The following is a 230,686-nucleotide window of genomic DNA, read 5'->3' as shown; positions in this document are numbered from 1 at the left end:
ATTCCGTAAATATAATTGAATAGTCGGCTAATATGCTCGGATGTTAATAAGTTATAATGCTAAAATATTTAGCTAAGTTAAATGTTTTTTGGCTAATGTCAATAGTAAAGTAAAAATAATTTTTTACAGTGCAGTTATCGGTTTAGGGTTGCCTGTTATGCGCTTATAGATCAATACGCGAAATATTTAATTTTTCAGCTTTCAGTTTTTTCAGGTTGTTTTTTTCAAAATACCTACACATATAGGTAATTTCGCAAATATCGCATTTGGGGCTTCGGGCCACGCAAACATAGCGGCCATGCAAGATTAACCAATGGTGGGCAATGTGTATATCTTGTTCAGGAAGGTTTTTAACCAGGTCTTTTTCAACCGCCAAAGGAGTTTTCCCATTGGTTAACCCTAAACGATTGGCAACCCTGAAAACATGTGTATCAACAGCCATCGCAGGCGCATTGTAAATTACCGATGCAATAACATTTGCTGTTTTACGGCCAACACCAGGCATTTTCTGTAAGTCGTCAATCCCCGATGGCACAACATCGTTAAATTCATGGAGTAAAATATTAGCCATACCAACCAAATGTTTGGCTTTATTGTTTGGATAGCTTATGCTTCTTATGTAATCGAAAACAATATCAGGTGTTGCTTCAGCCAAAGCTTTTGCATTTGGAAAACGCTGAAAAAGGGCAGGTGTAACCATATTTACTCTTTTGTCGGTACATTGTGCCGAAAGGATTACTGATACCAAAAGCTGGTAAGGATTATTATAGTGTAACTCGGTTTCAGCATCGGGTTGCTTGGCCGAAAAATGTTCTACAAAAAGTTTATAGCGTTCTTTTTTAAGCATGGGCAAATATAAGTAGTTAGATTAAAACATGGTTTCTACTTTGAAATTACTTTAGAACTTGTGAAACTAAATCTGAAAACTATTTAACATGGAATGCATATAGCATGTTCAGTCATGTTATACTTATCCTCTGTCGCATCCGTAGCCAATGTAAAACTGGAGATACTTAAAGATAAGTCCGTATTTTATGGGTAAAACATGGACTTACTATGGACTTGATATGGATTTGCACTAAGGATATTATAGAGAAAGACTTTCTTACAATAAGCTTAGATTAGACGAAAGCTACTAGGAAGAACTCCAATTATTAATGAAAAGATGTTACGGGAATTTTCTCGCCAACTTCGACGGTTTGATTGCTTTTGATTAACCAAAATGCAAAGAAAGCCCCGATCAATGCCATAGCAGCACCAACATAGGCTGGTGAAGTATAATCAAAACCATAAACCAATGGCAGGCCGCCAAAAAATGCGCCCAAGGCATTGCCGATATTAAAACTCGCCTGACTTGCGGATGCGGCTAACATTTCTGATCCTTTGGCTGATTGAATCATTAACATTTGAATTGGTGCGGCCAGAGAGAATGAAACTGCGCCAGTAACAAAAGTCATTATTAAGGCTAAAATCTGGTTATCGGATACGAAGTGTACGATAATTAAGGTAATTACCATGGTCACCAGCAGCGTAGCCGAAGCTTTAGCTGGCGAATATTTGTCTGCCAGGATTCCGCCGAGGTAATTTCCAGCCATCATACCTAAACCCGCGAGCATTAATATGTAAGTTACTGCATTCGGTGAAAAGCCAGCAACTTCTGTCATTAGCGGAGCAATGTAACTGTACCAGGTAAATAAGCCGCCTGTACCAATCGATATCATGAAGATAATAATCCAGGCTTCGCGCTTCTTAAAAAAACTTAATTCGCTTTTCAAATCGCGATTTTTTGCAGCCTGTAAAGCTGGCAGCCATAATTTTAAACTTAATAATGTGATTAAACCAACAGCAACTACAACGGCAAACGAAATTCGCCAAGAGAAGTTATGGCCAATAAATGTACCTAAAGGAACGCCTACGATATTAGCAATGGTTAAACCCATAAACATTAACGAAACCGCCTGAGCAGCTTTTCCTTTTGCTGCAATGCGACTGGCAACTACCGAACCAACGCCAAAAAAGGCACCGTGGGGTAAGCCAGAAAGTAATCTTGCAATAAATAAGGTATCGAAGGTTGGCGCAAATGCAGAAAAGGCATTAAAAACGGTAAACATTACCATTAAGGCTATTAATATTTTCTTAGGTGGGTATTTTCCAGCTATCATAATTAATAACGGTGCGCCAATTACAACGCCTAAGGCGTAAGCAGAAATTAAATGACCTGCTTTTGGGATGCTTATATGTAAATCTTTGGCAATATCTGGAAGTAAGCCCATCATAACAAATTCTGTTATGCCAATGCCCAAACCGCCCAAGGTTAATGGAATTAAATTCTTATTCATGGAGATGCTTAGTGTTTAATTTACACTAAGCAAAGGTATGGCTTTTCGCAGTATAAAATGTAAAATAAAAGCAATTAAAAGAACGATGATTTGGGGAAGCATGGATTTGGGTATGGCCAAGAATCAGGGGTTTCAAACTAGATTCCTCAAGAATAATAAAGCCGCCCTTTTGCTGATTGAATTAATCTAATCAGCAAAAGGGCGGCTAAGTGTTTTTGTACAATTAAGATTTGTAGTGGTCTGCTACCTAGGCTTCGATCGTGAACGAGCTTAAATTTACAAACTCCTGAATTCTTGAGGCAACTTCTTGTTCTGTTAAGTTTAATAACTTTTCAGTTCCGAATTTTTCTACGCAGAACGAAGCTAAAGCCGAACCGTAAATAATTGCATTTTTCATATTGCTAAAGTTGATGGTTCCCACTTTAGCCAAATAACCGATAAAGCCACCTGCAAAAGTATCACCAGCACCTGTTGGATCGAAAACTTCGGCCAATGGTAAAGCAGGAGCAGAGAAAATCTTGTCTTCGTGGAATAACAAAGCGCCATGCTCACCTTTTTTAATGATTAAGTATTTCGGGCCCATTGCCAGGATTTTCTTAGCTGCTTTAACTAAAGAATACTCTCCAGATAATTGACGGGCTTCAGCATCATTGATGGTTAAAACATCAACCATTTTAATAGTTTCTAATAAATCGTCCATCATAATATCCATCCAAAAGTTCATAGTGTCCATAACTATTAATTTTGGGCGGTTTTTAAGGCGTTTAATAACCGTTTGCTGTACTTGTGGAGTAAGATTGCCTAACATTAGGTATTCACAATCCTGGTAGCTTTCTGGAATAATCGGATCGAAGTTTTCCAATACATTTAATTCGGTAATTAAAGTATCACGGCTATTCATGTCGTTGTGGTATTTTCCCGACCAGAAAAATGATTTTTCGCCTGCTTTGATTTGTAATCCTTCGGTGTCAATTCCGTGTTCAGTAAAAGTATCGATATCCGATTTATGGAAATCATCGCCAACAACTGCGACAATTTTTGCTTTGTTGTAGAAGTAAGAAGCTGCTAAACTTGCGTAAGTTGCTGCTCCACCTACAATTTTATCTGTTTTTCCGAAGGGAGTTTCAATAGCATCAAAAGCTACAGTACCTATGATTATCAGGCTCATATATTTTATTTTGAATTTTTTTAAAATTTTTTCACTGCAAATATTGCATAAATAATTTAAAAGCCCTAATATTGCATTCCCAAAACGAACAAGGGTATATGTACTGCAAAGCACAAAAGACCTCGTTTTAGGAAACAACCAGCACTCCTTCTTAGCTCAGCTGGTTAGAGCATCTGACTGTTAATCAGAGGGTCGCTGGTTCGAGCCCAGCAGAGGGAGCAAAAATCCTCACAGCAATGTGGGGATTTTTTATGATAAAATTGCCAAATGATTTTGGTAAAAAATGATTACAACCAGGATAAAAATTCCTTCTTAGCTCAGCTGGTTAGAGCATCTGACTGTTAATCAGAGGGTCGCTGGTTCGAGCCCAGCAGAGGGAGCAAAAAGCCGCAACGAAAGTTGTGGCTTTTTTATTTACAACTGGGCGAGAAGTTTATCCAGAGCATAGCGAAGGGAGCCCAGAGCCAATGCTAGTCAGGATATCGTAAAAGGCATTTCTTTTTTTGCTGATTTTCAAATCGTTGAATAGGCAAGTAGAGGCTGATTTTTGGTTCGACCTCAATTCCCTATCAATACTGTGCAAGGCGCTAAAAATCTCAAACTTGGTTTAGTAAGATATTCTTAAAGAATAAGTTAAAATTTATATGCGCTGCTTTTTTGTTTCGATGCCGTTAGATTTGATGGAATTGTAGGTCCTGCTCAATTTTACCGAATATGTGCCTTAATTTACTTTTATGAATGAATAGTCGAGGCGCTCCAACAATTATTGGCATGATTAAATAAATGACAGTCTACCCATACAGCTGCCAAAATAGTATTTCAAACAGTTTGCCTATATTCGGATAATGGAAAAAGAACAGCTAATTGATTTTATCAAGCAAAACATCCCAAATATTAGTGTTACAAAAATGGGGCTAGAAACAATTGCAGCACACTTTGAAGAAATTGAATTTTCAAAAAATGAATACCTTTTGAAACAAGGTAAGGTTAGTGGCTATTATTACTTGGCGGAAGGATTTGTAAGAGCTTTTACACACGATATAGATGGAAATGAAATCACGACTTTTTTTTATCCCAGAGGCAGGGTCGCATTTGAAGCCTCTTCTTTCTTTCTCCATCAACCTTCCACGGAATACCTGCAGGCAATTACCGACTGCAAAGTGTATGCCACCAACTTTGAAAAGCTAAATATGCTTTTTCATTCAGTACCAGAGTTTAGGGAGTTTGCTAGAGCAATGCTAGTAAAAGAATTTGTAGCCTATAAACAACGTACGCTTGCTATGATTAACAAAAGTGCAGAAGAAAGATATGCCAGCCTTGTAGCGGAAAACAATGAAATTTTTTTGTACGCACAGCTCAAACAAATTGCTTCCTATCTTGGCATTACAGATACATCCCTTAGCCGGATAAGAAAAGAATTTGTTAAAAAATAATAGTACTAATTTCTTGCCATTTGACAAGTCGTTTATTGTCATTTGAACAGTAGAGTGGACAAGACCGTTGCTTTCTTTGTGTTGTATTAAAACATAACAATCATGCAACACTTACCAATCTTTATTTATATCACCTTCGGTGCAACAGTGTTGCTATCCCTTGGAATATTTTACAGAGCCACCAATTATTCGAGGCCATTTTTAATCGGTTTGCTTTTTTGGATTGTCATCCAATCCTCCCTTGGCATTTTGGGTTTTTACAGCGACCCAGCCACAAGCACAGAACGCTTTCCGCTGTTGGTAATTCCACCGCTAATTTTTCTATTATCAAGGTTTCTAACTACAAAAGGTAAAGCTTTTTTAGATGGATTGGATCAGCCAACGCTTATCATCTTTCATATCATTAGAATACCAGTTGAGTTCGTCCTGTTTTGGCTCTTTGTGCACCATGCCGTCCCCGAAGCAATGACATTCCATGGCCGAAATTTCGATATACTTTCTGGCATCTCTGCACCTTTCATTTATTACTTTGGCTTCGTAAATAAGAAAATAGGTAAAATCGTAATCCTTGCATGGAATATTATTTGTCTTCTACTATTGTTAAGTGTAGTATCCAGTGCCGTCCTTTCTTTGCCTGCAAGGCATTTGCAATTTGGATTTGAACAAGCCAATATAGCGCTAGGCTATTTCCCTTTTGTATTACTTCCATCTCTTTTAGTACCGTTAGTGATGCTCTCAACATTTGCGGCAATCAGACAGCTTTTAAAAGGAAATAATTAGTCATTCACTTAAAATATAAAAAATGTATTTATAAACTACTTGCTTTTTGGAGTACGGGGGTTCGTTGATTGACTTGAATATTTAAGAAAAGCGAAGTGTTTTGTTTAGCCTTTGATAGAAGCACATCAAAGAAAATTTCATTAATTTCTTTAGCCGTGCCAACAAAAATTGCAACTGGAAGTTTATGGTCAACTTTTAATTCATCATTAAAAACAGTAACAATCATCCGGCTTTCGTCAGTAAATGCAATGTCTATTTTCCACGAATCTGCTTCTGGCAGGTTATTAATGGATTGAAAAAAATCTGTTCTCATATTTTTAGACTTAAAACTTGTGTGTAGCAAAAGAATAGTTTTCAGATAAACTTTAATAAATAATCAATACGTACATCTACACGGAATATTTAAATTATTGATAATCAATATTGAAAAATGTTTGCGATGGGCGATCAAATTGAATGTTTGTAAATTTTATCACTTGGAAGTGGTAAATGTTATGCTTATTTTAATACAGTAAATCATTGTTAGTATTCTCACATTTTAGTCGCTATTGAGCGTTAATAGCTGTTCGTGTAGATGTGAGTAGAAGTTATTTCTTTGATTATTGTCAATTTAGCACAATTAATCCATGAAATAGTTCTGCGATAGCGACAGATTATTTACCCTATTATATCCCATTGATGAAGCTAACTTATACCCGAGCACTGGCAAAAAAAATACTTCTGGTGTTTTTAGTGTTTGTTATTATTGCAGCTGGAGCAGCGCTAATTGTTTTAAATACAATTAATGTAAAACTGAGAAGCATTTCCAATCTGGCCACTAATATAGAACATGTAAAAACTGAACCAGAACAAATTCTATTGCTTATACACCAGGCAGAAGGTGATTTTCAAGAATCGTTGATCAATGCTGGCAGTAAAAAATATGTAGACTACAACAAAAAAATTTCCAGGGTTTTTAATATGATTGACACGCTTCTTACTGAAAGAACGGATACTTCGCATTTAACTGAATTGCAGATTAATAAAGTGAAATTCTGGTATCAAAAGAAATCAAATTTATCAGATCGGCTGTTTGTATTGAAACATAGTTTTGATTCTCTCTTAACGATTTACGCTAACTTTAATAAAGAGGCAGAACAAAATCTTAATAATTTAAATCGTAATGTTCCTAAACAGGAAAATAAAGTTAAAAATGTAGCCGATACCATTGTAAAGGTTATAAAGCCTGAAAAGAAGAGTTTTTATAAGCGATTAAAGGATGCCATTTCGAATAAGGAAAAAAACCAAACAATTGAAATAATCAATCACAAAAATACCCAGCAGATTGATTCTTACAGTACTAAAATTGCTGGCAACGATCGAAGAGCATATCTTAACAAATTACAGCAGCTACAACGTGAAAATAAAAAATTACTAGCTATGCAGGGCGAACTTATTGTTTTAAATAGCCACATCACAAATGAGCTGCAAATTATAATAAGTAACGTAAAAGACATCAATTATAAAATGATTGATGAGTTTAAAGTTCTGGCACTTAAAAATTATAAAGAAACTACAGCCTTGCTAAATAAATTTTATCTGGCTTCCTTATTTCTGGTCGTGGTATTTGCAATCTTACTAATCATATTTATAGTTAGGCTAAACGATGCGGAGATTCTATTGCGTACTGAAAGTGCAATGTCAATTGAGAAAGCCCACCAAAAAATAGATGAACTGGTAAAAAAGGCTGAGTTTAACAGTCGTGTACAATCTCCCGCTAAAACGGAAGAACTAAAAGAGATTGTTCAGCTTGCTGTAGAGAATAATCCAGCATTTTTTGTAAAATTTAATGAGTTTGATACGGAGTTTAGTAAAAAGCTTTTAAGTATTGCACCCAATTTGGTTGCATCAGAAATTGAATTTTGTGCATTACTCAGGCTAAATTTCGAAACCAAAGAAATTGCCCGTTATACAAAGAGTTCGGTTCGGGCTGTTGAAGGTAAGAAATACAGAATAAGAAAGAAAATTGAGATCCCACACGGCATAGATATTAACATCTGGATGGCTCAGATCTAATTTTTATTAAAGTAGTTTTTAAAAGGGTAATTTAAATTTGAAGCTATTTATGGTTGTAAATTCTTATTAATCATTTAATCTATCAGATAAATATTTTAATTATCTGAATGTACAGCGGTGAATTTTGAAACGCCAACCGTTAAATAACTTAGATATTCTAAAGAAAGTACTAATGCCCCAGAAAGATAAGGCTCGTAACCTCTAGGCTTTATAATGTGCAGAATATTTCTTTTATTGAAGTAATGATCGTCGCAAAAAAGGTTAAATAAATCAAATCTGCTTTCTAAATTATTCATTGCCAAAATAAATGCTGCCGTTTCACCTGTAGGAATAAATCCATCGTATTTGGCATCTTTTATACCACCAAATTCGGTAAAGTATTTGTCGAGGGTTTTATTTTTTATAAGAAAAACATCAAGCATTTCTGGTTTAACGTGTGGTGCAATGGAAAGTAATAAAACAATCCTTTCAGGTATAGTGATTTGATCGCGTTTAATTACTTCAGCGTAAAAAGACTCATCATGAGTAATATCTGGTGGTTGAACATCATAAATACTTTCGAATTCAGTTTTCTCGCCGAAAAATAACTTAATACTGGTATCGATAACTTTTGACAGCCAATTTAACTCCTGCGTTAATGTCGTGGCGTTTTTTTTAATAATGCCTTTCATGACAGTTTGTTTATTTATTACAAGTTAAGTTAAGTATTTTTTATGACTAAATTGAATTATTTATTTTGTATTGTGTTGATTTTATGGATGTTGTGTATTTGAATAGGTTTGTGTAATAATTTTAATTCAAATATGAAGATCGATTTCATATCTTTTTTTAATTGTTAAACCTTTTTTTAATCCAATTTTAAGCCTCAATAAAATAGTTTCAAAGATAAACCGTAAGATTAAATTGATAGTTTTAGCTGTTAAAATTCCAACTCAAGCCGATTATTCTCTGTTTTATCGAGCCTGATTTCGTCATAAAATCTCGATAAAGTAATTCCAAGTAATCTAACCTTTGTTAAGCCAATATTAGCTTCGTTAAGTAATTTAATGGCTTCGCTGTAAATGGTTTCTGCGTTGTTAAGCGGTGTTGCAAAAGATCTGCTTCTGGTAATTTGTTTAAAATCCTCAAATTTTATTTTTAAGGTCACCGTTTTTCCTTTAAGCTGATATTTTTCCAAACGTTTTGCTACAGTGATACTAATTTGCTGCAGTAAGCTATGCATAACAGAATCATCATTTGTATCTTCGGCAAGTGTATCTTCTGCACCAACTGATTTAGTTTCGCGGTTGGCTTGAACAGGTCTATCATCTATTCCGCGAACCACCTTATAATAAAATTTACCTGCTTTACCGAATTGAGCGATCAACTGTTGTTCAGTTAGTTTTTTTAAATCTGCACCAGTATTAATTTGCATCGCTTTCATTCTGGCTGCGGTTACCTTACCCACACCAAAGAATTTTTCTACAGGAAGTTTTTCCATAAACCCTTTAATTTTCGATGGGCCGATAAAGGTTAATCCGTCTGGTTTATTTATATCTGATGCAATTTTTGCTACAAACTTATTAATTGATACTCCAGCTGATGCAGTTAAATTCAGCTCATTCTTTATGGCATCTTTTATAGATTGGGCAATATCAATGGCTGACCCAATGCCTAATTTATCTTCAGTAACATCGAGATAGGCTTCATCTAAAGAAAGTGGCTCTATTATATCCGTGTAACGGCCAAAAATTTCACGAATACTTCGCGAAACCGACATGTAAGCATCGAAACGAGGATAAACAAATATGGCAGATGGACAAAGTTGATAAGCTTTACTACATGACATAGCCGAACGGATACCGAAAACTCTGGCTTCGTAGCTCGCCGTTGAAACCACGCCTCTGCTATCGGGTTTGCCTCCAACAACCAAAGGTTTACCTTGGTATTCGGGAAAATCACGTTGCTCAACCGACGCATAGAATGCATCCATATCAATATGAATAATTTTTCTTATTACAGTTGGTTTTTCTTCAGCCATCTAATCATCTAAAATTCGGGATTTTTATCTTGAATATTCAATTAGATTTTTTTTCTTTACAAAATATGGAAAGATTAATCAGATTTTATAAAAATGCGAAAGGGGAATGGTATGCCGATATTCCTGAATGGGATGGGAATGAATCTGATTTACAAATGGTTGAAGGTGCCGACGAGTTATTAGAATGGGTTTCCGTATCAACCAACGAATGTAGCTTGCTTATGGCGGATCTGCACATGCCCAATGCAGAAATTTTAAAATTGATTTTTACCCGCGAAGAGAATTTAGGTGGTGGTGGAGATTATCTTTTAGAAAGTTTTAGAGGTAACTATATTAATCATAAACTATGGTTATGTGGCGTTACCGAATTTGTTTTTAAAGAATTGCCTGAGAAAATATACTTTAAGGAACAATTAGTTCAATAAATGTGTAACCTTATTCAATAAAGAATCCATTTCAAAAGGCTTTTCCATAAAATCGTTGGCACCAGCATCAAGGGCCGATTGTTTAATATCTCTACTTGCAGAAATCATTAAAATAGGGATTTCTTTAAAATCAGGATCGCTTTTAAGTTGTTTGCAAATGTCTCTACCATCGTGACCACTCATCCAGATATCTAGTAAAATAAGATCTGGTTTATTTTTAACGGCATCCAATACCGCACCGCCATCATATGTAAAGTCGACTTCATAGCCCATTACTTGCAATATCATGGTTACGGCATCAACTATTCCTTCATCATCATCAGCAATTAGTATTCTTTTATTTTCCATTTCTTACTCCTAATACCAAGTATTGCTTATTGTGTATTTGCCTTTGAAACTTTAGGCATACTATTAATATACTTAGCTAACATTTTGTTTTGATAAATATAGATTATTTTTTTACGTTAAATTACAATATAGTATAAATATGGGTTTTATACTGCCTTTAGATGCTCTGTAGGTGATTAAATGTAGATTTACAAATATCAATACAAGTAATGTATTAATCTAGTTATATTTACCACGTTATTTATAATGATCAGGCTTTTAACCAAAAATGGATAGTATTAACATAAAAAAATTAGCTGAAGCCTTAAATTTATCTACATCTACAATCTCAAGAGCTTTTAGAGATAACAGTGATATTAACGCTTCAACTAAAACGCTTATTTTAGAAAAAGCCAAAGAATTAAACTATCAGCCTAATCATTACGCAAGTAATTTAAGAGAACAAAAGAGTAAAACCATTGCAGTTATTGTTCCCGAACTTGCAAATAATTACTTCTCCCAAGCCATTCACGGTATAGAACGCGTTGCTCGAGAAAACGGATACCATATTTTAATTTATGTAACCGATGATGACTATTCTAAAGAAGTAAATTTTATTCGACACTTACATAATGGCAGGGCCGATGGTATAATTATGTCGGTATCTGGAGAAGCTAATGATCATAACTACCTGAATAAATTTGGAGGGAAGCGATTACCTTTAGTTTTTTTCGATAGAATTTATGAAGATATTGAAACGCCAAGAGTTGTTACAAACGATTATAATAGCAGTTTTCTGGCTACTGAACATTTAATAGAGCAAGGTTGTACTCGAATTGCCTACCTGGTAGTAAATAAAAGTTTATCGATTGGTAAAACGCGTATGCAAGGTTACATAGATGCACTGGAAAAGCACAATTTACCTTTTGAAGAAAACCTGATTGTCGATTGCAGTAACAGTTATGATGAAAACAGCATAATTATCAAAGCTGCATTAACAGATCTAAAACCTGATGGAATTTTTACATCGGTAGAACGTTTGGCTTTTGCTACTTATTACGCTTGTTACGATTTGAATATTTCGATTCCTCAGGATGTAAAAATAATTAGTTTTTCGAGCTTGGAAATTGCACCATTACTTAATCCATCTTTAACCACAATAACACAACCCGCTACCGAAATTGGTACAGAAGCAGCCAGAATGTTGTTCGATATTTTGTTATCAAAAGGGGATAAAAAAATACCTTCAGAACTGATTCTGCAATCGAAAATTATCAAGCGAAATTCGACCTCAAATTCGCCCCAAAAACCCTAAAAACAGCAGTCTTTTTCCGAAGGATTTTGATCAAAAAAAATCAACACTTAGTGTGTTTTACGCAGAATTCATCCGATTTTTCGGGAACGTTCCCGAAAAACATTCTTAAATTCTCTTAAAATCATCGGGAACGTTCCCGAAATTCACAAGGAAAATAGCTTAGTGTAAAAAATACACATAAAATAGTTTTAAATTATTTGTAATTATTTGATTGTAAATTACTTAAAAACGTATATCTGCTTGAATAAAGCTTTTTTAAATTCTAAAAATCGGTCTTTTTCTATTAAAATTCAGGTTCGGTATCGAGCTGAAAATATATTTTTTAAATAAATTTTGAATTATGATTTCCTGCTGTAAATTAGGCATGTGTGTAAATCACAATAATATTTAACCAAATTTTTATACTTAAAAGAGCTTCGAATATGAAAGTATTTTACCTGCTAAAACAGGGGCTTTTAGTGCTGTTAGTTTTTTCAGCATTAATCGTAAAAGCACAAACTGGATCTGTATCTGGAACAGTGCTTGATGAAACTGGCCAACCGTTGCCTGGTGCTTCCATTTTAATAAAAGGAACAACCAGATCAACATCGACAGATGTCAACGGAAAATTTAAACTGGCTGGGTTATCGAATGGTACCTTAACGTTATCAGCAAGTTTTATCGGTTACCAAACTTTAGATAAAGCTGTAGATGTTACCGCAAATGCAACCGCCGATTTTAAATTGGTTCCAGATGCACAAAAATTAAATGAAGTTGTTGTAATCGGTTACGGTACAGCAGAAAAGAAAAACTTAACAGGTTCGATTACGACCGTTAATTCAAAAGATTTTCAAAAAGGTACGATTACTACACCTGATCAATTAATTCAAGGTAAGGTTGCTGGTGTTAACATCATCAACGGTAGTGGTGCTCCAGGCGGTGGAAGTCAGATTCGTATTCGTGGTGGCGCTTCATTAAATGCAAGTAATGATCCGTTAATCGTAGTTGATGGGGTTCCTTTTAGTGGTAACAGCATTGGTAACGCACCAAGTCCGCTTTCTTTAATTAACCCAAATGATATTGAAACCTTCACGGTTTTAAAAGATGCGAATGCAACGGCCATTTATGGTTCAAGAGCATCAAACGGCGTAATTTTAATTACAACTAAAAAGGGTGGTTCTGGAGCTCCTGTAATCAATTTCAGTACAAACAATTCAATAGGTACAGTAGCTAAAAAAGTAGATGTACTTTCTGCTGATCAGGTTCGTGCTTATGTTAACGCAAATGGTAGTACTGCTCAAAAAGCATTATTAGGTACAGCAAGTACCGATTGGCAGGATGAGATTTATCAAACAGCTTTTACTACTGACAATAACTTAAGTATAGCAGGTTCATTTAAGGGTGTTCCTTACCGTGTTTCTGGTGGTTATTTAGATCAGGATGGTGTTGTAATTTCTGGTAAACTAAAAAGAGCCACGGGTGGCTTCACTTTATCTCCTCGTTTATTTGGCGATCATTTAAAAATCGATTTAAACCTAAAGGGATCATTAACACAGTCTCAGTACCCAAATGACGCAGCGATACAAAATGCTATTCAGTTTGATCCTACTAAAACGGTTGAAGGCCCAGCAACATACGGTGGTTATTTTGAATGGGTTAACGGCGCTGTGCCAAATCCAAACGCACCACGTAATCCCGTTGGCTTAATTAGATTACAGGATAACCATGGTAATGCTGCAAGAAGTTTTGGTAATGCAAGGTTTGATTACTCTTTCCATTTTTTACCAGAGTTACATGCTAACTTAAACGTAGGCTATGATGTTTCTAAAGGTTATGGTTCTACTTCAGTTCCAACTTTCGCAGCTCAAAGTGCATCTACTCAGGGTTCTTATTCAAGCAGAAAAAACATCGAACACGATAAGTTTTCGGAATTTTACTTAAACTATGCTAAAAATGTAGAAAGCATTAAAAGTAGATTCGATGTAACTGCTGGTTATGGATATTATGATATCGCACAGACGAATTTTAATTTTAATACTTACAAAGGTACGGGCGAATTATTGACAACACCAGTATTTCCATTCGCTGTAGAGCAAAATAAATTGCTTTCTTACTATGGTCGATTTACTTACACATTTAATGATAAATATATCTTAAATGGTACTATGCGTGCAGATGCTTCATCAAAATTTTCTGAAAACAATCGTTGGGGTTATTTCCCATCAGTTGGCTTTACCTGGAGAATTATTGGTGAAAATTTCCTTAAGGATAGCAAAGTTGTATCTGATATGAAATTGCGATTAAGTTATGGTGTAACTGGTAACAAAGATGGTATCGGAAACTATGACTATATAGCAAGATATTATGCAAACAGCAATAATGGTCAGTATCAATTAGGAAATACTTTTTACAATTATTATAGTGCAGCTGGTTACGATCCAGATTTGAAATGGGAGTCTACAACTACTTACAATGCTGGTTTAGATTATGGCTTCTTAAACGGAAGATTGTATGGTAGCTTGGATGTTTATTACAAAAAGACGAAAGACTTGTTAAGTATCGTGAACATCCCAGTAGGAACAAACTTTACAAATTTATTAACTACAAACGTAGGTAATATGGATGTAAGAGGTGCTGAGGCAAGTTTAAACTTTGTTGCTATACAAAACGACAAGGTAACCTGGGACTTTGGTTTCAATGCGGCTTACAACAAAAGAAAAATTACCAATCTAACTTTAAATCCTGATCCAGGATCGAAAGTTAGTGCAGGCGATATTACTGGTGGAAGTGGTGTAACGCTTAAATATCATGCAGTAAATCAAGTGCCAGGTGCATTCTTTGTATACAAACAAGTTTATAATGCTGCTGGTACACCAATTGAAGGGGTATACGCAGATTTAAATGGCGATGGAGTAATCAATACAAGTGATCAGTATTTCTTCAAATCTCCAGATCCGAACTTCACATTTGGTTTTAATACTTCGTTCACTTACAAAAAATGGACAGCCAGTACTGTATTAAGAGCAAACATTGGTAACTACATTTACGATAACGTTTCTTCTAACTTAGGAATTAAGAACAATGTATTAAGCACACAAGGTATTCTGAATAATTCTGGTATCGATCTTTATAATACAGGTTTCCAAACTTCTCAGTATTTGAGTGATTATTATATCAAAAATGCTTCTTTCTTGAAAATGGATAACGTTGGTTTATCATATAACGTAGGTAAGCTTTCTCCAACAGGCAATACCACAATGCGAATTTCGGCAAACTGCCAAAATGTATTTGTGGTATCCAAATACAAAGGGATTGATCCAGAGTCGATATCAGGTATAGATTATAATTTATACCCTAGACCAAGAACATTCACTTTAGGTTTAAATGTTGGTTTTTAAATAAAAAATTAAGATGAAAAATTCATTTAAAATAATATTAGCATCAGGTATTTTACTGTTGTCTTTAAATTCATGCAAAAAGGATGCTTTAAATTTAAAACCAACTAACGATGCGACTGCAGAAACGGTGTATGCTACACCTGCAGGATACAAAAATAGTTTAGCTAAGTTATATGCTGCATATGCTTTAACCAGTCCAGGCGGTTCTGATGTGAGTGATATTGGTGGTTTAAACTCAGGTTTTGCCGATTTTTTAAGATTATTCTGGACTTCACAAGAGTTAACCACTGATGAAGCAATTTGTGCCTGGGGTGATACAGGTATTCCAGAATTAGATTACTCTATTCCAAGTGTTGACAATCAATTCTTAAGAGGTCTATATTCAAGAAGTATTCTTCAAATTACATTTGTTAATGAATTCTTACGTGAAAGTACACCAGAAAAATTAGCTAGCCGCAATATTACTGGTGCAGATGCAACTGCTGTTACCAGATATCGTGCTGAAGCTCGTTTCTTACGTGCTTATCAATATTGGGTATTGATGGATGCATTTGGTAATCCACCATTCGTAACCGAAAATGATGCGATTGGTAAAGTTGCACCCCAACAAATTTCAAGAGCTGCTTTATTTACGTATGTAGAGTCTGAATTAAAAGCCATCGAAACCGATTTAGCAGAGCCTCGTACAAACGAGTATGGTCGTGCAGATAAAGGTGCTGACTGGGCTTTATTGGCAAGAATTTATTTAAATGCACAGATATACACAGGTACAGCAAAATATACTGAAGCAATAACTTACTCTAGTAAAGTAATCAATGCAAACTATGCTTTAAAAACAAATTACATGGATTTGTTTAAAGCTGATAACAATGTAAATAATGCGGAAATAATTCTAAGCATTAATTACGATGGTATAAATGGAACGAATTACGGAGGTACAACTTTCTTGATTAATGCAGGTATAAACGGTGATATGAATCCGACCTCGTATGGTGTGCCGAATGGTGGTTGGGGCGGTAATAGAACCCGTGCTAATTTACCAGCCTTGTTTCCAGATGCTAATGGTACTTTAGATAAACGTGGTGTTTTCTTTGGAACAAAAACAGGTATAGACGATATTGGTGTATTTACTGATGGTTTACGTGCAACTAAATTTAAAAATGTTACCTCAACAGGTGCTATGGGTGCATCATTAAACGGAACATTCAGTTCTGTAGACTTTCCAATCTTCCGTCTGGCCGAGCAATATTTAATTTATGGAGAAGCTGTAATGCGTGGCGGAACTGGTGGTACCACGGCTTTAGCTTTAACCTATGTAAATGCTTTACGTGCCCGTGCTTATGGAAATGCTTCAGGTAATGTATCAACCATTAATATAGATTTCTTTTTAGATGAGCGTGGTCGCGAGTTGTATTGGGAAGGTCACCGTCGTACTGATTTAGTGCGTTACGGAAAATATACAGATGGTGGTTATCTATGGCAATTTAAGGGTGGTGTAAAAGCTGGTACTGCATTACCTGCATACCGTAACTTATACCCAATTCCAACAGCAGATTTAATTGCAAATCCAAATCTGAAACAAAATACTGGTTATTAATCTCAATCATTCATAAGATATGAAATCAATTTTATTTAAATCCATGGCATTAAGCTTAATTGCTTTGTCGCTATGGTCATGTAAAAAAGATGAAACTAAAGCCATCGCTACATCTGGCACGGGAGGCGCTTTACAAACATCAGCTACAAGCGTTGTTTTAGATAAATCTAAACTAACCACAAATGTTGTAACTTTTAGTTTAACTGATGCAAATTTTGGTTATCAGGCTGCAGTTTCAAATACATTACAGTTAGCTGTTAAGGGAACAAACTTTGCGGCACCAAAAGAGGCAATTCTAGACGCTAAAGCAACAACAAAAGCTTACAATGGCCTCGACTTTAATAATCTATTATTGTCGTTAGGAATTTCTACATCTGCAAATACTGATGTAGAGATTAGAATTAAGTCTTCAATTTCTACATCTACAGCACCAGTTTATAGTAATGTGGTTACCATCAGCGCAAGACCATTCCCTTTAACAGCATGGATTTACGTACCTGGTAATTATCAGGGCTGGAATCCTGCAACTGCAGATAGTTTAATCTCGCCTACGGGAAATGGTGTGTATACTGGAATTATTGCTTTTGACGGTGATAAATTTAAAATTACGCCTGCTAAGAAATGGGATATTGCTTACGGCGATGCTGGCGGTGGTAAAATCAGCACTTCGGGAGCAGATATCAATTCTGTTTCTAAAGGAGCAAAACAATTGGTGGTTGATTTAAATGCAAATACTTTTACGTTAACACCTTTAGTATGGTCAATTATAGGTAATGCTGTACCAGGCAGTGACTGGTCTGTTGATACAGATATGAAATTTATAAACGATGGGAAAAATAGCTGGACGATTACCATACCTTTAACTGCTGGAGAATTAAAATTTAGGTTAAACCACGATTGGGGAACTAGCATTGGTGATGGTTCGGGCAATGTTGTTATTGCTTCTGCTGGAACTTATAAAATAACATTAACACTTAATGCCGATGGTAAAACGGGAAGCTTTACCTCGGTAAAACAATAATATTTTTTCGATGCCCTGAAGGATGCGAGTTCTTCAGGGCTTTTTTATACATAGAGTTTAGCATGATCAAATTACATCCTACTTCCGTTCGTTCTCTTTCTAATAATGCTCAAACTAAATTCTTGCATTTAGCAGGAATTAAACTTATAATATTTGCTTTTCTTGTATTTTCTACAAGCATTAATCTTTTCGCTCAAAAATTAGAGCGTATCGAACCGATGTTCTGGTTTACAGGGATGCACAATCCCAAATTACAATTGCTTGTTCATGGCGATAATATTGCTGCAAGTACAATTTCTCTAACTTATCCAGGTGTAAAACTGGTTAAAGTTAATAAAGTCGAAAATCCTAATTATCTGTTTGTTGATTTAGAGTTAACTCCATCAGCTAAAGCAGGTAAATTTCCTATAAACTTTTCTGCCAACGGCAAAAAACTATTTTCTTATATCTACGAATTAAAAAATCGCGACAAAAGCCCTGGTAGAATTCAAGGTGTAACACAAAAAGATTTTATTTATTTATTAATGCCTGATCGTTTTTCAAACGGCGATAAAAGCAATGATGTGGTTCAGGGTTTAACTGAAACTGCACTAAATCGTGATAGTATGTATTACCGCCATGGTGGTGATATTCAAGGCGTAATTAATCACCTGGATTACCTTAAAGATTTAGGTGTAACTACTGTTTGGATGACTCCAGAAGTAGAAAACGACATGCCACAAGCTTCTTATCACGGTTATGCAGTAACTGATCATTATAAAATAGACCCACGTTACGGTACAAACGAACTTTATAAAAAATATGTGGAAACTGCTCATGCTAAAGGCATGAAAGTGATTAAAGATATCGTTCACAACCATATCGGCACGCATCATTGGTTTTATAAAGATTTGCCAATGAAAAGTTGGTTAAATCAATGGCCAAAATATACACAAACAAGCTATCGCGATCAAACCGTAATGGATATTCATGCATCAGCTGCCGATCGTAAGCAAATGCTCGATGGTTGGTTTGTGCCTTCAATGCCCGATTTAAATCAAACCAATCCTTATGTTCAAAATTATTTAACCCAAAACCACATCTGGTGGATTGAATATGCTGGCATTGATGGTTTGCGATTAGATACTTACGGATATAACGATCCCGTTTACATGGCCGACTGGGCTTTAAAATTACAGGCCGAATTTCCACACCTTTCCGTTTTCGGAGAAACATTAGTTACCGCGGTAGCTAATCAAGCATTTTTTACTGGCGGTAATACGGTTAACCGTGGTTTTGATACCCATTTACAAGGTATAACGGATGCAACATTAAAAGATGCCATTTATGAAGGTATTAATGGGAAAAACGGCTGGGTAGATGGAATTAATCGCCTGTATGCAACGTTAGCACATGATTTCCTTTACAAAAACGCGAATACAAATTGCATATTTTTAGATAATCATGATATGAGCCGCTTCTATTCGATGGTTGGTGAAGATTTCGAAAAATATAAAATGGGCATGTCTATTCTGCTAACCATGAGAGGCATTCCGCAAATGTACTATGGCACAGAAATCTTGATGAAAAACTTTTCTAATCCCGATGGTTTAATCCGCTCTGATTTTCCTGGTGGATGGAATGGAGATAAGAAAGATAAGTTCATTGCCGATGACAGGACAAATAAAGAAAACGAAGCATTCAATTTCGTGAAAACTTTAGCTAACTTCCGTAAAAATAGCGATGCCTTGCAAAACGGTAAGTTAATGCAGTTTGTACCTCAAGATGATATTTATGTTTACTTCCGCTATAATGGAAGTGCGAAAGGCACAGTAATGGTTGTTGTAAATAACACCGAAAAAGATAAAACTCTAAGTACTGATAGATTTGCTGAACGTACAGCAGGAATCACAACTGCAAAAAATGTAATCTCAGGAGAAAATATACAAATCAAAGAGATTAAAGTACCAGCAAAAACAACTTTAGTGTTAGAACTAAATTAAAGTGTAAAAGCAAAAAGACTAAAGCAGAAAGCGAGTTCATTTATCTATTCTAATACTTGATACTCGCTACTAAAATATTATAAAACAATGCAAGAAAATAAACATCCGGAACTTTCAACTTTCAACCTTCAACCCTCAACCTCAATTAAAGCTTGTCTTTTTGATTTGGATGGTGTACTGGTTGATACAGCAGTTTACCATTATCAAGCCTGGAAACGTTTAGCCAATACTATGGGCTTCGATTTTACTGAAGAACAGAATGAACAATTGAAAGGTGTGAGTCGCGTAGAAAGCTTAAATAAAATTCTGGCTTGGGGCAATGTAGAAAAAACTGATGCTGAAAAGGAAGAGTTAGCGACTTTAAAAAACAGTTGGTATGTGGATATGATTACTAAAATGACACCTGCTGAAGTTTTACCTGGAACGGTAGATTTTTTACAAGCGATTCATAAAGCAGGCTATAAACTGGCCTTAGGTTCTGCAAGCAAAAATTCAGGAATCATTTTGGAACGTACTAATCTGGCTCATTTCTTTGATGAAATTGTAGATGGGAATATGGTTACTAAATCAAAGCCAGATCCAGAAGTTTTCTTAAAAGGAGCCGAACTTTTAGGCTTCAAGCCTGATGAATGCGTTGTTTTTGAAGATGCTGTTGCAGGCGTTGAAGCAGCCAAACGCGGTGGTATGAAAGCCATTGGTATTGGCGAAAAAAGTGTACTAACCGAAGCCGATGTAGTGGTAAGTGGTTTAGATAAATTAACAGTTAAGGATTTAGAGGCATTATAATATTTGTCATCCTGAGGAACGAAGGATCTGCAAGCGATGAAACAGATGCTTCATTCTTCAGCATGACAACAGCTTAAATTATGAAGAATTACATTAAAGCAGATGAGTGGAACATTATCGAAGAAGGCTTTGATCCACATTTAAATAAAATTTCAGAAAGTATTTTCAGTTTGGGTAATGGCCGCATGGGTCAGCGAGCCAATTTTGAAGAAACTTACACTGGCGAAACCCTTTTGGGTAATTATGTTGCGGGTGTTTATTATCCAGATAAAACCCGTGTGGGCTGGTGGAAAAACGGCTACCCAGAATATTTTGCCAAAGTTTTGAATGCCGCAAACTGGGTGGGTATCGAAGTAAAACTGGAGGATGAAATCTTAGATTTAGCAACCGCTGAAGTGAGCGAGTTCAAACGTGTTTTGAATATGCATGCTGGTATTTTAGAGCGTACTTTCACTGCAAAACTGAAAAGTGGTAAAACTGTAAAAGTAAAAGCTACTCGTTTTTGCAGTATCGCTGATGATGAAGTAGGTGCAATCCGTTATAGCATTACGCCTGTAAACTTTGATGGCAAAATCACATTGATGCCTTTCATCGATGGCGATATCAAAAATCAGGATAGCAACTACGATGAAAAATTCTGGACAATGGTTTCTGATGAAATCAAAGAGGCAGAAGCTTACATCAAATTAAGAACAAAGAAAACGGAGTTCGAGGTTTGTACAGGAAGTCACATCGAATTATATAAAAATTCAGAGAAAGTTGCTATCAATCCAGAGGCTGTTCGTAAAGAAAAATTCGTTGGACAAACCTTTTCTGTTGATGTAAAAGCTAACGAGGAAATCACTTTGATTAAAATCGCAGCCAATTTATCTTCAGAAAATTATCCAAAAGAATCACTTTTAAAAGAAGCTAAATCGGTTATCACAAAAGCTATGGTTAAAGGTTTCGATACTTTATTGAAAGAACAAACTGAAGCTTGGGCAACCAAATGGGAAGAAAGCGACATCATCATTGAGGGCGATGTTTCGGCTCAGCAAGCGATTCGTTTCAATATTTTTCAACTGTTCCAAACTTACACAGGTAAAGATGATCGGTTAAATATCGGTCCGAAAGGTTTTACTGGCGAGAAATACGGCGGTTCTACTTATTGGGATACCGAAGCTTATTGTGTGCCTTTTTACTTAGCAACTGCTCCGCAGGAAGTGAGCAAAAACTTACTGGTTTATCGTCACAAGCAATTGGGTAAAGCGATAGAAAATGCGGCGAAATTAGGTTTTAAAGATGGCGCTGCATTGTATCCGATGGTGACGATGAATGGCGAAGAATGCCACAATGAGTGGGAAATTACTTTCGAGGAAATCCACCGTAATGGCGCTATTGCTTTCGCGATTTACAATTATATCCGCTATACTGCCGATGAAAGTTATTTGTCGGATTTCGGTTTAGAAGTTTTAATCGGCATTGCCCGTTTCTGGAAACAACGTGTAAACTGGAGTGGCGAAAAACAGCAATATGTAATGCTTGGTGTTACTGGTCCGAACGAGTATGAGAACAACGTAAACAACAACTGGTACACCAATTTATTGGCAACCTGGTGCATGAAATATGCAACAGAAGCTGCGGGAATTGTAAAAAATCAGCAGCCCGGAAAATATAACAGCTTATTAAAAAGCTTAAATTTCGATGTTGAGGAATTTGCCGATTGGGCAGATATCATCGAGAAAATGTATTATCCAGAGGATAAAAATCTGGGAATTTTCTTACAGCAAGATGGTTATTTAGATAAAGAGCAAACTTTAGTTAAAGATTTGCCAGCAAGCGAAAGACCAATTAACCAGAAGTGGAGTTGGGATAGAATTTTGCGTTCGCCATTTATTAAACAAGCCGATGTTTTACAGGGATTGTATTTCTTCGAAGAGGATTACGATTTGGAAACCATCAGAAGAAACTTCGATTTTTATGAGCCACGTACGGTTCATGAAAGTTCTTTATCGCCTTGCGTACACAGTATTTTAGCTGCTAAATTAAATGATGAGGCCCGTGCCTACGAATTTTATTTACGCACTGCCCGTTTAGATTTAGACGATTACAATAATGATACAGAAGATGGTTTGCACATCACATCGATGGCTGGAACCTGGATGAGCGTGGTAGAGGGTTTCGCTGGTATGCGTGTCCGCGACGGTAAATTGCACTTCAATCCTTTCTTGCCAACACAGTGGAAATCGTTCTCGTTTACCATTGGTTTTAGAGGTGCAACTTTGAAGATAAACATCACAGAAAACGGCATCACTATTAAAAATAACAATGATGTTGATTTAGAAATCGGAATCAGAAACCAGGTTTATAAACTGGCTGGAAACGGAGAAATCGAAGTTAATAACGCGGAGTTGGTATGATTGTAGATGTAAAATGTAAAATGGAAAATGCATTGAAATTGGCTTCGACTCCTCGTCATTGCGAGGAACGAAGCAATCTTAATGCGATAGCTTGTTTAATTGCGGTTTCCCTTTTACTAATTTCTCAAACATCCTTTGCACAAAAAAAGAGTAAAAATATGAACGATAAGCAAATCGTTATATATCAGTTATTGCCCCGTTTATTCGGAAATAAAAACACGACAAATATTCCTTATGGCACCATCGAACAAAATGGTTCAGGGAAGTTTAATGACATTACAGATAAGGCTTTAGATGGCATTAAGGAACTTCATGTAAACTACATTTGGTACACAGGTGCTATCGCTCACGCCAGTTTAACCGACTATTCTGCTTACGGAATTAAGGTTGATGATGCAGATGTTGTAAAAGGGAGAGCTGGTTCGCCTTACGCCATTCGTGATTATTACGATGTCAATCCAGATTTAGCCGTTGATGTAAAGAACCGAATGAAAGAGTTCGAATCTCTGGTCAAAAGAACACACGCTAAAAATCTGAAAGTAATTATTGATTTTGTACCAAATCATGTAGCCAGAAGTTATCATTCTTACGCTAAGCCAAAAAACGTAATCGATTTTGGCGCTAAGGATGATGTAACAAAGGCTTTCAGTACGCAGAACGATTTTTATTATGTCCCAGGTCAGCCGTTTGTAGTGCCAACCAACGGACAAAAAACGCCGTTATCTGGTTTACAGGATGGAAAATTTGATGAAAATCCTGCAAAAGCAACAGGTAATGATGCTTTTACTGCATCGCCGAAATATGATGATTGGTACGAAACCATTAAGTTAAATTACGGTGTTGATTATCAAAACGGCAGACAAAATCATTTCGAACCCATTCCGCCTGTTTGGACTAAAATGCGTGACATTTTAATCTATTGGACTAAAAAAGGTGTAGATGGTTTCCGTTGCGATATGGCCGAAATGGTACCTATTGCTTTTTGGAATTGGGTTATCCCACAAGTTAAAAAAGTCAATCCCGATTTAATTTTCCTTGGCGAAGCTTATAATCCGCAAGTGTATAAACAATATTTAGAAGAGGGAAAATTCGATTATTTATATGATAAAGTCGGATTGTATGACGGACTGAAAAGATTAATTAGAAACGAACCTCATGCAGATGTAGCCGCTATTCGTTACGTGTGGCAGAAAGAAAGCGCTGGTTTTGGCAAAAATATGTTGCGCTTTTTAGAAAACCACGATGAGGAGCGGATTGCATCAGCTGGATTTGCAGGAAAAGCTGAACTGGCTTTGCCTGCAATGGTGGTTTCGGCTACGCTTGGCTCTGGTCCGGTAATGTTGTATTTCGGTCAGGAAGTTGGCGAACCTGGAAAAGGTGCTGAGGGTTTCGGTGGCGATGATAACCGCACCACAATCTTTGATTATTGGGGCGTTCCTAATCATCAAAAATGGATGAATGGCGGTTTATTCGATGGACATAAATTAAGTGCGGCAGAGCACAATTTAAGAGCTTATTATAAGCAGCTTTTAAAAGTAACTTCAACAAGTGATGCGGTTGTGAACGGTGAGATTTACGATGTTCCGCAAGCGGGAAATATGAATAACCGCATGTATGCATTTATTCGTTATTCTGGCAAACAGCGTTTATTGGTTGTGGCTAACTTCGATAGAAATCAAACTTTAGAGGCCAATATCGAAATCCCCGACCATATTTTAAAAGTGAAAAAATCTTCTCCAGTAACAGATTTACTTACTGACAGAAAATTGAATATACCAGCAGGAACGAGTATTCCTGTAAAACTTGGGCCAGTTTCGGCACAAGTAATAGAATTTTAAACCTTTATAATTAACCGCAAAGAACACAAAGATTTTCGCAAAGAATAGAAGACCTGGCTTTGCGGCCTTAGCGCTTTTTCACTCTGTGACCTTTGCGGTTAAAAAAACCAATAATAATGAGCTTGAAAACAATTTTTGAGAACCCGAAACTAACACTTGCACAAATTATCAATATGAGTGTAGGTTTCTTCGGAATCCAATTTGGTTGGGATTTACAACGTGCCAACATGGGGCGTATATACGAAAACCTGGGTGCAAACCCCGACCAGGTTCCATTATTGTTTTTAGCGGCTCCATTAACTGGTCTTTTGGTTCAGCCGATTATAGGCTATTTAAGTGATCGAACCTGGCACCCGAAATGGGGCAGAAGGAGACCTTATTTCATGATTGGTGCAATTGTAAGTAGTATTGCTTTAATTTTTATGCCACATAGCAGCGTTTTATGGATGGCGGCAGGTCTGCTTTGGATCTTAGATGTTTTCGGTAATATCGCGATGGAACCTTTCCGTGCTTTTGTTACCGATAAATTGCCTGATAGTCAGGTTAACCGTGGTTTTATTATGCAAAGCATGATGATTGGTTTGGGAGGAAGTATTGCTTCGGCCTTACCTTGGTTGATGAATAATGTTTTTCATCTACAGAATACTGCAACGCAAGGAAACATTCCTGAAAACGTAAAATTCTCTTTTTATATCGGCGCATTCTTCTTTTTCGCTGCTGTATTGTGGACGGTTTTTACCACCAAAGAATACCCACCTCGAGAAGAAGAGCTTAAAGAACAAAGCGATAAAGGTTTCAGTAATGGATTAAAAGAAATTTTCAGTGCTTTAAGAAACATGCCAAAACGCATGCAAATCGTTTCTTTGGTTCAGTTTTTTACCTGGCCAGGATTATTTTTAATGTGGTTTTATTACACAACGGCCGTTGCAGTAAATGTTTTTGGCGGTAAAGACGCTGCTGATCCAGTTTACGCTCACGGTGCCGATTTTGGAAGTTTAACTTTAGCTTATTATAGTGTGATCACTTTTCTTTTTGCATTGGTTCTGCCAAAAATTGCTGATGCTTTGGGCCGAAAAACCACTCATGCTTTATGTTTGCTTTGCGGTGCAATTGGCTTAATCAGCGTGGCCTGGGTTCACGATAAAAACATGTTGTACTTATGTATGACAGGTGTTGGTATTGCCTGGGCAAGTATTCTTTCTATGCCTTATGCCATGTTGAGCGGTTCACTACCAAAAGATAAAATCGGTATTTATATGGGGATTTTTAATTTCTTCATTGTATTGCCAGAGATTATCGCCTCACTAGGTTTTGGCTGGTTAATGCGCAATGTTTTAAATAACGACAGACTTTTAGCCGTTCAGTTGGGCGGTGGCTTGATGATTTTAGCCGCTGTGATTTGTTACCTGTTCATCAGAGAACCAAAGAAAACGGATGAAACATTAGCTTCAGAACTGGCTATTGAAGAAAATAGATCAGTTTAATTAATTGTCGTTGCGAGGTACGAAGCAATCTTACTACCATAGCTTTAAGATTGCTTCGTGCCTCGCAATGACGAAAATCCTCTATAAATCCCTAACCAAATGAGAAAAATCATTTACCTATTGCTGTTCGTAGCCGCATTCAATACCTCCTGCAAAAAAACCTCAACGGATGGCGGAACAGAAATTCCCACTCTACCGTCTGTAGATTTACCTGCTGGTGCAAAAGATGGAGTTGCCTTCATTAACAACGGAACATCAGCCATTGTTACCCTTTATGCACCTGGAAAAAACTCCGTTTCTTTAATCGGAGAGTTTAATGACTGGTCTACAACAGCTTCCGTAATGAAGAAAACTAGCGACGGAAATACCTGGTGGATTCAAATCGATAACTTAAATCCGAGCACTGAATATACTTATCAATTTTATGTTGATGGAAAGTTAAAGGTTGCCGATCCATATTGTGAGAAAGTGCTTGACCCAGATAATGACAAATATATCACTTCAAGTATTTATCCAAATTTAAAAGCCTATCCAACAGGGAAAACAACGGGTATTGTAAGTGTGATGCAAGCAAATCAACCAACTTACAACTGGAAAAATAATGGCTTCGTTCGTCCTGAAAAAAATAATCTGGTCATTTATGAATTGCTAATCCGCGATTTTACGACTGAGCATACTTATGCATCAACGTTAGCGAAATTGGATTATTTGATTGGTTTGGGGATAAACGCAATCGAGTTAATGCCTGTTAACGAATTCGAGGGGAATTTAAGTTGGGGTTATAATCCATCCTTTTATTTCGCTGCTGATAAATATTACGGAACTAAAACAGCTTTACAAAACTTTATAGATGAATGCCACGGTAAAGGAATTGCTGTAATTTTGGATATGGTTTTAAACCATTCTTTTGGACAATCGCCCATGGTTCAGTTATATTTCGATGGATCGAAACCAGCAGCGAATAGCCCTTGGTTTAATGTTGATGCAAAACACCCGTTTAATGTTGGCTACGATTTTAACCATGAAAGTGCGGCTACTAAAAAGTTCTCGAAAGATGTGATGAAATTCTGGATGCAGCAATATAAAATTGATGGTTTCCGTTTTGATTTATCAAAGGGATTTACACAAACTCAATCTGCTGATGATGCCGTTTTTAGAAAATACGATGCAGGCAGAGTAGCTATTTGGAAAGATTACAACAGCTATATCAAAACGATCGACCCAAATAATTTCTATGTTATTTTAGAGCATTTCGCCGAAGAATCAGAAGAAAAGGTTTTGGCAGATGATGGTATGATGCTTTGGAATAATCTAAATTATAATATGAATGAGGCAACGATGGGTTGGTTAACAAACTCTAATTTTCAATGGGGTTTTTACGTAAATCATGGTTTTTCGAAATCAGAAAATTTGGTGGCTTATGGCGAAAGTCATGATGAAGAGCGATTGAATTATAAAAATATATCTTTCGGGAATATGTCTGGAAGTTATTTGATAAAAGGCAATTTGGCTACTTCCTTAAAACGAGAAGAAATGGCTGCAGCATTTTTATTCGCTATCCCAGGGCCGAAAATGGTTTGGCAATTTGGAGAATTAGGTTACGATGTTAATATCGATTTCAATGGAAGAACAGGCGAGAAACCGATAAGATGGGAATATTACAGTGATCCAAATCGTAAAGCTTTGTACGATGCTTATTCCAAATTCATCCGTTTAAAAAAGAATAACTCAATTTTTAATTCAACCAGTTCGACTTATAATTTAGCCGGAGGAATTAAATATATTAAATTGGTTGAAGGCGCTAATACCGTTGTTGTGGTTGGGAATTTTGATGTGGTAAATCAAACTGCAGATATCGATTTTGGTTCGTCAGGAACCTGGATTGATGCAGTTGGAAGCACACTAAATTTATCATCAAACACCTATTTAGCAACACTTGCTCCAGGCGAATATCATATATTTAGCAAACAAGCATTAAAATAATAATTGATTTATCTTGCCTTCACCTCCGATAATCAGATTTTATAAAAGAAATCTGATTATCGGAGGTTTTTTTGTGTTATTATTGTCTATTTTAGCTGTCATTACCGCCTTACAACTAACTAAAATATGGAGAACAAATTAACGCATCACTTGCTATGGGAACGGTTACGTACTGGAGATAAGGATGCTTTTTTTGATCTTTATAAAGCGCTTTATTATCCCCTGGTAAATTTTGGAGTTCGTGTTTGTGCTGATGCCGATTTATCAAGCGAGGCTACTGATCTGGTTTTTACAACCATTTGGGAGAAGCACGAAACCTTAAATCGGGTAGATAATGTTGAGGCATATTTGCGGACTTTTCTTAAAAGGAAATTACTCCGAATCCTCGAGCGTAAGAAAAAGTTAAGCATTGCATTAAATAATGCTGGTGCAGATGGCGAGTGGATGGAAATGAGTTACGAAGAGTTTATCGTTAAGGTCCAAAGTGATGAGCTGGTTAAGCATCAACTTAAAAATGCATTGGAAAAATTAACTTTCAGGCAAAAGCAACTTATACACCTTAAATTTTTTGATGGATTAACTTACGAGCAAATTGCAGAACAAACCAGTCAAACCATAAAAACGGCTTACAATACCATTTACGATGCATTAAAAGTATTACGCAAAGAACTTAAAAACTGATTTAGAATATTGGGAATAGTTCCAAAACCACAACAATTGCATTATTGCTAAGCGCTTCTAATTCTATTTTTTTCGTATTCCAAAGTGCTAATCCATCTCTTGCATGCATTAGTCTTCCTTCAATTTCAAAAGCACCATCAACAATAAAAGTATAAAAGCTGTTTGCAGAACTTTTCATTTCGTAAACAGCTTCTTCTCTTCCAGCAAAAAGACCTACACTTAATTTGAAAGGTAACTTACCATCATTAATAATCTCTATAAGTTGATTTGGGTTTTTCTCAAAGTCGAAATCGAATGATGTGTTTTTGCTGAAGAAATAATCTTCATTACTAATTCCAAGCTGTAAGTAATTAATAGTATCATCTTTATAAGGATTACTGATTTCTAAAACCTCTCCTTTTTCCATATTCAAAATTTGAACTTGGCCCGTTTCAACAGCGTACTCTTTTGTTTTCGCAACAATATCGATTCCACCAGTTATTGGTATAAAAATTTGAGTAGAGTTAGCCTTGCATAAAAAGAACGTTAATTTTCCTCCTGCAATAAATTCATCATTACAAAGAAACAAGCTGCCAATAGGTTCTTTAAACTCGTTAAAATACTTTTCGAAATTAAAAGTGCTATATCTTCGTAAAATCGAAGTCTCGGTCAGCCCACGTTGGTCTGCTAAATATATTTTGCCTGGCGAATCCATATTAAATGTTTTTGATAGAATGAATGCTTAAGAAAGGTTGTAATTGAAATAAATTAGTAAAAATCTCTTCCTCAAGGTTTTCTTTAAATTGAGAAACTAAAAGGTGCTCTCCAATTGTATCGTGCCACAGCAATGGTTTGCAAAAGTAATTTATTGCAATTTTATGCTTTTCTATATTATTGATATCTGAATTGATTAACTCGAATTTGAAATTTTCAAATGTTAGGAAACGTCTCCCTAAATCATCTAAAATATCTGGAATAACACCATTAAGCTGCTGTAAATAACCCACAATTGAGCCCCCAACCAAGAAATGTAATTTATCAGCTCCAGAAACATTCAAATTCATTTCAGCAAATGTGTTGTATTGTTTTTCCTGATTATATAACTGCGATTGCATTTTAAACTCGATGAAACTATCTTCATGTACAAATTTATCCCATGGGTTGGAATTATTGATGTCAATTATTTTTCGGTAGCACAGTGTGATTATTTTTTCAGTCATAAGGAGTTAAAAAAAGGCGTTAAGAAATCAATTCCTAACGCCTCGATAAAAATAAACAAACAATTATAATTCTTATGCTTTTACATTTACTTTAAAGGTTAATTCAAAACCAGCGGTTAAAGTTCCGCTTACGGTTGCAATTTCAATACCTGTTTTATCGTCGCTAAAAACGTTATCTGCATTATTATAGGTATAACCAGTTAGGCCTTTACTATAGCCATTAACCAATGCTACAGACGAACCCGAGCCTTCGGGAAAAGCAATTTGGGTAACCATTAAAGATGTTCCTGCGCCATTATAAACATGAACGTGAATGTGTGTTGCTCTACCGCTGTACCAACCTGGAAAAATCGACGTAAAAGTTACCAGCCCGTTCGCATCGGTAGTTTGGCGGCCACGTAAAAAATGTACGGATTGGTAGTTGGTACTTTGCATACCCGAGCCTCCATATTCCGAATAATTACCTTCTGCATCGCAGTGCCAGATATCTACAATTGCACCTGCTAACGCTGCACAACTATTATTTATATTGCCAATTGTGATTTTTGCAGTCATTTTATAGCCCGTTCTTCCATCGGTAATATCGCTTCTTACATAAGATGCTGGAACTTTTGTTGGGAAAGGGCCTTCAGTTTCTGTTGGAGCCACCGTACAATTTCCGTTTGTGCTAGTCGTTGTGCCTGCGCTTCCTGAACCTGAACCCGAAGTTGTGCCATCTGTGATGCTGCTTTTTTTACAGGCTTCGATAATAACTGGAGTTGAGATTGCTCCAATCATTAAACTCCTGATGAAATTCTTTCTTTCCATGGTAATATGTTTTTATTAGTTGGTTACCTATTTTAAAGGTGCACAGAAAGAATTTGTCTGTAACAAATGTATCGATAAACAAATGTTTTGAAACGTTAAATGCTTGAATTTTAAGGAAAGAGCAGCCAAAATTATCTGTAAAAATCTCTTTATGATTATAAACTATTGATAGGATAATAGCAGAAATGCGGAGCGGTTAAAAAATGAGGAACAGTTTTTGCAATAATCTAATTTCTTTTTGTAAAAGATTAAAATTAGCTTTGCCGCTTAATAATGAAACACCTAGTTACCATATCTCTTGTATTTTTTAGCTTAACACATTTGGCAAAGGCCGAACGTGTTGAAGGGCTAAGGATATTAAACGAATATTGTAATGAGCATAAAATTAGCACTAATACGGCTGATAAAGGTTCCGTTCAACTTAATGAAGATCGCAATCCTTATCTGTTATCGTACACCAGTCTTGCTTTAATTGGAACTCAAAATCCATTAAAAGTTGAAAAATATGTGAGTGCAAATCAGGTTATTGCCGATTTAACCATCCGTAAAAAACCTAAAAATAATAGCCCTTAATCTCTTCTTACAAAAAAATCTTGCAATAAGATTTTGACCCCATTTATACCATTAACAGCCAAAATGACTTGTAATAAGGCATGGCTTGGTTGTTGTAATACACCTGTTTTTTTAAATAATAAATACGAATAAAATATAATGTTAGGATTTTTAGCGAAGGTTTTCGGAAGTAAATCAGAAAGAGATATAAAGGGCATACAGCCATTAGTTGTTAAAATAAATGAAGAATACGCTAAGTTATCTTCTATAAGCAATGATGAGTTACGTGCTAAAACGATAGAGTTTAAAGGCAGAATTTCTGCATTTTTAACCGATATCGATGGTAAAATAGCTACTTTAAAAGCAGATGCAGAGAACGGAGATTTAGATCTTCATCAAAAAACAGCTTTGTATGATCAGGTTGATGCTTTAGGTAAAGACCGTGATGCGGAGTTAGAAAAAGTACTTTTAGAAATTCTCCCAGAAGCTTTTGCTGTAGTTAAAGAAACTTCTCGTCGTTTAAGCGAAAACGATTTCTTAGAAGTTACAGCAACGCAATTTGATAGAGATTACGCAGCTCGCAAAAGCAATGTAAAAATTGTTGGCGACAAAGCACATTGGGCTAACCGTTGGGATGCTGCCGGAACTGAAGTTGTTTGGAACATGGTTCATTACGATGTACAGTTAATTGGTGGTGTTGTTTTGCACAGCGGGAAAATTGCCGAGATGGCTACAGGTGAGGGTAAAACCTTGGTAAGTACGCTTCCTGCTTATTTAAACGCATTGGCTGGCGAAGGTGTTCACATCGTTACAGTGAATGATTACCTTGCCCGTCGTGATAGTGAGTGGAATGGTCCTTTATTCGAGTTCCACGGAATTAGTGTAGATTGTATTGATAAGCACGAACCAAATTCGGAAGAAAGAAGACAAGCTTACGCTGCTGGAATTACTTACGGAACAAATAATGAGTTCGGTTTTGATTACCTGCGTGACAATATGTCGCAAACACTAGACCAATTGGTGCAACGCAAGCCTCATTTTGCAATGGTTGATGAGGTCGATTCAGTATTAATTGATGATGCCCGTACACCTTTAATTATTTCAGGTCCGATTCCTCATGGCGATCAACACGAATTTTATGAGTTGAAACCACGCATCGAACGTTTGGTTAATGCACAGAAAGCATACGTTACACAAGCTTTAAATGAAGCGAAAAAATTAATAAATGCAGGTAACTCTGGAACCGAAGAAGGCGAAGGTGGTTTAGCATTATTACGTGCTTATCGTGGTTTACCAAAAAACAAAGCTTTAATTAAATTCTTAAGTGAAAGTGGCGTTCGTGGTTTGTTGTTGAAAACAGAGAACTACTATATGGCAGATCAATCTAAGAATATGCCAAAGGTAGATTCTGAATTGTTCTTCTATATCGACGAAAAAAATAACCAGGTTGAGTTAACAGAGAAAGGTATCGAGTTAATTACGCAATCAGGTGAAGATCCTCAGTTCTTTATTTTGCCTGATGTAGGTACAGAAGTTGCTGAGTTAGAGAAATCTGATTTGCCTTTAGAGGAAAAAGTAGTAACTAAAGACGCTTTAATGCGTGATTATTCTGTAAAAGCAGAACGTATTCACTCGGTTAACCAGTTATTAAAAGCATATACTTTATTCGAAATTGATGTGGAATACATCATCGATGAAGGAAAAATTAAAATTGTTGATGAGCAAACGGGCCGTATTATGGATGGCCGCCGTTACTCTGATGGTTTACACCAGGCAATTGAGGCTAAAGAAAATGTAAAGGTTGAGGATGCTACTCAAACTTATGCAACAGTAACCTTGCAAAATTATTTCCGTATGTACCACAAACTTTGCGGTATGACGGGTACAGCAACTACAGAAGCAGGTGAGTTCTGGTCTATCTATAAATTAGATGTAGTTGAAATTCCAACCAATAGAAATATTTCAAGAATTGATGACCAGGATTACGTTTACCGTACCGTTCGTGAGAAATACAACGCAGTTGCTGCCGAAATACAATTCTTAGTTTTCCCTTACACACATTACGAGCCAGAGTACGAGCTTGATAAAGAAGGTAACGTTAAACAAAAAGATGGCAAGCCAGTTGTTAAGTTCGATGCTACAGGTAGAATTGTACCTAAGTTAGATGCTAAAGGAGCTTTAATTCCTGCGGTAAATCCTCAAACTGGTCAATTAGAATTAAAAGCTGGTCGCCCGGTATTAGTAGGTACAACTTCGGTTGAAATTTCAGAGTTATTGAGTCGTATGCTTAAACTTCGCGGAATTAAACACAATGTATTAAATGCTAAAATGCACCAGAAAGAGGCCGATATCGTTGCCGAAGCTGGTCAGGCTGGTCAGGTAACTATTGCAACCAACATGGCTGGTCGTGGTACCGATATTAAGTTAGGAGCAGGTGTTAAAGAAGCGGGTGGTTTGGCTATTGTAGGTACTGAACGTCACGAGTCTCGTCGTGTCGACAGACAGTTACGTGGTCGTGCTGGTCGTCAGGGTGATCCAGGTTCATCTCAGTTCTTTGTATCGCTAGAAGATAATTTAATGCGTTTATTCGGTTCTGAAAGAATCTCAAGCATTATGGTTCGTATGGGTATTGAAGATGGAGAAGTGATTCAACACTCCATGATTACAAAATCGATCGAACGTGCGCAAAAGAAAGTAGAAGAAAACAACTTTGGAATTCGTAAACGTTTATTGGAGTACGATGATGTAATGAATTCGCAACGTACGGTAATTTATGCTAAGCGTAAAAATGCTTTATTCGGCGAACGTTTAGATGTTGATATGAACAACATGGTTTTTGATGTTGCAGAAGATATCGTTACCGAATACAAAACTGAAGGTAACTACGAAGGCTTTAAGCTTGAGGTAATTAAAAACTTCTCTGTTGATACCGCAATTACAGAAAAAGAATTCTCAACAAGTAATATCACGGCTTTAACCGAAAAATTATTCGATGAGGCTGAAACATTTTATGCCCGTAAATCTGAGGCAATTATTCAGCAATCGTTACCTGTTTTAACTCAGGTTTACGAAGAACGCGGTCAGCATATCGAACAAATTGTAGTTCCTTTTACGGATGGAATTCGTGGTATTCAAGTTTCCGTTGATTTGAAAAAAGCAATTGATAATAAAGGAAAAGAAGTTGTTCGTTCATTCGAAAAAACTATTGTTCTTGCTTTAATCGATGATAGCTGGAAGGAGCATTTACGTGAAATGGATGATTTAAAACAATCTGTTCAAAATGCAGTTTACGAACAAAAAGATCCATTGGTGATTTATAAAATGGAAGCCTTCAACTTATTTAAAAACATGCTTAACGCAGTTAATAAAGAAGTGGTAAGTTTCTTATATAAAGGTGGTATTCCAGTTCAGCAAGAACCAGATCAGGTTAGAGAAGCACCAGCTCCGGTAAAACAACCAAAGTTGCAAACTACTAAACAAGAGTTTGGCGCAGAGCAACCAGGTGTTGAATTTGGAGATACTCGCGAAGCACTTCCTCAACAACCAATTCGTAAAGAAGCAACGGTTGGACGTAACGAGCCTTGTCCTTGCGGTAGCGGTAAAAAATATAAAAACTGCCACGGAGCGAGCTAATAAGAATTAAATAAATTTATAAATCAAAGCCTTGACAACAGTCGGGGCTTTTTTTGTGTAAAGAAATATGGTCTGTTTGATTACCTATATTTTGCTAATAATTCAATATTTTTGATATAAGGAAACATTGCTGATTAAAATTCCAATGATAAAAGTTTAATGGTAAAGCAGTTTATTAAAGATTTTGATATTATCAAAATCAAAAAAGATGTGCTAAATCAAAATTCGAATAAATTGATACCATCGATTAAGAATAGCTAACATTTGCACAACCCATAAAGAATGCCGATTTTTGTAAAGATTTCTTCATTCTTAATTTTAGCCTAATCGAATCCAAATAGTCATGAAAATAATTTATACCATTGCCTGCTTCCTTTTTTTATTCAAAGCTTCTTTTGCTCAAAAGGGCGAGGTAACGGTGGTAAAAGATCCGATGATAGATAGTTTGATTGCTAAAAGGATTGAAGTATACCGAACAGGCGGCGATGTTTCTGCAAAACCAAATAAACCAGTCGTTTCTGATTATGGTTATCGGGTTCAGGTTTTTTATGGTTCCGATCGGCGGGAAATGTTTAATCAGCAAGCCAAATTTAAAGGCAGTTATCCCAAAATCAATACTTATATCATTTATAAGGAACCCAATTATTATTTACGTGTTGGCGATTTTAGAACAAGGCTCGAAGCCCAACGTTTGATGAGCGAACTCAGACCAACTTTCCCAACATTATTTATTTTCAGGGAAAAAATTAACGCACCAGTATTAGATAGCACAACAGATGATCAAAAATAAAATTAAAGACTTAGCCGAAAACATTTTTAACGATGTAGTAGGTTATCGTCGTCATATACATGCAAATCCCGAATTATCTTTTAAAGAATTTGAAACCTCATTATTTATTAAAGAGAAGTTAACAAAATGGGGAATTGAATTTACAAGCTGCGCCAATACTGGTGTTGTTGGTTTAATTAAAGGCAATCTTCCATCAGAGAAAGTCATTGCACTTCGTGGCGATATGGATGCGCTTCCAATTCATGAGGATAATGATAAGCCTTATCGCTCTAAAAACCATGGTGTAATGCATGCTTGCGGGCACGATGTTCATACTTCATCACTTTTAGGAACCGCCTATATCCTTAATCAGTTAAAGGATGAATTTGGAGGCACGATTAAATTAATTTTCCAGCCAGCAGAAGAGTTATTACCAGGTGGTGCCAGTATTATGATTAAGGAAGGTGTATTAGAAAATCCTAAGCCACAATACATCGTCGGTCAGCACGTTATGCCTTTAATCGAATCGGGCAAAGTTGGTTTCCGCTCGGGGATATATATGGCATCAACAGATGAATTATATGTAACCGTAACAGGGAAAGGTGGTCATGGTGCACAACCGCACCAAAACATCGACCCAGTCTTAATTGCTTCACACATCATCGTTGCACTACAACAAATTGTAAGTCGCAATGCAGATCCACGTTTACCATCTGTTTTATCGTTCGGAAAAGTTACCGCAAATGGCGCAACTAATATTATTCCAAACGAAGTTAAGATAGAAGGTACATTTAGAACCCTGGATGAAAACTGGAGAGCAGAAGCACATAAGCGAATGAAAAAAATGGCTGAAGGTATGGCCGAAAGCATGGGCGGAAGCTGTGATTTTGATATTCATAAAGGTTATCCATTTTTAATTAATGAAGAAAAATTAACCGCAAATGCCAAAGGTTTTGCAGAAGATTTTTTGGGCAAGGAAAATGTTGTTGATTTAGATATCTGGATGGCTGCCGAAGATTTTTCTTTCTACTCACAAGTAACAGACGCTTGTTTTTATCGTTTAGGAACAGGAAACAAGATTAAAGACACAGAATATTCGGTACATACACCTAAGTTTGATATTGATGAAGATGCACTTAAAATTTCAACAGGTTTAATGGCTTATATTGCACTTAAACAGCTGGGGAATTAATATAAAGAGAGAATTATGTAAAATTGGAGATGGTATAATTAGTTGAATCAATACATTACTTTTTCAACCTGCATTCTCTATCATCCGTATCCCATCATCCATTTTCAATCTCAAAAAGGGCATCATTTTTGAATACAGAGCACTACATGAAAAAATTACTGTTAATTATAGCATTATCATCATTTTTCTTTACAGGATATAGTCAGATAATCGATCGTTTTAATCCCGATACCATTAAAACCATTACCCTCGATTCGAGTGTTAATATTAAAGCAGAAAAGCTGAATATTGAAACTTTTATAAATAAGGTAATTAACGATACGTCGTTCTATCAATCTTTCAGAGACATGAAGCGTTACAGTTTTATTGCCGAAAACAGAATTTACAGCTACGATAAAAAGAACAAAGTAGATGGCCGAATTTACCGTAAAATAAGACACAATAACAATGGTCCTTATAAAATGGAATACCTTGTTAAAGAAGATGAAGGGAAAATGTATAAGAAGAATGGAAAATATCAGCTTTATACCGTTGAAATGTTCGATTATATCTTCATGAATGCTTATAATACCGATTTTGTACCAAACGCGCCAGCAGAAGATGGTAAAGGTGGAACAAACGAAGGTTATAAAGCAAAATTGAAAACCTTAATTTTTAATCCTGGCCGACCAGTTAAGGTTCCATTTATAGGCAGTAAAACTGAAATATTCACCGCGAATATGCGTCAGTATTACGATTACTCTTTTACCAGCGGAACTTATCTGGATTCTATTCCTGTATATCGTTTTAAAGTTGCAGTTAAGCCCGATTTAAGCAGCTGGACTAAAGATGGAATTATGATTAAGGAGCTGGTAACCATTTTTGATAAACGTAATTTCAATATTCTTGGTCGCTATGTAGATATGAAGTATGGCAATATGCTGTTCGATTTTAATGTGCAGATGAACATTGAAATGGGTTATTTTGGGGAGGATAAATTGCCAACCAAAATTACTTATCAGGGCAACTGGGATTATCCTTTTAGAAAGGAAGAACGGGCCAGTTTTTTAATTGTACATAAAGATTACAAGCTCGGAAAGTAGGATCGGTTATCGGATAAAAAGATTTATTATCTTTAACCTTCAAAATAATCGATAAATGCATTCATTCATTTCTTCTAAAATTAAGCTAACATTTCTATTAGCTTTTATTTCAGCAACAACCTTACAGGCACAGGTTTTAACTTCAAAACAGATTGATAGTGTTGTAGAAAAAACCTTAAGCACTTTTAATGTCCCTGGAATTGCTGTTTCTGTAATTAAAGATGGCAAAGTCGTTCATTTGAAAGGTTATGGTGTTCGCTCTATTAAAACCAACCAGAAAGTTGATGAAAATACACTTTTTGGTGTAGCATCGAATACCAAGGCATTTACAGCAGCTGCATTAGGTATGTTGGTTGATGAAAAAAAGATTACCTGGGATACAAAAGTTACCGATGTAATCCCCGAGTTTAAGATGTATGATGCATTTGTAACTTCAGAATTTACCATTCGCGACTTGCTTACACACCGTAGCGGTTTAGGCTTAGGTGCTGGCGATTTGATGATTTGGCCAGATTCGTCAACTGTTGATAAAAAACAACTTATCCATAATCTTCGATATTTAAAACCTGTTTCATCTTTCCGTACAAAATATGATTACGATAACCTATTGTACATTGTAGCAGGCGATGTAGTTGCAAGAGTTTCGGGCATCACTTACGAAGATTTTATAGAAACCAGATTTTTTAAACCACTTGGAATGAGCAAAACTGCTGCATCCTGGTATCGTTTAAAGGATAAGTCGAACGTAATCGACGGACATGCACCGTACGAAGGAAAGTTACTTCCTGTAGGTTTAAGCTTTGGTGAGGTTGCAAATGCAGCTGGCGGAATTTATTCTAACGTAACCGATATGAGTAAATGGGTTACCGCTATGATTAATGGTGGTAAATATGGTGATCAATTGGATAAATCACTTTTTAGTTCTGCAATACACAGAGAATTGTGGACACCACAAACCATTATTGCCGGAGGAAATCCATCGAGCTTTAGTAGTTATGGGTTAGGCTGGTTTCTAAGTAATGTTAACGGAAAATTTCAGGCCACACATACTGGCGGCTTATCGGGTATTGTAACACAGGTTACCATTATTCCTGAAATGAAGTTGGGCATTATAGTCTTAACCAATCAACAATCTGGAGCTGCATTTAATTCAATAACAAGTTCCATTAGAGATGGCTATTTAGGTATTAAAGGGCAAGACAGGATTAAAGCCTATAACGATAACAGACTTAAAAATGAGAAGCAGGCTAGTGAAATGGTAGCTAAAGTTTCTAGCGATATTGAATCACAACAAAAGAATAATACCATTAAGCCTGATGTAAAAAGCTATTTTGGTACCTATAATGATGCCTGGTTTGGGCAGGTTACCATTAGTGAAGTTAATGGAAAAATGCATTTTCAAGCTAAAAATGCACCAAAGCTAAAAGGAGATCTGACTTTTTATAAAGGCAATACGTTTATTGTAAAATGGTACGATAGAAGCTTAGATGCCGATGCTTTTGTGAATTTCACGCTTGATAATAACGCAAACGCAAACGGATTTAAAATAGCAGCAATTTCGCCGCTAACAGATTTTAGCTTTGATTTCCAGGATTTAGATTTTAAAAAAACCAAATAATCATACCATGAGAACCACACTAAAAATTACATTATTCTTTTCTGTATGCGTCCTATTTTTAACCTCAATGACATTTAAACCGAAACGCATTATCTTTTTTGGCGATTCAATAACACAACAAGGTGTATCTGCCAATGGTTATGTTACGTTAATTAAAAAAGCACTTGATTCTACCAAATACAATGTAATTGGTGCGGGTATTGGTGGTAATAAAGTTTATGATTTATACCTGCGTTTGGAAGATGATGTATTGAATAAAAAACCAGATTTAGTGGTAATTTATGTTGGTATTAACGATGTATGGCATAAGCAATCTTCGCATACAGGAACCGATTACGATAAATACTTAAAATTCTACCAGGCACTGATTAACAAAATTCAAGGCGTTGGAAGTAAAGTTGTATTGGTAACGCCTTCGGTTGTTGGCGAAAAAAAAGACGGTACAAATGAACTTGATGCTGACTTAAATAAATACGCAGAAGGAATCAGACAACTAGCCGCTAAAAACAATTTACCCGTATGCGATTTAAGAAAGGTATTTGCCGAGTACGAAGCCAAAAATAATCCAGAAGATAAAGAGAAGGGTATTTTAACCGTTGATCGGGTACACCTAAATGAAACTGGTAATAAGCTGGTTGCAGATCAGTTATTGCCTCTAGTAAAGTAACCTCCTAATTCCCCGAAGGGGATTAATACAACTCGGGAGGCATGTATTTCACAATTAAAAATAAACATATAAAAGAAAAGCCCTTTTAGGGATTTGATGTAAAGACAGAGCGGTGTTAAAAGCCCAGTCTTGATACTAACTACTTGATACTATTTTGATAAACCGCGAAACAATAGATAAGATAATGGATACCGCCCGTATAGAGGAGGTAGTAGGGGATTTTGTGCACTTAAAAAAACGCGGAACAAGTTTAATCGGAAACTGTCCTTTTCATGGCGAGAAAACACCGTCATTTCACGTATCGGTAACTAAGGGGATATATAAGTGTTTTGGTTGTGGTAAAGGGGGCGATTCTGTCCGTTTTATAATGGATCATGAGAAATACTCTTATCCCGAAGCACTTAAATTTTTAGCTAACAAATACAATATAGAAGTTGAAGAGGCAGAATTATCTCCTCAGGATGCTGAAGCTCAAAATGCAAAGGAAAGTTTGTACATCGTTTCTCAATTTGCAGCAGCCTTTTTTGTAAAGCAACTTTGGGAAACCGACGAAGGTAAAAGCATAGGTTTGAGCTATTTTAAAGAGCGAGGTTTTAGAGAAGATATTTTAAAGAAATTCGAAGTAGGTTATTCGCCCGATGTTTGGGATGCAATGACACAAAGTGCTATAAGAGAAGGTCATAAATTAGAATTTTTAGAACAAACAGGTTTATCCATTAAAAACGATAATGGCAAAATTTACGATCGCTTTCGCGGTCGTGTAATGTTCCCAATTCACAACTTTACGGGAAGAGTAATTGGTTTTGGAGGAAGAACGTTAAAAACAGATAAAAATGTTCCCAAATATGTAAACTCTCCTGAAAGCGAAATTTACCATAAATCGAATGTGCTTTATGGCTTGTTTCATGCTAAGAAAGCAATTCGCGATTTGGATAACTGTTATCTGGCCGAAGGTTATGCCGATGTACTTTCCGTTCATCAGGCAGGCATAGAAAACGTTGTAGCCTCATCAGGAACATCGTTAACCGTTGAGCAGATTAAATTAATTGGTCGTTTTACGCAAAACGTAACCATTCTTTTTGATGGTGATGCAGCGGGGATTAAGGCTTCACTTCGGGGTTTAGATATGATTTTGGAAGAAGGATTAAACGTAAAAATCGTTTCTTTTCCCGATGGTCACGATCCCGATTCGTATATGCATCATGTAGGCGCTGGTGCTTTTAAAACTTATATAGAAGATAATCGCAAAGATTTCATCCTTTATAAAGCCAATGTTTTGCTTAAAGAAGCTGGAAACGACCCAATAAAAAGGGCAGGCATTATTCGTGATATTGTAGAAAGTATTGCTAAAATTCCCGATCCGATAAAAGCATCGGTTTTTATAAGGGAGAGTAGCAGCTTGTTGCAAATTGAAGAAAGTATTTTGCTCTCAGAGCTCAATAAAATGCGTTCAGCTAAAAGTAAAAAGACTTTCGAAAGTAATCAAAGAGCAAATAATAATAACAGCGGTAATCCATATTCATCGGGTCCGCCAGAGCCACTTGGTCCACCAGATGATTTATGGGATGACCAGGCAGGGCCTTCTATTCCTGGTCAGGCGGTTGAAACGGACGAAAACCAGGAAAAGGAAATCATTCGCCTATTGTTAGCTTATGGCCATGAATTTGTAAATTGGGATAATATTGATGATATGGTGATCGGTTCTTTCATCATGCAAAATCTGGCTGATGTAGAATTTGAAAATCAAATTTGTAAGAAGATTATAGAGTATTACAAGTCGGAAATCGACAATGGCCGTTTGCCTACTGCAAATCACTTTGTTAAACATGAAGATCGAGATATTGCCGATTTGGCAATTACCCTCTCCACGTCAGAATATGCTTTAAGTGAGAACTGGTTAAATAAACATCAGATCTATGTTAAAGATGAATCCATGCATTTAAAAGCAACTATTTTGGGTGGTATTTTTCACTTAAAAAAACGTAAGGTCGATAAAATTTTATCAAACCTTTTAAAGGAAATTAAAGATGAAAAGGATAACGACAATCAAATGATTTTAATGCAGCGTTATGGCGTAATTAAAGGCGTTGAGCGTGAAATATCAAAGTTCCTTGGCTCTGTTATCGTTAAATAGAAATAAGGGGTTTTAGCCGTTATTTTAACCATTCAAAAATCTAAATTCACTCATTTATACACATGGCGGTTCACAACGATTTAGGACGAAAGGGCGAAGAACTGGCCAAATCATATCTGGAGAAAAATGGATATGAAATTCTTGATGAGAACTGGGTATCTGGAAAGGCCGAAGTTGACTTGATTGTTTATAAAGAAGGCATCATGGTTTTTGTTGAAGTTAAAAGTAGAAGTTCGGTTGCTTTTGGGCAACCTGAAGAATTTGTACAGAAAGCAAAGCAAAAACAAATGGAAATAGCTTCATTAGCTTATATCGAAATTATGAATCATCAAAATGAAATTCGTTTTGATATTATTGCAATAACATTTAGAAAAGATAGTACTTACATTTTAAACCATATTGAAGATGCATTTTGGCCAGAAGATTAACCAACTTAAAACCTTACTCTTTATTGCAATTGTAATTAGCCTTGCAAGTTCATGTAGCAACTCTTCTACAAAAGCTACCTACAGAAGTTTTATTTCGCCATTAGTAGGATTAAACGTAAAATCTGGAAACGATTTTGATGTTAAAATACTCTTTGGTAAAGAAAAGAAAGTAGATTCTGTAGTTTACTTAATTGATACTGTTAAAGCAATTTCGAAAACAGATACTACGGCAACTAAACTTACAACAACGGATTTGAAACTTGGCAACCATTTGTTAACGGCTAAAATTTACAATGCTGGCGAATCGGAAGATTTAACATCGAATATTAATATCCTTGCAGCTAAAGAGCCCGATTTATATACCTATAAAGTTATTTCAAAACTTCCTCACGATACTTCTGCCTACGTAGAAGGTTTAGAGTATCATAATGGATTTTTCTACGAAGGAACAGGAGAAAAGGGGAGTTCTGATTTGCGTAAGGTTAATGTACAAAATGGGAAAGTTTTACAAAGGGCAAGATTGGATACGGCTTTATTTGGTGAGGGAATAACCATAATTGGCAACAAAATCTTACAGTTAACCTGGATGGATAAAAAAGCCTTTGTTTACGACAAGGATACTTTCAAGCAATTAGCTGAACTAACCTATAGCCGAGAAGGATGGGGTTTGGCCTTTGATGGGCAGAAAATTCTTACTTCCGATGGTTCAAATACCATTTATTTCCTGGATAAAGATAACTATCAACAAATAGGTTCAATTGATGTTTATGATGATAAAGGAGAAATAAGAAGTTTAAATGAATTGGAATATATCGACGGTAAAATTTACGCAAATGTTTATCAAACCAATACAATTGTAATCATCAATCCAGAAAACGGAGCTGTTGAAGGCAAAATAGATTTAACTGGTCTGTTCCCCGTTGCAGATTATTTTAAAACAGACGATGCAAGAGGTAATAATGTATTAAACGGTATTGCTTACGATCAAGCTGGAAAGCGACTTTTTGTAGCGGGCAAGAAATGGCCTTATATTTTCCACATCCAAATCTCCAGGGTTAAATAAATCAATTTAAGGATAAATCAGTCTTAAAATCTTATTTATCCTTAAATCTTAAAATCCTGTTTATTTTTTCTTTACCTCATCCAGATAGCCATTAAAATTTATGGTTTGTTTATTATTGCTGTAAGCCATTAAGGTTGCATATCCGTTTTGAGAAATATTTAAAACCAGCTGGTAGTTCTCTATTTTTAAATCGTTAGTACGGATATTTATAGTGTACCCACCCTTTTTATTCTTGGTTTCCTTGTAGGTAAAATCTTTAGATGTAAACTTAATTCCTCCTTCGGATGGGTTATACGGCGCAGAAAATGATCTTCCATAATAAGGTAAATAAGCAATTAAACTATCTGGTTTTACAACAAGATCATATTGAGCGCCAGAAAGATTAATCGTTCCGCCACCCTGTGCACCAGGAAAACTTCTTAGCACTTGGTTTACTTCGTTATTGGCTAATGGCGTGGCAGAATTTGCTACAAAAACATAGTTTTTATTACCTACTATTTTAGCGGTAGTTTCTTTATCTGTTTGGGCAAATGCCTGAGTTATAATTACTGTGAAAAATAAACTCAAAAATAATTTAGTGTATTTCATTTTTGGTGTTTTGAATGTTTAACAATTTAAAGATGACGGAGTTTGCTTATTTCCATAAATTGACAATGTTTTGTTTCAAATACCTATATAAATATAACCAATTTTAATGCAGGACTTTCAAGTTTTGACATAAAAAAGCCGTTCTGAAAATTAATTCAGAACGGCTTTCGATATAAAAATAATTTTAGTTAAAATCTGAAGCTTGTAAAGCTGGATTAACCTTAATTTCTTTAATTACAATATTGAATTCTTGTCCGCCTTTAGCAGTTTGAATGCTTTGAACTAATGAATGAGGAAACAAAACATCGCCCACTTTTTTGTAATCAGCATACTCTGTTGATTGTGTAATTTCTGTACCCTGTTTAGTTGTTGTACTTTCTTCTTTCAATAGCAATCCCGAGTTTACATCATAGTATTCAGTTTTCTTTTTACCAGATGCCGAAGTTACCACTAACTTATAAGCATTTGCGGTGCCAACTTTTGTTGTGCCTGCAACCTCAAGTTTACTGCCGTCGGTTGTATAAAACAATTGGTTAAATAGTCCTTTATCTGCTTTCGCTTCTGCAATTTCATCAGCTTTCATTTCGGCTTTCTGACCCATCTGCATTTGATAACCTGAGGTACCATTAAAAGTTTGCTTAACCACGGTTTGCCCGCCCATCGACATTTCCATGCTAGTTAAATTTGGTGCCATTTTCTTAAAAGCAACACCTAATTTATTTCCTTGCATATCCATTTCTCCGCTTTGCTGTATTGCAGTAACTTTTTTCAAGGCAGCTTCGCCTCCAATAGCGGTAATATAACTGTTAATTATATCTTTTGCAGATTTAGCTGGAGCTGTTGCGGTAGCTGCTGTTGCCGACACTGGAGTTGCATAATTATCGTATGCATTAACCGTAAAACCAGCTTTAGTTAAACCCGCCACAAAGGCATCGGTTTTACCTACAACAACAACACGGGTGTTATCATGGTTAAAGTATTTTTTAGCCACTCTTAAAATATCATCAGTAGTTACTGCATTTAGCTTTTGCAAATAAGTACGATAGAAATCTTTTGGTAAACCATTAATTAAGATATTGCTTGCGAAGCTAGCTGTACGGGCAGGATTTTCTAAACCTAATGCAAATGAACCGTTGTAAAGATTCTTAGCATTTTGTAACTCTTCGGCAGAAACTTTTACAGTACGAATAATATTTATCTCTTTTAGAAACTCTACAACAGCACTATCCACTTTTTCATTTCTAACGGCTGCCGTAGCAGAAAACTTCGATTGGAAACGACCAGATCCTGTACTTGCATAAGCGCCGTATGTAAAACCATGTTTCTCACGAAGATTCATAAATAACCTCGACTCTGCACCACCACCTAAAATTTGATTTGCCAATAGAACAGCAAAATAATCAGGACTGGTTAATGGTAAATCTAAAAGATTAGTAACTGTAATTTCTGATTGAACTGCGTTACTTACATTAACCACATCAACTTCTGTTTTAGCTGGGTTACTAACTTTTGCCAAAACAGGTAAAGTTAAAGCTGTACCTTTCCAATCGCCGAAAGCTTTTTCTGCCAGTGCTTTAGCAGCCTCAGGCTTAATATCACCAACAAAAGTTAAATAACCTCTCGATGGTGTTATGTATTTCTTGTAGGCAGTTTTAACATCGTCTAAAGTAATTCCGTTTACCGAAGCTTCAGTAGTAAATTCTCCATTTGGATGATTTTTTCCATAAGCTAAAGCATTAACAACGCGGGTTGAAATTGCCTTTGCACTTTTCTCGCTTGATTTTAAACCCGTAATTGTTTGCGATTTAAGTTTTTCGAATGACGCAGCAGGGAACGAAGGCTGGCGAATACTTTCTGCCATTAACAAAAACGCAGGGCTGAAGTAGCGGGTTAATGCAGATACCGAACCACCGTTTGAACTGGCATTAACATCGGCACCAAGCTGATCTACAGCTTCGTCAAATTGTGCCTTTGTTTTAGTTGTGGTTCCTTCGTTTAACATACTACCCATTAAACTTATTACGCCAGCTTTTGCACCTTCTGTAATCGGACCAGCATCGATGCTAAAATTTGCAGATACTTTTGGAAGTTTATGGTTTTCGACCACCAAAACAGTTATTCCGTTAGCTAATTTATAAATAACTGGGTCGCCAATGGTAATTACTGGCGCTGGACCAGGTTTTGGTTTATGGCTACGATCTATTGTTTGAGCTGAAATACCTTGAGCTAATAAGGAAACTGCAGCTATTATGAATAATTTTTTCATGTTTTTAAATAATGTAATATGAAACTGCGGTTATTTTTTTGGTAAATAATACAAAACAATTCTTTGATTTTTGTTTAGATATTTTTTAGCAACCTCTCTGATTTCTTCGCGAGTAATGGATTTAATAACATCAAGCTCTTTGTTAATATCATTGGTATCCTTATTGTGGAAAGTATAACCATTGGCTAAATTTTCTGCAACACCTAACATTCTGCTGTTAGCACTTACATAACTGTTTTCAAATTGATTTTGTAATTTTTTATAATCGCTTTCACTAATCAAATCCGTTTGCAAGCGTAAAACTTCTTCGTCAATATCCTTTAACAAATCGTTAAGTGGCGTATTCTTGTTTGGGAGTGCTAAAGTGATGTAAGCGCCGTAATCTTCAAGCGTGTAATTAAATGCTGCAACTTGTAATGCAGTTTTCTTTTCATCAACCATTTTAGTGCTTAATCTCGAGCTACCACCACCTGATAGGATCGAGCTAATCATGCCCAAAACCTTATTCTCTCTGCTTTTCATACCAGGAACTCGGTAGGCTGCAAAAATTGCTGGTATTTGGATGTTTGCATCATAAGCCGTATCAATAATTTCTTTTTTGATTTCTGGCAATACAAACTCTTTTCTAACAATTGGCGCACCTTTTGGAACCTCACTGAAGTACTGTTTAATCAATCCTTTTGTTTTGTCGATGTCCAAATCGCCAGTAATGGTTAAAACAGCATTATTAGGAACATAATACTTTTTAAAGAATGCGATAAACTCATCAAGCTTTGCCGCATCTAAATGCTCCATAGAGCCAATGGGCTGCCATCTGTAAGGATGACCTTCAAATAAGTGCGTAAATATTTTTTCTGTAAACTTACCGTAAGGCGAATTATCTACACGTAAACGCTTTTCTTCTTTAACAACTTCATTTTGTGTTTTAACACCACCTTCATTAATAATTGGGTGCAGCATACGCTCGCTTTCTAACCACAAACCTAACTCCAATTGGTTCGATGGAAAAACTTCGTAGTAAAAAGTACGATCCTGACTCGTGTTAGCGTTGTTTTGTCCGCCATTGCTACTTACCAGTTTCATAAACTCACCTTTTTTAATGTTTTTAGAGCCTTCAAATAAAAGGTGTTCGAAGAAGTGAGCAAAACCTGTACGTGTGGTGTCTTCATCTTTCGAACCAACATGGTACATAACAGATACAGCTACAACGGGAGCAGTTTTGTCTTGATGTAAAATAACATGAAGACCGTTGTCCAAATCGTATTCGGTAAATTGCACTTTCTGGGCCGAAGCACTAAAGCACAAACCAGAAATGGCCAGAGCAAAAAGAATTCTTTTTTTCATTAGATAATTTGTTTTTAAAAACAGGCATAACATTGCCCTGAATCTAGTTTTTTAATAATAAGTTATTGTTTGTTTGAGTTGAAAACTAAACATGCAGGAGATTTTTGCTAAAGTAATAATTCTAATAAAAAAAGCGAGTGTTTAGCTCGCTTTTATTTATTAATTATCTCCAGGCTTTATATTGGTTAATTAGGCCATTGGTTGAACTGTCGTGACTAGAAACCTTTCCATCACCTTCTAGTTCAGGTAAAATTTTCTTAGCTAATTGCTTGCCTAATTCTACACCCCATTGGTCGAAACTAAAAATATTCCAAATCACCCCCTGAACAAATATTTTATGCTCGTACATGGCAACTAAACTACCTAAAGTGTAGGGTGTAACTTTTTTTAGCAAGATTGAATTGGTTGGTCTGTTTCCTTCAAAAACTTTAAATGGAGCAAGTTTTGCAATTTCTTCTTCGTTTTTGCCATCTTTCTTTAATTCTGATGAAACCTCTTCATCGGTTTTCCCGTTCATTAAGGCTTCTGTTTGAGCAAAGAAATTTGATAATAAAATTGGATGATGATCGCCAAGCGGGTTTAAACTTTGCGCAGGAGCAATAAAATCAGCAGGAATAATTCTGGTACCCTGGTGAATTAGCTGATAAAATGCATGCTGACCATTTGTACCTGGTTCACCCCAGATAATCGGGCCAGTTTCATAATCTACTTCATTACCATTTCTATCTACATGTTTACCGTTACTCTCCATATCGCCCTGTTGGAAATAGGCTGCAAAGCGATGCATATATTGATCGTAAGGTAAAATAACCTGCGTTTCTGCATTGTAAAAATTGATATACCAAACACCTAATAAACCTAAAATTACAGGTAGATTGCTCTCAAATTCTGCCGTTTTAAAATGGTTATCAGTTGCGTGTGCACCAGCAAGCAATTGTTTAAAGTTATCAAAACCAATACTCAAAGAGATAGATAGGCCAATGGCACTCCATAAAGAGTAACGACCGCCAACCCAATCCCAGAATTCGAACATATTTTCGGTATCTATACCAAATGCCGAAACATCTTTTGCATTAGTAGATAGGGCTGCGAAATGCTTTGCAATATCATTTTCTTTACCACCTTTTTCTAAAAACCATGAACGTGCAGAATGCGCATTTGTCATGGTTTCCTGTGTAGTAAAAGTTTTCGATGCAACTAAAAATAAAGTAGTTTCAGCATCTAAATCAGAAAGTGTTTCTGCAATATGGGTTCCGTCAATATTAGAAACGAAATGAATATTTAAGTGGTTTTTATAATGCTTTAAAGCTTCAGTAACCATTACTGGGCCTAAATCAGAACCGCCGATTCCAATATTTACAATATCGGTAACTGCTTTTCCAGTATAACCTTTCCATTCGCCGCTGATAATACTGTTGCTAAACTTCTCCATTTTAACAAGTACAGCATTCACATCTGGCATTACATCTTTACCATCTACTAAAATTGGCGTGTTACTTAAATTACGCAAAGCGATGTGAAGCACCGAACGATCTTCTGTTTCGTTGATTTTATCTCCATTGTACATAGATTTAATCGCTTCGTCTAATTTACACTCGCGGGCAAGTTGAATTAATAAAGCCAAAGTTTCGTCAGTAATTCTGTTTTTACTGTAATCCAATAAAATGTCTTCAAAAAAAACTGAAAATTTGTTAAAACGATCTGCATCTTCCGAGAAAAGATCTTTAATGCTTTTCTGGTTAATATCTATAAAATGATCGGCCAAATATTTATAGGCTTCGGTTTCTGTAAAATTTATTTTTGGTAACATAATCTTTTTGTTTTTGTAAAAGTAATAAAGCAAATAGTTAAAATCGTCTTTTTAATGTTCAAAAAATTCATTTCATTATTTCTTTTAAAGCAGTTAACTTGCATATAACATCCCGTTAATTTGAGCATCCTGTTTTGTAATTATTAATTAAGGAAATTATGTTAGAAAACTTAAATGAATTAGTACGTGCAAACGTACAAGAAACAGTTGTAAATAATGCTGCTGTACCAAATGAACAAAATGAAGCAGTAATTCAAGCGGCATCAGGTTCTATTTTCGACACGCTTAAAGATCAGTTATCATCGGGGAATGTTGGTGGCTTGGCAGAGATTTTTAATACAGGTAATACCGAAGGTTCGGCTGTTACGGCACAAGCTGCAGGAAATTTCACTGATAAATTGGCTGGATTAGGCATAAATGCAGAAACAGCTAAAGGTTTAGCCGCATCAATAATTCCAGTGATTTTAGGGAAACTAACGCAGAAAACGGCCGACCCAAATGATAATTCTTTTAACATTCAAGATGTTTTAGGAAAACTTGCAGGTGGTTCCGACGGTAAATTCGATGTTAGCGATGTGATCGGAATGTTTAATGGTGGCGGGCAGGCTAAAGCTGGTGAAACGGCTGAATCGGGCGGGATTATGGATAAACTAAAAGGCTTATTTAACTAAAATAATTAAAAGCTTTATGCATTGCATAAGGCTTTTTTTATAACTTAACCACTAAAGAAATTATCCAATATGAAAAAAATCTACATTCTTTATCTTCTTGTAATATCTTCAGGTGCTTTTGCACAAAAATCAGATTTAAAGCCAATCGTTTCTAAAAAAGCGGATGCAATTGAGCAAAAAGTGATTTCCTGGCGCAGAGATTTTCACGAACATCCAGAACTTGGCAATAACGAAGTTAGAACGGCTGGTATTATTGCAAAACATTTAGAAGGATTAGGTTTAAAAGTTACAACAGGTGTAGCAAAAACAGGAGTTGTTGGGATTTTAAAAGGGGGCAAACCTGGACCAGTAGTTGCTTTAAGAGCAGATATGGATGGCTTACCTGTTACTGAACGTGTTAATATTCCTTTCGCATCCAAAGTAAAAACACAATATAACGGGCAGGAAGTTGGCGTTATGCATGCTTGCGGTCATGATAGTCACGTAGCCATTTTAATGGGCGTAGCAGAAGTATTGGCCTCTATGCAGAAGGATTTAGCAGGTACTGTGAAGTTTATCTTTCAGCCAGCCGAAGAAGGTGTTTCTGCAGGCGAAGAGGGTGGAGCTGCTTTAATGATAAAAGAAGGCGTTTTAGAAAATCCTAAAGTTGATGTCATTTTCGGCCTGCATATTAATTCGCAAACAGAAGTTGGCGATGTAACCTATCGCCCTGGCGGAACAATGGCTGCGGTAAATGATATGAAAATAACGGTTACTGGTCGCCAGGCCCACGGTGCGTATCCATGGAGTAGTATCGATCCGATAGTAATTTCAGCACAAATTGTAAATAATCTTCAAACTATAGTTAGTCGAAATTTAAACGTAACAGGGAACCCTGGTGTTGTAACCATCGGTGCAATTAATGGGGGTGTTCGTTCGAACATCATACCTGAAAAGGTGGAAATGCTCGGTACCGTTAGAAACTTCAGCAAAGAAGATGAGGCGATGTTTATCGAAAGGATTAAAACCATTGTTATTAAAACTGCCGAAGCAGGTGGTGGAAAGGCGGAAGTTAAAATTCCTTACAGCAATCATTATCCCGTAACCTTTAATAATGTGGCTTTAACGGAAAAAATGTTACCAAGCATGCAAGCTACAGCAGGAAAAGATCATGTGAAACTGAAACCGCCTGTAACTGGTGCAGAAGATTTTTCTTTCTTTCAGGAAAAAATCCCTGGTTTATTTGTGTTTTTAGGGGGGATGCCTAAAGGAAAAGATCCTTTAAAAGCACCTTCGCACCATACCCCAGATTTTTACCTGGATGAAAGTGGTTTTGTTTTGGGAGTTAAGCTGTTATCAAATCTAACTTTGGATTATATGGCGATGAAAAAATAAAAAATATTAGTGTGAATAAGCTGTTTAATACAGTGTCACATTGGGTTTGTCGAACTGCCTTGTTGGTAATTTAAAAGGTCTTCGACAGGCTCAAAACGACAACTATCTAATTATAACAATAGATAAAATTTTTAATTGGTTACATTTGCCATTATGACCAAAGAACAAATACAGGATTTAAGAGACAGAATAACGTCTCTGAGGAGGCATCTTTGACGTCGAAGAGCTACTTTACGCTATTCGCGAAGAGGAAAAATTAACAATGGCGCCCAATTTCTGGGATGATCCTAAAAAGGCAGAAAAAATTCTTGCAGAAATAAGTTCAAAGAAAAAATGGACGGATGGTTTTGAAAAAACAAACAATGCGGTAGAAGATGCAGCCGTAATGTTTGATTTTTTTCAATCTGGCGATGCTTCGGAAGAAGAACTGCAAGAGCAATTTGATTTAAGCAAACAAGCTGTTGCCGATCTGGAGCTTAAAAATATGCTTCGTACAAAAGAAGATCAGCTTTCTGCGGTAATGCAAATTACGGCTGGTGCAGGTGGAACTGAAAGTTGCGATTGGGCCTATATGCTCATGCGTATGTACATGATGTGGGGCGAAAAGAATGGATACAAAATTACCGAGCAAGATAGCCAGGAAGGGGATATTGCAGGTATAAAGACCGTTACTTTACAGTTCGACGGTGAGTTTTCTTACGGCTATTTAAAGGGCGAAAACGGCGTTCACCGCTTAGTGCGTATTTCACCTTTCGATTCGAATGCCCGCAGGCACACCTCTTTTGCATCGGTATATGTTTATCCTTTGGTTGATGAAACCATAGAGATTTACATCAATCCTGCCGATGTTGAATTTGAAACATTCAGAGCTGGTGGTGCAGGTGGTCAAAATGTGAACAAGGTTGAAACAGCCGTTCGCTTATATCATAAACCATCTGGTATTATCATCAAAAATCAGGAATCGCGATCGCAATTACAGAACAAGGAAAATGCACTGCGTTTATTAAAGTCGCAGCTTTACGAAATTGAGCAAAGAAAACGTAATGAAGAAATTGCTGCAATAGAAGGTTCTAAAAAGAAAATTGAATGGGGTTCGCAAATCAGAAGTTATGTTCTGGATGATCGACGTGTAAAAGACCACCGTACAAATTATCAAACCTCTAATCCACAAGCGGTGCTTGATGGTGATATTGACGAGTTCTTAAAAGCGTATTTAATGGAGTTTTAAAAATAATATTCACGATGAAATTAATAATTATCTTAAGCTTATTTACTATGGTAACGGTTTCTTTAAAAGCTCAGGAGGTTATTCCGCTTTATGATGGTGCTATTCCTGGTGCTAAAAATTCTGCTACCTATATTGAAGAAACGGTTAAAGGTACTGATGGAATTTCGAGAGTGAGTAAGGTAGTTACGCCAACATTAACGGTGTTTTCGCCATCGGCCGACAAAGCAAATGGAACGGCAGTGATCATTTGTCCTGGTGGTGGTTATGGCATTCTTGCAATCGATCATGAAGGTTATAATGTTGCAAAACGATTCAGTGAAATTGGCGTTACCGCATTCGTTTTAAAATATCGTTTACCAAGTGATGAAATCATGGTAGATAAAACCTATGCACTTTTACAGGATGCGGAGCAAGCGATTTACCTGGTTAGAAAAAATGCGAAAAAATATCGTATAAAATCAAATAAAATTGGCATAATGGGTTTTTCGGCTGGAGGGCATTTGGCTTCTACCTTATTGGCTCATTATACCGATATTAAAATTACGGATGCGGAAAAGATTAATCTTCGACCTGATTTTGCTGCATTAATTTACCCTGTAATCAGTTTCGAACGATCGGTACATACTGGAACGATGAAAAATTTATTAGGCCCGAATCCTGGAGAGCAGTTGAAGCATTATTTTTCTGCCGATCAAAATGTAAATAAAAAAACACCACCCACTTTTTTGGTTCATGCTAAAGACGACAAATCGGTGCCAGTGGCCAACAGTATTTTATTAAATGATGCTTTGAAAAGCAACGGTGTTAAAACTGAAATCTATCTTTACGAACAAGGTGGCCATGGCTTTGGCTTAAAAAATAAAACCTCTGATGTAGATTGGTTTAATTTATTAGCTGAATGGCTGAAGAGAAATAAATTTTAAGCATGAGATTCAAAATATAAAAATGGGTCAATTTCTTTAGCAGGAATTGACCTTTTTTTCCTGTTTTTTTGATCGCAATCCGTTCATTGGCCATGCTGAAATTATTTCAGCATATTCATCAAATCAAAGCCCTGAAACAAATTCATCCATTTAATTATAAGCTAAAGAGTTATGTATTAAATAAAAGTAATACTTCTAAATTTGTTAACCCTTTGGTGCAGATTTGTTATCCCCTTGTTAACCCTTTCTGTACCCATTCTTAACCCTTTGTTAACCCCTTATTAACCCTATGCTTACCCTGAGGGTTAACAAAGGGTTAACAAATACTCATAAAACACTATAGTTTAGGTGTACTATAATTAATGATAGTTGCTTCAAGTATTAATTAGGTATAAAATAAAGGCTTTACGAATTGCCTATAGCTTAATCTAACTCACTCGACAGTTCATTGATATAGGTGCCAACAAATAAGTATGTTGTTGGACTTGAAGATATACTACTCTTTAATTGTACGATCTATAACATCTAATAAACCATTCGAGTAAGCATCATCGCTTAATTCCCAAAACATAATGCCATTAAGCTTATTTTTAATAACATATTTTGTTTTTAAATCTATCGATTTGGGGTCATCAAATGTTGCTAAATTTTTAGTAGTGGCATTATAATAATAGGGTGCTTTTGTAGTGTCATCCCAGTAATATTTAAAGCCATTTTCTACTGCAAAATTAGTGTTGAAGTTTTTATAAGAAACGCCCCTGATAAATTTAGTTGGTTGATATAAGCCCTGGTTTGCATCCGTTGTATTTTCGAATACTCTTGCGTAAAAAGCAGCACCAAGGGCAATTTTATTCGATGGTACACCGTAATTGTTCATTACTTTAATCGCGTAATCTGCCGAAAGTTCTTGTTGGGTCGAGTTGTAAAGCGGTGTATGATGCCCGCTTGTTGTAGCATATCCACTAACTAAGTCGTAACTCATTAAATTAACCCGATTTACCAAAGGCATTACCTTACTCCACTCAAAACAAGAATCCAGGCAGTTTTTTGTGCCGCCAGCTGCGAAGCTGATTTCGGATTTCTTGCCCAATTTCTTCCTCAGTTCTTTAATTAATAAAGTGAAATTTTGTTTATCCGCCTCGGTATATCGATGCCCAGGATAACCAACTACCGCAGGATATTCCCAGTCGATATCTATACCATCGGCATTAAAGTAATCGAGTAAGTCTTTAGTCGTTTTTGCGAAAGTTTTTCTACCATCGTTTCTACTAAAAACTTCAGAGCAATTTTGACAGGCACTCCAACCGCCCATAGCAATCATAACCTTTAATTCTGGATTACGTTTTTTTAAACCAACCATACGGGTAATCAAAGCAGAATCTTTAGCAGAATGGATATTTAAGCTATCGCCTTTTAAATGCCCAAAACTGTAAATCAGGTGGCTAATTTTTTCAACTGGGAAACTATCGATCACTGTTCCGCCGCCGCCTGTGTAGTAAGCAATAACATTGGGTTTAATTGTTTTCTGTGCCTTTAGATTTAAGCTAAATAGCAAGGTGCAAATTATTACTATTGGAATAAATAGGGCGTTGTTCAGTTTAATTTGCATTTCCGATGGGGTTTATTCTGGTTTGTGCTCTTCTTTTATAATCTCTTGTAGTTCATTAAGTTCTGCAACTTTTTCTGTTGCTCCAGCATTCTCATAAGCCGAAATCAAATTTCTGATTACACGTCGAATAATATCGGTATTCGTACAAGGGCGATAATACTCTGGCATTGGGTCTAAATTTAACTGGCGAAGAAATTGATCTACATCATGTTTGCCAAAAATATTGCCCTTATTAAATGCATTTATATAAAATAAAACGCCATACTCAGTGCTTTCCTGTTTACTCTCATCAATAAAACCTAATATGAAATGCTGGGGTAAATTGATGCCATAAATTGGCAAATCGAGTTTTTGAGCAATTGTAGAATAAATTATGGCAAGCGAAATTTGATTTCCTTTTTTACTTTCTAAAACCTGATTCAGGTAGGAGTTTTGAGGATCGTGATGATTTTTGGTGTTTCCGCCAAAGCCAAATTGCTGGTATAAAACATGGTTGATCAGTTTAACCTTTTCAACCGAACTCATTTCATATTGTAGGCCAAGCCAGATCTCACGCTTAATGTCTTCTAACTGAATAATGATTTTTTGTTCATCCAAATCGGGGTATTGGTAGCGATTAATAATCAATGCGCCATGCAATAAATCAAAAGCGCCACTTAAATGCCACAGATTTAAATCTTCTTTAACCGTTTTAAACTGAATTTGATGAACGATATTTTCAATACGTTCTTGCAAGAGCCCATCAAAAGATTGTTCCCAAGCATTTTCTAAGAAATTGATAACTTCTCCGCCATATTCCAGCAGTTTTTGCTCAACATGGTGGTAAACCTCTTCATCAGGATCATCAAGCAATTTAACTAAAGCGCTTATCTCTGCGTTATTTTCCATAAAATATACAACGTTTGCGGTGTTTAATTACTTTTGCAATATATATGATAATTCAATTTATTACAGACTACCTAAAACACCGTTTAACTGCTAAAACTCGGCACGGAACGCATTCACCATTCGTTTACAAGCTAGCAGACGAGGTAATTTACGATTTTACCAACAAATCTGAATATAAAAATATAGAAGCTCAGCGAAAAAAACTTTTTAATGACGATTCTACAATCACGGTTACAGACCTTGGTGCGGGCTCTCATTTAAATAAAAACCGCACAAAAAAAGTTAGTCAGATTGCTAAAAATGCACTAAAAAGCCCAAAACTAGCTCAGCTAATCTATCGATTAGCAGAACACACTAAACCAAAATCGGCTATCGAACTGGGTACTTGTCTGGGTATTACTTCTGCTTATTTATCGAAGGCTTGCCCTAATGCAGAAATTATTACAATTGAAGGTTGCCCTGAAACTGCTGGTGTTGCAAAGAAAAATTTTACAGATTTAAACTTAAATAATATAGACTTGCACGTTGGTAACTTCGATTTAATTTTGCCAGAAATTATTGCGAAGCAAGCAACTTTAGATTTTGTATACATTGATGGGAACCATCGAAAAGAAGCAACTTTGAATTATTTTAAATGGTGCTTGCCCAAAATAACTGAAGATTCATTGCTGATTTTTGATGATATTTATTGGAGCCAGGGGATGAAGGAGGCATGGGAAGAGATTAAAAATCATCCCGACGTTACCATTACCGTCGATTTATTTTGGATTGGATTGGTTTATTTCAAAAAAGGACAGGCAAAAGAACATTTTAAGCTGAAAATTTAAACATTAAGATGGAACCAAAATTAAAAGGTATTCAAAAATTATCGGCATTGCGTATTTTGCTGTTAAGCTTTTTTGTAGGGATTACTGCTTATTTTGGTTCGCTTTTTATCACTATGGGTACGCTAACCCATGTTATGTTAGCGTGGGATGTATTCTGCATCCTGTTGATTAGCCTGCATTGGTATATGTTTTTTCATACTTCGGCCGCCGAAACACATATAAAGGCAAAAATGCAGGATGAAACACGGAGTGAAATTTTTGCAATCGTGCTAATATCAACTTTTGCAGGATTACTGGCTGTAATTTTATTGCTGATTAATAAAGACATAGAACCGCTCGATCTTATTGTCGCCATATCTGGTATGTTTTTATCTTGGTTTTTGGTTCATACAACTTTTGGTATGAGATACGCTCATCTTTATTATGGCGATAGCAAAACAAACAAAGGCTCTGGTTTAGATTTTCCAGGTAACGATGAGCCTGATTTTATCGATTTTGCGTATTTCTCGTTTGTTTTGGGGATGACTTTTCAAGTTTCCGACGTGGAGATTTCTTCCAGAAAAATCCGTAGACTTTCACTTTTGCATAGTTTAATTGCTTTCATTTTTAATACTGTTATTGTTGCGTTAACTATAAACGCACTTGCTGGTTTAAGTAAGTAATTGGCTTTAACTTATCTTCTCGCTCACAGTTATAAGTCTTTTGATATATTGATTTCTTATTAAAAAGTTTAGTTCTATAGTTAGATTTTCTGCTTTTTTCGGGATGATGGCATCTTAATTTTTCGGTCGGTGAGACACCAACCGATAGATGAAAATATATTGATTCTTCTTCTTTTTTCAGGATAAGGCCTCTTAATTTTTCGGTTGTTGAGGCACCAACCAGTAGAAGAATCTTTCTCAAACCTACGGGACAGAAGCGGCAGCCCCTGGTTTTGCCAGGGCTATAGCGAATGGCAGGACTACAGCTGCCAAGAATTACATGTTCTTTCGTTCTCTAAATATTCAAATTAATTATCTAAATATCTGTTTATTACATTTATTAACTTAAAAATCAGTAATGTAACTTATTTTTAAGTTGTATAACTGAAAAATAAGTTATAAGTTTGGGTTATGGAAGAATTAACCAAAACCGAAGAACGCATTATGCAGGTTTTTTGGAAATTGCAAAAGGCATTTGTTAAAGATGTAATCGAAGAGCTCGATGAAGAGCCAAAGCCACCATACAATACCATTTCTTCGATAGTTAGGCTTTTAGAAAAAAAAGGTTATTTAAGCTATAAAGCTTACGGAAAAACTTACGAATACTTTCCTGCTATTACGAAAGATGAATATGCTAAGACAACTTTTTCTAAGATGTTTTCGAGCTATTTTGATAGTTCACCAGCTAGTTTATTATCGTTTATGGTAAAAGAAGAAAAGCTTAATGAAAAGGATATTGAAGAAATAAAGAGAATTATCGACCAAAATTCTATGTTATGATGTTAATTTATCTGTTAAAAGTTTCGGCTTGTATCGCAATATTTTTCGCAGCTTACCAATTGCTGCTGGCAAAGCTTACCTTTTTTAAGTTAAACAGAACATATTTGCTGTTTGCGCTTATGGTTAGTTTCATTATTCCAGCATTAACCATCGAGAACAAACGTGAAGTGAGTGTTGATAATAAAGCGACTGAATTAAAAGCTGCTTACGGCAACTATATTTCTTTCGAGGAAAATATTAATGATGATAATGCCAATGTCGCTCAACCTCATAACTGGAAACAGATCATTGAATATGGTTATTATGCTGTTTTAATCGCTTTTCTATTAAGGATTTTGCTCACAATGGGTTACATCAGGTATGCCATTAACAAGTTCGAAATGTCGAAATTAGGTTCAGTTGTTTTTGTTAAAAAGAATTCGAAAATAAAAAACTGCACTTTTCTAAATAAGATAATTATCGATTCTTCGCTTACTATAGAAGAACAAAAAATGGTTATCAGGCATGAATCGGTACATGTTAAGCAAGGGCACGGCTTCGATAAGTTACTGGTCAATATAGCTTGTTGTATCTTATGGTTTAATCCTATAATTTATTTATGGAGAATAGCGATAGATAATAATCATGAGTTTTTAGCTGATGAAGAGGCTTCTGAAACCATTGATAAAAATGTTTATGCTTCATTATTGCTAAATCTGGCCAGTCAAACTAATAATTCTGTTGCAAATAACTTTAGTAAACTTCCACTAAAAAATCGAATTATGATGATGTACAAAAAGCCAAACAATCCAGTTAAAAGACTTACCTATTTTGCTGTAATTCCTTTGGTGTTAGTTTGTTCTTTTGCTTTTGTTAATCGTAAAGAAGTTATAGTAGAAAAAGAACGGATGTCAAACCAACTACAAAGCACGCGAAAGGTAGATTTTTCAAAAACGAATTACTTTCTAAGTAATGGTATTGTTGAAAACAATAACTTAATGGAAGAGCAGGTACTTATTATTGATGCTGGACATGGAGGCGAGGATAATAGCTCGGTAGCATTAGATGGCCAAAAAGAAAAGGATTTGAATTTAAGGGCTGTTATGTTTTTAAAAGAAGAAGCGTTAAAAAGAGGAATAAAGGTTGTGTTAACGAGAATCGACGACAGATTTCTATCTCTGAGAGATCGTTTACCTAAGCAGCAGGGAACTGCATTTATATCCATTCACCATAATTCAAAGCCGATAACTGCAAATAAAGCTTTTGACGGTATCGAAGTTTATGTTTCAAAATTAAATAGAAATATTAAAGGTGCCGAAAGATTAGGAACTGGTATTTTGAGTAAACTTAATCGCCTTGACGGAATGGCGGTAAGAGATTCTTTAGGGAATGTTAATTTACTTTTGTTAAGAGATTCTAAAATGCCTTCTGTTTTAATCGAAATGGGCAATATTGCCGATGGAAAGAGTTTAAATTATATTAACAATGAGAAGAACATACGTCGAATTAGCAACTTAATTTTAGATGGTTTTGAATCTTTCTTTAAAGCGGGATGTTAACGGCAATGCAAACCTTGACCACGAAGTGTTAATGAAAGGATTTATACTTCTATCTTTTTTATTTCTCAATATTTTAAACGCTCAGGCGCAATTTAAAATTTCGGGTAAGGTTACAAATGCTAAAAATGATGATTTGCCATTTGTAATTGTTAAAATTTTTAATGGGGATAAGCAAATAAGCTATAGCCAAACAGATAGTTTAGGCGTTTACAATTTAAATAATCTGAAAGAAGGAGCATATTCAGTCCTCTACTCAGGTTTATTTATTACGGAAAAGAAAAGGATTATCAATTTAAAAAGCGATACGATTATCAATGTAACTGTTGATGAAATTTCGAACAACCTTAAAGATGTAAACATCAGTTTCAGGAAAAATATAATTGAAAGGAAAATAGATAGAACTGTTTTCAATGCCGAAAATAGTATTGCAGCAATTGGAACCGATGCATTAGAACTACTTGCCAAAATACCTGGGGTTAGGGTGTTAAATGATAAAGTTTCTTTAGTAGGGAAGGGCACTGTTAATGTAATGATTAACGATCGGCTCATTCAGTTAACCGCTGATGATTTATCTGATTATCTGAAATCTATTTCCTCAGATAATATTTCAAAAATAGAGATTATAACTAATCCGCCTGCCAAATATGATGCCCAGGGAAACAGTGGTTTAATTAATATCGTATTAAAAAAGGTTTCAACTGAACTTTTTAGCGGTTCCGTTAATGCGGGCTTTAACCAAGCTGCTCATCCTACTTTTTCTTCTGGAGGAAATTTAAATTTCCGAAAGAATAAAATTACCATTTTTTCGAACCTTAATTTTAGAAAGGGATCGCTTGTTCCTTTTGAACAAAGTAATGTTTTTTACCCAAACCAAACCTGGAACATTGTTAATAAGGATCGAAATTTCAGGACGGTTCCTTCTGGCCAAATAGGAATAGATTATCAACTATCTAAGAAAGCGATTTTAGGATTGTCCTATAATGGCGGGTTTACCAATTTTCATTCAGAGGAGAAAATTGTTACCAGCATTTTTAATAACGTATCAAGTTTAGATTCACTCCTTAATTCGGATGCAAATGCAAAAATTCGCTCTCATTATAATGCTGTAAATATTTATTTTAAACAAGCCTTAGATTCTGCAGGTAAACAAATTACCATAAATGGCGACTGGTTTAAGTATAAAGATGATAAAAGCAGGCATTTTGATAATACAAGTTATACTGGAAATGGATTGGTTATTCCTGGTTCATTTGCTGAATATCTATCCACAAGTAAACAAAATATAGACTTATTTACTTTAAAGATAGATGTTGATTTGCCTTACAAACCTTTTACTTTATCATTCGGTTCCAAACTCAGTTTTATTAAAAACGAAAGCGATGTTGCGTTTTATCAATCGGTAAATGATATTTATAAATTAAATCCCGGACAGAGCAACTTATTCGACTACCAGGAAAATACACAGGCGCTTTATGTTAATCTGAATAAGAGTGTAAAAAAGTGGAGTTTTCAACTTGGATTACGTGGAGAATATACGCAGATCAAAGGCGTTTCGTTAGACAACAGTAATTCTAACAATTATTTTAAATTTTTTCCAACCGCTTTCCTCAGTTATAAGTTAAATGATAAAAGTACATTTTCAGTAAATTATGGCAGAAGAATTAACCGACCAGCTTATAAAAAACTTAATCCTTTTAGGTGGTATAGTAACCAATATGCTTATGCAGAAGGTAATCCTCAATTGCAGCCATCTTACAATAATAATATAGAAATAGCGCATAATTACGCCAGTGTTTTTTCAACTACGTTTACTTATAGCCATACATCCAACGGTTATAACGATGTTAATTTTATTAATGCGAATTCAAATATTCAGGTTTTGAAGCCCGTTAACTTTATAACGGGTTACAATTATCAAATTAGTAATGCTGTTACTTTTAGCGAAATAAAATGGTTTGATAGTACAAATCAGCTTGATGTATTCTACTCTGTTTTTAAATCCAATATTCCGCAAACCTTAAATAGGGTAGAAGGTTATGGGGCTTACGTATCGACTATAAATCAATTCAGATTTAACCAATCCAAAACATTTTTGGGCGATGTAAGTTTCTGGTATCAGTTTCCAACTATAGATGGTTTGAATAAAAATAAAAGTCAGTATAATTTAGATTTAGGTTTGAAAACAATATTGATGAATAAAACGCTGCAAATTGCTTTGAATGCCACTGATGTTTTAAAAACGAATAAGTATCGTTTTAGTAGTTTGATTAATAACCTTAAACAAGAGTACAACAACTATTACGATAGCCGTCAGCTAAGATTAACCATTAGGTATAATTTTGGAAGCGATAAGCTTAAACAAAGAACTGCCAAAGCAGGTAACGAAGAGGAGCGAAGAAGAAGCCAATAATTTGATGTGAGAATCCCGCTCTTAAAATGCTTCGGCCAAACTGATGTAAAAGCCACTTTGACGTTTTTCATTTGCTAGTTTTTCACCTATTCCGTAATCAACACGTACGCTAAGTCCTTTTGCAGTGTCGAAGAAATATCTTCCGCCAAAACCATAATTAGGTTTCAAGCTTTTAAAATCAAAATTTCCATTATTGAAAACTTTACCCGCACCTGCGAAGGCTACGATTCCAAAGCGGTTCATAAAACGATAACGTAATTCTAATTGCGATGCCATTAGATTCTCATCACGGTAGCGGCCGCCATAATAACCCCGCATAATTTGGTCATTCCCTAATTGCTGAAGTAAGTAGAATGGTGTTTTAGAGCTTTGTATGGTGTAATAAATTCCTTGTACACCTAAAATAACCTTTTTACTAATCGACCAGAAACTTCTAAGGTCGACCTTAATCTGGCTTCCTGTAAAACTATCTCCACCAAAAAAATCTGGCGCATATTGATAAGTAACTCTACCGAAGAAACCTTTACTCGGGTAATTGTTCGAATTTCTCGTGTCGTAACTTTGGCTTAAGCCAAAGTAAGCAACCGAGCCACCATCTTTATCTAAAATTGCAGGGTTGTTGCTGAAAATTCCTCCAGTTACCTGATCAGTAAATTTATAAGTTTCAAAACCCAGAGATACACCAGTATAGGCGTTTTTTAAAAGATTTTTTTCTGCATCAAACAGCATTTTAAACTGGTTCATAACCAATTTATCTTCGTCCGTTTTTTGCGTTGTATTTCCTATTCCATAAAAGTTAAAAGGCATTTCTTTAAAACGAACATCGCCAATAAAATGGTATTTATTTCCAGGCGACCAAGCATCTCCTTTTAAGGCAACATTATAGGTTTTTTTTGTTGAGTAAGTGCCATTTACCGAGAAATTGGAACTTCTGGTAATTGTATCCTTTCTATCCGTATAATAAGAGTAAATAGCGCCCAGACCAAATTCAAAGCCTGTTTCTTGAGAATAACCAAAAGCAGGTATTGGTAAAAAACTGGCTTTTCGTGTTGTATCTTTCTCATTCGACAGCATTTTCTTAATCAACTTCATTTGTGCCCAACCCGAAAAAGAAAACAGACTTAAAGAAAGTAAAATAACCAGTTTTTTCATAGTGCAAAGAAAAGAAAATATTTTAGTTCGTTTGTCATCGTATGATTTCTCTGGTATTGATATTATGGAATATGTTTTTTAAGGTCAGCCCAATCAAAATCTAATTATGAGTATTGGGTGAGCTGCTTGCCAATTCTATTTGTAACAAATGGATCATTAAACCCAATAAGTGAAAGCGAATTGCAAATTGCAAACGGTTTGCCTATTTTTGCGGCAAACAATACAAAACAAAATGAGTAATACAAGAGGACCAATATCTCAGTTCATGGAGCGTAATTACCTCCATTTTAATGCTGCAGCAATGATGGATGCAGCTAAAGGTTATGAGACACACTTGGATGAGGGTGGGAAAATGATGATCACTTTAGCTGGTGCAATGAGTACAGCCGAATTGGGTATTTCACTTGCAGAAATGATTCGTCAGGATAAAGTGGCTATTATTTCTTGTACAGGTGCAAACCTGGAAGAAGATATTATGAATCTTGTTGCGCACTCACACTACAAACGTGTACCTAATTACAGAGATTTAAGTCCGCAGGATGAGTGGGATTTATTAGAAAACCATTACAACCGCGTTACCGATACTTGTATACCTGAAGAAGAGGCTTTCCGTCGTTTACAAAAGCACATTCAAAAAATATGGATGGATGCAGAAGCGGCTGGTGAGCGCTATTTTCCTCACGAATTTATGTATAAAATGCTTTTAAGCGGTGATTTGGAGCAATACTATGAAATTGATCCAAAAAATTCGTGGATGCTTGCAGCTGCTGAAAAGAATTTGCCAATCGTTGTACCTGGATGGGAAGATTCTACAATGGGTAATATTTTTGCTTCTTACGTAATGAAAAAAGAGCTAACTGCTACAACGGTTAAAGGCGGTATTGAATATATGGGTTGGTTAGCCGACTGGTATATTGCTAACAGCGGTGGAAAAGGAATCGGTTTCTTCCAAATTGGTGGCGGTATTGCTGGCGATTTCCCGATTTGCGTTGTTCCTATGCTTTATCAGGATATGGAAATGGAAAATATTCCTTTCTGGAGTTACTTCTGCCAGATCTCTGATTCGACAACTTCTTACGGTTCATATTCTGGTGCTGTACCGAACGAAAAGATCACCTGGGGTAAATTAGATATTCATACACCTAAATTCATTGTAGAAAGTGATGCTACAATCGTAGCGCCTTTAATGTTTGCCTGGATATTAAAACAATAATCAGAATTTATGTCAAAACCAAATTGGTTTTGAGTATGCCTATTGGAGATTAACTTCGAAAATAGGCATTTTTGTTTACTGATTGGCTTGAAACTGCATTTGTTTAGAATGATTATAAATTGTATTTCAAGTCAGTATTATGTCATGGGATTTATTAATAAGTTATACTTTTGTTCAAGTTTTGATGGGGATATTGCATCCCAAGCATCAATTTCACAACAAAAAGTAAATTAAATAAGTATAAAGTGTTCATTATGAGAGATATCTCGATGATTTTAAAAAACGTTTGGAAGTCGTTATTCCTGTTTTCAGCCATTTCTGTAATTGCGGTTTCTACCGTTAATGCACAAGATGCTGCAGCTGGACGAACACTTTTCAAGGCGAAGTGTACATCATGCCATGCATTAGATGCAAAAATGATTGGTCCTGCCTTAACAGGTGTGAGCGATCGTCACCCAGAAGATTTTCTTTTAAAGTGGATTCCGAACAGTGGTGCATTAATTGCTTCTGGCGATCCTGCAGCTGTTAAGCTTTTCAATGAGAATGGTAAAATAGCAATGACTGCTTTTCCAGAATTGGATGAAGCGAAGGTTAAAGACATTTTAGCTTACATTAAGGAAGGCGAGCCTAAGCCGAAAGCTGGTGCTGAAGGTGCTGCTGCTCCAAAAGATGATACCACTTCAGGTTTATCTATTGCGGGTATCGTTGCAATAGTTTTAGTTGCAATTGTGATTTTAGTAATCTTAGGTCGTGCTTCTAAATTATTAGAGCGCTTAATTCTACAAAAACAAGGTATCGAGATTGAAGAAGATGTGCCATTAAAGGTTGGTGTTCGCAAAATGTTCAAAAACAAGAAATTTGTTATGTTCTTCATTTTGTGTTTAATCATTGCTTTAGGTTCTTGGGGTTGGATGGGTATGTGGAACACTGGTGTTCATACAGGTTACCAACCAGTACAACCAATTAAATTCTCGCATGAGTTACACGCAGGTATCAATCAAATCGATTGCCAGTACTGTCACTCAGGTGCATTTAAATCTAAAAATGCTTCAATTCCATCATTAAATGTTTGTATGAACTGCCACAAAGCGGTACAAGCAAGAACAGAAGATGGTCAAGTCTCTCCTGAGATTAAGAAAATTTACAATGCTTTGGGTTACGATCCTGAAACGCAGAAATACGATAAGAGTAAAGAAAAACCAATGGAGTGGGTACGTGTACACAATCTTCCTGATTTCGCTTACTTCAATCACTCTCAACACGTAGTTGTTGCAGAAGATGCAATTCGTAAAGCAAAAGGATTACAACCAACAGAGCCTGTATGTTTCGCTTGTCATGGTCCTGTTAATACAATGGAAGAAATTTATCAATATTCTCCATTAACCATGAAATGGTGTATTAACTGCCATAAGGAAACTGATATTTCTGGTCAGAAAAATAATGCTTTCTACGCTAAGGTTATCGAAGCGCATGAGAAAATTAAAAAAGGCGAGAAAATTACACCAGCGTTATTGGGTGGTTTAGAGTGTGGTAAGTGCCACTATTAATAGTTAGAGTTTTAGTAAGAACGTTCGATAAACAGTAATATAGCTTAAATGGAAAGCAATAAAAAATACTGGAAAGGCTTAGAGGAGTATAACAATACACCCGATTTTGTTAAAAATAGCAAAAACGAATTCGCCGAGCCACTTCCAATAGAAGATGTTTTAAATGAAGCAGGGTTAAGTACCGTTACCCCACGCCGCGACTTTTTAAAGGCGTTAGGTTTTGGTTTAGGTGCAGTTACTTTGGCGGCATGTCAAACAGCCCCGATTCATAAATCTATTCCTTACCTGGTAAAACCTGAAGAGGTTACTCCAGGTATTCCTAACTATTATACTTCTAGCTTTAACGGCCAGAGTATTTTAGTTAAAACAAGAGAAGGTCGTCCGATTAAAATAGAACCAAATCCAAACGCAGGTAAATTTAACTGTGGTACGGATGCAAGAGCGCAAGCTTCGGTTTTAGATTTATACGATGTATCAAAATTAAAAGCACCAGTTCTTAAAAATGAAGAAACAACTTGGGCTAAGATCGACAGCTTTGTAAAAGGCGAGTTGGCAAAAGCACAAGCTTCAGGTAAAAAGATTCGTATTGTTGCATCAACAGTAAGCAGTCCATCAACAAATGCTGTTTTAGCACAGTTTGTTGCTAAATACCCAGCGGCTAAGTTGGTTCAGTACGATGCGGTTTCTTATACTGGTATTATTCAGGCTAATCAAAATAGTTTCGGTAAAGCAGTTTTACCTAAATACAATTTCGATAAAGCTGATTTAATCGTAAGTTTTGCAGCAGATTTCTTAGGTACATGGATTAGCGGTGAGGAATTTACTTCTCAATATACTGCCAACCGTGACTATAAATCTTTAGAAGGTAAAAAAATGAGCCGCCACATTCAATTTGAAAGTGGAATGAGCTTAACAGGTACAAATGCAGATACACGTGTACCAATTAAATTATCAGAAGAAGGCCCTGCTTTAATTGCTTTATATAACGCAATTACTGGTCAATCTTTACCAGGCGGAACTTTGGGTAACAATACTACTGCTGATAAAGTAATTAAATTAGTTGCTAAAGAACTTACACAAGCTAAAGGCAAATCGTTAGTAGTTTGTGGTTCTAACGATGTTTCAACTCAAATTTTAGTAAATGCCATTAACGCCGCTATCGGCAGTTATGGTACTACCATCGATCTAGATAACCCTTGCTATTTATACGCAGGTAACGATGCTGAATTTAATGGTTTAGTTGCTGAAATGAGCCGTGGAGAAGTTGGCGCTGTTTTATTCTTAAATAGCAACCCTGCTTACGATTTCATGAATACAAAAGCACTTACTGATGCCTTGGCTAAAGTTCCTGCAAAAATCTCTTTCGCAGATAGAGCTGATGAAACAGCTTCACTTTGTGATGCTATTGCGATTAACCATAACTATTTAGAATCGTGGGGTGATGCAAGTGCTTACGAAGGATATTATTCAATCGTTCAGCCTACAATCAACCCAGTTTTCAACAGCCGTCAGGCAGAAGAAAGTTTATTAACATGGGCTGATGCACCAGTTAAAGATTACTATCAGTTTGTACGCAGCAACTGGGAGACTAAAATGTTACCAGCACTTGGTATGTCTTGGTCTGATGTTTTAGAAAAAGGTGTTGTTACTTCTACTGCTAAACCAGCAGCTGCATATAGCTTCAGTCTTTCTTTAGCAGCAGTTGCAACTTCAATTGTAAATAGCAGTAAAGCATTAACAAAAGATATCGAATTACAGGTTTACGAAAACATCCCAATGCGTGATGGTAAAAATGCAAATAATGCATTCTTACAAGAATTACCTGATCCAGTTTCAAAAGTAACTTGGGATAATTATGTTGCTCTTGCACCTAAATTCGCAGAAAAATTAAAAATAAAAGAATTTGATGTTGTTACTGTTAAAGGAAGCAACGGATATTCAGTTGACTTACCAGTACTTATTCAACCAGGCCAGGCGCAAGGAACAGCTTCAATCGCTTTAGGTTACGGTCGTACAAAAGTTGGTAAAGCAGGTAACGATGTTGGTAAAAACGCATTCCCTTTCATTTCGTTTGTAAATGGAACAATGCAATATGCTACTAACGTAACCATTACACCAACTGGTGGATATTACGAATTAGCACAAACACAAACTCACCACTCTTTCGAAGGTCGTGCAGTAATTAAAGAAGCTACATTCGCAGCATACTTAAAAGATAGTTCTGCAGGTAATCACAAGGGCGATCATAAAAATTATGACCTTTGGGATGAATACGAGAAACCAGGTAACAGCTGGGTTATGGCTATCGATTTAAATGCTTGTACAGGTTGTGGTTCTTGTGTTGTGGCTTGTAACGTAGAAAATAATATTCCTGTTGTAGGACGTGATGAGGTTCGCCGTCGTCGTGAAATGCACTGGATTCGTATCGATCGTTATTATAGCTACGAAACACCAACTGGTGATGTTACAAAAGAAAAAGAAATTGCTAATCTAGAAGATTTAGATCACGTTTCTGTTGTTCACCAGCCAATGTTATGTCAACACTGTGATCACGCACCTTGCGAAACAGTTTGTCCTGTATTGGCAACGGTACACTCATCAGATGGTTTAAACCAAATGGCTTATAACCGTTGTGTAGGTACTCGTTACTGTGCGAATAACTGTCCATACAAAGTACGTCGTTTTAACTGGTTCAACTACTGGAACGATTCACGTTTCGATAACTATTTAAATAACGAGTTTACTCAATTGGTTTTAAATCCTGATGTAACTACACGTTCACGTGGTGTTATGGAAAAATGCTCAATGTGCGTTCAACGTATTCAGGCAGGTAAATTACAAGCTAAAATTGAGAAACGTCCATTAAAGGATGGCGATATTAAAATGGCTTGTCAAGAAGCTTGTTCAGCAAATGCAATCATTTTTGGTGATGCAAACGATCCTAATTCTGAGGTTTCAAAAGCTTTACGTTCTGAGCGTATCTACTACGTTTTAGAAGAGATAAACGTGAAACCAGGTATCGGATATATGACAAAAATTAGAAATACAGATACAACAGTACAAGCGTAAGCTTTAGTATAAAGAAAATACAAATTATGTCAGGACATAACGAATCAATACTTAGAGAACCATTAATTACCGGCGATAATATCACGTATGCAAAAATTACGGACGATATTTTAATGCCGGTAGAAAATAAGCCAAACAAAGCTTGGTGGATTGGGTTCATTTTTGCCTCACTAGGTGCTTTACTTTGGGTTGTAGCAGTAAGCTACACTTTCTGGAATGGTATCGGTGCATGGGGTTTAAATAAAACAGTGGGTTGGGCATGGGATATTACCGGCTTCGTATGGTGGGTAGGTATCGGTCACGCCGGAACACTTATTTCAGCTGTACTTTTACTCTTCCGTCAAAACTGGCGTAACTCCATTAACCGCTCGGCAGAGGCGATGACAATCTTTGCGGTAATATGTGCGGCAACTTATGTTGTATCTCACATGGGCCGTCCTTGGTTAGCTTATTGGGTTTTACCTTTACCAAATCAATTTGGATCACTTTGGGTAAACTTTAACTCGCCACTTGTATGGGATATGTTTGCAATCTCAACTTATTTCTCTGTATCCTTATTATTCTGGTATACAGGTTTATTGCCAGATATTGCAACCATTCGCGACCGTGCTACAGGCATGCGCAAAAAGGTTTATACAATTTTTTCATTCGGATGGAGTGGAAGTGTTAAAACCTGGCAACGTTTCGAAGCTGTGTCTTTAATCCTTGCAGGTATTTCTACACCACTTGTATTATCGGTGCACACTATTGTATCAATGGACTTTGCAACATCAGTAATTCCAGGATGGCACACTACAATTTTCCCTCCTTACTTCGTTGCAGGTGCAATTTTCTCAGGCTTCGCGATGGTGTTAACCTTATTATTGGTTGCACGTAAAGTATTAGGTCTTGAAAACTACATCACAATGTTCCACATTGAGTCGATGAATAAAATCATCATCTTAACAGGTTCAATTGTAGGTGTGGCTTACTTAACTGAATTCTTTATTGCATGGTATTCTGGTTCAGAATATGAGCAGTATGCATTTATCAACCGTTCTACCGGTCCTTACTGGTGGGCATATTGGATGATGATGACTTGTAATGTAATCTCTCCACAATTACTTTGGTTTAAGAAAATCCGTTTAAGTATCAGAGCAACATGGATTTTATCAATTGTAGTAAACATTGGTATGTGGTTCGAACGTTTCGTAATTATCGTTACTTCATTACACCGTGATTATATTCCTTCAAGTTGGGCAATGTTTTATCCAACATGGGTTGATGTAAGTGTGTTCGTGGGTTCAATCGGGCTATTCTTTACTTTGTTCTTATTATTCTTAAGAGTATTACCTTCAATCGCTATAGCAGAGGTTAAGTTATTATTGAAAACTGCAAGTGAGCAGGCTAAGATGAAACAGATTAAAGAAGGACATGAGAATAAAGAGTATGTAGCAGAATACATAGAGTCTTTAGAAAAATTTGATAGTGTTAAACAAGAAGATTACGCAAAAATATAACAATGAGTGATATCAAATATATTTTAGGCAGCTTTGGCGATCCTGATGAAATGATGCATGGCATCGATAAACTTCAGGAAAATAACATCAGTATTTATGATGTTTATACCCCAATGCCTATACACGGAATAGAAGCCAAATTAGGAGTTAAAAGATCGAGAATTGATATCGCTGCATTTTGCTTTGGTATTACAGGTACCTGCGCAGCTTTTGCATTAATTTATTTTTGTGCAGTAATCGATTGGAAAGTAAACATAGGTGGTAAACCATCATTTGCATTGCCGGATTTTATTCCGATAATGTTCGAACTTACAGTATTATTCTGTGCTTTCGGTATGGTATTAACTTACTATGCTTCTACACACTTATTTCCAGGTAGAGCACCAAGAGTGATGGATTTACGTGCTACTGATGACCGCTTTGTTATCGCAGTAGATGCACACGAAAATGCAGCTCACACCGTAATTGATGGTTTATTAAAAGATGCCGGTGCTTTAGAAGTAAAGTATAATGAAAGGAAGTACATTAGCTATGAATAAGAATAAATTTGTTTATGCCGCGTTTTTAGCTATCGCTTTTGCAGCTACTTTTTCGGCTTGTAAAGATAAACGCAGTACTGGTTTAGAATATGCCAGGAACATGTATGATCCGATTGCTTACAATCCAGATCAGCCAAACAAAAATTTTAAAGATGGTAAAACTGCACAATTACCACCTGCAAATACAAAACCAGTAGGTTTTGAAGAATATGATAAATATCCTAATACTTTAGAAGGTTACAATGAAGCTGGTGCAAAAATGGTAAATCCATTACCAGTAGATAGTACAAACCTTGCACAAGGTAAACACTCTTTTGTAGTTTTCTGTGCGCCATGTCATGGTGAAAAAGGAGATGGACAAGGTCATTTAGTTAAAATTGAGAAATTTAACGGTGTTCCTGCTTATCAAACTGGTGCTTCATCAAGAGGTGGAAATATGGCAGATCTTACCGCTGGTAAAATTTATCATACCATTACATATGGTGTAAATAACATGGGCTCGCATGCTTCACAAATCTCGCCAACAGATCGTTGGAAAGTGGTGATGTATGTTCAACAATTACAAAAAGGACAATAAGTAAAGCAGAATATAAATGGGAACTCACAATATTAATTTTAGTGAACAATTTGAGTTTACAGGAAAAGTTAAAACTTTAAGTATAGTTGGTATCGCTTTAGGTATCGCTGCTGTTGCTTATGGTTTCATCGCTGGTGATAAAGTTATGCACGAGCGTACTTTTGCCAACCTGTTGCTTATGGGATATTACTTTGCATGCGTTTGTATGTCTGGTATGTTTTTCCTAGCAATTCAATTTGTTGCTCAGGCAGGCTGGTCTGCTTCAATTTTACGTGTACCGCAAGCTATGGCAAAAACATTGCCTATTGCTGCTGTAATACTTGTTGTAATTATTTCTGCAGGTTTATACACACACAACTTATATCACCACTGGAATGCTGAAGGTTTAACTGACCCTAACAGTCCACACTATGACTCTATCATCGCTGGTAAATCAGTATTCTTAAACGTACCATTCTTTTTAGGGCGTCAGGTTGTGTTTTTAGGTGTTTACAGTATTTTTGCCATGCTTTTCGTTAAGCTTTCATATAATGAAGATTTAGCAGGTGGATTAAATTCGTACAGAAAGAGCTTTAAAAATGCTTGTATCTTTTTAGTGATTTACGGTTTTACAACTCCAATTTTTGCTTTCGATACCATCATGTCATTAGAGGCTCACTGGTTCTCTACCATGTTCGGCTGGTATAACTTTGCAGCAATGTGGGTAAGTAGTTTAGCAACTATTGCAATTATACTTATTCTATTAAGAAGAGCAGGTTATATGCAATGGGTTAACAATAGCCACTTACATAACTTGGGTCAATTTATTTTTGGTTTCTCTATCTTCTGGACTTATGTATGGTTCGCACAGTTCTTGTTAATTTACTATGCAAACATGCCAGAGGAAACTGTTTATTTCTACAGACGTTTTGAATATTACAAGTTTTGGTTCTTCTTAAACCTTGCAATGAATTTCTTAGCGCCAGTATTATTATTAATGGATAGAGATAATAAGAGAACAGATGTTAAGTTACTATTTGTTTCCATCATCGTATTATTAGGCCATTGGGTAGATTATTATCAAATGATTATGCCAGGTGCTGTAGAAGATGGACATAACGGTTTTGGAATTGTTGAGATTGGTACTGCTATAGGTTTTGTAGGATTGTTTACCTTTACGGTTTTAACAGCGCTTAGTAAAAAACCATTAATAGCAAAAAATCACCCTTTACTACAAGAAAGTTTGCATCATCAGCTTTAATTGATGATTTTATAAAAGCGAATATTTTAATTATTATATAGAAGTACAGCGTACTACTTTTAAGAAAATGAGTTTAAGAAAGTTAATCACGAATAAAACGACCGCAGCTCTAGCAGTATTACTTACTGTTTTTGCAAACACGAGCGTATTTGCTCAAGATGCAGCAGCAGGTGCTGCAGCGGCAACAAAAGTTGATATGGGCGAGGTTTATAAATCAGTAATATTTTATATACTGATATTCCTGGCCGTATGTTTATTCATCGCAATTATCGGTAAATCGATAAGAGTTTATGAATTAAGCCGCGAAGCACAAGGAAAGCCTGTAGGCATTAACTGGAACAGAGTACACGCAAGTTTATTTGCGTTATTCCTAGTTTTAGGTTTATATGGTGTTTATTGGGAATATACAGTTCACGGCGCAATGTTATTGCCTGATGCAGCTTCTGTACACGGAAAACGCATCGATGAGATGTTTAACTTAACATTAATTATAACAACCATTGTTTTCGTAGTTACGCACATCTTATTATTCGGTTTCTCTTATTTGTATAAATATTCTGCTAAAAGAAAAGCATACTACTATCCACACAACAATACAATTGAAAAAATCTGGACGATAGTTCCTGCTTTAGTTTTAACTGTGTTAGTGTTAATGGGCTTTTTAACATGGAGATCTATTTTCTACAAAGTAGATGATCCTAAAAATATGCCGATTCAAATTGAAGTTACCTCAGAACAGTTTAAGTGGTCTATCCGCTATCCAGGAGCTGATGGAGTTGTAGGTCATAAAAACTATAAGTTAACTACTGCTACAAATACTTTAGGTATCGATTTTAAGGATATAAAATCTCGTGATGATCAAATGGCTGATGAGATGGTTATTCCTGTAGGTAAGCCAATAAAACTTCTTTTAGCAAGTAAAGATGTTATCCACAGTTTCTATATGCCTCATTTCAGAGTGCAATTAAATACTGTACCAGGTATGCAAACTATTTTTGAGTTTACACCTACAATTACTACTGCAGAGATGCAGCAAAAAACAAACGATCCAAATTTTCACTACTTATTCTATTGTGCTAAAATTTGCGGTTCTGGTCACTATAATATGCAAAAAGTTGTACGTGTAGTTTCTGAAGAGGAATACAAAACCTGGTTAGCAGAACAGAAAACGTATTTAAACGATGATTTAAGAAAACAATTTAATTTGCCAGTTGCACCTACTGCTGTTAAAGCAGAAGCAGATTCGACAGCTACAGATTCATTAGCTGCGAATACAAACAAAATGGCCTTAAATAAATAATATACCGAAGAGCGAAAAGAATTATGTCAACAATAGCATTACACGACGAACACAATCACGATCACGCTGATCACGGGCACCATAAGGAGACGTTAATCTCGAAGTATATCTTCAGTATGGACCATAAAATGATTGCCAAGCAATATTTGATAACAGGTATTATTATGGCTGTTATTGCAATGGTATTATCAATTTTATTCCGTATTCAATTGGCTTGGCCAGATAAAAACTTTCCATTCTTAGAAACTTTTTTAGGTAAATGGGCAGAAGGTGGTCGTATCAAATCAGATTTCTATCTTGCTTTGGTTACCATTCACGGTACCATCATGGTATTCTTTGTATTAACCGCTGGCTTAAGTGGTACTTTTAGTAATTTATTAATCCCATTACAAATTGGAGCTAGAGATATGGCATCGCCGTTTCTTAATATGCTTTCATACTGGTTCTTCTTTGTTGCCTGTGTGATTATGATGGGTTCATTTTTTGTTCAAACTGGACCTGCATCGGGTGGTTGGACCGTTTATCCGCCTTTATCAGCCATTCCAACAGCAATACCAGGATCAGGTACAGGTATGACCATGTGGTTGATCAGTATGGTACTTTTCGTGGCATCATCTTTAATGGGTGGTATTAACTATGTTAGTACAATCTTAAATATGCGTACTAAAGGTATGGATTTATGGAAAATGCCTTTAACGATTTGGGCTTTCTTCTTAACTGCTATTTTAGGTATCTTGTCATTCCCAGTATTAGTTGCTGGTGTTGTATTATTAGTATTCGATAGAAGTTTTGGAACAAGTTTCTACCTATCTGATATCGTAATGGGTACGAATATTTTACCTAATGAAGGTGGTTCTCCAATCTTATGGCAACACTTATTCTGGTTCTTAGGTCACCCTGAGGTGTACATTGTAATTATGCCAGCTTTGGGTATCTCATCAGAAGTTATTTCAGTAAATTCACGCAAACCAATTTTCGGTTACCATGCAATGGTTTATTCGTTAATTGGTATTACCGTACTTTCGTTCATCGTTTGGGGTCACCATATGTTTGTAACAGGTATGAATCCATTATTGGGTGGCGTATTTATGATTACAACGCTAATTATTGCTGTACCATCGGCTGTAAAAACATTCAATTATTTAGCAACTTTATGGAGAGGTAACATCCGTTTCACTCCAGCAATGTTATTTGCAATTGGTTTAGTATCATTCTTTATTTCGGGTGGTTTAACTGGATTATTCTTAGGTAATGCATCATTAGATATTAACTTACACGATACGTATTTTGTAGTTGCCCACTTTCACTTAGTAATGGGTTCTGCTGCTATATTTGGTATGCTTGCAGGTGTTTATCACTGGTTTCCTAAAATGTTTGGAAGAATGATGAATCCTAAATTAGGTTACCTGCATTTCTGGTTAACTTTTATTGCTGCCTATCTGGTTTTCTTCCCATTACACTTCTTAGGTTTAGATGGTGTTCCACGTCGTTACTATGCATTCACAGAATTTGAATTCATGAAGAAATGGTTAACTGTTAACGTATTTGTAACTTGGGCTGCTATTTTAGCTGCTTTAGCTCAGGTAGCGTTCTTATTTAACTTCTTCTATTCAGTTTTCAAAGGAAAGGTTGCACCTCAAAATCCTTGGGAATCAAATACATTAGAATGGACTGCTCCAGTAGAACATATTCACGGAAACTGGCCAGGTGAAATTCCAACTGTTTACAGATGGCCATACGATTATAGCAAACCAGGTCATGATGAAGATTTTATTCCTCAAACGGTTCCTTTCTCTCAAACAATGAGCTCTAACTTACCTCATGACTTTGAAGGAAATACTGAAGCTGAAAAAATTCAACAAGACTGGGAAGCTGCCAATCCTGTGACACAAAATAAGGGCTAGTTAGATAGCTTTAACAAAATTTTAAAAGGGGTATCTGATTAAGTTTCTGCTTATCCGGATACCCTTTTCATCTTAATAGATATATGATCACCAGATCGGAGCAACGTTTTATTAGAATTAACCTTATAACCATTATCGTTACGCTATTGGTTATACTTGCGGGTGGTATTGTACGTAGTACTGGCTCCGGTATGGGTTGTCCTGATTGGCCGAAATGTTTCGACAGGTATATTCCACCTACTGATATTTCTCAATTGCCAGCAAACTACAAAGAAAAGTATGTAGCAGGAAGAATTAAGAAGAATGAGAAGTTTGCCAAGTATTTAGAAAGCATGGGCAAAAAGGAATTAGCAGATAGTATTAGACACGATCAAACTATTTCAGTTCCTGAAGAATTTAATCCTGCTAAAACTTGGACTGAATATTTGAATAGATTAGCTGGTGTTTTAGCTGGAATATTTTTATTTCTTACAGCTGCTTATTCGTTTATTTATAAAAAAACAGCCAAACGAATAATTGTTTTAAGTGTATTAAATGTTTTTGTAGTTGGGTATCAAGCTTGGCTAGGTTCAATAGTGGTTTCAACTAATTTAATGCAGTGGGTTGTTACTGTTCATATGCTTTTGGCTTTAGTAATTTTGGCAATCTCTATTTACACTTACAACTACGCGAAGCAGTTGCACAAAGAGCCTTCGGTTATTATGTATCGAATAGCATGGTTAAAAGGCTTTATGTTTTTTACTTTAGCCGTTAGTATTGCTCAGATTATTTTAGGCACTGAAGTTCGAGAAGCTATTGATGTTATTGCCAAGTCGCTATTATTTAATGAACGAAATACTTGGATTTCTAAAGTAGGATCAGTTTTTAATTACCATAGAGATCTAGCCATTTTGGTTGTAATATCAAACGGTATAATTTATAAAATGGTAATTGATAGATTTAGTGGGAAAGCAGCTCCCTTATTAACGGCTAGATTTATACTATTAACATTACTAATTCAGGTATTGAGCGGGTTTATATTAGCTTATATTTCTTTACCACCATTTGCACAAGCATTGCATATATTATTTTCGACAATGCTATTTAGTTTACAGTTTTATCTGTTCCTGTTGGTTTATAGAACAAGAACTTACAAACAATAATAATAAGAAAGTTGAAACAAATTTTTTCAGATTTTTCTAAGCTCATTAAATTCAGACTCTCCTTTACGGTAGTGTTCTCTGCATCTATTTCTTTTTTAATAGGTCAGAAAATGCAGGTTGGGAGAGGGCATATTCCTGCTATTGATTGGGGAAATTGGCTGATATTGATTGCTGGTGGATTTTTGGTTACTGCAGCAGCAAATTGCTTTAATGAAATTATTGAGGTTGATTTGGATAAACTGATGAGTCGCACCAAAGACAGACCCATGCCTGCTGGAAGAATGACTACAGGACAAGGTTTGATATTAGGCATTTTTATGGCCTTTTTAGGTACATGGCTTTTAGGACAACTAAATTTAGAAACTGGATTACTTTCAGTCTTTTCGATATTATTATATGCCTTTGCTTATACACCATTGAAAAGAAAGTCGCCAATTGCGGTATTTGTAGGTGCAATTCCAGGTGCATTACCTCCACTTATTGGCTATTTGGCAGCATTTGGAAGTTTAAAGGCTGAAATGTTTCACGAAATTGATTACTACATTGCTGGTATATTGTTTCTCATTCAGTTTGTTTGGCAGTTTCCACATTTTTGGTCAATTGCATGGGTATTGGATGATGATTACAAGAAAGCAGGTTTTAGATTGCTTCCTACAAAGAAAAGAGATAAAACAACCGCATTGGTTACCTTTGTAAGTACATTAATATTAATTCCTGTAAGTTTACTTCCTACCTTTTATGGTTTTGGTGGTTATTACATTGCAGCACTATCAATTTTAGCTGGAGCTATTTTTAGCTGGTTAGCTTTTAAATTGTTTTTGAGTAGAGAACTTGTTGATGCAAAGAAGCTGATGTTTTGTTCTTTTTTTTATATACCTGCGGTACAGTTGGTATTAATGTTTGATTTTATAGCAAAATAATTATTTATGGTTTTAACAATGGAAAATACAACAGATATATTCGACCCTAAGCCCAAGAAGTTTATTGTATGGCTTTTTGTCGTTTCATCTACCATTATGTTTGGCGGTTTTACCAGTTATTATTTGGTATTTGCAGCTTCGAAAGGTAAAGGACATGGATTAGTGCTTCCAGATGCTTTTATTTACAGTACGTTATTAATTATAGCAAGCAGTGTTACCTTAACATTAGCTTCGAGAGCATTAAGAAAGTTAAATTTTGGTTTACAGAGGAAAATGCTTTGGCTAACCATTATTTTAGCCTTCGGTTTTGGCTTTATGCAGTTTGCCGCATGGGGTAGCATGGTTAAAACTGGTGCAACTTTAGTTGGAAATAATGCTGCGATATCATTTATTTATGTAGTGCCTTTAATGCACTTATTTCATATTATTGCAGGTTTAGGCTTTATAACCAGTATCTTAGTAGGTAGCTACAAGAATATTTCTTTAGCTAGAAATAAGTTCCGTATGGAAATTACTTCTATTTTTTGGCATTTTGTAGATATATTATGGATATATCTGTATGTTTTTTTACTTTTGAACCGTTAAATTTGTTAACAAACTATTATACTTTTTCCCAATGAATTCAGTATCACAATTAGATCAAGTTAAAACCGGACCTTGGAGTGGCGGTCGTTCTCCGTGGTCGGTAGAATATGGTAAAATCATGATGTGGTTTTTCCTCTTATCAGATGCTTTTACATTTTCATCTTTATTGATTTACTACGGCGCTCAGCGTTTTTCTAAATTAACCTGGCCTGATCCTGATTTGGTTTTCCAATCAATTCCAGGTGTAATGGATAGTGGTGCACCGTTAGTTTTTGTAGGTATCATGACCTTTATCCTGATTTTAAGTTCTGTAACTATGGTAATGGCTGTAGAGGCTGGTCACCGTCGTGCAAAGAAAGAAGTTATTTGGTGGATGGTAGCAACTATCATTGGTGGTTTTATGTTCTTAGGCTGTCAGGCATTAGAATGGACTCACTTATTCCACGAAGGTTTTGGATGGGGAGAAATTCCTACTACGGAAAAGTTACATCATTTATTTAACGGAGATGTTTCTTTAGTAGCTGCTCAGCAGTTTTCTAACTTATTCTTCACTATTACAGGTTTTCACGGTTTCCACGTATTTAGTGGTGTAATGATTAATATCATCATTCTAGTCATGACAATTAATGGTACATTCGAAAAAAGAGGTCATTATTTGATGGTTGAAAAAGTTGGTTTATATTGGCACTTCGTAGATTTAGTATGGGTGTTTGTATTTACATTCTTCTATTTGGTTTAATTTTAATTTTTAAAAATATTTAACATGTCAGAACATCCAAATACAGCAGAAGGTCACGAGCACGATGATCATGGTGGAATGAATAAGGCTAAAATCTGGAAAGTTGCAGGTATTTTATCTTTAATCACTGGTATTGAGTTTATTATCGCACTTTGGGCAATTCCAGGTGGACATATCCCTCAACACATAGGTAACTATATTTATATCGCTTTAACGTTAGTAAAAGCATTTTATATTGTAGCTTACTTTATGCACTTAAAATTTGAAAAGCTAGGTTTGCAACTTGCATTAACGGTAACATTTATTTTTATTATTTACTTTTTAGTTTTAATGCTAATAGAAGGTGGTTTTATATTCCATCATTCTCCTAATTTTTAATGAGACCTATTTCAATAAAAAAAACTTTGATCCTGGTAAGCATATTAGCTATACCAGGATTTTTGTTTTTCTACCTATTGCCCAAATTTGCTAAAAACAGGTACAAGAGCCTTCCAATTTATGGCGAAAAGATTGTTGCCAAAACTTTTCATTCGGTAAAAGGGAAACAAATTCCTGATACCATTTACCATACAGTTCCCGATTTTAGTTTAGTTAACCAGGAAAATGAGACTATTAATTGGACGTCATTAAAAGGGAAAATTGTTATTCTAAATCTTTTTTATAGAGAGAGCTCGTTAAAAGATGTAAATACAAATGTTAAAAGCATTGCTGATGGGTACCAGAAAAATCCATTAATTAGGTTTTTAAGCCTGTCGGTAAATCCTAAAGATAACCCGTCTAACTTAAAAGATTTAGTTTCTTCTTTAGAAGCAAAGTCAGGTAAATGGGATATTTTAAGTGGAGATACTTTGCTAACCTATCCATTTATTCGCCATGGATTGCTACTAGATATGATATATCATGAAGAAGCAGGGGAGACTAAATTTATTTATGGTAATAAAATTATCCTTTTAGATAATCAGCATAGAATTAGAGGTTACTATGAGGCAACTAATCCTGATGCTTTAGCCAAACTAGACGACGAAATCAAAGTTCTTGTCGCAGAAGACCTGCGGAATTTAAAAGATGGTAGATAAAACCAAACCAACAAAATTATTAATATCAAATCCCTGAAGTTTATTAATCTGATGGAAAAAAGCTCAATAGAAAAAAAATATAATAAGTGGATCATTGTATTATCAATTGTTATACCTGTAGCAGTTGCTGCTCTCTTCGTAGTTAAACTAAAAGATTTAGGTTTTGATGTGAGTCCACTTCCATTTTTACCACCAATTTATGCAGGTATTAATGGTGTAACAGCTGTATTATTAGTGGTTGCGGTTTGGGCGATCAAAAACGGAAAGATACAGTTACATCAAAATTTAATGAAAACAGCAATAGGCTGTTCTTTACTGTTTTTAGTGATGTACATCGCCTATCATATGACAACGCCTTCAACAAAATTTGGAGGAGAGGGAGCTATAAAATATGTTTACTTTTTCATTTTATTAACACATATACTTTTATCAATTGCAATAATACCGCTGGTTTTGGTAACTTATGTAAGGGCGTTAGCAGAAAGATTTGATCGGCACAGAAAAATAGCCAGAATTACTTTTCCATTATGGCTTTATGTAGCCATAACAGGAGTTGTAGTTTATCTGATGATATCGCCGTATTATCAGTATTAATCATTATAAGACAATAATAAGTTCAACTTTATAGTTGGGCTTTTTTTATGACACAATTTTTAAGTCCATCAAAGCGTTTATCTGTATATTTGTGGTGATGAAGAAAAAAGCAATTTTTATCTTATTAGTATTCGCATTAATCTTTTCAATTTCTCCAAAAGTTAATGCACAGTGTGCTATGTGCACAATTAATGCCGAACAAGGTGTTAAAAATGGTAATACTCAAGCTGCTGGATTAAACACTGGCGTTTTGTATTTACTGGCTATTCCTTATTTGCTTGCAACTGTTGTAGGTATAATCTGGTATAAAAAATATCGTAAGAAAAATGTTCATTTGAATATGAAATCAGATTCTATTAATATGAATTAGAATTATGTCTGAAAAAACTTCCAAACTGTATGCAATAGTTCATGCAAAATGTGCGCATTGCAGAAGAGGGAATATTTTTACAGGTAGTATGTACGGTTTCAATATTCAACACACCAAAGAAATTTGTAGTCACTGTGGTCAGCGAATAGAAATAGAACCAGGCTATTTTTATGCGGCTATGTATGTAAGTTACGCAATGAACGTTATCGAAATGCTTATCGTTAGTTTCATTACTTATTTATGTGTGGGCCCATTAGAAGATAATACGTTCTGGACTTATTTAATTGCAATTTTTTCTGGCTGTTTTATTCTTTACCCATTCAATTATAGATATTCCAGAATGATTTTGCTCCATGTTTTATCGCCCAATATAAAGTATAAATCATATTACGATAATCCATAGTTTCGATTAAGCTAGAAGCTATATATTAAAAGAACACAGAATTACATGTTAAAGAAAGATACGCTCAGTTTTATTAAAGACGTTGCTGAAAATAACAATAGAGAGTGGTTTGCCGAAAACAAGCCCAGGTACGAAGAATCGAAAGCTAACGTTCTGGAGTTAGTTGCCTCAATTATTCCAGAACTTTCTAAAATAGATCCACTTATTTCTGCCGATTTAGACCCAAAGAAATGTTTATTGCGGATTTACCGCGATGTTCGTTTTAGTAAGAACAAGGATCCATACAAGAATAATTTTGGGATGTGGTTTTCATCTAAAAGTAAAGGTGGAAATGAGCCAGGTTATTATTTACACATTCAGCCAGGCTTAAGCTTTATTGCGGGAGGATGCTGGATGCCAGATGCGGCACATTTAAAACTTATCCGCCAGGAAATAGATTATAATATTGGCGATTTTAAAGACATAATTAATAACAAAGATTTTAAGACTCAGTTTAAATTCGGAGGAGGAGCAGCATTAAAAAATGCACCAAAAGGTTACGATCCAGCCGACCCGAATATTGAATATTTGAAACTGAAAAGCTTTGAGGCTTCGATGAATTTGAACGATGAAGAGTTTTTAAAACCCGATATCGTTAATAAGTTAGTAAGTTCTTTTAGTACAGTAAGCCCATTAGTTGCATTTTTACGAAATGCCATTGAGCAATAATTTTTAATTTAACTGATCAGATTTAATAAGTTAAATTTTGATATAATCTTTAAACATAAAATGAAAAATATCTTTTTAGCCTTCGCGATTTCTCTGTTTGTAACCTCATTCACTTCTTGTGTAGTTCTTTCTCCTAAAAAATATAAAGCTTTATTGGGCACTAAAGATTCTTTGTATACTGCATTTAATGAAGGCTTAATTAAAATCGAAAATCTGGAAGACGAAGTTAAAAAACTCAAAAAAGATACAACCTTAATGGGCGAGGATCTTCGAGATTTACAAAGTCGTTTTAGTGATGTAAATTCTAGTTACAATAAACTTAAAAACAATAGTTCTACTGAAATCTCTAAATTGTCTGGCGATTTAGCTGCTCGTGAAAAGCGCTTGAAGGAAGTTGAAGAAGTGCTTCGTAAGCGTGATGAAGCTACAAATCAGTTAAAAGAAAAATTACAGCAAGCCTTGTTAGGTTTTACTAAAAGTGGTTTAACGGTTGAAATCAAGAATGGTAAAGTTTATGTTTCACTTATGGATAAGCTTTTGTTTCCATCTGGCAGTATAATTATAGATGAAAATGGTAAGAAAGCATTAGCGCAATTGGCTAAGGTTTTAAAAGAGCAGCCAGAAATTAATATTGCTGTGGAAGGGCATACAGATAATCAAAAGGTTAATAATTTAGGTCAAATAAAAGATAACTGGGATTTAAGCGTTTTGCGTTCTACTTCTGTTGTACGTTATTTAACCGAAATTGAGAAAGTAGAAGGTGTTAGAATGACCGCAACAGGCAAAGGCGAGTATCAACCTTTAGGCCCAAATACTGGTGCTGATGGAAGAAGTAAAAACAGAAGAATTGAAATTGTACTTTCACCAAAATTAGATGAGTTGTATAATTTAATAAAGTAAAATATTTAAGTGATAACAAAGCCTTGCGAAGAAATTTGCAGGGCTTTATTGTTTTCTGAAAATAAAATCCTACTAAACTTTACCAGGTTAATTCTATGTATTAACTTAAATCTTTGTAATTTTCGCTTATCAATTCCTTTCATGAAAGTAAACATATATCCAGGCTTAATTTTTCGAACACCTAAGTTTTCATATCAATCTGAGCTTAAGGATTGTTGGGAAGAGCTTAAAGCAGCAATCGCTATATCATCAGATGCTTTTTATCAAACTATTAAAGATGTAAAAGCTGATGATTTGAACTTGTTGCCGCCAAAAATATTTTTTACGATATGGAAGTACTATAACAGAGCTAAGTTTCGCTCTACGCCTTACGGTACATTTGCAGGTTTTAGCATTCTGGATGATGGGCTAGGTAATTCGCAAACTGAAATTAAAGTTGCAGAGAAGCAAATTGTTCATCAATTTGTAGATTGGCCGTATAAAAATAAGCTAGAATTTTCGCTTTCAGAATTCCTTAAAAACAACTGCTTACTTTTTGCAAACAGCAGTTATTATTTCACTACAACAAGCATAAGATATATTGCTTGCACCGATGGTTTGTTCGAACTCGCAGAAATCGATCAGAATGATTTTGTTCTTCAAATTCTTAGGGGTTGCTCGGAGCCCATTACGGTTAATTCTTTACTAGAAAAACTGAATATTTCTGAGGATGGAAAAGAAGATGTTTTTTCTCTACTGGAAGATATGTTGTCTTTACAGCTTTTATTAAGCGACCACGATCCAAATATCATTGGAGAAGATTATTTTAAACGACTTAATATACAACCGTCGGCAGAAACTAATGAATATTTAATTGCTGAAAGAACTGTTATTTCTGGGGGTGTTGATGAAAAACTGCTTCAATCTGTTCCAGGTTTAATTAACTTGATGCAGCATATTTTACCTATTGATGGGCGAGATGCGTTAAAAGATTTTATAAATAAGTTTAGAAAGAAATTTGAACAAAACGAAATTCCATTATCAATGGCTTTAGATCCTGAAATGGGAATTGGTTATGATGAGCTGGAACAGGCTGGACAAGGTGATGATTTTATAGCCCAGTTTCATGGTAAGCAGAATAAAAAGGTAGAAAACGGGAATGAAAAGTTAAAAGAGAATTTTAAAAATATTGTAAACAAAGGTGCTTTCCTTTCTAAAGATGAAATTCGTTTGGATAAATTGGGTATCCAATTATCAGATCAGCCTGTAATTATACCGAATTCATTCAGTATGTTAATGTCTATTACTGATGATTTGGTATGTGTAGATCAAACAGGTGGAAGCACGGCGAATGCATTAAGCGGTCGTTTTACAATGGCAAGTAATAATGTTTACGCACATTGTAAAAGTATTTCGAAAATAGAGCAAAAAGCAAATCCCGATATTTTATTTTTTGATGTGGCCTACATGGTCGAAACCAACGTAGATAATATAAACAGGCGAAAACTAATTTATAACAATCAATTATCAATACTAAATTTCGATACTTCGGATGAGCCGCTTACATTAGATGATATTATGCTTTCTGTTCAGGGAGCTGAAGTTATACTTCGTTCAAAAAAATTAAATAAAAGAATTGTACCGAGAATGGCATCAGCTTATAATTATTCTCGTTCCGATTTATCTGTATTTAGATTGTTATGCGATTTACAACATCAAAATATTCAAACAAATCTTTCTCTTTTTATCGAAACACTATATCCTGAGTTACCATATTATCCAAGAATTCAATACCAAAATATTGTTTTATCTCAACGTAAATGGCAAATACGGAAAGAGGAAATTATTTCCTTAAGTGTTGAAGATTGTAAAGAATATCTAAAAAAACTTGGCTTGGGTAAGTATTTTAAGGCAGGTCTTTCAGATCAAACGTTATGTTTTGAAACAGATAGTAATTCAGATTTAACGGCGTTTCTGTTATATATGCAAAAACAAAGTACAGTCTATTTGGAAGAAGTTATAATTCCTGAAAAAAGTGCTGTTGTAGATGAAGAGGGAAAACCATATTTAGCTCAATTCATATTAAATTTATATCATAATGAAAAGATTTATGATGGATTTAATAAGCTAGTTAAAGATGAAACTGTAGTAAAACAAAGCTTTTTGCCTGGTAGTGAATGGCTATATTTTGAGATTTACTGCCACCAGCAGCGTTCGGATGCAATACTCGGAGGTCCAATTGCTCATTTTTTAGGTGAGCATAATAACCAAATTAAATCATGGTTCTTTATTCGGTATAACGAAAATGGTTATCATTTAAGGTTTAGAGTATTGTTAAATGATAAAAAAGACGGACAACTTCTTACCGAAGCTTTCTCTATCTATCTGGAGCAAGATATCGCAACTGGGTTAGTATCTGATTTGCAATTAAGAACTTACAAACGCGAAACTCAACGCTATGGCAATGGTTTGATCGAGGAAGTTGAAAAGCATTTTTCGAAAGATAGTGAATATGTTTTATCTCTCTTTGAAACTTATGCAGACACAAATAGTAAATATAAATTTTGTGCAGATCTGATTGAAAAAATACAAACAAGCGGATTATTCGATAATAAAATTTTTGCTGAGGTAATCAGAATGATGTCTGATTCGTTTAATATGGAACATAACCTGGAAGCAACCGATTTTAAAAAGATAAATGCACAGTATCAGCTTTATAAAAAAGCCGAATATGCAGAATTAAATGTTGAGCAAAAACATGCATTTGATTTGTTCGCTAAATCATTTATAAACATTCTGCAGGTTTGCAATCCATCAAAAAGGGTACAGCTTTTAACGGATTTGTTTCACATGCACGTTAATCGTTTGTTTAATAAAGATCAACGTACACATGAAATGGTTGTATATTATTTTCTTTTAAAGGACGTGCAACGGAGAAACGCAATGATTAAATAAAGAATGTCTGTTCAACATTCTAATTTAAACCAGCCATTGGGTTGTCTATCTCAACTTTTATTTCTGTAAAGTATCTGTTAAGCGGGTCTTTATAGAATTTAAATGAGTATTTATCTTTATAGAAGTTATTTAAGCGTTTATCAATGTTTTCGATACCAACATGATGGCTTTCTGATTCCTTCTTTTTGACCTCATTAATCATATTGATTGTGGTTATATTCAAACTACTTTTATCGTAATTAATTTGTACCACTGATGGCTGACTAGAATGTGCAATATTACCATGTTTGAACATGTTTTCTACCAATGTAAGTAATATTAATGGAGGAAAGCGGAGGCCAAACAAGTCGCCAGTTACCTCTAAATCAAAGTTAATGGTATTAGCCGTACGAAGTTTGTGTAAGTTGATCAAATGCTCTATTTGCTCTACTTCCTCGCTTAACGGAACTAATTCTGATGCTTCAGGCCGTTTCAAAGCATAACGCATCATTTCTGATAAGTTCATGATTGCATCTGCAGCTAAAGGGGCTTTCTTTCTTGCATCATTATAAATAAAATTTAAGGTATTAAACAAGAAGTGCGGGTTGATTTGGCTACGTAAAAAATTGTTCTGAGATTGAACCAAGTCGTTTTCTAAAGCCTGTTTTTCAATCGTATTTACAAGGTTTTGCTTTTCAAGCTTTTGTACTCTTTTTCTTTCCTTTAAAGAGTTTAAAAGAAATACATATCCTGTACTAAAACCAATGAAATAAAGCGACCTCCATACGGATCTCATTATATAAAGTTCATTGAAGACTAATTTTTCTTTGAATTTGGTTGCAAGAACCGTTGATGTAATGAGGTATTCACTTGGGAATGCAATGGCCATGTAAGCGATTAATTCCAATAGAACAAAAGGAATAATAAACCAGTATTTCGCTCTAAAATTACTCTGAAGAATTTTGTTTATTCCAAATGCATGGAAGTAAAACAAAGAAATATTCATAACATAATGGAGTAAGTAAAATTCTATGTATCCCCATCTTCCGCCAGATGCAATTCCAGTAATAAAAACATCGTAAAGAATAAAAAAAGCCCAGGCTTTAACATGTATATGGTTTTTATTATACCAGTCTTTTATTTTTTGAAAGTTCATTTAAATGGGTTTTATCTACTAAAATATGGAGTTTATCTCCTAAAACAGTGGGTTTGTGTAAAAATTTCGGAGTCGCTTCGATTTCGCCGCACCTTTACAACAGTTAATCAAAACAACAATAATTTAAAATAATCTATATATAATATGAAAGCGCAACACACAACAAAATTAAAAAAGAACACAGCATTTGTTTACAAAAATGTAAAAGGTCAAAACAACTTTAGTACTGATCCGACTGCAAACTCTGTTTTAATCACTCAATCTTCAATGTCAAACATCTTCAACAAATAATAACTGCTACCATGAAAACTCAAAATAACATCAAATTAAAAAAGAACACTGCATTTGTTTACAAAAATGTAAAAGGTCAAAACAACTTTAGTACTGATCCGACTGCAAATTCTGTTTTAATCACTCAATCTTCAATGTCAAACATCTTCAACAAATAATAACTGCTACCATGAAAACTCAAAATAACATCAAATTAAAAAAGAACACTGCATTTGTTTACAAAAATGTAAAAGGTCAAAACAACTTTAGTACTGATCCGACTGCAAATTCTGTTTTAATCACTCAATCTTCAATGTCAAACATCTTCAACAAATAATAACTGCTACCATGAAAACTCAAAATAACATCAAATTAAAAAAGAACACTGCATTTGTTTACAAAAATGTAAAAGGTCAAAACAACTTTAGTACTGATCCGACTGCAAATTCTGTTTTAATCACTCAATCTTCGATGTCAAACATCTTCAACAAATAATAACTGCTACCATGAAAACTCAAAATAACATCAAATTAAAAAAGAACACAGCATTTGTTTACAAAAATGTAAAAGGTCAAAACAACTTTAGTACTGATCCGACTGCAAACTCTGTTTTAATCACTCAATCTTCGATGTCAAACATCTTCAACAAATAATAACTGCTACCATGAAAACTCAAAATAACATCAAATTAAAAAAGAACACAGCATTTGTTTACAAAAATGTAAAAGGTCAAAACAACTTTAGTACTGATCCGACTGCAAACTCTGTTTTAATCACTCAATCTTCAATGTCAAACATCTTCAACAAATAATAACTGCTACCATGAAAACTCAAAATAACATCAAATTAAAAAAGAACACAGCATTTGTTTACAAAAATGTAAAAGGTCAAAACAATTTTAGTACTGATCCGACTGCAAATTCTGTTTTAATCACTCAATCTTCGATGTCAAACATCTTCAATAAATAATTATTAAAAATAATTTAGTAATTGTCGAAATTATTTGATAAATAGCAGTATGAAAACCAATAACATTAGCAAACTGAAAAAGAATATCGCATTTGTTTATAAAAATGTAAAAGCTCAAAATTCTTTCAGCACGGATCCAACTGCAAATTCTGTTTTATTGACACAATCGTCAATGTCAAACATCTTTAACAAGTAGTACTAACTTCTACCAGATTTTAACAAGCTACTTTGTATATAGGCGAAAAAAGCTTCTTTATAGCCTTCCCCAATCTGAATCATTTCGTTATTTACCAATCTAATAATATTGCCGTCAACTTTTTTAATGGCTGCTTTAGCAACGATATTTGATTTGTTAACACGAATAAATGCGTGATTCTCTAAAGCCTTTTCAATTTCCTTTAAAGTAAGATAAGTTGTGTTGGTTTCGGTTTTTGTAATTATCTGAATATAATTCTGCAAGGCCCTGATATATAAAATATCATCAATTAAAATATTCGAGAAAGCATATTTATGGTCGCCTTTGATATAAAGTGCTGCAACCTGATCCGCTTCTTTAGCCGCATTTTTGGCGTTATTAGCTTCTTTCTTCAAAATTCTATCAATGCCCAATGCAAATTTGGCGAATGAAATTGGTTTAAGCAGATATTGATCTGACTGAACATCGAAAGCCTGTAATGCGTAATCTGGATGCGCTGTAGTGAAAATAAGGTATTTAGCTTTCTCTCTAATATTTTTAGCAAGTTCTAAACCATTTATTCCGGGCATATCAATATCCATAAACAACAAATCAATCTCATCGCCTACGCTAATTTCAGTAAGTGCCTGCACCGGACTTGTGAAAGTTTTAAACACAGTTAAACCGGGCATTTCCGCTATGTGGTCAGTTAATACCTCGATAGCATGTTGTTCATCGTCAATAACAACGCATTTTAAATTCATGATGTTTACTAAGTGTGTTTGGAATGATTTGAATGCAAGTTAGCTAAAAAAAGAACTTCTTCATATACCTGTATAAAAAATCTTTTTTTGCTTTTATGGCTAAAATCTTCTGGTTTGGTGTAATATTTCAACAGGTTCGTGTAAAAAACTAACTTATATTTTAATCCTTTTTTAATCTTTATTACTGTTTGCCAAAAACGAATAATTAAAAAGAGGTTGCGATATATATATTGTATCCGATTTTTAGTTAAAAAACATCTGCCTGCCCAATGTTTGTGTAGCCTGTAAAAACAAATTTGCAGGTCATACACACATCGGGATTTTAAAAACTAGCTGATGTTTTATGTTTAAACAATAAGATTACCAAGCTACAAGCACCTAAAAAAAACATAATTAACATGGAACTTAAAGACGAAATCGGGCAATTTGCCGTTAGAATTAAGAAAATGCTTCCTCAAGTTCAATCAGAAGATTTAACTAGAAATGCATTGGTTATGCCTTTTATCCAGATATTGGGCTACGATGTTTTCAATCCATCTGAAGTACAATCAGAGGCTGTTTTAGATTTCGGTGTTAAAAAAAGTAAAAAAGTTGATTACACAATTATGAAAGATGGCGAACCAGCCATTTTGGTAGAGTGTAAGCATCACGAAGATAGCCTTGATATTCATGATTCTCGTTTATCAAAATATTTCCGTAAAACTAAAGCTAAATATGGCTTACTAACAAATGGTTTAGTTTACCGATTCTACACTGAAAAAATGGTTAGAAGTAAAAAAAATCAAGAGCCCTTATTCGAATTTAATATTAAAGATACAAAAGCGGCTACAATTGCGAAATTGTTGGAAGAGCATAAAGATTACTTTAATGTTAAGCAAAATGTAGCAAGTTAAGTTTTTTATAAAAGAGATATAAAAAAGGTTCTAATGTAAATTAGAACCTTTTTTTGCTTAACAAGCAAAAAAAGGAGAAACCTTATGAGTTTCTCCTTTTTTAATATAAAAATTGTTGTTAATTAAATTAACTCAACACTTCTACTTACAAAAGCAGTTAATTCTGCTCCAGTTAGCATGCCCTGTGCTAATAAGGCTAAATCGACAGCTTGTTTAGCTAGGTTACTTTGCTCTTCGCCTTCTGCTTTTAAAATTTTGCTTACCAACTTATGGTTACCATTAATAGCAACTTTATAACTATCTGGCATTTGGCCATAGAAGCCCATTCCACCACCCATCGCAGCCATGTCTTTCATACGACGCATAAATTCATCCATCGTAATCGTTACTGGTAGTTCATCTGGGTTTAAAGCCACAATTTCTACCTGCATACCTGGTTTAGTGATCGCCTTTTCGAAAATTGTAGTTACTTCTTTTACCTGTTCTTCGCTTAAAATGTGCTCATTAACCTCATCTTTGTCAATCAGTTTATCAGCTACACTCGAATCAACACGTTTGATTGATGTTTTTTCAAGTTTTTGCTCCAATTGCTGAATAAAATGGTTATCAATTGGCGAATCTAGAACTAAAACATCGTAATCTTTTTTATTAGCCGATTGAATAAAAGCATCTTGTTTAGAAGCATCATTAGTGTATAAATAAACTACACTTCCGTTTTTATCGGTTTGTAATGGTGCAACTTTTTCTTTGTATTCTGGCAAAGTGAAAAGCTCGTTTTTTGTGTTTCCAAGTAATGCAAAATCTTTAGCTTTATCGTAAAATTTCTCTTCGCTAATCATTCCGTATTTTACAAAAATACCAATGTCTTTCCATTTATCTTCGTAAGCTTTACGGTCTTTGGCAAATAACTCTGCTAACTTATCGGCAACCTTTTTAGTAATGTAGTTGTTGATTTTTTTAACGTTGCTATCAGCCTGTAAGAAACTACGCGATACATTTAACGGAATATCTGGCGAATCGATTACGCCATGTAACAACATTAAAAACTCTGGAACAATATCTTTAACCTCATCAGTAATAAATACCTGGCGAGAATATAATTTGATTTTGTTACGTTGCATTTCGAAGTCGTTTTTCAACTTAGGGAAATACAATACACCTGTTAAATTGAATGGATAATCAACATTTAAGTGAATCCAGAATAATGGCTCTTCGCTAAATGGATATAATTCGCGGTAAAAATTTAAATAATCTTCATCTGACAAATCAGCAGGAGCTTTCGTCCAGATTGGATTAGTTGTGTTGATAATGTTATCAACTTCTACATCATTATATTTTGCTTTACCTTCTTCATCAACACCGTCTTCAACAGATTCGGTTTTAGTGCCAAATTTAATTGGAACAGGTAAAAATTTAGCATATTTATCCAGAATCTCCTGTAATTTCGATTCTTCTAAAAATTCTTCCGAATCTTTGTTTACATGAAGAATGATATCGGTGCCACGAGTAGTTTTGGTGCCTTCAGTAATTTCGAATTCAGTACTTCCGTCGCAAACCCAACGAGCAGGTTCGGCGCCATCCTGGTAAGATAGAGTATTAATTTCAACTAAATCTGCAACCATAAAGGCCGAGTAAAAACCTAAACCAAACTTACCAATGATTTCGTTGGCATCTTTTGCATCTTTAAATTTTTCTACAAACTCACTTGCGCCAGAAAATGCAACCTGATTGATGTATTTTTTAATTTCTTCGGCAGTCATACCCAAGCCATTATCGCTAATGGTAATGGTTTTTGCTTCTTTATCAACGGCAACTTGTACCAAAGGTTGGCCCACTTCGCCATTAAACTGACCTAATGAACCTAGTCTTTTAATTTTCTGAACCGCATCTACCGCGTTAGAAACCAACTCACGAAGAAAAATCTCGTTATCAGAGTATAAAAACTTTTTAATTATCGGGAAAATATTTTCGGTATGTATCGATATATTTCCTTTTTCCTGTATGCTCATATGTAAATAAATTGTTTAATCTACATTTAGCCTAACAAGGCTTGTTCCAAAGCGATTTATTTGCCAAAATGACAGATTAACTTTCATCGTTGCAAGGCCAGCTTTCATACCTGCGGCAATCTCCTTAATCGATGTAGTTTTCTAATTTATTGTTTCTCACAAATTGATTTTGGAAAGCAAGGCCTGTATTTCTATTTATAGTCCCGCTATCATTCCAAAGCCGTTTGCATTAAAAAAATGCAATCCGTGTTTTCCATTTTATCGGGTTTATAAACTTAAGCCATCGCGTTAAATAAAGAAGCAATTTCCTTAAATAAGCATCTCAAGGAATCTGTATTGATAATGAATCGGGAAGCAACTTATATATTAACATCAATGTTTTCAATTTATTGATGTTAGTTTTAACTGATCAAAAATAAAAAAGGCACATTGCTTTAACAATCTGCCTTATTCAATTATTTTGAAATCTGTATCTGATTAATTTAAATGGAAAGAGGTATCTTCTTCTAATGAAAGAATTTTACTGATTTTCTTTAACAATACATCCATTTGGAATGGTTTAGATAAGAAATCATCCTGTCCGTAATTAAGTGTTGTAAAATCTTTAGGATCATACAAGCCCGAAATTAATAAAATTGGAATCTTAGAAGTAGCATCGATTGATTTTAACTGCTCGCACAGTACACGACCATCGATGTGACCAAGCGAAATATCAAGCAGAATTAAATCTGGTTTAAAACTTTCAATTCTATCAAAAACTTCTTCACCGTTATTAAGTGCCGAAACTTTAAAACCGCCTATTTCAAGTATTAATTGTATGGTTTCTAAAACCTCAATATCATCGTCTACGACCAGTATTCTCTTCATATTCTTGTAGCATTTAAATGCTTTTGTAATAATAACAAAATGATTGATGTTATGTTTATATTCTTTTAAGATTTTATTAATATAAAAAATAATCCACTTTAGCTTAAATAGCTTGTTTTACAACGCCTTCCTTTTGTAAAATAAAATTGAAAAGATCTTCAATTGGTTTTTGCAGAATTTTTCCAGTGGTAATTCCATTTTCTTCCAGCACGCTTTTTAATACATCCTGGTAATAGTAAGCAATTGAACCTACAAAATGGCAAGGAACGGCTTTGTGATTTGGATAGTCTTTTATATTGGTATCGACAAATTCCTGAAAGCCCTTTTTTAGAATATCATGAATGAAAGGATGTTCGTAATTATTGGCTAAAAATCTGCTAAAGCCAGCAAGGTAAATATTTGGGAATGGTTTCTGATAAACGTTTGTAATGATTTGTTCTTTTTCTGCAGGAAAGGTTTTTTTAAATTCTGATTCTAGTTCTGCTGGCATTTTTTTATACAAATAACTTAGCAAAACCTTCTTACCGAAGAACGTACCTGATCCTTCATCGCCTAAAACGTAGCCTAAGCCATGGTGGCCGTCTTGAATTTTTTTTCCATCAAAGTAGCAAATGTTAGAGCCTGTACCTAAAATGCAATTAAGTCCTTCAGAATCGCCACAGGTAGCATAAACAGAACCAAGAAGATCGTGCTCTACAGAAATAAAAGCATTTGTAAAAACAGCCGATAAACCGTTTGAAACAACTTCATGTTTATCTGGAGAAGAACAGCCCGCACCAAAAAAATAGATTTCTTTAACTTCTTTAGCAAGTGGTGCTATAACTTCATTTTTAAAAATTATTCGACTAATCTCTTGTTCATTTAAAAAGTAGGGGTTTATGCCTTGAGTGTTAAACTTAATAGTTTCACCATTAAAATAACCCATCCAATCAGTTTTAGAGGAGCCACTATCTGCTACGAGTATCATGGAATAAATATAAAAATTAATTAGATAAATTTATATTTCCGCTTATTTCTTTTAAAGTGATTTCTGCTAATTTTGCTTGAAACTGCATCTCTATAAAACGGTTTTGAGCATTAATAGAGTTTCTTTGTGCTTCTCTCAATTCAATAGGAGCGATGCTTCCCAAACGATACTTTGCCAAAGTTATATCAAGATTCTCTTTTGCAATATCAACATTTCTTTGTTCGAGTTTAACTAAATCCAAAAAGGTACTGTAATTTTGGAATGCAGTAAGTAATTGTGAGCTAACATCAAGCTTTGTTTTCTCTAAGTTTAACGAAGAATTTTCGATATCGATTTTGGCATTTCGTTCTTGTTGCCTTTGCAAAAAGCCATTAAAAATATTTAAGCTAGCTGTTAAGCCATAGGTAAAACCATTAGCTGCAAACTTTTGATTAAAACCCGTTGGGCTGGTGCTGTTCGTACGGCTATAACCTGAGTTTAAACTCACAGCAGGGTATCTTGCTCCTTTAATCGATTTTAAGTTTAAAGATGCAACTCTTTGGTTGATAAAGGCATTTTGCACATTAGGATTTTGCTTTTCAGCCAATTCTGCCAGCTGGCTATAAACTAAAGCTTGATCTATATTAATATCATTATCTACCGAAAAAGTGAGATTTACATTTCTAACCAATAATTGGTTTAAGCGAACTTTAGCTACTTGTAAATTGTTTTTTTGTTGAAGATAACTTGATGTATCCGTGTTATAATCGACTTGAGCAGTTAATACATCGAGTTTAGAACCACGGCCTAACTGCAATTTTGTTTTGGCAATTTTTTCTCTGAAAACAGAAATATCAATAGCGCTGTCGGCCGCGACAACTAATTTTTGTTGTCTAACAACATCATAATAAGCAGAAATTACATCAGCAATAGTGGTAAGTATAGCCAGGCGGGCATTTAGTTCTCCCTGTTTCTGTAATTCTTTTAAGCGATCATAATTGGCAAACATGCTAAAGCCATCAAAAACAGTCCAGTTTAAATCGGCACCTAAATCATTGTTTGTGCTTTTTGCTCCAGTTATCACCCTATCTGGTCCCGTTGCAGGTGTTTGACGGGTATTTTGAACACTTCCACCATTTGAATATGTAGCCGTTAAATTAGGTAGCATACCAGCATTCCCAATGTTAGCATTGTTTTTGGCAATTTTTACTTCGTTTTGGCTTATTTTAATATCGTAGTTATTCTGCATAGCAATAGTAATTGCATCTTGCAAAGTCAACTTTTCTTGTGCTTTTAATGCAAAAGAAAAAATACTCAATAACAATATAAACAGATTTATTTTTTTAATCATTTCAGTTTTATTGATGCTCTAGGGCTTCTTTTTCGAAGCGTTCGGCTTCTTTTAAATCTTTGTTAGGTTTATGTGGTTTTGCCCAGTAAGAGTAAATTGCAGGGATAACAAATAAGGTTAAAATTAGTGAAAACATGGTTCCGCCAACGATAACTGTTCCCATACTCATTCTACTTTTTGCTGCTGCACCTAAAGCAAGTGCAATAGGTAAAGCTCCAATTGCAATAGCCAGGCTGGTCATTAAAATTGGCCTTAAACGAGAAACCGAAGCTTCGCGAATAGCTTCAGGAATTGGCACTCCTTTTTCTTTAAGCTGATTGGCAAACTCTACTATTAAAATACCGTTTTTGGTTACCAAACCGATTAACATAATTGTACCAATCTGGCTAAAAATGTTCCAGCTTTGACCACATAGCCATAAAGATAAAAACGCACCAGCCACAGCCATTGGCACAGTTAAAATAATTATAACAGGATCTTTAAAGCTTTCGAATTGTGCCGAAAGAATTAAATAAACTAATAATAAAGCCAAGCCAAAGGCGAAGAAGGTATTAGAAGAACTTTCTTTAAAATCACGTGATTCGCCACTTAAATCTGTAGAAAAACTTTCATCTAAAACTTTCTTAGCAATAGCATCCATAGCATCGATACCTTCGCCAATGCTTTTTCCTGGAGCTAGACCAGCTGAAACCGTTGCCGAAATAAAACGATTGTTTCTATATAATTGCGGCGGGCTACTTTCTTCTTTTGCGGTAACTACATTATCTAACTGAACCAATGCTCCTTTATCATTTCTAACATAAACCGAGCTCAAATCCAATGGATCTTTTCTATTCGTTCTATCAAACTGGCCAATAACCTGATATTGTTTTCCATTCATAAAGAAATAAGAAAAACGTTGCCCGCTTAAGCCCAGGTTTAGAGTTTGTGCAATTGTAGCAATTGAAACACCAAGGTTTTTTGCCTTATCCCGATCTATTGTTAAATTAATTTCGGGTTTGTTAAATTTTAAGTTTACATCAGAAACAGTAAAAGTTGGATCTTTGGCAACTTCATCCATAAATAAAGGCACTTTTTCACGAAGTTTCTCGAAATTTTGAGCCTGTATAATATAACTGATGGGTAATCCGCCACGGCGACCAACAGAAATTGTAGGTTGCTGGTTAACGATAACTTTACCCTCACTATATTTTTTCGTAATTCGGGTAAGCATATCTGCAATTTCCTTTTGCGAACGTTCTCGATCCTCGGTATTAACCAAGCCCATTCTCACGAAACCAGAGTTTGTTGATCCAGCTCCACCAAATCCTGGAGATGTAATTGTAATATTAACATTTTTTTCAGGAACCGAATCGATAACCATTTGGTTAATCTTCATGATGAAATTATCGGTGGAAGTAAAAGATGCACCTTCTGGTAAAGTTACATTCATATTAATTGCACTTCGATCGTCGTATGGCGCTGTTTCTTTTGGTAAAACCTTCCAGAATAAGAAAATCATGCCCATGCAAACAATAATAATTGGTATCGATAACCATCTTTTATCTAAAAACTTATTAAGGTTTGCTTGGTAAGCATCATTTAATTTAACAAAATAAGGTTCAGTCCAATTGTAGAATTTTGATGGTTTATGCCCGCCTTTTTTCATTAAATAGGCATTAAGCATTGGTGTTAAAGTTAAGGATACAAATGCCGAAATTAATACTGCTGCTCCAATTACAACCCCAAATTCCCTAAATAAGCGTCCAACAAAGCCTTGTAAAAATATTACTGGTAAAAATACTGCAGCAAGGGTAATTGAAATTGAAATAACCGCAAAGAAAATTTCGTTGGAGCCTTTAATCGCAGCTTCAAAGGGCGACATGCCTTCTTCAACTTTCTTGAAAATATTTTCGGTTACCACAATACCATCATCAACTACCAAACCTGTTGCTAAAACAATTGCAAGTAAACTCAATACATTAATCGAGAAACCGAAAATGTACATCACAAAAAAGGTGAAGATTAATGAAACTGGAATATCGATTAACGGTCGGAAAGCAATTCCCCAATCTCTAAAGAAAAGATAGATAATTAAGATTACCAAAACCAGCGATAAACCAATGGTTTCTGCAACTTCGGTAACCGACCGCTTAATGAAAAGTGTATTATCCAAAGAAACATTTAACTTAATATCCTTAGGTATATCTGCTTTGAGCTTATCAAAACGCTTATAAAATTCTTTGGTAATATCCAGATAATTTGCACCTGGCTGCGGTACAATTGCCACTGCCACCATCGGTTTACCCGATTCTCTTAAAATGGTTTCTTCGTTCTCCGAGCCAAGTACAACATTGGCAACATCCTTTAGCTTAATAACCTGGTTGCTGTCGGCTTTTAAAATTAGATTATTAAACTGCTCTTCATTGGTTAGTTTTCCAAGTGTTTTAACTGTTAATTCTGTTGTTGCGCCAGTAATTTTACCCGATGGAAGTTCTACATTCTCATTATCCAGTGCGGTAACAATATCTTGTGATGTTAAACCATAAGCACTCAGCTTATTGGGGTCCATCCAAATACGCATAGAATATTTTCGCTGGCCTTGAATTTGAACACTACTTACACCAGGAATGGTTTGAATACGATCTGCAATTACATTTTCTGCAAAATCACTCAATTCAAGGGTGTTTCTTTTATCACTCTGAATGGTCATAGAAAGAATTGCATCAGAGTTTGCATCAGCCTTGCTCACTGTTGGTAAACCATCAATATCCTTTGGAAGTGTTCTTGCTGCTTGCGAAACCTTATCGCGAACATCATTTGTAGCCTCTTCAATATTCTTATCGAGGTTAAATTCTACTGTAATATTACTTGTTCCCTGATTACTTGATGATGATATATTACGAATACCATCAATTGAGTTAATAGATTTTTCTAATGGTTCGGTAATCTGCGATTCGATAATATCTGAGTTTGCACCTGGATAAGATGTTCTCACAGAAACAACAGTTGGATCAATAGATGGATACTCGCGAACCCCCAAAAAGTTATACCCGATTATCCCAAAAAGGACAATCAAGAGGTTCATAACTATGGCAAGAACAGGCCTTTTTATACTCGTGGTCGAAATGCTCATAATTATTCTTTAACCAAATGAACTTTAACAGGTGCATCTTTCTTTAACGACATAGAGCCAGTTGTTAAAACAGTATCACCAGCTTTTAAGCCTGATGTAATTACAATATTCTCATCAGTTCTGGTGCCCGCCTGAACCTGTACTTCTTGTGCTTTACCATCTTTTTGGACATAAACAATTTTACCTTTCAACACAGGGATTACTGCTTGATTGGGGATAAGAATAGCATTTTCCATTGTAGTTAATGCAAGCTTTATTTTAGCAAATGAGCCTGGAAGTAAAGCATTATCCTCGTTTTTAGCTAAAGCCCTAATTTGCAAGGTACGTGTCGCTGCATTTATACCTGGTTCTATGGCGTAAATTTTACCTGTATTTTGTTTTGCCGAACCTTCAGTTGCAAATGTGATTTCGGAACCTATTTTTATTTGTGCCGCATATTTTTCTGGTACAGAGAATGTAATCTTAACAGGATTTGTGCTTATCAGATTTGCAATTACCGTAGCTGGTGTTAAATATGTTCCTGCTGATATGCTTCGTAAACCAATACGGCCACTAAACGGCGCACGAATTGTGGTTTTTGCTAATTGTGCTCTTACTAAATTAGCCTGAGATTGGAACGACCTTAAATCTGCTAAAGAAGTATCATATTCTTCCTGACTGATAGCGCCTTTTTCTAAAAGCTGCTTAGCTCTGTTTTCGTTTGTAGCCGAAAGTTTTTGCTTCGTTAAAGCATCCTGCAATTGTGCCTGAATGTCTCTGTCGTTAACCTTTACTAAAACGCTGCCCTTAGAAACCGTTGTTCCTTCTTTAAAGTAGATTCCAGTTACTAAACCAGAAACTTCACTTTTAAGTACCACCGATTCGTTTGCTTCTACAGCTCCAGTAACTTCTAAATCTGTATCAAATTTCGATAATTTAACAATTATACCATCAACTGTGGTAGCTGGAGCAGATTTTCCGTCTTTCCCGCCTTTGTTGCCTTTTCCTTGCCCAGCTGATGCGCCAGCGCCTTTACCTTCTAATTTTTTGTTTGCATTAATTCGGTAGTAAACCAAATAGGCAAGCCCTAAAGCTAAAACAATGTAAATAATGTATCTTTTTTTCATTTGTGTTTATATTCCCCTGTTGAGCGTGTTAATAGATGAAAATTCCAAAAGGGCTTGTAAAAATATTCAAAAGTTCATGCATAAAATTGTTGTATTAAGGATGTTACTCATTCGTTTATCAGTTAATAGGTTATTGGCCATTAGTTAAGTAGTATTGTCCTATCCATTATTTATAATTTTATTTAATTGCAGCTTATAAAACAATTATTTAAGGAGGAAACAGTTACTTATAAAGTATCGACAGCAATTTGGTGCTTAAGTTTAAAACTTCACAACTATTTTACAGCACATTTTATAATTTAATTTTAATCAATGACCATAAAATATAAATTTGTGGCAAAACAAACTAAATATGTTTATTAAAAAATCGATTTTAAGTTTAGTAGTATTACTAATATCTATTATGGCAGCGAAGGCGCAAGTTAAGATAGGTTTCGAGGTTTCCTTTAAAGAACCTCAGGCACATTATGCTGATGTTCAAATGAACATTTCGGGATTGGCGAAAGATTATATTGATGTGAAAATGCCCGTATGGACGCCAGGCTCTTATTTAGTCCGCGAGTTTGAAAAAAGTGTTGAGGGCTTTACCGCTTCAGCGTCTGGGAAAGCTTTAAGAGTAGAAAAAGTTAGGAAAAACACCTGGAGAGTTTTCTCAGCAAAAGCAAATAATGTTAAGATAAATTATAGTATTTATGCTTTTGAAATTTCTGTTCGCACACCATTTATTGATGAATCCCATGCGTTTTTGTCTCCAACAGGAATTTTTATGCATCCAGACGGGATGATTAAATCACCTAGTACGGTAAAAATTATTCCCTTTAAAACATGGAGTAAGGTATCTACAGGTTTAACACCTGTTGCTGGGAAACAATTTACTTATTCAGCACCAGATTTTGATTGGTTATACGATAGTCCGATTGAAGTTGGTAATCAAGATACATTTGAGTTTATGGCATCTGGTGTTCGCCATGAGGTTGCAATGTATGGTGGTGGTAATTATGATAAAGAAAAATTGAAGGTTGATATGGCCAAAATTGTAGAGCAAGCTACCGCAGTTTATGGCGAAAACCCTAATAAATATTACTTATTCATCGTGCACAACTTTAACCGTGGTGGCGGTGGTTTAGAACATTTAAATTCAACTACGTTAGGTGCAACAAGAAATGCATATAATACAGCGGCAGGTTATAAAGGCTTTTTAAGTTTGGTAGCGCATGAGTATCATCACTTGTGGAATGTTAAACGCTTACGTCCTGTAGCTTTAGGTCCATTTGATTACGATAATGAAAACTACACTACAAATCTTTGGGTGGCAGAGGGTTTTACATCATACTTCGAAAATAAATATATTTTAAGAGCAGGTTTTGAAGATCCTAATGGATTTGTAAATGGTTTAGCTGCTGCAACTGCAACAGTATTAAATACTCCAGGTGCAAAAGTTCAGTCTGCAGCTTCATCTAGCTACGATGCATGGATTATAGGTTACCGTCCGAATGAAAACTCAAAAAACAACTCTATTTCTTACTACAGCAAAGGCGAAGTAATTGGTATTTTGATGGATTTAGAAATTATCAATGCAACAAAAGGAGCAAAAAGTTTAGATGATGTAATGAAAGCGATGTATTTGCAATGCAAAACTTTAAAACGCGGTTATACAGATGCCGAATTTAAAACAATGGTTGAAAAAATATCGGGGATTAGTTTTACCGATTTTTGGGCAAAGTATGTAAATGGCGTTGTTGATGCAGAATATGTTAAGTATTTCGGATATGCAGGTGTTAATGTTTCTACAGAAAATGCAACACCAGATAAGCCTGTTACAGGCGCAGCAGCACAATTGGTAAATGATGGTTTATCTGTTAGCTCTACCACAAGAGGCTCTGCAGCTTGGGATGCTGGACTTAATGTAAACGATGTAATTATTTCGCTTGATGATGTTTCAGTTGGAGATGCATTATCTACAATTAAATTACGCACACCAGCTGTTTCATTAGAATCTTTACCAGTTGTTTCGAAAAAGAATATTGGTGATGTTTTAAAGCTCAAGGTAAAGCGTGATGGAATTGAAAGAGAGATTACTTTAACATTGAAGGCAAATCCAAGTTTACGCTTAAAAGCTACTATTGATGAGAATGCTTCAGCAGCACAAAAGGCTGTACTTAAAAAATGGATGGGTATTTAACCAGTTCGTTAATTATATAATACAAAAAATCCCGTTAGGTTTGCTAGCGGGATTTTTTATTTTAATGTGTTGCTTTCAAAGCCTAGAAAGTATATCTGAAGCCTAAACCAAATCTGCCAGCACTAAAATCGCTTCCATTATCGCCAAGATATATACGTGGTCTCCAGTCTAATGCAATAGCTAATGGTGCGCCTTTAATTTTGTAATCAAGCCCAGCCATTGGAACTAAATAGAAGCTAGAACCTCCATCATAAAGTTGTAAAGATGGACCACCACCTGCAAAAAAGTCTAGGCCTTCTGCTCCTTTAATTGGTGTGTTGTATTGTAAAAATGCTTGTATGAAAGTTGAGTTGCCACCAAATAGAACCTCTCCTTGTACTGCTCCATGTCTGCTAAAATGATGTCTTAAAGATGGACCGACTAAAGTTGCACCGTCACCAAAATCGATACCTAAACCTACGCCTGTTTTATAGTTTTGAGCTTTAACATTTGTTGTAGTCAAAGCAAATAACGCTGCGCATCCAAAAATAGTAAAAAGTAATTTTTTCATAATCTAAAGATTTATAATGTTTTTTTAAAGTATTACAGCCTTAACAACTTTAGTGCCGTTTCTGTTTTTTAGGTAAAAATCTTATTAGATAAAAACAATGCTTGCATAGTAATTTTGTTATTGCTAAGTTTATTAAAATATTTTTTATCGAAATTGTAAAGGCTTTTTTATGCTGGATAAAAACTTTTTTTGATGAATAGGCATTAAAGATTTACATCTTTTATTGTTTGATTTTTTTAACTTAACCAAATATTACAAATCATATGGCTGCAGCAATTAAACGAGTTTTCGATCTCTTAAAATATAGCCTTGAGCAACCTCAGCAAGAATTCATAAACGGAAAAATAAACGGCAAATGGATAAATTATAGTACAGCAGAGTTTTGCGAAGTAACTGATAATTTAAGTCGTGGTTTAATAAGTCAGGGAATTGGAAAAGGAGGGCGTGTTGCAGTAATGTCTCATAACAGGCCCGAATGGAATATTGCCGATTTTGCCGCAAATCAAATTGGAGCTTATCAAATTCCACTTTATCCAACGCTGGCCGATCATGATATCCAATTTATATTAAAAGATGCAGAAATATCAATCATATTTGTTGCAGATGAAGATTTGTATAAAAAAGTTAAACCAAATGTCGAAGCGGTTAACCCGAAAATAAAGATATACACGTTCAACGAAGTTAATGAAGTTGATAACTGGGTAAAGCTTACCGAGGAAGGGAAAAGTAGTTCCGAAATTAACCTCGATGAATACCGTGATGAAATTCAGCCTGAAGATATTCTTACCTTAATTTATACTTCTGGTACAACAGGAACACCTAAAGGCGTAATGTTAACACACGATAATCTTGTCGCAAATTTTGTAAACTCTTCGGTTGTAATGCCAGAAGGGGTAAACAAGGGATTGAGCTTTCTTCCGTTGTCTCATATATTTGAACGCATGATTATCTATCTGTATCTATTTAATCGTACTTCTGTTTATTATGCAGAAAGTATGGATACAATTGTAGCCGATATTCAACATGTTAAACCTAATTCCTTCTCAACGGTTCCGCGGTTATTGGAAAAGGTTTACGATAAAATTATGGAGAAAGGCAAGGCGCTTACTGGAATTAAGAAAGGAATTTTCTTTTGGTCGGTTGCTTTGGCAGAGAAATACACAACGGATGCAAGCGCCTGGTATAATTTTAAATTGGGAATTGCCCGTAAGCTTGTATTTAAAAAATGGCAGGAAGCATTGGGCGGAGAAATCGTGGTAATTGTTTCGGGTGGTGCTGCTTTAAATCCGCGGTTGGCAAGGATTTTTTGGGCAGCAGGTATGCCTGTTTTTGAAGGATATGGTTTAACAGAAACCTCTCCTGTTATTACGGTTAATCATTTCGGAGGAACAATGTTCGGTTCGGTTGGTGAAGTAATTAAAGGGGTTGAAGTTAAAATTGCACAGGATGGAGAAGTTTTAACCCGAGGACATCAGGTAATGAAAGGTTATTACAACCGACCTGATTTAACCGCAGAAGCTATCGATAGCGACGGATGGTTCCATACTGGCGATATTGGTGAATTGGTTGATGGCCGTTTTTTGAGAATTACAGATCGCAAAAAGGAAATGTTTAAAACTGCGGGAGGTAAATATGTTGCGCCTCAAATGCTCGAAAATAAATACAAAGAGTCTATTTTTATTGAACAGATAATGGTTTTAGGCGAAAACAGAAAATTTCCATCAGCTTTAATTGTGCCTAATTTTGAAACGTTGAAAACCTGGGCTGGAAGAAAAGGAATAACCTTTACATCAAACGAAGAAATTATTAAAAACGAACAAGTTTTAGCTAAATACAAAGAGGTAATAGATGTGGCAGGAGTTGATTTTGGTAAATGGGAGCAAGTTAAACGCTTTGCGCTTTTGCCAAAAGAATGGAGTATTGATGGTGGCGAATTAACGCCAAAGTTAAGTTTAAAACGAAAAGTAATTACTGAAAAAAATAACAGTGTAATTGAAAAAATTTATAAAGATGCAGAAGATTACAAAGCGCCAAATTAGTATTTCTTTTTTAAGCTATTTTTTAGTTGTCTGTTTAATATCTGGCTGCGTTAGCGGTCAGCTAGGTAAAAATAATAGTGGCGAATACAAAAACGGCATGGTTGTTTCTGCCCATCCCAAAGCTTCAGAAGTTGGTATAGAAATTCTAAAAAAAGGTGGTAATGCCGTTGATGCTGCGGTTGCAGTTCAGTTTGCTTTGGCCGTAGTTTATCCAAATGCTGGTAATATAGGTGGTGGTGGTTTTATGGTTTACCGCTCATCAAAGGGCGAAATCAGTGCACTCGATTTTAGAGAAAAGGCTCCAGCAAATGCAAGCAGAGATATGTATCTTGATTCTGTTGGAAATCCTATAGTGCCTAAGAGTTTATATGGTCAACTTGCTTCTGGTGTTCCCGGATCAGTTGATGGAATGGTTGAAGCGCATAAAAAATATGGTAAATTAAGTTGGGCAGCAGTTATCCAACCAGCTATTGATTTAGCTCAAAACGGCTTTCCTATTACAAAACTCCAAGCTAGTGAGTTAAATAATATGCATAGAAATTTTATGAAATTTAACCCTCAGGGTACTGCGTTTGTTAATCTTGAATCAACTTGGAAGGAAAATGATTTGTTGGTTCAAAACGAGTTAGCCAATACCTTAAAATTAATTCAGGAAAAGGGGAGAGCTGGTTTTTATGAAGGCAACGTAGCCGATTCTATAGTAGTCGAAATGCAAAAAGGTAAAGGCTTAATTACAAAAGAAGATTTAAAAAATTATCACTCTGTTTGGCGTAAACCAGTTACAGGAACCTATAGAGGATATAAAATTATTACCATGCCTCCAACTTCAAGTGGGGGAATTGCATTGGTACAACTGTTGCAATCTGTCGAACCTTATCCCCTAAAAAAATGGGGTCATAACTCAGATTCCACAGTTCAGGTAATTGTAGAGGCAGAAAGACGGGTTTATGCAGACAGAGCAACGCATTTAGGAGATCCTGATTTTTATGCCGTTCCTCAAAACGAATTGCTAAGTGCAGATTACAATAAAAATAGAATGTCTACTTTCAACTGGACAACAGCAACTCCAAGTAGTTCTGTTTTAGCTGGCGTTGTTAAGGGTAAGGAACACGAAGAAACAACGCATTTCTCAATTGTAGATAAAGATGGAAATGCCGTTTCAATTACTACAACTTTAAATGGCTCTTATGGTTCTTTTGTAGCTGTTAAAGGTGCTGGTTTTCTGATGAATAACGAAATGGACGATTTTTCTGTTAAACCTGGAGCGCCAAATATGTATGGTTTAGTCGGCGGTGAGGCTAATGCTATTGCGCCAAATAAAAGGATGCTGAGTTCGATGACGCCAAGTATAGTAGAAAAAGATAATAAATTATTTATGGTGGTTGGTACGCCAGGTGGCTCGACGATAATAACTTCTGTGTTTCAAACAATTATAAATGTTATAGATTTTGAAATGCCTATGCAATCAGCTGTTGCGGCTAAAAAATTCCATCACCAATGGTTGCCAGACGAAGTGTATGCAGAAAAAGACGCTCTGGATAGTTTAACTACTGAAAAACTAAAAGCTAAAGGTTATAAAATTGTTCCCCGTGGTGCCATTGGAAGGGTAGATGCGATTTTGAAAACAAAGTGGGGGTCTTATCAGGGAGGTGCAGATCCACGAGGCGATGATAAAGCAATTGGTTACTAATTGTTGATAAGTTTAAAATTATTTTCTAATAAAAATCTTTTTGGTATGACAGTTGTTAGAGGTGTGTGACGCTTGTTAACGTTAATTAGAAAAGATATGAAATTAAATTTATTTAAATCCTTGCCGGTAGCATTAGCCGGTTTATTTGTAGGTACTGCTGCTATGGCTCAGGAACCAGCAACAACAACACCCCAGTTCAGAACTTGGTCTATTGGTGTAAACGCAGGAGCGTTAACCCCACTTTCTCCGCTAGGTGGAAGAAACGACTTCAGTAATAACAAAACTAGTTTTGGTTACGGATTGTATATCAAAAAACAAATTACAAATTATTTCTCTCTTCGTTTGGATGGAGTTGCAGGTAAATTAAAAGGTGATAATACCGAAGCTTATGATAGTGGTTTCACTAACACAAGTACTGTTTCTGCTTTCGATACTAAATTAAACTATTCAGCAAGCTTAAATGCGGTTGTTAATATGTTTAATATCGATATGTTTAAAAAGGAAAATGCAATTCAGCTTTATACATCTGTTGGTGCTGGTTTAGCAGGTTACAAACCAACTGTTACTACGGCAGGTGGAACATCTGCTTATGCTGGTGGTAAAGCAATTAGCGAATTAATTATTCCAGTTGGTTTAGGTGCTAAATTTAAAGTATCTGATGGTGTTAATATCGATTTAGGTTGGACTATCAACTTTGTTGATGGAGATAACTTAGATGGGTTATATAAAAACGGAAATAACGATAAATACAACTATGCTTATGCTGGTTTAGAGTTTGCATTAGGTAAAGGAAAACAATTAGCTTTCCATAATCCAGTTGCAGCAACTTATGATGAGGCTTTAGCTGCTAAAAATGCTGCAAACGCATTAAAAGGCGATTTAGATGCTCAAAAAGCTGAAAATGCAAAATTGCGTTCAGAAATGGCTGATTTGTTGAAAGATACAGATGGTGATGGCGTTGCTGATAAATTAGATAAATGCCCTGGAACACCTTCAGGTACTGTAGTAGATGGTTCTGGTTGTCCTTTAAAAACTCCAGAAAAAGTTGTTGAAAAAGTTGTTGTTACAGAAGAAGATCGTAAAGTTGTTAATGAAGCAATTAAAAACTTAGAATTCGATTTAAACAAAGCTACTATTCGTGCTAAATCTTTTGCATCGTTAAACAGAGTTGCAGCTTTATTAGTTCAGAAAAACTTCAGCTTGAAATTAGCAGGTCATACAGATAACACTGGTTCAAAAGAATTAAACTTACGTTTATCTAAAGCTAGAGCAGAATCTGTAAAAGCTTACTTAGTTGCTCAAGGTGCTAATGCATCTCGTATCGAAGCTACAGGTTACGGAATGGGTCAGCCAATTGCATCAAACAAAACTGCAGCTGGTCGTCAGAAAAACCGCCGTGTAGAGTTTACGCTTTACTAGTCAGTTTAAAATATATTGCAAAAGCGGTGTCGATTTAATCGACATCGCTTTTTTTATGGAATAGATTTGATAATCTTTTTGATCTCGATTAAATCGTTCATTTCAAAATTTGTAGACTGAGGGACGAATTTTTGATAAATAATTTGACTATCCTTGCTATCATAAACACTAATGATCTTATCGTTAGAGCGTTGTGTGTATATTAGGTATTTAATTGGTGTGTTTTTGTTTAAAATTAAACTATCCATTTCAGAATAAGAAGCAAATTTTAACTTGTAGGTGTATGGCTCCTGGGCAACCTCATTGTTATTATTTTTTGTCCCAGTAGAACGGGCAAGACTGAATAGCTGCCTAATATACTCGGGTACATATAAGGTTTCTTTTGAAAGTTGAGGTAACCGTGTTTTATTGTAAAATTGAAAATCTAAGTATTGACTTCTTTGCGTATTTAATCCATCATTTATCTGTTTTAAATAACCAGCTAAAAAGCCAGGCGACCAATTGTAAAACTTCGAGTTGTTGTATAATTGATTTAAAAGATCGGATTTAGGCCCTCTTCTTGCAGCCATTCTTCCACTTATTTCTTTAACAAGTAAATCTGTAAAAGCATCGGTTGATAAGTTTATTGTGGCTAATATGCTTTCTTCTTTTTGCTTAGGTTTTTCTGAAGGAGTAATGAGTTTTAGGGCATAAAAAACGTTTACGTTTGTGGAGTTATCGATAGTTTCGCTATAACCATCAAAATAAAATAACGAGTAGCTGGAAGAAGCTATATCGTATTTCGCAAGTTCATTAGGCTTAATTATTTTAAAAGGAGTAATTGTCCAAACTTTTTTAATCGCTTCATTAAATTTTTCCAATTCCGGATAATCGTTATATTGTAATGTGAAAAGTGTGGTGGTTGTTTTAAAACCATCTAGTTTTGCTTTTTGCGCTGCCTCAATTCCAAAATAAGAAACCTGGCCTTTGCAAATTACGCCGATTAGGAGAACAGGAAAAATTAATAATATTTTTTTTATAAGTAGCATAGCTAAGTGTTTTCATTTGTGCAGTTCAATTATAAGAATCTTTTGACAAAAATTCTTCATTTTGCTATTGCATTAACAAAATACATTCATTAGCTTTGTTATGCAAGCATAATAAATTTAACCAAATGAAGCAACAACAAACATTAGATTATCACGTTAAGTTTGCCTGGCAAAACATGTTTAATAAGTACAACCAAATGGCTGCAGGCTTTGGTATTACACAGGCAATTGGTTATATGCTTATTAATATTGATGATGTTGATGGCACAGCAGTTTCGAACTTAGCTGCGTTGCTTGGTGTTAAAGCAACAAGTCTTTCTCGCATGTTAAATAATATGGAAGATGCCAAGCTTATTTATCGCGAAACTTCTGCAGGAGATAAACGTTCAGTAAAAGTGTTTCTAACTGATTTTGGGAAGGAAAAGAAACAATTAGCCAAAGGCGTTGTTCGAAAGTTCAATGAATATCTTGATGAACATTTTTCTAAAAAGGAAAAAGAAACTTTCATCACATTGTTGATAAAATTAAATGATATAACTGTAGCATATACTGTTGATTAATATGAAACGAAGCATTAATAAAGTTGCCGTTTTAGGTTCAGGTATTATGGGGTCGCGTATTGCATGCCACTTCGCCAATATTGGTGTAGAGGTTTTGCTTTTAGATATTGCTCCGAAAGAACTAAGCCCAGAAGAACAGGCAAAAGGACTAGCATTAGATAATCTGGTAGTAAAAAATCGAATTGTTAATACAGCTTTGCAAACTGCTGTTAAAACAAATCCATCTCCAGTTTATTCTAAAAAAGTATTAAACAAAATTAAGACGGGGAACTTCGACGATGATATGCCGAAAATTGCCGCCTTTGATTGGGTGATTGAAGTGGTAGTCGAAAATTTAGACATTAAGAAAAAGGTTTTCGAACAGGTGGAGCAATTCCGTAAACCTGGTACATTAATTACTTCTAACACTTCGGGTATTCCAATTCATTTAATGGCCGAGGGTAGAAGTGAAGATTTTAAAGCGCATTTCTGCGGAACACACTTTTTTAATCCGCCTCGTTATTTAAAATTATTGGAGATTATTCCAACGCCACATACCAAACCTGAGATTGTTGATTTCTTGATGCATTACGGAGATAAATTTTTAGGTAAAACCACGGTTTTATGTAAAGATACGCCTGCTTTTATTGCAAACAGAGTTGGGGTTTATTCCATAATGGCACTGCTACATTTGGTTGAAAAACTAGATTTAACTGTTGAAGAAGTTGATAAATTCACTGGTCCAGCTTTGGGCAGACCGAAATCGGCAACTTTCCGTACTTCGGATGTGGTTGGTTTGGATACCATGATTAAGGTAGCTAAAGGACTATATGATAATTGTCCTGAAGATAAAGCGCATGAGCTGTTTAAACTTCCTGAGTATGTTAAAAAAATGGAGGAGAACAAATGGCTTGGTGATAAAACCAAACAGGGTTTCTATAAAAAAACTAAAACTGCTGAAGGAAAGACCGAAATCCTTGCGTTGGATTTAAAAACCTTAGAATATAAACCTCAGCAAAAGGTAAAATCGGCTACTTTAGAAATGACCAAGCCTGTTGAAAATCTTCGTGAACGCATGAAGATTTTCGCCAAAGGAAAAGATAAAGCGGGCGAATTATTCCGCCATTCTTCTTTCGGTTTATTTGAATATGTATCAGATCGGATTCCTGAGATTTCTGACGAATTGTATCGTATTGATGACGCGATGCGTGCAGGTTTTGGTTGGGAACTTGGTCCGTTTGAGCTTTGGGATGCCGTTGGTGTGAAAGAAGCGATTGAGGGAATGGAGCAGTACGGAAATAAAGCTGCGGCTTGGGTTCAGGAAATGCTTGATGCTGGAAATGATGCATTTTACAAAGTAGAAGGTGGTGTTAAGAAGTATTATGATATTCCAACAAAATCTTACAAAGCTTTACCAGGAACCGATGAGTTTATCATTCTGGATAATATCCGCGAGAATAAAACCCTTTGGAAAAACTCTGGTGTTTCGATTATTGATTTAGGCGATGGCATTCTGAATGTAGAATTCCATACCAAAATGAATACCATTGGTGGGGATGTCATCTCTGGAATTAATAAAGCTATCGATATGGCCGAGAAAGATTACCGTGGCTTAGTAATCGGTAACGACGGTGCAAATTTCTCTGCTGGTGCCAATGTGGGTATGATTTTCATGATGGCGGTTGAGCAGGAGTGGGATGAGTTGAATATGGCCATCAGAATGTTCCAAAACACTTCGATGCGCATTCGTTATTCATCAATTCCTGTTGTAGTTGCGCCACACAATTTAACTTTAGGCGGTGGCTGTGAGTTTAGCTTACATGCAGACCATGTTCAGTTATCGGCTGAAACCTATATGGGTTTGGTTGAGTTCGGTGTTGGAGTAATTCCAGGTGGAGGTGGAACCAAAGAATTCGCTTTACGTGCTTCTGATGAATACAAGGACGATCAGATTGTTCAAAATGCTTTGAAAGAGCGTTTCTTAACGATTGGTATGGCGAAAGTTTCTACTTCTGGTTATGAGGCTTACGAATTGGGTTATTTACAAAAAGATAAATTCTCTATTTCGATGAACCGCAACCGTTTATTGGCCGATGCAAAAGCAAAGGCAATTGAATTGGCTGATGCTGGTTATACAAAACCAGTTCAACGTACAGATATTAAAGTATTGGGTAAGCAAGGTTTAGGAATTGTCTACGCTGGTGCAAATAGTATGTATGCTGGGCATTTCATTTCTGAACACGATAAAAAAATCTCTGAAAAATTAGGTTATGTAATGTGTGGTGGCGATTTATCGTCTCCTACAGAAGTAAGCGAGCAATATTTATTGGACTTGGAAAGAGAAGCGTTTTTATCACTTGCGGGTGAGCGAAAATCTTTAGAACGGATTCAATCGATTATAACCAAGGGGAAACCGTTAAGGAATTAGGTAGTAGATATGAGGTTTGCTTAGCCACTTCGTCATTGCGAGGTACGAAGCAATCTTACAACTAAGGGTTTTTCTATTGCATTAAGATTGCTTCGTGCCTCGCAATGACGGCAAGAGTCAGGAAAATGCGTATAATAAAAAGATAATATTGGCTAGCGCCATAAGAAATACTAAATAAAATGGAAGCATATATTATAGCCGGATATCGTACAGCAGTGGGCAAGGCGCCCCGTGGCGTATTCCGTTTTACGAGAGCTGATGATTTAGCTGCAGAAGTGATTAGAGCTTTGGTGGCGTCGGTTCCGAATTTAGATAAGGAACAAATTGACGATGTAATTGTAGGTAATGCTACACCAGAGGCAGAACAGGGCTTAAATATTGCCCGTATGATTTCGCTGATGGGCTTGGATACGGACAAAGTTCCAGGTGTTACTGTAAACCGTTATTGCGCATCGGGTTTAGATACGATTGCGACTGCAGTTGCGAAAATTAAAGCTGGAATGGCCGATTGCATTATTGCTGGCGGTGTGGAAGTGATGAGTGGAATGCCTTTCGGTGGCTGGAAATTAGTACCGAATGCTGAGGTTGCCAAGAACAATCCAGATTGGTATTGGGGGATGGGTTTAACTGCCGAAGCCGTTGCAAAAGAATATAACGTGAGTCGCGAAGACCAGGATGCGTTTTCTTTGAAATCTCATGAAAAGGCGATTCAGGCTATTAAAAATGGTCATTTGAAAGATGGTGTTTTGCCCATTACAGTGAATGAAAATTACCTGGATGAGAACTTGAAAAAGAAAACGCGTTCTTATGTAGTGGATACAGATGAAGGTCCGCGTGCTGATACGACTTTAGAAAAACTGGCAAAATTGAAACCAGTTTTTGATGCGGTTGGAAGTGTTACAGCAGGTAATTCATCGCAAACTTCTGACGGCGCAGCATTTGTTTTGGTGGTTTCTGAAAAGAAAATGAAAGAATTAAATGCAGAGCCAATCGCGAGGTTAGTAAGTTATGGAGTGGCTGGTGTTCCGCCAAGGATTATGGGGATAGGTCCGATTGAGGCAATTCCGAAAGCATTAAAACAAGCGGGGTTAAAACAAGACGATATTGATTTAATTGAATTGAACGAGGCTTTTGCTTCACAATCTTTAGCAATTATCAGAACATTGGATTTAAATCCTGACATCATCAATGTAAATGGAGGAGCAATTGCTTTGGGTCATCCGCTTGGATGTACGGGGGCTAAACTTTCAGTACAAATGATGAACGAACTAAAAAGACAGAATAAAAAATATGGTATGGTTACCATGTGTGTAGGTACAGGGCAGGGCGCAGCAGGTATTTTTGAGCTTTTGTAGGCAATTTATTCGTTATATCGTCATTGCGAGGTACGAAGCAATCTTAATGCGTTGGTCTGGTAATAACGATAGTGTTAGGATTGCTTCGTGCCTCCCAATGACGACCGTATTAGGCAAAAGAAAAGGCCATAAAATAAAATTAAGCGATTCACTTGATACTCGCTACTAGATACTATTAAAATGGAAACAACTGAAAAAAAAACAATTAAAGGCGGCGAATTCTTAATTAAAGAAACGGTTTACCAGGATATCTTTATTCCTGAAGAATTTGATGAAGAGCAACAAATGATTGCGCAAACTTGTCGCGATTTTTTAGAAGCTGAAGTTTATCCGAATTTAGATAAAATTGATAAACAGGAAGACCCAGAGTTAATGCCAACGCTTTTAACCAAAGCTGGCGAATTGGGGATTCTTGGGGTTTCTGTTCCTGAAGAGTACGGAGGTTTTGGTAAAAACTTTAACACTTCGATGTTGGTTGCTGATGTAGTTGGTGCTGGGCACTCATTTGCAGTGGCGCTTTCGGCGCATACCGGAATTGGTACTTTGCCAATCCTTTATTACGGAAACGAAGAACAGAAAGCCAAATACATTCCAAAATTGGGTTCTGGCGAATGGAAAGCAGCTTATTGCTTAACGGAACCTAATTCAGGTTCGGATGCAAATTCTGGAAAAACCAAAGCCGTTTTAAGTGCTGACGGTAAACATTACATCATCAACGGGCAAAAAATGTGGATTACCAACGGTGGTTTCGCAGATATTTTTATCGTTTTTGCAAAAATTGATGATGATAAAAACTTAACTGCTTTTATTGTAGAGAAAGATTTTGGTGGCATTACCATGAATCCAGAAGAACATAAAATGGGAATCAAAGGTTCTTCAACGCGTCAGGTTTTCTTTAACGATTGTGAAGTTCCAGTTGAAAATATGTTGAGTGATAGGGAAAATGGTTTCAAAATCGCAGTTAACATTTTAAACATTGGTCGTATAAAATTATCAGCTGCGGCAATTGGTGCCTCAAAAGCGACATTAAGCACAGCAATTAATTATTCAAATGAGCGTAGCCAGTTTGGCCGTTCGATCTCTAAATACGGGGCTATTCGTTTCAAAATTGCCGAAATGGCTTCGAAGCTTTATGCTGTTGATGCAGCGAACTATCGTGCAGGACAAAATATTGATGACACTTATGATCAATTGGTTGCAGGTGGAATGGAATCAGGTAAAGCAAGATTAAAGTCTGTAGAGCAGTTTGCGGTTGAATGTGCCATTTTAAAAGTTTGGGGTTCTGAGGCGTTGGATTATACTGTAGATGAAGGTGTTCAAATTTATGGTGGAATGGGTTTCAGTGCTGATGCGCCAATGGACAGGGCTTATCGTGATGCTCGGATTAACAGAATTTTCGAAGGAACGAACGAAATTAATCGATTGCTAACCGTTGATATGATGTTGAAGCGAGCCATGAAAGGCGAATTGGATTTAATGGGGCCAGCCACTGCTGTTGCTGCCGAATTAATGAGCATTCCTGATTTTGGCGAAGAAGACACTACATTATTTGCTGCTGAGAAAAAAGTTTTAGCGAACCTTAAAAAAGCGACTTTGATGGTTGCTGGTGCTGCGGTTCAAAAACTAATGATGACTTTAAGTAAAGAGCAAGAGATTTTAATGAACATTGCAGACATGGCAGGCTATGTTTATGTACTGGAATCAGCTATTCTAAGAACCGAGAAATTGGTTTCGTTACGTGGCGAAGAAGCTTCAGCAGGTCAGTTAGATTTATTGAGAATTTATATGGTTGAGGCTGTTGATGGCATTGCCAAAGCGGGTAAAGAAGCACTTTGGGCATTTGCCGATGGTGATGAGCAACGCATGATGTTGGTGGGTTTACGTCGTTTTACCAAAGTAGAACCTTTTAATGTTAAAGATGCTCGTCAAAGAGTTGCTCAGCAATTAATTGAAGCAAATAAATATATTTTTTAAGGCTTTAAAAGCTGAAAAATTAAAGACCAAAGTAAAAAGACAAAACCTGAAAGAACTAATGCGGTATAAAAATCGAATTGGTATCAATGGTGGTTAATAGTCTTTCAGCTTTGGTCTTTTTACTTTGTCTATTTGTTAAATTTGGTTAAAAATTGCGGCATCCGTATTAAAAGCTTATTTTTGCGGACTATGATTAAGATTAAGCACTTTTTATTGTTGGTATGCATTGCTGGATGTTTTGCTGCCTGTAAAAAAACAGATGTAGGTGATGTTTACGATCCTGTTCCGCAATTTAAGGCTGATACTACAGCAATTAGAGCTTACGTTAAAGCAAATAATATTGCAGTCTTAAAAAATGAGCAATACGGTGTCTTCTATCAAATTATTGCTGCAGGCGCTGGAAATGTTACCTATACTTCAACTACCAGAATTAATGTAGATTATGAAGGCAGGTTGCTTAATGGGACAATTTTTGATGCTTCTAAAGGGACTTCACCAACATTTACATTTGGAGGACTTATTCCTGGATGGCAAATTGGAATTCCTTATATACAAAAAGGTGGGCAAATTAGGCTTTTCATCCCTTCATATTATGGGTATGGTAATGCCGTAAATGGATCAATCCCTGCAAATTCAATATTAGATTTTACGATCACTCTTAACGATATCCCAAACTAAATGAATAGAAATTTATTAAAATTTGCTGCTTTTAGCTTTTTGCTTATTTCAGTATTATTTACTTCCTGCAAAAAGGATGAAAACGCTGATGAACAAATTGCGGAGTTTATTCAAAACAATAATATTAGTGCAACAAAACATTCCTCTGGCTTATATTATCAAATTATTAAACCTGGTTCAGGATCATTTACCTATCCATCGAGTACTAAAATTACAATTAAGTACGAAGGCAGGTTATTAAATGGAACTGTAATTGATAATGGTAATGGTGTTGAAAATACCTTCCAGCTGGCGCAGTTAATAGAAGGCTGGAGAATAGGTATTCCACTTATTCAGAAAGGTGGTGAAATTAGATTGATTATTCCGTCTAATTTAGCTTATGGAAGCCAGGCTACGGGGCCTGTACCTGCAAATTCGGTTTTAGATTTTACGATACAATTGATAAACGTACAATAATTAATGAAGAACTTTACAAAACTTAGCCTGTTTACTTTTTTACTGGCTACTATATTATTTACATCTTGTAAAAAGGAGTATGATTCTGTTGAAACAGTAGATGATGCTGCTATAAGTGCCTATATACAAAAGAATAATTTAACAGCTTCGATGATTCAAGATCCAGATAAAACAGGATTTTATTATCAGGTTTTGACTGCCGGAACTGGCGATTTATTTAAAAATAGCGACTCTGTACTTTATAGTGTTTCAATAAAATCATTGAGTAGTGGGACTCCTTATCTTACCACATCTGTTAACGGAAATTGGGGTAATCGTGTAGGTTATACAAATGTTTTACCTGTAACCTCTCAAACAACAGCTATACCTCAAATCCCTGCCATTAGAACTGCAATTAATGCATTAAAGCCAGGCGGTTCTGCTCGAATTATTTTACCATCTTATCTCGCTTTTGGTAAGAATGGATTCACTGATGTCGGAATACCTTCAAATGATATTTTAGATATAAATGTAACGACTAAAACCTTTAAGAGCCAATATGACTTAGATGATAACCGCATAACTAGTTTCTTAGCGGCCAAAGGATTAACAGCATCTGCAGTAAAAGATCCATCAAGAATATATTACATCATTAATACCTTAGGTACTGGCGGAGCAATTGATAGTAAAGAGAGTACAATCGTAGCTAAATATACATTGAGATTGCTAGATGGAACAGTTGCAAATTCTTCAACTGATGGTACTTTTACCTACCAATTAAGTCAACTTATTAAAGGTTGGTATACGATAATTCCAAAATTCCCTGTAGGCACTAAAATGAGGATTTTTGTACCTTCCGATTTGGGGTATTCAAGTTCTGGTAGCGGAAGTGTTCCAGGTAATGCAGTCTTAGATTTTGATATCGAAGTAACCAGCGTTACGAATTAAGCGCTTCCTTAAAAACTTTAAGCACTCTTTCCCGTGCAAATGTATGCTCAACTATTGGTTGGGCATATTTTTTTGTACCATATTCTGGCACCCATTTTTTAATATATTCAAATTTCGAATCAAATTTTTTAGTTTGTAATTCGGGATTGAAAACCCTGAAATAAGGTGCTGCATCGTTCCCCGAACCTGCTGCCCATTGCCAACCACCAACATTGCTTGCCATTTCATAATCAAGCAATTTTTCGGCAAAGTAAGCCTCCCCCCAACGCCAATCTATTAACAAGTGTTTAGATAAAAAACTGGCCACAACCATACGAACGCGATTGTGCATCCAACCAGTTTCATTTAGTTGACGCATACCTGCATCTACAATCGGATAACCCGTATTACCCTTACACCAAGCCTTAAACTCTGCCTCGTTATTTCGCCATTTAATTTTATCGTATTGCTTTTTAAACGAATCGAAAGCAGCGTATGGAAAATGCCAAAGAATCATCATGTAAAATTCCCGCCAGGCTAATTCCGAAAGCCAAACATTTGATTTTTCTTTAATAGCGTCTTGCACAGCTTTTCTAATACTCAAAGTGCCAAACCTTAAGTGTAATCCAATATGAGTTGTTCCATCAATTGCAGGAAAATCTCTTTCCTGCCCATAATCTTCCAGCTTATTCTTGTAGCTAATTTTAGGGAAGTTTAGTTTACTTTCTTCAAATCCCATCTCTTTTAAAGATGGAAATGAAAGGTTTTTTGTTTTAAACAGGTTTTTGAAATACTTTTTTGTAGGATAAGATTTTGTATAAAAACCATCTAGCTTAGCCTGCCATTGTTTATAAAAAGGTGTAAAAACCGTGTAAGGTGTTTTATCTGCTTTTAAAATTTCGCCTTTTTCAAAAATAACCTGGTCTTTGTAGGTTTTAAAGGCAATTTTTTCGCTTGTTAAAAATTCAGCCATATTATCATCGCGTTCGCGAGCATAAGGCTCATAATCGTGATTGGTATAGATTTCTTTTACCTCATAATCTTTTAATATTTCTGTCCATATTTTTTCAGGGGTACCATACTTAACTAACAAGTCAGAATCTTTAGCTCGAAGTTCTTTTTTGATGTTTTCTAACGTTTGATAGATAAAGGTTACACGAGCATCATCTTTAGCACATTTGTCTAATATGTTTTTATCAAAAATAAATAACAGTAGCACTGGATAACCACTTTTTAGGGCATGGTAAAGTGCTGCATTATCTTCCAAGCGTAAATCGCGGCGGAGCCATAAAATATTAATAGGGTGCATTTTTATTTAGTAAAGCGTGTAAATTGGTCAATTGCGAAAATTATAATATTTAGTTTGTAGATAAACTTATTTGTAAATGTCTTTTAATGCATCTTCAATTCTGGTAAATTTGAATTTAAAACCAGCATCAAGAAGCTTTTGTGCAGAGCAATTATTACTCATTAAAACGGCTTCAACTCTTTCTCCCAATAATAATTCAACAACTTTTTTTGGAACTTTAATTGGCCAAAACGGGCGATGAAGTTGCTTCGCTATCGCTTTTGTTAAAGCGGAATTAGTTACAGGAAAAGGAGCACAGGCGTTATAATTACCTTCTATTTTTGGATTCTCTATAGCATCAATATACATTTCAACCATATCTTCGTGGTGCAACCAGGGCACCCATTGTTTGCCCGAACCAATTGCCGAACCTACAAATAATTTTACAGGCAAAGCCAATTGGGGTAATGCTCCACCACGTTTGCTTATTACAATTCCAGTCCTAAGTTTTACTACTCTTATGCTCAGTTTCTTGCCTTGGTCTACAGCATTTTCCCAAAGTTTGCAGCATTTAGCTAAAAAACCAAAACCATTCGGGCTTTCTTCTGTAAGAATTTCATCGCCGCAATCGCCATAATAACCAACCGCCGATGCCGAAATAAAAGACTTAATGTTATGATTTCCAGACGCTTTAATGGCTTTATAAAGTAATTCCGTAGATTTTACACGACTATCAATGATTAGTTTTTTCTGTTCTACTGTCCATTTTTTATCTGCTACAGGCTCACCAGCCAGATGTACAACAGAATCTACATCCGTTAGGCAATTGTAATCAATTTGGCCTTTAAAAATATCCCAAACATAGTTATTTGGGTCATTGGTTTTTTTTCGGGAAAGTGTGTTTACTTTATAGCCTTTGGTAATCAAATGCTTTTTAAGTTCAGTGCCCACAAGTCCGCTCGCTCCCGTAATTAGAATCTTTTTCACCATTCTTTTAAAACACTAAAGATACGAAAGGGTTTGAGCTGTGGTATTATTTTGAGTTGTAATAATTAGAGAGAAATTTGTGAAAATCAATTCTGCATTAAACAAAGTTTCCACGTAAGATAGCTATTATACTTACGTGGAAACCTGATCGCCTCGAGGATTACAGGCCTGCTAAAATTTTGCTTTTTGGTGCTTTAACTGAATAACTTAGTTTAATGGTTTTAGTTTCGTTTGGTGCTATTTTTAAATTCCACGAAAGCATTCCGGTTTCTTTATTTACTTCTGCACCACTACTTTCAAATAATTCAATTTCTACATCACTTTGTGTTGATAATGGATATTGGTCTTTAAGAGACAATTCAATAGCTTCTTTCTTTGTGTTTCTAATTTTTATCAGATAAGTAAATGCCTGTTTCTTATTACTGCCAATAAACTTTGTGCTACTATAATCTTCTTGTTTTTCTTTGGTAATGATGATTTTTTTGTCTTTACCCATGCTTAAACTCAAAGTATCCAAAATATTTGCTGGGTTGATAAAGGATTTCCCCGTATAAGTTCCTTCGAAAATAATATTTGCATTGCCCGCCTGTAAATTCAGCTTTTCCCAATCTAAAACATCTGCTAATAAATAAGCATCTAAACTTAATCTTGGAGCTGCATAATATTTATATTTTGCTGGAACTTCATATTCTTTAAAAGCAACAGTATGAGGCTTATTGTCGCTATTAATATCATACGGGATATCGATATCGAAAGTTACGCCAAGTTGACTTTCGTTAACTGATGTATAATTGTTTACCGTAGAAACGGATGCTGCGATTGCTTTTTTTTCGGCTTTTGCATATCCAACAACTACAACATCGTTTAGCATATTCGCTTCTCCAAGAGGCGATGCCATTCCTCTAATTCTTATACCCGAAGAACTTCCTGCTAGGCTTTGTTGAGCAGGCGAATAAACTGAAACAAACCAAGGATTTAAAGTAGGCGCGGTAATATTATAATTCGGGTTTCCTGTTGATAAAGAAAGCTTCACTTTTTTCCAATCTAAACCAGTATTTTGCGTAATTGCACCCTTGTAAACAATCCCCAAAGGAGTTGAAGTATTAATAGCTTTAACATCGTAGCTTGCTAACCAATTAGCGTTTGGCGTAACATAGGTAATATTATAATTTGCATTTACGTTTTCTTTTGCCAGGAGTTGTAAAACCAGCTGGCCGAGCTGCTGATTGGGATTGTTTCTCAACTCTGCCAATTGCTGTTGTAAAGCATTTAATTTTCGGATTTGTTTCTCTTCGGTTGCGCTAATTGCCAATATAGAATTACGGACTTCGGTGCTCTTTGCCCGATAATACTCTGCAAGTTTAATTAACTCAGCAACATTAGTACCTGTATTGGAACCGCCAGATTTTCTATTTTCATCTAGCAAAACCAAAGTCTGTTCTTCAATGGTTTTTGCATTTTTTGTTTTAGAAAGCTCAGTATTTACTGTTTTAATGCTGTCGTTTAAAAGTTTTATTTCGGGGTTTGCAGCATCAGTATTTAAGAAATCGCGATTAAACTGAACAGCTAAAATGGTTACACCTGCAGAAACTCCCACTTGTATAGAACTTTCGTTAACACGACCCGAAATATTATTGATTACAATTTCTGATGTTCCTGATGGGAGATTAACTTTTCCAGTATGCGTTAGTTGTGCGCCATTGTTGTAAACTGTTACGCTTTCTAAAGCGGCTTTACTTTTTATTTGCTGTTGAGCATAAACACTTAAGGGGAATAAGAATATCGTTAAAAATCGTTTCATTTTGTGTTAAGTTTAAATTTTAAAGCAATGATGCGCCCGCAAATGAGATTCCATAAGAAAATAGTATTTTGTTGAGGATTTGTAAAGAATTCGACATGTTTTTGATGCGGAGAAAAAATACAATAAATTTGTAATTACGGTCTTTAACACACTTTTCTACATAACGATGTCTAAAAAAATTCTAGTTTGGTTTAGAAACGATCTTCGCTTACACGATAATGAAATGTTGGTGGAGGCAATTGCTAAGTCAGATTCAATTTTGCCAGTTTACATTGTTGATCCACGTATTTTTGAAGAAACTAAATACGGCACATTAAAAACTGGGAGCATCAGAGCGCAATTTATACTCGAAAGTGTTGGTGCTTTAAGAAATTCATTAAAACAAATTGGAGGCAATCTTTTAATTGCTAAAGGCGAACCTGAAGAAATTATTCCAGCTTTGGCTCAGGAATATGAAATTAACGAAGTTTATCATCACCGTGAAGTTGCTGATGAAGAAACCCAGGTATCAACATTGGTAGAAGATGGACTTTGGAAGCTGCGTATTAATCTTAAACACTTTATTGGTCATACTTTATACAATAAGGAGGATTTACCTTTCCCGATTAAAGATATTCCTGATGCATTTAATCAGTTTAAAAAGAAAATTGAACGTGATGCAATTATTAAACCCTGTTTTTTAGCGCCCGATAGAATTAACGTTGCTGAAGTAATTGATTGGGGAAATATTCCAAGTTTAGCCGATTTAGGTTTAGCTATTCAAGAAAAGGATATACGATCTGATTTTGAGTTTGTTGGGGGTGAAAGTGAGGGAATAAGCACATTGCAAAAGGTTATAACAGCCATGAAACAAGCTGCTACCACAAAAAACTTAATTCTTGCCTCAAAACTATCAGCCTGGCTGGCAATGGGAACTTTATCGCCGAGAAAAGTTTATTGGGAAATCAAAAAAATGGAAAGCACACCAAGCACCAAGGCCATGTTTAACCATGTATTACTTGGTTTGCTTTGGAGAGATTATTTCCGTTTTATGTTTAAAAAATATGGTAACACTTTTTTTAAGCCGAATGGTTTTGGTAGTCAGGGCGTGGTAGATGAGGCTAATGCAGTTGAGAATTTCAATAACTGGAAAACTGGGCAAACTGGGTTCGCGGTAGTTGACGCAGTTATGAATGAATTAAATCAAACGGGTTATATATCTAATATTGCCCGACAAACTGCGGCTTTGTTCTTAATAAATAATTTAGAGGTAAGCTGGATTTTGGGTGCGGCATATTTTGAAGAAAAATTAATTGATTATAATCCAGCAAGCAATTGGGGTAATTGGGCAAACATGGCAGGTGTAGGGAACGATCAAAAAACGAAGAGTGCTTTTGATTTGGATAAAAACATCAAAAATCTTGATCCAAAAGGAAATTACGCCACAATTTGGGCTTCTTAAAAATAATCGATTGAGTGAATTTGAATAATATAATAATCTTCTTCGGGATGGTATTGTTCTTGCATTTAAAGATCAAGAATTCAATTATTATCAATAATAATTCTATAATTCAAAAAATCTCATTTTAATATAGTTTTTTACCAATTATATAAGGTAAAATTCTAATTTTGTAATGCTTATAGTAAACAGTTAATAATGGGTAGTTTATCTTATCTTAATGGCGAAAACGCCGAATATATAGATTCTTTATATCAGTCGTATCAGCAGGATCCTGAATCAGTTGAATTTGGTTGGCAAAAGTTTTTTGAAGGTTTTGATTTTGGAAGAGGATCTGAAACCACTGCAGTAACCGTAGAAACTCCAGAACAATTCTTAAAAGAGGTTAATGTTTTAAATCTGATTGATGGCTATCGTAGTCGCGGTCACTTGTTTACGCATACCAATCCGGTACGCGAAAGACGTAAACATTTACCAACATTAGATTTGGCTAATTTTGGCTTATCTGATGCAGATTTAGAAACCGTTTTCAACTCTGGTGTTGAAATTGGTATCGGTGCAGCAAAATTGAAGGATATTGTTGCTTTCCTAAAACAAACTTATGCACATTCAATTGGTGCAGAATTTAAATTTTTACGTACACCAGAAGTTTTAAACTGGATTCAGGGTAAAATGGAAAGCGCACGTAACACGCCAAACTTTTCAATCGAGGAGAAAAAACGTATCCTTAAAAAACTAAATGAAGCTGTAAGTTTCGAAAATTTTTTAGGGACGAAGTTCTTAGGACAAAAACGTTTCTCGTTAGAGGGTGCAGAAGCTTTAATCCCAGCTTTAGATTCGGTTATCGAAAAAGGTGCAGAATTGGGAATTGAAGAATTTGTAATTGGTATGGCGCACCGCGGTCGTTTAAACGTGTTAGCGAATATCATGCAAAAAACTTACAAAGATATTTTTGCTGAGTTTGAAGGTAAGAGCTATAACCCAGAAACACCTTTTGGAGGTGATGTAAAATATCATTTAGGTTATTCTACAGATGTAACTACTAATGCAGGTAAAAGCGTTCACTTAAGTCTTTGCCCAAATCCATCGCACTTAGAAACTGTTGATGGTGTGGTAGAAGGCATGAGTCGTTCGAAAATCGATTTCAAATATGGTGGCGATAACAGTCGTTTAGCTCCAATTTTGATTCATGGTGATGCCTCTGTTGCTGGTCAAGGTATTGTTTACGAAGTAATTCAAATGGCTGGTTTGGAAGGTTATAAAACTGGTGGAACCATTCACCTGGTAATTAACAACCAAATTGGTTTTACTACAAACTATAAAGATGCCCGTACAAGTACATACTGTACAGATATTGCTAAAGTAACTTTATCGCCAGTATTTCACGTAAATGGCGATGATCCTGAAGCTTTGGTTTATGCTATTAATCTGGCAATGGAATATCGTCAGAAATACAAAAATGATGTTTTCATTGATATTTTATGTTACCGTCGTTTCGGTCACAATGAGTCTGACGAACCTAAATTCACGCAGCCTTTATTGTATAAAACAATTGAAAAACACCCTAATCCAAGGGAAATATATATTGAGCAATTAACCAAAGAAGGTAAATTGGAAGCGGGATTGGCAAAAGAAATGGAAAAGGATTTCCGTGGAATTTTACAAGAACGTTTAAATGAAGCAAAAGAATTTGTTGCTGGAGACACTGAAGTTAAATTTGGCGGTGCATGGGCAGACCTGCGTATGGCAACTCCAAAAGATTTCGAAACTTCTCCTATTACAGCAGTTAAAAAATCTACTTTATTAGAAATTGGTAAACGTATTACAACTTTACCAACAAATAAAAAATTCTTCAAAAAGATTGAAAAGCTATTTGCTGAACGCAGTAAAATGGTTAATGAAACTAATGTTTTTGATTGGGCAATGGGCGAGCAATTGGCTTATGGTACTTTGTTATCAGAAGGTAAGCGAGTTCGTTTAAGTGGACAGGATGTAGAACGTGGTACTTTCTCTCACCGTCATGCGGTTTTAACTTTAGAAGATAGCGAAGAAGAATATGTACCATTAGCAAACATTTCAGATCAGCAAGCACCATTTGATATTTATAATTCACACTTGTCAGAGTATGGAGTTTTAGGTTTTGAATATGGTTATGCAATGGCTAACCCGAATGCTTTAACCATTTGGGAAGCACAATTTGGTGATTTCTTTAATGGAGCGCAAATTGTTGTAGATCAGTATATTGCGAGTGCAGAGACGAAGTGGCAACGAGAAAATGGTTTGGTAATGTTATTGCCTCACGGTTACGAAGGTCAGGGTCCTGAACATTCATCGGCACGTATCGAACGTTTTATGGAGCTTTGTGCAGATTACAATATGCAAGTTGTGAATTGTACTACACCTGCAAACTTCTTTCATGTTTTACGTCGCCAGTTTAAACGCGATTTCCGTAAACCGTTAGTGGTTTTCTCACCAAAAAGTTTATTGCGTCACCCAGCTTGTGTTTCTAAATTAGAAGAGTTTACAGAAGGGGGTTTTAAAGAAGTAATTGATGATGTAAATGTCAAAGTTGCAGATGTAACTCGTGTAGTTTTCTGTAGTGGAAAAATCTATTACGAATTACTTGAAAAACAACAGACGGATAAAGTTAAACATGTTGCAATTGTTCGCGTTGAGCAGTTATATCCAACACCTGTTGATCAAATGGAAGCGATTACGAAAAAATATAAAAATGCAGATGAGATTTTCTGGGTACAAGAAGAGCCAGAAAACATGGGTGCATGGCCGTACTTATTCCGCAAATTGTATAAAACTGATTTAAAAGGTATTCATGTAATTTCTAGAAGAGAAAGCAGCAGTACTGCAACAGGTTTTGCAAAACAACATGCTAATCAACAAGCTTATATTTTAGCGAAGGCATTAGAAGTTTCTGTAAAACAGGAAGAAGTTAAAAGTGCAACTAAAAAAGCGAGTAAAAACCTAGCAGAAGCCGATTAAGGTTGAGGGTGAAAAGGTGTAAGGTTGAAGGTTTCCTATCAATAGCTTACATATTGAATTTAGACAAAACATCAAAGAAAATACAATTTTAAAAATATGAGTTTAGAGATAAAAGTTCCACCAGTTGGTGAGTCGATAACCGAAGTTGTTTTATCGCAATGGTTAAAAAACGATGGCGATGTTGTTGAAATGGATGAAGTTATTGCTGAGTTAGAATCAGATAAAGCTACATTTGAATTAACTGCAGAGCAAGCTGGAACTTTAAGAACCATAGCTGCTGAAGGCGATACTTTAGCTATTGGCGCAGTAGTTTGTAAAATTGAAGATGGTGGCGCAGCGCCTGCAAAAGCTGATGCTCCTAAAACAGAAGAAAAGGCAGTAGTTAATGAAGATAAAACAGCAGCACCGGTTGCTGAAAAATCTGGTGAAAGCTACGCTACAGGAACTCCATCTCCTGCAGCTGGTAAAATTCTTGCTGAAAAAGGTATTGATGCTGCTGCTGTAAAAGGTACTGGCATTGATGGTCGTATTACTAAAGATGATGCTGTAAAAGCTGAGGCTGGTAAAAAGGCTGAAGCTCCAAAAGCTAATGCTCCAGTTGCTGCTGCTCCTGCAGGCGCACGCTCTGAGCGTCGCGAAAAAATGTCGCCATTACGTAAAACCGTAGCAAAACGTTTGGTTGCTGTTAAAAATGAAACAGCAATGTTAACTACTTTTAACGAGGTTAACATGAAACCAATCATGGATTTACGTGGTAAATACAAAGATTCTTTCAAAGAAAAACATGGTGTTGGTTTAGGTTTCATGAGTTTCTTCACCAAAGCGGTGACTGAGGCATTAAAAGATTTCCCTGCTGTAAATGCTCGTATTGATGGCGAGGAGATTGTTTATAATAACTTTGCTGATGTTTCGATTGCAGTTTCAGCTCCAAAAGGTTTAGTTGTTCCAGTTATCCGTAATGCAGAAAGCATGAGTTTAGCTGAAATTGAAAAATCTGTTTTGGCTCTAGCTCTTAAGGCTCGCGATGGTAAATTAACAATCGAAGAAATGACTGGCGGTACATTTACAATCACTAATGGTGGTGTTTTTGGTTCGATGATGTCTACTCCTATTATTAATGCGCCACAGTCGGCCATTTTAGGTATGCATAATATTATTGAGCGTCCTGTTGCTGAAAAAGGTGAAGTAGTGATTCGTCCGATGATGTATGTTGCTTTATCTTACGACCACAGAATTATCGACGGGCGTGAATCAGTAGGTTTCTTGGTTCGTGTAAAACAATTATTAGAAGATCCAGCTAGATTATTATTGGGCGTTTAATCCCAGTAATATCTTAATAACATTCATACTACAAGCCTTAACATTTTTTGTTAGGGCTTTTTTTTATAAATGTAAACCCGTCATTGCTTCGTGCCCCAAAATGATCAACACATACACCTTTATTCAATACCTTTTCAAGCTGTCATTTCAAGTGAGGAAATGCCGAATCGATAATTTTTACTGTATTCCCAAGATTTCTTGACTTTGCTAAAAATGACGATACAACTATTATATTAGCGCATGAAATTAACTTTCAATCTAAAATTCCTAATCATTTTTATCACAATTTTCGTTGTTGAAGTTTTGATTGCCAAATACCTTAATGATGATTTTATTCGTCCTTTTGGAGGGGATGTTTTGGTAGTGGTTCTGATATATGCTTTCTTTAGGATTTTTCTTAAAACAAATAATAAAAAGCTAGCTCTAGGTGTATTGATTTTTTCTTTTGTAATTGAGTTTTTGCAAGGCTTGCATTATGTTAATTGGTTTGGCTTGGAGAATAATAAGTTTTGGAGTACAGTTTTAGGCACTTATTTTACTGTTTATGATTTGCTGGCCTACTTTGTCGGTTATTTGATTTGTTTGTTGTTTAAGGATTGAAATGGGTAATAATTTGTCATTCAGAGGAACGAAGAATCTGTTTCATTAGTTGCTGATGCTTCTTGTTTCAATATTACATAATATTCAAAGTTGCCGCATCCAAAAGATTAATCTCACTCTCGTTTTAAATGATAGAGAAATTTAAATCTGCATCCTCAACAGGGCCTCATAAGGATCTCCTTGCAAATTCAATAACCTGCTAAAGGCTGGCTCTGTTTTGTGTCCTTGTTTTTTTAATTCAATGATTTGCATTCTAAAATCTTCACCTTTTTCTTGAAGTATTTTATACTCAATTAGCATATGGCGGTAAGCATTTTGCTGTTTTGTTGGAATATTTTGGCCAAAGATTTCGATTTCAAAATCATCTATAAAGAAATTTGCTTTTAGAGCGTTAAACTTTTTGTTTTTCGTAATATTAAAGCCTCGCTCATGTTTGAAATGGTATGTCAAGTCATTTTCAAATTTTTTATCATCCTGGGCGTAACAAATTATATCTAAATCACTGTTTTCGATGTCTATATTAATCGGGATTGTACCAGTTAAAATTGGATTATATTGAGTAAGGTTTTCCAGAATTGCACGTTCAGTTAAAACCTGATAAGCTTTTCTTTGTCTTTCGGTTCCTGTTTTTAGATAAGATATATCAAGAAAATTTATCATTTCTAGGCGTTTTGCAGCTTTTGTTTCTTATGGTATCCAAAGTTACTAAACCCGATAGTATGAATGCCAATGCAATGTAATTCTGACGTGAATTTTTCGATAAAACTTTGTTAAAGTACAGGTTTCATTGGCAGTAAGGATAGCGGGAAGTGGCCTTGATTTTGGTAGAAGGTTGCTTTCAAGAAATAATTACTACAATTGTCACAGCTAGGGGCGAAGCAATTTGATAAATAGGTTTAATAACTAATGCTTTAGGATTGCTTCGTGCCTCACAATGACAACTTTATATTTTAAAGAAAAAGCCCACTTCAATTAAGAAATGGGCATATAATATTTAGGCTAAGAAATCGTAATTCGTCAATCTGAAATCGTAATTTCCTTAATCCTCTACAATCTCGCTGTTAATGCTTACATCATCTTTTACATCTTCTTTAAAGTAATTTTTTTGGAAGATCAGTATGAGTATCACACCAACGGATATCGCAGCATCAGCAAGGTTAAAAACGGGTCTGAAGAAAACGAATTCATCGCCACCCCAAATCGGTATCCAGCTCGGAAAATGTCCTTCTGCAATTGGGAAGTATAGCATATCTACAACGCGACCATGAAACCAGGTTTCATAACCATAAATTTTTCCGTAGAAAACCGAATCGATGATATTTCCTAAAGCACCTGAAAAAATCAGGGCAACATTTAAAATTAAACCACGGTGGTATTTGTGCTTAATTAAATAGTGTAAACCGTATCCAATACCACCCACAGCAGCAATACGAAACAATGATAGAGCTAGTTTTCCAAACTCACCACCGAATTCCATACCGAAGGCCATACCATTATTTTCTGTAAAATGAATGATAAACCATTGGCCAATGATTTTAAATTCCTGACCAAGGTACATGTTGGTTTTAATCCAAGTTTTAAGTGCCTGATCGGCAAGTAAAACCAAAAATATAACTAATAAAGGTTTTGTATAGCCTTTCATTAACTCTGCTTTAATTTAGCTTCCATGCTTAAAGTAGCGTGAGGAACCGCACGTAAACGTTCTTTTTGAATTAATTTACCAGTTTCGCGGCAGATACCGTAAGTTTTGTTCTCGATACGAACTAATGCATTTTCCAGGTTATCAATAAATTTTTTCTGACGGGCAGCTAATTGATTGATTTGCTCTTTTTCCATCGTCGCAGAACCATCTTCTAATGTTTTGTAAGCACCAGACGTATCTTCTGTTCCGTTTGCATTTGGGTTACTTAATGATGAAGTTAAAGCATTAAGTTCTTCTTTAGAACTGCGTAATTTATCTTGAATTAATTCTTTAAATTCCTGTAGTTCACTGTCTGAGTAGCGTGTTTTGTTACTGTTTTCCATGTTTTTAATTTAGTTTTCTAATATATGGATTTATATTTTAGTTACTGAAATGCTTAACTCAACATCATCGATAGTGATTTTGTTTGCGTTTATCTCAGTATCCGTTAATTCAAATTCGTCTGCTAAAATTTCAGCGCAAATGTAAGCCTTGTTTTTAGCAACTGCATTAGCTATTAAGTTATCATTTTGTAATGAAACTTTAATTCGATCGGTTACTTCGAAGTTTAATTCTTTACGTATGTTCTGAACTCTGTTTACCAATTCGCGAGAAATTCCTTCCTGTTTCAATTCTTCAGAAATGGTTACATCTAAGGCAACGGTTAAACTGCCTAAATTAGTAACCTGCCATCCTGGAATATCTTCTGCAAAAATCTCAACGTCTTCGTTTAAATCGATCTTGTATTGAACATCATTGCTGCCGGAAACATTGATGAAGCCATCCGTTTCCAAACGCTGGATATCGTCCTGATTCATCTCTTCTAATGCGCTTTTTACAAGGCTCATATCCTTACCAACTTTTTTACCTAATGATTTAAAATTAGGTTTAAGCTTTTTCATTACAATGCCGTGCGTATCGGTAATAAATTCGATGTGTTTAACATTTGTTTCTGAAAGAATATAATCGGCAACTTTTGAAATTTTTTGCTCGAAATCGCCATTTAACGATGGGATTAATATTTTTTCTAAAGGCTGACGAACATTAATTTTCGAAATTTTACGTAGTGATAAAACCATCGAAGAAATATCCTGAGCGTAAAGCATACGTTCGTTTAAATCGGTATCGATTAAGTTTGCATCGCCTTCTTTCCATAAAGTTAAATGAACTGATTGCTCAGCAGTTTTATCGGTAACGGTTAAGTTTCTGTACAACCAATCGGCAAAGAAAGGTGCAACAGGACTCATCAGCTGTGCTAAAGTTTCTAAACAAGTATAAAGCGTTTCGTAAGCAGCACGTTTATCATCAGTCATTTCGCCTTTCCAGAAACGGCGGCGACTTAGTCTGATGTACCAGTTACTTAAATGCTCATCAACAAAGGCCTGAATTGCTCTGGTAGCTTTGGTTGGTTCGTAAGTATTGTAACTTTCATCAACTTCGTTAATTAAGTTTTGCAATAACGATAAAATCCAACGGTCTAATTCCGTTCTGTCTTCAACCTTGCTTAGGTTATTTTTATCGATTTCGAACTTATCAATATTAGCATATAATGCGAAGAAGGCATAAGTATTGTAAAGCGTACCGAAGAATTTACGGCGAACTTCAGCAATTCCTTCGATGTCAAACTTTAAGTTATCCCAAGGATTTGCGTTCGAAATCATGTACCAACGTGTTGCATCGGCACCATATTCGTTAATGGTTTGGAATGGATCTGCAGCGTTTCCTAAACGTTTAGACATTTTCTGCCCGTTTTTATCTAGTACTAATCCGTTTGAAACCACATTTTTGTAAGCTACCTTATCGAAAACAAGCGTAGAAATAGCATGTAATGTATAAAACCAACCACGGGTTTGATCTACACCTTCAGCAATAAAATCTGCAGGGAAATCTTCGTTTGAATCAATGGTTTCTTTGTTTTCGAAAGGGTAGTGCCATTGTGCATAAGGCATTGAACCTGAATCAAACCAAACATCAATTAAATCGGTTTCACGAGTCATTGGTTTGCCTGATGGAGAAACCAAAGTAATCTGATCTACTACATTTTTATGCAAATCAATCAGGTCGTAGTTCTCTTCAGACATGTTGCCAATTTCGAATCCTTTAAAAGGATTTTCTTTTTGGAAACCAGCCGAGATAGATTTTTCGATGGCATTATAAAGTTCTTCAACCGAACCAATTAATACTTCTTCTTTTTTATCCTCTGTTCTCCAAATTGGCAAAGGAATGCCCCAATATCTCGAACGCGATAAATTCCAGTCGTTGGCATTTTTTAACCAGTTACCAAAACGACCCTCACCAGTAGCTTTCGGCTTCCAGTTAATGGTTTCATTAAGGTCAAACATTTTGTCCTTAATATCAGTAACTTTAATAAACCACGAATCTAAAGGGTAATATAAAAGTGGCTCATCAGTTCTCCAGCTGTGTGGGTAACTGTGTACATATTTCTCAACCTTAAAAGCTTTGTTTTCTTCTTTTAATAAAATCGCGATTTCTACATCAACCGATTTTTCGGGTGCTGTGCCAGCATCATAATACTCATTCTTAACATATTTGCCTGCAAAAGGCCCAACATGTTTAGTGAATTTACCCTGTAAATCGACCAAAGGAACCAAAATGTCGTTATCATCTAATACCAACATTGGTGGTATTTCTGGAACGGCTTCTTTGGCAACCTTAGCATCATCTGCACCAAAAGTAGGGGCGGTGTGTACAATACCAGTACCATCTTCGGTTGTTACAAAATCTCCTGAAATTACTCGGAAAGCATTTTCAGGATTGTTGTATGGTAAAGCGTAAGTTAAAAGTTGTTCGTATCTAATGCCAACCAATTCCGTTCCTTTACATTCAGCAAGAATTTGGTAAGGAATTTTCTTATCGCCAGCTTTGAAATTAGCAAAATCATCAGCCTCATTACTTTCGAAGAAAGTTTTGCTGAATTGTTTTCCAACCATGTTTTTAGCCAGAATAACATTCGTTGGCAAAAAAGTATATTGGTTAAAAGTTTTAACTAAAACATAGTCGATTTTTGGGCCAACAGTTAACGCTGTGTTCGATGGTAAAGTCCATGGAGTTGTAGTCCATGCCATCAAATAGATATCTCCAAAACCTTGTAAAAAGGCTGGCAAAGTATCAGTTAATGCTTTAAACTGAGCAACAATTGTAGTATCGGTAACATCGCGGTAGGCACCAGGTTGGTTTACCTCGTGAGAACTTAAACCTGTTCCTGCTTTTGGCGAATAAGGTTGTATAGTGTAACCTTTATAGATTAATCCTTTATCGTAAATCTGTTTTAAAAGCCACCAAACCGACTCCATATATTTCGATTTGTAGGTAATATACGGGTCATCCATATCTACCCAATAGCCCATCTTTTCAGTCAAATCGTTCCACACATCTGTGTAGCGCATTACTGTTTTTTTACAGGCTTCATTGTAATCTTCAATAGAAATGGTTCTTCCAATATCCTCTTTGGTAATGCCCAATTCTTTTTCGGTTCCAAGTTCAACAGGCAGGCCATGCGTGTCCCAGCCGGCTTTTCTTTTAACCTGGTAACCTTTAATTGTTTTGTAGCGGCAAAAAATATCTTTAATAGCACGAGCCATTACGTGGTGAATCCCTGGCATACCATTGGCAGACGGTGGACCCTCGTAAAAAGTAAACGGATTAGATTTTGGGCGAGAAGAAATGCTTTTCTCAAAGATGTCTTCCTTTTTCCAAAAATCCAGTATTTCTTGCCCTATTTTGGCAAGGTCTAATTGTTTAAATTCGCTATACATCAATCAAGTACCTCAAAAAATTAAGGATGCAAAGTTAAAGTTTTTCGCTCAAATTTGGTAGTTTAGATGTAAATACTTTTAACGTGAAATTATTTAATATAGGTTTAACATTAATGGTTGTGGCGGTAATCGCCTTACCTGTAGTGGCAGTAATTAACCCTGCCAACCGCGATTTCGTTTTATACAGCTTTTATTTCTGCGGTTTGCTAGAACTAATTGGGTTAGTTTTTGTTCTACTTCATATCATCAAATTAAAAAGGAAAACCTTATGATCAAGCTTCTCAAATTGCAAAAAGCTGTACTTGTACTTATTGCTGGTGTGGTTTCTTATGTTTTGTATCTCATTTTAGATGCATCAGAAGTTAGCGGAGCACGTTACCTACAAATATTAGCAGGTATTTTGGTTATGGTTGGTGCCCTTTGGATGCTTTATCCAATACTCTTTGCCAAAAAAGATGATGACGGTAATGCAGAAATTATTACCGATCCAACGGTTGAAGCTTCTGTAGATGAGGAAGAAAAAAAGCCTGTTACTGAATAGGGGTTATAACGAGATATAAGAATTTGAGAACATTTAAAGTAAGTTTTTAATACTTTAAAAAATATTAGAAAAGCAAAGACTGCGTTCCATTTATGCGTTAGTCCTGCTATTCTCTTCAATCTTTTGCCTTTGGTTTTGGGTAAACTCAGGTTACGACAACAAAAGTATTTTCGTTTCTATCAGGTTTGTTTAATAAGAATTGGTAATCTTATGCCAAGCTGCAAAATGCATAGAAAGCAAAATAAACGTTACAGCGCTTTGGGTTCCTTAATAATTTGTAATTTCATCAAATTAAAATCAACCAACCAAACCACTTTCTTATGAAGTACCTTTTCTCTGCTGCCATTATTTGTGCCGCATCTTTAGCCAATGCACAAGATAAATTTGCCGATGTATTTACCAAAATTAATACTGAAGTTCAGCAAAACTCAAAAGCCTACCAAACCCTTAAATACGAAACCGAAACCATCGGACACCGTTTAACGGGTTCGACTAATGGTGCTAAGGCCGAACAATATGCATTCGATTTATTAAAATCTTATGGTTGCGAAGTTAAATTTCAACCTTTTGAAGTAGAAAGCTGGGCAAGAAAAACCATCAATGTAGAAATCGGCGCTACTAAAAACAGTCTTTCGAAAATAAAAGCTGTTACATTAGCTCATTCGCCAGTAAGTGCAGATATCAGCGGAGACATTGTTGATGCAGGTAATGGGCTTGAAGTTGATTATCAAGCTAACCCTGATAAATTTAAAGGTAAAATTGCACTGATCTATCTAGGTGTTTTACCAGGCTCGCCAGCTGGAACAAAATCATTACATCGTTCAGAAAAAACAGCTATCGCTACAAAGTATGGTGCAACTGGTGTAATTATCATTAATACGGTAAAAAATGGCGTTTTATTAACTGGTACGGCATCGGTTACGGGTAAGTTAATTCCTATTCCTGCGGTTTGTATTGGCCTGGAAGATGGCTTAGCATTAAAAGAAAAATTAAAAACTCAGGTACAGGTTGCGCACATCGCCATGACTAATTTTTCGGGCTTAATTAAGGCCAGAAATGTTGTGGCAACTTTTAAAGGAACCGAAATGCCAAAAGATAAAATTGTTGTTGGTGGGCACTTGGATAGCTGGGATTTATCAACTGGTGCTATAGATAATGGTATCGGTTCTTTCGCAATTATGGATATGGCCCGTACTTTTAAAAAGCTGAATTTAAAAACTAAACGCACTGTAGAGTTTGTTTTGTTTATGGGTGAGGAGCAGGGCTTACTAGGTTCAAAAGCTTATGTAGAGCAAGCAAAAAAGGCAGGAAATATTGGTCAGGTAAAGTTTATGCTTAATTATGATATGACAAACGATCCGAAAGGATTTTCCACTTCGAGAGCTGAAATGAAAACTTTATTTACAGCCTGGGGAGCAGATATTGTGAAAATAGATACGGGATTTAAAAATTTATTTAACGCAGGCGCAGGTTTACACAGCGATCATCAGCCGTTTATGTTAGAAGGTATTCCAACAGGCGGTGGTGCTGGTGGTAAACTACCAAACAACTCTGGCCCATATTATCATTCTGATGGTGATAGTTTTAAATTGGTAGATGAGCAGGGTTTAAAAAATACGGTTCGTTATAGTGCAATGCTTACGTATGCCTTAGCCAATACACCGAAAATTCCAGTTGGTGTGCAGGGAGAAGAAGAGTTAAGAGCATTTTTAGAATCTCAAAACTTAAAAGAACCATTAACCATTGCTGGTGAGTGGAGGTGGAAATAGTTTTTTGCTTATAGTACTTCAAACCCGTCATTTCAACTGAAGCAGAGAAATCTTTACTAGATTTCTTTTAATCGGAATGACGGGTTTTAACTTTAAACTCTAAACGATCGCCCTAAACTCACCTCATCCTACCCGCTAATATAGCTTTCCAACTGGGAAATAGTTTGTTTTTGATCCTCAATAATAAATTTAACCAAATCTCCGATCGATATCATTCCTTTAACTTCTGCATTTACAACAATCGGTAAATGACGGATGTGTTTCTCGGTCATAATTTCCATGCATTTATCAATCGTATCTGCGAGATTTATCGTTATCGGATCGGCGGTCATTGCTTCCTTAATCAAAGTATCTTTTGAGGATTTACCTTGAAGGATAAGTTTTCTGGCGTAATCACGTTCTGTAAAAATTCCTAATAATTCTGAACCTTCCATTACAAGTAAAGCGCTAATGTTTTTTTCGGTCATTACTTTTAGAGCATCTAAAACAGAAGTATTTTCTGTAACAGAAATTATTCTTACCTGTTTTGTGTCAAGTAGTTGTTTTACAGTTTTCATAATTAGTTTAATTTGGTTACTTGAATTTAAGAAATAATAAACTGTAAATCAATATTTTATTTCTTATGGATATTGGTTGTTATGGTGAAGATTTTTCACTTTAAATATTGGCACATTTACCCTTTAAAAAAGGGTGATTTTACTCTAACATTTAATAATTGGAAGTTCTAAATTTAATGTATGAACAATTTGCCTAATGAATCCAGAAAAATGCTGACAATAATGTTAGCCTTCTTTTTTTTATTAAGTATTGCCAGTTTCTTTTTTTTAAATGATGAAAAACTGCTTTCTGAAAAGGACAAAAAGACCATTTGCCCCAATTGCCATCCAATTTCTGATTTGAGATAAAATTTATTTTGTTATTCTATTATTTATAACACAGGGGGCACAAATGATGTATTGATGGAAGATAACTGGGGATCTTAACGCAAGCATGAGGCTTTGATAAAACAACTCCTTTTGGTTGTGTATATTGTACACTAAGGCGCGTTTAAAGCTGCATTATTCTTTTTCTGTTTGAATCGGTTGAGTTTTCTATGAAATAACGGTATGCGAGTTGCAAAGATCTGGTTATCTACCTAAAATAATTTTATGTTTACAAAAAGCAATACCAGAATAATTTTGATCGATGGGAGGGTTGTCATCCTTAGACAGATTAGCCAAATCAAAACTAAATGCCGAATATTTATCGATGGCATAGAAAAAGGTCATTTAGTCGAAGCCAACGGATTGTTTGTGGCAGAAGACAATAGTAGCATTGAACCCATAGTACTGTTAAAAATTAATGATTTGGCGAAGCGAGCAAAGGTGGCTTAGAGCGCACAACAATCAACCTCAAATAATCATTGAGTCAATTAATACTCAAGCTTTTGATATTAGCTAAAGTATTGTGTAATTTTGTGCGTTAGAAATAATTACTTTTCGAAACGTATGCAAATAGCATATAATGAGATTTTATATTTCGCAAATTATTGATTTAAAACAATTTAAACAATCATAATATGTCATCAGTAGAGACAACTTACATCCCTTACAAAGTTAAGGACATTTCACTGGCAGAATGGGGCCGTAAAGAAATCGAATTAGCCGAAGCAGAAATGCCAGGTTTAATGAGTTTACGTGAAGAATTCGGTCCAACACAACCGCTAAAAGGTGCTCGTATTGCAGGTTGTCTGCACATGACCATTCAAACAGCTGTATTAATCGAAACATTAGTGGCTTTAGGTGCTGAAGTTACCTGGTCATCTTGTAATATATTCTCAACACAAGATCATGCTGCTGCTGCAATTGCTGCTGCTGGTATTCAGGTTTATGCTTGGAAAGGCTTAAACGAAGAAGAATTTGATTGGTGTATTGAGCAAACTTTACACTTCGGCCCTGAGCAACAACCATTAAATATGATTTTGGATGATGGTGGCGATTTAACCAATATGGTTTTTGATAAATACCCTGAGTTAATTGCTGCAATCAAAGGTTTATCAGAAGAGACAACTACAGGTGTACACCGTTTATACGAAAGAATGAAAAACGGAACATTGCACTTACCTGCAATCAACGTTAACGATTCTGTAACTAAATCTAAATTCGATAACAAATACGGATGTCGTGAATCATTGGTTGACGCAATCCGTCGTGCAACTGATGTAATGATGGCTGGTAAAGTGGCTGTTGTTTGTGGTTATGGCGATGTTGGTAAAGGTTCAGCTGAGTCTTTAAGCTCACAAGGTGTACGTGTAATTGTAACTGAAATTGATCCAATTTGTGCTTTACAAGCTGCAATGGAAGGTTATGAAGTTAAAAAATTCGCTACAGCTGTTAAAGAAGCAGATATTATTGTAACTACAACTGGTAACCGTGACATTGTTCGTGGCGAGCATTTCTTAGCAATGAAAGATAAAGCAATCGTTTGTAATATCGGTCACTTCGATAACGAAATCGATGTAGCTTGGTTAAACGAGAAATATGGTTCAACTAAGGTAGAAATCAAACCTCAGGTAGATAAATATACTATCGAAGGTAAAGATATCATCTTATTAGCTGAAGGTCGTTTAGTAAATCTGGGTTGTGCAACTGGTCATCCAAGTTTTGTAATGAGTAACTCATTTACCAACCAAACTTTAGCGCAATTAGAACTTTGGACTAACACAGATAAATACGAAAACAAAGTTTACGTTTTACCTAAGTATTTAGATGAGAAAGTTGCTCGTTTACACTTAGCTAAAATCGGTGTAGAATTAGATATTTTAGATCAACACCAAGCTGATTATATCGGTGTACCAGTAGAAGGTCCATTCAAATCAGACGAATACCGTTACTAAGCATTTCTCGTTATTGCGAGGAATGAAGCAATTTCATTTATGATTTGCTAAAAGGGATGTGCAATTTGCATATCCCTTTTTTGTTTTTATTTTCTTACGATGGAACTTAAATGGCCTGTTGCTTGTTTAGAAAAAGAACTACAGCCACTGCAACTTAAACCCGACAGAGCGGAATAGCCCGGAATGAAAGCGAAGCGAAATGAGGACTATAAGCGATGGCGGGATTGAAATAACCCAAGCGAGCCGAAGCCTGATTTTCTGATGTTTGAAATTAAAATTTGTAGATTTTTTCTCTGAAAAGAAAAAATTGCGCTAGGTTTTATGCTTAAATAGACGGAATTATAAATGGTTATAAAACCTGGCGCAGCAGAACTTTTCTGCAGAATTTTTATCTTGTTGCTTTTTTGAATAAAGCAAATGGAGCGTTTTTTGAGGTAATTAAACCTTCGATACTTTAACAGCAGTTGGTCCTTTTTGGCCCATTTCTACCTCGAACGTAACTTTATCGCCTTCTTTAATTTGTGTTACCAAACCGTTAGCGTGTACGAAAATGCTATCCTGAGTTTCGGTGTTTTTAATAAAACCGTAACCTTTACTATCGTTAAAGAAAGTAACTGTACCTTTTTTTACCGGATTTTCATCGATAATATCTTCTTGTCTTGTTATACCGATTTGTACATCCTCAATGTTAAATACTTTCTTCTTTTTTGGATCCGGTGGAGTAGACGAAATGTTACCATTCTCATCAACGTACGCAAACATTTCTTCTAGAGCTAAACCTTTTTTTGCATTAGATTGACGCTCTTCTTTTTTCTCTTGTTTGTCTTTTTGTTTTTTTAATCGTTTTTTTTCGTTCTCTTTTTTACTGTATGTTGCCTGAGATTTAGCCATATATATATAATTGTTTTGTTTTTAGAAAGGTGAGTGAATTGTAGAATTATACAAATATAAGAATACTAAAGCAGAAATACGATTTTATTCCGCTAAGGTCTGCTTATCAATTATTTACCGTTCCACTTTTGTTTGTCTATTTGATATACGAAATTCCATTTTAGGGGTTCGCCATAATAGGCAACTTCTAAATCGGCAATTTTTATGGCGCCGAGCTTTTCGGTAGCCTTTTGTGAACGAAAATTTGTTGCCCCAATGTGTAATATTACCTTATCTACTGATTGAAAAGCATAATCTAACATCAATTTTTTTAGTGCTGCATTGTGGCCTTTTCCCCAAAACTGGCGGCCTATAAAAGTGTAGCCAACTGCTACCGAATTTTGCTCTTCATCTAATTCATAATATCTCGAACTGCCAACGATTTGTCCGGTTTTTTTATCGTAAACTAAGAAAGCACCATTCGATTCTATTGCGCCCTTAAAGAAATTTTCGAAAACCTCTCTTTTATAACGGTCTTGGTTGGGGTGTTGCTCCCAAATTAAAGGGTCGGATGCTACGGCATACAGGTTTTCAAAATCATCGGCTTTTAATGGAACAATTTTAATTAAATCGTTTTCCAGAGTAGGTTGTAGTTCGAATTTCATTTTAGTGCGGTATAAAAAAAGGCTGGCTAAAAGCCAGCCTTAATTGATATAATGTTTTATTTTAAAGTTAATCTACCAATCCTTCAATTGCTACAACTTCATTGGTGTCTTTTTGATAATCTACTTTATCAATTTCGAAACCAAATAAGCTTAAGAAATCTGAACGATAACCAGCTAAATCGCCAATTGATGGCAATGTCTCTGTTGTTGCTTCTTCCCAAAGTTTTGCAACTTTAGCCTGAACATCTTCTCGCATTTCCCAATCATCGATTCTGATTCTTCCTTTTTCATCAACAGGAACATCACCACCTGTATATAGCCTTTCTGCGTATAAACGTTGAATTTGTTCGATCGTTCCTTCGTGAATGCCTTCTTCTTTCATTATTTTATATAATAAAGAAATGTACAAAGGGATTACTGGAATCGCAGAGCTTGCTTGTGTAACCAATGCTTTGTTAACCGAAACGTAAGCTTTACCGTTAATATCTTTTAATTTATCGGCAATGGTAAATGCTGTTGCTTCCAAATCATCTTTAGCACGGCCAATTGTTCCTTTACGGTAAACTGGTTCGGTTAAAGCTGGGCCAATGTAAGAATAAGCTACAGTTGTGGCACCTTCTGCCAATAGGTTTTCTGCTTTTAAAGCGTCGATCCACATTGTCCAATCTTCGCCACCCATAACGGCTATTGTATTTGCAATATCGTCTTCGTTTGCAGGCTCGATAGAAATTTCGGTCACATTACCTGTATGGAAATCGACAGTTTTGTTGGTATATGTTGATCCAATTGGTTTTAAAGTAGAGCGGTGTAAAACTTCAGTATCAGGGTGTTTTCTAACAGGAGAGGCCAAACTGTAAATTACTAAATCTACCTGACCTAAATCGGCCTTAATGGTTGCAAGGGTTTTTTCTTTAATCTCTTTCGAGAAAGCATCGCCGTTAATACTTTTTGCGTATAAACCAGCAGCATGTGCTTCTTTTTCGAAAGCTGCGCTATTGTACCAACCTGGAGATGCTGTTTTACCTTCAGAGGGTGCTTTTTCGAAGAAGACACCAATTGTAGATGCGCCAGAGCCATAAGCAGCCGTAATTCTTGATGCCAGACCGAAACCTGTTGATGCACCAATTACTAAAACTTTTTTAGGGCCGTTAATAGCGCCTTTAGATTTTACATATTCAATTTGGTTCTTTACGTTTTGAGCGCAACCATCTGGATGCGATGTTAAACAGATAAAGCCCCTCATTCTTGGTTCAATAATCATTTTGTTCTTTTTTACGTTTTGTAATTTTAAAACCGGAGCAAATTTTTACCGTTTAAATTAAACGAAATGCTCAAATCTTTAACGAAGATAAATTTTTAATCGCTTAACAGTAAATGAAATTTAAATAAAGCCAATTTAATATGCATTCAAAAAGTTGTTTGGCTTATAAATTATGTATTAATTTTAAGTTAAATATTAAGCTTTATCGAATTTCTGTTAATTTAGCAAACACAGATAATACCGGGTTAATTCTTTATGAAAAAAATATTATTGCTTGCTGCAGTTTTACTGATGGCATTCGGAAAGCTTTATGCACAAACCCAGCACCAAAATACGGGCTGGTTTTTATTTCTCAACAATACTAAATTTAACGAAAAATGGGGTTTGCAATTCGACCTGCAAATTCGATCTGCCGATGATTGGGACCATGTTAGAAACACTTTGGTACGGCCAGCATTACAATATTTTATTAATAAAAACAGTAACGTGGCTTTAGGATATTTGTGGCAAACTACACAAGTTAAACAGAGTGGGGCTGATGATTATATCTCTTTAAATGAGCATCGTATTTTTGAGCAATATATTTATAATCATAAAATCAGTTCAGTATTTGCAAGTCATCGCTTAAGAGTGGAGCAACGGTTTATTGAAAGAATTGCAAATGAAGACCTTTTTTCTCAACGCTTTCGTTATTTCTTCAGGTTGATCCAGCCTTTACAAAAAACACAGCCAACTTTTACAAAAGGTGCTTTTGTAGCATTACAGAATGAAGTTTTTCTTAACCTGCAAAATAAAAAGGAGCTAAATAATAGTGTTTTTGATCAGAATAGGGCTTATTTGGCTTTGGGTTATCGATTTTCTAAAAAGATGGATATAGAAGCGGGTTATATGAATCAAACCGTAAAGGGACTAGCAAATAACACGATTAATAATATCGTTCAATTGGCACTTTATACCAGATTCTAACCGGGTTTTAATGTTTCAAAGTCATTTTTTGTAACCCAAGTATTACAAAATGTTAAAGATGTTGTAAATGACAGGCCTTTTTGCTCAATTTGCCGCGTGAAAAAAATCTCGATATTATTTTTAGCGCTATTGTTTGGCAAGCGGATGCAAGCTCAAGAAGTTACAACATCTTCAACTGATATTACACCGACATCAAAAAGTTTATTCAACCCTGAACACAGAAGAAAAGACAGTCGTAAAGGTGATTTTTATTTTCATTGGGGCTATAACAGTTCCTGGTATGGTAAAAGTGATATCAGATTTCAAGGCCCTAATTATGATTTTACCTTGAAAGATGTGGTCGCACATGATCGTCAATCAAAGTTAAGCTGGCAATATTTAAATCCTGGGTTAATAACAGTTCCTCAATATAATATTCGTGTAGGTTATTTTATAAAAGATAATTACAGCATTTCGATTGGCTGGGATCACATGAAATATGTAATGGATATTCCGCAAACGGTGGCAATATCTGGTCATATTGGTACGAATATTTCTCACGATAATGCACCAACAGGAGCTTTGGCTGGTGATTATAATGGGCAAATGATTAACGTAAAAGAAAGTATGCTTACTTATGAACATACAGATGGTTTTAACTATGCGAATGTTGAAGTAGAACGATATGATGATATTTGGGTTGCACCAAGTGGAAATACTTCATTAACGCTAGAAACTGGCTTAGGTGGAGGGTTAATGGTTCCACGCTCAGATGTTCGTTTGTTTGGCCAGGGTAGAAACAATCACTTTAGTATTTCTGGTTATGGGGTTTCGGCTAAAATTGGTTTGAAATTTTATGTATGGAAAAATGTATACCTTCAAAATACCACCAAATTTGGCGCAACAAACTTAACTAATGTACACACCACAGGATGGGATGAGTTTGATAAAGCAAGCCAGAAAATAAATTATATAGAGAATTTAACGGTAATTGGTTTTCAGTTTTAAAGATTATTTAATCGTTTAGTCCCTTTGCACCAAGAATCTGTTGGATATATTTTTCCCATCTCAATGCTCTTGTTTTTGACTGTTTAGGTGCTGAGAAATAAATATTGTAAGCTCTTTAGCGGCCAGGTGTCAAGGCGTTGAAAGCGATTTTTAGATTAGGGACATCATTTAGTTTGGATTGAAATTCTTCGGGAATATTTAATTCTTCATCGACTATTGGGTTCATTGTTGGTATTCTGTTCTAGTTTTTCTAATTCGATAACGTATTTGATGAAAGCATTTGCTTTTACTTCCTTAATGGCTGCATATTTTTTTCGATCGTTATTTGCGTCCGCAGCAATACTAAATTTCAATTTTTGATAGCATTTTTTTGCACTGGTGTTTTTTCTTAACTGATCTCTAAAGAAAAGATGGTTATTCAATTCGTCACAATTTTGCTCACAAACGTACAAATGATGCATAATTTTATCTAAAACATCATCGCCTTCTAAATTACTTCTTTTAAAAACTTCTCTGCCTAAAATGCCCTGATCCCCGTGGTGTAAATAATCAACCAATGTTAATACCTCTTTAATGCTTTCAAAATGATGATTTGCTTGATAAACAATATCAATATCTATGATAGGTTTTGCAGCAAGCCCCTTAATCGATGTACTTCCAATGTGCTCGATAGCGATATTCAAATGATTAAGCTTATCAAATAACTTTTCACTTATTTCTTTAAAATGGTTTGGCCATTCGGGGTTATAGGTAACAACTAACACAATGTTCAGAATTTATTTGTATTCTTTTAATTTCGAGCGGAGTAAAGTTAATAATTCATCCTCTTCAATGTTCAGCACATTTACATCAATCCATAGTAAATCGGGTTTTGTTCTAAAAAACATTCCAATCTTATTCAAATAGTTTAGGTATGTATTTCGCTTGATGTAATTGTATTTATCTTGATTTATCGTTTCAATAAAAATCTGATTTTGGGTTCGGAAATACCCATTTTTAAAATTTATAATTTCTTTCCATTCTATAAAAACAGGTGTATTTTCAGTATTGTTTAAAATCCCATTTTCATCAATATTAACACCAGATACATCTTTTTTATAATGGAGGAAAGGTTTTGTTTTATGGAAAATTTAGATGTGGATTGAAATAAAAATCAAGAATATGCTGATTGGCTTATAAGAATTCGCAGAATATATTGTGACAAAAAATAAACCAATAATAAATGCTAGGTTAATTAGAATTCCCGTCACGAGCTTACTCTCACTAAATTTGATTTCGATCATATTTTTCATGCAGGATTAGCATTATATACTTATCACAATTAAGATAAGGTTATCATCGCTGTACTTAATACTTTTTTTTTGCATGTAGATTACTTATCAAGTAATCTTCTATGGTAATTTATTTGACCCAAATGATAAGCAAGGTGGGTTGTAAGGTGAACCAGAAAAAATTCTGTCGACGTTTTTTCTGCTAAAACGATTACAGGATATTCTTTTTCTATTTGTTCGATTGTTAGCAAATCTAAGGTAGCGTTAACAACAGTTAAGGTATCCTCAATTTTTTGGATAAGTTCTGCTCTTGGGATATTTTTTAATGAAAACTCAAGTTCTCGATTGCGGATGTAATTAGTGCCGCCTAAAGTAGCGCCAATATAAGTATTTAGGTTTCCAATTAAGTGTAAGCAAAGATTACCAGCAGAATTGGAAATGGCTTGATCTATAAACCAAATTTTTGATTCGGTTTTATACGCTGCTATTTCTGCTTTAAGTTTATTCAAATCTCTTTTAAAAAGTGATTTCAAAGTTTCTGTTAACATTATAGTTTTATTAGTATTTAAAATTAGCAATTTATATTTTGCTTAACCACAAAAAAAGCGTCCCGAATAAAATCGAAACGCTTTTTGATTCATTTGTGTGTTAATCTAAATTATATTTTGCGAACTTTTCCCGAGCCTACAACTGTTTTATCTACACTAGCGTTGCCCGAATAATTCACATTTCCTGAGCCACTGATTACGGCATCAATTTTTCTATCTGCTTTAATGTTTACTGTACCCGAGCCACTTACCTGAGTAGATAAATCGTTTACAGAAAAACCACGGCCAGCAAAAGTTCCAGAGCCGCTCAGTGTAATGCTTGCATCATCGGCTTTGCCTGCTATTGTCAAATTTCCTGAACCACTAATTACTCCAGTAAAATTATCAACATCGGCAGTCGCTTTAATACTTCCTGAACCACTTAACGTTGCAGATAAATCTTTCGAATTAACAGCACCATTTACAACCATACTGCCCGAACCACTCATGGTTAAGCTTTTAATAGATTTTGCAGTTACGTACGCCGTAATTTTTTTATTCTCGTATTTTTTCTCCCAACTTTTCCAGCTGTTTTGAGGACGGATAATTAATACATTCCCTTTTACTTCGGTAATTAAAGTTTCCAATGCCTCTGCGTCGCCCTCTAATCTGCAACTTTCGGTGTTACCCAAAGTAATAACAACATTAATTGGTCCGCCTGCTGCTACACCGTTAAAGTTTCTAACATCTCTATCGTCTGCTCTTTTAGATGAGCTAATGGTAATTTCAGTTTTAGCTATTGCGCTAAATGATGTTGTGAACAATAAAGCCACACATAAAATTGATAGTATTTTTTTCATAACTGTAGAATATTAGCGTTCTAATTTTCGAAAATTAAAACGGGTTAATTAGGTTTTCTTTATAAGACGATGGTTTTTTCGAAAAGTTGCATCACTTTGCAATTCTTGTTTATTTTTTTTAAAAATTGATCAAATAACCAGGCACGTACTTTATAAATACTAGCCTTTTTTTGTTTTGATATAGAAAAGTGGGTCGTTTTTAAAGTTTTCAGCAGTAATGCTCGAATCTACTTTTATTGTTTTCCAATTGTTTGTTGGTTTAATTAAAGTATACGAACCATCTTTAAGTGTAACCCTAACAGGCATGTCAAATCCTTTAACATCGGTAATCCAACGATAAGAAAGTTCGCCTTTGTTAACTTTGTATTCTAAAACAGGGATATTGGTGTGACGTAAATATTGGTCGAAAACTTTACTAAGGCTTAAACCACTTTGTTTGGTAATATAGTTTTCAATTTCTGCTGTCGTTACTGTTTTATGGTAAAAGGTTTTGCCTAATCCACGCAGTATCTCTCTAAATTTCTCGTCGTTATTAATTAGCTGGCGAATGGTATGAATTAAATTCGCACCTTTTGGATACATGTCACTAGAACCTTCTTTATTTACACCATAAGGGCCGATAATAGGAATATCATTCGCGATTATTTTTTGTAAACCAATAACATATTCATTTGCTGCTTGTTTATTTTCAGTACATTCAACATATAAAACTTCTGAGTAATTGGTAAATCCTTCGTGAATCCACATATCGGCAATGTCTTTAGCTGTGATGCTGTTTCCAAACCATTCATGACCGCTTTCGTGGATCGTAATAAAATCCCAGTTTAAACCATGTCCCGTTCCGCTTAAATCCCTACCCAAATAGCCTTTTTTAAATTGATTACCGTAGGCAACTGCGCTTTGATGTTCCATACCTAAATGAGGTGCCTGAACTAATTTATAACCATCTTTGTACCACGGATAGGAACCAAACCAATATTCAAAACATTTAATCATTGGTTTTACATCAGCATCCCAATGCGGGCGAGCTTTAGCGCTATCGGTTTGCAAAGCCCAAAAATCTAGGCTTAATTTTCCCGCCTCGCCATCATAACTATCTGTCCAGTGTGAATATTTACCAATGTAAAAAGTAACATCGTAATTATTTATTGGGTTACTTACTAACCAATTATATTGTTTATAGCCATTTGGCTGATCGACAACATTTAGTAATCTTCCATTGGATATTTCCTGTAAATCTTTTGGTATGCTGATGCTAATTTTCATGCTGTCAACTTCATCACTTTGGTGATCTTTATTTGGCCACCATGAGCTTGCTCCAAAACCCTGGCAGGCAACAGATACGAAAGGATTACCTGCTGAATCTTTTTTGAAAATGAATCCACCATCCCAAGGTGGGCGCTTTGCAATAACAGGATTGCCAGAATAGAAAACTGTAAATTTATCTTTATTTCCTTTTTTTATTGTTTTAGGGAAGCTTACAAAAACAGCATTGTATTCTCTTGTAAATGGTAAATCTGCGCCTTTGTAAACTACTTTTTCGACTTTTAAATTCGAAAATAAATCGAATTGTAGCTTGGTGAAATCCTGGGTTGCGGTGAAAGCAAATTCATTACTGCCACTAACTGATTTTTGATCGATGTCTATCCTAACATCTAAGTGGTAATAATTAATATCGTAACAGGTTCGTAGTGGTGTTAGGGTTCCCCGCAAGCTATCTGCTCGAGAATTAATCTGGTTTTTGCCTAGCATTTGAGCATTTGCACTTGATAGACAAAATGCAATGGCCAAAAGAGTAAGTAGTTTTTTCATTATGTTTTATTTAACATCAATGTGAGATAAGAAGCAATCTTATTATTTTAATTTATGAAATTTACCATTTTTAGATTGCTTCGTGCCTCGCAATGACCAGCGTCGAATGGACGGTTTTTTTATTTTATTACATCAACTTCTATAAAACTATCATTAAATATAGTTTGAGTTGCTTTTATGTAATCAGCTTCTGAAGCTTTATAAGGATTATCAACAAATTTTTGAGGATTACGTGCAAATAAAGGGAAAGCCGTGCTTTGAACCTGAATCATAATTCTGTGCCCTTTTTTAAAAGTGTGCAATACATCCTGTAATTTAAAATTAACATCTGTTTTTTGATTGGCAACCAAGGCTTCAGGTTTTTCGAAACTGTTGCGGAAACGGGCAGGCATAATTTCTGAACGTACCATTTGCCAGTAATTACTTAGTGTAATATTTTTATTTGGCATATAAGGATTGTTTGGTTCGTTAGCAGGGTAAACATCTATCAGTTTTACAATAAAATCCGCATCAGTGCCAGTTGTTGCAACTTTAAGGTGCGAAATAATTTCACCGCCCAGGGTGATGTCGTTATCTAAAATATCTGTTTGATAAACCAAAACATCAGGACGACGGCCAGCAAAGCGTTGGTCTTCGCTCATGTAGTTATGTGGTGTAAAGCCCAAAGTGGTGGTTAAATCTTCTGTGTAAGGAACAGGTTTTAAAGGATCACTAATATAATTTACCGAACCAGTTGAAGTTGGAGCAGTCATGGTTAATTTGCCATCAGCTCCAAGATATAATTTTTGCTTACTGGCTTTTTCTGTCGGCCACTTATCAAAAGTTTGCCAACCTTTTTTTCCCGTATCGTACATGTATGCTTCAGGTAAACCTGAGTTTTTATCGCCATTACCTTTTAAGAAGTGATTGAAAAACTTAGCTTCTATATTTTTTTGATAAAAAGTTGCAATGCTATCGCCAAAATAAACGTTGCTATGCATGGTATGGCCAGTTTCACGGCTCCATCGGCCATGACCAAATGGTCCCATTACAATGGTATTATAAGCATTTGGATTTTTCTTTTCGATTGTTTTGTAAATGTTTAACGGGCCAGATAAATCTTCTGCATCAAACCATCCTCCAACTACCATTATTGCTGGTTTAACTGTTCCGTAGTGTTTTAATAAACCACGTTTTTGCCAAAACTCATCATAATTTGGATGATTTACCGTTTCCTGCCAGTAAAAATTGTCTTTATAATACTTATCAGCATTGCTTAACGGGCCCAAATCTAAGGCGAACTGGTAACCATCTTTAGTGTTGGGCTTAATGGTTTGATTACTATACCATGCGCTGGTTTCAGGGCCTTTTTTCTGAACACCAAAAACTGGGAATGTAAAAAAGTAACTCTGAAGAAATGAACCATTGTGGTGAAAATCATCAAAGAAAAAATCCGAAATCGGAGCTTGAGGTGAGGATGCTTTTAAGGCTGGGTGATTACTTAAAATACCTGCCGCGGTATAAAAACCAGGGTACGAAATACCCCATTGGCCAACTTTGCCATTGTTATTAGCTACATTCTTTACTAACCAATCAATAGTGTCAAAAGTATCAGAACCTTCATCAACATCAGTTTTTGATTTTTTATTGTCGATAACTGGAGTCATGTTGGTAAAAGAACCTTCACTTTTATATCGGCCACGAACATCCTGCATAACCACTATATACCCTTCTTTCATCATCAATTCTGATGGGCCGAGCTTAGCGGGAAATTTATCTTCGCCATAAGGCGCAATGCTGTAGCAGGTTCGCTGCATAATCATTGGATATTTCTTATCCTTTGAGGCATCTTTTGGAGTGTAAATAGCGGTAAAAAGCTTTACGCCATCTCGCATGGTAATATAGATTTCTTTCTTTGTGAAATTTTCTTGCGGGAAGCTTGCATTATTTTGTGCAAAAGCCATTGAGGCTGAGCACACGAAAACCATTATAAGTTTAATATATTTCATTGTAGATTATTTTAGAACAGACACTGTTATGTAAGAACTATTTGAAGTATCGTGATAAATTTTATGTGTGGCTTTTTGGAAATCTGAAGGATCTGCCTGATAAATATCCATAAATTTTTGAGGATTTCGATCGGCTAATGGAAACCATGAATTCTGAATTTGGATCATAATTTTATGCCCCTTTTTAAAAGTATGGGCTACATCAGGTAAAGGGTAATTTACTTTTGTAATGGCGCCAGGTACAAAGGCTTCTGGTTTTTCGAAGCTGTTACGGTATTTGCCACGCATAATTTCGCCACGAACTAACATTTCGTAACCACCCATTATAAGATTCTTGGGGTTAGGAACAGGATTGGGCGCATCTTCTGGATAAACATCGATAAGTTTAACTACATAATCCGCATCAGTTCCAGTGGTAGAAACTACCAGATTAGCCAAAACTGGACCAGTTAAGGTAATGTCTTCTGTTAAGGCATCGGTTTGATAGGTTTTAACATCAGGGCGACGAGCTGCAAAACGCTGATCATCGATCATATATTCGCGGGTACGTTTCGATTGAATTCCATCTTGATAAGGAACAGGATTATTAGGGTCGCTTACATATTCATCCCAGCTATCTGTTCTACCAACTTTATCAAAACCAAGTTTTCCGTTAGGTTGTAAATACAAATTTTTGGTCTCCACATCTTTTGGCGGCCAGGTATCAAATTTTTTCCATTCGTTGCTTCCAGTTACAAAAATGTTAGCTTCGGCAGCGTTAAAATCGCCCTCGCCCTTTAAGTAATGTTTGAAAAATGGTAATTCGTATTGTTGTTGGTAATCGATACTAGTTGTTTTGCCGAATTGAATATCGCCGAAGTAAGAGCCATCGCTACGAACCCAACCACCATGAAACCAAGGGCCCGCCACTAAAATATTATTCGCACCTGGATTTTGTTTTTCTATTGCTTTGTAAGTGTCAAAAGTTCCGTAAGCATCTTCTGCATCGAAGAAACCGCCAACAACCATTACTGCAGGTTTAATATTTTTTAAATGTGGGGTAATTAATCTCGCTTTCCAGAAAGTATCCAAATTTGGATGTTTTACCAAATCATTCCAGAACTTAATGCTATCAGCAAAATACTTGTCTTTTAAGTTTTTAATCGAACCTGCTTCTAAATAGAAACGATAATTATCCTGAATTGGAAATTTAAAAGGTTTTGGACCTTTATCTGGCGTAATGGGTTTCGGACGAGGAACGCCAAAACTGCCCATAAAGCTAAAGGCATCCATTAAAAATAGTGTACCTCGGTGGTGGAAATCATCACCTAAAAACCAATCGGTAACTGGCGCTTGTGGCGAAACAGCTTTTAACGCGGGGTGCGAATTTGGTAAAGAAGTTGTGGAGTAAAAACCAGGATAAGAGATACCATAAATTCCAGCATTGCCATTATTATTTTTGATATTTTTAACCAACCAATCAATAGTATCGTAAGTATCGGTACTTTCATCAATATCCTTTTTACCTTTTTTCGATGTTTGCGGACGAATATCCGCAAATGTACCCTCGCTCATCCACCTCCCGCGAACATCCTGATAAACAAAAATAAAACCCTCACGCATCATTGCAGGGAAATTGCCCAGGCTAAGCTTGTATTTATCCTCCCCATAAGGAGCAACAGTGTAAGGTGTTCGGTTAATTAGAAAAGGAAATTTTTTGGATTGATTTTTGGGTATGTAAATGGAAGTGAATAGCTTAACGCCATCACGCATTGGTATTTGTCGTTCTATCTTTGTGTAATTCGCTCTAACATATGCCGAGTCGGATTGTTGAGCCAGCAATTCGTTAGAAATAAACATACAAATTAAGAAGCCGAAAATTTTGGTAAGGTTCATTTATAGTTTGATTTTAGGAATAAAATTTAAATATAGATGATTAGAAAAGGATTAAGAAAAAAGACCTCGTAAAACGTTTGTTAAGGATTGTTTTTCTAATCGTCATTCCATTATCAAAATTTAGTTAAATAATGTTAAGCGATAATCTTTTTATGATTTTCATCGTCATACTTACAATTGATTTAAACACAATAAAATGAAGAGGTTATTAAATAGAGGATTGGTTGTTTTTGCTGTAGCAGCGATAGTAACGACCTTAAGTGTAGATAGCGCTTTTGCTCAAAGACCAAGCAGAGGTGGCGGTGGTGGTGGCGGTCGTTCAAGTTCTGTTGGGCCATCAAGAGGTGGTGCTTCAAGACAGCCTTCTATGCAAGCACCATCTGGCAATAGAATTTCACAAGCGCCAAGTCGTGGAGGTAATTTATCTTTCGGTGGCAGGCCAGAGCGTCCAGGTTATCGTCCAAGTCCTGGCTATCGCCCAGGTAACAGACCTGGGGTAGGTTATAGGCCAAATTATGGTTATCGTCCAGGTTATGGTAACCGTTATGGCAGAGCATATTATGGCTATTATAATTATTACAGGCCATTTATCGGATTTCGTTTAAATGTTTTACCATTTGGGTATTATCCATTTTATTATGGCTCAGATCAATATTATTATTCTGGTGGATTATTTTATCGCCAGTACGAAAACAACTATCAGGTTGTAATTCCGCCAGTTGGAGCAGAAGTTCCAAACTTGCCAACTGAAGCCGAATTGGTAACTATCGATGGCGTAGATTACTACGAATATAAAGGTGTTTACTATACTCAAGGCACGAATAAAGATGGCAAAGCTGTTTATATAGTTGCTGGAAAAGATGGGGTTCTAAATACTACAGATGGCCCAGTTGATACACACCAAATTGGCGATATTATTAATGTTTTGCCTGATGGATGTAGGGAAGTAACCATCAAAAATGAAAAATATTATGTATCTCCAGATGATGTTTACTACGAAGAGGTGATAAACGGAAATACCACAAGTTACAGAGTAATAGGTAAACTGTTTTAAGTATAATTTCAAATAATTTTTTAGCCGTTTCAATATAACATTGAAACGGTTTTTTATTAATACAAAATCTATACTTTTACGAAATAAAATATATTGAATTGAAAAAAATACCAACTAAACTTTCCCTTCTATTTCTGATTACAATTTGTGTTTTAGCATCTTGCTCTACGGGTAAATTGGCCAAAACAAATCATAAAGAAACAACAATATCAGCTATAAAATTTTTGAATGAATATGTAATTTCATTAAACACATCCTTTCAAAATACTTTAGTTGGAGGTTTATCAGGCATTGATTATGATGCAAAATCGGATCAATATTATTTAATCAGCGACGACCCTTCGCAATTTAGTCCAGCCAGAATTTATACTGCAAAAATTAAGATTCTGGATAATAAAATTGATACGGTTCAGGTTGTTGGTGTTACCTTTTTAAAACAGGAGAATGGAAAAGAATATCCAAAATATGGTACTGATAAAACATTAAAACCTGATGGAGAATCTGCCCGATATAATCCAAAAACAAATCAAATAATTTGGAGTAGCGAGGGCGAAAGGTTATTTAAAAATGGTGATTCGATAATAGTACAACCAACATTAACTTTTATTTCGCCTGCCGGAGATTTCATTGATACTATTCCTTTACCAAAAGGGTTTCATTTTACAAAAGGAGAAAGTGGGCCAAGAAAAAATGCCTTGTTCGAAGGCTTAAGCTTTGCTGATAGTTACAAAACACTTTACGCAAGTTTAGAAGAACCACTTTATCAAGACGGGAGAAAGGCTTCTTATCAATTTGATGGCGCTTTAACCAGAATACTGAAATTTGATGTTGCAAGCAAAAAGAATACGGCTCAATATGCTTACAACTTGGGCGAACTTCCAGTTTTACCTACCGTAGATAGCGATTGGAATTTAAACGGGATTTCTGAAATTCTTGCCGTTAACAACCATACTTTACTCGTTGTGGAGCGTGCGTGGGCAAAAGGTAACGATGATCATACCTTTGTAAAACTTTATTTAGTCGATTTAAATGATGCAGAAAATGAGATTAACAATGCTTCGTTTTCTAAAAATCCACCAAAGCCATTGAAAAAGAAATTACTATTCGATTTCGATAGTTTGAATATGCATATCGATAATTTCGAAGGCGTAACTTTTGGCTCTAATTTGCCAAACGGACATAAAACCTTAATTTTCTGTGTCGATAATAACTTCGCCAAAAACCAAACACAACAGCTTTTTTTATTCGAGATAGAACCATAAGTTTAACATTAAAAGCGCATTAGAAAAATTAACCAGCAATACTTTTTCATTGTCAAATTGTTAATTTCTGTCTATTCTTTAAGCTTTTTAGCTTTCACCTTTCCGCCTTTTTTCCCTACATTTGAGCAATCAAAATTCTAAAGAAATTATGCAATACGATGTCGTTGTTATCGGTTCAGGACCGGGCGGTTATGTAGGCGCAATCCGTTGTGCTCAGTTAGGTTTAAAAACTGCAGTTGTCGAAAAATATAAAACTTTTGGAGGTACTTGCTTAAACGTAGGTTGTATTCCATCAAAAGCATTATTAGATTCTTCAGAGCACTTTCACAACGCTGCCCACACATTTACTACTCACGGTATCAACTTAAAAGATTTAAAAGTTGATATGAAACAAATGATCGCTCGTAAAGACGATGTTGTTGCGCAAAACACTGCTGGTATCACTTATTTATTTAAAAAAAATAAAATTGATTCTTTCGAGGGTGTTGGTTCATTTGTAGATAAAAACACGGTTTTAGTTACTAAGGCAGATGGTTCTACAGAAACTTTAACCGCTAAAAATGTAATCATTGCTACAGGTTCTAAACCAACTGCTTTACCATTTTTGCCAATCGATAAAAAACGCATCATTACTTCAACTGAAGCTTTAAACATTAAAGAAGTTCCTAAAACAATGGTTGTAATCGGTGGCGGTGTTATCGGTTTAGAATTAGGTTCTGTTTATGCTCGTTTAGGTACAAAAGTTTCTGTTGTAGAATTTTTACCATCTATTATCGGCACTATGGATGCTGGTTTAGGTAAAGAGCTTCAACGTGTTTTAAAGAAATCTTTAGGCATGGAGTTTTATATGGGGCACAAAGTTACTGGCGCTACCACAAAAGGTAAATTAGTAACGGTTACCGCTGAAAATCCTAAAGGTGAAACGATTTCTTTAGAAGCAGATTATTGCATTGTAGCAGTTGGTCGTACGGCTTACACTGATGGTTTAGGTTTGGATAAAATCGGAATTACAGTTGAAGAAAGAGGTAAAAAAATCCCAGTAAACGAACATTTAGAAACTTCGGTTAAAGGTGTTTATGCAATTGGTGATGTTATTACTGGTGCAATGTTGGCACACAAGGCTGAAGATGAAGGAACTTATGTTGCAGAATCGATCGCTGGACAAAAGCCTCACATTAATTATAATTTAATCCCAGGCGTAGTTTATACCTGGCCAGAAGTTGCTTCAGTTGGTTTAACCGAAGAGCAATTGAAGGAAAAAGGAACAAAATACAAAGCAGGTTCATTCCCATTCAAAGCAAGCGGTCGTGCTAAGGCAAGTATGGATACCGATGGTTTCGTTAAAGTTTTAGCTGATGCAGCAACCGATGAAGTTTTAGGTGTACATATGATTGGCCCACGTGCTGCAGATATGATTGCAGAAGCAGTTATTGCTATGGAATTCCGTGCTTCAGCAGAAGATATTGCACGTACTTGTCATGCTCACCCAACTTATACAGAGGCGTTAAAAGAAGCTGCTTTAGCTGCAACTGATAACAGAGCAATACATATTTAAGATAAATTTGTCTTGGTTTGTGTGCCCTCACGAACCAATTTAAAGTACAAAAGCCGATAAGAAATTGTCGGCTTTTTTTGTTAATTATTATTTCGGTCCCAGGAGAAATCTCAAATAAATATTTTTTTGGGCATGCCCCAATCCCGAAGAAATATCGGGAAAGGGTCGGGTTATCCGCTACAATCTTTTTTGCTGTCTTTCGACTACGCTCAAGATTACAGCAAAAAAGGATTTCCACTACTATCCCTCATGCAAAAACCAAATCCAATCCTTGCTTTTATTAATATGGTTTGTAATTCTTTGCCAATAATTATATATAAATGATAATTACATCTTTCTATTACCATTTCATTTGATGACCTTTGCAAAAACGAAACTTATAATTAATCTGCATTTTGGAAGACGTCAACGCAAATCAGGAAGTATCAAATCTAACAGCAGATAAACCTATATTAGCGTCTAGTAGTCCAAATCGGATTCGTTTGGCCGTATCGCTATTTTATTTCGGTCAAGGAATTGCATTTGCATCTTGGGCAAGCCGAATTCCAGATATAAAACACGCTTTAAATCTTTCTGATGGTAAACTAGGAAGTATATTACTTGCACTTCCCTTGGGCCAGTTGATTACAATGCCGATATCTGGGCGTTTGGTAACTAAGTATGGCAGTAAACTAATTTTAACCATTACTGCTCCATTGTATGTTTTAGCATTAAGCAATTTGGGTTTAGCAACTGCACCGTGGCATTTAGCAGCCTTTTTGTTTCTTTTTGGTGTAGTCGGAAATATGTGTAACATCGCGGTAAATACACAAGGTTCTGAAGCAGAAAAGCTTTTCGGAAGGCCAATCATGACTTCCTTTCATGGTGCTTGGAGTATAGCTGGTTTTACAGGAGCATTGGTTGGGCTTTTAATGGTTAATCTTCACATAATTCCTTATTATCATTTCTGGATTATTATTGTACTAATTTGGTTAAATGTTTTATTAAATTATAAGCATTTGGTTCCAGGTAAGGGCGCAAAAAGCGAAAGAAAGCCAAAACTATTTACCATGCCTGAAGGTGCTTTATTGCAATTAGGCATTATTGGCTTTTGTAGTATGGCAACTGAGGGGGCAATGTTCGACTGGAGTGGCGTTTACTTCAAAGAAATTGTAAAGGCTCCAACTTCTTTAGTGATTTTGGGTTATGCATCTTTCATGGTTATGATGGCGACAGGCCGTTTTGTTGGCGATAAAATCATCGAGAATCTCGGCCGAAAAAAAACAATTCAGATTAGCGGTTTAATCATTTCCTCAGGTATGTTTCTATCTGTTTTTCTACCATACATTATCCCAGCTACTATTGGTTTCATGTTGGTTGGCATTGGTGTTTCTAGTATAGTGCCAACGGTTTACAGTGTTGCAGGTAAAAATGGCAAGGTTGCGCCTGGAATTGCTATAGCGATGGTTTCGAGCGTGAGTTACCTTGGCTTTTTAATGGGCCCGCCACTAATTGGCTATATTTCAGCACTTTCGAGTCTTCAATATTCTTACGCGGTAATTGGTGTTTTTGGTTTGCTGGTAAGCTTATTGGTTGGAAAAATAAGAGCGATAGATTAGATGCTATTGCTTCTTAATCATTCCATGCGCTTTTAATGCCGCAATTGCAATTTCAATTAATCTTAAGTTTTCTTCCAGGTGCCCATGCTGAACCTCTACGTTAACATATGGAATGTTATTTTGCATAGCATAAACAGATAAAGAACCGTCATTTTCGACAAATTTAGATTGCAGCATCACATTTACATTCGCCTTTTTAAAGCTGTTAAAAAGCTTTAAATCTGTTACGTAGAGCATGTCATCGCCATCCATTTCGGGATTAAGATAAACAGAATCGGCTGCGCTTGCTAATTCATATCCAGGCAAGTATGAAGCTATTCCAAAGCCGCCATCTGCATTGTTGTGCAAGGTTAAAATGTAACCAGTGGATTTAGGATTATAAAAATCTATAATTTGTTTGCCAGCCGCATTTAATGCTTTTTCTACTTCATTAGAGCTAAATTCATCTTTCTTCAATCTGGTGTTGATTCCTCGCTCGGTATAGATTGCGTTTGGGTCGATTCGATAAATGTCATCCATATAACTAAAGTTATAATCGCGAACGCCTCCATATTGGCAATCAATTAATTCACCGCCACTCCAGCGAATATAGTCGAAACCAGCTTTAACGCCTGTATCTTCATTATCATGAACGACCAAAAATTTTACACCATTAGGTTTGTAGCTGTATTTAACCAAATTAATGTTTAAATCATAAAGATTAATGAAAGAGGAATCGGTTGTCATCGCATCGAATACTGGAGGATGTTGAGCGTTTGCGACGAATACGAAAAGTGCTAGAATTATTTGAGGGATAATCTTAAACATATTCCTAATATACAATATTGATTATATTTTGTTTGGCGTTTAACTTTTTGCATTCATTTTGTTGATGAATGCGTAGAAAAAGACATCCCTATTCAGTATTAAAATTATAGTTTTTTACCGCCATTAACAAAGAAGATTTAGGAAAAAGCCCGATAGAATTAATCTATGAAATACAAATATTTCCTTTTCAAAAAAAAGAGCGGCCTTTGGGAAGGCCGCTCTTAAGCGATTGTTAATCTGAATGTATATAAATGTTAATGATCTAAATCTGCATCGTATTCCAAAACGTCCTTGTGGTCGTATGGTTCTTCTAGCATTTCATCAATAGTTTTTACTTTTTTGTTGAAACCAAATTTATCTAACATTCTATCGAAAACCAAATAAACTACGGGAACTACAATCAAGGTTAAGAATAGCGAACTGGTTAAACCACCGACGATAACCCAGGCCAAACCATTTTTCCATTCAGCGCCTGCACCACTTGCCAATGCAATTGGAAGCATACCAAAAATCATGGCAATGGTTGTCATTAAAATCGGACGTAAACGAGCATGGTTAGCTAAAATTAAAGCATCGATTGTCGATTTTCCTTCAGCCTTCATGTGGTTGGTAAAATCGACTAAGATAATCGCGTTCTTAGCTACTAAACCCATCAACATAATAAAACCTAAAATGGTAAATATACCTAATGAGTTATTTGTTAAAGCTAAAGCTAACAAAGCACCAATTAAAGCCAATGGAAGCGAGAACATTACTACTAATGGATAGATGAAACTATCATAAAGGGCAACCATGATAAAGTAAACTAAGATAATAGAAGCTAATAAAGCGATACCTAAGGTACCAAAACCTTCGGCCTGATTTTCTTCATCTCCAGCCCATGTATAACTTACGCCAACTGGTGCTTTTAATTTACCATTGTCTTGCAATTCAATTAATTTAGCTTTAAAATCGGCCACGATTGTACCTGTTGGGCGGCCAATAGATTGTGCCTGAACAGAAACTGAGGTAGATTTATTTAAACGCTCTAACTGACTTGGACCTGAACCTTCGGTAATGTTTGCAAATTGAGATAATTTAATTTGCGCTCCTTTATCGTTAACAAAAATTAGATTACGTACATCATCAATATCTTTTCTGTTGAAATCTTGATACTGGATATTAATGTCGTATTCATATTCACCTTTTCTATATTTACCATCTGTATTACCTGCAAAAGCAGTTTGCATTGTAGAACCTACTGTAGCTAAAGTTAAGCCTACCGAAGCCATTTTATCACGGTCTACCTGAACATTAATCTCTGGAGTTCCTTTTTCTACAGAAAGTTTAATCTCGGTTGCTCCTGGAATTGTAGCTAATAATTTTTTAGCACCTTCGGCATATTTCAAGGCACTATCCAAGTCAGAGCCCATTACCACTAAACTAATGGGAGCATTTTCTGCGATACCCAAAATACTAATTGGCACGGTTTTAACTTTTGCTCCAACCAATTCTTTAGCTAAGGCACGACTCATTTTTGTGGCAAATACATCAGATGACATACCTTCACGTTCCTTACGCTCTACTAACTTTACGTTAATCTCCGATTTGTAAGCTGTTGCTTGCGTTCCACCAAAATCACCACTGGCCTGACCAACAGTTGTAATTAACTGAATAATTTCTGGTTGTTTATCTAAGAAAGCCTCAGCTTTTTGCGTGTAGAAGTTCGTTTGTTCTAAGGGTGCATCTTTTGGTAATTCGATTTGTACTAAAAATTCTCCTTTATCAGATTTCGGGAAAAACTCTGAACCAATAAATCCAGCACCTAATAAACCGCATGAACCTAAGAACAATACAAAAACCATAATTAGGGTTAATGCTTTGTGGCGTAAAGACCAGTTTAAGATGTTAGTAATCCAAATGGTGAATTTTTTAAGCTGTTTTTCGAACCATAAAATGAAACGACCGAACATGTTTTTACCTTCAATGTGCTCTAACTTTCCATATCTTGAGAAAAGTAAAGGAACAATGGTAAATGATGCCACTAATGAAAGTAATGTTGCAATAATTACCACCACACAGAACTGACGCAAAATGTTCGAAACTAAGCCAGAACTTACTGCGATAGGGAAGAACACCACCACAATTACCATGGTAATCGATACAACAGTAAAACCAATTTCTCTTGTCGCATCAGAGGCTGCTCTTACTTTGTTTTTACCCATCTCCATGTGTCGCTGGATATTTTCCAATACCACAATCGCATCATCCACCAGGATACCTACCACGAGTGATAGACCCAATAACGACATTAAGTTTAGCGTATAACCGAATAAACTAATACCAATAAAGGTTGCAATTAATGAGGCTGGAATTGATACCATTACAATTAATGCATTACGCAAACTGTGCAGGAAGAAAAGCATTACAAAAGCTACCAATACAACCGCAAGAATTAAATCGTGTATTACCGCATCTGCCGATTCTAATGTGAAAATCGAACTATCGTTTACAATTTTAATGTCTAGCTTTTGTGCACCATATTCCGTTTTAAGTTTTGCGATAATGGCATGTACACCCTCACTCACTTTTACTGCATTCGCATCACTTTGTTTAATAATTTGAATGGCAATAGATGATTGACGGTTAATACGGGCCAGTTTCTCGGTTTCTTTTTTCGAATCCTGAACATCGGCAACGTCGCCTAAACGAACCTGTGCACCGTCTTTAGACGTCATTAAAACTAAGTTTCTTAACTCTTCAAGACTTCTGTATTTACCAGATAAACGAATTAAAACGTCTTGATTTTGTGTTTTAACACTTCCAGTAGGGAAATCTAAGTTTGAACTTAAAATTAATTGCTGAACTTGAGGAACAGAAAGATTGTATCCTTGTAATTTAGCTGCATCTAGTGCAACCTGAATTTCGCGTTCAGAACCACCTACAAGGTTTACCTGAGCAATACCGCTAACCCTAGAAATTACGGGAGCAATTCTTTGATCAATTAAATCGTAAAAACTAACATCATCCATGTTTGCCGAAGCTGTCATGGTGATTACTGGTAAATCATCTAAAGAGAATTTACTAAGTGATGGTGTTTTTACATCATCTGGTAAATCAGAAAGGATTGCGTTAACTTTACGCTGCGCATCATTTAATGAAATATCGATGTTTGCTGCATCTGTTAAAGTAATGGTTACAACCGATAAACTTTCATAAGAAACTGCGTTTAGTTTCTTGATGTTTTCCATCGATGATACGGCATCCTCAATTTTTTTGGTTACTGTGTTTTCAACCTCTGCTGGCGATGCACCAGGGTAAATGGTTGATATAGATACTACGTTGTTCGAGAATTTTGGAAGTAATTCATAACCCAGCGAAAAGTAACTTAACAGCCCCAGTAAAGTAAGTGCGGTAAATACCACAATTACCAGCGAGGGCCTTTTTATAGATATGTCTGTTATTTTCATTTTAATTTTTTATGTTGAAATATCATTATCCTTCGACAAGCTTAGGACGACAAATTGTAAACTAACTTATTTAACAATGCTTACAGCAGTGCCTTCAGCTAAGTTGATTTGTCCACTGGTAATTACAGTTTCACCTTCAGTTAATCCATTAATAACTTCTACGTTATCACCCAAAATTCTACCTGTAACAACTTTTCTTATTTTAGAAGTGTTATTCGATTTATCATAGATAAAAAGTTGATTACTACTTACACTACCTGCAAAAGATGTACGTGGAACTAAAATACTTGGCGCTTGTTTCGGGAAATTAAATACTGCAGTTCCATACATACCAGCTCTTAAACTGTTTTTTGTATTGTTAGATACTTCAATCTCGATTGGGAAGTTTAATGTTGCATCTGCTTTAGCAGCGATAAAAGTAACTTTTCCAGAGAATTTTTCGTCAGGGAAAACAGTTGATTTAATATCAATGTTATCGCCGATTTTTAAACTTGCAACCTGCGATTCGTTAACGTTAACTCTTAACTTCAATTTAGATACATCAACAATTTCGAATAACTGTGTTCCTTGAGCTGTAACAAAAGCACCAACTTCAATGTAACGTTTGTTTACAATACCATTAATTGGAGATTTGATATTTGCATCGCTCAATTTTCTTTGAGAAGCCTGTAAACGCAATTTTGCATTTCTGGTTGCTAATTTAGCTTGATCTAATTGTTGTTGAGTTACACCACCAGTTTCGTATGAACTTTGGTATCTGGCCTCATCTCTTTTAGCATTATCATAAGAAGCTTGAGCAGTTTCTCTGTCTGTATTGATGATTTCAGCATCTATACGAGCTAAAACCTGTCCTTTACTAACACGGGCACCTTCATCAACATAAATCGCCGAAACACGACCAGCATTTTCTGATAAAAAGTTTAATTCCTGTTTTGGAATAAAGTTTCCGTTTGCAACAAAATCCAAATCAACAACTTTTTTCTCTACAGTAGCAACACGAACGGCTACAGCACCACCACCTTCAGCAATGAATGCAGTTTTTGCTTCGTTCTTCTTTTTATTGTTGCTTAAAACATAAGCTATTGCACCTAAGGCAACAACAACTACGATAATTATGGTAATTACTCTTTTCATTTCTATTTTACTAGCGATTTAATATTTCCGTTTGATTTTATTAATTGTATTTCGGCTACTTTATAATTCAATAGCGCTTGGGTATAACTGTTTTGAGCTTCTGTTAATGCGTTTTCTGTATCGATTAAATCGGTTAAAGAAGCTAAACCGTTATTGTAGTTATTTTGAGTGCTTTTGTAAATCTCCTGCGCTAAATTTGCATTTTTCCGTTGCGAATTAATTGTGTTCAGGTTATTACGTAACTGGATTTTTGCATTCTCGTAAGCCAGGTTTAAAGAGTTTGTAGATTCTTTTCTGTCTTCCTGTGCTTTTCTGATATTAACATCTGCCTGGCGAATTTTTGAACGGGTTAAAAAGCCATTGAAAATTGGCACCTTTAACGTTAAACCAACTGCCGATGAACCAAAACCAATTGCTGTAGCATTTGTGTTTAAGAAATCGAAACCATTACTTTGGCTTGAATAAGTATAGTTGCCTGTTAAAGCTAAGGTAGGATAGTACTCTGCTACATAAGCTTTGCGTTGTAGCGATAAAAGTTTATCCTGATTATCTAATAGTTTAACTTCTGTGCGACTAGCCAAATCAATCGAATCGGTTAAAACGGGAAGTTGTGTAACCTCAGTCAGCTCGGTTGCAGGCAAGCTGATAGGTGTTGAAACTGGCATGCCCATCGAGAATTTCAATTGATTTTCCAATTGGGTAATTCCATTAATAACCTGCTCACGTTGTGTATTCAGATTAGTTAGATTTACATTAATCCGATCCACATCGATTTTTCTTGCCAAACCATTTTTATATTGGTTACCCACAATTTTTTCTACAACCTTAACATTTTTAATGTTTGTGTCGATTACATTTAATTGCTGTCTGTTTACCAAAACCTGGTAATAATTATTGGCCACTAATTCTATAATCTGCTCTTCAGTTAACTGAGAAGTAAGGTTATAATATTCTTCGCTCGATTTTGCAGCTTGTAAACCTGTAAATACCTGTTGATTGAATAATTGCTGAGACAAATTTACACCAGCACTCGAATTCCATTTCTGCCCGAATTTAAGGGTTTGTAATTGTCCGCCAAAATCAACCACCTGTTGGCCGATTATGGGGTTATAAGTTAAACCAGCTGTACCTGAAACTGTTGGTAAAGCTTGTGCTCTTACTTCTTCTACCTTGTACCTTCCGCCTTCAATATCAAGCTTTGCTTTACGCAACCTCGTGTTGTTTTGGAGCGCAAAAGTTAGCGCATCTTTTAGGGTTAGCTGTTGTTGTGCAGCAACCAATTGCGGTAAAGCCATGCCGATAATCAGGACGAGCATTAATTTTACCATTTTTACTCTAAGCATAATGTATTGTTTTTTTGTTTTTGGGTTCCTATTTATTATAATCAGAGTTAGTATCTGGTTTTATGTAGATGCCTTCTCTAATCTCTTTATTGGCTTTTGTCTTAATTTTTTAAGCTTAAGTCTTTTAGCCTTTATTCGCACTTAAGGCCTTTTGTAAAAATAGATGAAAGGTCTTTTTGCTTTTGTGTCATTTTGTTCAATGCTTTTTTATCAGGAAAAATGTCCTTTCCAGTTTCCATTACGCACATGGTTGTTAAACCCATCAAGCTTTCTAAGTATAATTCCGAAACATGTTTCATATCTTCGTGCTCAATTTCTCCTCTTTGTTTGGCTTTTCTGAAAAGCTCAGCGAAAAAATCTTTTTCTAAATCTTTTAAAGAAGAAAGTTTACTCTTTATAATTTCATCATTTAAAAGATCAGGAATTCCTTCAGCAATTCTTAACATGTAATATTTTTGAAAAAATGTATTTCTAATATCAATGGAGTTAAATAATATGGTTTCCAATGGTAACTCCAGGTTTAGTTTTTTTGTTAGTGTTTCATAAAAATCTGTAAACACTCGCTCAATAACGCCTAAAATCAAATGCTTTTTATCGGGGAAATAATAGTAAAGCGATGGTTTCGATACTGAAAGATCTTCAGCGATATCATTCATCGTAGTCTTGTTAATACCAAAATGGGTAAATCGCTTGATAGCGCCATCAATAATCTGTTCTCGCTTTTTATCGGCTACAATCATTTTACTTTTCTACTTTCTGACTTTTTTAATATTTTAGTCAAAAATAGAGGTAAAATCTCATTAGTTAATCAAACGATTGAAAAATTGTCATTTACTTACAATTCGATGACAGTAAATGATATTGTTGTTGATTTCTATGCATTTACGATTACTGTTCTAAATTTTCTAATATTGAGTTTGTAACTATTTTTAATAAGGTAGCTGAGCTTTTGGATTGTTTTTTGTACTTATTGAGTGATTTAATTTCAGCAAAATGAAGATACTTATCAAGAAAGAAAACCTTTTAATTCTTCTATTAATTTCGGTTATCGCGATTTCATGTACCAAAAAAACAGATAAAGATAGAGCAGAAGACCTGGTGAAATTGAAATACGAAAGTTCTGATCAAAAGCTTGATTTCGAAAACTCGAAGTTAGATAGTCTTTATAATATTTCGCCAAAAGCCTATGCCGATAGCCTAAAAAGAGGACACGATTTGGATTCCGTTTTATCAGTTTTAGAAAGTGAAATAGAACATTTAAGCCAAAGAGAATCGGATAGTGTCGGTTTGATTAGTGCTGCTTTAACTAAAGAAAGGTATAGTTTATTAGATTTGGCAAAAAAGAAATCGACTTTCATTGGCTGGAAAATGTCTGGCGTTAAAATAAAAGGAGAATCATCAGTAAGCCTGAGTTTTAATTTTGATAAAGAGATTACCAGAATAATTCCTTAATTATCGAGTGTTCAATTATGGTACAACCATTAACAAACCTGAAATTTTATTTTACTTTTGCTGCATATCCATATTGCCATGCTTCAAATACAAGAAAATATTTCACTCAAACCATATAATACTTTTGCTATCGATGTCAAGGCTGCATTTTTTGTAGAAATATTTAATGAGGTCGATTTAAAAACGTTATTTGAAAATGAAATAACCAAAAATCAAAAGCTGTTAATAATTGGTGGTGGAAGCAATGTGTTATTTACAGAAGATTACAACGGACTGGTTATCAAAATAAGTATCAAAGGTATCGAATCGAAAGTAGACGGTAATGATATAAAGGTTACTGCAGGTGCAGGAGTTGTTTGGAACGATTTTGTAAATTACTGTGTTGCGCATAACTTCGCTGGTGTAGAAAACTTAAGCCTTATTCCTGGAACAGTTGGCGCATCGCCTATTCAAAATATCGGTGCCTATGGTGTCGAGTTAAAAGATGTTTTTGAAAGTTGTACTGCATTTGAAATTAAAACGGGCGAAATTAAAACCTTTAGCTATAACGATTGTAATTTTGGTTATCGCGAAAGTATTTTTAAAGGCCTATTAAAAGGACAGTTCATTATTACAACTGTAACTTTTAGTCTAAAAGCCGAAGCCGATGTAAATACATCTTATGGAGCGATTGAAATAGAATTACAAAAAAGAGGTATAAAAAATCCTGGCATAGCCGATGTTTCTGCTGCGGTTTCGCACATACGTGTTAGCAAACTTCCTGATCCATCAACGATAGGAAATGCTGGTAGTTTCTTTAAAAACCCTGTTATAGAGAAGTTTGAATTTGCAGATGTTGTAGCAAAACACCCCGATGTGGTACATTATGCTACAGCTGATGATCGAATTAAACTTGCTGCTGGTTGGTTAATAGAGCAATGTGGCTGGAAAGGTAAAGTAGAGGGGCAAACTGGAACCTGGAAAAACCAGGCTTTAGTTTTGGTTAATCACGGAAGTGCCTCAGGTAAAGAAGTGTACGATTTTTCTGAACTAATTATAGACAGTGTAAAGTCTGCTTTTGGGGTCACTTTAGAACGTGAAGTAAATATCCTGTGACGAAACCTTACATAGGAGTTAATTTTTGATTTTGTTGCCGTGCCAAAAAACTTTGGTACTAAGTTTGTTTAAGCTAAAGTGAAAATGGAGAACAGTTCATTTGTTTTTAATCCTTACCCTAAAGCTAAAAATCATGACAAAATTCGAATTTGACCATCTAGTTAACCACCACTCTGTATCCCTTAGATCTTATGCTTTAAATTTCACAAAAGATGCTGAAGATGCAAATGATTTAGTTCAAGATACAATGCTTAAAGCAATAACATATTATACTAAATTTAAAGAGGGTACTAACTTAAAAGGTTGGTTATTTACGATAATGAAAAATACTTTCATTAACAATTACCGTCGTTTGGTAAAAACTAATACACTAATTACTCAAAGCGAAGATATTTCCTCTGCGAATCTTTCATATAGTGCCTCTAAAAATCAGGCTGAAAGTAAATTTGTATTAGGCGATATTGATAAAGCATTGGCACAATTACCAGAAGAATATTACGTGCCATTTATTCGTTATTTCGAAGGTTTTAAATACCATGAAATTGCAGATATGTTAAATATTCCAATTGGAACCGTTAAAACACGTATTCACGTTGCAAGAGGTATTCTTAAAAAATACCTTAAAACATATTCTAAAGATATAGCTGTTGCAGAAATGGCTTAATAACACATCAATTGAAAAACTGAGGCCCCGAAATTTTTTCGGGGCTTTTTTTATGTCAAAAATTTAACATTCTAACTCTGCTAAATTTATAGTTTAGCAACAAATAAAATTAATTTATAATGAAAGAACAGGCCTTAGAAATAACAAACCCAGAGGGCATTTACGATCCAAGAGCACATGGTTATTCTCATGTCGCATCAGTTTCAGCAAAAGATTTACTCGTTTTTGTTGCTGGCCAGGGCGGTAGTAAAACTGATGGAATTTTAAGTAATGATTTTAGGACACAAGTAAAAATAGTGTTTGAAAATATTGAAATTGCTTTATCTAGTAAAGGTTTGAAAATGCAGAATATTGCTAAACTTACAACTTTGGTGGTAAATTATGACGATGAAAAGCATCAAGTTCTTATAGAAGAATCTAATAGGGTATGGCCAGATTTAAAGTTTCCTGTTAATACTTTAATACCTGTAGCAAGATTAGCTTTAGATGGTATGCTAATCGAAATTGATGCAACTGCTGTGAGTTATTAATTTTGGGAATGGAAAAGAACGAAAGCAAAAACGTTTTTAAAGTATATAATAAGATAGCTAATTGGTTTGCTGAAAACAGATGTGTAGGCTTAATAGAACAAAATTATCTTGAGGCGTTAATTTCTGAAATAAAAAGCAATGCTGATGTGCTTGATATTGGTTGTGGCACAGGTAAACCAATTCTTGAATATTTATTGAACAAAAATTTAAATATTATTGGGGTTGATGCCAGTAAGGAAATGTTAACAATTGCCCGAAATAATTTTCCAACAACTGAGTTTGTTTTAGAAGATATGCGGAAACTTGCATTGAATAAAAAATTTGATGCAATAATTGCCTGGCATAGTTTTTTTCATTTACCTGCAGCTGACCAACCTAAAATGTTCGAAATTTTCGAATCTCATATTAATCCAAAAGGAATTTTATTATTTACATCGGGTTCAGAAAGGGGTGAGGCTTGGGGAATAAATGGTGGCGAAAATCTTTTTCATGCTTCGCTGAATACGGATGAATATCAGCAGCTTTTAAAGAAACATAATTTTGAAGTTTTAAATCATATTGTAAATGATGAAAATTGCGGGGGCGCTACAGTTTGGATGGCAAAATATAATCCCTAACAAAATAAATGATTTAACTTTGTAGCATGAGCGAACAAAAAAATAATCCCTTACATGGAATTACACTCGAAAAAATTGTAACTGACCTTCAACTACATTATGGCTGGGAGAAATTAGGCTCATTAATTAGGATAGATTGTTTCAATAATAACCAGAGCATTAAATCGAGTTTGAAGTTTTTGCGAAGAATGGATTGGGCCCGCAAAAAGGTAGAGGATTTATACTTGGATACTTTTCATAAATAATTATATTGGGTTGCAACCCTTTAGCTTTATTTCTCGTCATAGGTTTATATCAACTCGTAAATCTAAAATGAAAAACTACACAATCTTTTTATTGCTGCTTCTATTTTTTAGCAGTTGTTCGTTATCTATCCATTCTGTAAGCAAAGGTAAAATCGATATGCCTTCTAAAGAAAGTTATCAAGTTACCTATCTGGCTAATTTTAATGATAGTTTTGTTAGTAAAATTAGTTTTACCAATGAATATGGAGATGTAGAAAATGCTAAAGAAACTATCAAAAGTTGGAATAAAACAATTGTAATTAAGGCAGGTAAGCATGTTAAATTTTCAATTGTAACAAAAGGCAACCAGGCAAGAGGCGAATACAAAGTTTTGGTTGATGGAAAAATTTTAGATCAACATATTTTAAGTGGCAAGAAACTAAAATATAATTTCGAATTCGATTTGCCGTGATCCATCAAATCCCTCATTTACACAAAGCAAAAACGGTTACTGCTAAAGTATAATACAAGCTTAAAATTAAATAGATGAAACCTCGGCATAGTCGGGGTTTTTCTTTTTTAAAAAAAAATGCAGATTTACTGTCACACTTTACATATTCCTGCGTCTTGTATTTTGTAAATGGTTTAAGAATCGTTTTACGCAAATCCAAACAAAAACTATAAATCTGAATATGAAGACTATTTTTTACGTAATCCTATGCGTTTTATCTACGAAGGCTTTCGCACAACAAAGTATCAGTGGAAAAATTTTAGAAGAAAAAACCAATCAATCAGTAGAGTATGCAGGTGTTATTTTGACAAGCAAAGCTGATTCTACAAAAAAAGTAGGAGTAGTGACTAATCCTGCTGGTGAATTTGTTATTAGTGCTATCGCTAATGGCGAATACAAAATTAGAGTTTCGGTTGTTGGTTATAATCCTTTGGTTAAAAATATTACTGTAAATAATAAGCCCTTAAACTTGGGCGTATTGAAAATTAAAGAAGATGCAATTAATCTTAAAGATGTATCTGTAAATGGCAAACTTGCCACTGCAACAATAAAAAAAGATACAGTAGAATTTAATGCCGATGCTTATAAAACGCAACCCAATGCAGCGGTTGAAGATTTATTGAAAAAGCTACCAGGTGTAACTATAGATAAGGATGGAAGCATTTTGGTTCAAGGGCAAAAAGTTACACGTTTAACCGTTGATGGGAAAGATTTTTTTGGTACAGATCCAAAAACTGCTACTAAAAACTTACCTGCCGATGTAATTGCCAAAGTGCAATTAATAGATAGCAAAACGCTCGAAGCAAAAGCAACGGGCATTGACGATGGGCAGCGAGAAAAGGTTTTAAACTTAACCATTAAAGAAGACAAGAAGAATGGTTGGTTTGGTAATGCGAACTTATCAGGCGGAACTACCGATCGGTATAATGGTTATTTAAGTGCAAATCATTTTAAAAAGAAAATGCAATTTGCCATTTTGGGGATGAGTAATAATGTAAGTAATGCGAGTTTTCAATATGAAGATTTAAGCAGTTTCACAGGCGGTAATCTTGGTAACATCTTTGCGCCTCCAGGCGGCGGAGGTTTTTCAATAAATGTAAATAATGGCCGTACAACTATCGGCGGCTCTGGTGTTTTTGATAACAGCGCAATGGGCGAGGTTACCACAAATAGTGGTGGTTTAAATTATAGTAACAGTTGGGGTTTAAAGGATAAACTTTCGTTAAGCAGTAGTTACTTTACTTATTTTAGTAAAGGCTTGGGTAATAAATTATCTAATCTTCAGGATGTCAATCAAAATGATGTTTTAAGAACTGATGAAACTTCGAACCGAAATTCTGATAATCAGGCACACCGTTTCAATTTTAAATTAGAATTCCATCCAGATTCGTTAACAGATTTGGCTTTTCGTTCGAATGCGATTCTAAATTATACAACAAATATTAACAACCGCGTTTTTAACTCTACGTTTGATTTGGCAGGAAAAATAAATGATGGAAATCAGTTTCTTAATCAGAAAAACTCTACACCAGCTTTTTTCGGAGAACTATCTGCTACCCGCCGATTAAAAAAAGGATCAATTATTATTGGCTTAAATGGGTCGCAAAATACCTTTAACTCAAATTGGTTAAATAAGTCTTTAATTAATACATATAATGGAGGTATAGTAGATGTTACCGATTTAAATCAGCAAACGGAACAGGAAAATGCATCTAAAAACTATAGTGTTGCGGTAAATTATATTCGTCCGCTTTTTAATAAGAAATGGAGCGGAAATATTGCATATATGAATAATGGAGGCTACGTAGATGCGCAACAAATTACATTCAATTATAATCCGTTAAATAATTCTTATAACACCATTGTTCCTGATTTTTCGAATACACTAGAGAATAAAACATGGTCACAAACGGCTCGTTTAGGGTTAATTTATAACAGAACAGAATGGACATATAATCTTGGTTTGGGCTTTCAGGAAACAGGTTTAGATGCTTCTACTTTTAGTGCAGCGGGTGTAAATACCAATAATATTGAGCGTAGATATTACAATATTCTACCACGATTAAATATTAATTTTAGAAGTAAGACTAAGCAAACCCTTCAATTAAACTACAATGCGAATGTAAGTCTTCCATCGGTAAATGATTTACAGCCTGTTCAAAATAACAGCAATCCATTATATCAAAGAATGGGTAATCCAAATTTGGAAGCAAGAAAAAGCCATCGTATGTCAGTTAACTTTAACACCTTTAGTGCCGATAATAATAAATACTGGAATGGTTATTTTCTAATTAACTATGCTTTGGATGACATTGGCAATAGTATTAACTATGTAAAAGGTGTTCAGTACGTTCAGCCTGTAAATGTTGATGGAAATTATTATATCAATACAGGTACGTTTTTCGGTATGCCAACAAAGTTGAAAGGTATGCGGATGGGATATGGTGTTAATTTATTTCTTTCTCATACTTCGTCTTTCATCAGCAACGAAAAGAATACTACCGATCGGTATAATATTGGGCCAAATGCTAATATTAGTTATGATATTGATAATAAGTTAAATGCTGGAATTTATTTAGGTGTTCAATATAGTAAAGTAAATAATTCATTGCCAGCTGCGCTCGATAATAAGTATTTCAACTTTTCTAATAGCGCAAGTTTAAGCTACGAATTTATTAAAAACACAAGGTTAAATACGGAGCTACAGCATAATGGCACTGCAGGAAGAGCAGATGGATTTAACAACAATGTGTTTTTACTGAATGCTGGTTTAGAGCAATATTTTATGGAAAGGAGAATAACGCTGGCATTAAAGGGTTTTGATATTCTAAATCAGAATACAAATATTGATAGAACGATTAATGGAAGTAGGATAGAAGATATACGTTTTAATACCATTACCAGATATTTCTATGTTTCTTTAAATTATAAAATCAGTAAAGTAGGGGCAAGCAAGGAAAGGAGTAATCCGAGAAATACGGTGAATTAAAACATTTTGTGTTAAAAACTTAATTAAGGCTTATGAAATTTCATAAGCCTTAATTTTTATATCTCTTCTTTCAAACTAATAAAGCAATTCTACGCTAACATATTCTTCATACAAATCTGAGGAGGTTGAACCTTATAAGTTGTTATAAGGGGAAGATTTAATCGAATAAATTTCGTTTAGCCATATGATATCTGCCTCTCCAAACAAGTTTTTTTGTGTTGTTATTCTCAATTCAAAATAAACATGATTTCCATTCTAAAGATTTTGACCATAATTAAGCTTTAGTTCAATTTTTATTTTCCAATGTAAGAACAAGCAGGTTTTAACAAATTTTAACGCAAACGATTGATAAAAACCTGTTTTAGATTTATTTTTTAGTCAAAAGCTATAAAAAGCAAGCAATTAAAGGCTAGTAATAAGTTTAAGGCGATGAAAAACCTACCTAAATAAAGCTTAGAAACAGTAATGCTCTTAAAAATGCTGAATTCAAAATAATTTAATCAGAATTGATTTTAGGATTCTCATAAATGTGTTTGTTTGATCAAACGTTTGCGTGGAGTTTGTTGGTTTTTAATGTTTTCAATCGCATAATTTAGAATTTAATTAGGATTTAAAAGTTCCTAATAATTAGCAGATAAGCTGAAATTCCAACTAAAATTTTAACCAACTAATCAACTGTATTATGCTGTAATGTGATCAAATTATTAGTATCAATTCCAAAACAAACTAACTAACCATTTTAAACTGTAATTCTATAATGAAAAAGTTATTCCTATTATTTTTTCTAAGTGCTTTTGCTATTTTAGCCAGGGCACAAAATCTACCAATAACCGGAACGGTTAAGGATCTAGAAGGCACACCGATTCCAAGTGTGTCTGTAAAAGTTAAAGGCACTACCCGTGTTTCATCTGCCAACTCTTCTGGTTATTTTAGTATTGAAGCAAAAATTGGTGAGGTCTTAACCATTAGCTATGTTGGCTTCACTTCTAAAGATATTGCCATTACCAGTCAATCTCTGGGAGATATTACACTTGCAGAATCAACTGAATCACTGAATGAAGTTGTTGTTGTTGGCTATGGTGTTCAAAAAAGAGAAAGTTTAACGGGAGCATTAAGTACCATTAAAGGGAGCGCATTAAAAAACATCACTTCCCCAAATGTACAAAATCTCCTTGCTGGTAAAGCTCCTGGTTTATTCGTTGCGCCAGGTTCAGGAAGACCAGGCTCAGCAGGAGCAGTAATCATTCGTGGGCAGGCTACTTTAGGTGGTACAACTAGTCCGCTATGGGTAATCGATGGAGTAATTATCGGCTCTAGTCCTGGAGATTTAAATCCAGAAGACATTGAGAATCTTACCGTATTAAAAGATGCCGCATCAACTGCAATTTATGGTTCCCAAGGTGCAAATGGCGTAATCATTGTGACTACCAAAAGAGCCAAATCGGGACAAATGACAATTGACATCTCATCCAGAGTAGGTATAACCCAACTTACAAACGGTAATCTTCAAGTAATGAATGGTGCTGAATTATATGATTATTTTGCATCATTCGCCAACGCAAATACCATTAGTTTCCCTAGGTGGAAACCAGAGTTACGCAACAGCAATTTCGATTGGTGGGATTTAGCAACAAAAGAAGGCTTTAATCAAAATCATAACATTTCCTTTCAAGGTGGAACTGAAAAGTTACAATCAATGCTATCTATTGGTTTCTATGACGAATCAGGAGCTATAAAAGGATATGATTACGAACGTTATAATTTTAGATTTAATACCGTTTACAAGCCTTATAACTGGCTTACCATTAAACCATCATTAGTTGGAGCCCGCCGTGGTGTTGTGGATAAACAATATTCTGTAACATCAATATATTCGAATTTACCATGGGATAGCCCATATGATGCCACTGGAAATTTAGTTCCTCATCGTTCGAGCACCTGGGTAAATAGCGTGTCTACCAACTATCTGTATGATTTACAATGGAATAAAGGTTCTAATACGAACTATGAATTAATGGGTAATTTTGATTTTGATATTAAAATAACGAATAAATTAACTTTCTCTTCTGTTAATAATTATAGGTTTAATACCTATTCGGCCAGTAGTTATACCGATCCCCGTTCAAATGGAGGGTTAAGTGTAAATGGGCGGATTACTGAATATAGAGATGAGTACACACGTCGTTATACCAATCAACTTTTAACTTATAATAATTCTTGGGGAAAGCATAGTCTTAATTCAGTTGCAGGATATGAATTTAATGATTACAGAAGTAAATCATTAGATGTTTACGGAACTGGATTAATCCCAGGATTTGAGGTGTTGGATGTTGTATCTAAGCCCGAACGAACTAAAGGAGGCATTAGCGAATGGGCAGTACAATCTTTGCTTTTTAAAAGTAGTTACTCTTATGATGATAAATACCTGGCACAAGTATCATTTCGTAGGGATGGCGCATCGAATTTTGGCAAGAAATACGGAAACTTCTTCTCAGTTGGAGCAGGCTGGAATATTCACCGCGAAAATTGGTTTAACGCTAAGTACATTAATAACTTAAAACTTCGTGCTGCTGTTGGTACTGTAGGTAACCGCCCTAGTTCATTATATCCACAATTCGATTTATACGCTGTAAATCCAGCGGCGAGTTATAATGGGGTTCCAGGGCTTTTAATTAGTCAACTTGGAAACGAAAACCTTACCTGGGAAGAAACTTATACTAGCGGCTTAGGTTTAGATGCTGCTGCTTTTGATAACCGACTTAGATTAAACTTAGATTTCTATATTAAAAACACCAATAATATTCTTTACAATGTGCCTATTTCGGGTTTAACAGGGGTAACTAGATTGTACCAGAATGTTGGTAAAATGAGAAACCAAGGTATAGAGATCGCACTTGGAGGTGATATTATTCGTAACAAAGACTTAACATGGAGTCTGGATATGAATTTAGGACACAACGTTAATAAGCTTACCGATATATACAAAACCAGAAACTTGGATGGCAGCTACACAGCCAAGCCAATTATTGTAGATGATGGTTTAGGTATAGCTGGTTCGGCTACCCGAATACTACAGGTTGGCTTGCCAGTGGATACATACTATATGCCAGAATGGGCAGGAGTTAATCCGGATAATGGTTTACCTCAATGGTATAAAGTAACCAGAGATGCGAATGGAAATGAAATAGACAGAACAAAAACATCTACTTACGCTCAAGCTACTCAAGAAAAATTATCAAAAGCATCACCTGATTTCTTTGGTGGTATTACAACTGCATTAACCTTTAAAAAGTTTGATTTGAATGCTGTTTTTGGTTATTCAATAGGAGGGAAAATTTACAACTATTCACGTCAGGAATACGATTCGGATGGAGCTTACACGGATAGAAACCAAATGAATTTAGTTGATGGTTGGAGTAGGTGGCAGAAACCTGGAGACATTGCAACCCATCCTATAGCTCGATATAATAATCAAGATAAAGGCAACTCTATGTCTTCACGTTATTTAGAAAGTAGTGACTTTTTCAGAATGCGTTCATTGGCACTGGGTTACAGTTTCGATTTGAAAAAATATAAGGTAAGAAATTTAAGGGTGTTTTTATCAGGAGAGAACTTGTTTGTTATAACCAAATATTCGGGTGTAGATCCAGAATTACCTGCTAACGATGGCGCTGTTTTATTTTCTACAGGACCATCGGTTTATCCTATGTCAAGAAAATTTATGTTCGGTCTTAATGCTTCATTCTAAATAAAATAAAAATGAAAAAGATATTAGTTATCATCTTTGCAACAATTGCTATATCATCTTGTAAGGTTGACAGAGAGCCATATGGATCACTGCAATCTGAAAAGATAAATCAAAATCCAGAAGAATCCATAGATGGGTTACTTAATGGTGTATATGCACAGCTTAAAGCCTGGTCAGATCCAATGCATCGTTTAGGCGAATATGCGGGCGATAATATGATGATCAGAGGATCCTCTACAGATCCATTTTATGAATTTATCTCCTTTGCAAGGACCCCAAATAATTCAAGACTAACAACTTTTTGGGATAGTGGTTACAAGGCCGTTGCTCAAGCATCAAATGTCATTAACTTAATTCCACAAGGTAAAAATGCCACACTTGACAGTAAGTTAGGAGAGTGCTATTATGTTAGAGGAATGATGTATTTTTATTTGGTTCGTGCTTTTGGCCGCCCATACTACCAAAGCCCAGAAACCAATTTAGGCGTGCCTATTGTGAACGGTACACCTAAAGATGTTATTAATTTAAATTTACCAGATAGATCTACAGTTAAGGCAACTTACGAACAAGCAATTTCTGACTTGAAAAAAGCAGAAGAGTTAATTACTGTTAATAAAGGACCTGTTTTTGCTTCTAAAGGTGCTGCACAGGCTATGCTTTCGAGGATTTATCTTTACATGAGCGGAACATATGAAAATCCCAATCAAGCTAATGCTCAGCTGGCTGTAGATTATGCAAATAAGGTAATCGCTAGTTCAACTACTTATAGCCTGTTACCAAGGGATCAGTTTATGAAATACAATACTTTAACACCTGAAAACAACAGAGAAACTATCTTTGCAATTAAGCGTGTCGCATCAGAGTTCTCTGGTTCCGATCATTATTATGGTATTGGTGGTATGTACTCTAACATTGGTGGCCAGGGTTGGGGAGAAATGTATGCAAGCGCAAAATATATTGGTTTGTTAAATGAAACAGGTAGAAATGATTGGCGACCAGATAAATATAAAATTGTTGATGCAAGAGCTGCATTTATAGAGCCAACTTATTCGAAAAATGCTGCAGGTGCATATACTGAGGTGTTTAGATTTATTAAAGATGATGCAGGTAATGTAGTAAACTATGTGCAGGCAACTGTAACTAGAAATGGAAATACAATTACTTGTACTGAAGGTACCGATGTATATACACTAACGCCATTAAATGCGGCGCAAGAAAGTTATACCATAAATTATAAAAACGGAAAAACTTACACTGGTTTTATTGATTATTTTATAACACTGAATCGTGTTTATCCACAATTCTACATTGTTAAAGATTCGCGTGAAGGTGAAGATTCGCAATTACATTCTCCTGTAATTAGCAGGTTAGGCGAGGTTTATTTGAACAGAGCCGAGGCGTACGCTAAATTACAGAGATTTACAGAAGCACTTGGCGATTTAAATACGATAAGAACACGTTCTATTGTTAATGGTGGATATGCTTCTTTAAATGCTGCAAACGCAGGAGATTTAATTGATAAAGAAAGACAATTGGAACTAGCTTATCAGGCTGAGCGTAGCTTTGATGTATTCCGCAATGGAAAAGAACTTAGCCGTCAGTATCCAGGGCCTCAAAATCAGAATGTAAGTATTGTAGCTACTGATTTTAGAGTTATATATTATATTCCTCAGAGTGCGATTAATTCATACCCAGGAAAATTAACTCAAAACCCAACCCAGTAATAACTGAAAAATATAGTTACTGATAATATTTCGAAGAGGCTGATCATTATTTATGATTCAGCCTCTTTGCATTTGTATTATGCATACTAATTACTTAAACTTTTGCTAAATTTTAGCCCTGCAGTTAATGTTTATTGCAGAGTTGGTTGTGATCTAAACCCGATATACGCGTAAAGCCGCCGATTTTTCTTCGGCGCTTGAAGCATTAGCGGGGCCGAACCCAACAAAAGGATTGCAGCAATTGCTTTTCAAAAAAAATCTTTGCACAGGTATATAAAATGCTGAAGCAGATTTGATAGGACGAATGCGCAATCTTGAATGTCTGGATTTACAACTGCTTCATGCTCAACTTAAAACTTATTACTTACTGCGTAAAATTTTTTATGATAACCCCTTGATTCTTAAAAAGAATTGTTCTACTTTTGCAGTCCGTTTTATGGGCTATCTGTAAGGATGCCGGGGGAGCGGTAAATAATTAAATAAAAAATTAAAAAAGCACAATGCCAACCATTCAACAATTAGTTAGAAAAGGTAGAGTAGCACTGGAGTTCAAGAGTAAGTCTCCAGCGTTGGACAGCTGTCCACAGCGAAGAGGTGTATGTACACGTGTGTACACCACTACCCCTAAAAAACCAAACTCAGCAATGCGTAAAGTAGCCCGTGTTCGTTTAACGAACGGTAAAGAGGTTAATGCATACATTCCTGGAGAAGGTCACAACTTACAAGAACACTCAATCGTTTTGATTCGTGGTGGTCGTGTTAAAGATTTACCAGGTGTACGTTACCACATTATTCGTGGTGCATTAGATACATCAGGCGTTGCTGGTCGTAACCAACGTCGTTCGAAATATGGTACTAAACGTCCTAAACCAGGTCAAGCAGCTGCTGCACCTGCAAAAGGAAAGAAAAAATAATCGGGAGGAAATAAGAAATGAGAAAGTCAAAACCAAAGAAGAGAATTATTCTTCCTGATCCAAAATTTAACGATGTTCAAGTAACTCGTTTTGTAAACAATATGATGTACGATGGAAAAAAATCTATCGCTTATTCTATTTTTTACGATGCTGTTGAAATTGCTGAGAAAAAAGCAGGTGAAAACGGTCTAGAGATATTCAAACGTGCTTTAACTAACATTATGCCAGCTGTAGAGGTTAAATCTCGCCGTGTTGGTGGTGCTAACTTTCAGGTTCCAACTGAAGTTAGACCAGAGCGTAAAACAGCTCTAGGTATGAAATGGTTAATTTTATACGCTCGTCGTCGTGGTGAAAAAACGATGAAAGAGAAATTAGCTGGCGAAATCGTTGCTGCTGCTAAAGGTGAAGGTGCTGCTGTTAAGAAGAAAGAAGATACGCATAAAATGGCTGAGGCTAACAAAGCGTTCTCTCACTTCCGTTTCTAGTAGTTTATTTACAAATTAGTAAGATTACACAGATTTAATTAGAAGATTATACTGATTAGATAAATTACACCGATTTGTTGTTTAACATAATCGGTGTAATCATTTAAAATCAGATAAATCAACAAAAAAATATAATGGCAAGAGATTTAAAATTTACAAGAAATATTGGAATCGCGGCTCACATTGATGCAGGTAAAACTACAACAACTGAGCGTATTCTTTATTATGCTGGTGTAAGTCATAAAATTGGTGAAGTGCACGAAGGTGCTGCAACAATGGACTGGATGGCACAAGAGCAAGAGCGTGGTATCACAATTACTTCTGCTGCAACTACGGTTGATTGGAATTACAGAGGTCAAAAATATCATGTTAACGTTATCGATACACCAGGACACGTGGATTTTACCGTAGAGGTAAACCGTTCGTTACGTGTATTAGATGGTTTAGTATTCTTGTTTTCTGCAGTTGATGGTGTTGAGCCTCAATCAGAAACTAACTGGCGTTTAGCTAATAACTATGCAGTTCCTCGTATTGGTTTCGTTAACAAAATGGACCGTTCTGGAGCTGACTTCTTAAAAGTTGTTAAGCAGGTTAAAGATATGTTAGGTAGTAATGCAGTTCCATTGCAATTACCTATCGGTTCTGAAGATGCATTTAAAGGTGTGGTTGATTTAATTAACAACCGTGGTATTGTTTGGAATGAGCATGATAAAGGTATGACCTTTACTGAAGTGCCAATTCCTGATGATATGTTAGATGAGGTTGCAGAGTGGAGAGAAAAATTACTAGAATCAGTAGCTGATTATGATGAGACTTTGATGGAGAAATTCTTCGAAGATCCTAACTCAATTACTGAGCGTGAAATTTTAGATGCTTTACGTGCAGCTGTTTTAGATGCTAAAATTGTACCTATGGTTTGTGGTTCATCTTTCAAAAACAAAGGTGTACAAACTATGCTTGATTACGTGATGGAATTATTGCCTTCACCTATGGATAGCGAAGGTGTAATTGGTACTAACCCAGATACTAACGAAGAAGTTTTATTAAAACCAAGCATTAATGAGCCATTTGCAGCTTTAGCATTTAAAATTGCAACTGACCCATTTGTAGGCCGTTTATGTTTTATCCGTGTTTACTCGGGTAACTTAGAAGCTGGTTCTTATATTTATAATGCTCGTTCTGAAAACAAAGAGCGTATTTCTCGTATCTTCCAAATGCATGCTAACAAGCAAAACCCAGTGCCTAACGTTGCTGCTGGTGATATTGCTGCTGTAGTTGGATTTAAAGATATCAAAACTGGTGATACACTATGTGATGAGAAACACCCAATCGTTTTAGAATCTATGGATTTCCCTGAGCCAGTTATCGGTTTAGCTATTGAGCCTAAAACTCAAGCTGACGTTGATAAATTAGGTATGGGCTTAGCTAAATTAGCTGAGGAAGATCCAACATTCAGAGTACAAACTGATCAAGAAACTGGTCAAACTGTAATTTCTGGTATGGGTGAGCTTCACTTAGATATCTTAATCGATCGTTTAAAACGTGAATTTAAAGTAGAGGTTAACCAAGGTGCACCACAAGTAGCTTACAAAGAAGCTATTTTCGGTACAACTCAACACCGTGAAACATACAAAAAGCAATCAGGTGGTCGTGGTAAATTCGCGGATATCCAAGTTGTTATTTCTCCAATCGATGCTGATTTCGAAAAAGGTGGTTTACAATTCGTAAACGAAATTACAGGTGGTTCAATTCCACGTGAATTTATTCCTTCAGTAGAAAAAGGATTTGCTGCGGCAATGGCGAATGGTGTATTAGCTGGTTATCCACTTCCAGATATGAAAGTACGTTTGATTGATGGATCATTCCACGCAGTCGATTCAGATGCTTTATCATTCGAGCTTGCTGCTCGTATGGCATATCGTGAAGCTTTACCTAAATGTAAGCCAACTTTGATGGAGCCAATCATGAAAATCGAAATCTTAACCCCTGAAGAAAACATGGGTGATGTAATCGGTGATATGAACCGTCGTCGTGGTCAGTTATTAGGTATGGATACTCGTAACGGTGCCCAAGTAATTAAAGCAACTGTGCCTCTTTCTGAAATGTTCGGTTATGTAACTCAGTTACGTACAATCACTTCAGGACGTGCAACTTCTACAATGGAATTTGACCACTACGAAGCTGCGCCTAAAAACGTACAGGATGAAGTAATTGCTAAATCTAAAGGAAGAGTAAAATCTGAAGACTAATTGAGGTATAAGGTAAAAGGCGTAAGGCAAAGGTTTTAAACCCTAAGCCTTACACCCCTAAGCCCTCCACCTTTTAAAGATAAATCCGATTCCTGTTGTTAATAGCTCTAACAGGGAATCATAATTAAAAATAAGATGAGCCAAAGAATCAGAATTAAATTAAAATCTTACGATTACAACTTAGTAGATAAATCTGCTGAGAAAATCGTAAAAACTGTTAAACCTACGGGTGCAGTTGTAAGTGGACCAATTCCACTTCCTACAGAGAAAAAAATCTTTACTGTATTACGTTCTCCACACGTAAACAAAAAAGCTAGAGAGCAGTTCCAATTATGCGCTTACAAACGTTTATTGGATATTTATAGCTCTAACTCTAAAACAGTTGATGCTTTAATGAAACTTGAATTACCTAGCGGTGTTGAGGTTGAAATCAAAGTTTAATTGATTTTAAATCGAATTGAAAAGGTCTTGATGCAAATCAAGGCCTTTTTTTGTTTAAATACTTTGAAACAAAAGCCAGGTTATTAGGTTTTATTAATATGACAGATCCGAAAGAGAAAGATGAAAATTTACCAGTCGAGGGTCAGGATTTTGCTGATCCTAAAGAAGAATTAAATGAAAAACCTTCATCTCATGGAGAAGTGGGTAATCAAAAAGGTGGAGATTTTTCTGAGTTAGAAAAAAGTAGAATGGAACATCCGCCTAAGCAACGAGATGAAAATGGATCAGAGAAAGATGACGCAGACGAATTAATAGGATAAAATTCCTTTTACATTATATAGTATGGCAGTTATCTTCAAATATCAGGCTTCGAATTAGCAGGTGAATTTCATGTATTTACACTAATTTGAAGTAAAAGTTAGTATTTTACCTCAAATTAATGTAGCGATAATCGATTAATTAATTTTTTAATTAACCCATCTTAATACAAATCACTAGTTTGATTAAAATCTTGCTTTATTTGTTCCCCAAATTTTTTAGCCTTTTCCATGTATTCTGGTGCTTGATCTTTTAAATCATCTACTAATGATTTTCCGTCAATATCTCTTTTTTTAGTAGCGTACTTGTAGCCGTACACAGCGGCTGCGCCAAGTATTACATATTTTAATAAACTCATGTTGTATTTTTTTAAATTCCTGTATTTAACACATCGTCCTCACTTCTGCGGACTATTTTATTTTCTTTAAAATCTTCAGAAGAACTTCCAGTACCACTTTCAGCGCTTTTAACTGTAGGATTTTTGTCTTTACTGTGATAACTATCGTCGCTTAAAGAATCTTTGCCTTGCGTACCAGTATTGTCGAATCCATCTTTAGCAGTAATTTTTCCAATCGCTTTCTTTATTTTATTGGCTTTGGCAGTAGTTTCCTTTCCAAAACTGGTTACTTCTCCATCATCGTTCCCTTTCTCATATTGCTTTTGAACATCAGATTTTTCCTTCTCCTTTTCGTCAGAACCAACATAGCCTTCCAAATGTTCTGCCTTATTATATATGTTCGTTTTCATTAGCATTTGTATAAAGTAATTATAAAACACATTAAGTTCCAGATGGTTTGAATAAAACTAATTTTAATAATTATGGGTTGGCGTTTTTTAGTAAATAATTTCGTTAGCATTTTTGGCTTTTGCTTAACTTGGCCATCAATTTAAAAGGTTTGTATTTAATGGAGTGGAAAAAATTACTTTCGAATAAACGTTTTGGTCAGGAGCAGTATGGTGCAAGTTCGGATAGGGCAAGATCAGATTTTCAACGCGATTACGACAGGTTAATTTTCTCGTCACCTTTTAGAAGACTTCAAAATAAAACACAGGTTTTCCCTTTGCCAGGTAGTGTTTTTGTTCATAACCGATTAACCCATAGTTTAGAAGTTGCCAGTGTTGCACGTTCTATGGCTAATATCTTTTTAAATAAACTGGAAGATAAAAATCCGAAATTAATTAATGATGTGCCGTTAATTAATGAGGTTGGAAACATTGTTGCAGCGGCAGCATTAGCTCATGATTTAGGTAACCCAGCTTTTGGTCATTCAGGTGAAGCTGCAATATCTCGATATTTTACTGATGGTGACGGTAAAGTTTATCAGAAGGAAATGAATGATGCCCAATGGCACGATTTGATAAATTTTGAGGGAAATGCAAATGCAATCAGAATTTTAACTCATCCACTAAAAGGAAAAGGAAACGATGCTTATGCCTTAACGTATTCCACCTTGGCATCGATAGCCAAATACCCATGTGCATCTATCGCAGGGAAGCAAAAGGGATTATTACATCGTAAAAAATATGGTTTTTTTCAATCAGAAGAGGATAGCTTTAAACGCATAGCTGAAGAATTAGGCTTGGCACAAGAAGAAAACGAATATTTGATTTATAAACGTCATCCATTAGTTTATTTAGTTGAGGCTGCCGATGATATATGTTATAGTATAATCGATTTGGAGGATGCGCATCGTTTAAAAATTCTTTCTTATGAAGAAGTAAAAGGTTATTTATTACCATTTGCTAATTCAAAAACAATAGAGGATAGATTGCTAAATGATTATGAAGATGACGATGCTAAAATAGGCTTACTTCGGGCAAAAGCTATTAATACGTTAACTCAAATCTGTGCCGAAATTTTTTATAGAGAACAAGACACTTTACTTAAGGGAGAATTAAATAGGAGTCTAACAGATTTGATTCCAGAGCCCTACATAACTGCCTGGAAGGCGGTAGAGAAAGTTTCAGTAGAACGGATTTATAACTTCTCATCTGTAATACAAAAAGAGGTTGCTGGTTATAAAATTATGGCTGGTTTGCTCGAAGAATTCGTTCCTGCTTTAATACATAATAATACACATTACTATCAAAAGCTTGTTAAATTAATTCCAAAACAATACCATACTGATAAAACGGATATTTATTCGCGAACTCAAAGCGTATTAGACTTCGTTTCAGGCATGACAGATTTGTACGCGGTAGATTTATACAGGAATATTAAAGGAATTTCTTTTCCATCCGAAACGTAGTAGGTTTTTTATGAAAAAAACACCTATAAGTTGTATCTATAAGTGTGTATCATTTATTTTAGATTAAAATTCCGCCATTAAAACACCGTTTTGTGTAAAAAACTTATTTCAAATATTTCGTTTTAAGCTTATTTACCCCTTAAAGACGGATTTTCGTGTAAACAGCTAAGTGTAGCTTATACTAATTATTAGATTTGGGAGTTAAGCCGTGAATTCATCCACACGATTTAAGCTAAAGATCATATCCCAATAAATGAAAAGAATGTTACTATTTGCCATGCTATTGTTTAGTATGGCCCTTAATGTGCAAGCTCAAACGCCACAACAGTTTAATTACCAAGGTGCAGCCCGTAATACAAACGGAACCCCGCTAGCCAATAAAAATATAGCTTTAAGAATTAGTATTCTTGATGCTTCTGCAACAGGAACTTCACAATACACCGAAGTTAGAAATGTAATTACGAACCCATTTGGTTTATATAGTGTAGTTATAGGCAGTTCTGGTGCAACTTCAACAACTGGTACAATTGGCGCAGTAACCTGGGGTGTTGGTTTAAAATTTATAAAAGTTGAAATCGATCCTGATAATGGAAATAACTTTACTGTAGCAGGAACAGCTCAATTACTTAGTGTTCCGTATGCACTTTACTCTGCAAACGGACCAACTGGTGCCAAGGGCGATACAGGTGCAACTGGTGCAATCGGCCCTCAAGGTGCTACTGGGCCTGCAGGGCCGACAGGTGCAATAGGATTAACTGGCGCTAAGGGCGATACTGGAACGACTGGTGCAACTGGTCCGCAAGGTGCTACAGGACCAGCTGGACCAATCGGTGCAACGGGATTAACAGGTGCAACAGGCGCAACTGGTTCCCAGGGTGTTGTGGGAGCAACAGGGCCACAGGGTCCGATCGGGCCAACGGGTTTAACAGGCGCAATTGGTCCACAAGGAATTGTTGGGCCTGCTGGAGCAGTTGGTTTAAAAGGAGATAAAGGCGATAAGGGAGATACAGGTACTCAAGGGCCAGTAGGACCATCTACAGGTGTTGCTGGTGGCGATTTAACTGGTAACTACCCTAATCCAACAATTGCTAATTTGCAAGGAAAAACTTTAACTGCAGCAGCGCCTTTAAATAATCAAGTTTTAATGTTTGATGGAACAACATGGAAGCCTGTAACGTTAGATGCATCTAATATTACTGGTGGAAAAGCCTTATCATCAACAGATTTAAATATTGATGCAAATGGAACATCAGCTTTGCTTAAAGATGTTGTGGTAAATATTAACACTGGAGCTGTTACTACAGTTAAATTGGCTGACGGTGCTGTAACCACAATAAAAATTGCCGATGCTGCTGTTACCTCAACTAAAATTGGTAATAAGGAAGTTAAAACTATAAACGTTGCAGATGCTGCGATTGGGACCTTACAAATTGCCGATGCTTCGGTTTCTGTAGCTAAACTAACCACAACAGGTGTAGCCGATGCTAATAAAGTTTACATTACCAATACCACAACGGGTGTGCCCGAATTGATTAGCAGAGCAGCATTTACAAACTCTACAGGTTGGGCTTTGAGAGGTAATACAAATAGTCAAGATAATACCAATAATTTTTTGGGTAATACTGATGATGTTGCAATCAATTTCTTAATTAATGGACAAAGGTCAGGACGTTTAGGAAATTCTAATGATTTAAACTTGTCATTTGGTTATAAAACATTTATTTCGAATGTATCTGGATTTAATAACAGCGTTTTCGGTAAGGAAGCATTATCATTAAATATTTCTGGATTTGAGAACAGTGCCTTCGGACATATGGTTTTAAATCGAAATTTTAGTGGCTTTAATAATAGTGCTTTCGGTTCGTTATCAATGGCAATCAATACTGTAGGTAATGATAATACAGCTTTTGGTGCGCATACCTTGGCTGCAAATATTACAGGAACAGGAAATACAGGTGTTGGAAGTTATGCTCTAGCTTCAAATACGGGCAATAATAATACAACCTTAGGTTACAATGCAGGTACAGCAAACACATCAGGTGCAGGAAATACTTTTATAGGTAGTAATGCAGGTGCGGCAAATACATCAGGTGCTGGTAATATTTTTATAGGAAATAGCGCAGGTAGTAGCCTAGCTGCTAATGCTAACACATTAATTATTGCAAATACGAATACAACATTACCATTAGTTTCAGGACAAATTGCAACAGCTGGCGGTTACTTAACGTTAAATAATGGTTTAGGTGTTGCAACTTCGGCTCCAACATCGACAAGTACGTTAAATATTAATGGCTCATTTGCAACAGGTATTTTAAGATATGGAGCAGGCGGAGGTTTAACACTAAACGAAAGTCATCATACCATTAGAATTATAACCGCTTCTTTATCTGTTACTTTACCAGCTGCTAATACCGTTAAGGGCAGAGTTTATGTTTTAATAAACGGAGCTGGGTTAACGTTTGCAACAACAGTGGTAAATCCTGATGGAACTACAATTACAGCTCCAACACTTAATCAGGTAATTACTATACAGAGTGATGGAACGGATTGGGTAAAAATCTCTCAATAATTAAAGCTATGAATAAAGTTTATACACTTTTTTGTATGCTAATGGTTTGTTTGAGTCTTCAAGTCAAAGCTCAAAGTACTACGTTGCCGAGTACCATCAACACGGCAAGTAGTTATGGTAAAATAAATAATCTGTATTTCGATTTTAGCTTTGGCGAGATGGTGTTAGTACAAACCTTTCAATCCAATACTGTTAGCTTAACACAAGGTTTTCTGCAACCAATTTTATTATCGCAAAATACCGTCGATTTGGTTATTACTAATAATATTATTACACCAAATGGCGATGGAAGGAATGATTTTTTTGTAGTTAAAGGATTGGAAAAGTACCAAAGTAATAAAATAAGCATTTTCGATAGGGCAGGTCGCTTAATTTTTAGTGCTTTTAACTACCAAAACAATTGGGATGGTTATTATAATGGCAATCCTTTGGCAGAAGACACTTACTATTACATTATAGATTTAGGTACTGCTGGTTTAGCCAAGGGTTTCATTTCTATATTATATAAAAAATAACAGCTTTGAAAAAGATAAAAATATACATAATCGGGCTGTTGTTGTGGTTTGTAGCACCCGCTGCTTACAGTCAGCTTAATCCAATGGGTAGCATTTACTACCAAAATCAGTTTCTGGCAAACCCAGCACTAGCTGGTATTGATACAATGGTTAATTTAAATGGTGCATTTAAAACGCAGTGGATGAGTATTAACGGCGCACCTAAACTTCAATATGTAACCGCCGATTTATCGCTTAAAAACAGAAAAGTGGGTTTGGGCTTCCTTTTTTATAATGAAAGTGCTGGGGTAATAAATCGAACGCGTGCAACATTAAGTTATGCCTATCACCTAAAATTAAATAAAGATTCGAGCTTTGTCGATTTTGGCTTATCAGCAGGATTAATGAACGAATGGATTGATTTGGGTAAAGCAATAGGTGATTTGGGTGATGAGGTTGTTGGTAGCTTTAACGATAGAAGACTTTACTTAGATGGAGATTTTGGCGTGGCTTTTAGAAGCAAAAAATTAACTGTGCAAGCATCTTTACCAAATTTAAAGCGCTTTTTAAAAAGAGATCTTGTAAGAAACGTAGTCGATCGATCGCTTTATTTTGCTGCTGCGAGTTATAAAATTAAAATTAAGGGCGGTGCATTAAATTTGATTGAACCAAAAGTTGTTTATCGTGGTGTAGAAAACTATAAAGGCATTTTAGATGCAGGTGCAAATCTTTTGTTTTTGCAAGATAAATTATCTTTAACTGGTATTTATCACAGCACGAATAGCGTAACTTTTGGTGCTGGTGTAAACTATAAAAATAAATTATCTATTTTATTGCAATACACCACTAATACTTCAGCAATGCAAAATTATAGTAATGGTGAGTTCGAATTGGGCTTGCGATACAGATTTAAAAAATTATAATATTACAACTGTCTCAAAATAATAAACCCCATGGATATTTTTTATCCATGGGGTTTATTATTTTCTATTTAGTGATTAACGTCTTCCAGTCTCATCCCATTTATTTCTTTCGTCTTGTAATTCTCTCGCCAGTTTCATTTCTTTATCTTTTGCTTTTACTTTATGCGCCTGAAACTCATCAGCCACTTCCTGATAAAGCTGCGTACGATAAGTAGCCTCTTTTCTAAATTTGCCTGTTTGTAAAATCACAATTGCCAGTCCTGCAGCTAAAACAATAATAATTGCCCATACAATCGTGTTGTATGTGCCTTTGTTAAAAGATATTCCAAGAAAGCTAATCTCGTTTACCGATGCGGTTGCACTTGCTAATGAATTTTCTTTTCCAGTTACTTCGCCCTTCAAACCAGCAATATTATCCGCTTGAGTTTTAATTTGCTGTTTGGCAACTATCAATTCTTTGCGCTCTTTTCTCAAAGTATCGTTTACACTTTTCCAAACGGCCGATAATCTTGCTGGGTTAATTAATCTAGCTCCATACAAGCTTTTCGATTTTTTTAACATGAACTGGTACTGACCATTCAATGATGGATCAGTGTTTTTTGAAGTGTCTTGCTGTGCATGAGCAAATGCGACGTTTAAAAGTAATAACGCCCCTAAACAATAGATGATGTGTTTAAATTTCTGCATAGTTTAAATGTAAATGTTAAAATGTAAAACTACATTTTTATACAATTTATTATAAATTAATTTCGGATAGATTACATTTGTTTCATGCAAATAGGAATTATTGGTTTGGGCGATATGGGTAAATTGTACGCTCATTCATTTGTAAAGGCAGGTTATAGGGTTTGTGGATCGGATATGCCTTTGCGTTTTAATGATTTAAAAAAAGAACTTGAACCAGCAGGAATAGAAGTGCTTAACGATGGGCATGAGGTATCAAGAAAATCAGATTTTATAATCTATTGCGTTGAGGCAGAAAAGATTGATGAGGTAGTTGCTGCTTTTGCGCTCTCTACAAAATACGGTGCAATTGTTGCTGGACAAACCTCTGTAAAACACCCCGAAATTGCTGCTTTTGAGAAACATCTTCCTAAAGAAACTCAAATTGTTACCTGTCATTCTTTACACGGCCCTGCATTTAGTCCCGAAGGACAAACTTTGGTTGTGGTTAGGCACCGTGCAAGTGATGAAGTTTATCAGCAAGCGCTAGAGGTATATAAATCACTTAAATCGAATATTATTGAGTTAGATGATTACAAAGAACACGATCGAATTGTAGCCGATACACAAGCGGTTACACACATGGGTTTTGAGAGTATGGGGTCGGCCTGGAAAAATGCTGGATTTTTTCCTTGGGATAATCCTGCCTATGCAGGTGGAATTGATAATGTCAAAATCCTAACTACACTCCGGATTTTTAGCTACAAATCGCACATTTATGCAGGCCTGGCAATTTTAAATCCTTATGCTCAAAAACAGGTTAAATATTATGCACAAGCAGAATCTGAACTTTTTAAGTTAATGATTTGTGAAAATGAAGCTGAATTTAGAGCAAAAATTTACGCCGCCCGAGATTTTGTATTTCACGAAAGTCGTAAACTACTGCTATTGGATGATAACATTATGAAGGAATTTAGCTTATCTGATGCCGAGCATAAACAAAAACCTAACTCGCACTTAAGCTTATTGAGCATGGTTTATGCCTGGTACAAAATGGGTGTAAATCCTTACGATAACCTAATTTGCCAAACACCACCATTTAAACTTCGTTTGGGCATTGCCGAATATCTATTTAAAAATGAAGCGATGCTAGAAGAATCCATTTATACGGCTTTGTACGATAAATCTATCCGCGGCGACGATTTGGAATTTCATACAGCTGTGCACGAATGGGCATCGATAATTGGATACGGAGATTTGAAAGGTTATAAAGAACATTTCGAAGCTGCAAAATCTTTCTTCGCTAACCGATTAAACGATGGAAGGGATTTAAGTGCTGAAATGATTAAAAGGTTAGGGAAATAGCTTTGGTATGAAGGTTAAATTGCAGAAGCCAGAAATTATTATTTTATTGAAGGAAGAATTATCAGAATTGGATAAGCTTTGTTCTGTATTTGATTCTGGAAATGAGGAGGTGATTGGAGGTATGGCTAAAGTTATCAATCATATCTTCCAAAATACGGAAACATCTAAATCCTTATTAAATCAACTTAAGCTTAGCCATGTATCTATTTATTGTAGTGCCGAATTCTACAATCCAAAAAGTTTAATTAATTACCTTGGCCTTTTAAATTTAAAACGCAAAGCTGAATTTGGATGGAATTATTACCCAAAACTGAATCTGGAAGATTTGAAATTAGTTTCTTTCGAAAACTGGTGGCAAAATAAAAAGGTTATTATTGATTCGCTTGGTGTTTCGTATTCTAGAGCTAAAATTATAAAATCAATTTCTATAGATGATGGTGAATTGGATCAGTTAGATACTTCTGGTTGGACCATAAAAGATGGTAAGGGAATTAAAATAAATCCAATAGCCGCAACAGTTAGGCAAATCGCCTTTGAGTTGTTAACATCGTTTAAAACAATTGATCTCGAAAAAGAAAGTAAACTACATTATAAATTATAGAATGAGTGAGTTTTGATTAAGTACTTTGCACTTGGTATTCATTGATTAAAAACCCATTTGATCAAAATAAATTCCAATTTTCCATCGCACATCTAACATCATCCATATAACATATAGACTTTATTTTATTACTTAAAACCTTCTTTTAGCCTAAAACATTCACTTATATTTGCCCGCATGTCGGTATTACTATTTACCATAATTGTCTTAGTGGGCGCTTTTTTAGCGGGTTTATTGGGCTCTTTAACAGGTTTGGGAGGTGGTGTAATCATCATTCCTTTATTAACTTTGGCTTTAGGTGTAGATATTCATTATGCAATTGGAGCGTCTATTGTCTCTGTAATTGCTACATCATCAGGTTCGGCCGCGGCTTATGTAAAAGAGGGGATTACCAATATTCGAATAGGAATGTTTTTAGAGATTGCAACAACCGTAGGTGCAATTTGTGGAGCCATCATAGCCGTTTATCTTAATGCAAATTACATTGCGATCATATTTGGTTGTATTCTTATATTTTCGGCCATAATGACTTTAAAGAAAAAGGTTGATCATTCAACTTTAGACGATTCTGATAGATGGGCTAAATTTTTTAAACTTAATGGTTCTTATCCTGATAAGGGAATGGAACATAAGTATGCAGTTAAACATGTTCCATGTGGTTTTTTAATGATGCTTTTTGCTGGAACTTTATCAGGTTTACTGGGCATTGGAAGTGGTGCTTTAAAAGTAATCGCTATGGATAACATCATGCGTTTGCCATTCAAAGTTTCTACAACAACCAGTAATTTTATGATGGGCGTTACTGCTGCTGCAAGTGCGGTAGTTTATTTGCATCGTGGCCAAATCGACCCAGGTATTGCGATGCCAGTTTGTATTGGAGTTTTAACTGGTGCAAGTATTGGTTCGAAGGTATTGTTAAAAACCAATACAGGTAAATTAAAAATTGTATTCGCTGTTGTGGTTACATTTTTAGCCTTGCAGATGATTTATAAAGGAATAAGCGGATTATAATGAGTACAGCAAAAAAGGAAAATTTAAACGACAGAGATATTCAGGTGATTTTGGGTACGCTTTTACGAGCTGGCGTTATCATTTCAATGAGTATAGTATTAGTTGGTGGTTTTATTTTTCTTATTCATAACAAAGGCGTAATTACAGATTATAAGGTTTTTAAGCCAGAGTTATCAAAATTCTCTTCTATAGCTTCTATTTTTAAAGGTGTTTTAACTTTTCAAGGCGATGCAATTGTACAGTTTGGAGTTCTTATGCTCATCTTTACACCCATTGCCCGCATTGTTTTTGCCATTTTTAGCTTTTTAATCGAACGCGATTACCTTTATGTATTGATTGGTTTAATCATATTAACCATCATAACCATCAGTTTAAATGGTGGTTTAGCACATTAAGCTATCTTTTTAGGTAAATCCCATCATATCAGCAATTTATTTGAAAAAATATTTCGCTAACTATTTGAAAATTAATAATTCTTGTCTATCTTTGCCGTCCCTTTCGGGGGATGTACAACCACCTTGAACGAAGCCCTACTGCTTCGATGGGTGTTAAATTAAAAGATAAAATGTCAGGAATTATTGGAAAAAAAGTAGGAATGACCAGTATCTTCGATGCAGATGGAAAAAACATTCCATGTACTGTAATCGAGGCTGGGCCTTGTGTAGTTACACAAGTGAAGACCGAAGAAAAAGACGGGTATTCATCTATTCAGTTAGGATATGATGAGAAAAAGAGAAAAACACAACTCAACCGTTAAAAGGCCATTTCGCGAAAGCAAACACAACTCCGAAACGCAAACTTGTTGAATTCGATTCGTTTACAACTTCACTTAACTTAGGTGATGTAGTAACTGTTGATGCATTCGCAGAAGGCGATTTTGTTGATGTTGTAGGTACCTCAAAAGGTAAAGGTTTTCAAGGTGTTGTAAAACGCCACGGATTTGCCGGTGTTGGTATGCAGACTCACGGTCAGCATAACCGTTTACGTGCCCCAGGTTCATTGGGAGCATCGTCATTCCCTTCACGTGTATTCAAAGGAATGCGCATGGCTGGAAGAACAGGTGGAGACAGAGTAAAAGTTCAAAACTTGCAAGTTTTGAAAGTTTATGCTGAGCAAAACCTTTTAGTAGTTAGTGGTTCCATTCCAGGAGCTAAAGGTTCTTACGTAATCTTAGACAAGTAATCAGATGGAAGTTAAAGTATTAAACATTTCAGGTAAAGAAACAGGTGCCAAGGTGCAACTTCCTGAATCGGTATTCGGTATCGAGCCTAACGACCACGCGATTTATTTAGATGTTAAACAGTATTTGGCTAACCAACGTCAAGGTACTCACAAATCTAAACAACGTAACGAGATTGCTGGTTCAACCCGCAAACTATACAAACAAAAAGGTACAGGTGGTGCAAGAGCAGGTAGCATTAAATCTCCGTTATTTAACGGTGGTGGTCGTGTTTTCGGTCCTCAACCGCGTGATTACAGTTTTAAATTGAACAAGAAATTAAAATCATTAGCACGTAAATCTGCTTTAGCTTATAAAGCAAAAGATAACAACGTGGTAGTTTTAGAAGATTTCAACTTCGATACAATTAAAACTAAAAACTATACAAGTTTATTAGCTGCATTAAATGTAGGTACTCAAAAAACTTTGTTGGTTTTACCTTCACAAAATAATAATATCTATTTATCAAGCAGAAACGTAGAGAAAACTAAAGTAATTACTGCGGCAGATTTAAATACTTATGATGTATTAAACGCTGGTGTACTTGTGTTAACTGCAGATTCTGTTAAAACTTTGGAGGAGGCATTTGCCAAATAATATGGAAATTTTAAAAAAACCAATATTAACCGAAAAAGCTTCAGCTTTAACTGAAAAATTAAACGTTTTTACATTTAGTGTTAACCACAAAGCAAATAAATTACAGATTAAGTCTGCAATTGAAAAACTTTATGGTGTTACAATCACTTCAATCAACACTATGGTTGTAGATGGTAAAGCTAAATCTCGTTACACAAAAGCAGGTTTTGTTTCAGGCCGTAGCCCGAAATACAAAAAAGCAATTGTAACGTTAAAAGACGGTGAGACAATAGATTATTACGCAAATCTTTAATTTAATTATTAATTATAACTATGGGCTTAAGAAAATTTAAACCAGTTACTCCGGGAACCCGCTTTAGAGTAGGTGCCAGCTTTACGGAGATTACAGCAACCAAGCCCGAAAAATCATTGGTTGTATCATCAAAAAAGTCTGGTGGACGTAACAACACAGGTAAAATGACTATGCGCTACATGGGTGGTGGTCATAAAAAATCATATCGTTTAATCGACTTCAAACGCGATAAATTTGATATTCCTGCAACAGTGGCTACTGTTGAATACGATCCTAACCGTACTGCCCGCATCGCATTATTAAACTATGCAGATGGCGAGAAGCGTTACATTATTGCTCCTGAAGGATTGCAAGTTGGTTCGGTATTATTATCGGGCGATACTGCAGCACCAGAAGTAGGTAACACTTTAAAATTATCGAACATTCCATTAGGTTCTATCGTTCACAACGTAGAAATCCATCCTGGAAAAGGAGCACAATTAGCTCGTAGTGCAGGTGCTTACGCACAATTAGCTGCCCGCGATGGTAAATATGCTACTTTAAAAATGCCTTCAGGCGAAACCCGTTTAATCTTGACTACTTGTCTTGCTACTATCGGTGCTGTATCTAACTCAGATCACGCAAACGAAGTATTAGGTAAAGCAGGTCGTAAACGTTGGTTGGGCCGTCGTCCGAGAACTAGACCGGTAGCGATGAACCCTGTCGATCACCCAATGGGTGGTGGTGAAGGTAGATCATCAGGTGGTCACCCACGTTCAAGAAATGGCGTTTTAGCTAAAGGCTACAAAACCAGAGAACTTAAGAAATATTCTAATCGTTACATCATAGAGAGAAGGAAGAAATAATGGCTCGTTCGATAAAAAAAGGACCTTATATTGACCATAACGTAGAGAAAAAAGTAAACTCTATGAATGATTCAGGCAAAAAGTCTGTAATCAAAACTTGGTCTCGTAGATCAATGATTTCACCAGATTTCGTTAATCATACATTTGCAGTACACAATGGTAACAAGTTTATCCCTGTGTACGTAACAGAAAACATGGTTGGTCACAAGTTGGGAGAATTTGCTCCAACCAGAACATTCAGAGGACACGCTGAAAAGAAAAAATAATTAGACAATGGAAGCAATAGCAAAATTAAACAATTGTCCAACCTCACCGCGTAAGATGCGTTTGGTTGTAGATCTTATCAGAGGTGAACGTGTAGAGAAAGCATTAAGCATTTTAAAGTTTACCAACAAAGAAGCAGCAATAAGAGTTGAGAAATTATTATTATCTGCGATTAAAAACTGGGAATCGAAAAATGAAGGTGCTCGCCCTGAAGAAAACCAACTTTTTGTAAAAACAGTTATGGTTGATGGTGGTCGTCAGTTAAAACGCTTACGTCCAGCTCCTCAAGGCCGTGGATATAGAATTCGTAAACGTTCTAACCACGTAACGCTGATTGTAGATAGTAAAAACACAGAAACAACTCAAAACTAATTAGGAAATGGGACAAAAAGCAAATCCAATAGGTGCCAGGTTAGGAATTATCAAAGGATGGGATTCTAACTGGTTCGGTGGCAACAACTACTCCGATAAATTAGTTGAAGATGAGAAAATAAGAAAATACCTTTCTGCTCGTATTGCTAAAGGTGGTGTTGCAAAAGTAGTTATCGAGCGTACGTTAAAACGTATCACTGTAACTATCCACACAGCTCGCCCAGGTATCGTAATCGGTAAAGCAGGTGCTGAGGTTGATAAAATCAAAGAAGAGTTAAAGAAATTGACTAAAAAGGAAATTCAAATTAACATTTTCGAGATTAAACGCCCAGAGCTTGATGCACAATTAGTTGCAGAAGGTGTTGCAAAACAATTAGAAGCAAGGATCTCATTCCGTAGAGCAATGAAATCTTCTATCGCATCAACAATGCGTATGGGTGCTGAAGGTATTAAAATCATGACTTCTGGTCGTTTAGGTGGTGCTGAAATGGCACGTACTGAACAATACAAAGAAGGAAGAGTGCCTTTGCATACATTCCGTGCTGATATCGATTACGCTTTAGCTGAAGCTTTAACTACTTACGGTAAAATAGGTGTTAAAGTTTGGATCTGTAAAGGTGAAGTTTATGGAAAACGTGATTTGTCTCCAAACATTGGTGCAGCAAATAACGGTCCTAAAGGCCAATCAGAGAAACCAGCTTTCGGTGGAAGAGATAACAGAGGTGGAGGAAGAGATAACCGTGGCGGTGGTAACGACAGACGTGGTGGAAACCAAGGTGGCGGTCGTGGTCCAGGCCAAGGTGGTGCAAACAGAGGTGGTGGCGCAGGCGCTAACAGAGGTCCTCGTAAATAATTGATTTATTAACATCGTTTAACGATTAGAACAAAATAAAATGTTACAGCCAAAAAGAACGAAGTTCAGGAAGATGCAAAAAGGCAGAATGAAGGGTTTAGCTTCTCGTGGAGCTGAATTAGCATTCGGATCTTTCGGTATCAAATCTTTAGAAGCAACTTGGATTACAAGTCGCCAGATAGAGGCTGCCCGTATTGCCGTAACTCGTTTCATGAAACGTGAAGGCCAAGTATGGATCAGGATTTTCCCGGACAAACCGGTAACTAAAAAACCTGCCGAAGTACGTATGGGTAAAGGTAAGGGTGCTCCTGAATACTGGGTTGCAGTAGTAAGACCAGGACGTGTAATTTTCGAAGCTGAAGGTGTGCCTTTAGAAGTTGCTAAAGAAGCATTACGTTTAGCTGCTCAGAAATTACCAATCCAAACAAAATTTGTAGTACGTAGAGATTACGTAGAAGCATAGTAAAGTTGTTGAGATGAATGTTGTAAATACTTGTTTATTATAACCGCTACACTCAACCGTAAAGAAAAATAAAAATGAAAAATTCAGAAATCACAGGGCTTTCAAAAGAAGAATTAGTAGCTAAGATTGCGGAAGAAAAAGAGAACTTATCAAAATTAAAGTTCGCTCACACTATTTCAGCTATCGAAAATCCTTCACGCATTGCAAAAGTAAGGAAAGACATAGCCCGTTTAAACACTGAACTGACTAAAGTGAAAAACGCTGAGTCAGCTACTGAAACTAATTAATTTGAGAGTCGAAATGGAAAGACAATTAAGAAAAACAAGAACCGGGTTGGTGGTAAGCAACAAGATGGATAAATCTGTTGTAGTGAGCGTGGAACGTAAAGTAAAACACCCGATTTATGGTAAGTTCGTAAAGAAAACTACCAAATTTATGGCTCACGACGAGAAAAACGAATGTGGTATCGGTGATACTGTATTAATTATGGAAACTCGTCCTTTGAGTAAGAACAAGAACTGGAGATTGGTACAAATTTTAGAAAGAGCTAAATAAGATGGTACAACAGGAATCGAGATTAAACGTTGCTGATAACAGCGGCGCTAAAGAAGTATTAGTAATTCGCGTGCTAGGTGGAACCGGCAAACGTTATGCTTCAATTGGTGATAAAGTGGTTGTTACTGTAAAAAGCGCTTTACCGTCAGGTAACATTAAAAAAGGTACAGTTTCTAAAGCAGTTGTTGTAAGAACTAAAAAAGAAATCCGTCGTAAAGATGGTTCTTATATCCGTTTTGACGATAATGCAGCTGTATTATTGAACGCACAGGATGAGCCAAGAGGTACACGTATCTTTGGCCCGGTTGCGAGAGAACTACGTGAAAAACAATTCATGAAAATTGTATCATTAGCACCGGAGGTATTGTAAAATGGGAAAGAAATTAATTATTGCACCATCAAAACTGAAAATCCGCACTGGAGATTTAGTTAAAATCATTGCTGGCGATTCAAAAGGTCAACAAGGAAAAGTACTTTCAGTACTTACAGATAAAAACAGAGCCATTGTAGAAGGCGTTAACTTAGTATCTAAACATACTAAACCAAATGCTGCAAACCCTAACGGTGGTATTATTAAAAAAGAAGCTGCTCTTCACATTTCTAACTTGATGTTGGTTGATCCAAAATCTGGTAAAGCTACCCGCGTAGGTCGTAAACTTAACGCAGATGGTAAATTGGTTAGAGTTGCTAAAATATCAGGAGAGGAGATTAAATAATGGCTACTACACCAAGATTAAAAAGCAAGTACAAAGAAGAAGTTGTAAGTGCGTTAAAAGAAAAATTTCAGTACAAAACTGTAATGCAGGTTCCTAAATTGGAAAAAATCTGTATCAATCAGGGTGTTGGTCGTTTTTCTGTAACAGATAAAAAGATTATGGATACCACAATCGTTGAATTGACTACTATTACTGGTCAACAAGCGGTTCCGGCTAACTCTAAGAAAGATATCTCTAACTTTAAATTACGTAAAGGTATGCCAGTAGGTGTACGCGTTACTTTACGTGATAACAATATGTATGAGTTCTTAGATCGTTTGATCTCTGTAGCTTTACCACGTATTCGTGATTTTAAAGGTATTAACGATAAAGGGTTTGACGGTAAAGGTAACTATACGTTAGGTGTTACTGAGCAAATCATTTTCCCAGAGATTAATATCGATAAAATCAATAAAATTTTAGGGATGGATATAACTTTCGTAACTTCGGCAAAATCTGACGTTGAGGCTCTTGAGTTATTGAAACAATTCGGATTACCATTTAAAAATCAAAAAACAGCAGAATAATGGCAAAAGAAGGTGTAAAAGCACGCGAAGTTAAGCGCCAAAAATTGGTAGCTAGATACGCTGAAAAACGTGCAGTTTTAAAAGCTGCAGGAGATTTCGAGGGTTTAGATAAATTACCTAAAAACTCATCTCCAGTACGTTTACACAACCGTTGTAAATTAACTGGTCGTCCACGTGGTTATATGCGTACCTTTGGTATTTCAAGGGTTACGTTCCGCCAAATGGCGCTAGACGGTAAAATACCAGGTGTTAAAAAAGCATCTTGGTAATATAGCTTAAAGCTGATAGTTCAAAGTCTAAAGTGATATTAGTATCGCTTTAGTCTTTGTGCTTTAGCCTTTTTGCTTAAATAAAGAATTTTAACCGGTAGCAGGTCCCACAGCTGGGTAGCAGAAGGAAACCACTATCAAAAACAATAAAAAATGAATACAGATCCAATAGCAGATTATTTAACAAGAGTAAGGAATGCCATTAAGGCCAACCACCGTGTTGTAGAAATTCCTGCATCAAACCTTAAAAAAGAAATCACTAAAGTTCTTTTTGACAAAGGTTACATCGCGAACTACAAGTTTGAAGATACTACAGTTCAAGGCACAATCAAAATTGCTTTGAAATACAATCCAATTACTAAAGTTCCTGCTATTCGTACTTTGATGCGAATTAGTAAACCAGGTTTGAGAAACTATGCTGGTGTTGAAAATATGCCAAGAGTATTAAACGGTTTAGGTATCGCAATCTTATCTACTTCTAAAGGTGTAATGACTGATAAAGAAGCAGCCAAATTAAACATTGGTGGTGAGGTATTGTGTCACGTTTATTAATTATTAGGAGAACAGCACAATGTCAAGAATAGGAAAAGCCCCAATTACAATCCCTTCAGGTGTTACAGTTACCGTATCTAAAGATAACGTAGTAAGTGTAAAAGGCCCTAAAGGTGAATTAACACAAGCAGTAGATACAGATATCACTGTAAGTCAAGAAGACGGAATTTTAAATGTAAGCCGTCCTTCAGAACAAAAGAAACACAAAGCATTACATGGTTTATACCGTTCATTGCTTAACAATATGGTTATTGGTGTTACAGAAGGTTACAAATTAACTCAAGAATTAGTAGGTGTTGGTTACCGTGCTACAAATGCAGGTAATACATTAGATCTAGTTTTAGGTTATTCTCACCATTACGTATTTCAATTACCAGAAGAGATTAAAGTAACCACTACATCAGAAAAAGGTCAAACTCCTAAAATCATTTTAGAAAGTATTGATAAACAACTTATTGGTCAGGTAGCTGCGAAAATTCGTTCGTTACGTGCTCCAGAGCCTTATAAAGGTAAAGGTATTAAGTTTGTAGGTGAAGTGTTAAGAAGAAAAGCAGGTAAATCAGCATCTAAAAAATAGTAATCATGGCAGGTAAAAAATTATCAAGAAGAGATCGTATTAAAAAAGGGATCAGAAAGAGACTTACTGGTTCTGAGGAACGTCCAAGGTTATCTGTATTTAGAAGCAATAAAGGGATTTATGCTCAGGTAATTAACGACATCACAGGTACAACAATAGCTTCAGCATCATCTTTATCAAAAGATTTTTCTGGAACAGGTAACAAAAGTGACCAATCTGTAGCTGTAGGTAAATTAGTAGCAGAAAAAGCAATTGCTGCTGGTGTTAAAGAAGTTGTTTTCGATAGAAATGGCTATTTATACCACGGTCGTATTAAATCGTTGGCAGAGGGTGCCCGCGAAGCTGGTCTAGTATTTTAATCTGAAAAGAAAAGTAAGATGTCAACTATCAATATAAAAAGAGTAAAAACCACCGATATCGAATTAAAGGATCGTTTGGTTAGTATACAACGTGTTGCCAAAGTAACCAAAGGTGGTCGTACTTTCAGCTTCTCAGCAATTGTTGTTGTTGGAGATGAAAACGGTGTTGTTGGTTTCGGTTTAGGTAAAGCGAAAGAAGTAACTGAAGCAATCGCTAAGGGTGTGGATGATGCTAAAAAGAACTTAGTTAAAGTTCCAATTTTAAACGGTACTGTTCCTCACGAGCAAATCGGTAAATTCTCTGGTGGCTTTGTATTAATCAAACCAGCAGCAGTAGGTACAGGTGTAATCGCAGGTGGTGCAATGCGTGCTGTATTAGAGAGTGCTGGTGTTCATAACGTATTAGCAAAATCTAAAGGTTCATCAAATCCTCACAACGTGGTAAAAGCAACTGTTGATGCATTAACAAAAATGCGTGATGCTTATACAGTAGCTCAAACTCGTGGTATCGATTTAAATAAAGTTTTTAACGGATAATATCATGGCTAAGATCAAAATAACACAAGTAAAAAGCGTTATCGACAGAAGCGAGCGCCAAAAAAGAACCGTTCAGGCTTTAGGTTTATCAAAAATGAACCAAAGTGTTGAAGTAGAGGCTACACCGCAAATTATCGGTATGGTTCGCAAAGTGAATCACTTAGTAGCTATCGAAGCAATTTAATAAAGTTTGAAGCTAGTATAGGTAAAAACCTGTACTAGCTTTATATATGTTTAATCGTTGTACCTGTTTAGTGAAAGCGAAGGGCAACACAAATTCAAAAAAATGAATTTAAATACTTTAAAACCTGCAAAAGGTTCTACAAAAAACAGTAAGAGAATTGGTCGTGGTACAGGTTCAGGCCGTGGTGGTACTTCAACTCGTGGTCACAAAGGTGCTGGTTCTCGTTCTGGTCACAAAACTAAAATCGGTTTTGAAGGTGGTCAAATGCCTTTACAACGTCGTGTGCCTAAAGTTGGTTTCAAACCAATTAACCGTACAGAATATGTTGGTGTAAACTTAGATGTATTACAAACTTTAGCTGAAAAATTCAGCTTAACAACTATCGATTTCGCTGCTTTACAAGCGCATGGTTTAGCTTCAAAAAATGACTTAGTTAAAATTTTAGGTCGTGGTGAAGTAAAAGCAAAATTAGAGATTACAGCACATGCGTTTTCTGCAACCGCACAAAAAGCTATTGAAGCAGCAGGTGGTTCAATTGTAAAATTGTAATTATTAAATGAAGAAGCTATTTACTACTTTAAGTAATATCTGGAAAATTCAAGAATTAAAAGAGCGTATATTATTTACGGTCATGATTCTTTTGGTATACCGTTTTGTATCTCACGTGGTTTTGCCAGGTGTAGATCCTAATGTTTTAGGCGCAAACGAGAAATCAGGTATCTTAGGCTTACTGGATATGTTTGCCGGAGGTTCTTTCTCTCGTGTGTCTATTTTAGCTTTAGGGGTAATGCCTTATATCTCTGCATCCATCGTGGTGCAACTATTAGGTATTGCTGTTCCTTCTTTCCAAAAAATGCAGAAAGAAGGCGAAAGTGGTAGAAAAAAAATGAACCAGATTACCCGCTATTTAACCGTAGCAATCACAATTGTTCAATCAGTAGGTTATGTTAAAACACAAGTTCCTGCTGAAGCTATTTTATTACCAAACACTTTATTTTTAGTTCTTTCTACATTTGTTTTAACTGCAGGTACATTATTTGTGATGTGGTTAGGTGAGAAAATTACGGATAAAGGTATTGGAAATGGTACATCATTAATTATTATGGTGGGTATCATTGCTCGTTTACCTCAGGCAATTAGCCAGGAGTTTTCGGATAAAGTAGGTGCAGCAAGTACTGGTGGTGGTCCGGTTGCTTTAGTATTAGAGGTTGTTGCCTTATTTGCGATTGTAATGTTTACTATCTTAATTGTACAAGGCGTTCGTAAGGTGCCTGTACAGTATGCAAAAAAGATAGTTGGCAATCGTCAGTTTGGTGGTGTACGTCAATACATTCCTTTAAAGGTTAATGCAGCAGGTGTAATGCCAATCATTTTTGCGCAAGCATTAATGTTTATTCCAGGTGCTTTAATTCAATTTGTTCCTTCTTTACAAGGTTCATGGTTAATCCAATTCAGCAACACAACATCGTTAGCTTACAGTTTAACTTTCGCGTTTTTAATTATTGCCTTTACGTTCTTCTACACAGCCATTACGGTTAATCCAACTCAAATGAGTGATGATATGAAGAAAAATGGTGGTTTTATTCCAGGTGTTAAACCTGGTTTTGCAACGTCAACTTTTATTGATGATGTAATTTCTAAAATCACTTTCCCAGGAGCAGTATTTTTAGCGATTATAGCTGTATTGCCTTCGGTAGCTGTGAAGTTCGGTATTAAACAAGAATTTGCTCACTTCTTTGGTGGTACATCGCTATTGATTTTAGTGGGTGTTGTTTTAGATACATTACAACAAATTGAAAGTTATCTTTTAATGCGTCATTATGACGGTTTAATGAAAACGGGACGTGTTACGGGCAGAACAGGAGTTCCTGCTGCTAGTAGCAACGCTGCGTTGTAGTTATAAATAATGTCTAAAATTTATTACAAGTCTCTTGATGAGATTGAGTTAATAAGAGAAAGTTCTTTACTTGTTTCGAAAACTTTAGCTGAAGTGGCTAAAATTATCGGTCCAGGTGTTACAACAAATCAGCTGGATAAACTAGCTTATGAGTTTATAAATGACAATGGAGCAATTCCTGCATTTCTAAACTATAACGGTTTTCCAAATTCTTTATGCATTTCGCCAAATGAACAAGTTGTTCATGGTTTTCCAAGCGATTATGTAATTAAGGAAGGTGATTTGATCTCGGTTGACTGTGGTGTAATTAAAAATAATTATTTCGGCGATTCAGCATATACTTTTTCGATAGGAGAGGTAGATGCTGAAAAGCAGAAATTAATTGAAGTTACCAAGCGTTGCCTTGAACTTGGGTTAGAAAAAGCAGTTGTTGGAATGCGTACAGGTGATATCGGTTTTGCCGTTCAGCAGCATGCAGAAGACAACGGTTTTGGAGTAGTTAGAGAACTTGTAGGACATGGTGTGGGTGTTAAACTTCACGAGAAACCAGAAGTTCCGAATTATGGAAAACGTGGGAGTGGGCCAAAACTTGAAGAAGGAATGGTTATCGCAATAGAACCTATGATTAATGCAGGTGTAGCTGGCATTATGTTTCATAAAGATGGATGGACTGTGACAAGTAAGGATAATAAACCTTCAGCTCATTTTGAACACACAGTAGCAATTAAAAAGGGGCAGGCAGATGTTTTATCAACCTTTTCTTTAATAGAAAAAGTTTTACAACAAAAAAAATAAATAATTAAAATTTTTTATTTAATTTTGCATCCCTGTTTAGAAGCAGCTAATTAAGTAACAATCAACAAAATATGGCTAAACAAGCCTCAATTGAACAAGACGGAGTAATAAGAGAAGCATTATCTAATGCAATGTTCAGAGTAGAACTCGAGAACGGGCATGAAATTATTGCGCACATTTCAGGAAAGATGAGGATGCACTACATCAAGATTCTACCTGGAGATAAAGTTAAATTGGAAATGTCGCCTTATGATTTAACAAAAGGTCGCATAACTTATAGATACAAATAAAATGAAAGTTAGATCATCAATTAAAAAACGTAGCGCTGATTGCAAGATTATTCGCCGTAAAGGTAAACTTTACGTTATTAACAAGAAAAATCCAAAATACAAGCAACGTCAAGGGTAATTTGAAAATATTGTAATGTGCTGTACAACGGTGGCCCGCCGTTCAGACTTACTAAAAAACATAAACAAATATGGCAAGGATTTCAGGTATTGATTTACCAAGAAACAAAAGAGGAGAGATTGGTTTAACTTATATCTACGGAATAGGTAAAACAACTGCACAACGTATTTTAACGACTGCGGGTATCGACCTTAACAAAAAAGTACAAGACTGGTCTGATGATGAGTTATCAGCAATCCGTACAATGATTAACGATGAGATTAAAGTAGAAGGTGCTTTACGCTCAGAGGTTCAATTAAACATTAAACGTTTAATGGATATTGGTTGTTACCGTGGATTACGTCACAGAAAAGGTTTACCTTCTCGTGGACAGCGTACAAAAAATAACTCACGTACTCGTAAGGGTAAGAGAAAAACAGTTGCTAACAAGAAAAAGGCTACTAAATAATCATTAGTAGAACGTAATAAACATGGCTAAGAGTAAAAAAGTAACCAAAAAACGTATCGTTGTAATTGAGTCTGTTGGTCAGGCGCATATAAATGCTACTTTCAACAACATTATCGTTACCTTAACAAACAACAACGGACAAACCATTTCATGGTCGTCTGCTGGTAAAATGGGCTTTAAAGGTTCTAAAAAGAACACTCCGTATGCAGCTGGTCAAGCAGCTTCAGATTGCGGTAAAGTTGCATTTGATTTAGGTTTACGTAAAGTTGAAGTGTTTGTAAAAGGTCCAGGTTCAGGTCGTGAATCTGCAATCAGAACTTTACAAGTAGCAGGTATCGAAGTAACATCTATTAAAGATATTACTCCACTTCCTCACAACGGATGTCGTCCTCCTAAAAAGAGAAGAGTTTAATTAATTTTAAAGCTAAGAATCTTCGGTTTCAGATCGAATGATACTTTAAAACAGAAAAAAAAATGGCAAGATATACAGGCCCAAAATCAAAAATCGCCCGTAAATTCAGAGAACCAATTTTCGGTCCTGATAAGGTGTTAGACAGAAAAAATTATCCTCCTGGGCAACATGGCTCATCAAAAAGAAGAGGAAAACAATCTGAATATGCTATCCAGTTAATGGAGAAACAAAAAGTAAAATATACTTATGGTGTATTAGAAAAACAATTCAGTAATTTGTTTAAAAAAGCATCTTCTCGTGCTGGTATTACCGGTGATAACTTACTTCAGTTGTTAGAAGCACGTTTAGATAACACAGTATACCGTTTAGGTATTGCAACAACCCGTTCTGGTGCACGCCAGTTAGTTAGCCATAAACACGTAACCGTGAATGGTGAAGTTGTAAATATCCCTTCATATCAGTTAAAAGCTGGTGATGTAGTTGCGGTTCGTGAAAAATCTAAATCTTTAGAATCAATTAGTAACTCAGTTGCAGGCAGAACAATTAATAAATTTGCTTGGTTAGAGTGGAATGCTAGTGAGTTAACAGGTAAGTTCTTAACTTATCCTCAACGCGACGAGATTCCTGAAAACATTAAGGAAAACTTAATCATCGAGTTATACTCAAAGTAATAAGTGATCTAGTTAATTACCTCAAAAGGGTAATTAACTTTTTTCATGTTACTATATATTCAATAACGAATTTAAAAAAATATAAATGGCAATTTTAGCATTTCAGAAACCAGACAAAGTGATCATGCAGAAATCAACTGATTTCGATGGCATATTTGAATTTCGTCCTTTAGAGCCCGGTTTCGGTGTAACAATTGGTAATGCCTTAAGAAGAATATTACTTTCTTCATTAGAAGGTTATGCTATTACTACTATTCGTTTTTCAGGCGTTTCGCATGAGTTTTCTACCATGAAAGGTGTTGTAGAAGATTTAACTGATATTATCTTAAACTTAAAACAAGTACGTTTTAAGAAAACAGGTGATTCTGGTGATGCTGAAAAAGTTTTCATCATTGTTAACGGTCAAGATCAATTCAAGGCTGGTGATATCACTAAATTCTCTAATAACTTTACAGTTTTAAATCCTGAGCATGTAATTTGCAACATGGATAAATCTGTTACTTTAGAAGTAGAGTTAACCATCAATAAAGGACGTGGTTATGTACCTGCTGAAGAGAATAAAGTTGCTGATGCTGTTGTAGGTGTTATCGCTATCGATTCGATTTACACTCCAATGAAAAACGTAAAATACACAATTGAAAACTTCCGTGTTGAACAAAAAACGGATTACGAGAAATTGGTATTAGATATTTCTACTGATGGTTCAATTCACCCAGAAGAAGCATTAAAAGAAGCGGCTAAGATTCTTATCCAACACTTTATGTTATTCTCTGATGAGAACTTAGTATTAGAATCTCAAGCTAAAGAGGAAACTAAAGAAGTTGATGAGGAAATTTTACATATGCGTAAAATCCTTAAAACTGAATTAGTTGATATGGATCTTTCAGTTAGAGCATTAAACTGCTTAAAAGCGGCTGATATTCGCACTTTAGCTGATTTAGTATCTTACGATGTTGCTGACATGTTAAAATTCAGAAACTTTGGTAAAAAATCTTTAACAGAGATTCAAGAACTTGTAAAATCAAAAGGTTTATCATTTGGTATGAACCTGTCTAAATTTAAGTTAGACGAAGAGTAAGAGTTGTGGGTTATAATTGATACGTATTACGTAAAACTTATAACTTATTTCTTTAATAATAAATTATTATTTCACAGTGTATAATTCCCTCAGCTTAATTGCAACGAGACGGTATACACTCAATTAAAAAAACAATGAGACACGGTAAAAAAGTAAACCACTTAGGTAGAACTGCAAGCCACAGAAAAGCGATGTTAGCTAATATGGCTTCATCACTTATTTTGCACAAAAGAATTACAACAACTTTAGCTAAAGCAAAAGCTTTACGTACTTATGTCGAGCCAATTATCACTAAATCTAAAAGTGATACTACTCACTCACGTCGTACTGTATTCGCTTACTTACAAGATAAAGAAGTAGTAACTATTTTATTCCGCGAAATTGCTGAGAAAGTTGCAACCCGTCCAGGTGGTTACACTCGTATCATTAAATTAAACAACCGTGCAGGTGATAACGCTGAAATGGCTTTAATTGAATTGGTAGATTACAATACTGTTTACGGTAAAGATGTAGAAGTTAAAGAAGAGAAGAAAACTACTCGTCGTGGTAAAAGCAAAACTGCTGCTGCTCCAAAAGCTAAAGAAGCGAAAGCTGAAACTGCTGAAGAAGTTGCACCAGAAGCTACTACTGAAGAAGCTCCTGCTACTGAAGAACCAAAAGGAGAATAATTTTATTTCCCTTAAGATAAAAAGTCCTGTTCGAAAGATCAGGACTTTTTTTGTTTATATTCAAACGGAATAATATATACATTCGAATTATGAATAAGCTAATTTTAACACTTTTTACGCTATTTATTGCTGCATTAGGATATGGTCAGAACATAACAGCTGTAAATCAATTAAGTATTAAAGACCATACAGTTACGCTTAATGGTCTTGATGTGGAAATTAATTCCGATGGCTTCTTAAAACAAATTCACACATTTCATAGTCAGGATCATACAGATGAAGGCCGACCGTTATTTTATGAACCCATTCATTTTCATTATTACACTACACCGAAAACCCAAATTAAATTAAATCCATTAAATTTTAATTTAACATCATCAGTAAAGGATTCAATTACTTGGAATGCTGTGACTAGTTCTGAGTATCTAAAGCAAGAAATTTATGGAGAAATTTTAGCCAATGGCTTAGTTAAATATAAAATTAGAGTTACAGCATTAAAAGATGTTAGGCTTGCTAGCATTAACTTTCACATCCCATTTGAAAAACCTACTGCTAAGTATTTGGCAGGATTAAATCAACGAGCAGGTTTACGCCCCGATACCGTGAAGTGGAATAATCATGATAAGACTGCTCCTGTAGTTTGGATTGGCGATGAAAAACAGGGACTTTATGTGAGTTTAATTAACAAAAAGGATTTTGAGAATGCTAATACCAAAAATGGTTGGATAAATGAGGGGAAAGGTAAACTCCAAATAAATATTAAAGGCAGTTCAATGCTTTTTGATTTTAATACTGAAAACATCGACTTAAAAGAAGGTGAAGAATTAAGCTTTGATTGTAATTTGATTCTATCACAGGAAGAAAATTCAAAGAAAGTATTTAATCCTGGTAAAAAATTTAAAGGATATCGTAAGCTCGAAAAAAGCACAAAATAGAATATTTAAAGAGCGAAAGTCCGCGCTTCGCTCTTTAAATAATTACTGGTTAAATCTTCACATTCTGCATGCCGTATTGCTTTAAAACATCATCGGGCACGCCAGCCCATTGATTAGGTGTGTTACCCGCATACCCAATATCTTTCACACCAATTTCGGTAGTGTAAAAACCTGAAGCGGTTAAATCACGCATTTTATTAAAGAAAGCTACACCAGCTTGCATTTCTGGCCTCGCTTTTTTCGGATAAGCAATTTCATCGACTATAGAAATTTGTTCCTTATCAGAAGCTTCTACAAATGATTTCTGGAATTTATTAAAGCAGTAAATATCTAACCATTTTAGGCCACCACGCATTGGTACTTTATGTTCGGGTATGTCTTTTACAATAAATTCTATAAACTCGGGTACTTTAGCATCTGATGCACTACCTGAAACATCATCCTTTGGAATAATAATATCTGCCAAAACAGTTATTGTAGCCATTTCGTGCTTTGTGAAAAATGTTTCAGATTTTAATTTCTTATCCCTATCAATTTCCCATTGCTCTCTACCAGCTTCTTTAGCGGGCTCTTCTGCGGTAGCAACTACTTCGGTTTTAGTTTCGGGTTGTTTACAGGCTTCTATCAGCACTGTTGTGCTTAAAGCGGTCAAGCCTAATGCTTTTATGGAATCACGTCTGTTCATAATTCTTAAATGTTTTGTTTTTTCTTTTGAGCCAAAATATATTCGGCAGTTCTCATTGATAAGGCTAAAATTGTCCAGGTTGCATTTTTATCACCTTGTTGAACAAACGGACCAGCATCTACTACAAAAAGGTTTTTGCAGTCGTGTGCCTGGCAATATTTGTTTAATGCAGATTTTTTAGGATCATCGCCCATGCGAATTGTACCAACTTCGTGAATAATTTTTCCTGGATTTAACAAACCGTAGTTTGTATCCGCTCCATGAATTTCTGAAGTTACAACGGCACCCATTTCTTTCATTATCGAAAGGAAAGTTTCTTGCATATGCTTAGCTTGCAAAATTTCTTCTTTTGCCCATTTATAATTGAACCTTAATACTGGAATGCCGTACTTATCAACCATATTCGGATCTATTTCGCAATAATTATCTGCTCTGGCTATTGCAGTGCCGCGGCCTGCCATACCAACTCCAGTTCCATAGAAACGGCGATAATCATCTTTTAATGATTTGCCGTAACCTCCTGCATCTTTCATTTTTCCGTTTCGATCTGGTACCATACCATTTATTTTAGAAACGCCACCTCCGAATCCATAAGAAGGCATGCCCATACCGCCACCATATTCAATATGATAGCCTCTTGGAAAGTTTAATTTTTTATTATCAAGCCACCAAGGCGAATAAATATGCACACTTCCTAAACCGTCCTCGTTATAACGTTTTCGATCCATTAATTGCGGTAAAAAGCCAGAAACACCCGCACCTGTAGAATCGTGTAAATATTTTCCAACAACACCGCTGCTATTTGCCAAACCGCCTGGGTGTGCCGAAGATTTAGAATTTAAAAGAATACGAGCTGATTCGCAAGCACTCGCCCCTAAAATAACCAACTTACCGCTAACCTGATATTCTTGTAAATCTTTTCTGTTAACGTATGAAACGCCCTTTGCATTTCCATCTTTATCTGTGATTACTTCACGCACCATTGCATCGGTAATTACGGTTAGGTTTCCTGTTTTTACTGCAGGAATAACCAGGCATGAGGAGGCTGAAAAATCGCCATATACTTTACAACTTCTACCACATTGACCGCAATAGAAACAAGGTGCACGATCGTTGTTTCCTTTAATAGATTCAGTCATTACCGCTCCACGCCCTGTAATTACTTTAACGCCAGCCTTTTCGGCGCCTTTTTTTATAAATAATTCATTTAATCTTGGTTTGGGCGGTTTCATGAAAATTCCATCAGGTTCACTTTCAATACCTTCAACGGTTCCGTAAATACCAATCATTCGGTCAACCTTATCGTAAAAGGGTTTAACGTCTGCGTAAGTTATTGGCCAATCATCGGTTAAACCATCGGTAGGTTTAAAATCTTCTGGACCCATTCGCAAAGAAATTCTGCCCCAATGGTTCGTTCTGCCACCAAGCATACGCGATCTAAACCACTCAAATTCTGATTTATTCTTTTGAGTATAAGGTTCGCCTTCTAATTCCCAACCTCCATAAGAAGCATCAAAATCACCGAAAGGTCTGGTTGTAGATGCTCCTCGACGGGGAGATTCCCATGGCCATTTAAGCTGATGAGAATCCATTCTTGGATCAAAGTATTGGCCAGCTTCTAGCATTAAAACTTTTTGGCCAGCATTTGCTAATACGTATGCTGCCATTCCGCCACCAGCTCCCGAGCCAACAACAATGGCATCGTAAACAGTAGGCGATTTTTTTATTTGAAAGTCACTCATGTGTAATGGTTAGAAAATAAAATGATATTCTAATCTAAAGCATTTTTTTTTGAAATAAAAGGGTTGGCCATCTTTTGGAATGATTATAGATAATATTAGTTTAAGATATTCCTAAATCGTATTACCTCAATGTTTTCTTAATTGATGTTTAGAGAATATTTGATCTTATTTCTATTGAAAATTTTAGTTTTTGATAAATGAAAAAGTCGCTCAATTGTTACATTCTAAGTCTTAATATTATCTCCAGATAAATTGGTTTACCTTTGTGCTTTAAAATTTATCAATGGTATTTTCAGAACATATAGAACAATTTATTTCTGCCTTAGAGGAAAGCTTAAGCTTAAAAGATTTCGTTAAAATTTCCTTAGGAAATTACAAAGGGGAAGAAGAATTATTAAAGCAAATTTTAGTTCGTAAAGTTTTGATTAAACGGGAGGATAAATTGGCCTTTACCTTTCGCTACAAAACACGTGATGTTGTAAAAAACTTTGCAGTTGTTGAGGGCGTAAACTTAATTTCTGAATATTTACGAACAGGCTTTAAAATTGGAACATTATTTACTACCCAAAGAGATTTGATTTTTGAAGAATTGAATAATGGTAAAATTGTTTTGAGGGAAACAAAAGCGAGTACAAAGGAAATCCCTGCGGTTAATCATGATCAAGAAAAAATCAGGTTGATTAAACCAGATTCAAAACCCTATTTAACTGAACTAAAGATTACCGATGCAGATGGAAAAGTTTTCAAAAACGCTCAAGATAAGTTTAGGCAGATTAACCACTATATCGAAATATTAAGTTCTTTAATAAAAGAACTGCCTGAGGGCACGATAAAAAAAGTTGCCGATATGGGCTCAGGCAAAGGTTATTTAACTTTTGCTTTATACGATTACTTGCATTCAGTTTTAAAGTTAAATTCTGAAGTTGTTGGTGTTGAATACCGCCAGGATATGGTTGATTTGTGCAATGCTGTGGCAGAAAAGTCTGCTTTTGATAAATTGAACTTTGTTCAGGGAACTATTGAAGATTATAATGCCGAAGATGTGAATTTGTTAATTGCACTTCATGCTTGCGATACCGCGACTGATGACGCAATTTTTAAAGGGATTAAAGCTAATGCTGAATTAATTGTGGTTGCGCCTTGTTGCCATAAACAGATTCGTAGGGAGATTGAGCAAAACAAAGTGAAGAATGATGTTTCGTTTTTAACTAAATATGGCATCTTTTTAGAGCGCCAAGCTGAAATGGTTACCGATGGAATTCGTGCTTTAATTTTAGAATACTTTGGTTACAAAACAAAGGTTTTTGAATTTATTTCTGATGCTCATACACCGAAGAATGTATTGGTTGTGGGGATTAAAAAAGCTGAAAGCTTGAAGACCAAAGCAGAAAGTGAAAGGCAGGCAGAGATTTTAGAGAAGATTAAAGCGAGTAAATCGTATTTCGGAATTGGTTATCATCATTTGGAGCGACTTTTAAATCTATAAGGTTATCGCCAACCTCGTCATTGCGAGGCACGAAGCAATCTTACTACTATGGGTTTTAATTGCATGTGCATTATAATTACTTCGTACCTCGCAATGACGAACGTTTTATTCAAGAGCATGTTCAGGAAAATAGCATACTTTAAGGTTATCGCCAACCTCGTCATTGCGAGGCACGAAGCAATCTTATTACTATGGGTTCTAATTGCAAATCCATTAGGACTGCTTGATACTTCGCAATGACGAACGTTTTATTCAAGAGCTTGTTCAGAAAAATAGCATACTCTAAGGTTATCGCCAACCTCGTCATTGCGAGGCACGAAGCAATCTTACTACTATGGGTTCTAATTGCAAATCCATTAGGACTGCTTGGTACCTCGCAATGACGAACGTTTTATTCAAGAGCATGTTCAGGAAAATAGCATACTAAAAGGTTATCGCCAACCTCGTCATTGCGAGGGACGAAGCAATCTTACTACTATGGGTTCTCATTGCAAATGCATTAGGATTGCGTGGTAGTTCGCAATGACGAACGTTTTATTCAAGAGCATGTTCAGGAAAATAGCATACTAAAAGGTTATCGCCAACCTCGTCATTGCGAGGCACGAAGCAATCTTACTCCTATGGGTTTTAATTGCATGTGCATTAGGATTGCTTCGTAACTCGCAATGACGAAAGTTTTATTCAAAGCCTTGTTCAGAAAAAATACATATAGGAAATGTAGGAAAAATATATGTAGGAGGGCTTATATGATTTTTAATATCTAAAATCGTTTATGAATTATGATGTCAAAAGCGATCGCTTTTAAACGTAAATCCAAAGCAACACTGGCTTTTTCTTTGTTTTTAGAAGTGTATCTATTTTACGCATGACTTCGTCAGCCAAAACTGGGCAACCAGCACTTTGACCAAATAAGGTTTGCGGATAAATCTCTTTATTTGGTACTGGAGTATAGGAATGTAATACGACTATTCTCTTAAATGCATGATTATTCGTTTCCTCTAAACCGTGCATTTTATAGTGAACATTAATTCCCCAGTTGCTGTACGAACGACCTTTAACTTTATACTTTCCCAAAGAAGTGCAATTACTGCCAATAGTATTACTGAAAAAAGGTTTAGTTGCCGTACTTCCGCCGCCTACGCCGTGAGCACAAAGTCCCTCGATGGTGATTTGTTTTTTCTTGAAATCGTAAACGAAAATTCTGTTTTTACCCGAATGGATACTCATATCTACCATAATACAAATGGTGGTATCCATGTCGTTTTTCCTACAAAAAGCTAAAGCATCATCAATTTTTGAGTCACTTATTTTATTGTTATAAGATGGTTTAAAACTGAATAGGGTAAAAAGGATGATGACGATTGTGAGATTTTTCATGCTTGTTGCTTATCTCAAATGCAATAAAATCAAGGCTACTAAAGCTGGGATAGATTGTACATAAAGAATCTTTTTACTAGCAGTTGCTGCGCCATACAGGCCAGCTACAATTACACAAGTTAAAAAGAATATAGCCACATAAAATCTCCAGTGATGATCATCTATGCAAAGCGACCAGATTAAGCCAGCAGCCAGAAAGCCGTTATACAAGCCTTGATTTGCCGCTAAAGTTTTTGTAGGTACGAATAAATCTTTAGGAATGGTTTTGAAAACTTTTGGTGCTCTGGTTGTCCATGCGAACATTTCTATCCACATAATGTAAATGTGTATGGCGGCTACGATGCCGATTATAATTTCTGCTGCTAATTGCATGTTAATTTGATTTGGTAATTGAAGATACAATAAATTTGGGTTAATCATTGCCGTTGGTCTCAACTAACGGCTTTTTGGGTTTTTGTTTGTCTAGGCCAGATAGGCTTTTCACTTTTTCTTGATAAAAAGTAACAAAACCGAGCATTTCTGCGAACTCATGAATACAGTTAAAAACAAATAAACTAATGAATAATCAAGGCTTGGGCATGATTAGGTAAAAAACGTCAAATCGTTTTTGAAAATAATTTCTATTCGATATTTATTGTTTTAAATTGAAATAGACCATTTTTTACCATGTACTGGCCAAGTTCCCTCTTTGTTTTCAGGGAAGGGGCGAGGCAATGTTATTAACTTAAGGGAAAACAAAAAAGAATGGTCATCCTGAGCGTAGTAGAAGAACAGATTATTTTTTGTTTTCGACCATCGAACGGGTCTTCGACTATGCTCAGACTGACAACATTTGTGCTTATGTTAATGACATTGAGGGGTGGGGTTATTGCGAAGCTGAGGGGTGTTTTCTATCCCAAGAGCATTAAACATAATTAATAAACCCGATGGAAGCGAGCACGGAGTGTAACGAAGTAAAGCGGACAGCGGGACTGGTGTTCCCCAAGAACTTCTACTTATCATTTTCAAAATAATTTTAATGAATTTCGCTTTTGCTTTAGTCTTTTAGCTTTAACCTTTAAGCTTATTTCTGTCATGCTGTCAGTAAACAAAGGCACTATTTTTTACATTTTATCAGTCTTTTAGCAATATTTTCTGCCAAAAACCAATTGGCACAAGCATTGTTTAATAGGTGTAGAAATTATAATACTTTAAAAAGAGAAAATAAAAATACAATGGGAAAAATTATTGGAATAGACTTAGGAACAACAAACTCTTGCGTGAGCGTAATGGAGGGCAATGAGCCTGTAGTTATCGCGAACAGTGAGGGTAAACGTACTACACCGTCTATTGTTGCTTTTGCAGAAAACGGTGAGCGTAAAGTTGGCGAGCCTGCTAAACGTCAGGCTATAACCAACCCAACAAAAACGATATATTCGATTAAACGCTTTATGGGTAACAGCTACGACGAAAGTTCGAAAGAAGCTGGACGTGTGCCTTATAAAGTTGTAAAAGGTGATAACAATACACCTCGTGTAGAAATCGACGACAGAAAATATACTCCACAAGAGATTTCTGCAATGATTCTACAAAAAATGAAAAAAACTGCTGAAGATTTCTTGGGTCAGGAAGTTACGGAAGCAGTGATTACTGTACCAGCTTACTTTAATGATGCACAACGTCAGGCTACAAAAGAAGCAGGCGAAATTGCAGGTTTAACTGTAAAACGTATCATTAACGAGCCAACTGCAGCTGCTTTAGCTTATGGTTTAGATAAAGCACACAAAGACATGAAAATTGTTGTGTTTGACTGTGGTGGTGGTACACATGACGTTTCTGTTTTAGAGTTAGGTGATGGCGTTTTCGAAGTAAAATCTACTGATGGTGATACTCACTTAGGTGGTGATGACTTTGACCACATTATTATCGATTGGTTAACTGACGAGTTTAAATCAGAAAACAGCATGGACCTTGCAAAAGATCCGATGGCATTACAACGTTTAAAAGAAGCTGCTGAGAAAGCTAAAATTGAGTTATCAAGCACAACTTCTACTGAAATTAACTTGCCATATATTACTGCTGATGCGAGCGGCCCTAAACACTTAGTACGTACATTATCTCGTGCTAAATTTGAGCAATTAGCTGATAGCTTAATCAAACGTACTATCGAGCCTTGTAAATCTGCTTTGAAAAATGCTGGTTTAAGCACAAGCGATATCGATGAAATTATCTTAGTTGGTGGTTCAACTCGTATTCCTGCAATTCAGGATGCTGTTAAAGCTTTCTTCGGTAAAGAGCCAAGTAAAGGTGTTAACCCTGATGAGGTTGTAGCAATTGGTGCTGCGATTCAAGGTGGTGTGTTAACTGGTGATGTAAAAGATGTATTGTTATTAGACGTTACACCTTTATCATTAGGTATCGAAACTATGGGTGGTGTAATGACTAAATTAATCGAGTCGAACACAACTATCCCAACTAAAAAATCGGAGACTTTCTCAACTGCAGCTGATAACCAGCCTTCAGTAGAAATTCACATTTTACAAGGTGAGCGCCCAATGGCTGGTCAAAACCGTACAATTGGTCGTTTCATTTTAGATGGTATTCCACCAGCACCTCGTGGTGTGCCTCAAGTAGAAGTATCATTTGATATTGATGCTAACGGTATCTTACACGTAAGTGCAAAAGATAAAGCTACTGGTAAAGAGCAAAAAATCCGTATCGAAGCATCTTCAGGTTTAACTGATGCTGAGATCAAAAAAATGAAAGAAGAAGCGGAAGCTAATGCAGCAGATGATGCTAAGCAAAAAGAAGAAGCTGATAAAATCAACGGTGCTGATGCTTTAATCTTCTCTACTGAGAAACAATTAAAAGAGTTTGGTGATAAATTATCTGCTGATAAAAAAGCGCCAATCGAAGCTGGTTTAGAGAAATTGAAAGCAGCTCATTTATCTCGTAACTTTGCCGATATCGATGCAGCTTCTGCTGAATTGCAAGCGGCATGGAACGTAGCATCTGAAGAAATGTACAAAGATGGCGGTCAGCCTCAAGGTGGTGAGCAACCACAAGCTGATGGTCAGCCTCAAGGTGGCGGTGATAACGTTACTGATGTTGATTTCGAAGAAGTGAAAGAAGAAAAATAAATCTTCAATTGTAGATCGAAAGATTTATAACAATATAAAAGCGTTCCTGATTAATTTCAGGAGCGCTTTTTTATTTTATGTGCTCGTCATTGCGAGGTACGAAGCAATCTTAATGCTACTATTGATCAAACTCATAGTTTTTAGAATACTTTGTTTGAAACGAAAGGTTTTGTGCCTATCAGAAACAGTGGCCCCGCCATTCGCTATAATTTTTTAAACTTCTGTCATGCTGAGGCACGAAGCATCTGTTTCATAGGTTGCAGATGTTTCGTGCCTCAGCATGACACTATATTCAAGGCTACTGCAAACAAGAAGCATTTTCGCTACTGTCAGGTTTGTTGATTGGAGCCTCTACAACTATTAATCAAATTTGGCTAAAGCCCAAAACCAGTTGCAAAAAAACGTCGGTTGAAACCGACGGCAATGAATATTAATTTATGTTGTGTAATTTTCGGTGTTTTTGTCATTCAGAGCGATGGCGAAGACTCTATTGCAATATTTATATTCCTACTATGCTTCTAAACGGCAGAGTGCTTATAATCTTTATAATTAAAGCACTTTGCTATTCATTGCCGTTGGCTTCAGCCAACGGAAAACATTATAAACATTCATCTATAATTCCCTGCAATTCTTTCTCATTTGCAGATAACTCGCTCAGTAATTTAAATTGATTTTTTGCCCTATCTAAATTTTGTGTTTGATAGTTTATAGGGTAGTAAATGTTTCCGTTTAAAAAATCAGTTAAGAAACGCAAAGCTTGCATATAAATCATATACTTTCCAGAAAATAGTACCAGCTCTTTTTCAGTTTCTGTTAAAATACTTTTCATTTCAGAAAGATAACCTTTAACTGTTGCCTCAAAAAAGGATAATCGGATTTTAACCTTATCCAGGTCGGTTTCATTTTCAGAAAAAGCACATAGATAAGTACGCATCATATCGCCTAAATCAGAAATAAATTTACCAGGCATTATCGTATCTAAATCGATCACGCAAACACCTTCAAAAGTTTCATTATCTAATAACACGTTACTGATTTTGGTATCGTGGTGCATCACACGGTCAGGAAAATCGACTCTATGCGAATAGGATTTGAAAAAATCAAGGATATATTTGCGCTCTAATGCATCGTCTATTTGAGGCTTCGACAATCCTTTAAGTTCTTTCGGTGCCGTGCTTAAAGCCAGCGTAAACTGTTCGAAACGTAAAGCCAAGTTATGAAAGCCTGGAATTGATGGTTCTAATTTTGAAGCATCAAACTTATTTAAAAGCCGACTAAGCTTACCAAATTGTTTAGCCGCTTCGTAAGCTTGCTTTTCGTTACCCAGCACATCTAAAGAAGTGGTATTGGCAACAAAAGGCAACATTCTCCAGTATTCGTTATTTACATAAGCCAGTTCATCCCCGTCAACGGTAGAAACAGGTTTAATAAAAAGATAATCGGGATAGGTAGGAGCAATATAATCGGCGATTGCTTTGAGGTTGTTTGCAATTGCCTGTGGGTTTTTAAAAACAGAAGTATTAATGTTTTGAAGAATATATTTTTTATCTTCCGATAGGGGCGAAAGCAAATAAGTACGGTTAATTAAGCCCGTACCTATTTGATTAATTTTTATATTTTCTTTAGTGTACCCGTATGCTTTTAAAACTTCTGGATCTAAATTTATTTCCATAGTTTTTCTGGGTATGTTCCGTTCTTAACCAATTGGTCAATACTATCCTGAACATAAGGCTTGTCTTCTTTGTAAGTAACCCCAAACCATTTGTTTGATGTAGGAACAACTTTAAAAGTTGCTTCACCACTTTTAACTAAGTTTTCGCCAATTAACGGGATAAAGAATTCTGCTTTAGGTTTATCTTTATTAGCCATTGCAAATTCTACAAATAGCTTTTCAGTAATGTTGAAAACAGCAGGAGTGAAGCCCCAGAAATTCATCGAAACTGGTGTTTCGAATGCTAATGGAAATTCTTCACCATCTTCTTCGTAAAAGATTTTTCCATCCTTAGGATAAACCTTTGTACGCTCGATAATTTCTTCTAAGTTACCAGAAGCATCTACTTTACAAACCCCACGAGAAACAGCTCCAAATTCTGAAAGCGTTTTGCCAATTTCATAACCTATGATAGAGAAATTGCTATCAGTAGCCTCTTCATTTAAGAAATCAACCATTTTTTTAAATGCATCATAACCATAATAGTCATCAGCATTAATTACGCAAAACGGTTCTTTAACTACTTTTCTGCCAGATAAAATTGCATGGGCAGTTCCCCAAGGTTTTTCTCTGTATATCTCTTCTTCGATACCAAATTGTTTTAAATCGAAATTTTGAAAAACGTAATCCGTTTCAATTTTTCCGTTTAATTTAGGTTCGAAGATTGATTTAAAGTTTTCTACAAACTCTTCTTTTATAATAAATACAACTTTGCCAAATCCAGCGTTAATTGCATCGTAAATTGAATAATCTATGATGGTTTCACCATTAGGTCCGAATCCATCAATTTGTTTCATACTTCCATAACGGCTTGCCATACCAGCAGCCAGGATTAATAGGGTAGGTTTCATATTGCGAAAATAGTAATCCCTAATCAAATTTCTGATTAGAGTGGCGTTTAATTTTAGTTATTTATTAAAATATGTGAATAATTTATTTAAATCTTCATCTTTTTTAAAGTCAATTTTTTCCAGCTTCAAATAATCATTAAGCTGGTCTTCTTTAATACCGAATAAAGTAATAATTGTTTTCTTATTTAAAGAAACTTTTACCAAAGCCTCATTTTGTAATAAGTAATAGTTGTAGGTTGTATTAAACGACTTGATTGTACTGGCCGAATTATATTGTTTGCTTTCGGTAACGAATTTTCCTGTGCGTTTAAAAAGAGGAATCTTTCCATCGTATATGATTTGAAAATACGATTCTGAATTCAATCCATTTGATGCTGGTAAACCATTTCTGAAATGTAAAACCTTTAAATCTTTACTTAACAAATCGAATGCTCCAACAGGCTCTGCAAAATGCATTAAAGTTCCGTCATCATTTTTGAAGATTAATTTATCATCAATTAGATCGTATTTTAGCGAATCATTTGAATAGATCTTTCCATTCTTTAAAGTTACTTTTCCTTTAACCCAAAAATTATATAAATATGGGTTTCCTTCTACATCCGTATATTTTATTACGGTCAAAGGAGTCCTTTTAGCATCGCCAAAAGGTTGAATTTCTGATTGTGCATTTGCTGCAACAGAAAAGAAAAATAATAAGAACAGAAAGTTTTTCATAATTTCTATTTAAAACCCAAATAAACCGCCGCCACTTTTACTGCGTGTTTTTTTTCCTGTTAACATTCCAAAAAGTCCACGAACTATTTCTTTTCCAATTTGACGGGTTATTGTAGCACCCATAACCCGCTCAACTAAACTTTTTTCGCCTGGTTTAGGTTTACTATCTATTTCAGCTTGCTTTTGTTCGGCAGCTTCTTGTTTTTGTTCCGCTTCAGCTGCAACACGCTCATTTATTCTTTTTGTTAAAATATCATAAGCACTTTCAGGATCGATTGGGTCTTTGTATTTTGTATACATCGCACTACCTGTTACTACTTTATCGAAATCGGCAGAGGTTAATGGCCCCATCACAGCCCTGGGCGGAGTAAGCATGGTGGCCGAAACTTCCGTTGGAATTCCTTTTTCGTTTAACACAGTAACCAATGCCTGTCCCGTACCTAAAGAAGTTAAAACCTGATCAATTTGATAAAAAGCTGATTTAGGGTATGTATTTACTGTTTTTTTAAGCGCATCTACATCGTTTGGCGTAAAAGCTCTTAAAGCATGCTGCACACGGTTTCCTAATTGGCCCAATACACTTTCAGGTACATCGGTTGGAGATTGCGTACAAAAGAAAACGCCCACACCTTTCGATCGGATTAATCGGATGATGGTTTCAATTTGCTCTAAAAATGTTTTTGAAGAGTTGTTAAAAAGTAAATGGGCTTCATCAAAAAAGAAAACCAATTTCGGTTTGTCTAAATCGCCAACTTCGGGTAAAGTATTAAAAAGCTCTGCAAGCAAGCTCAATAAAAAAGTAGAGTATAAAACGGGTTGATTTTGAACATCAGCAATATTTAAAAGACTGATTACGCCTTTACCATCTACACGTTCGAATAAATCCTCTGAATCAAAAGATTTTTCGCCAAACATACCCGATAAGCCTTGTTGTTCGATGGCAACAATTTTTCTTAAAATAGTGCCAGATGTTGCCGTAGAAATGGTACCATAACTTTCTTTTATTTCTGCCGCTCCCGCACCTTCTGATAAATAAGAAACTAACTTTTTTAAATCATTAAGATCGATAATCGGCATTTTGTTATCATCAGCATATTTGAAAATAACAGCCATAACGCCAGATTGTGTATCATTTAAATCTAACACTTTAGATAAAAGTGTTGGACCAAATTCTAAAACGGTTGCACGCATTTGTGCACCTAATTTTCCTGAAAGCGAATAAATTTCTACAGGAAAGCCTGAAGGTGTGAATGGTTTTTTTAACTGAGCTGCACGCTCTTCAATTTTAGGGTTAATGCTCCCTGGTTGATTTAAGCCTGATAAATCGCCTTTAACATCGAGCATGAAAACAGGGACACCTGCATCAGAAAGTTGCTCCGCTAGCAATTGAAGTGTACGGGTTTTTCCTGTACCAGTGGCACCAGCAATTAAGCCATGCCTGTTCATCATCTTTAATGATAAATTTACTTCGGCATCGCCATAAACCTGTCCATCTAAAATACCAGCTCCGAGGTAAATATATGAGCCTGTAGGGGCGTAAGAAGCTTTTATTTTTTCAATAAATTTTAAAGAAGAATCACTCATTGTTTTAATTTTAAAGCCCCAATTTAATAAACTAATATTAAAAAAAGGATTTTATTATTATGGCCTTAAAAGGCTATCATTTTAAAACAATGTAATTCTTTGTAATGATGGATTCAGATAAGTTCTGTTAATAGAACTTTCAAAATTGATTAAAGTTTAGAAAGCTTTTCGAACAGTTCTTTTTGCTCAGCGTTAAGATTTGTAGGCAATTTTATATGCCACTTAATGTATAAATCTCCAAAATGACTTTCTTTTTTGTAAACAGGGAAGCCTTTCCCTTTTAACCTTAAAGTTGTATCGGGTTGTGTTCCAGCTGGAATATTAAGTTTTACTTTGCCATTTAATGTTTCTACAATTTTCTCACCACCTAAAATGGCTTTGTATAAATCAACATTTTCTTGCAGGTAAATATCATTACCTTTTCTTTTAAATTTAGGATGTTCGGCAATATTAAAAGTAATAAATAAATCGCCTGCAGGGCCATTGTTTGGTCCTGGAGCGCCATAACCTGGAAGTTTTATTTTTTGTCCGTTTTCTACACCTGCAGGAATGTTTATGCGAACTTGCTTTCCGTTTACATTAAGCGTTTGTTTGTGTGTAGTGTAAGCGTCTAATAAATTTAAATTCAATTCTGTAGTAAAATCCTGGCCTTTAAATGGCGAACGGCTGCTACTTCTGCTTCCGCCGCCACCGAACATCGATGAAAAGAAATCAGAAAAATCACTGCCACCAAAACCACCTCCAGAAAATCCTCCGCCGAAACCACCACCTTGCGATCTTTGGCGTTGTGAGTTAAACTGATCTGCATTTTGCCAATTCTGACCGTATTGATCATATTTTTTGCGTTTTTCAGTATCACTTAAAACTTCATTAGCTTCATTTATCTGCTGAAATTTTTTATTGGCTTCTTCATTATTTGGATTTAAATCGGGATGATATTTTCGGGCAAGCTTTCGGTATGCTTTTTTAATCTCATCTGCCGAGGCATCTTTCTTAATTTCAAGAACTTTGTAGTAATCGATGTAATCCATAATAAATAAACAAAAACTGTTTTAAACGTTCGGGTTTTGATTGAAATGCAAAATTAGACATTATAACCAAACAATGCTAAGTTTTAAACCTAGGTTTTATAATCTTAATCTTAAAAAAAAAGCCCCGATCGGGGCTTTTTATAGACAGAAAAGGGAATCTTATTTCCTGTTTTTTACATATTTCTCTAACCATTGGTCTTGCTCCCAAAGTACATGTAATATGTTTTCTTTACCACGATAACCGTGCGCCTCAAATGGCATAAATACAAATCTAACAGTACCACCTAAACCTTTAATGGCTGCAAATAAACGCTCACTATTAATCGGATAAGTACCGGTATTGTCATCAGAATCGCCGTGTATTAATAGTAATGGTGTTTTAATTTTATCAGCATAGCTGAAAGGGCTCATTTCATAATACAGTTGAGGAACTTCCCAATACGTACGGTCTTCATTTTGGAAACCAAAAGGAGTAAGCGTACGATTGTAGGCGCCACTACGAGCAATACCTGCTGCAAATAAATTAGTGTGCGCTAAAAGGTTTGCCGTCATAAATGCACCGTAGCTGTGGCCACCAACAGCCATACGTTTTCGATCACCGACACCTAAATCTGATAATTTATTAATAGCTGCTTCTGCATTTAAACTTAACTGATCCACAAAAGTATCGTTTGGTTTTTTACCGTCTTTAGCAACAATAGGCATTTCTGCATTATCTAAAACAGCGTAACCACGAGTTACCCAATAAATTGGCGAACCCCATGCAATTGCTGTAAACTTGTCTTTCGATCCACGAATCTGTGCGGCATCTGCAGCAGAGTTAAATTCGCGTGGATATGCCCATATAATTGCAGGCAAAGCACCATCTTTCTCTTTATTGTATCCTTTTGGTAAGTACAGGTCTCCTGTTAAATCAACACCATCAGCACGTTTATAAGAAATTTTTTCTTTTGTTATGCCATCTAACGATGGATAAGGATTTGCGAAAGCTGTTACAGGTCTGTCAGCAATGCGAAGTACTAAATTTTTAATGTAATAATTAGGCACTAATTTCTGGCTCTCTTTTCGGGTAAGTAAAACCAGTTTATCAGCATCAATTACATCACTAACATATTCAAATGTACCTTCGGCACTGCGCCAAATAATATCATTTTTCTTAGTTGCTAAATCAAACTTTGCAAGGAAAGGTAAATCTCCTTTATCTGATGATCCAACGGTATTATTCATTAAAAGTTTAGTGCCGTTATCTACGGTACGAATAACCGAACGACCATATTTGTTTTTTGTCGTAACTGGTGTTCCTGGGTTACCATAGGCATCGGTTTGATTACGGGTATAAAGTTCTTCCAATGCCCCGGTTGTTGGGTTGTAAGTATTTACTGTATTGGTTTGTTTACTTCGCAAACCTTCCATTACCAATGCCAAATTAGCATCGCCCCATTGTATGCCGCGATAACGGGTTTTAGTTTTGAAAAGCTCTTTTTCTGTACCAGTAAACGGAGCACTTAATGCGTAAACAGCATCATGGAATGGTACGTTTTTCTTAATTAAACCACTATCTAAAGGTTTAGACCACACAATAGTTGCAGGTTGGTCATCACGCCAGTCAAAACCACGAACCACATTTTGTGTATTGTCATAACCCGAAGGTGTACCTTCTGCCGATGGTAATTCTGCCAATACTTTAACTGGTTTTCCAGCTAAATCGGTAATGGTAACTGTAGATGGAAATCCGCGTGCCGTAACCAAGTAAGAGAATGGTTTGCGGATAGTTTCAATAAGCATATAGCTTTTATCTGGCGATAAACTTACCGAAGAATAAATTGCAGGTTTACCAATTGGTGTTTCAACACCTGCTGTATTTTTTACCAGTTGCGAAGTTGCAAAGAATTCGAAAAGCTGCTCATCAAAAGGCGATTTTATTAAATCCTGATAAGTTGGACTTGGAGCCGCCTTACCCAAATTCTGCTGAACCGTTGGTCCTTTTGGCATTAAAGGTTTTACTGGCGCAGCACTTGCAGGTTTTGTAACCGCTCTATACATAATGGTATTATCATTTAACCAGGTTAATCCACTACCTAAAACAACATTTAAAAAAGCTTTATTGGTTTTAATTGCTTTTTTGGTTGCCAAATCAATTATATAAAGGTCAACACCTTTTTGTGTGGTATGGGTAAATGCAATTTTATTTTGTGCCGGGTTCCAGCTAATATTACTTGCATATAATGGAGTCGGTAAGCCTGTAACAGGAAATGTCTTATCCGTTTTAATGTTTTTTAAGCTAAAATTATTAATGTAAGTAATACGGCTTGGAGAATAATTATTCGGGTTTAAGCGTAAGCCTGCAATGCGGTATTCGGGCATTGCTAATTCTTCTACCGATGGATAAGAATTTCTTTCGCTGAACAAAATCCATTCCGCTTTATCATCAATACTTACGCCAGGAGTTGGTTTGGCAAGCAATAAATCGGCAATTTCTTTTGGTGGCGTTTGGTAGCTAACAGCATCTTGTGCAGCGGCATTTAACGAAACACAGGTGCCAGCTATTAAAAAATAGAGGTGTAGTTTTTTTAACATAATCCAGTTTGGTTATTTGATCTTAAAGAACAATCAAATATTGTAAATTAAATCGAGCTAAAGCTTCGCGTAACCGCTTATTTACATGTTTTAAAAAGGATCTGAAAAGCAAAACCTGTGGTTCTTTTGGTTTATCAGCCCTGCTTTCACTAATAGTCCTCGCCCAAAAAAAATGGGCTGCGGGCTAACCGTTCAATCAGGTTTATTTTGCAATAGATTGCTATTCGGCTGCTAAAAACCTAATCGTATAAACTTTTAATATGCGCTATCGAATTAACAATCAGTTTCTGCAGAATTTTAACATCTATATCACTCAGTTTTTTAATGTAAATGCAGGCCTTCGCTGTTTTATGTTTACCAAATTCAGCCAAAAGCTTTTCTTTTTCATTTAACTCCGATGTGAGATAAAGAGAAATTGAGTCTTTTCTCGGCGAAAAACCAGCTAATGGAGCATCGCCTTCTCTACCACTTGCATATTTATAATGGTAGCTGCCAAAGCCAACAATTGCAGTACCCCACATTTTTGCTTTAAAAGAAGAAGCTTCTTCAAATATTTTAATTAATTCAAAACTATCTTTTCGTTTCTGTTCATCCTTAACAGTATTTAGAAATGAAACTACATCATTCTCGTTTTCAGTGGTTTTGTTCTGAGCCATATTTAAAAGGTTTAATAACTAAAGTAATAAAAAAGGCCTGAAGAATTAACTTCAAGCCTAAAATATTATCGATGTTTAAATCTATTTAAACTCTCTAAAATCCTGTCCGTCTTTAATGTTTAATAAGCTTTCGTAAATTAAACTAATTACGTTATCAACATCTTCTTTATGCACCATTTCTACGGTAGTATGCATATAACGCAATGGTAAAGAAATTAACGCAGAAGGAACACCTCCGTTCGAATATGCAAAAGCATCTGTATCTGTGCCTGTTGAGCGAGAAGAAGCCTGACGTTGAAAAGGAATCTCATTTTTCTCAGCAGTTTTAATTAACAACTTATTCAAATTCGTTTGTACCGCAGGTGCATAAGAAACTACAGGACCTTTTCCTGCAGATAAATCTCCCTGGATATTTTTGTTAATCATTGGTGTTGTTGTATCGTGTGTTACATCCGTTACAATGGCAACATTTGGTTTAATTCGCTGTGCAATCATTTCGGCACCACGTAATCCAATTTCTTCTTGCACCGAGTTAACAATGTACAATCCAAATGGAAGCTTTTTCTTGTTCTCTTTTAATAAACGAGCAACCTCGGCAATCATAAAACCACCAACGCGATTATCCAATGCACGACCAACGTAATAACGATCGTTTAAAATCATAAATTCATCTTCGTAAGTAATTACACAACCAACATGAATCCCTAATTTTTCAACTTCTTCTTTCGAAGTGCAACCACAATCTAAAAAGATGTTTTTTAACTCAGGGGCTTGTTCTTTTTCACCATGACGGGTGTGAATTGCTGGCCAACCAAAAACAGCTTTAACCAAACCTTTTTCGGTATGAATATTTACACGCTTAGAAGGCGCAATTTGATGATCGGAACCGCCATTACGGATTACATAAATTAAACCATCGCTGGTAATGTAATTTACATACCAAGAAATTTCATCGGCATGGGCTTCGATCACAACTTTATAGGCAGCTTTTGGATTAATTACGCCTACCGCAGTGCCGTAATTATCAATAAAATGCTCGTCGATATAAGGTTTTAAATAATTTAACCAAAGCTTTTGTCCTTCCCATTCGTAGCCAGTAGGAGCAGGATTGTTAATATATTCTTCTAAAAATTGTAACGATTTTTTTGTTACAACAGCAACGTGTTTTTTCTTTTCGTCTTCTTTTTTCTTAGCCATACTTGTTTTAGATTTTAGACTTTCGGTTTTAGTTTAGCAATAGATAAACCAATCGATAACCTAACTTTTAATATTTCTATTTTGTGCCACTTTAAATCGCAATTCTCAGATGTACAATTTAAAATTTCAATTCCATTATAACAAAATCATAACCATCTTTAAAAAATGTATCCTTTGTTTCGTGGAAACCAAATTTAAAATAAAATTCCTTAGCATTTACACGGGCATTGCACCAAAGCTCGGTTGCTTTCTGAATTTTACAAAAATCTAAGATATACTCCATCAGTTTCGATCCTAAACCCATCTTTTGCGCTTCATTTAAAATCGCCAGCTTTCTAAATTGATAAACATCGCCCTGGTGAAATAATGAAACCACACCAGTAAGTTTATGGTTAAGGTATAAGCCGAAATGTACGCCATCAAAATCGTCTTTCAGTTTTACCGAATCGAAAGGCATATCTGGATACATAACCTCATGACGGATTCGCCAGGTTAGTGACGGAAATATTTGCTCGATTTGAATAAGTGTTTCCAAAATTAAAATTTCTTACTTCCGTAAAATTTATAAATTAACATATTAATAAAAACGATGCCTGTTATGCCATAACAAAATAAAGCCCAGCCACCTTTATCCCAAAGCCATAAGCCTAATGCCGAACCGCAACTTGCACCAATAAAACTTACCGACATAAAAATTGTATTTAGTCGGTTTCTTGCTTCGGGTACCAACGTGTATATACGTGTTTGGTTGGTTACGTGTATGGCTTGTTGGGCAATATCAATCAAAATAACGCCTAAAATAAAAACAAATAAATTGCTGCCGGTAAAATAGAAAAGTAATGCACTTGCCAGTTGCAAAGCAAAACCAATTTTTAAATTTTTCCGAGGATTGCCTTTGCCGCTAATTTTACCAACCAAAGGCGCCGCCAATGCACCTGCTGCGCCAGCAATACCAAACAAACCGATTTGATAAGCCTGAAACTTAAAAGGTTCGTTGGCTAAAAATAAAACCATAGTGGTCCAAAATGCCATTATAATTGCAAAAGCAAAGAAATTTATAATTGATGTTTCTCTTAAAACAGGTTGGGTTTTAATGTAGCCAAACATCGATTGCATTAAGGCTTTATAGTTTCCTTTAAAAGTTGGTAAGCTTTGTGGAAAGCGCTTAGCCATTAAAAACATTAATAAACCGCACAAAATGGCTGCCATAAAGAAAACCGCACGCCAACCTAATAAATCGCCTACAGTACCACTTATCGCTCTCGATCCTAAAATCCCGACCAGCAAACCGCTCATAATTATGCCAATATTTTTACCGCGTTCTTCATCATTACTTAAATTGGCGGCTAATGGTAAAATTAACTGCGGAACAATTGAGGTAATGCCAATAAAAACAGAAGCAATTTGAAGCAGAATAAAGTTTTTAGAAATTGCAGCGAGTAATAACGATACAATTGCAATGGCTGTGGTGGTTAAAATTTGTTTTTTACGCTCCAGCATATCGCCTAGCGGAACCAAAAGAAACAGCCCTACAGCATAGCCAATCTGTGTTAAGTAAGTTATATGACCAGCGTAGCTTTCCGAAATTTTAAAATCTTTAGCAATCAAAATAACCAGCGGCTGGCAATAGTAGATATTTGCAACAATTAAGCCAGTGCAAAAGGCCATTAAAAGAATATCAGCTCGTTTTAACATGTAACGTTATATAGGATGTATATATAAGATGGATCGTGTAATTGGTGAATACAAGTTACCCATCCATTTTCTATCCTTACAAAGGTATGTTTCCGTGTTTTTTGCGAGGGCTGTTTACCACTTTATTTTCTAACATCTTAAAAGCTTTTATCAACTTTATACGGGTTTGCGATGGTTCGATCACCTCATCAACAAATCCACGTTCTGCGGCCCGATATGGATTTGCAAAAATATCCGAATACAATTTTTCTTTCTCCAGCCATTTCTCCTGAGGGTTTTCTGCCCTTGTAATTTCCTTTTTGAATATAATTTCGGCAGCACCTTTTGCACCCATAACTGCAATTTCGGCACTTGGCCAGGCGTAGTTCATATCGGCGCCAATATGTTTACTGTTCATTACATCGTAAGCACCACCGTAAGCTTTTCGGGTAATAACCGTTATACGCGGAACAGTTGCCTCGCTAAAAGCATACAGCAATTTAGCGCCGTTGGTAATAATGCCATTCCATTCCTGATCGGTGCCAGGTAAGAAACCAGGTACATCCTCAAAAACCAACAACGGAATATTAAAACAATCACAGAAGCGAACAAAACGAGCTGCTTTAGTTGATGAATTACTATCTAAAACTCCCGCCAGGTAAGCTGGTTGATTTGCTACAATACCAATACTTCTACCCGCTAATCGGGCGAAGCCCACAACAATATTTTCTGCGAAATCTTTGTGTACCTCCAAAAAACTATCAGCATCGGCAACAGATGAAATGATTTCTCTAATATCATACGGTTGCGAAGCATTTTCAGGCATAAAAGTATTCAGTTCCAGTCTGCTTTCATCCGTCGCTTCATAAGGCAATGCTTCAACCATTTCCTCGCAATTTTGAGGCATATAACTTAAAAGCTTTTTAACATGATTTATGGCTTCAATTTCATTTGCACAAGCAAAATGAGTAACACCCGATTTTGTAGCATGTGTATTTGCACCACCCAGCTCTTCTGATGTTACCTCTTCATGCGTAACGGTTTTTACCACATTCGGACCAGTTACAAACATATAAGAGGTATTTTCTACCATCAAAATAAAATCGGTTATTGCAGGCGAATAAACAGCGCCACCCGCACACGGGCCCATAATGGCCGAAAGTTGCGGAATAACCCCCGATGCCTGAACAT

The 230,686-nt window shown here is 35.6% G+C and carries 208 protein-coding genes, 2 tRNA genes and 1 pseudogene (1 of these 211 cut by a window edge); 143 read left to right on the top strand and 68 right to left on the bottom strand.

Translation table 11 applies throughout. From position 1 onward, the window contains the following. Nucleotides 1-163: 163 nt before the first annotated feature. From nth to ACZZZI_RS07055, 3 genes are all read right to left on the bottom strand, one after another. Nucleotides 164-847, bottom strand: coding sequence for an endonuclease III (nth, locus tag ACZZZI_RS07065; RefSeq protein ID WP_463489030.1), 684 nt, complete (start codon nucleotides 845-847; stop codon nucleotides 164-166). A gap of 307 nt (nucleotides 848-1,154) precedes the next feature. Beyond that, entirely contained in the window at nucleotides 1,155-2,339 is a 1,185-nt protein-coding gene (locus ACZZZI_RS07060; protein WP_463489029.1) for an MFS transporter, read from the bottom strand. Nucleotides 2,340-2,586: 247 nt separating this feature from the next. Beyond that, entirely contained in the window at nucleotides 2,587-3,507 is a 921-nt protein-coding gene (locus ACZZZI_RS07055; protein WP_316761940.1) for a PfkB family carbohydrate kinase, read from the bottom strand. 145 nt (nucleotides 3,508-3,652) lie between these two features. Here ACZZZI_RS07055 and ACZZZI_RS07050 point away from each other — a divergent pair. The 4 genes from ACZZZI_RS07050 (at nucleotide 3,653) to ACZZZI_RS07035 (ending at nucleotide 5,720) form a co-directional block, all read left to right on the top strand. Continuing rightward, nucleotides 3,653-3,726 (top strand) — tRNA-Asn (locus ACZZZI_RS07050). A gap of 87 nt (nucleotides 3,727-3,813) precedes the next feature. After that, a tRNA-Asn gene (locus tag ACZZZI_RS07045) sits at nucleotides 3,814-3,887 on the top strand. A 465-nt stretch (nucleotides 3,888-4,352) separates the two neighbouring features. Continuing rightward, nucleotides 4,353-4,940, top strand: coding sequence for a Crp/Fnr family transcriptional regulator (locus ACZZZI_RS07040; protein WP_316761937.1), 588 nt, complete (start codon nucleotides 4,353-4,355; stop codon nucleotides 4,938-4,940). Nucleotides 4,941-5,042: 102 nt separating this feature from the next. Beyond that, on the top strand, nucleotides 5,043-5,720 hold the full coding sequence (locus tag ACZZZI_RS07035) for a hypothetical protein (RefSeq protein WP_316761934.1): 678 nt from the start codon (nucleotides 5,043-5,045) through the stop codon (nucleotides 5,718-5,720). Between the two features lie 28 nt (nucleotides 5,721-5,748). Here the strand turns inward: ACZZZI_RS07035 and ACZZZI_RS07030 are convergent, their stop codons facing one another. After that, nucleotides 5,749-6,033, bottom strand: coding sequence for a hypothetical protein (locus ACZZZI_RS07030; RefSeq protein ID WP_463489028.1), 285 nt, complete (start codon nucleotides 6,031-6,033; stop codon nucleotides 5,749-5,751). A gap of 365 nt (nucleotides 6,034-6,398) precedes the next feature. Between ACZZZI_RS07030 and ACZZZI_RS07025 the strand changes: the two genes are divergently transcribed. Beyond that, nucleotides 6,399-7,775, top strand: a complete 1,377-nt coding sequence (locus ACZZZI_RS07025) for a helix-turn-helix transcriptional regulator (RefSeq protein ID WP_463489027.1) — start codon at nucleotides 6,399-6,401, stop codon at nucleotides 7,773-7,775. 95 nt (nucleotides 7,776-7,870) lie between these two features. On the opposite strand, the gene ACZZZI_RS07020 is transcribed toward ACZZZI_RS07025, so the two are convergent. Together ACZZZI_RS07020 and dinB are read right to left on the bottom strand one after the other, a co-directional pair. Beyond that, nucleotides 7,871-8,446 carry a hypothetical protein gene (locus ACZZZI_RS07020; protein WP_316761926.1) on the bottom strand — a complete coding sequence of 192 codons (576 nt, stop codon included), beginning with the start codon at nucleotides 8,444-8,446 and terminating at the stop codon, nucleotides 7,871-7,873. Between the two features lie 248 nt (nucleotides 8,447-8,694). Continuing rightward, nucleotides 8,695-9,795 carry a DNA polymerase IV gene (dinB, locus tag ACZZZI_RS07015; protein ID WP_463489026.1) on the bottom strand — a complete coding sequence of 367 codons (1,101 nt, stop codon included), beginning with the start codon at nucleotides 9,793-9,795 and terminating at the stop codon, nucleotides 8,695-8,697. 65 nt (nucleotides 9,796-9,860) lie between these two features. Here dinB and ACZZZI_RS07010 point away from each other — a divergent pair, with 65 nt between their 5' ends. Continuing rightward, nucleotides 9,861-10,220, top strand: a complete 360-nt coding sequence (locus tag ACZZZI_RS07010) for a DUF6717 family protein (RefSeq protein WP_463489025.1) — start codon at nucleotides 9,861-9,863, stop codon at nucleotides 10,218-10,220. Here the strand turns inward: ACZZZI_RS07010 and ACZZZI_RS07005 are convergent. Further along, entirely contained in the window at nucleotides 10,209-10,568 is a 360-nt protein-coding gene (locus ACZZZI_RS07005) for a response regulator (RefSeq protein WP_316761919.1), read from the bottom strand. The two genes, ACZZZI_RS07010 and ACZZZI_RS07005, sit on opposite strands and share 12 nt — an antisense overlap. A gap of 268 nt (nucleotides 10,569-10,836) precedes the next feature. Here ACZZZI_RS07005 and ACZZZI_RS07000 point away from each other — a divergent pair, with 268 nt between their 5' ends. The 11 genes from ACZZZI_RS07000 to ACZZZI_RS06950 all read left to right on the top strand — a co-directional run bounded on the left by ACZZZI_RS07000 (nucleotide 10,837) and on the right by ACZZZI_RS06950 (nucleotide 29,010). Then, nucleotides 10,837-11,862: a LacI family DNA-binding transcriptional regulator gene (locus tag ACZZZI_RS07000; RefSeq protein WP_316761916.1), complete on the top strand. Its 1,026-nt coding sequence runs from the start codon at nucleotides 10,837-10,839 to the stop codon at nucleotides 11,860-11,862. 422 nt (nucleotides 11,863-12,284) lie between these two features. Further along, nucleotides 12,285-15,239, top strand: a complete 2,955-nt coding sequence (locus ACZZZI_RS06995) for a SusC/RagA family TonB-linked outer membrane protein (RefSeq protein WP_463489024.1) — start codon at nucleotides 12,285-12,287, stop codon at nucleotides 15,237-15,239. A 13-nt stretch (nucleotides 15,240-15,252) separates the two neighbouring features. After that, entirely contained in the window at nucleotides 15,253-16,836 is a 1,584-nt protein-coding gene (locus ACZZZI_RS06990) for a RagB/SusD family nutrient uptake outer membrane protein (RefSeq protein WP_316761909.1), read from the top strand. Between the two features lie 43 nt (nucleotides 16,837-16,879). Beyond that, on the top strand, nucleotides 16,880-17,857 hold the full coding sequence (locus tag ACZZZI_RS06985) for a SusE domain-containing protein (RefSeq protein ID WP_463489023.1): 978 nt from the start codon (nucleotides 16,880-16,882) through the stop codon (nucleotides 17,855-17,857). A 62-nt stretch (nucleotides 17,858-17,919) separates the two neighbouring features. Then, nucleotides 17,920-19,839, top strand: a complete 1,920-nt coding sequence (locus ACZZZI_RS06980; RefSeq protein WP_463489022.1) for a glycoside hydrolase family 13 protein — start codon at nucleotides 17,920-17,922, stop codon at nucleotides 19,837-19,839. A gap of 87 nt (nucleotides 19,840-19,926) precedes the next feature. Further along, nucleotides 19,927-20,625 (top strand): beta-phosphoglucomutase, encoded by a 699-nt coding sequence (gene pgmB, locus ACZZZI_RS06975; RefSeq protein ID WP_344765578.1) that lies wholly within the window; start codon nucleotides 19,927-19,929, stop codon nucleotides 20,623-20,625. An 80-nt stretch (nucleotides 20,626-20,705) separates the two neighbouring features. Further along, on the top strand, nucleotides 20,706-23,024 hold the full coding sequence (locus tag ACZZZI_RS06970; protein WP_463489021.1) for a glycoside hydrolase family 65 protein: 2,319 nt from the start codon (nucleotides 20,706-20,708) through the stop codon (nucleotides 23,022-23,024). 20 nt (nucleotides 23,025-23,044) lie between these two features. Next, nucleotides 23,045-24,862: an alpha-amylase family glycosyl hydrolase gene (locus tag ACZZZI_RS06965; RefSeq protein ID WP_463489020.1), complete on the top strand. Its 1,818-nt coding sequence runs from the start codon at nucleotides 23,045-23,047 to the stop codon at nucleotides 24,860-24,862. 116 nt (nucleotides 24,863-24,978) lie between these two features. Continuing rightward, nucleotides 24,979-26,346 carry an MFS transporter gene (locus tag ACZZZI_RS06960; protein WP_344765584.1) on the top strand — a complete coding sequence of 456 codons (1,368 nt, stop codon included), beginning with the start codon at nucleotides 24,979-24,981 and terminating at the stop codon, nucleotides 26,344-26,346. A 99-nt stretch (nucleotides 26,347-26,445) separates the two neighbouring features. Beyond that, a complete protein-coding gene (locus ACZZZI_RS06955; RefSeq protein ID WP_463489019.1) occupies nucleotides 26,446-28,329 on the top strand; it encodes an alpha-amylase family glycosyl hydrolase in 1,884 nt (627 codons plus the stop codon). Between the two features lie 126 nt (nucleotides 28,330-28,455). Beyond that, a complete protein-coding gene (locus ACZZZI_RS06950; protein WP_316761886.1) occupies nucleotides 28,456-29,010 on the top strand; it encodes an RNA polymerase sigma factor in 555 nt (184 codons plus the stop codon). Between the two features lies 1 nt (nucleotide 29,011). Here ACZZZI_RS06950 and ACZZZI_RS06945 read toward each other — a convergent pair whose 3' ends face one another. From ACZZZI_RS06945 to ACZZZI_RS06935, 3 genes are all read right to left on the bottom strand, one after another. Then, a complete protein-coding gene (locus ACZZZI_RS06945) occupies nucleotides 29,012-29,704 on the bottom strand; it encodes a pirin family protein (RefSeq protein WP_463489018.1) in 693 nt (230 codons plus the stop codon). A gap of 1 nt (nucleotide 29,705) precedes the next feature. Further along, on the bottom strand, nucleotides 29,706-30,209 hold the full coding sequence (locus tag ACZZZI_RS06940) for a hypothetical protein (protein WP_463489017.1): 504 nt from the start codon (nucleotides 30,207-30,209) through the stop codon (nucleotides 29,706-29,708). 72 nt (nucleotides 30,210-30,281) lie between these two features. Continuing rightward, a complete protein-coding gene (locus ACZZZI_RS06935) occupies nucleotides 30,282-31,016 on the bottom strand; it encodes a dioxygenase family protein (protein WP_463489016.1) in 735 nt (244 codons plus the stop codon). A gap of 273 nt (nucleotides 31,017-31,289) precedes the next feature. Between ACZZZI_RS06935 and ACZZZI_RS06930 the strand changes: the two genes are divergently transcribed. From ACZZZI_RS06930 to ACZZZI_RS06885, 10 genes are all read left to right on the top strand, one after another. Then, complete coding sequence (locus ACZZZI_RS06930; RefSeq protein ID WP_424056697.1) at nucleotides 31,290-31,589, top strand: hypothetical protein; 300 nt, start codon at nucleotides 31,290-31,292, stop codon at nucleotides 31,587-31,589. A gap of 138 nt (nucleotides 31,590-31,727) precedes the next feature. After that, the gene (locus ACZZZI_RS06925) at nucleotides 31,728-35,201 is read left to right on the top strand and encodes a preprotein translocase subunit SecA (protein ID WP_463489015.1); all 3,474 of its coding nucleotides are present in this window, start codon (nucleotides 31,728-31,730) and stop codon (nucleotides 35,199-35,201) included. A 343-nt stretch (nucleotides 35,202-35,544) separates the two neighbouring features. Beyond that, nucleotides 35,545-35,991, top strand: a complete 447-nt coding sequence (locus ACZZZI_RS06920) for an SPOR domain-containing protein (protein ID WP_316761866.1) — start codon at nucleotides 35,545-35,547, stop codon at nucleotides 35,989-35,991. Further along, nucleotides 35,978-37,162, top strand: coding sequence for a M20 metallopeptidase family protein (locus ACZZZI_RS06915; RefSeq protein ID WP_463489014.1), 1,185 nt, complete (start codon nucleotides 35,978-35,980; stop codon nucleotides 37,160-37,162). Before ACZZZI_RS06920 ends, ACZZZI_RS06915 begins: the two co-directional genes overlap by 14 nt. 146 nt (nucleotides 37,163-37,308) lie before the next feature. Then, the gene (locus tag ACZZZI_RS06910; RefSeq protein ID WP_463489013.1) at nucleotides 37,309-38,244 is read left to right on the top strand and encodes a hypothetical protein; all 936 of its coding nucleotides are present in this window, start codon (nucleotides 37,309-37,311) and stop codon (nucleotides 38,242-38,244) included. A 55-nt stretch (nucleotides 38,245-38,299) separates the two neighbouring features. Beyond that, nucleotides 38,300-39,862 (top strand): serine hydrolase, encoded by a 1,563-nt coding sequence (locus ACZZZI_RS06905; protein WP_463489012.1) that lies wholly within the window; start codon nucleotides 38,300-38,302, stop codon nucleotides 39,860-39,862. Between the two features lie 7 nt (nucleotides 39,863-39,869). Then, on the top strand, nucleotides 39,870-40,529 hold the full coding sequence (locus ACZZZI_RS06900) for an SGNH/GDSL hydrolase family protein (RefSeq protein ID WP_463489011.1): 660 nt from the start codon (nucleotides 39,870-39,872) through the stop codon (nucleotides 40,527-40,529). Between the two features lie 154 nt (nucleotides 40,530-40,683). Next, nucleotides 40,684-42,663: a DNA primase gene (gene dnaG / locus ACZZZI_RS06895; RefSeq protein WP_424056706.1), complete on the top strand. Its 1,980-nt coding sequence runs from the start codon at nucleotides 40,684-40,686 to the stop codon at nucleotides 42,661-42,663. A gap of 62 nt (nucleotides 42,664-42,725) precedes the next feature. Next, on the top strand, nucleotides 42,726-43,091 hold the full coding sequence (locus ACZZZI_RS06890; protein ID WP_316761853.1) for a YraN family protein: 366 nt from the start codon (nucleotides 42,726-42,728) through the stop codon (nucleotides 43,089-43,091). Beyond that, nucleotides 43,069-44,154, top strand: a complete 1,086-nt coding sequence (locus tag ACZZZI_RS06885) for a glutaminyl-peptide cyclotransferase (protein ID WP_463489010.1) — start codon at nucleotides 43,069-43,071, stop codon at nucleotides 44,152-44,154. The genes ACZZZI_RS06890 and ACZZZI_RS06885 overlap by 23 nt, the downstream gene beginning before the upstream one ends. Before the next feature lie 60 nt (nucleotides 44,155-44,214). On the opposite strand, the gene ACZZZI_RS06880 is transcribed toward ACZZZI_RS06885, so the two are convergent. The 4 genes from ACZZZI_RS06880 to pgi all read right to left on the bottom strand — a co-directional run bounded on the left by ACZZZI_RS06880 (nucleotide 44,215) and on the right by pgi (nucleotide 50,162). Then, nucleotides 44,215-44,742, bottom strand: coding sequence for a DUF4251 domain-containing protein (locus tag ACZZZI_RS06880; protein WP_316761845.1), 528 nt, complete (start codon nucleotides 44,740-44,742; stop codon nucleotides 44,215-44,217). A 184-nt stretch (nucleotides 44,743-44,926) separates the two neighbouring features. Then, nucleotides 44,927-47,008 (bottom strand): M16 family metallopeptidase, encoded by a 2,082-nt coding sequence (locus ACZZZI_RS06875; RefSeq protein ID WP_463489009.1) that lies wholly within the window; start codon nucleotides 47,006-47,008, stop codon nucleotides 44,927-44,929. A 30-nt stretch (nucleotides 47,009-47,038) separates the two neighbouring features. Continuing rightward, the gene (locus ACZZZI_RS06870; RefSeq protein ID WP_424056712.1) at nucleotides 47,039-48,352 is read right to left on the bottom strand and encodes a M16 family metallopeptidase; all 1,314 of its coding nucleotides are present in this window, start codon (nucleotides 48,350-48,352) and stop codon (nucleotides 47,039-47,041) included. A gap of 163 nt (nucleotides 48,353-48,515) precedes the next feature. Next, nucleotides 48,516-50,162: a glucose-6-phosphate isomerase gene (gene pgi / locus ACZZZI_RS06865; protein WP_463489008.1), complete on the bottom strand. Its 1,647-nt coding sequence runs from the start codon at nucleotides 50,160-50,162 to the stop codon at nucleotides 48,516-48,518. Nucleotides 50,163-50,320: 158 nt separating this feature from the next. Here pgi and ACZZZI_RS06860 point away from each other — a divergent pair, with 158 nt between their 5' ends. From ACZZZI_RS06860 to ACZZZI_RS06845, 4 genes are all read left to right on the top strand, one after another. Continuing rightward, a complete protein-coding gene (locus tag ACZZZI_RS06860) occupies nucleotides 50,321-50,833 on the top strand; it encodes a hypothetical protein (protein WP_463489007.1) in 513 nt (170 codons plus the stop codon). Nucleotides 50,834-50,902: 69 nt separating this feature from the next. Next, nucleotides 50,903-52,207 carry an amidohydrolase gene (locus ACZZZI_RS06855; protein ID WP_463489006.1) on the top strand — a complete coding sequence of 435 codons (1,305 nt, stop codon included), beginning with the start codon at nucleotides 50,903-50,905 and terminating at the stop codon, nucleotides 52,205-52,207. 153 nt (nucleotides 52,208-52,360) lie between these two features. Next, nucleotides 52,361-53,435 (top strand): peptide chain release factor 2 gene (gene prfB, locus ACZZZI_RS06850; RefSeq protein ID WP_316761831.1). Its coding sequence is split into 2 segments (ribosomal slippage): nucleotides 52,361-52,420 and nucleotides 52,422-53,435, totalling 1,074 coding nucleotides; the frame shifts between segments, so codons are not numbered across the junction. A 14-nt stretch (nucleotides 53,436-53,449) separates the two neighbouring features. Next, nucleotides 53,450-54,358, top strand: a complete 909-nt coding sequence (locus ACZZZI_RS06845) for an alpha/beta hydrolase (protein ID WP_463489005.1) — start codon at nucleotides 53,450-53,452, stop codon at nucleotides 54,356-54,358. Between the two features lie 496 nt (nucleotides 54,359-54,854). Here the strand turns inward: ACZZZI_RS06845 and ACZZZI_RS06840 are convergent, their stop codons facing one another. Together ACZZZI_RS06840 and ACZZZI_RS06835 are read right to left on the bottom strand one after the other, a co-directional pair. Further along, nucleotides 54,855-55,967 carry a glycoside hydrolase family 18 protein gene (locus ACZZZI_RS06840; protein ID WP_344765621.1) on the bottom strand — a complete coding sequence of 371 codons (1,113 nt, stop codon included), beginning with the start codon at nucleotides 55,965-55,967 and terminating at the stop codon, nucleotides 54,855-54,857. 12 nt (nucleotides 55,968-55,979) lie between these two features. After that, nucleotides 55,980-56,855, bottom strand: coding sequence for a transglutaminase-like domain-containing protein (locus tag ACZZZI_RS06835; protein WP_316761824.1), 876 nt, complete (start codon nucleotides 56,853-56,855; stop codon nucleotides 55,980-55,982). A gap of 44 nt (nucleotides 56,856-56,899) precedes the next feature. Here ACZZZI_RS06835 and ACZZZI_RS06830 point away from each other — a divergent pair, with 44 nt between their 5' ends. From ACZZZI_RS06830 to ACZZZI_RS06810, 5 genes are all read left to right on the top strand, one after another. Continuing rightward, the gene (locus ACZZZI_RS06830) at nucleotides 56,900-57,682 is read left to right on the top strand and encodes an O-methyltransferase (protein ID WP_316761822.1); all 783 of its coding nucleotides are present in this window, start codon (nucleotides 56,900-56,902) and stop codon (nucleotides 57,680-57,682) included. 8 nt (nucleotides 57,683-57,690) lie between these two features. After that, nucleotides 57,691-58,344 carry a DUF1345 domain-containing protein gene (locus tag ACZZZI_RS06825; protein WP_424056722.1) on the top strand — a complete coding sequence of 218 codons (654 nt, stop codon included), beginning with the start codon at nucleotides 57,691-57,693 and terminating at the stop codon, nucleotides 58,342-58,344. A 450-nt stretch (nucleotides 58,345-58,794) separates the two neighbouring features. Next, nucleotides 58,795-59,163 (top strand): BlaI/MecI/CopY family transcriptional regulator, encoded by a 369-nt coding sequence (locus ACZZZI_RS06820; protein ID WP_344765628.1) that lies wholly within the window; start codon nucleotides 58,795-58,797, stop codon nucleotides 59,161-59,163. Beyond that, complete coding sequence (locus ACZZZI_RS06815; RefSeq protein WP_463489004.1) at nucleotides 59,160-60,701, top strand: N-acetylmuramoyl-L-alanine amidase; 1,542 nt, start codon at nucleotides 59,160-59,162, stop codon at nucleotides 60,699-60,701. Before ACZZZI_RS06820 ends, ACZZZI_RS06815 begins: the two co-directional genes overlap by 4 nt. Next, nucleotides 60,667-63,111, top strand: a complete 2,445-nt coding sequence (locus ACZZZI_RS06810) for a TonB-dependent receptor domain-containing protein (RefSeq protein WP_463489003.1) — start codon at nucleotides 60,667-60,669, stop codon at nucleotides 63,109-63,111. Before ACZZZI_RS06815 ends, ACZZZI_RS06810 begins: the two co-directional genes overlap by 35 nt. Nucleotides 63,112-63,132: 21 nt before the next feature. Here ACZZZI_RS06810 and ACZZZI_RS06805 read toward each other — a convergent pair whose 3' ends face one another. After that, nucleotides 63,133-64,263, bottom strand: coding sequence for a BamA/TamA family outer membrane protein (locus ACZZZI_RS06805; RefSeq protein ID WP_463489002.1), 1,131 nt, complete (start codon nucleotides 64,261-64,263; stop codon nucleotides 63,133-63,135). Nucleotides 64,264-64,495: 232 nt separating this feature from the next. Here ACZZZI_RS06805 and ACZZZI_RS06800 point away from each other — a divergent pair, with 232 nt between their 5' ends. The 21 genes from ACZZZI_RS06800 to ACZZZI_RS06700 all read left to right on the top strand — a co-directional run bounded on the left by ACZZZI_RS06800 (nucleotide 64,496) and on the right by ACZZZI_RS06700 (nucleotide 87,522). Next, entirely contained in the window at nucleotides 64,496-65,476 is a 981-nt protein-coding gene (locus tag ACZZZI_RS06800; protein ID WP_057931708.1) for a deoxyhypusine synthase family protein, read from the top strand. A 254-nt stretch (nucleotides 65,477-65,730) separates the two neighbouring features. Continuing rightward, the gene (locus ACZZZI_RS06795) at nucleotides 65,731-67,023 is read left to right on the top strand and encodes a c-type cytochrome (protein ID WP_316761798.1); all 1,293 of its coding nucleotides are present in this window, start codon (nucleotides 65,731-65,733) and stop codon (nucleotides 67,021-67,023) included. Between the two features lie 48 nt (nucleotides 67,024-67,071). Beyond that, nucleotides 67,072-70,092 carry a TAT-variant-translocated molybdopterin oxidoreductase gene (locus ACZZZI_RS06790; RefSeq protein WP_463489001.1) on the top strand — a complete coding sequence of 1,007 codons (3,021 nt, stop codon included), beginning with the start codon at nucleotides 67,072-67,074 and terminating at the stop codon, nucleotides 70,090-70,092. A gap of 26 nt (nucleotides 70,093-70,118) precedes the next feature. After that, a complete protein-coding gene (gene nrfD / locus ACZZZI_RS06785) occupies nucleotides 70,119-71,591 on the top strand; it encodes an NrfD/PsrC family molybdoenzyme membrane anchor subunit (protein ID WP_316761791.1) in 1,473 nt (490 codons plus the stop codon). A gap of 2 nt (nucleotides 71,592-71,593) precedes the next feature. After that, nucleotides 71,594-72,130 (top strand): DUF3341 domain-containing protein, encoded by a 537-nt coding sequence (locus ACZZZI_RS06780; RefSeq protein WP_316761788.1) that lies wholly within the window; start codon nucleotides 71,594-71,596, stop codon nucleotides 72,128-72,130. Beyond that, a complete protein-coding gene (locus ACZZZI_RS06775; RefSeq protein WP_316761785.1) occupies nucleotides 72,102-72,707 on the top strand; it encodes a c-type cytochrome in 606 nt (201 codons plus the stop codon). The genes ACZZZI_RS06780 and ACZZZI_RS06775 overlap by 29 nt, the downstream gene beginning before the upstream one ends. 16 nt (nucleotides 72,708-72,723) lie before the next feature. Next, nucleotides 72,724-73,947: a quinol:cytochrome C oxidoreductase gene (locus tag ACZZZI_RS06770; RefSeq protein WP_316761783.1), complete on the top strand. Its 1,224-nt coding sequence runs from the start codon at nucleotides 72,724-72,726 to the stop codon at nucleotides 73,945-73,947. A gap of 67 nt (nucleotides 73,948-74,014) precedes the next feature. Next, nucleotides 74,015-75,247 (top strand): cytochrome c oxidase subunit II, encoded by a 1,233-nt coding sequence (locus ACZZZI_RS06765; RefSeq protein WP_344765646.1) that lies wholly within the window; start codon nucleotides 74,015-74,017, stop codon nucleotides 75,245-75,247. A 23-nt stretch (nucleotides 75,248-75,270) separates the two neighbouring features. Next, on the top strand, nucleotides 75,271-77,151 hold the full coding sequence (locus ACZZZI_RS06760) for a cytochrome c oxidase subunit I (protein ID WP_316761775.1): 1,881 nt from the start codon (nucleotides 75,271-75,273) through the stop codon (nucleotides 77,149-77,151). 83 nt (nucleotides 77,152-77,234) lie between these two features. Beyond that, entirely contained in the window at nucleotides 77,235-78,293 is a 1,059-nt protein-coding gene (locus ACZZZI_RS06755) for a COX15/CtaA family protein (RefSeq protein ID WP_463489000.1), read from the top strand. Nucleotides 78,294-78,304: 11 nt separating this feature from the next. Then, nucleotides 78,305-79,213, top strand: coding sequence for a heme o synthase (gene cyoE, locus ACZZZI_RS06750; RefSeq protein WP_316761768.1), 909 nt, complete (start codon nucleotides 78,305-78,307; stop codon nucleotides 79,211-79,213). 18 nt (nucleotides 79,214-79,231) lie between these two features. Next, nucleotides 79,232-79,798: a cytochrome c oxidase subunit 3 gene (locus ACZZZI_RS06745; RefSeq protein WP_463488999.1), complete on the top strand. Its 567-nt coding sequence runs from the start codon at nucleotides 79,232-79,234 to the stop codon at nucleotides 79,796-79,798. Between the two features lie 31 nt (nucleotides 79,799-79,829). Next, on the top strand, nucleotides 79,830-80,537 hold the full coding sequence (locus ACZZZI_RS06740) for a cytochrome c oxidase subunit 3 (protein ID WP_344765655.1): 708 nt from the start codon (nucleotides 79,830-79,832) through the stop codon (nucleotides 80,535-80,537). Nucleotides 80,538-80,561: 24 nt separating this feature from the next. Next, a complete protein-coding gene (locus ACZZZI_RS06735; protein ID WP_316761760.1) occupies nucleotides 80,562-80,915 on the top strand; it encodes a cytochrome C oxidase subunit IV family protein in 354 nt (117 codons plus the stop codon). Then, on the top strand, nucleotides 80,915-81,613 hold the full coding sequence (locus tag ACZZZI_RS06730; protein WP_463488998.1) for an SCO family protein: 699 nt from the start codon (nucleotides 80,915-80,917) through the stop codon (nucleotides 81,611-81,613). Before ACZZZI_RS06735 ends, ACZZZI_RS06730 begins: the two co-directional genes overlap by 1 nt. Nucleotides 81,614-81,664: 51 nt before the next feature. Then, the gene (locus ACZZZI_RS06725) at nucleotides 81,665-82,207 is read left to right on the top strand and encodes a DUF420 domain-containing protein (RefSeq protein ID WP_463488997.1); all 543 of its coding nucleotides are present in this window, start codon (nucleotides 81,665-81,667) and stop codon (nucleotides 82,205-82,207) included. A 97-nt stretch (nucleotides 82,208-82,304) separates the two neighbouring features. After that, nucleotides 82,305-82,577: a hypothetical protein gene (locus ACZZZI_RS06720; protein ID WP_344765661.1), complete on the top strand. Its 273-nt coding sequence runs from the start codon at nucleotides 82,305-82,307 to the stop codon at nucleotides 82,575-82,577. 4 nt (nucleotides 82,578-82,581) lie between these two features. Beyond that, entirely contained in the window at nucleotides 82,582-82,980 is a 399-nt protein-coding gene (locus tag ACZZZI_RS06715) for a DUF983 domain-containing protein (RefSeq protein WP_463488996.1), read from the top strand. A gap of 45 nt (nucleotides 82,981-83,025) precedes the next feature. Then, complete coding sequence (locus tag ACZZZI_RS06710; protein WP_463488995.1) at nucleotides 83,026-83,688, top strand: DUF2461 domain-containing protein; 663 nt, start codon at nucleotides 83,026-83,028, stop codon at nucleotides 83,686-83,688. 60 nt (nucleotides 83,689-83,748) lie between these two features. Beyond that, on the top strand, nucleotides 83,749-84,588 hold the full coding sequence (locus tag ACZZZI_RS06705; RefSeq protein ID WP_463488994.1) for an OmpA/MotB family protein: 840 nt from the start codon (nucleotides 83,749-83,751) through the stop codon (nucleotides 84,586-84,588). A 141-nt stretch (nucleotides 84,589-84,729) separates the two neighbouring features. Continuing rightward, the gene (locus ACZZZI_RS06700; protein ID WP_463488993.1) at nucleotides 84,730-87,522 is read left to right on the top strand and encodes a lantibiotic dehydratase; all 2,793 of its coding nucleotides are present in this window, start codon (nucleotides 84,730-84,732) and stop codon (nucleotides 87,520-87,522) included. A gap of 19 nt (nucleotides 87,523-87,541) precedes the next feature. Here the strand turns inward: ACZZZI_RS06700 and ACZZZI_RS06695 are convergent, their stop codons facing one another. Then, nucleotides 87,542-88,657, bottom strand: coding sequence for a sensor histidine kinase (locus ACZZZI_RS06695; protein WP_463488992.1), 1,116 nt, complete (start codon nucleotides 88,655-88,657; stop codon nucleotides 87,542-87,544). Nucleotides 88,658-88,959: 302 nt separating this feature from the next. Between ACZZZI_RS06695 and ACZZZI_RS06690 the strand changes: the two genes are divergently transcribed. From ACZZZI_RS06690 to ACZZZI_RS06665, 6 genes are read left to right on the top strand one after another with little or no spacing between them, the layout of a single operon-like run. Then, nucleotides 88,960-89,106 (top strand): hypothetical protein, encoded by a 147-nt coding sequence (locus ACZZZI_RS06690; RefSeq protein WP_344765673.1) that lies wholly within the window; start codon nucleotides 88,960-88,962, stop codon nucleotides 89,104-89,106. A gap of 11 nt (nucleotides 89,107-89,117) precedes the next feature. Continuing rightward, complete coding sequence (locus tag ACZZZI_RS06685) at nucleotides 89,118-89,264, top strand: hypothetical protein (protein ID WP_344765673.1); 147 nt, start codon at nucleotides 89,118-89,120, stop codon at nucleotides 89,262-89,264. 11 nt (nucleotides 89,265-89,275) lie between these two features. Further along, the gene (locus tag ACZZZI_RS06680) at nucleotides 89,276-89,422 is read left to right on the top strand and encodes a hypothetical protein (RefSeq protein WP_344765673.1); all 147 of its coding nucleotides are present in this window, start codon (nucleotides 89,276-89,278) and stop codon (nucleotides 89,420-89,422) included. An 11-nt stretch (nucleotides 89,423-89,433) separates the two neighbouring features. Beyond that, nucleotides 89,434-89,580, top strand: a complete 147-nt coding sequence (locus ACZZZI_RS06675) for a hypothetical protein (RefSeq protein ID WP_344765673.1) — start codon at nucleotides 89,434-89,436, stop codon at nucleotides 89,578-89,580. 11 nt (nucleotides 89,581-89,591) lie between these two features. Further along, nucleotides 89,592-89,738 carry a hypothetical protein gene (locus ACZZZI_RS06670; protein ID WP_344765673.1) on the top strand — a complete coding sequence of 49 codons (147 nt, stop codon included), beginning with the start codon at nucleotides 89,592-89,594 and terminating at the stop codon, nucleotides 89,736-89,738. 11 nt (nucleotides 89,739-89,749) lie between these two features. Next, complete coding sequence (locus ACZZZI_RS06665) at nucleotides 89,750-89,896, top strand: hypothetical protein (RefSeq protein WP_344765673.1); 147 nt, start codon at nucleotides 89,750-89,752, stop codon at nucleotides 89,894-89,896. 198 nt (nucleotides 89,897-90,094) lie between these two features. Here ACZZZI_RS06665 and ACZZZI_RS06660 read toward each other — a convergent pair whose 3' ends face one another. Beyond that, nucleotides 90,095-90,835, bottom strand: coding sequence for a LytR/AlgR family response regulator transcription factor (locus ACZZZI_RS06660; RefSeq protein WP_269417051.1), 741 nt, complete (start codon nucleotides 90,833-90,835; stop codon nucleotides 90,095-90,097). Nucleotides 90,836-91,233: 398 nt separating this feature from the next. Between ACZZZI_RS06660 and ACZZZI_RS06655 the strand changes: the two genes are divergently transcribed. After that, nucleotides 91,234-91,728, top strand: a complete 495-nt coding sequence (locus tag ACZZZI_RS06655) for a type I restriction endonuclease (RefSeq protein ID WP_316764814.1) — start codon at nucleotides 91,234-91,236, stop codon at nucleotides 91,726-91,728. 122 nt (nucleotides 91,729-91,850) lie between these two features. On the opposite strand, the gene htpG is transcribed toward ACZZZI_RS06655, so the two are convergent. The 6 genes from htpG to ACZZZI_RS06625 all read right to left on the bottom strand — a co-directional run bounded on the left by htpG (nucleotide 91,851) and on the right by ACZZZI_RS06625 (nucleotide 101,122). Then, entirely contained in the window at nucleotides 91,851-93,737 is a 1,887-nt protein-coding gene (gene htpG / locus ACZZZI_RS06650) for a molecular chaperone HtpG (RefSeq protein WP_463488991.1), read from the bottom strand. A 477-nt stretch (nucleotides 93,738-94,214) separates the two neighbouring features. Beyond that, the gene (locus tag ACZZZI_RS06645) at nucleotides 94,215-94,604 is read right to left on the bottom strand and encodes a response regulator (RefSeq protein ID WP_316764812.1); all 390 of its coding nucleotides are present in this window, start codon (nucleotides 94,602-94,604) and stop codon (nucleotides 94,215-94,217) included. A gap of 103 nt (nucleotides 94,605-94,707) precedes the next feature. Beyond that, complete coding sequence (locus tag ACZZZI_RS06640) at nucleotides 94,708-95,571, bottom strand: N-acetylglucosamine kinase (protein WP_316764810.1); 864 nt, start codon at nucleotides 95,569-95,571, stop codon at nucleotides 94,708-94,710. Between the two features lie 16 nt (nucleotides 95,572-95,587). Then, nucleotides 95,588-96,901, bottom strand: a complete 1,314-nt coding sequence (locus ACZZZI_RS06635; RefSeq protein WP_316764808.1) for a TolC family protein — start codon at nucleotides 96,899-96,901, stop codon at nucleotides 95,588-95,590. 7 nt (nucleotides 96,902-96,908) lie between these two features. Further along, nucleotides 96,909-100,016, bottom strand: a complete 3,108-nt coding sequence (locus tag ACZZZI_RS06630; protein ID WP_344765681.1) for an efflux RND transporter permease subunit — start codon at nucleotides 100,014-100,016, stop codon at nucleotides 96,909-96,911. Between the two features lie 2 nt (nucleotides 100,017-100,018). Next, on the bottom strand, nucleotides 100,019-101,122 hold the full coding sequence (locus ACZZZI_RS06625; protein ID WP_316764803.1) for an efflux RND transporter periplasmic adaptor subunit: 1,104 nt from the start codon (nucleotides 101,120-101,122) through the stop codon (nucleotides 100,019-100,021). A 352-nt stretch (nucleotides 101,123-101,474) separates the two neighbouring features. Between ACZZZI_RS06625 and ACZZZI_RS06620 the strand changes: the two genes are divergently transcribed. Continuing rightward, nucleotides 101,475-103,304, top strand: coding sequence for a M61 family metallopeptidase (locus ACZZZI_RS06620; protein ID WP_463488990.1), 1,830 nt, complete (start codon nucleotides 101,475-101,477; stop codon nucleotides 103,302-103,304). Between the two features lie 82 nt (nucleotides 103,305-103,386). Here the strand turns inward: ACZZZI_RS06620 and ACZZZI_RS06615 are convergent, their stop codons facing one another. After that, nucleotides 103,387-103,854, bottom strand: coding sequence for a hypothetical protein (locus tag ACZZZI_RS06615; RefSeq protein WP_463488989.1), 468 nt, complete (start codon nucleotides 103,852-103,854; stop codon nucleotides 103,387-103,389). A gap of 263 nt (nucleotides 103,855-104,117) precedes the next feature. Between ACZZZI_RS06615 and ACZZZI_RS06610 the strand changes: the two genes are divergently transcribed. From ACZZZI_RS06610 to ACZZZI_RS06600, 3 genes are all read left to right on the top strand, one after another. Then, nucleotides 104,118-105,893, top strand: a complete 1,776-nt coding sequence (locus ACZZZI_RS06610) for an AMP-dependent synthetase/ligase (RefSeq protein ID WP_463488988.1) — start codon at nucleotides 104,118-104,120, stop codon at nucleotides 105,891-105,893. Continuing rightward, complete coding sequence (gene ggt, locus ACZZZI_RS06605) at nucleotides 105,865-107,583, top strand: gamma-glutamyltransferase (protein WP_463488987.1); 1,719 nt, start codon at nucleotides 105,865-105,867, stop codon at nucleotides 107,581-107,583. The genes ACZZZI_RS06610 and ggt overlap by 29 nt, the downstream gene beginning before the upstream one ends. A gap of 96 nt (nucleotides 107,584-107,679) precedes the next feature. Then, entirely contained in the window at nucleotides 107,680-109,002 is a 1,323-nt protein-coding gene (locus ACZZZI_RS06600; protein ID WP_316764790.1) for a DUF6089 family protein, read from the top strand. A gap of 53 nt (nucleotides 109,003-109,055) precedes the next feature. Here the strand turns inward: ACZZZI_RS06600 and ACZZZI_RS06595 are convergent, their stop codons facing one another. Then, entirely contained in the window at nucleotides 109,056-110,030 is a 975-nt protein-coding gene (locus ACZZZI_RS06595; RefSeq protein WP_344765693.1) for a hypothetical protein, read from the bottom strand. A gap of 125 nt (nucleotides 110,031-110,155) precedes the next feature. Between ACZZZI_RS06595 and ACZZZI_RS06590 the strand changes: the two genes are divergently transcribed. The 7 genes from ACZZZI_RS06590 to ACZZZI_RS06560 all read left to right on the top strand — a co-directional run bounded on the left by ACZZZI_RS06590 (nucleotide 110,156) and on the right by ACZZZI_RS06560 (nucleotide 118,387). Continuing rightward, nucleotides 110,156-110,590: a MarR family winged helix-turn-helix transcriptional regulator gene (locus ACZZZI_RS06590; RefSeq protein ID WP_316764786.1), complete on the top strand. Its 435-nt coding sequence runs from the start codon at nucleotides 110,156-110,158 to the stop codon at nucleotides 110,588-110,590. A 1-nt stretch (nucleotide 110,591) separates the two neighbouring features. Beyond that, entirely contained in the window at nucleotides 110,592-112,997 is a 2,406-nt protein-coding gene (locus ACZZZI_RS06585; protein WP_463488986.1) for a 3-hydroxyacyl-CoA dehydrogenase NAD-binding domain-containing protein, read from the top strand. Nucleotides 112,998-113,176: 179 nt separating this feature from the next. Continuing rightward, nucleotides 113,177-114,352 carry an acetyl-CoA C-acyltransferase gene (locus ACZZZI_RS06580; protein ID WP_316764780.1) on the top strand — a complete coding sequence of 392 codons (1,176 nt, stop codon included), beginning with the start codon at nucleotides 113,177-113,179 and terminating at the stop codon, nucleotides 114,350-114,352. Between the two features lie 180 nt (nucleotides 114,353-114,532). Next, on the top strand, nucleotides 114,533-116,326 hold the full coding sequence (locus ACZZZI_RS06575; RefSeq protein WP_463488985.1) for an acyl-CoA dehydrogenase family protein: 1,794 nt from the start codon (nucleotides 114,533-114,535) through the stop codon (nucleotides 116,324-116,326). Between the two features lie 189 nt (nucleotides 116,327-116,515). Beyond that, nucleotides 116,516-117,004 (top strand): FKBP-type peptidyl-prolyl cis-trans isomerase, encoded by a 489-nt coding sequence (locus ACZZZI_RS06570; RefSeq protein ID WP_463488984.1) that lies wholly within the window; start codon nucleotides 116,516-116,518, stop codon nucleotides 117,002-117,004. Beyond that, nucleotides 117,005-117,460 (top strand): FKBP-type peptidyl-prolyl cis-trans isomerase, encoded by a 456-nt coding sequence (locus ACZZZI_RS06565; RefSeq protein ID WP_463488983.1) that lies wholly within the window; start codon nucleotides 117,005-117,007, stop codon nucleotides 117,458-117,460. It begins immediately after the preceding gene. A 3-nt stretch (nucleotides 117,461-117,463) separates the two neighbouring features. Beyond that, entirely contained in the window at nucleotides 117,464-118,387 is a 924-nt protein-coding gene (locus ACZZZI_RS06560; RefSeq protein ID WP_463488982.1) for an FKBP-type peptidyl-prolyl cis-trans isomerase, read from the top strand. On the opposite strand, the gene ACZZZI_RS06555 is transcribed toward ACZZZI_RS06560, so the two are convergent. The 3 genes from ACZZZI_RS06555 to ACZZZI_RS06545 all read right to left on the bottom strand — a co-directional run bounded on the left by ACZZZI_RS06555 (nucleotide 118,377) and on the right by ACZZZI_RS06545 (nucleotide 122,442). Then, nucleotides 118,377-119,675 carry a cryptochrome/photolyase family protein gene (locus tag ACZZZI_RS06555; RefSeq protein WP_463488981.1) on the bottom strand — a complete coding sequence of 433 codons (1,299 nt, stop codon included), beginning with the start codon at nucleotides 119,673-119,675 and terminating at the stop codon, nucleotides 118,377-118,379. The two genes, ACZZZI_RS06560 and ACZZZI_RS06555, sit on opposite strands and share 11 nt — an antisense overlap. Nucleotides 119,676-119,741: 66 nt before the next feature. Further along, complete coding sequence (locus tag ACZZZI_RS06550; RefSeq protein WP_463488980.1) at nucleotides 119,742-120,644, bottom strand: TIGR01777 family oxidoreductase; 903 nt, start codon at nucleotides 120,642-120,644, stop codon at nucleotides 119,742-119,744. A gap of 157 nt (nucleotides 120,645-120,801) precedes the next feature. Further along, a complete protein-coding gene (locus ACZZZI_RS06545; RefSeq protein WP_463488979.1) occupies nucleotides 120,802-122,442 on the bottom strand; it encodes a DUF4139 domain-containing protein in 1,641 nt (546 codons plus the stop codon). Nucleotides 122,443-122,608: 166 nt separating this feature from the next. On the opposite strand from ACZZZI_RS06545, the gene ACZZZI_RS06540 reads away from it, so the two are divergent. The 4 genes from ACZZZI_RS06540 (at nucleotide 122,609) to ACZZZI_RS06525 (ending at nucleotide 128,797) form a co-directional block, all read left to right on the top strand. Then, nucleotides 122,609-123,883, top strand: a complete 1,275-nt coding sequence (locus ACZZZI_RS06540) for a DASH family cryptochrome (protein ID WP_463488978.1) — start codon at nucleotides 122,609-122,611, stop codon at nucleotides 123,881-123,883. A gap of 195 nt (nucleotides 123,884-124,078) precedes the next feature. Then, nucleotides 124,079-126,877, top strand: a complete 2,799-nt coding sequence (locus ACZZZI_RS06535) for a 2-oxoglutarate dehydrogenase E1 component (protein ID WP_463488977.1) — start codon at nucleotides 124,079-124,081, stop codon at nucleotides 126,875-126,877. Between the two features lie 96 nt (nucleotides 126,878-126,973). Next, nucleotides 126,974-128,197 (top strand): 2-oxoglutarate dehydrogenase complex dihydrolipoyllysine-residue succinyltransferase, encoded by a 1,224-nt coding sequence (odhB, locus tag ACZZZI_RS06530; RefSeq protein WP_463488976.1) that lies wholly within the window; start codon nucleotides 126,974-126,976, stop codon nucleotides 128,195-128,197. 240 nt (nucleotides 128,198-128,437) lie between these two features. Continuing rightward, nucleotides 128,438-128,797 carry a ribosomal maturation YjgA family protein gene (locus ACZZZI_RS06525; protein ID WP_463488975.1) on the top strand — a complete coding sequence of 120 codons (360 nt, stop codon included), beginning with the start codon at nucleotides 128,438-128,440 and terminating at the stop codon, nucleotides 128,795-128,797. A gap of 141 nt (nucleotides 128,798-128,938) precedes the next feature. On the opposite strand, the gene ACZZZI_RS06520 is transcribed toward ACZZZI_RS06525, so the two are convergent. The 4 genes from ACZZZI_RS06520 to ileS all read right to left on the bottom strand — a co-directional run bounded on the left by ACZZZI_RS06520 (nucleotide 128,939) and on the right by ileS (nucleotide 134,254). Then, complete coding sequence (locus ACZZZI_RS06520; protein ID WP_463488974.1) at nucleotides 128,939-129,457, bottom strand: DUF4269 domain-containing protein; 519 nt, start codon at nucleotides 129,455-129,457, stop codon at nucleotides 128,939-128,941. 379 nt (nucleotides 129,458-129,836) lie between these two features. Beyond that, nucleotides 129,837-130,439 carry a lipoprotein signal peptidase gene (locus tag ACZZZI_RS06515; protein ID WP_316764744.1) on the bottom strand — a complete coding sequence of 201 codons (603 nt, stop codon included), beginning with the start codon at nucleotides 130,437-130,439 and terminating at the stop codon, nucleotides 129,837-129,839. Next, on the bottom strand, nucleotides 130,439-130,822 hold the full coding sequence (locus ACZZZI_RS06510; RefSeq protein ID WP_029286865.1) for a TraR/DksA family transcriptional regulator: 384 nt from the start codon (nucleotides 130,820-130,822) through the stop codon (nucleotides 130,439-130,441). The genes ACZZZI_RS06515 and ACZZZI_RS06510 overlap by 1 nt, the downstream gene beginning before the upstream one ends. A gap of 30 nt (nucleotides 130,823-130,852) precedes the next feature. Further along, complete coding sequence (ileS, locus tag ACZZZI_RS06505; protein WP_463488973.1) at nucleotides 130,853-134,254, bottom strand: isoleucine--tRNA ligase; 3,402 nt, start codon at nucleotides 134,252-134,254, stop codon at nucleotides 130,853-130,855. 268 nt (nucleotides 134,255-134,522) lie between these two features. On the opposite strand from ileS, the gene ACZZZI_RS06500 reads away from it, so the two are divergent. Both ACZZZI_RS06500 and ACZZZI_RS06495 read left to right on the top strand, forming a co-directional pair. Then, a complete protein-coding gene (locus tag ACZZZI_RS06500; RefSeq protein ID WP_316764727.1) occupies nucleotides 134,523-134,795 on the top strand; it encodes an isoleucyl-tRNA synthetase in 273 nt (90 codons plus the stop codon). Nucleotides 134,796-135,115: 320 nt separating this feature from the next. Then, nucleotides 135,116-136,564, top strand: a complete 1,449-nt coding sequence (locus ACZZZI_RS06495; protein WP_316764725.1) for a M28 family peptidase — start codon at nucleotides 135,116-135,118, stop codon at nucleotides 136,562-136,564. A gap of 128 nt (nucleotides 136,565-136,692) precedes the next feature. Here ACZZZI_RS06495 and ACZZZI_RS06490 read toward each other — a convergent pair whose 3' ends face one another. Then, nucleotides 136,693-137,121 carry a CBS domain-containing protein gene (locus ACZZZI_RS06490; RefSeq protein ID WP_316764722.1) on the bottom strand — a complete coding sequence of 143 codons (429 nt, stop codon included), beginning with the start codon at nucleotides 137,119-137,121 and terminating at the stop codon, nucleotides 136,693-136,695. A 1,001-nt stretch (nucleotides 137,122-138,122) separates the two neighbouring features. On the opposite strand from ACZZZI_RS06490, the gene ahcY reads away from it, so the two are divergent. Then, nucleotides 138,123-139,439, top strand: a complete 1,317-nt coding sequence (ahcY, locus tag ACZZZI_RS06485) for an adenosylhomocysteinase (protein WP_316764719.1) — start codon at nucleotides 138,123-138,125, stop codon at nucleotides 139,437-139,439. Nucleotides 139,440-139,877: 438 nt separating this feature from the next. Here the strand turns inward: ahcY and ACZZZI_RS06480 are convergent, their stop codons facing one another. The 3 genes from ACZZZI_RS06480 to fabV all read right to left on the bottom strand — a co-directional run bounded on the left by ACZZZI_RS06480 (nucleotide 139,878) and on the right by fabV (nucleotide 142,235). Continuing rightward, a complete protein-coding gene (locus ACZZZI_RS06480; protein ID WP_109926476.1) occupies nucleotides 139,878-140,330 on the bottom strand; it encodes a cold-shock protein in 453 nt (150 codons plus the stop codon). 110 nt (nucleotides 140,331-140,440) lie between these two features. Then, nucleotides 140,441-140,974, bottom strand: coding sequence for a GNAT family N-acetyltransferase (locus ACZZZI_RS06475; RefSeq protein ID WP_463488972.1), 534 nt, complete (start codon nucleotides 140,972-140,974; stop codon nucleotides 140,441-140,443). 67 nt (nucleotides 140,975-141,041) lie between these two features. Beyond that, nucleotides 141,042-142,235 carry an enoyl-ACP reductase FabV gene (fabV, locus tag ACZZZI_RS06470; RefSeq protein WP_316764709.1) on the bottom strand — a complete coding sequence of 398 codons (1,194 nt, stop codon included), beginning with the start codon at nucleotides 142,233-142,235 and terminating at the stop codon, nucleotides 141,042-141,044. Between the two features lie 255 nt (nucleotides 142,236-142,490). On the opposite strand from fabV, the gene ACZZZI_RS06465 reads away from it, so the two are divergent. After that, on the top strand, nucleotides 142,491-143,201 hold the full coding sequence (locus tag ACZZZI_RS06465; RefSeq protein WP_463488971.1) for a DUF2490 domain-containing protein: 711 nt from the start codon (nucleotides 142,491-142,493) through the stop codon (nucleotides 143,199-143,201). A gap of 96 nt (nucleotides 143,202-143,297) precedes the next feature. After that, a complete protein-coding gene (locus ACZZZI_RS06460) occupies nucleotides 143,298-144,188 on the top strand; it encodes a hypothetical protein (RefSeq protein WP_463488970.1) in 891 nt (296 codons plus the stop codon). Between the two features lie 206 nt (nucleotides 144,189-144,394). Here the strand turns inward: ACZZZI_RS06460 and ACZZZI_RS06455 are convergent, their stop codons facing one another. The 7 genes from ACZZZI_RS06455 to ACZZZI_RS06425 all read right to left on the bottom strand — a co-directional run bounded on the left by ACZZZI_RS06455 (nucleotide 144,395) and on the right by ACZZZI_RS06425 (nucleotide 152,521). Continuing rightward, on the bottom strand, nucleotides 144,395-144,952 hold the full coding sequence (locus ACZZZI_RS06455) for a GrpB family protein (RefSeq protein WP_463488969.1): 558 nt from the start codon (nucleotides 144,950-144,952) through the stop codon (nucleotides 144,395-144,397). Nucleotides 144,953-144,964: 12 nt separating this feature from the next. After that, nucleotides 144,965-145,090 (bottom strand): hypothetical protein, encoded by a 126-nt coding sequence (locus ACZZZI_RS06450; RefSeq protein ID WP_463488968.1) that lies wholly within the window; start codon nucleotides 145,088-145,090, stop codon nucleotides 144,965-144,967. A 470-nt stretch (nucleotides 145,091-145,560) separates the two neighbouring features. Continuing rightward, nucleotides 145,561-146,007, bottom strand: coding sequence for a DUF1572 family protein (locus ACZZZI_RS06445; protein ID WP_463488967.1), 447 nt, complete (start codon nucleotides 146,005-146,007; stop codon nucleotides 145,561-145,563). Between the two features lie 110 nt (nucleotides 146,008-146,117). Then, nucleotides 146,118-146,846, bottom strand: a complete 729-nt coding sequence (locus ACZZZI_RS06440) for a head GIN domain-containing protein (protein WP_463488966.1) — start codon at nucleotides 146,844-146,846, stop codon at nucleotides 146,118-146,120. Nucleotides 146,847-147,005: 159 nt separating this feature from the next. Beyond that, nucleotides 147,006-148,658 carry a M1 family metallopeptidase gene (locus ACZZZI_RS06435; RefSeq protein ID WP_463488965.1) on the bottom strand — a complete coding sequence of 551 codons (1,653 nt, stop codon included), beginning with the start codon at nucleotides 148,656-148,658 and terminating at the stop codon, nucleotides 147,006-147,008. 119 nt (nucleotides 148,659-148,777) lie between these two features. Continuing rightward, nucleotides 148,778-150,646, bottom strand: coding sequence for a CocE/NonD family hydrolase (locus ACZZZI_RS06430; protein ID WP_463488964.1), 1,869 nt, complete (start codon nucleotides 150,644-150,646; stop codon nucleotides 148,778-148,780). 6 nt (nucleotides 150,647-150,652) lie between these two features. After that, nucleotides 150,653-152,521 (bottom strand): CocE/NonD family hydrolase, encoded by a 1,869-nt coding sequence (locus tag ACZZZI_RS06425; protein WP_463488963.1) that lies wholly within the window; start codon nucleotides 152,519-152,521, stop codon nucleotides 150,653-150,655. A 196-nt stretch (nucleotides 152,522-152,717) separates the two neighbouring features. On the opposite strand from ACZZZI_RS06425, the gene ACZZZI_RS06420 reads away from it, so the two are divergent. The 4 genes from ACZZZI_RS06420 (at nucleotide 152,718) to ACZZZI_RS06405 (ending at nucleotide 157,990) form a co-directional block, all read left to right on the top strand. Next, entirely contained in the window at nucleotides 152,718-153,575 is an 858-nt protein-coding gene (locus ACZZZI_RS06420; RefSeq protein WP_316764685.1) for a DUF6515 family protein, read from the top strand. Nucleotides 153,576-153,673: 98 nt separating this feature from the next. Next, entirely contained in the window at nucleotides 153,674-154,837 is a 1,164-nt protein-coding gene (locus ACZZZI_RS06415; protein WP_463488962.1) for an esterase-like activity of phytase family protein, read from the top strand. A gap of 148 nt (nucleotides 154,838-154,985) precedes the next feature. Beyond that, nucleotides 154,986-156,392, top strand: a complete 1,407-nt coding sequence (gene lpdA / locus ACZZZI_RS06410) for a dihydrolipoyl dehydrogenase (RefSeq protein ID WP_463488961.1) — start codon at nucleotides 154,986-154,988, stop codon at nucleotides 156,390-156,392. Nucleotides 156,393-156,787: 395 nt separating this feature from the next. Next, on the top strand, nucleotides 156,788-157,990 hold the full coding sequence (locus tag ACZZZI_RS06405) for an MFS transporter (RefSeq protein WP_424059229.1): 1,203 nt from the start codon (nucleotides 156,788-156,790) through the stop codon (nucleotides 157,988-157,990). 3 nt (nucleotides 157,991-157,993) lie between these two features. On the opposite strand, the gene ACZZZI_RS06400 is transcribed toward ACZZZI_RS06405, so the two are convergent. The 5 genes from ACZZZI_RS06400 to ACZZZI_RS06380 all read right to left on the bottom strand — a co-directional run bounded on the left by ACZZZI_RS06400 (nucleotide 157,994) and on the right by ACZZZI_RS06380 (nucleotide 165,463). Beyond that, nucleotides 157,994-158,797: a hypothetical protein gene (locus ACZZZI_RS06400; protein WP_463488960.1), complete on the bottom strand. Its 804-nt coding sequence runs from the start codon at nucleotides 158,795-158,797 to the stop codon at nucleotides 157,994-157,996. 254 nt (nucleotides 158,798-159,051) lie between these two features. Next, nucleotides 159,052-162,246 (bottom strand): efflux RND transporter permease subunit, encoded by a 3,195-nt coding sequence (locus ACZZZI_RS06395; RefSeq protein ID WP_316764669.1) that lies wholly within the window; start codon nucleotides 162,244-162,246, stop codon nucleotides 159,052-159,054. 66 nt (nucleotides 162,247-162,312) lie between these two features. Next, nucleotides 162,313-163,380 (bottom strand): efflux RND transporter periplasmic adaptor subunit, encoded by a 1,068-nt coding sequence (locus ACZZZI_RS06390; protein WP_463488959.1) that lies wholly within the window; start codon nucleotides 163,378-163,380, stop codon nucleotides 162,313-162,315. Nucleotides 163,381-163,382: 2 nt separating this feature from the next. Next, nucleotides 163,383-164,723, bottom strand: coding sequence for a TolC family protein (locus ACZZZI_RS06385; protein ID WP_463488958.1), 1,341 nt, complete (start codon nucleotides 164,721-164,723; stop codon nucleotides 163,383-163,385). A gap of 131 nt (nucleotides 164,724-164,854) precedes the next feature. Next, entirely contained in the window at nucleotides 164,855-165,463 is a 609-nt protein-coding gene (locus ACZZZI_RS06380) for a TetR/AcrR family transcriptional regulator (RefSeq protein WP_344765769.1), read from the bottom strand. A 253-nt stretch (nucleotides 165,464-165,716) separates the two neighbouring features. Between ACZZZI_RS06380 and ACZZZI_RS06375 the strand changes: the two genes are divergently transcribed. The 15 genes from ACZZZI_RS06375 to ACZZZI_RS06305 all read left to right on the top strand — a co-directional run bounded on the left by ACZZZI_RS06375 (nucleotide 165,717) and on the right by ACZZZI_RS06305 (nucleotide 182,686). Continuing rightward, nucleotides 165,717-166,175 carry a hypothetical protein gene (locus ACZZZI_RS06375; protein ID WP_463488957.1) on the top strand — a complete coding sequence of 153 codons (459 nt, stop codon included), beginning with the start codon at nucleotides 165,717-165,719 and terminating at the stop codon, nucleotides 166,173-166,175. A gap of 78 nt (nucleotides 166,176-166,253) precedes the next feature. Next, on the top strand, nucleotides 166,254-167,270 hold the full coding sequence (murB, locus tag ACZZZI_RS06370) for a UDP-N-acetylmuramate dehydrogenase (protein WP_463488956.1): 1,017 nt from the start codon (nucleotides 166,254-166,256) through the stop codon (nucleotides 167,268-167,270). Between the two features lie 133 nt (nucleotides 167,271-167,403). Next, nucleotides 167,404-167,934, top strand: a complete 531-nt coding sequence (locus ACZZZI_RS06365) for an RNA polymerase sigma factor (RefSeq protein ID WP_316764649.1) — start codon at nucleotides 167,404-167,406, stop codon at nucleotides 167,932-167,934. 119 nt (nucleotides 167,935-168,053) lie between these two features. Further along, nucleotides 168,054-168,464 (top strand): RidA family protein, encoded by a 411-nt coding sequence (locus ACZZZI_RS06360; protein ID WP_463488955.1) that lies wholly within the window; start codon nucleotides 168,054-168,056, stop codon nucleotides 168,462-168,464. 8 nt (nucleotides 168,465-168,472) lie between these two features. Further along, entirely contained in the window at nucleotides 168,473-169,081 is a 609-nt protein-coding gene (locus ACZZZI_RS06355; RefSeq protein WP_463488954.1) for a class I SAM-dependent DNA methyltransferase, read from the top strand. A gap of 26 nt (nucleotides 169,082-169,107) precedes the next feature. After that, the gene (locus tag ACZZZI_RS06350; RefSeq protein WP_316764639.1) at nucleotides 169,108-169,326 is read left to right on the top strand and encodes a VF530 family protein; all 219 of its coding nucleotides are present in this window, start codon (nucleotides 169,108-169,110) and stop codon (nucleotides 169,324-169,326) included. A gap of 67 nt (nucleotides 169,327-169,393) precedes the next feature. Continuing rightward, a complete protein-coding gene (locus tag ACZZZI_RS06345; RefSeq protein ID WP_424057268.1) occupies nucleotides 169,394-169,777 on the top strand; it encodes a hypothetical protein in 384 nt (127 codons plus the stop codon). A 220-nt stretch (nucleotides 169,778-169,997) separates the two neighbouring features. Further along, the gene (locus ACZZZI_RS06340; protein WP_463488953.1) at nucleotides 169,998-172,805 is read left to right on the top strand and encodes a TonB-dependent receptor; all 2,808 of its coding nucleotides are present in this window, start codon (nucleotides 169,998-170,000) and stop codon (nucleotides 172,803-172,805) included. 757 nt (nucleotides 172,806-173,562) lie between these two features. After that, nucleotides 173,563-176,553 carry a SusC/RagA family TonB-linked outer membrane protein gene (locus ACZZZI_RS06335; protein ID WP_463488952.1) on the top strand — a complete coding sequence of 997 codons (2,991 nt, stop codon included), beginning with the start codon at nucleotides 173,563-173,565 and terminating at the stop codon, nucleotides 176,551-176,553. Nucleotides 176,554-176,564: 11 nt separating this feature from the next. Beyond that, the gene (locus tag ACZZZI_RS06330; RefSeq protein ID WP_463488951.1) at nucleotides 176,565-178,277 is read left to right on the top strand and encodes a RagB/SusD family nutrient uptake outer membrane protein; all 1,713 of its coding nucleotides are present in this window, start codon (nucleotides 176,565-176,567) and stop codon (nucleotides 178,275-178,277) included. A gap of 500 nt (nucleotides 178,278-178,777) precedes the next feature. Beyond that, nucleotides 178,778-179,191 carry a 30S ribosomal protein S12 gene (gene rpsL, locus ACZZZI_RS06325; RefSeq protein ID WP_010599925.1) on the top strand — a complete coding sequence of 138 codons (414 nt, stop codon included), beginning with the start codon at nucleotides 178,778-178,780 and terminating at the stop codon, nucleotides 179,189-179,191. Nucleotides 179,192-179,208: 17 nt separating this feature from the next. Further along, nucleotides 179,209-179,676, top strand: coding sequence for a 30S ribosomal protein S7 (gene rpsG / locus ACZZZI_RS06320; protein WP_056097505.1), 468 nt, complete (start codon nucleotides 179,209-179,211; stop codon nucleotides 179,674-179,676). A gap of 134 nt (nucleotides 179,677-179,810) precedes the next feature. Then, on the top strand, nucleotides 179,811-181,925 hold the full coding sequence (fusA, locus tag ACZZZI_RS06315; protein WP_316764622.1) for an elongation factor G: 2,115 nt from the start codon (nucleotides 179,811-179,813) through the stop codon (nucleotides 181,923-181,925). A 135-nt stretch (nucleotides 181,926-182,060) separates the two neighbouring features. Continuing rightward, entirely contained in the window at nucleotides 182,061-182,366 is a 306-nt protein-coding gene (gene rpsJ, locus ACZZZI_RS06310) for a 30S ribosomal protein S10 (protein WP_008244591.1), read from the top strand. Nucleotides 182,367-182,416: 50 nt separating this feature from the next. Continuing rightward, entirely contained in the window at nucleotides 182,417-182,686 is a 270-nt protein-coding gene (locus tag ACZZZI_RS06305; RefSeq protein ID WP_463488950.1) for a hypothetical protein, read from the top strand. Nucleotides 182,687-182,847: 161 nt separating this feature from the next. Here ACZZZI_RS06305 and ACZZZI_RS06300 read toward each other — a convergent pair whose 3' ends face one another. Both ACZZZI_RS06300 and ACZZZI_RS06295 read right to left on the bottom strand, forming a co-directional pair. Continuing rightward, nucleotides 182,848-183,042, bottom strand: a complete 195-nt coding sequence (locus ACZZZI_RS06300; protein WP_316764616.1) for a YtxH domain-containing protein — start codon at nucleotides 183,040-183,042, stop codon at nucleotides 182,848-182,850. Nucleotides 183,043-183,053: 11 nt separating this feature from the next. Next, on the bottom strand, nucleotides 183,054-183,431 hold the full coding sequence (locus ACZZZI_RS06295) for a hypothetical protein (RefSeq protein ID WP_463488949.1): 378 nt from the start codon (nucleotides 183,429-183,431) through the stop codon (nucleotides 183,054-183,056). Nucleotides 183,432-183,589: 158 nt separating this feature from the next. On the opposite strand from ACZZZI_RS06295, the gene ACZZZI_RS06290 reads away from it, so the two are divergent. The 4 genes from ACZZZI_RS06290 (at nucleotide 183,590) to ACZZZI_RS06275 (ending at nucleotide 188,919) form a co-directional block, all read left to right on the top strand. Next, nucleotides 183,590-184,933, top strand: coding sequence for a deoxyguanosinetriphosphate triphosphohydrolase (locus tag ACZZZI_RS06290; protein ID WP_463491777.1), 1,344 nt, complete (start codon nucleotides 183,590-183,592; stop codon nucleotides 184,931-184,933). A gap of 253 nt (nucleotides 184,934-185,186) precedes the next feature. Next, nucleotides 185,187-187,502 (top strand): beta strand repeat-containing protein, encoded by a 2,316-nt coding sequence (locus tag ACZZZI_RS06285; RefSeq protein WP_463488948.1) that lies wholly within the window; start codon nucleotides 185,187-185,189, stop codon nucleotides 187,500-187,502. A gap of 8 nt (nucleotides 187,503-187,510) precedes the next feature. Continuing rightward, entirely contained in the window at nucleotides 187,511-188,017 is a 507-nt protein-coding gene (locus tag ACZZZI_RS06280; RefSeq protein ID WP_463488947.1) for a gliding motility-associated C-terminal domain-containing protein, read from the top strand. 5 nt (nucleotides 188,018-188,022) lie between these two features. Next, nucleotides 188,023-188,919, top strand: a complete 897-nt coding sequence (locus ACZZZI_RS06275) for a PorP/SprF family type IX secretion system membrane protein (RefSeq protein WP_463488946.1) — start codon at nucleotides 188,023-188,025, stop codon at nucleotides 188,917-188,919. Between the two features lie 75 nt (nucleotides 188,920-188,994). Here the strand turns inward: ACZZZI_RS06275 and ACZZZI_RS06270 are convergent, their stop codons facing one another. After that, nucleotides 188,995-189,606 carry a hypothetical protein gene (locus ACZZZI_RS06270; protein ID WP_463488945.1) on the bottom strand — a complete coding sequence of 204 codons (612 nt, stop codon included), beginning with the start codon at nucleotides 189,604-189,606 and terminating at the stop codon, nucleotides 188,995-188,997. 84 nt (nucleotides 189,607-189,690) lie between these two features. On the opposite strand from ACZZZI_RS06270, the gene ACZZZI_RS06265 reads away from it, so the two are divergent. From ACZZZI_RS06265 to ACZZZI_RS06100, 34 genes and pseudogenes are all read left to right on the top strand, one after another. After that, nucleotides 189,691-190,947: a prephenate dehydrogenase gene (locus tag ACZZZI_RS06265; RefSeq protein WP_316764596.1), complete on the top strand. Its 1,257-nt coding sequence runs from the start codon at nucleotides 189,691-189,693 to the stop codon at nucleotides 190,945-190,947. A gap of 7 nt (nucleotides 190,948-190,954) precedes the next feature. Beyond that, the gene (locus tag ACZZZI_RS06260; RefSeq protein ID WP_463488944.1) at nucleotides 190,955-191,548 is read left to right on the top strand and encodes a hypothetical protein; all 594 of its coding nucleotides are present in this window, start codon (nucleotides 190,955-190,957) and stop codon (nucleotides 191,546-191,548) included. Between the two features lie 177 nt (nucleotides 191,549-191,725). Then, nucleotides 191,726-192,559, top strand: a complete 834-nt coding sequence (locus tag ACZZZI_RS06255; RefSeq protein WP_463488943.1) for a sulfite exporter TauE/SafE family protein — start codon at nucleotides 191,726-191,728, stop codon at nucleotides 192,557-192,559. Continuing rightward, nucleotides 192,559-192,954, top strand: a complete 396-nt coding sequence (locus tag ACZZZI_RS06250) for a DUF1634 domain-containing protein (protein WP_316764587.1) — start codon at nucleotides 192,559-192,561, stop codon at nucleotides 192,952-192,954. Before ACZZZI_RS06255 ends, ACZZZI_RS06250 begins: the two co-directional genes overlap by 1 nt. 170 nt (nucleotides 192,955-193,124) lie before the next feature. Continuing rightward, nucleotides 193,125-193,741, top strand: a pseudogene (rplC, locus tag ACZZZI_RS06245) (50S ribosomal protein L3). A 4-nt stretch (nucleotides 193,742-193,745) separates the two neighbouring features. After that, entirely contained in the window at nucleotides 193,746-194,375 is a 630-nt protein-coding gene (rplD, locus tag ACZZZI_RS06240) for a 50S ribosomal protein L4 (RefSeq protein ID WP_231459157.1), read from the top strand. Between the two features lies 1 nt (nucleotide 194,376). Continuing rightward, a complete protein-coding gene (rplW, locus tag ACZZZI_RS06235; protein ID WP_056097517.1) occupies nucleotides 194,377-194,667 on the top strand; it encodes a 50S ribosomal protein L23 in 291 nt (96 codons plus the stop codon). 20 nt (nucleotides 194,668-194,687) lie between these two features. After that, a complete protein-coding gene (rplB, locus tag ACZZZI_RS06230; RefSeq protein ID WP_316764578.1) occupies nucleotides 194,688-195,512 on the top strand; it encodes a 50S ribosomal protein L2 in 825 nt (274 codons plus the stop codon). Further along, a complete protein-coding gene (rpsS, locus tag ACZZZI_RS06225; protein ID WP_010599906.1) occupies nucleotides 195,512-195,778 on the top strand; it encodes a 30S ribosomal protein S19 in 267 nt (88 codons plus the stop codon). The genes rplB and rpsS overlap by 1 nt, the downstream gene beginning before the upstream one ends. Before the next feature lie 7 nt (nucleotides 195,779-195,785). After that, entirely contained in the window at nucleotides 195,786-196,148 is a 363-nt protein-coding gene (gene rplV, locus ACZZZI_RS06220) for a 50S ribosomal protein L22 (protein ID WP_090501102.1), read from the top strand. 7 nt (nucleotides 196,149-196,155) lie between these two features. Then, nucleotides 196,156-197,001 carry a 30S ribosomal protein S3 gene (gene rpsC, locus ACZZZI_RS06215; RefSeq protein ID WP_316764571.1) on the top strand — a complete coding sequence of 282 codons (846 nt, stop codon included), beginning with the start codon at nucleotides 196,156-196,158 and terminating at the stop codon, nucleotides 196,999-197,001. A gap of 40 nt (nucleotides 197,002-197,041) precedes the next feature. After that, a complete protein-coding gene (rplP, locus tag ACZZZI_RS06210; RefSeq protein WP_010599903.1) occupies nucleotides 197,042-197,464 on the top strand; it encodes a 50S ribosomal protein L16 in 423 nt (140 codons plus the stop codon). A gap of 74 nt (nucleotides 197,465-197,538) precedes the next feature. After that, entirely contained in the window at nucleotides 197,539-197,751 is a 213-nt protein-coding gene (gene rpmC / locus ACZZZI_RS06205; RefSeq protein ID WP_056097521.1) for a 50S ribosomal protein L29, read from the top strand. Between the two features lie 13 nt (nucleotides 197,752-197,764). Further along, nucleotides 197,765-198,019: a 30S ribosomal protein S17 gene (gene rpsQ, locus ACZZZI_RS06200; RefSeq protein ID WP_010599901.1), complete on the top strand. Its 255-nt coding sequence runs from the start codon at nucleotides 197,765-197,767 to the stop codon at nucleotides 198,017-198,019. Between the two features lies 1 nt (nucleotide 198,020). Next, entirely contained in the window at nucleotides 198,021-198,389 is a 369-nt protein-coding gene (gene rplN / locus ACZZZI_RS06195) for a 50S ribosomal protein L14 (RefSeq protein ID WP_010599900.1), read from the top strand. Nucleotide 198,390: 1 nt separating this feature from the next. After that, nucleotides 198,391-198,735 carry a 50S ribosomal protein L24 gene (gene rplX / locus ACZZZI_RS06190; RefSeq protein ID WP_316764566.1) on the top strand — a complete coding sequence of 115 codons (345 nt, stop codon included), beginning with the start codon at nucleotides 198,391-198,393 and terminating at the stop codon, nucleotides 198,733-198,735. Further along, nucleotides 198,735-199,301, top strand: a complete 567-nt coding sequence (gene rplE, locus ACZZZI_RS06185) for a 50S ribosomal protein L5 (RefSeq protein ID WP_316764562.1) — start codon at nucleotides 198,735-198,737, stop codon at nucleotides 199,299-199,301. Before rplX ends, rplE begins: the two co-directional genes overlap by 1 nt. Beyond that, nucleotides 199,301-199,570, top strand: a complete 270-nt coding sequence (gene rpsN / locus ACZZZI_RS06180) for a 30S ribosomal protein S14 (protein WP_025145214.1) — start codon at nucleotides 199,301-199,303, stop codon at nucleotides 199,568-199,570. Before rplE ends, rpsN begins: the two co-directional genes overlap by 1 nt. Before the next feature lie 153 nt (nucleotides 199,571-199,723). Continuing rightward, complete coding sequence (gene rpsH, locus ACZZZI_RS06175) at nucleotides 199,724-200,122, top strand: 30S ribosomal protein S8 (protein ID WP_056869756.1); 399 nt, start codon at nucleotides 199,724-199,726, stop codon at nucleotides 200,120-200,122. A 19-nt stretch (nucleotides 200,123-200,141) separates the two neighbouring features. Next, complete coding sequence (rplF, locus tag ACZZZI_RS06170; RefSeq protein ID WP_316764557.1) at nucleotides 200,142-200,699, top strand: 50S ribosomal protein L6; 558 nt, start codon at nucleotides 200,142-200,144, stop codon at nucleotides 200,697-200,699. A gap of 5 nt (nucleotides 200,700-200,704) precedes the next feature. After that, nucleotides 200,705-201,058, top strand: coding sequence for a 50S ribosomal protein L18 (gene rplR, locus ACZZZI_RS06165; protein WP_316764554.1), 354 nt, complete (start codon nucleotides 200,705-200,707; stop codon nucleotides 201,056-201,058). An 18-nt stretch (nucleotides 201,059-201,076) separates the two neighbouring features. Then, nucleotides 201,077-201,595, top strand: a complete 519-nt coding sequence (rpsE, locus tag ACZZZI_RS06160) for a 30S ribosomal protein S5 (RefSeq protein WP_010599893.1) — start codon at nucleotides 201,077-201,079, stop codon at nucleotides 201,593-201,595. A gap of 4 nt (nucleotides 201,596-201,599) precedes the next feature. After that, nucleotides 201,600-201,779, top strand: coding sequence for a 50S ribosomal protein L30 (gene rpmD, locus ACZZZI_RS06155; protein WP_010599892.1), 180 nt, complete (start codon nucleotides 201,600-201,602; stop codon nucleotides 201,777-201,779). Between the two features lie 102 nt (nucleotides 201,780-201,881). Next, entirely contained in the window at nucleotides 201,882-202,328 is a 447-nt protein-coding gene (gene rplO, locus ACZZZI_RS06150) for a 50S ribosomal protein L15 (RefSeq protein WP_316764550.1), read from the top strand. Nucleotides 202,329-202,335: 7 nt separating this feature from the next. Beyond that, nucleotides 202,336-203,676, top strand: coding sequence for a preprotein translocase subunit SecY (gene secY / locus ACZZZI_RS06145; protein WP_316764547.1), 1,341 nt, complete (start codon nucleotides 202,336-202,338; stop codon nucleotides 203,674-203,676). 9 nt (nucleotides 203,677-203,685) lie between these two features. Continuing rightward, entirely contained in the window at nucleotides 203,686-204,471 is a 786-nt protein-coding gene (gene map, locus ACZZZI_RS06140) for a type I methionyl aminopeptidase (protein ID WP_463488942.1), read from the top strand. A 71-nt stretch (nucleotides 204,472-204,542) separates the two neighbouring features. After that, complete coding sequence (gene infA / locus ACZZZI_RS06135; RefSeq protein ID WP_010599888.1) at nucleotides 204,543-204,761, top strand: translation initiation factor IF-1; 219 nt, start codon at nucleotides 204,543-204,545, stop codon at nucleotides 204,759-204,761. Between the two features lies 1 nt (nucleotide 204,762). Beyond that, a complete protein-coding gene (gene rpmJ / locus ACZZZI_RS06130) occupies nucleotides 204,763-204,879 on the top strand; it encodes a 50S ribosomal protein L36 (RefSeq protein ID WP_010599887.1) in 117 nt (38 codons plus the stop codon). 70 nt (nucleotides 204,880-204,949) lie between these two features. Continuing rightward, entirely contained in the window at nucleotides 204,950-205,327 is a 378-nt protein-coding gene (gene rpsM / locus ACZZZI_RS06125; protein ID WP_056869760.1) for a 30S ribosomal protein S13, read from the top strand. A 22-nt stretch (nucleotides 205,328-205,349) separates the two neighbouring features. Further along, nucleotides 205,350-205,739: a 30S ribosomal protein S11 gene (gene rpsK, locus ACZZZI_RS06120; protein ID WP_025145207.1), complete on the top strand. Its 390-nt coding sequence runs from the start codon at nucleotides 205,350-205,352 to the stop codon at nucleotides 205,737-205,739. 62 nt (nucleotides 205,740-205,801) lie between these two features. Continuing rightward, the gene (gene rpsD / locus ACZZZI_RS06115; protein ID WP_109929312.1) at nucleotides 205,802-206,410 is read left to right on the top strand and encodes a 30S ribosomal protein S4; all 609 of its coding nucleotides are present in this window, start codon (nucleotides 205,802-205,804) and stop codon (nucleotides 206,408-206,410) included. 85 nt (nucleotides 206,411-206,495) lie between these two features. After that, nucleotides 206,496-207,488 (top strand): DNA-directed RNA polymerase subunit alpha, encoded by a 993-nt coding sequence (locus tag ACZZZI_RS06110; RefSeq protein WP_056097531.1) that lies wholly within the window; start codon nucleotides 206,496-206,498, stop codon nucleotides 207,486-207,488. Between the two features lie 134 nt (nucleotides 207,489-207,622). Continuing rightward, on the top strand, nucleotides 207,623-208,156 hold the full coding sequence (gene rplQ, locus ACZZZI_RS06105; protein WP_344765842.1) for a 50S ribosomal protein L17: 534 nt from the start codon (nucleotides 207,623-207,625) through the stop codon (nucleotides 208,154-208,156). Nucleotides 208,157-208,245: 89 nt separating this feature from the next. Next, nucleotides 208,246-209,091: a glycoside hydrolase domain-containing protein gene (locus ACZZZI_RS06100; protein ID WP_463488941.1), complete on the top strand. Its 846-nt coding sequence runs from the start codon at nucleotides 208,246-208,248 to the stop codon at nucleotides 209,089-209,091. A gap of 49 nt (nucleotides 209,092-209,140) precedes the next feature. Here the strand turns inward: ACZZZI_RS06100 and ACZZZI_RS06095 are convergent, their stop codons facing one another. Both ACZZZI_RS06095 and ACZZZI_RS06090 read right to left on the bottom strand, forming a co-directional pair. Further along, nucleotides 209,141-209,776, bottom strand: a complete 636-nt coding sequence (locus ACZZZI_RS06095; RefSeq protein ID WP_463488940.1) for a gluconate 2-dehydrogenase subunit 3 family protein — start codon at nucleotides 209,774-209,776, stop codon at nucleotides 209,141-209,143. 5 nt (nucleotides 209,777-209,781) lie between these two features. Beyond that, entirely contained in the window at nucleotides 209,782-211,518 is a 1,737-nt protein-coding gene (locus ACZZZI_RS06090; protein ID WP_316764518.1) for a GMC family oxidoreductase, read from the bottom strand. A gap of 283 nt (nucleotides 211,519-211,801) precedes the next feature. On the opposite strand from ACZZZI_RS06090, the gene ACZZZI_RS06085 reads away from it, so the two are divergent. Continuing rightward, complete coding sequence (locus ACZZZI_RS06085; RefSeq protein ID WP_424059390.1) at nucleotides 211,802-213,004, top strand: class I SAM-dependent methyltransferase; 1,203 nt, start codon at nucleotides 211,802-211,804, stop codon at nucleotides 213,002-213,004. Between the two features lie 801 nt (nucleotides 213,005-213,805). Here the strand turns inward: ACZZZI_RS06085 and ACZZZI_RS06080 are convergent. Continuing rightward, nucleotides 213,806-214,381 carry a murein L,D-transpeptidase catalytic domain-containing protein gene (locus ACZZZI_RS06080; protein WP_463488939.1) on the bottom strand — a complete coding sequence of 192 codons (576 nt, stop codon included), beginning with the start codon at nucleotides 214,379-214,381 and terminating at the stop codon, nucleotides 213,806-213,808. A 9-nt stretch (nucleotides 214,382-214,390) separates the two neighbouring features. Beyond that, complete coding sequence (locus ACZZZI_RS06075; RefSeq protein ID WP_463488938.1) at nucleotides 214,391-214,753, bottom strand: DUF1304 domain-containing protein; 363 nt, start codon at nucleotides 214,751-214,753, stop codon at nucleotides 214,391-214,393. An 842-nt stretch (nucleotides 214,754-215,595) separates the two neighbouring features. On the opposite strand from ACZZZI_RS06075, the gene dnaK reads away from it, so the two are divergent. Further along, nucleotides 215,596-217,500, top strand: a complete 1,905-nt coding sequence (gene dnaK, locus ACZZZI_RS06070) for a molecular chaperone DnaK (RefSeq protein WP_316764507.1) — start codon at nucleotides 215,596-215,598, stop codon at nucleotides 217,498-217,500. Nucleotides 217,501-218,098: 598 nt separating this feature from the next. Here dnaK and ACZZZI_RS06065 read toward each other — a convergent pair. The 11 genes from ACZZZI_RS06065 to ACZZZI_RS06015 form a co-directional block, all read right to left on the bottom strand. Further along, nucleotides 218,099-219,172 (bottom strand): phosphotransferase enzyme family protein, encoded by a 1,074-nt coding sequence (locus ACZZZI_RS06065; RefSeq protein ID WP_463488937.1) that lies wholly within the window; start codon nucleotides 219,170-219,172, stop codon nucleotides 218,099-218,101. Then, complete coding sequence (locus tag ACZZZI_RS06060) at nucleotides 219,163-220,062, bottom strand: nucleotidyltransferase family protein (protein ID WP_316764499.1); 900 nt, start codon at nucleotides 220,060-220,062, stop codon at nucleotides 219,163-219,165. Before ACZZZI_RS06060 ends, ACZZZI_RS06065 begins: the two co-directional genes overlap by 10 nt. Nucleotides 220,063-220,119: 57 nt before the next feature. Then, a complete protein-coding gene (locus tag ACZZZI_RS06055; protein ID WP_424059399.1) occupies nucleotides 220,120-220,776 on the bottom strand; it encodes a hypothetical protein in 657 nt (218 codons plus the stop codon). A gap of 9 nt (nucleotides 220,777-220,785) precedes the next feature. Then, nucleotides 220,786-222,360: a helicase HerA-like domain-containing protein gene (locus tag ACZZZI_RS06050; protein ID WP_424059401.1), complete on the bottom strand. Its 1,575-nt coding sequence runs from the start codon at nucleotides 222,358-222,360 to the stop codon at nucleotides 220,786-220,788. 149 nt (nucleotides 222,361-222,509) lie between these two features. After that, nucleotides 222,510-223,391 (bottom strand): DnaJ C-terminal domain-containing protein, encoded by an 882-nt coding sequence (locus tag ACZZZI_RS06045; protein WP_424059403.1) that lies wholly within the window; start codon nucleotides 223,389-223,391, stop codon nucleotides 222,510-222,512. A gap of 159 nt (nucleotides 223,392-223,550) precedes the next feature. Then, nucleotides 223,551-225,968, bottom strand: a complete 2,418-nt coding sequence (locus ACZZZI_RS06040; RefSeq protein ID WP_463488936.1) for an alpha/beta hydrolase family protein — start codon at nucleotides 225,966-225,968, stop codon at nucleotides 223,551-223,553. A gap of 239 nt (nucleotides 225,969-226,207) precedes the next feature. Next, nucleotides 226,208-226,624, bottom strand: a complete 417-nt coding sequence (locus ACZZZI_RS06035; protein ID WP_424059406.1) for a DUF1801 domain-containing protein — start codon at nucleotides 226,622-226,624, stop codon at nucleotides 226,208-226,210. Between the two features lie 81 nt (nucleotides 226,625-226,705). Then, the gene (locus ACZZZI_RS06030; protein WP_316764484.1) at nucleotides 226,706-227,821 is read right to left on the bottom strand and encodes a M42 family metallopeptidase; all 1,116 of its coding nucleotides are present in this window, start codon (nucleotides 227,819-227,821) and stop codon (nucleotides 226,706-226,708) included. Between the two features lie 118 nt (nucleotides 227,822-227,939). After that, entirely contained in the window at nucleotides 227,940-228,356 is a 417-nt protein-coding gene (locus ACZZZI_RS06025; protein ID WP_316764481.1) for a GNAT family N-acetyltransferase, read from the bottom strand. Between the two features lie 2 nt (nucleotides 228,357-228,358). Continuing rightward, the gene (locus ACZZZI_RS06020) at nucleotides 228,359-229,516 is read right to left on the bottom strand and encodes an MFS transporter (protein WP_463488935.1); all 1,158 of its coding nucleotides are present in this window, start codon (nucleotides 229,514-229,516) and stop codon (nucleotides 228,359-228,361) included. Nucleotides 229,517-229,592: 76 nt separating this feature from the next. Next, nucleotides 229,593-230,686, bottom strand: partial view of an acyl-CoA carboxylase subunit beta gene (locus ACZZZI_RS06015; RefSeq protein WP_463488934.1) — the 3' portion only. 448 nt of this gene lie beyond the right edge of the window; 1,094 of the gene's 1,542 nt are visible here — the last part of the coding sequence; its start codon lies beyond the right edge, outside the window; it ends in the stop codon at nucleotides 229,593-229,595.

The sequence above is a fragment of the Pedobacter sp. AC190 genome (assembly GCF_979258025.1).
Note: the sequence above shows the minus strand (reverse complement) of the source record. Positions and strands in the feature narration are given on the sequence as shown.

Bases quoted from the DNA above. Each gene is read 5' to 3' on its own strand.
- nth (WP_463489030.1), bottom strand. From the start codon at position 847: ATGCTTAAAAAAGAACGCTATAAACTTTTTGTAGAACATTTTTCGGCC.
- ACZZZI_RS07060 (WP_463489029.1), bottom strand. From the start codon at position 2,339: ATGAATAAGAATTTAATTCCATTAACCTTGGGCGGTTTGGGCATTGGC.
- ACZZZI_RS07055 (WP_316761940.1), bottom strand. From the start codon at position 3,507: ATGAGCCTGATAATCATAGGTACTGTAGCTTTTGATGCTATTGAAACT.
- ACZZZI_RS07040 (WP_316761937.1), top strand. From the start codon at position 4,353: ATGGAAAAAGAACAGCTAATTGATTTTATCAAGCAAAACATCCCAAAT.
- ACZZZI_RS07035 (WP_316761934.1), top strand. From the start codon at position 5,043: ATGCAACACTTACCAATCTTTATTTATATCACCTTCGGTGCAACAGTG.
- ACZZZI_RS07030 (WP_463489028.1), bottom strand. From the start codon at position 6,033: ATGAGAACAGATTTTTTTCAATCCATTAATAACCTGCCAGAAGCAGAT.
- ACZZZI_RS07025 (WP_463489027.1), top strand. From the start codon at position 6,399: ATGAAGCTAACTTATACCCGAGCACTGGCAAAAAAAATACTTCTGGTG.
- ACZZZI_RS07020 (WP_316761926.1), bottom strand. From the start codon at position 8,446: ATGAAAGGCATTATTAAAAAAAACGCCACGACATTAACGCAGGAGTTA.
- dinB (WP_463489026.1), bottom strand. From the start codon at position 9,795: ATGGCTGAAGAAAAACCAACTGTAATAAGAAAAATTATTCATATTGAT.
- ACZZZI_RS07010 (WP_463489025.1), top strand. From the start codon at position 9,861: ATGGAAAGATTAATCAGATTTTATAAAAATGCGAAAGGGGAATGGTAT.
- ACZZZI_RS07005 (WP_316761919.1), bottom strand. From the start codon at position 10,568: ATGGAAAATAAAAGAATACTAATTGCTGATGATGATGAAGGAATAGTT.
- ACZZZI_RS07000 (WP_316761916.1), top strand. From the start codon at position 10,837: ATGGATAGTATTAACATAAAAAAATTAGCTGAAGCCTTAAATTTATCT.
- ACZZZI_RS06995 (WP_463489024.1), top strand. From the start codon at position 12,285: ATGAAAGTATTTTACCTGCTAAAACAGGGGCTTTTAGTGCTGTTAGTT.
- ACZZZI_RS06990 (WP_316761909.1), top strand. From the start codon at position 15,253: ATGAAAAATTCATTTAAAATAATATTAGCATCAGGTATTTTACTGTTG.
- ACZZZI_RS06985 (WP_463489023.1), top strand. From the start codon at position 16,880: ATGGCATTAAGCTTAATTGCTTTGTCGCTATGGTCATGTAAAAAAGAT.
- ACZZZI_RS06980 (WP_463489022.1), top strand. From the start codon at position 17,920: ATGATCAAATTACATCCTACTTCCGTTCGTTCTCTTTCTAATAATGCT.
- pgmB (WP_344765578.1), top strand. From the start codon at position 19,927: ATGCAAGAAAATAAACATCCGGAACTTTCAACTTTCAACCTTCAACCC.
- ACZZZI_RS06970 (WP_463489021.1), top strand. From the start codon at position 20,706: ATGAAGAATTACATTAAAGCAGATGAGTGGAACATTATCGAAGAAGGC.
- ACZZZI_RS06965 (WP_463489020.1), top strand. From the start codon at position 23,045: ATGGAAAATGCATTGAAATTGGCTTCGACTCCTCGTCATTGCGAGGAA.
- ACZZZI_RS06960 (WP_344765584.1), top strand. From the start codon at position 24,979: ATGAGCTTGAAAACAATTTTTGAGAACCCGAAACTAACACTTGCACAA.
- ACZZZI_RS06955 (WP_463489019.1), top strand. From the start codon at position 26,446: ATGAGAAAAATCATTTACCTATTGCTGTTCGTAGCCGCATTCAATACC.
- ACZZZI_RS06950 (WP_316761886.1), top strand. From the start codon at position 28,456: ATGGAGAACAAATTAACGCATCACTTGCTATGGGAACGGTTACGTACT.
- ACZZZI_RS06945 (WP_463489018.1), bottom strand. From the start codon at position 29,704: ATGGATTCGCCAGGCAAAATATATTTAGCAGACCAACGTGGGCTGACC.
- ACZZZI_RS06940 (WP_463489017.1), bottom strand. From the start codon at position 30,209: ATGACTGAAAAAATAATCACACTGTGCTACCGAAAAATAATTGACATC.
- ACZZZI_RS06935 (WP_463489016.1), bottom strand. From the start codon at position 31,016: ATGGAAAGAAAGAATTTCATCAGGAGTTTAATGATTGGAGCAATCTCA.
- ACZZZI_RS06930 (WP_424056697.1), top strand. From the start codon at position 31,290: ATGAAACACCTAGTTACCATATCTCTTGTATTTTTTAGCTTAACACAT.
- ACZZZI_RS06925 (WP_463489015.1), top strand. From the start codon at position 31,728: ATGTTAGGATTTTTAGCGAAGGTTTTCGGAAGTAAATCAGAAAGAGAT.
- ACZZZI_RS06920 (WP_316761866.1), top strand. From the start codon at position 35,545: ATGAAAATAATTTATACCATTGCCTGCTTCCTTTTTTTATTCAAAGCT.
- ACZZZI_RS06915 (WP_463489014.1), top strand. From the start codon at position 35,978: ATGATCAAAAATAAAATTAAAGACTTAGCCGAAAACATTTTTAACGAT.
- ACZZZI_RS06910 (WP_463489013.1), top strand. From the start codon at position 37,309: ATGAAAAAATTACTGTTAATTATAGCATTATCATCATTTTTCTTTACA.
- ACZZZI_RS06905 (WP_463489012.1), top strand. From the start codon at position 38,300: ATGCATTCATTCATTTCTTCTAAAATTAAGCTAACATTTCTATTAGCT.
- ACZZZI_RS06900 (WP_463489011.1), top strand. From the start codon at position 39,870: ATGAGAACCACACTAAAAATTACATTATTCTTTTCTGTATGCGTCCTA.
- ACZZZI_RS06890 (WP_316761853.1), top strand. From the start codon at position 42,726: ATGGCGGTTCACAACGATTTAGGACGAAAGGGCGAAGAACTGGCCAAA.
- ACZZZI_RS06885 (WP_463489010.1), top strand. From the start codon at position 43,069: ATGCATTTTGGCCAGAAGATTAACCAACTTAAAACCTTACTCTTTATT.
- ACZZZI_RS06880 (WP_316761845.1), bottom strand. From the start codon at position 44,742: ATGAAATACACTAAATTATTTTTGAGTTTATTTTTCACAGTAATTATA.
- ACZZZI_RS06875 (WP_463489009.1), bottom strand. From the start codon at position 47,008: ATGAAAAAATTATTCATAATAGCTGCAGTTTCCTTATTAGCTCAAGGT.
- ACZZZI_RS06870 (WP_424056712.1), bottom strand. From the start codon at position 48,352: ATGAAAAAAAGAATTCTTTTTGCTCTGGCCATTTCTGGTTTGTGCTTT.
- pgi (WP_463489008.1), bottom strand. From the start codon at position 50,162: ATGTTACCAAAAATAAATTTTACAGAAACCGAAGCCTATAAATATTTG.
- ACZZZI_RS06860 (WP_463489007.1), top strand. From the start codon at position 50,321: ATGTTAGAAAACTTAAATGAATTAGTACGTGCAAACGTACAAGAAACA.
- ACZZZI_RS06855 (WP_463489006.1), top strand. From the start codon at position 50,903: ATGAAAAAAATCTACATTCTTTATCTTCTTGTAATATCTTCAGGTGCT.
- ACZZZI_RS06845 (WP_463489005.1), top strand. From the start codon at position 53,450: ATGAAATTAATAATTATCTTAAGCTTATTTACTATGGTAACGGTTTCT.
- ACZZZI_RS06840 (WP_344765621.1), bottom strand. From the start codon at position 55,967: ATGCAAATTAAACTGAACAACGCCCTATTTATTCCAATAGTAATAATT.
- ACZZZI_RS06835 (WP_316761824.1), bottom strand. From the start codon at position 56,855: ATGGAAAATAACGCAGAGATAAGCGCTTTAGTTAAATTGCTTGATGAT.
- ACZZZI_RS06830 (WP_316761822.1), top strand. From the start codon at position 56,900: ATGATAATTCAATTTATTACAGACTACCTAAAACACCGTTTAACTGCT.
- ACZZZI_RS06825 (WP_424056722.1), top strand. From the start codon at position 57,691: ATGGAACCAAAATTAAAAGGTATTCAAAAATTATCGGCATTGCGTATT.
- ACZZZI_RS06820 (WP_344765628.1), top strand. From the start codon at position 58,795: ATGGAAGAATTAACCAAAACCGAAGAACGCATTATGCAGGTTTTTTGG.
- ACZZZI_RS06815 (WP_463489004.1), top strand. From the start codon at position 59,160: ATGATGTTAATTTATCTGTTAAAAGTTTCGGCTTGTATCGCAATATTT.
- ACZZZI_RS06810 (WP_463489003.1), top strand. From the start codon at position 60,667: ATGGTTTTGAATCTTTCTTTAAAGCGGGATGTTAACGGCAATGCAAAC.
- ACZZZI_RS06805 (WP_463489002.1), bottom strand. From the start codon at position 64,263: ATGAAAAAACTGGTTATTTTACTTTCTTTAAGTCTGTTTTCTTTTTCG.
- ACZZZI_RS06800 (WP_057931708.1), top strand. From the start codon at position 64,496: ATGAGTAATACAAGAGGACCAATATCTCAGTTCATGGAGCGTAATTAC.
- ACZZZI_RS06795 (WP_316761798.1), top strand. From the start codon at position 65,731: ATGAGAGATATCTCGATGATTTTAAAAAACGTTTGGAAGTCGTTATTC.
- ACZZZI_RS06790 (WP_463489001.1), top strand. From the start codon at position 67,072: ATGGAAAGCAATAAAAAATACTGGAAAGGCTTAGAGGAGTATAACAAT.
- nrfD (WP_316761791.1), top strand. From the start codon at position 70,119: ATGTCAGGACATAACGAATCAATACTTAGAGAACCATTAATTACCGGC.
- ACZZZI_RS06780 (WP_316761788.1), top strand. From the start codon at position 71,594: ATGAGTGATATCAAATATATTTTAGGCAGCTTTGGCGATCCTGATGAA.
- ACZZZI_RS06775 (WP_316761785.1), top strand. From the start codon at position 72,102: ATGAAAGGAAGTACATTAGCTATGAATAAGAATAAATTTGTTTATGCC.
- ACZZZI_RS06770 (WP_316761783.1), top strand. From the start codon at position 72,724: ATGGGAACTCACAATATTAATTTTAGTGAACAATTTGAGTTTACAGGA.
- ACZZZI_RS06765 (WP_344765646.1), top strand. From the start codon at position 74,015: ATGAGTTTAAGAAAGTTAATCACGAATAAAACGACCGCAGCTCTAGCA.
- ACZZZI_RS06760 (WP_316761775.1), top strand. From the start codon at position 75,271: ATGTCAACAATAGCATTACACGACGAACACAATCACGATCACGCTGAT.
- ACZZZI_RS06755 (WP_463489000.1), top strand. From the start codon at position 77,235: ATGATCACCAGATCGGAGCAACGTTTTATTAGAATTAACCTTATAACC.
- ACZZZI_RS06745 (WP_463488999.1), top strand. From the start codon at position 79,232: ATGGAAAATACAACAGATATATTCGACCCTAAGCCCAAGAAGTTTATT.
- ACZZZI_RS06740 (WP_344765655.1), top strand. From the start codon at position 79,830: ATGAATTCAGTATCACAATTAGATCAAGTTAAAACCGGACCTTGGAGT.
- ACZZZI_RS06735 (WP_316761760.1), top strand. From the start codon at position 80,562: ATGTCAGAACATCCAAATACAGCAGAAGGTCACGAGCACGATGATCAT.
- ACZZZI_RS06730 (WP_463488998.1), top strand. From the start codon at position 80,915: ATGAGACCTATTTCAATAAAAAAAACTTTGATCCTGGTAAGCATATTA.
- ACZZZI_RS06725 (WP_463488997.1), top strand. From the start codon at position 81,665: ATGGAAAAAAGCTCAATAGAAAAAAAATATAATAAGTGGATCATTGTA.
- ACZZZI_RS06720 (WP_344765661.1), top strand. From the start codon at position 82,305: ATGAAGAAAAAAGCAATTTTTATCTTATTAGTATTCGCATTAATCTTT.
- ACZZZI_RS06715 (WP_463488996.1), top strand. From the start codon at position 82,582: ATGTCTGAAAAAACTTCCAAACTGTATGCAATAGTTCATGCAAAATGT.
- ACZZZI_RS06710 (WP_463488995.1), top strand. From the start codon at position 83,026: ATGTTAAAGAAAGATACGCTCAGTTTTATTAAAGACGTTGCTGAAAAT.
- ACZZZI_RS06705 (WP_463488994.1), top strand. From the start codon at position 83,749: ATGAAAAATATCTTTTTAGCCTTCGCGATTTCTCTGTTTGTAACCTCA.
- ACZZZI_RS06700 (WP_463488993.1), top strand. From the start codon at position 84,730: ATGAAAGTAAACATATATCCAGGCTTAATTTTTCGAACACCTAAGTTT.
- ACZZZI_RS06695 (WP_463488992.1), bottom strand. From the start codon at position 88,657: ATGAACTTTCAAAAAATAAAAGACTGGTATAATAAAAACCATATACAT.
- ACZZZI_RS06690 (WP_344765673.1), top strand. From the start codon at position 88,960: ATGAAAACTCAAAATAACATCAAATTAAAAAAGAACACTGCATTTGTT.
- ACZZZI_RS06685 (WP_344765673.1), top strand. From the start codon at position 89,118: ATGAAAACTCAAAATAACATCAAATTAAAAAAGAACACTGCATTTGTT.
- ACZZZI_RS06680 (WP_344765673.1), top strand. From the start codon at position 89,276: ATGAAAACTCAAAATAACATCAAATTAAAAAAGAACACTGCATTTGTT.
- ACZZZI_RS06675 (WP_344765673.1), top strand. From the start codon at position 89,434: ATGAAAACTCAAAATAACATCAAATTAAAAAAGAACACAGCATTTGTT.
- ACZZZI_RS06670 (WP_344765673.1), top strand. From the start codon at position 89,592: ATGAAAACTCAAAATAACATCAAATTAAAAAAGAACACAGCATTTGTT.
- ACZZZI_RS06665 (WP_344765673.1), top strand. From the start codon at position 89,750: ATGAAAACTCAAAATAACATCAAATTAAAAAAGAACACAGCATTTGTT.
- ACZZZI_RS06660 (WP_269417051.1), bottom strand. From the start codon at position 90,835: ATGAATTTAAAATGCGTTGTTATTGACGATGAACAACATGCTATCGAG.
- ACZZZI_RS06655 (WP_316764814.1), top strand. From the start codon at position 91,234: ATGGAACTTAAAGACGAAATCGGGCAATTTGCCGTTAGAATTAAGAAA.
- htpG (WP_463488991.1), bottom strand. From the start codon at position 93,737: ATGAGCATACAGGAAAAAGGAAATATATCGATACATACCGAAAATATT.
- ACZZZI_RS06645 (WP_316764812.1), bottom strand. From the start codon at position 94,604: ATGAAGAGAATACTGGTCGTAGACGATGATATTGAGGTTTTAGAAACC.
- ACZZZI_RS06640 (WP_316764810.1), bottom strand. From the start codon at position 95,571: ATGATACTCGTAGCAGATAGTGGCTCCTCTAAAACTGATTGGATGGGT.
- ACZZZI_RS06635 (WP_316764808.1), bottom strand. From the start codon at position 96,901: ATGATTAAAAAAATAAATCTGTTTATATTGTTATTGAGTATTTTTTCT.
- ACZZZI_RS06630 (WP_344765681.1), bottom strand. From the start codon at position 100,016: ATGAGCATTTCGACCACGAGTATAAAAAGGCCTGTTCTTGCCATAGTT.
- ACZZZI_RS06625 (WP_316764803.1), bottom strand. From the start codon at position 101,122: ATGAAAAAAAGATACATTATTTACATTGTTTTAGCTTTAGGGCTTGCC.
- ACZZZI_RS06620 (WP_463488990.1), top strand. From the start codon at position 101,475: ATGTTTATTAAAAAATCGATTTTAAGTTTAGTAGTATTACTAATATCT.
- ACZZZI_RS06615 (WP_463488989.1), bottom strand. From the start codon at position 103,854: ATGAAAAAATTACTTTTTACTATTTTTGGATGCGCAGCGTTATTTGCT.
- ACZZZI_RS06610 (WP_463488988.1), top strand. From the start codon at position 104,118: ATGGCTGCAGCAATTAAACGAGTTTTCGATCTCTTAAAATATAGCCTT.
- ggt (WP_463488987.1), top strand. From the start codon at position 105,865: ATGCAGAAGATTACAAAGCGCCAAATTAGTATTTCTTTTTTAAGCTAT.
- ACZZZI_RS06600 (WP_316764790.1), top strand. From the start codon at position 107,680: ATGAAATTAAATTTATTTAAATCCTTGCCGGTAGCATTAGCCGGTTTA.
- ACZZZI_RS06595 (WP_344765693.1), bottom strand. From the start codon at position 110,030: ATGCTACTTATAAAAAAAATATTATTAATTTTTCCTGTTCTCCTAATC.
- ACZZZI_RS06590 (WP_316764786.1), top strand. From the start codon at position 110,156: ATGAAGCAACAACAAACATTAGATTATCACGTTAAGTTTGCCTGGCAA.
- ACZZZI_RS06585 (WP_463488986.1), top strand. From the start codon at position 110,592: ATGAAACGAAGCATTAATAAAGTTGCCGTTTTAGGTTCAGGTATTATG.
- ACZZZI_RS06580 (WP_316764780.1), top strand. From the start codon at position 113,177: ATGGAAGCATATATTATAGCCGGATATCGTACAGCAGTGGGCAAGGCG.
- ACZZZI_RS06575 (WP_463488985.1), top strand. From the start codon at position 114,533: ATGGAAACAACTGAAAAAAAAACAATTAAAGGCGGCGAATTCTTAATT.
- ACZZZI_RS06570 (WP_463488984.1), top strand. From the start codon at position 116,516: ATGATTAAGATTAAGCACTTTTTATTGTTGGTATGCATTGCTGGATGT.
- ACZZZI_RS06565 (WP_463488983.1), top strand. From the start codon at position 117,005: ATGAATAGAAATTTATTAAAATTTGCTGCTTTTAGCTTTTTGCTTATT.
- ACZZZI_RS06560 (WP_463488982.1), top strand. From the start codon at position 117,464: ATGAAGAACTTTACAAAACTTAGCCTGTTTACTTTTTTACTGGCTACT.
- ACZZZI_RS06555 (WP_463488981.1), bottom strand. From the start codon at position 119,675: ATGCACCCTATTAATATTTTATGGCTCCGCCGCGATTTACGCTTGGAA.
- ACZZZI_RS06550 (WP_463488980.1), bottom strand. From the start codon at position 120,644: ATGGTGAAAAAGATTCTAATTACGGGAGCGAGCGGACTTGTGGGCACT.
- ACZZZI_RS06545 (WP_463488979.1), bottom strand. From the start codon at position 122,442: ATGAAACGATTTTTAACGATATTCTTATTCCCCTTAAGTGTTTATGCT.
- ACZZZI_RS06540 (WP_463488978.1), top strand. From the start codon at position 122,609: ATGTCTAAAAAAATTCTAGTTTGGTTTAGAAACGATCTTCGCTTACAC.
- ACZZZI_RS06535 (WP_463488977.1), top strand. From the start codon at position 124,079: ATGGGTAGTTTATCTTATCTTAATGGCGAAAACGCCGAATATATAGAT.
- odhB (WP_463488976.1), top strand. From the start codon at position 126,974: ATGAGTTTAGAGATAAAAGTTCCACCAGTTGGTGAGTCGATAACCGAA.
- ACZZZI_RS06525 (WP_463488975.1), top strand. From the start codon at position 128,438: ATGAAATTAACTTTCAATCTAAAATTCCTAATCATTTTTATCACAATT.
- ACZZZI_RS06520 (WP_463488974.1), bottom strand. From the start codon at position 129,457: ATGATAAATTTTCTTGATATATCTTATCTAAAAACAGGAACCGAAAGA.
- ACZZZI_RS06515 (WP_316764744.1), bottom strand. From the start codon at position 130,439: ATGAAAGGCTATACAAAACCTTTATTAGTTATATTTTTGGTTTTACTT.
- ACZZZI_RS06510 (WP_029286865.1), bottom strand. From the start codon at position 130,822: ATGGAAAACAGTAACAAAACACGCTACTCAGACAGTGAACTACAGGAA.
- ileS (WP_463488973.1), bottom strand. From the start codon at position 134,254: ATGTATAGCGAATTTAAACAATTAGACCTTGCCAAAATAGGGCAAGAA.
- ACZZZI_RS06500 (WP_316764727.1), top strand. From the start codon at position 134,523: ATGATCAAGCTTCTCAAATTGCAAAAAGCTGTACTTGTACTTATTGCT.
- ACZZZI_RS06495 (WP_316764725.1), top strand. From the start codon at position 135,116: ATGAAGTACCTTTTCTCTGCTGCCATTATTTGTGCCGCATCTTTAGCC.
- ACZZZI_RS06490 (WP_316764722.1), bottom strand. From the start codon at position 137,121: ATGAAAACTGTAAAACAACTACTTGACACAAAACAGGTAAGAATAATT.
- ahcY (WP_316764719.1), top strand. From the start codon at position 138,123: ATGTCATCAGTAGAGACAACTTACATCCCTTACAAAGTTAAGGACATT.
- ACZZZI_RS06480 (WP_109926476.1), bottom strand. From the start codon at position 140,330: ATGGCTAAATCTCAGGCAACATACAGTAAAAAAGAGAACGAAAAAAAA.
- ACZZZI_RS06475 (WP_463488972.1), bottom strand. From the start codon at position 140,974: ATGAAATTCGAACTACAACCTACTCTGGAAAACGATTTAATTAAAATT.
- fabV (WP_316764709.1), bottom strand. From the start codon at position 142,235: ATGATTATTGAACCAAGAATGAGGGGCTTTATCTGTTTAACATCGCAT.
- ACZZZI_RS06465 (WP_463488971.1), top strand. From the start codon at position 142,491: ATGAAAAAAATATTATTGCTTGCTGCAGTTTTACTGATGGCATTCGGA.
- ACZZZI_RS06445 (WP_463488967.1), bottom strand. From the start codon at position 146,007: ATGTTAACAGAAACTTTGAAATCACTTTTTAAAAGAGATTTGAATAAA.
- ACZZZI_RS06440 (WP_463488966.1), bottom strand. From the start codon at position 146,846: ATGAAAAAAATACTATCAATTTTATGTGTGGCTTTATTGTTCACAACA.
- ACZZZI_RS06435 (WP_463488965.1), bottom strand. From the start codon at position 148,658: ATGAAAAAACTACTTACTCTTTTGGCCATTGCATTTTGTCTATCAAGT.
- ACZZZI_RS06430 (WP_463488964.1), bottom strand. From the start codon at position 150,646: ATGAAATATATTAAACTTATAATGGTTTTCGTGTGCTCAGCCTCAATG.
- ACZZZI_RS06425 (WP_463488963.1), bottom strand. From the start codon at position 152,521: ATGAACCTTACCAAAATTTTCGGCTTCTTAATTTGTATGTTTATTTCT.
- ACZZZI_RS06420 (WP_316764685.1), top strand. From the start codon at position 152,718: ATGAAGAGGTTATTAAATAGAGGATTGGTTGTTTTTGCTGTAGCAGCG.
- lpdA (WP_463488961.1), top strand. From the start codon at position 154,986: ATGCAATACGATGTCGTTGTTATCGGTTCAGGACCGGGCGGTTATGTA.
- ACZZZI_RS06400 (WP_463488960.1), bottom strand. From the start codon at position 158,797: ATGTTTAAGATTATCCCTCAAATAATTCTAGCACTTTTCGTATTCGTC.
- ACZZZI_RS06395 (WP_316764669.1), bottom strand. From the start codon at position 162,246: ATGAAAATAACAGACATATCTATAAAAAGGCCCTCGCTGGTAATTGTG.
- ACZZZI_RS06390 (WP_463488959.1), bottom strand. From the start codon at position 163,380: ATGAAAAGAGTAATTACCATAATTATCGTAGTTGTTGTTGCCTTAGGT.
- ACZZZI_RS06385 (WP_463488958.1), bottom strand. From the start codon at position 164,723: ATGCTTAGAGTAAAAATGGTAAAATTAATGCTCGTCCTGATTATCGGC.
- ACZZZI_RS06380 (WP_344765769.1), bottom strand. From the start codon at position 165,463: ATGATTGTAGCCGATAAAAAGCGAGAACAGATTATTGATGGCGCTATC.
- ACZZZI_RS06375 (WP_463488957.1), top strand. From the start codon at position 165,717: ATGAAGATACTTATCAAGAAAGAAAACCTTTTAATTCTTCTATTAATT.
- murB (WP_463488956.1), top strand. From the start codon at position 166,254: ATGCTTCAAATACAAGAAAATATTTCACTCAAACCATATAATACTTTT.
- ACZZZI_RS06365 (WP_316764649.1), top strand. From the start codon at position 167,404: ATGACAAAATTCGAATTTGACCATCTAGTTAACCACCACTCTGTATCC.
- ACZZZI_RS06360 (WP_463488955.1), top strand. From the start codon at position 168,054: ATGAAAGAACAGGCCTTAGAAATAACAAACCCAGAGGGCATTTACGAT.
- ACZZZI_RS06355 (WP_463488954.1), top strand. From the start codon at position 168,473: ATGGAAAAGAACGAAAGCAAAAACGTTTTTAAAGTATATAATAAGATA.
- ACZZZI_RS06350 (WP_316764639.1), top strand. From the start codon at position 169,108: ATGAGCGAACAAAAAAATAATCCCTTACATGGAATTACACTCGAAAAA.
- ACZZZI_RS06345 (WP_424057268.1), top strand. From the start codon at position 169,394: ATGAAAAACTACACAATCTTTTTATTGCTGCTTCTATTTTTTAGCAGT.
- ACZZZI_RS06340 (WP_463488953.1), top strand. From the start codon at position 169,998: ATGAAGACTATTTTTTACGTAATCCTATGCGTTTTATCTACGAAGGCT.
- ACZZZI_RS06335 (WP_463488952.1), top strand. From the start codon at position 173,563: ATGAAAAAGTTATTCCTATTATTTTTTCTAAGTGCTTTTGCTATTTTA.
- ACZZZI_RS06330 (WP_463488951.1), top strand. From the start codon at position 176,565: ATGAAAAAGATATTAGTTATCATCTTTGCAACAATTGCTATATCATCT.
- rpsL (WP_010599925.1), top strand. From the start codon at position 178,778: ATGCCAACCATTCAACAATTAGTTAGAAAAGGTAGAGTAGCACTGGAG.
- rpsG (WP_056097505.1), top strand. From the start codon at position 179,209: ATGAGAAAGTCAAAACCAAAGAAGAGAATTATTCTTCCTGATCCAAAA.
- fusA (WP_316764622.1), top strand. From the start codon at position 179,811: ATGGCAAGAGATTTAAAATTTACAAGAAATATTGGAATCGCGGCTCAC.
- rpsJ (WP_008244591.1), top strand. From the start codon at position 182,061: ATGAGCCAAAGAATCAGAATTAAATTAAAATCTTACGATTACAACTTA.
- ACZZZI_RS06300 (WP_316764616.1), bottom strand. From the start codon at position 183,042: ATGAGTTTATTAAAATATGTAATACTTGGCGCAGCCGCTGTGTACGGC.
- ACZZZI_RS06295 (WP_463488949.1), bottom strand. From the start codon at position 183,431: ATGAAAACGAACATATATAATAAGGCAGAACATTTGGAAGGCTATGTT.
- ACZZZI_RS06290 (WP_463491777.1), top strand. From the start codon at position 183,590: ATGGAGTGGAAAAAATTACTTTCGAATAAACGTTTTGGTCAGGAGCAG.
- ACZZZI_RS06285 (WP_463488948.1), top strand. From the start codon at position 185,187: ATGAAAAGAATGTTACTATTTGCCATGCTATTGTTTAGTATGGCCCTT.
- ACZZZI_RS06280 (WP_463488947.1), top strand. From the start codon at position 187,511: ATGAATAAAGTTTATACACTTTTTTGTATGCTAATGGTTTGTTTGAGT.
- ACZZZI_RS06270 (WP_463488945.1), bottom strand. From the start codon at position 189,606: ATGCAGAAATTTAAACACATCATCTATTGTTTAGGGGCGTTATTACTT.
- ACZZZI_RS06265 (WP_316764596.1), top strand. From the start codon at position 189,691: ATGCAAATAGGAATTATTGGTTTGGGCGATATGGGTAAATTGTACGCT.
- ACZZZI_RS06260 (WP_463488944.1), top strand. From the start codon at position 190,955: ATGAAGGTTAAATTGCAGAAGCCAGAAATTATTATTTTATTGAAGGAA.
- ACZZZI_RS06255 (WP_463488943.1), top strand. From the start codon at position 191,726: ATGTCGGTATTACTATTTACCATAATTGTCTTAGTGGGCGCTTTTTTA.
- ACZZZI_RS06250 (WP_316764587.1), top strand. From the start codon at position 192,559: ATGAGTACAGCAAAAAAGGAAAATTTAAACGACAGAGATATTCAGGTG.
- rplD (WP_231459157.1), top strand. From the start codon at position 193,746: ATGGAAGTTAAAGTATTAAACATTTCAGGTAAAGAAACAGGTGCCAAG.
- rplW (WP_056097517.1), top strand. From the start codon at position 194,377: ATGGAAATTTTAAAAAAACCAATATTAACCGAAAAAGCTTCAGCTTTA.
- rplB (WP_316764578.1), top strand. From the start codon at position 194,688: ATGGGCTTAAGAAAATTTAAACCAGTTACTCCGGGAACCCGCTTTAGA.
- rpsS (WP_010599906.1), top strand. From the start codon at position 195,512: ATGGCTCGTTCGATAAAAAAAGGACCTTATATTGACCATAACGTAGAG.
- rplV (WP_090501102.1), top strand. From the start codon at position 195,786: ATGGAAGCAATAGCAAAATTAAACAATTGTCCAACCTCACCGCGTAAG.
- rpsC (WP_316764571.1), top strand. From the start codon at position 196,156: ATGGGACAAAAAGCAAATCCAATAGGTGCCAGGTTAGGAATTATCAAA.
- rplP (WP_010599903.1), top strand. From the start codon at position 197,042: ATGTTACAGCCAAAAAGAACGAAGTTCAGGAAGATGCAAAAAGGCAGA.
- rpmC (WP_056097521.1), top strand. From the start codon at position 197,539: ATGAAAAATTCAGAAATCACAGGGCTTTCAAAAGAAGAATTAGTAGCT.
- rpsQ (WP_010599901.1), top strand. From the start codon at position 197,765: ATGGAAAGACAATTAAGAAAAACAAGAACCGGGTTGGTGGTAAGCAAC.
- rplN (WP_010599900.1), top strand. From the start codon at position 198,021: ATGGTACAACAGGAATCGAGATTAAACGTTGCTGATAACAGCGGCGCT.
- rplX (WP_316764566.1), top strand. From the start codon at position 198,391: ATGGGAAAGAAATTAATTATTGCACCATCAAAACTGAAAATCCGCACT.
- rplE (WP_316764562.1), top strand. From the start codon at position 198,735: ATGGCTACTACACCAAGATTAAAAAGCAAGTACAAAGAAGAAGTTGTA.
- rpsN (WP_025145214.1), top strand. From the start codon at position 199,301: ATGGCAAAAGAAGGTGTAAAAGCACGCGAAGTTAAGCGCCAAAAATTG.
- rpsH (WP_056869756.1), top strand. From the start codon at position 199,724: ATGAATACAGATCCAATAGCAGATTATTTAACAAGAGTAAGGAATGCC.
- rplF (WP_316764557.1), top strand. From the start codon at position 200,142: ATGTCAAGAATAGGAAAAGCCCCAATTACAATCCCTTCAGGTGTTACA.
- rplR (WP_316764554.1), top strand. From the start codon at position 200,705: ATGGCAGGTAAAAAATTATCAAGAAGAGATCGTATTAAAAAAGGGATC.
- rpsE (WP_010599893.1), top strand. From the start codon at position 201,077: ATGTCAACTATCAATATAAAAAGAGTAAAAACCACCGATATCGAATTA.
- rpmD (WP_010599892.1), top strand. From the start codon at position 201,600: ATGGCTAAGATCAAAATAACACAAGTAAAAAGCGTTATCGACAGAAGC.
- rplO (WP_316764550.1), top strand. From the start codon at position 201,882: ATGAATTTAAATACTTTAAAACCTGCAAAAGGTTCTACAAAAAACAGT.
- secY (WP_316764547.1), top strand. From the start codon at position 202,336: ATGAAGAAGCTATTTACTACTTTAAGTAATATCTGGAAAATTCAAGAA.
- map (WP_463488942.1), top strand. From the start codon at position 203,686: ATGTCTAAAATTTATTACAAGTCTCTTGATGAGATTGAGTTAATAAGA.
- infA (WP_010599888.1), top strand. From the start codon at position 204,543: ATGGCTAAACAAGCCTCAATTGAACAAGACGGAGTAATAAGAGAAGCA.
- rpmJ (WP_010599887.1), top strand. From the start codon at position 204,763: ATGAAAGTTAGATCATCAATTAAAAAACGTAGCGCTGATTGCAAGATT.
- rpsM (WP_056869760.1), top strand. From the start codon at position 204,950: ATGGCAAGGATTTCAGGTATTGATTTACCAAGAAACAAAAGAGGAGAG.
- rpsK (WP_025145207.1), top strand. From the start codon at position 205,350: ATGGCTAAGAGTAAAAAAGTAACCAAAAAACGTATCGTTGTAATTGAG.
- rpsD (WP_109929312.1), top strand. From the start codon at position 205,802: ATGGCAAGATATACAGGCCCAAAATCAAAAATCGCCCGTAAATTCAGA.
- ACZZZI_RS06110 (WP_056097531.1), top strand. From the start codon at position 206,496: ATGGCAATTTTAGCATTTCAGAAACCAGACAAAGTGATCATGCAGAAA.
- rplQ (WP_344765842.1), top strand. From the start codon at position 207,623: ATGAGACACGGTAAAAAAGTAAACCACTTAGGTAGAACTGCAAGCCAC.
- ACZZZI_RS06100 (WP_463488941.1), top strand. From the start codon at position 208,246: ATGAATAAGCTAATTTTAACACTTTTTACGCTATTTATTGCTGCATTA.
- ACZZZI_RS06095 (WP_463488940.1), bottom strand. From the start codon at position 209,776: ATGAACAGACGTGATTCCATAAAAGCATTAGGCTTGACCGCTTTAAGC.
- ACZZZI_RS06090 (WP_316764518.1), bottom strand. From the start codon at position 211,518: ATGAGTGACTTTCAAATAAAAAAATCGCCTACTGTTTACGATGCCATT.
- ACZZZI_RS06085 (WP_424059390.1), top strand. From the start codon at position 211,802: ATGGTATTTTCAGAACATATAGAACAATTTATTTCTGCCTTAGAGGAA.
- ACZZZI_RS06080 (WP_463488939.1), bottom strand. From the start codon at position 214,381: ATGAAAAATCTCACAATCGTCATCATCCTTTTTACCCTATTCAGTTTT.
- ACZZZI_RS06075 (WP_463488938.1), bottom strand. From the start codon at position 214,753: ATGCAATTAGCAGCAGAAATTATAATCGGCATCGTAGCCGCCATACAC.
- dnaK (WP_316764507.1), top strand. From the start codon at position 215,596: ATGGGAAAAATTATTGGAATAGACTTAGGAACAACAAACTCTTGCGTG.
- ACZZZI_RS06065 (WP_463488937.1), bottom strand. From the start codon at position 219,172: ATGGAAATAAATTTAGATCCAGAAGTTTTAAAAGCATACGGGTACACT.
- ACZZZI_RS06060 (WP_316764499.1), bottom strand. From the start codon at position 220,062: ATGAAACCTACCCTATTAATCCTGGCTGCTGGTATGGCAAGCCGTTAT.
- ACZZZI_RS06055 (WP_424059399.1), bottom strand. From the start codon at position 220,776: ATGAAAAACTTTCTGTTCTTATTATTTTTCTTTTCTGTTGCAGCAAAT.
- ACZZZI_RS06050 (WP_424059401.1), bottom strand. From the start codon at position 222,360: ATGAGTGATTCTTCTTTAAAATTTATTGAAAAAATAAAAGCTTCTTAC.
- ACZZZI_RS06045 (WP_424059403.1), bottom strand. From the start codon at position 223,391: ATGGATTACATCGATTACTACAAAGTTCTTGAAATTAAGAAAGATGCC.
- ACZZZI_RS06040 (WP_463488936.1), bottom strand. From the start codon at position 225,968: ATGTTAAAAAAACTACACCTCTATTTTTTAATAGCTGGCACCTGTGTT.
- ACZZZI_RS06035 (WP_424059406.1), bottom strand. From the start codon at position 226,624: ATGGCTCAGAACAAAACCACTGAAAACGAGAATGATGTAGTTTCATTT.
- ACZZZI_RS06030 (WP_316764484.1), bottom strand. From the start codon at position 227,821: ATGGCTAAGAAAAAAGAAGACGAAAAGAAAAAACACGTTGCTGTTGTA.
- ACZZZI_RS06020 (WP_463488935.1), bottom strand. From the start codon at position 229,516: ATGTTAAAACGAGCTGATATTCTTTTAATGGCCTTTTGCACTGGCTTA.